Source organism: Alistipes sp. An116 (genome assembly GCF_002161005.1).
GTDB lineage: Bacteria > Bacteroidota > Bacteroidia > Bacteroidales > Rikenellaceae > Alistipes > Alistipes megaguti.
The window spans coordinates 1-230,686 of the sequence record NZ_NFLR01000002.1; the positions used below are offsets into that span (position 1 = coordinate 1).

The 230,686-nt window shown below is 59.3% G+C and carries 174 protein-coding genes, 2 tRNA genes and 1 pseudogene (1 of these 177 cut by a window edge); 96 read left to right on the top strand and 81 right to left on the bottom strand.

The genetic code is table 11. From position 1 onward, the window contains the following. Positions 1–933, top strand: a 933-nt coding sequence (locus B5E60_RS01315; protein WP_143260620.1) for a tyrosine-type recombinase/integrase, incomplete at its 5' end; no start/stop codon positions are given. Between the two features lie 33 nt (positions 934–966). Beyond that, a complete protein-coding gene (locus B5E60_RS01320; RefSeq protein ID WP_087309097.1) occupies positions 967–2,181 on the top strand; it encodes a site-specific integrase in 1,215 nt (404 codons plus the stop codon). A gap of 326 nt (positions 2,182–2,507) precedes the next feature. Here the strand turns inward: B5E60_RS01320 and B5E60_RS01325 are convergent, their stop codons facing one another. The 3 genes from B5E60_RS01325 to B5E60_RS01335 form a co-directional block, all read right to left on the bottom strand. After that, positions 2,508–2,804, bottom strand: a complete 297-nt coding sequence (locus tag B5E60_RS01325; RefSeq protein WP_015546259.1) for a helix-turn-helix domain-containing protein — start codon at positions 2,802–2,804, stop codon at positions 2,508–2,510. Positions 2,805–2,871: 67 nt separating this feature from the next. Further along, the gene (locus tag B5E60_RS01330) at positions 2,872–3,183 is read right to left on the bottom strand and encodes a helix-turn-helix domain-containing protein (protein WP_087309098.1); all 312 of its coding nucleotides are present in this window, start codon (positions 3,181–3,183) and stop codon (positions 2,872–2,874) included. After that, positions 3,174–3,506: a DUF3408 domain-containing protein gene (locus B5E60_RS01335; RefSeq protein ID WP_087309099.1), complete on the bottom strand. Its 333-nt coding sequence runs from the start codon at positions 3,504–3,506 to the stop codon at positions 3,174–3,176. The genes B5E60_RS01330 and B5E60_RS01335 overlap by 10 nt, the downstream gene beginning before the upstream one ends. 1,636 nt (positions 3,507–5,142) lie before the next feature. Here B5E60_RS01335 and B5E60_RS01340 point away from each other — a divergent pair. The 10 genes from B5E60_RS01340 to B5E60_RS01385 all read left to right on the top strand — a co-directional run bounded on the left by B5E60_RS01340 (position 5,143) and on the right by B5E60_RS01385 (position 21,656). Next, positions 5,143–6,042, top strand: coding sequence for a dihydrodipicolinate synthase family protein (locus B5E60_RS01340; protein ID WP_087309100.1), 900 nt, complete (start codon positions 5,143–5,145; stop codon positions 6,040–6,042). Between the two features lie 26 nt (positions 6,043–6,068). Further along, the gene (locus B5E60_RS01345; RefSeq protein WP_204246423.1) at positions 6,069–8,621 is read left to right on the top strand and encodes a sodium:solute symporter family transporter; all 2,553 of its coding nucleotides are present in this window, start codon (positions 6,069–6,071) and stop codon (positions 8,619–8,621) included. A gap of 77 nt (positions 8,622–8,698) precedes the next feature. Continuing rightward, positions 8,699–11,965 carry a SusC/RagA family TonB-linked outer membrane protein gene (locus B5E60_RS01350; RefSeq protein WP_239403157.1) on the top strand — a complete coding sequence of 1,089 codons (3,267 nt, stop codon included), beginning with the start codon at positions 8,699–8,701 and terminating at the stop codon, positions 11,963–11,965. Between the two features lie 22 nt (positions 11,966–11,987). Then, a complete protein-coding gene (locus B5E60_RS01355) occupies positions 11,988–13,457 on the top strand; it encodes a RagB/SusD family nutrient uptake outer membrane protein (protein ID WP_087309102.1) in 1,470 nt (489 codons plus the stop codon). A gap of 12 nt (positions 13,458–13,469) precedes the next feature. Beyond that, positions 13,470–14,753 (top strand): sialidase family protein, encoded by a 1,284-nt coding sequence (locus tag B5E60_RS01360; RefSeq protein WP_087309103.1) that lies wholly within the window; start codon positions 13,470–13,472, stop codon positions 14,751–14,753. Between the two features lie 11 nt (positions 14,754–14,764). After that, on the top strand, positions 14,765–17,011 hold the full coding sequence (locus B5E60_RS01365; RefSeq protein WP_087309104.1) for a fimbrial protein: 2,247 nt from the start codon (positions 14,765–14,767) through the stop codon (positions 17,009–17,011). Positions 17,012–17,072: 61 nt separating this feature from the next. Beyond that, positions 17,073–18,629: a calcineurin-like phosphoesterase C-terminal domain-containing protein gene (locus B5E60_RS01370; protein ID WP_087309105.1), complete on the top strand. Its 1,557-nt coding sequence runs from the start codon at positions 17,073–17,075 to the stop codon at positions 18,627–18,629. Between the two features lie 69 nt (positions 18,630–18,698). Continuing rightward, positions 18,699–19,415, top strand: a complete 717-nt coding sequence (locus B5E60_RS01375; RefSeq protein ID WP_087309106.1) for a FadR/GntR family transcriptional regulator — start codon at positions 18,699–18,701, stop codon at positions 19,413–19,415. Positions 19,416–19,548: 133 nt separating this feature from the next. Beyond that, on the top strand, positions 19,549–20,487 hold the full coding sequence (locus tag B5E60_RS01380; protein WP_087309107.1) for a dihydrodipicolinate synthase family protein: 939 nt from the start codon (positions 19,549–19,551) through the stop codon (positions 20,485–20,487). Between the two features lie 5 nt (positions 20,488–20,492). After that, on the top strand, positions 20,493–21,656 hold the full coding sequence (locus B5E60_RS01385) for a sialidase family protein (protein WP_087309108.1): 1,164 nt from the start codon (positions 20,493–20,495) through the stop codon (positions 21,654–21,656). 224 nt (positions 21,657–21,880) lie between these two features. On the opposite strand, the gene B5E60_RS01390 is transcribed toward B5E60_RS01385, so the two are convergent. Then, positions 21,881–22,957 carry a site-specific integrase gene (locus B5E60_RS01390; protein ID WP_087309109.1) on the bottom strand — a complete coding sequence of 359 codons (1,077 nt, stop codon included), beginning with the start codon at positions 22,955–22,957 and terminating at the stop codon, positions 21,881–21,883. Positions 22,958–23,446: 489 nt separating this feature from the next. On the opposite strand from B5E60_RS01390, the gene B5E60_RS01395 reads away from it, so the two are divergent. Next, the gene (locus B5E60_RS01395; protein WP_087309110.1) at positions 23,447–23,779 is read left to right on the top strand and encodes a hypothetical protein; all 333 of its coding nucleotides are present in this window, start codon (positions 23,447–23,449) and stop codon (positions 23,777–23,779) included. 68 nt (positions 23,780–23,847) lie between these two features. On the opposite strand, the gene B5E60_RS01400 is transcribed toward B5E60_RS01395, so the two are convergent. The 10 genes from B5E60_RS01400 to B5E60_RS01445 form a co-directional block, all read right to left on the bottom strand. Continuing rightward, positions 23,848–24,252, bottom strand: a complete 405-nt coding sequence (locus tag B5E60_RS01400; protein ID WP_087261692.1) for a type II toxin-antitoxin system HicB family antitoxin — start codon at positions 24,250–24,252, stop codon at positions 23,848–23,850. 58 nt (positions 24,253–24,310) lie between these two features. Continuing rightward, positions 24,311–24,490, bottom strand: coding sequence for a type II toxin-antitoxin system HicA family toxin (locus B5E60_RS01405; protein WP_087309111.1), 180 nt, complete (start codon positions 24,488–24,490; stop codon positions 24,311–24,313). Positions 24,491–24,569: 79 nt separating this feature from the next. After that, positions 24,570–25,748, bottom strand: a complete 1,179-nt coding sequence (locus B5E60_RS01410) for a tyrosine-type recombinase/integrase (protein WP_087309112.1) — start codon at positions 25,746–25,748, stop codon at positions 24,570–24,572. A gap of 162 nt (positions 25,749–25,910) precedes the next feature. Continuing rightward, positions 25,911–25,984: transfer RNA gene (locus tag B5E60_RS01415), tRNA-Ala, on the bottom strand. A 211-nt stretch (positions 25,985–26,195) separates the two neighbouring features. Next, positions 26,196–27,077 (bottom strand): carbohydrate kinase family protein, encoded by an 882-nt coding sequence (locus tag B5E60_RS01420; protein WP_087309113.1) that lies wholly within the window; start codon positions 27,075–27,077, stop codon positions 26,196–26,198. A 98-nt stretch (positions 27,078–27,175) separates the two neighbouring features. Continuing rightward, positions 27,176–28,207 (bottom strand): 2-oxoacid:ferredoxin oxidoreductase subunit beta, encoded by a 1,032-nt coding sequence (locus B5E60_RS01425; protein WP_087309114.1) that lies wholly within the window; start codon positions 28,205–28,207, stop codon positions 27,176–27,178. 4 nt (positions 28,208–28,211) lie between these two features. Then, on the bottom strand, positions 28,212–30,056 hold the full coding sequence (locus B5E60_RS01430; protein WP_087309115.1) for a 2-oxoacid:acceptor oxidoreductase subunit alpha: 1,845 nt from the start codon (positions 30,054–30,056) through the stop codon (positions 28,212–28,214). Positions 30,057–30,764: 708 nt separating this feature from the next. Beyond that, positions 30,765–31,559, bottom strand: coding sequence for a gluconate 5-dehydrogenase (locus B5E60_RS01435; protein WP_087309116.1), 795 nt, complete (start codon positions 31,557–31,559; stop codon positions 30,765–30,767). 319 nt (positions 31,560–31,878) lie between these two features. Further along, a complete protein-coding gene (gene kduI / locus B5E60_RS01440) occupies positions 31,879–32,721 on the bottom strand; it encodes a 5-dehydro-4-deoxy-D-glucuronate isomerase (protein ID WP_087309117.1) in 843 nt (280 codons plus the stop codon). Between the two features lie 155 nt (positions 32,722–32,876). Beyond that, complete coding sequence (locus B5E60_RS01445; protein WP_087309118.1) at positions 32,877–33,548, bottom strand: XRE family transcriptional regulator; 672 nt, start codon at positions 33,546–33,548, stop codon at positions 32,877–32,879. A gap of 139 nt (positions 33,549–33,687) precedes the next feature. Between B5E60_RS01445 and B5E60_RS01450 the strand changes: the two genes are divergently transcribed. Further along, complete coding sequence (locus B5E60_RS01450) at positions 33,688–33,975, top strand: hypothetical protein (protein WP_087309119.1); 288 nt, start codon at positions 33,688–33,690, stop codon at positions 33,973–33,975. 141 nt (positions 33,976–34,116) lie between these two features. Continuing rightward, a complete protein-coding gene (terL, locus tag B5E60_RS01455; protein WP_087309120.1) occupies positions 34,117–35,619 on the top strand; it encodes a phage terminase large subunit in 1,503 nt (500 codons plus the stop codon). Between the two features lie 362 nt (positions 35,620–35,981). Here the strand turns inward: terL and tsaD are convergent, their stop codons facing one another. Beyond that, positions 35,982–37,004, bottom strand: a complete 1,023-nt coding sequence (gene tsaD / locus B5E60_RS01460) for a tRNA (adenosine(37)-N6)-threonylcarbamoyltransferase complex transferase subunit TsaD (protein WP_087309121.1) — start codon at positions 37,002–37,004, stop codon at positions 35,982–35,984. 61 nt (positions 37,005–37,065) lie between these two features. Between tsaD and B5E60_RS01465 the strand changes: the two genes are divergently transcribed. The 7 genes from B5E60_RS01465 to tpx all read left to right on the top strand — a co-directional run bounded on the left by B5E60_RS01465 (position 37,066) and on the right by tpx (position 46,272). Continuing rightward, positions 37,066–41,793, top strand: coding sequence for a translocation/assembly module TamB domain-containing protein (locus B5E60_RS01465; protein WP_087309122.1), 4,728 nt, complete (start codon positions 37,066–37,068; stop codon positions 41,791–41,793). Positions 41,794–41,819: 26 nt separating this feature from the next. Continuing rightward, positions 41,820–42,494, top strand: a complete 675-nt coding sequence (locus tag B5E60_RS01470) for a MotA/TolQ/ExbB proton channel family protein (RefSeq protein WP_087309123.1) — start codon at positions 41,820–41,822, stop codon at positions 42,492–42,494. A gap of 6 nt (positions 42,495–42,500) precedes the next feature. Then, complete coding sequence (locus tag B5E60_RS01475; protein WP_087309124.1) at positions 42,501–42,908, top strand: ExbD/TolR family protein; 408 nt, start codon at positions 42,501–42,503, stop codon at positions 42,906–42,908. A 4-nt stretch (positions 42,909–42,912) separates the two neighbouring features. Beyond that, positions 42,913–43,602, top strand: coding sequence for a TonB family protein (locus tag B5E60_RS01480; protein ID WP_204246424.1), 690 nt, complete (start codon positions 42,913–42,915; stop codon positions 43,600–43,602). A gap of 7 nt (positions 43,603–43,609) precedes the next feature. Further along, complete coding sequence (locus tag B5E60_RS01485; protein ID WP_087309125.1) at positions 43,610–44,086, top strand: DUF1573 domain-containing protein; 477 nt, start codon at positions 43,610–43,612, stop codon at positions 44,084–44,086. A gap of 22 nt (positions 44,087–44,108) precedes the next feature. Continuing rightward, complete coding sequence (locus B5E60_RS01490) at positions 44,109–45,422, top strand: amidohydrolase family protein (RefSeq protein WP_087309126.1); 1,314 nt, start codon at positions 44,109–44,111, stop codon at positions 45,420–45,422. A 337-nt stretch (positions 45,423–45,759) separates the two neighbouring features. After that, complete coding sequence (tpx, locus tag B5E60_RS01495) at positions 45,760–46,272, top strand: thiol peroxidase (RefSeq protein WP_087309127.1); 513 nt, start codon at positions 45,760–45,762, stop codon at positions 46,270–46,272. 252 nt (positions 46,273–46,524) lie between these two features. On the opposite strand, the gene B5E60_RS01500 is transcribed toward tpx, so the two are convergent. Then, positions 46,525–48,570 carry an alpha-amylase family glycosyl hydrolase gene (locus B5E60_RS01500; protein WP_087309128.1) on the bottom strand — a complete coding sequence of 682 codons (2,046 nt, stop codon included), beginning with the start codon at positions 48,568–48,570 and terminating at the stop codon, positions 46,525–46,527. Positions 48,571–48,810: 240 nt separating this feature from the next. Between B5E60_RS01500 and B5E60_RS01505 the strand changes: the two genes are divergently transcribed. The 8 genes from B5E60_RS01505 (at position 48,811) to B5E60_RS01535 (ending at position 57,944) form a co-directional block, all read left to right on the top strand. Then, positions 48,811–50,499 carry a peptide MFS transporter gene (locus B5E60_RS01505; RefSeq protein WP_087309129.1) on the top strand — a complete coding sequence of 563 codons (1,689 nt, stop codon included), beginning with the start codon at positions 48,811–48,813 and terminating at the stop codon, positions 50,497–50,499. A 251-nt stretch (positions 50,500–50,750) separates the two neighbouring features. Further along, on the top strand, positions 50,751–51,146 hold the full coding sequence (locus B5E60_RS13680) for a DUF4855 domain-containing protein (RefSeq protein ID WP_143260622.1): 396 nt from the start codon (positions 50,751–50,753) through the stop codon (positions 51,144–51,146). After that, positions 51,083–51,268: a DUF4855 domain-containing protein gene (locus B5E60_RS01510; protein WP_087309130.1), complete on the top strand. Its 186-nt coding sequence runs from the start codon at positions 51,083–51,085 to the stop codon at positions 51,266–51,268. The genes B5E60_RS13680 and B5E60_RS01510 overlap by 64 nt, the downstream gene beginning before the upstream one ends. A gap of 147 nt (positions 51,269–51,415) precedes the next feature. Further along, positions 51,416–52,051, top strand: a complete 636-nt coding sequence (locus B5E60_RS01515) for a TetR/AcrR family transcriptional regulator (RefSeq protein WP_087309131.1) — start codon at positions 51,416–51,418, stop codon at positions 52,049–52,051. 25 nt (positions 52,052–52,076) lie between these two features. Then, a complete protein-coding gene (locus B5E60_RS01520) occupies positions 52,077–53,396 on the top strand; it encodes a TolC family protein (protein WP_087309132.1) in 1,320 nt (439 codons plus the stop codon). A gap of 34 nt (positions 53,397–53,430) precedes the next feature. Beyond that, complete coding sequence (locus B5E60_RS01525; protein ID WP_087309133.1) at positions 53,431–54,441, top strand: efflux RND transporter periplasmic adaptor subunit; 1,011 nt, start codon at positions 53,431–53,433, stop codon at positions 54,439–54,441. Between the two features lie 12 nt (positions 54,442–54,453). Then, positions 54,454–57,597, top strand: coding sequence for an efflux RND transporter permease subunit (locus B5E60_RS01530; protein ID WP_087309134.1), 3,144 nt, complete (start codon positions 54,454–54,456; stop codon positions 57,595–57,597). A gap of 53 nt (positions 57,598–57,650) precedes the next feature. Then, entirely contained in the window at positions 57,651–57,944 is a 294-nt protein-coding gene (locus tag B5E60_RS01535; RefSeq protein WP_087309135.1) for a PG0541 family transporter-associated protein, read from the top strand. A 227-nt stretch (positions 57,945–58,171) separates the two neighbouring features. Here the strand turns inward: B5E60_RS01535 and B5E60_RS01540 are convergent, their stop codons facing one another. Beyond that, a complete protein-coding gene (locus B5E60_RS01540) occupies positions 58,172–60,163 on the bottom strand; it encodes a glycoside hydrolase family 97 protein (protein WP_087309136.1) in 1,992 nt (663 codons plus the stop codon). Between the two features lie 161 nt (positions 60,164–60,324). On the opposite strand from B5E60_RS01540, the gene B5E60_RS01545 reads away from it, so the two are divergent. From B5E60_RS01545 to B5E60_RS01575, 7 genes are all read left to right on the top strand, one after another. Beyond that, the gene (locus B5E60_RS01545) at positions 60,325–61,110 is read left to right on the top strand and encodes an MBL fold metallo-hydrolase (protein WP_087309300.1); all 786 of its coding nucleotides are present in this window, start codon (positions 60,325–60,327) and stop codon (positions 61,108–61,110) included. Positions 61,111–61,126: 16 nt separating this feature from the next. Then, positions 61,127–61,942 carry an SDR family oxidoreductase gene (locus B5E60_RS01550; protein ID WP_087309137.1) on the top strand — a complete coding sequence of 272 codons (816 nt, stop codon included), beginning with the start codon at positions 61,127–61,129 and terminating at the stop codon, positions 61,940–61,942. Positions 61,943–62,531: 589 nt separating this feature from the next. Then, positions 62,532–63,728 (top strand): glycoside hydrolase family 88 protein, encoded by a 1,197-nt coding sequence (locus tag B5E60_RS01555; protein WP_087309138.1) that lies wholly within the window; start codon positions 62,532–62,534, stop codon positions 63,726–63,728. Positions 63,729–63,756: 28 nt separating this feature from the next. Continuing rightward, complete coding sequence (hepC, locus tag B5E60_RS01560) at positions 63,757–66,711, top strand: heparin-sulfate lyase HepC (protein ID WP_087309139.1); 2,955 nt, start codon at positions 63,757–63,759, stop codon at positions 66,709–66,711. Positions 66,712–66,732: 21 nt separating this feature from the next. After that, entirely contained in the window at positions 66,733–68,841 is a 2,109-nt protein-coding gene (locus tag B5E60_RS01565; protein ID WP_087309140.1) for a surface glycan-binding family protein, read from the top strand. A gap of 18 nt (positions 68,842–68,859) precedes the next feature. After that, positions 68,860–72,018 (top strand): SusC/RagA family TonB-linked outer membrane protein, encoded by a 3,159-nt coding sequence (locus tag B5E60_RS01570; RefSeq protein WP_087309141.1) that lies wholly within the window; start codon positions 68,860–68,862, stop codon positions 72,016–72,018. Positions 72,019–72,032: 14 nt separating this feature from the next. After that, positions 72,033–73,676, top strand: coding sequence for a RagB/SusD family nutrient uptake outer membrane protein (locus B5E60_RS01575; protein ID WP_087309142.1), 1,644 nt, complete (start codon positions 72,033–72,035; stop codon positions 73,674–73,676). 336 nt (positions 73,677–74,012) lie between these two features. On the opposite strand, the gene B5E60_RS01580 is transcribed toward B5E60_RS01575, so the two are convergent. From B5E60_RS01580 to hepC (B5E60_RS01590), 3 genes are read right to left on the bottom strand one after another with little or no spacing between them, the layout of a single operon-like run. Further along, positions 74,013–75,149, bottom strand: a complete 1,137-nt coding sequence (locus tag B5E60_RS01580; RefSeq protein WP_087309143.1) for a heparin lyase I family protein — start codon at positions 75,147–75,149, stop codon at positions 74,013–74,015. A gap of 10 nt (positions 75,150–75,159) precedes the next feature. After that, positions 75,160–77,160 carry a heparin-sulfate lyase HepC gene (gene hepC / locus B5E60_RS01585; RefSeq protein WP_087309144.1) on the bottom strand — a complete coding sequence of 667 codons (2,001 nt, stop codon included), beginning with the start codon at positions 77,158–77,160 and terminating at the stop codon, positions 75,160–75,162. A gap of 57 nt (positions 77,161–77,217) precedes the next feature. After that, positions 77,218–79,188 carry a heparin-sulfate lyase HepC gene (gene hepC, locus B5E60_RS01590; RefSeq protein ID WP_087309145.1) on the bottom strand — a complete coding sequence of 657 codons (1,971 nt, stop codon included), beginning with the start codon at positions 79,186–79,188 and terminating at the stop codon, positions 77,218–77,220. A 404-nt stretch (positions 79,189–79,592) separates the two neighbouring features. Between hepC (B5E60_RS01590) and B5E60_RS01600 the strand changes: the two genes are divergently transcribed. From B5E60_RS01600 to B5E60_RS14130, 8 genes and pseudogenes are all read left to right on the top strand, one after another. After that, positions 79,593–81,017, top strand: coding sequence for a sulfatase family protein (locus tag B5E60_RS01600; RefSeq protein WP_087309147.1), 1,425 nt, complete (start codon positions 79,593–79,595; stop codon positions 81,015–81,017). A gap of 178 nt (positions 81,018–81,195) precedes the next feature. Then, the gene (locus B5E60_RS01605) at positions 81,196–82,869 is read left to right on the top strand and encodes a sulfatase family protein (RefSeq protein WP_087309301.1); all 1,674 of its coding nucleotides are present in this window, start codon (positions 81,196–81,198) and stop codon (positions 82,867–82,869) included. An 88-nt stretch (positions 82,870–82,957) separates the two neighbouring features. After that, positions 82,958–84,604 (top strand): Tat pathway signal sequence, encoded by a 1,647-nt coding sequence (locus B5E60_RS01610; RefSeq protein ID WP_087309148.1) that lies wholly within the window; start codon positions 82,958–82,960, stop codon positions 84,602–84,604. 3 nt (positions 84,605–84,607) lie between these two features. Next, complete coding sequence (locus B5E60_RS01615; RefSeq protein ID WP_087309149.1) at positions 84,608–85,540, top strand: ROK family protein; 933 nt, start codon at positions 84,608–84,610, stop codon at positions 85,538–85,540. Further along, positions 85,537–86,808, top strand: coding sequence for an MFS transporter (locus B5E60_RS01620; protein ID WP_087309150.1), 1,272 nt, complete (start codon positions 85,537–85,539; stop codon positions 86,806–86,808). The genes B5E60_RS01615 and B5E60_RS01620 overlap by 4 nt, the downstream gene beginning before the upstream one ends. Then, positions 86,805–89,417 carry a DUF4962 domain-containing protein gene (locus tag B5E60_RS01625; protein ID WP_087309151.1) on the top strand — a complete coding sequence of 871 codons (2,613 nt, stop codon included), beginning with the start codon at positions 86,805–86,807 and terminating at the stop codon, positions 89,415–89,417. Before B5E60_RS01620 ends, B5E60_RS01625 begins: the two co-directional genes overlap by 4 nt. 406 nt (positions 89,418–89,823) lie before the next feature. Further along, a pseudogene (locus tag B5E60_RS14125) lies at positions 89,824–91,146 on the top strand (ligand-binding sensor domain-containing protein); the annotation flags it as partial. 346 nt (positions 91,147–91,492) lie between these two features. Next, positions 91,493–93,988 carry a hybrid sensor histidine kinase/response regulator transcription factor gene (locus B5E60_RS14130; protein ID WP_342394868.1) on the top strand — a complete coding sequence of 832 codons (2,496 nt, stop codon included), beginning with the start codon at positions 91,493–91,495 and terminating at the stop codon, positions 93,986–93,988. Between the two features lie 131 nt (positions 93,989–94,119). Here the strand turns inward: B5E60_RS14130 and B5E60_RS01635 are convergent, their stop codons facing one another. From B5E60_RS01635 to B5E60_RS01650, 4 genes are all read right to left on the bottom strand, one after another. After that, complete coding sequence (locus tag B5E60_RS01635) at positions 94,120–95,061, bottom strand: ribose-phosphate diphosphokinase (RefSeq protein WP_087309152.1); 942 nt, start codon at positions 95,059–95,061, stop codon at positions 94,120–94,122. An 83-nt stretch (positions 95,062–95,144) separates the two neighbouring features. Continuing rightward, on the bottom strand, positions 95,145–95,738 hold the full coding sequence (gene yihA / locus B5E60_RS01640) for a ribosome biogenesis GTP-binding protein YihA/YsxC (RefSeq protein WP_087309302.1): 594 nt from the start codon (positions 95,736–95,738) through the stop codon (positions 95,145–95,147). Between the two features lie 154 nt (positions 95,739–95,892). Next, the gene (locus B5E60_RS01645) at positions 95,893–97,356 is read right to left on the bottom strand and encodes an acyloxyacyl hydrolase (protein WP_087309153.1); all 1,464 of its coding nucleotides are present in this window, start codon (positions 97,354–97,356) and stop codon (positions 95,893–95,895) included. A 506-nt stretch (positions 97,357–97,862) separates the two neighbouring features. Then, positions 97,863–99,257 carry an arginine decarboxylase gene (locus B5E60_RS01650; protein ID WP_087309154.1) on the bottom strand — a complete coding sequence of 465 codons (1,395 nt, stop codon included), beginning with the start codon at positions 99,255–99,257 and terminating at the stop codon, positions 97,863–97,865. Positions 99,258–99,476: 219 nt separating this feature from the next. Between B5E60_RS01650 and B5E60_RS01655 the strand changes: the two genes are divergently transcribed. From B5E60_RS01655 to B5E60_RS01680, 6 genes are all read left to right on the top strand, one after another. Next, positions 99,477–100,250: a hypothetical protein gene (locus B5E60_RS01655; protein ID WP_087309303.1), complete on the top strand. Its 774-nt coding sequence runs from the start codon at positions 99,477–99,479 to the stop codon at positions 100,248–100,250. Positions 100,251–100,401: 151 nt separating this feature from the next. Further along, positions 100,402–101,742 carry a sigma-54-dependent transcriptional regulator gene (locus tag B5E60_RS01660; protein ID WP_087309155.1) on the top strand — a complete coding sequence of 447 codons (1,341 nt, stop codon included), beginning with the start codon at positions 100,402–100,404 and terminating at the stop codon, positions 101,740–101,742. Between the two features lie 17 nt (positions 101,743–101,759). Continuing rightward, complete coding sequence (locus B5E60_RS01665; protein WP_087309156.1) at positions 101,760–102,284, top strand: LptE family protein; 525 nt, start codon at positions 101,760–101,762, stop codon at positions 102,282–102,284. 5 nt (positions 102,285–102,289) lie between these two features. Beyond that, a complete protein-coding gene (locus B5E60_RS01670; protein WP_087309157.1) occupies positions 102,290–102,766 on the top strand; it encodes a hypothetical protein in 477 nt (158 codons plus the stop codon). Between the two features lie 11 nt (positions 102,767–102,777). Next, positions 102,778–103,167, top strand: coding sequence for a preprotein translocase subunit SecG (secG, locus tag B5E60_RS01675; RefSeq protein WP_087309158.1), 390 nt, complete (start codon positions 102,778–102,780; stop codon positions 103,165–103,167). A gap of 259 nt (positions 103,168–103,426) precedes the next feature. Continuing rightward, positions 103,427–105,652 carry a glycoside hydrolase family 3 C-terminal domain-containing protein gene (locus tag B5E60_RS01680; RefSeq protein WP_087309159.1) on the top strand — a complete coding sequence of 742 codons (2,226 nt, stop codon included), beginning with the start codon at positions 103,427–103,429 and terminating at the stop codon, positions 105,650–105,652. Positions 105,653–105,777: 125 nt separating this feature from the next. Here B5E60_RS01680 and B5E60_RS01685 read toward each other — a convergent pair whose 3' ends face one another. From B5E60_RS01685 to rfbA, 5 genes are read right to left on the bottom strand one after another with little or no spacing between them, the layout of a single operon-like run. Beyond that, positions 105,778–106,755: a hypothetical protein gene (locus tag B5E60_RS01685; RefSeq protein WP_087309160.1), complete on the bottom strand. Its 978-nt coding sequence runs from the start codon at positions 106,753–106,755 to the stop codon at positions 105,778–105,780. Positions 106,756–106,779: 24 nt separating this feature from the next. Continuing rightward, a complete protein-coding gene (locus B5E60_RS01690) occupies positions 106,780–107,928 on the bottom strand; it encodes a dTDP-glucose 4,6-dehydratase (RefSeq protein ID WP_087309161.1) in 1,149 nt (382 codons plus the stop codon). Continuing rightward, positions 107,925–108,812: a dTDP-4-dehydrorhamnose reductase gene (gene rfbD, locus B5E60_RS01695; RefSeq protein ID WP_087309162.1), complete on the bottom strand. Its 888-nt coding sequence runs from the start codon at positions 108,810–108,812 to the stop codon at positions 107,925–107,927. The genes B5E60_RS01690 and rfbD overlap by 4 nt, the downstream gene beginning before the upstream one ends. Before the next feature lie 3 nt (positions 108,813–108,815). Next, positions 108,816–109,385, bottom strand: coding sequence for a dTDP-4-dehydrorhamnose 3,5-epimerase (gene rfbC, locus B5E60_RS01700; RefSeq protein ID WP_087309163.1), 570 nt, complete (start codon positions 109,383–109,385; stop codon positions 108,816–108,818). A gap of 19 nt (positions 109,386–109,404) precedes the next feature. After that, complete coding sequence (gene rfbA, locus B5E60_RS01705; protein ID WP_087309164.1) at positions 109,405–110,313, bottom strand: glucose-1-phosphate thymidylyltransferase RfbA; 909 nt, start codon at positions 110,311–110,313, stop codon at positions 109,405–109,407. 590 nt (positions 110,314–110,903) lie between these two features. Here rfbA and mltG point away from each other — a divergent pair. The 10 genes from mltG to B5E60_RS01760 all read left to right on the top strand — a co-directional run bounded on the left by mltG (position 110,904) and on the right by B5E60_RS01760 (position 123,889). Further along, complete coding sequence (gene mltG / locus B5E60_RS01715) at positions 110,904–111,917, top strand: endolytic transglycosylase MltG (protein ID WP_087309165.1); 1,014 nt, start codon at positions 110,904–110,906, stop codon at positions 111,915–111,917. Positions 111,918–111,938: 21 nt separating this feature from the next. After that, the gene (locus tag B5E60_RS01720; RefSeq protein WP_087309166.1) at positions 111,939–112,541 is read left to right on the top strand and encodes an L-threonylcarbamoyladenylate synthase; all 603 of its coding nucleotides are present in this window, start codon (positions 111,939–111,941) and stop codon (positions 112,539–112,541) included. A 213-nt stretch (positions 112,542–112,754) separates the two neighbouring features. Then, on the top strand, positions 112,755–113,339 hold the full coding sequence (locus B5E60_RS01725; RefSeq protein WP_087309167.1) for a DUF4199 domain-containing protein: 585 nt from the start codon (positions 112,755–112,757) through the stop codon (positions 113,337–113,339). Next, positions 113,339–114,295 (top strand): glycosyltransferase family 2 protein, encoded by a 957-nt coding sequence (locus tag B5E60_RS01730; RefSeq protein ID WP_087309168.1) that lies wholly within the window; start codon positions 113,339–113,341, stop codon positions 114,293–114,295. Before B5E60_RS01725 ends, B5E60_RS01730 begins: the two co-directional genes overlap by 1 nt. 3 nt (positions 114,296–114,298) lie before the next feature. Next, the gene (locus B5E60_RS01735) at positions 114,299–114,763 is read left to right on the top strand and encodes a DUF4293 domain-containing protein (protein ID WP_087309169.1); all 465 of its coding nucleotides are present in this window, start codon (positions 114,299–114,301) and stop codon (positions 114,761–114,763) included. Positions 114,764–114,935: 172 nt separating this feature from the next. Continuing rightward, a complete protein-coding gene (locus tag B5E60_RS01740; protein WP_143260624.1) occupies positions 114,936–117,260 on the top strand; it encodes a hypothetical protein in 2,325 nt (774 codons plus the stop codon). Between the two features lie 265 nt (positions 117,261–117,525). After that, positions 117,526–118,647 (top strand): DNA/RNA non-specific endonuclease, encoded by a 1,122-nt coding sequence (locus tag B5E60_RS01745; protein ID WP_239403160.1) that lies wholly within the window; start codon positions 117,526–117,528, stop codon positions 118,645–118,647. A 31-nt stretch (positions 118,648–118,678) separates the two neighbouring features. Then, positions 118,679–119,713: an endonuclease/exonuclease/phosphatase family protein gene (locus tag B5E60_RS01750; protein ID WP_087309171.1), complete on the top strand. Its 1,035-nt coding sequence runs from the start codon at positions 118,679–118,681 to the stop codon at positions 119,711–119,713. 18 nt (positions 119,714–119,731) lie between these two features. Continuing rightward, complete coding sequence (locus B5E60_RS01755) at positions 119,732–122,575, top strand: TonB-dependent receptor (RefSeq protein ID WP_204246425.1); 2,844 nt, start codon at positions 119,732–119,734, stop codon at positions 122,573–122,575. A 21-nt stretch (positions 122,576–122,596) separates the two neighbouring features. After that, positions 122,597–123,889, top strand: a complete 1,293-nt coding sequence (locus tag B5E60_RS01760; RefSeq protein WP_239403161.1) for a DUF5689 domain-containing protein — start codon at positions 122,597–122,599, stop codon at positions 123,887–123,889. Between the two features lie 286 nt (positions 123,890–124,175). On the opposite strand, the gene B5E60_RS01765 is transcribed toward B5E60_RS01760, so the two are convergent. From B5E60_RS01765 to B5E60_RS01780, 4 genes are all read right to left on the bottom strand, one after another. Then, positions 124,176–127,013: a M16 family metallopeptidase gene (locus B5E60_RS01765; protein WP_204246426.1), complete on the bottom strand. Its 2,838-nt coding sequence runs from the start codon at positions 127,011–127,013 to the stop codon at positions 124,176–124,178. 22 nt (positions 127,014–127,035) lie between these two features. Continuing rightward, entirely contained in the window at positions 127,036–127,257 is a 222-nt protein-coding gene (locus tag B5E60_RS01770) for a helix-turn-helix domain-containing protein (RefSeq protein WP_087309174.1), read from the bottom strand. 18 nt (positions 127,258–127,275) lie between these two features. After that, positions 127,276–127,986 carry a DUF2975 domain-containing protein gene (locus tag B5E60_RS01775; RefSeq protein ID WP_087309175.1) on the bottom strand — a complete coding sequence of 237 codons (711 nt, stop codon included), beginning with the start codon at positions 127,984–127,986 and terminating at the stop codon, positions 127,276–127,278. A gap of 153 nt (positions 127,987–128,139) precedes the next feature. Continuing rightward, entirely contained in the window at positions 128,140–128,751 is a 612-nt protein-coding gene (locus B5E60_RS01780) for a hypothetical protein (protein ID WP_087309176.1), read from the bottom strand. A 163-nt stretch (positions 128,752–128,914) separates the two neighbouring features. On the opposite strand from B5E60_RS01780, the gene B5E60_RS01785 reads away from it, so the two are divergent. After that, positions 128,915–129,646, top strand: coding sequence for an acyl-[acyl-carrier-protein] thioesterase (locus B5E60_RS01785; RefSeq protein WP_087309305.1), 732 nt, complete (start codon positions 128,915–128,917; stop codon positions 129,644–129,646). A gap of 206 nt (positions 129,647–129,852) precedes the next feature. Then, the gene (locus B5E60_RS01790; protein ID WP_087309177.1) at positions 129,853–130,995 is read left to right on the top strand and encodes a glycosyltransferase; all 1,143 of its coding nucleotides are present in this window, start codon (positions 129,853–129,855) and stop codon (positions 130,993–130,995) included. A 511-nt stretch (positions 130,996–131,506) separates the two neighbouring features. Here B5E60_RS01790 and B5E60_RS01795 read toward each other — a convergent pair. The 14 genes from B5E60_RS01795 to B5E60_RS01860 all read right to left on the bottom strand — a co-directional run bounded on the left by B5E60_RS01795 (position 131,507) and on the right by B5E60_RS01860 (position 154,644). After that, a complete protein-coding gene (locus B5E60_RS01795; protein ID WP_197714860.1) occupies positions 131,507–132,877 on the bottom strand; it encodes an MFS transporter in 1,371 nt (456 codons plus the stop codon). A gap of 17 nt (positions 132,878–132,894) precedes the next feature. After that, entirely contained in the window at positions 132,895–134,877 is a 1,983-nt protein-coding gene (locus B5E60_RS01800) for a tetratricopeptide repeat protein (RefSeq protein ID WP_087309178.1), read from the bottom strand. 267 nt (positions 134,878–135,144) lie between these two features. Next, positions 135,145–136,026 (bottom strand): GTPase Era, encoded by an 882-nt coding sequence (gene era / locus B5E60_RS01805; RefSeq protein WP_087309179.1) that lies wholly within the window; start codon positions 136,024–136,026, stop codon positions 135,145–135,147. A 358-nt stretch (positions 136,027–136,384) separates the two neighbouring features. Next, a complete protein-coding gene (gene ffh / locus B5E60_RS01810) occupies positions 136,385–137,722 on the bottom strand; it encodes a signal recognition particle protein (RefSeq protein ID WP_087309180.1) in 1,338 nt (445 codons plus the stop codon). Positions 137,723–137,942: 220 nt separating this feature from the next. Next, a complete protein-coding gene (locus B5E60_RS01815) occupies positions 137,943–138,440 on the bottom strand; it encodes a lipocalin family protein (protein WP_087309181.1) in 498 nt (165 codons plus the stop codon). Positions 138,441–138,446: 6 nt separating this feature from the next. Beyond that, a complete protein-coding gene (locus B5E60_RS01820; protein WP_087309182.1) occupies positions 138,447–139,280 on the bottom strand; it encodes a DUF1573 domain-containing protein in 834 nt (277 codons plus the stop codon). A gap of 18 nt (positions 139,281–139,298) precedes the next feature. Beyond that, on the bottom strand, positions 139,299–141,419 hold the full coding sequence (locus tag B5E60_RS01825) for a S8 family peptidase (RefSeq protein WP_087309183.1): 2,121 nt from the start codon (positions 141,417–141,419) through the stop codon (positions 139,299–139,301). Positions 141,420–141,440: 21 nt separating this feature from the next. After that, positions 141,441–143,189: a BACON domain-containing protein gene (locus tag B5E60_RS01830; RefSeq protein WP_204246427.1), complete on the bottom strand. Its 1,749-nt coding sequence runs from the start codon at positions 143,187–143,189 to the stop codon at positions 141,441–141,443. Positions 143,190–143,191: 2 nt separating this feature from the next. Next, complete coding sequence (locus B5E60_RS01835; protein ID WP_087309184.1) at positions 143,192–145,945, bottom strand: DUF4458 domain-containing protein; 2,754 nt, start codon at positions 145,943–145,945, stop codon at positions 143,192–143,194. Between the two features lie 121 nt (positions 145,946–146,066). Then, positions 146,067–147,770 carry a hypothetical protein gene (locus tag B5E60_RS01840; protein ID WP_087309185.1) on the bottom strand — a complete coding sequence of 568 codons (1,704 nt, stop codon included), beginning with the start codon at positions 147,768–147,770 and terminating at the stop codon, positions 146,067–146,069. A gap of 64 nt (positions 147,771–147,834) precedes the next feature. Next, a complete protein-coding gene (locus tag B5E60_RS01845; protein WP_087309186.1) occupies positions 147,835–148,809 on the bottom strand; it encodes a DUF4984 domain-containing protein in 975 nt (324 codons plus the stop codon). A gap of 31 nt (positions 148,810–148,840) precedes the next feature. Beyond that, entirely contained in the window at positions 148,841–150,352 is a 1,512-nt protein-coding gene (locus B5E60_RS01850) for a RagB/SusD family nutrient uptake outer membrane protein (protein WP_204246428.1), read from the bottom strand. 16 nt (positions 150,353–150,368) lie between these two features. Next, complete coding sequence (locus B5E60_RS01855) at positions 150,369–153,311, bottom strand: SusC/RagA family TonB-linked outer membrane protein (protein ID WP_087309188.1); 2,943 nt, start codon at positions 153,309–153,311, stop codon at positions 150,369–150,371. 754 nt (positions 153,312–154,065) lie between these two features. Next, the gene (locus B5E60_RS01860; RefSeq protein ID WP_087309189.1) at positions 154,066–154,644 is read right to left on the bottom strand and encodes a DUF4294 domain-containing protein; all 579 of its coding nucleotides are present in this window, start codon (positions 154,642–154,644) and stop codon (positions 154,066–154,068) included. Between the two features lie 227 nt (positions 154,645–154,871). On the opposite strand from B5E60_RS01860, the gene B5E60_RS01865 reads away from it, so the two are divergent. Beyond that, on the top strand, positions 154,872–155,246 hold the full coding sequence (locus tag B5E60_RS01865; RefSeq protein WP_087309307.1) for a thioesterase family protein: 375 nt from the start codon (positions 154,872–154,874) through the stop codon (positions 155,244–155,246). Positions 155,247–155,453: 207 nt separating this feature from the next. Here the strand turns inward: B5E60_RS01865 and nhaD are convergent, their stop codons facing one another. Further along, entirely contained in the window at positions 155,454–156,800 is a 1,347-nt protein-coding gene (gene nhaD / locus B5E60_RS01870; RefSeq protein ID WP_204246429.1) for a sodium:proton antiporter NhaD, read from the bottom strand. Between the two features lie 136 nt (positions 156,801–156,936). Here nhaD and B5E60_RS01875 point away from each other — a divergent pair. Beyond that, positions 156,937–157,007: transfer RNA gene (locus B5E60_RS01875), tRNA-Gln, on the top strand. Positions 157,008–157,414: 407 nt separating this feature from the next. On the opposite strand, the gene B5E60_RS13685 is transcribed toward B5E60_RS01875, so the two are convergent. From B5E60_RS13685 to B5E60_RS01900, 6 genes are all read right to left on the bottom strand, one after another. Further along, positions 157,415–157,624: a hypothetical protein gene (locus B5E60_RS13685; protein WP_122120639.1), complete on the bottom strand. Its 210-nt coding sequence runs from the start codon at positions 157,622–157,624 to the stop codon at positions 157,415–157,417. Positions 157,625–157,643: 19 nt separating this feature from the next. Beyond that, entirely contained in the window at positions 157,644–157,904 is a 261-nt protein-coding gene (locus tag B5E60_RS01880) for a GlsB/YeaQ/YmgE family stress response membrane protein (RefSeq protein WP_087309190.1), read from the bottom strand. Positions 157,905–158,016: 112 nt separating this feature from the next. After that, complete coding sequence (locus B5E60_RS01885) at positions 158,017–158,265, bottom strand: TIGR03905 family TSCPD domain-containing protein (RefSeq protein ID WP_087309191.1); 249 nt, start codon at positions 158,263–158,265, stop codon at positions 158,017–158,019. A gap of 164 nt (positions 158,266–158,429) precedes the next feature. Continuing rightward, complete coding sequence (gene yajC / locus B5E60_RS01890; protein WP_162992884.1) at positions 158,430–158,750, bottom strand: preprotein translocase subunit YajC; 321 nt, start codon at positions 158,748–158,750, stop codon at positions 158,430–158,432. Between the two features lie 90 nt (positions 158,751–158,840). Further along, positions 158,841–159,140 (bottom strand): DUF1573 domain-containing protein, encoded by a 300-nt coding sequence (locus tag B5E60_RS01895; RefSeq protein ID WP_087309192.1) that lies wholly within the window; start codon positions 159,138–159,140, stop codon positions 158,841–158,843. Between the two features lie 349 nt (positions 159,141–159,489). Further along, the gene (locus B5E60_RS01900) at positions 159,490–160,425 is read right to left on the bottom strand and encodes a transcription antitermination protein NusB (RefSeq protein ID WP_087309193.1); all 936 of its coding nucleotides are present in this window, start codon (positions 160,423–160,425) and stop codon (positions 159,490–159,492) included. Positions 160,426–160,513: 88 nt separating this feature from the next. Between B5E60_RS01900 and B5E60_RS01905 the strand changes: the two genes are divergently transcribed. Genes B5E60_RS01905 through B5E60_RS01915 form a run of 3 tightly spaced genes read left to right on the top strand, consistent with a single transcriptional unit; the run spans position 160,514 to position 162,861 of the window. Then, a complete protein-coding gene (locus B5E60_RS01905; protein WP_087309194.1) occupies positions 160,514–161,785 on the top strand; it encodes an NAD(P)/FAD-dependent oxidoreductase in 1,272 nt (423 codons plus the stop codon). Positions 161,786–161,800: 15 nt separating this feature from the next. Further along, the gene (locus B5E60_RS01910) at positions 161,801–162,313 is read left to right on the top strand and encodes a hypothetical protein (RefSeq protein WP_087309195.1); all 513 of its coding nucleotides are present in this window, start codon (positions 161,801–161,803) and stop codon (positions 162,311–162,313) included. Further along, entirely contained in the window at positions 162,310–162,861 is a 552-nt protein-coding gene (locus B5E60_RS01915; protein WP_087309196.1) for a cob(I)yrinic acid a,c-diamide adenosyltransferase, read from the top strand. Before B5E60_RS01910 ends, B5E60_RS01915 begins: the two co-directional genes overlap by 4 nt. A gap of 90 nt (positions 162,862–162,951) precedes the next feature. On the opposite strand, the gene B5E60_RS01920 is transcribed toward B5E60_RS01915, so the two are convergent. From B5E60_RS01920 to B5E60_RS01935, 4 genes are all read right to left on the bottom strand, one after another. Further along, entirely contained in the window at positions 162,952–163,368 is a 417-nt protein-coding gene (locus B5E60_RS01920) for an EamA family transporter (RefSeq protein ID WP_087309197.1), read from the bottom strand. Between the two features lie 119 nt (positions 163,369–163,487). Beyond that, positions 163,488–163,709 carry a DUF2795 domain-containing protein gene (locus B5E60_RS01925; RefSeq protein ID WP_009597992.1) on the bottom strand — a complete coding sequence of 74 codons (222 nt, stop codon included), beginning with the start codon at positions 163,707–163,709 and terminating at the stop codon, positions 163,488–163,490. Between the two features lie 316 nt (positions 163,710–164,025). Beyond that, a complete protein-coding gene (locus tag B5E60_RS01930; protein WP_087309198.1) occupies positions 164,026–164,790 on the bottom strand; it encodes a class I SAM-dependent methyltransferase in 765 nt (254 codons plus the stop codon). 13 nt (positions 164,791–164,803) lie between these two features. Beyond that, entirely contained in the window at positions 164,804–165,664 is an 861-nt protein-coding gene (locus tag B5E60_RS01935; protein WP_087309199.1) for a CvfB family protein, read from the bottom strand. A 177-nt stretch (positions 165,665–165,841) separates the two neighbouring features. Between B5E60_RS01935 and B5E60_RS01940 the strand changes: the two genes are divergently transcribed. The 3 genes from B5E60_RS01940 to B5E60_RS01950 all read left to right on the top strand — a co-directional run bounded on the left by B5E60_RS01940 (position 165,842) and on the right by B5E60_RS01950 (position 170,203). Further along, complete coding sequence (locus tag B5E60_RS01940; RefSeq protein ID WP_087309200.1) at positions 165,842–166,618, top strand: nitrilase-related carbon-nitrogen hydrolase; 777 nt, start codon at positions 165,842–165,844, stop codon at positions 166,616–166,618. A gap of 97 nt (positions 166,619–166,715) precedes the next feature. Next, positions 166,716–169,532 carry an excinuclease ABC subunit UvrA gene (uvrA, locus tag B5E60_RS01945; RefSeq protein WP_087309201.1) on the top strand — a complete coding sequence of 939 codons (2,817 nt, stop codon included), beginning with the start codon at positions 166,716–166,718 and terminating at the stop codon, positions 169,530–169,532. 128 nt (positions 169,533–169,660) lie between these two features. Next, positions 169,661–170,203, top strand: coding sequence for a DUF4251 domain-containing protein (locus tag B5E60_RS01950; protein WP_087309310.1), 543 nt, complete (start codon positions 169,661–169,663; stop codon positions 170,201–170,203). Positions 170,204–170,490: 287 nt separating this feature from the next. Here the strand turns inward: B5E60_RS01950 and ispF are convergent, their stop codons facing one another. Then, positions 170,491–170,973, bottom strand: coding sequence for a 2-C-methyl-D-erythritol 2,4-cyclodiphosphate synthase (gene ispF, locus B5E60_RS01955; RefSeq protein ID WP_087309202.1), 483 nt, complete (start codon positions 170,971–170,973; stop codon positions 170,491–170,493). A gap of 64 nt (positions 170,974–171,037) precedes the next feature. On the opposite strand from ispF, the gene B5E60_RS01960 reads away from it, so the two are divergent. From B5E60_RS01960 to obgE, 16 genes are all read left to right on the top strand, one after another. Next, positions 171,038–172,489 carry an aminoacyl-histidine dipeptidase gene (locus B5E60_RS01960; protein ID WP_087309203.1) on the top strand — a complete coding sequence of 484 codons (1,452 nt, stop codon included), beginning with the start codon at positions 171,038–171,040 and terminating at the stop codon, positions 172,487–172,489. Between the two features lie 406 nt (positions 172,490–172,895). Then, a complete protein-coding gene (locus tag B5E60_RS01970) occupies positions 172,896–173,972 on the top strand; it encodes a porin (RefSeq protein WP_143260629.1) in 1,077 nt (358 codons plus the stop codon). An 83-nt stretch (positions 173,973–174,055) separates the two neighbouring features. Further along, on the top strand, positions 174,056–176,494 hold the full coding sequence (locus B5E60_RS01975; RefSeq protein ID WP_087309205.1) for a TonB-dependent receptor: 2,439 nt from the start codon (positions 174,056–174,058) through the stop codon (positions 176,492–176,494). A gap of 88 nt (positions 176,495–176,582) precedes the next feature. After that, on the top strand, positions 176,583–177,689 hold the full coding sequence (ald, locus tag B5E60_RS01980; RefSeq protein WP_087309206.1) for an alanine dehydrogenase: 1,107 nt from the start codon (positions 176,583–176,585) through the stop codon (positions 177,687–177,689). A 426-nt stretch (positions 177,690–178,115) separates the two neighbouring features. After that, a complete protein-coding gene (locus tag B5E60_RS01985) occupies positions 178,116–180,818 on the top strand; it encodes a TonB-dependent receptor (RefSeq protein ID WP_239403163.1) in 2,703 nt (900 codons plus the stop codon). Between the two features lie 5 nt (positions 180,819–180,823). Then, on the top strand, positions 180,824–182,053 hold the full coding sequence (locus B5E60_RS01990; RefSeq protein WP_087309207.1) for a DUF4876 domain-containing protein: 1,230 nt from the start codon (positions 180,824–180,826) through the stop codon (positions 182,051–182,053). Then, positions 182,050–183,546, top strand: coding sequence for a DUF6850 family outer membrane beta-barrel protein (locus B5E60_RS01995; protein WP_087309208.1), 1,497 nt, complete (start codon positions 182,050–182,052; stop codon positions 183,544–183,546). The genes B5E60_RS01990 and B5E60_RS01995 overlap by 4 nt, the downstream gene beginning before the upstream one ends. A gap of 19 nt (positions 183,547–183,565) precedes the next feature. Further along, positions 183,566–185,113 carry a fimbrillin family protein gene (locus B5E60_RS02000; RefSeq protein WP_239403165.1) on the top strand — a complete coding sequence of 516 codons (1,548 nt, stop codon included), beginning with the start codon at positions 183,566–183,568 and terminating at the stop codon, positions 185,111–185,113. Positions 185,114–185,163: 50 nt separating this feature from the next. After that, positions 185,164–187,140: a 4Fe-4S binding protein gene (locus tag B5E60_RS02005; RefSeq protein ID WP_087309209.1), complete on the top strand. Its 1,977-nt coding sequence runs from the start codon at positions 185,164–185,166 to the stop codon at positions 187,138–187,140. Positions 187,141–187,260: 120 nt separating this feature from the next. Further along, complete coding sequence (locus B5E60_RS02010; RefSeq protein WP_087309210.1) at positions 187,261–189,525, top strand: S46 family peptidase; 2,265 nt, start codon at positions 187,261–187,263, stop codon at positions 189,523–189,525. 336 nt (positions 189,526–189,861) lie between these two features. Further along, positions 189,862–191,379 (top strand): 2-isopropylmalate synthase, encoded by a 1,518-nt coding sequence (locus B5E60_RS02015; RefSeq protein ID WP_087309211.1) that lies wholly within the window; start codon positions 189,862–189,864, stop codon positions 191,377–191,379. Between the two features lie 3 nt (positions 191,380–191,382). Next, positions 191,383–192,765, top strand: a complete 1,383-nt coding sequence (leuC, locus tag B5E60_RS02020; RefSeq protein ID WP_087309212.1) for a 3-isopropylmalate dehydratase large subunit — start codon at positions 191,383–191,385, stop codon at positions 192,763–192,765. A 122-nt stretch (positions 192,766–192,887) separates the two neighbouring features. Continuing rightward, on the top strand, positions 192,888–193,487 hold the full coding sequence (gene leuD / locus B5E60_RS02025; RefSeq protein WP_087309213.1) for a 3-isopropylmalate dehydratase small subunit: 600 nt from the start codon (positions 192,888–192,890) through the stop codon (positions 193,485–193,487). Next, positions 193,484–195,058 carry an alpha-isopropylmalate synthase regulatory domain-containing protein gene (locus B5E60_RS02030; protein ID WP_446697987.1) on the top strand — a complete coding sequence of 525 codons (1,575 nt, stop codon included), beginning with the start codon at positions 193,484–193,486 and terminating at the stop codon, positions 195,056–195,058. Before leuD ends, B5E60_RS02030 begins: the two co-directional genes overlap by 4 nt. Next, positions 195,027–196,088 carry a 3-isopropylmalate dehydrogenase gene (gene leuB, locus B5E60_RS02035; protein ID WP_087309214.1) on the top strand — a complete coding sequence of 354 codons (1,062 nt, stop codon included), beginning with the start codon at positions 195,027–195,029 and terminating at the stop codon, positions 196,086–196,088. Before B5E60_RS02030 ends, leuB begins: the two co-directional genes overlap by 32 nt. 226 nt (positions 196,089–196,314) lie before the next feature. Next, a complete protein-coding gene (obgE, locus tag B5E60_RS02040) occupies positions 196,315–197,328 on the top strand; it encodes a GTPase ObgE (protein WP_087309215.1) in 1,014 nt (337 codons plus the stop codon). A 183-nt stretch (positions 197,329–197,511) separates the two neighbouring features. Here the strand turns inward: obgE and B5E60_RS02045 are convergent, their stop codons facing one another. From B5E60_RS02045 to serB, 3 genes are all read right to left on the bottom strand, one after another. Then, complete coding sequence (locus tag B5E60_RS02045; RefSeq protein ID WP_204246430.1) at positions 197,512–198,438, bottom strand: DUF5689 domain-containing protein; 927 nt, start codon at positions 198,436–198,438, stop codon at positions 197,512–197,514. Then, complete coding sequence (locus B5E60_RS02050; protein WP_087309216.1) at positions 198,416–199,183, bottom strand: DUF5689 domain-containing protein; 768 nt, start codon at positions 199,181–199,183, stop codon at positions 198,416–198,418. Before B5E60_RS02050 ends, B5E60_RS02045 begins: the two co-directional genes overlap by 23 nt. An 83-nt stretch (positions 199,184–199,266) precedes the next feature. After that, positions 199,267–200,490 carry a phosphoserine phosphatase SerB gene (gene serB / locus B5E60_RS02055; RefSeq protein ID WP_087309217.1) on the bottom strand — a complete coding sequence of 408 codons (1,224 nt, stop codon included), beginning with the start codon at positions 200,488–200,490 and terminating at the stop codon, positions 199,267–199,269. A gap of 168 nt (positions 200,491–200,658) precedes the next feature. Here serB and B5E60_RS02060 point away from each other — a divergent pair, with 168 nt between their 5' ends. The 3 genes from B5E60_RS02060 to B5E60_RS02070 all read left to right on the top strand — a co-directional run bounded on the left by B5E60_RS02060 (position 200,659) and on the right by B5E60_RS02070 (position 202,704). After that, positions 200,659–201,582, top strand: a complete 924-nt coding sequence (locus tag B5E60_RS02060; protein ID WP_087309218.1) for a mechanosensitive ion channel family protein — start codon at positions 200,659–200,661, stop codon at positions 201,580–201,582. A 74-nt stretch (positions 201,583–201,656) separates the two neighbouring features. Then, positions 201,657–202,079, top strand: coding sequence for a DUF5606 family protein (locus tag B5E60_RS02065; RefSeq protein WP_087309219.1), 423 nt, complete (start codon positions 201,657–201,659; stop codon positions 202,077–202,079). Positions 202,080–202,209: 130 nt separating this feature from the next. Next, positions 202,210–202,704, top strand: a complete 495-nt coding sequence (locus tag B5E60_RS02070) for a methylglyoxal synthase (RefSeq protein WP_087309220.1) — start codon at positions 202,210–202,212, stop codon at positions 202,702–202,704. A 326-nt stretch (positions 202,705–203,030) separates the two neighbouring features. Here the strand turns inward: B5E60_RS02070 and dusB are convergent, their stop codons facing one another. Beyond that, positions 203,031–204,053, bottom strand: a complete 1,023-nt coding sequence (gene dusB / locus B5E60_RS02075) for a tRNA dihydrouridine synthase DusB (protein WP_087309221.1) — start codon at positions 204,051–204,053, stop codon at positions 203,031–203,033. Then, positions 204,050–205,336 carry a hemolysin family protein gene (locus B5E60_RS02080; RefSeq protein ID WP_087309222.1) on the bottom strand — a complete coding sequence of 429 codons (1,287 nt, stop codon included), beginning with the start codon at positions 205,334–205,336 and terminating at the stop codon, positions 204,050–204,052. Before B5E60_RS02080 ends, dusB begins: the two co-directional genes overlap by 4 nt. Before the next feature lie 126 nt (positions 205,337–205,462). Between B5E60_RS02080 and argS the strand changes: the two genes are divergently transcribed. The 3 genes from argS to B5E60_RS02095 all read left to right on the top strand — a co-directional run bounded on the left by argS (position 205,463) and on the right by B5E60_RS02095 (position 209,293). Continuing rightward, positions 205,463–207,250: an arginine--tRNA ligase gene (gene argS, locus B5E60_RS02085; protein ID WP_087309314.1), complete on the top strand. Its 1,788-nt coding sequence runs from the start codon at positions 205,463–205,465 to the stop codon at positions 207,248–207,250. A 242-nt stretch (positions 207,251–207,492) separates the two neighbouring features. Beyond that, positions 207,493–208,494, top strand: a complete 1,002-nt coding sequence (locus B5E60_RS02090) for a hypothetical protein (RefSeq protein WP_239403167.1) — start codon at positions 207,493–207,495, stop codon at positions 208,492–208,494. 511 nt (positions 208,495–209,005) lie between these two features. Further along, positions 209,006–209,293, top strand: coding sequence for a hypothetical protein (locus tag B5E60_RS02095; protein ID WP_087309224.1), 288 nt, complete (start codon positions 209,006–209,008; stop codon positions 209,291–209,293). 186 nt (positions 209,294–209,479) lie between these two features. On the opposite strand, the gene B5E60_RS02100 is transcribed toward B5E60_RS02095, so the two are convergent. Next, positions 209,480–210,250 carry a metal ABC transporter ATP-binding protein gene (locus B5E60_RS02100; RefSeq protein WP_087309225.1) on the bottom strand — a complete coding sequence of 257 codons (771 nt, stop codon included), beginning with the start codon at positions 210,248–210,250 and terminating at the stop codon, positions 209,480–209,482. Then, on the bottom strand, positions 210,247–211,152 hold the full coding sequence (locus B5E60_RS02105) for a metal ABC transporter solute-binding protein, Zn/Mn family (protein WP_087309226.1): 906 nt from the start codon (positions 211,150–211,152) through the stop codon (positions 210,247–210,249). The genes B5E60_RS02100 and B5E60_RS02105 overlap by 4 nt, the downstream gene beginning before the upstream one ends. Before the next feature lie 815 nt (positions 211,153–211,967). On the opposite strand from B5E60_RS02105, the gene B5E60_RS02110 reads away from it, so the two are divergent. Beyond that, positions 211,968–212,768: a hypothetical protein gene (locus B5E60_RS02110; RefSeq protein ID WP_143260625.1), complete on the top strand. Its 801-nt coding sequence runs from the start codon at positions 211,968–211,970 to the stop codon at positions 212,766–212,768. Positions 212,769–212,801: 33 nt separating this feature from the next. Then, the gene (locus B5E60_RS13690; protein WP_143260627.1) at positions 212,802–213,023 is read left to right on the top strand and encodes a hypothetical protein; all 222 of its coding nucleotides are present in this window, start codon (positions 212,802–212,804) and stop codon (positions 213,021–213,023) included. Positions 213,024–214,450: 1,427 nt separating this feature from the next. Here B5E60_RS13690 and B5E60_RS02120 read toward each other — a convergent pair. From B5E60_RS02120 to dnaA, 11 genes are all read right to left on the bottom strand, one after another. Then, a complete protein-coding gene (locus B5E60_RS02120) occupies positions 214,451–214,945 on the bottom strand; it encodes a helix-turn-helix transcriptional regulator (protein ID WP_087309229.1) in 495 nt (164 codons plus the stop codon). 659 nt (positions 214,946–215,604) lie between these two features. Continuing rightward, positions 215,605–215,991, bottom strand: coding sequence for an HIT family protein (locus B5E60_RS02125; protein ID WP_087309230.1), 387 nt, complete (start codon positions 215,989–215,991; stop codon positions 215,605–215,607). A 599-nt stretch (positions 215,992–216,590) separates the two neighbouring features. Beyond that, on the bottom strand, positions 216,591–217,298 hold the full coding sequence (locus B5E60_RS02130; RefSeq protein ID WP_087309231.1) for a hypothetical protein: 708 nt from the start codon (positions 217,296–217,298) through the stop codon (positions 216,591–216,593). 7 nt (positions 217,299–217,305) lie between these two features. After that, positions 217,306–219,531, bottom strand: coding sequence for a RelA/SpoT family protein (locus B5E60_RS02135; protein ID WP_087309232.1), 2,226 nt, complete (start codon positions 219,529–219,531; stop codon positions 217,306–217,308). Positions 219,532–219,534: 3 nt separating this feature from the next. Further along, positions 219,535–220,551, bottom strand: coding sequence for a recombinase RecA (gene recA, locus B5E60_RS02140; protein WP_087309233.1), 1,017 nt, complete (start codon positions 220,549–220,551; stop codon positions 219,535–219,537). A 252-nt stretch (positions 220,552–220,803) separates the two neighbouring features. Beyond that, positions 220,804–221,283 carry a hypothetical protein gene (locus B5E60_RS02145; RefSeq protein WP_087309234.1) on the bottom strand — a complete coding sequence of 160 codons (480 nt, stop codon included), beginning with the start codon at positions 221,281–221,283 and terminating at the stop codon, positions 220,804–220,806. Between the two features lie 8 nt (positions 221,284–221,291). Continuing rightward, the gene (gene bcp / locus B5E60_RS02150) at positions 221,292–221,753 is read right to left on the bottom strand and encodes a thioredoxin-dependent thiol peroxidase (protein WP_087309235.1); all 462 of its coding nucleotides are present in this window, start codon (positions 221,751–221,753) and stop codon (positions 221,292–221,294) included. 82 nt (positions 221,754–221,835) lie between these two features. After that, complete coding sequence (locus B5E60_RS02155; protein ID WP_087309236.1) at positions 221,836–222,048, bottom strand: hypothetical protein; 213 nt, start codon at positions 222,046–222,048, stop codon at positions 221,836–221,838. Between the two features lie 311 nt (positions 222,049–222,359). Further along, complete coding sequence (locus B5E60_RS02160) at positions 222,360–222,923, bottom strand: beta-class carbonic anhydrase (protein ID WP_087309237.1); 564 nt, start codon at positions 222,921–222,923, stop codon at positions 222,360–222,362. 12 nt (positions 222,924–222,935) lie between these two features. Further along, entirely contained in the window at positions 222,936–223,832 is an 897-nt protein-coding gene (locus B5E60_RS02165; protein ID WP_087309238.1) for a helix-turn-helix transcriptional regulator, read from the bottom strand. Positions 223,833–223,948: 116 nt separating this feature from the next. Then, complete coding sequence (gene dnaA, locus B5E60_RS02170; RefSeq protein ID WP_087309239.1) at positions 223,949–225,361, bottom strand: chromosomal replication initiator protein DnaA; 1,413 nt, start codon at positions 225,359–225,361, stop codon at positions 223,949–223,951. Positions 225,362–225,588: 227 nt separating this feature from the next. Between dnaA and B5E60_RS02175 the strand changes: the two genes are divergently transcribed. Beyond that, positions 225,589–227,331, top strand: a complete 1,743-nt coding sequence (locus B5E60_RS02175; RefSeq protein WP_087309240.1) for a phospho-sugar mutase — start codon at positions 225,589–225,591, stop codon at positions 227,329–227,331. A 247-nt stretch (positions 227,332–227,578) separates the two neighbouring features. On the opposite strand, the gene B5E60_RS02180 is transcribed toward B5E60_RS02175, so the two are convergent. The 4 genes from B5E60_RS02180 to uvrA (B5E60_RS02195) form a co-directional block, all read right to left on the bottom strand. Further along, positions 227,579–227,908: a nucleotide pyrophosphohydrolase gene (locus B5E60_RS02180; RefSeq protein ID WP_087309241.1), complete on the bottom strand. Its 330-nt coding sequence runs from the start codon at positions 227,906–227,908 to the stop codon at positions 227,579–227,581. Positions 227,909–228,051: 143 nt separating this feature from the next. Then, a complete protein-coding gene (locus tag B5E60_RS02185) occupies positions 228,052–228,699 on the bottom strand; it encodes an O-methyltransferase (RefSeq protein ID WP_087309242.1) in 648 nt (215 codons plus the stop codon). Positions 228,700–228,701: 2 nt separating this feature from the next. Beyond that, entirely contained in the window at positions 228,702–229,916 is a 1,215-nt protein-coding gene (locus B5E60_RS02190) for a M16 family metallopeptidase (protein WP_087309243.1), read from the bottom strand. A 75-nt stretch (positions 229,917–229,991) separates the two neighbouring features. Next, positions 229,992–230,686 carry the 3' portion of an excinuclease ABC subunit UvrA gene (gene uvrA / locus B5E60_RS02195; protein WP_087309244.1) on the bottom strand. 2,095 nt of this gene lie beyond the right edge of the window, so only the last 695 of its 2,790 coding nucleotides appear in the window; its start codon lies off the right edge, out of view — the gene reads right to left on this strand; it ends in the stop codon at positions 229,992–229,994.

Consider the following 230,686-nt stretch of genomic DNA (forward strand, 5'->3'; position numbering starts at 1 on the left):
TATCAGGGCAGTCTGGAGACCCGCATGACCCTTCTCCGCCTGCTGGACCGCTACATCGAAGGACTCCGCAGCCGGGTGGGTATCGACTGCGCCCGAACCACGCTGAGCACCTACGTCTATACGCGACGCTCGCTCGAAGCCTTTATCCGCCGAAGGTTCGGACTCCCGGACCTCGCCTTCGGACAACTGAACGAACAGTTCATCCGCGAGTATCAGGATTTCACGCAGACCGAGCAGGGCTACGCCCTGCAGACGGTGCGCCACTACCTGGCCGTGGTGAAGAAGATCTGCCGCCTGGCCTTCAAGGAGAGACACTCCGAGAAACTGCATTTCGCCTACTACAAGCTGCCCCGACAGGTGGAGACGACACCCAAAGCGTTGAGCCGCGCCAGCTTCGAGAGGATCCGCGATCTGGACATTCCCGCACAGCGACGGTCGCTCTCGCTGAGCCGCGATCTCTTCCTCTTCGCCTGCTATACGGGCACCTCCTATGCGGATGTCTCGCGCCTGACCGGGGAGAACCTCTACACGGATGAATCGGGCGCCCTATGGCTCAAATACCGGCGGAAGAAGACCGACTACCAGGCCCGTGTAAAACTGCTTCCCGAGGCGCTGGTCCTGCTCGACAAATACCGCGATGCGGAGCGGGAGACACTCTTCCCGCACCAGTCGGCCGACGTAGTGAAGGCCAACATGAAGGGACTTCGGGGCCTGACCGGTATCCCGGAGGCGCTGACCTACCACGCCGGGCGGCACAGCTTCGCCAGTCTGATCACCCTCGACGAAGGGGTTCCGATCGAGACCATCAGCCGGATGCTGGGCCACAGCAACATCCAGACCACACAGATCTATGCACGCGTCACGCCCCGGAAACTCTTCGAGGATATGGACCGGCTGATCGCCGCCACGAGCGACCTGAAACTCATCCTGTAAATCCGTCTATTCATCGTTCAAATCCTTTCTACCATGCGAAGTACCTTTCGAGTCTTCTGTTATATCGATCGCCAGAAGGTCCGGGCGGACGGCACGACGGTCGTCTGGTGCCGGTTGAGTATCGACGGCAAGCGTGCCGTATTGACAACGGGCCTCTATTGCCGGCCCGAGATGTGGGATCCCCGCCGCGGGGAGATCCTTTCACCCCGGGAGAACAACCATCTGGAAGCCTTCCGCCAGCGGGTTGTCCGCACCTACGAACAGATGCTGGAGGAGCAGGGCGTAGTGAGCGCCGCAATGCTGAAGGAGCGGCTTGTCGGGCGCCATCCGGTTCCGACGACCCTGCTGGCAACGGGCGAGGCGGAGCTCGAGCGGCTGGAGCGCCGTGCCGAACGGATCGGCTCGACCTCCACGTGGCGTGAGTCGCGCCTCATGCAGGGCAACCTGCGGCGCTTCCTGCAAAGCCGCGGCGAGGAGGATCTCCCGCTGCGGGATCTGACCGAGGCATTCGGGCAGGCCTTCAAACTCTACCTGAAGAGCTCGCAGCATCGCAGCCCCTCCTACGTCAACCGCAGCCTGACCTGGCTCAACCGACTGGCCTATATCGCCGTTGATCGGGAGATCCTGCGATGCAATCCGCTGGAGGATCTTCCTTACGAGAAGAAAGTCCCGCCGCGCCATCGGGCCATCAGCCGCGAGGATCTGCAGCGTCTGCTGACACACCCGCAGGCGGATTCGCGGCTGGAGCTGATCCGCCGGATGTTTCTCTTCTCCTGCCTGACGGGACTTGCCTATGCGGACATGCAGTCGCTCTACCCACACCACATCGGACAGACCGCCGAGGGTCGGAGCTACATCCGCAAGCAGCGGGTCAAGACCCGCATCGAGGCCTTCATCCCGCTGCATCCCATCGCCGAGCAGATCCTCGCGCTCTACAACCGGACGGACGACACGCAGCCGGTCTTCCCGCTGGGACCACGCGACGGAATCTGGCACGACATCCACCAGCTGGGCATCATCGTCGGCATCCAAGAGAATCTTTCATACCACCAGAGCCGCCACAGCTTCGGCACGCTGGCCATCTCCGCCGGGCTTTCCATCGAGAGTATCGCCAAGATGATGGGACATGCGAACATCTCCACCACCCAGGGCTACGCACAGATCACCGAGCAGAAGATCTCCGAGGATATGGACCGCCTGATCCGCCGCCGCGCACGACGGCAGGGCGAATCCCCGGCGAAGATGTAGCGATTTCCCGACGACGACTGACTCCCGGAGATCCCGAGACCGGCCGTTGTTTTTGTCCCGGCTCCTTTTCATCCGGCAGCAAGGTAATGGGCCGGAGCGAAATGCCAACCTCATGCCCCGAAGGGTTTTCCCGAGGAGAGGCCTCCGCAGATGGCCCCCCTCGGGAAAAAGGTTGTCGTATTCGCTCCGGCCCGTTTGGGAAGATGCTACCGATGAAAAGGAGAAAAACAACGAACAGCTACATTGTGGGAGCTCAGTTGTTCATCTTCCCTTTCCCTTCCCGCCTTCTGTCTGTTCCGTCTTGTTGCCTCCGTCCTGCCTCTCGTCTATCGGAATTCGTTGCGATAGCCCTCCTCCAGCATCCGTTCGATATCCGAGGAGCGGTAGAGGATCTTGCCGCCCAGCTTGATGTAGGGAATCCGTCCTTGATTGCGGTAATCCTGCAAACTCCGGCGGCTGATCTTCAGCCGCTGCGAAAGCTCCTCGTCCGTATAGAAGCTCTCACCGTCCAACGAGGATTTACGCTTCGAAAACAGCGTCTCCAACGCCTTGGAGAGACGCTCCAGTGCCTGGAAGTACGAGCGGATCCGCTCGTCATGCTCCGTAATCAATTCATTGCCCATTTTCCGCTTGTTTGATGCGAGATCCGACCCGATACCACCACGAGTGCCACGATCCGAATCCCGCCGTTTATACTCCGTTTCTGCGTCTCTGTTCGTGCTTGCGTCGCGCTTCCAGCACCGCAAGGAACGACCGCACATCTTCTGCCCGGTAGTAGATCTTGTGGTTGATCTGCGTGTAGGAGAGCGACCCGTTGCCGCGTAGGGTCTGCAACGTCCGTTTGGAGATATTCAGCAGCTGGCAGACCTGCTGGTTGTCCAGCCACGGCTCCGGCTCGCCGATGCGGTGTGCATGGCAGAGCGCGTCCATCCGTCGTGCGAACTCCTCGAACCGCGCGAGCATCCGCTCGAAGGTTCGGGATTCTACATTGACTATTCCCATGGCAGTGTCGTTTTAAGATCCCGGGAAAGAGCCTGGAACCGATTGCGGCACCAAGCCGTGATTTCCTCGTCGAAGGTTGCGAAGTGGTGCTCCAACACCCGGTCCAGATAGCTGTACATCGAGATTTTGTCGTTGTCGAGGAGTCGCACGATTCGCTGGATCCGTTGGTGAAACTCCGGACGAACATAAATGGCCTTGCCGTAGAGAGCCGCGGTCTTGACCGGCAGCAGGAAGAGGCGCTCATAGTTGGAGACTTTTCTCGATAAAGTCCCGGAATCGAGGGACACCGTTCGGCTGTCACCCCGAAGTTCATGTTCTTGCATAATAATTGGCTTTTAAGGTTTCGAGAGCGAATATAGGGGCAGCGGAGGCATTTTCTCCACCTTCCGCGCTCTATGGCAGTGGTTGGCGTCGGTGTGGCACAGGTTGGCGTCGGTGAGAGTCAAAAATAGCGTATTGAGAGACATCACTTCGGAGTGCCAAACAGAAAATCTGACATTCTGCTTATGGTCAGAATAAAGAGGAAAGATTGCCAGTCCGACAAGGAAGGTGGCGGCAACCCTAATACCTCTACTCCCTCAATATAAAACTCCCTACAGACACCAATAGATCAAGGGGACAAGAGATCCGTAACCCAAGGTATCATGAACTCAGGGAAACAAGGCGTCAAGGATTCTTGAGGCCAAGAGATCAAGAATCCATGAATCCAAGATTTCAGCAGAGACTGAGTTCCAGATTTCAGGACTTCTTGAAACCCGGACATCAAGAACTCTTGAGGTCCGGAGTTCTTGACCTCTAGAGTTCGTGAGGCCAAGAGCTCATGATTTCGGGACATCAGGGGCTCTTGACTTCTGGAGATCAAGATGCCAAGACTTCAATCCGTATTGATTTCCTGGCATCACTATTTCATGATGGATTGAGTTCAAGATTTATTCATTCCGTTTTGATGCAGTTTTGTTCCCGATATCAGTTTCGGGAACGGGTGGTTCGCCTCTTCAGATTGGCCGGCGAACAAGCGGGAACGGGACGTGATATTCGACCCGTTTTTGAGTCCCCGGAACATGATATGTTTCGGGACTCAGCAAGCTGTGTTTTCCGTTACGCGAAATAGATTTCGTAACAGAAAACAGCTTGCCCGCAAGGGGATGGAAAACTCCTCCGAAGTCGTCGCTTTTTACCGGGCACCCCGTGTACCGAAACCGATTTTCAAAAGATTGGAAATTTCTGCTGGTTTCATTCGGAATTAGCTCCGCGAAGGCCCGTTCTTGAGATTTGTCACACAAAACCGGAAGAATTCATATAAGATTTGCCCTGGTAAATGATGTCTTTGATTCAAATTTTCCCCGGATAAAACGCTTAATGAACGCTGCGTTTTGACAATTAAGTATCTTTATTAAAAGTTTGATTGTACTAAATTTCGAGCATTGACAAGTTGTTTCTACATTACTAAAAGAGTACTAACTTACCAAGATTTTGTTTAGTTTGCCTCTTTTTGCAGGCAATTTAATAAAACAGTGAACAATAGATTGATAATAGAATTCTATTAAATTTTACACATAATGCATATAACCATTTTATAGGGTATAATCATATAGTAGTTTCGATTTATTATTGCAATCGTGATGAGCATAAATGGAAAACCTCCAAAACAATCATCCGTATGCCGTAGCAAGTATGATTGGAATGAAAAAGATCAGATTCAAATATTGGGGAAATTTGAAGAATCTCGCTGGCATATTAGCTGAAATGCTTTTTTAATAATCGAGAACTTCAAAAGTTTTATAAAAGCGATGGGGTATAATGATATGTTAGGTCAAGATATTAAATTGAATTAATGCTGTTGTGTGCAGAAGAAAATCAAAAATAAGAGACAATTTTTTGGGAAGTTCATATTTTTTACCTATATTTGTAATACAAATAATATTATTAAGCTTATTTTAATTTTAACTCACCTATATTATGATCAAACTCTCTGGACTTATTCCCGCTGTATTTACACCGTTTGACAAGACTGGCGCAATCAATTTTTCGCAAATTCAACCCTATGCGAACAAGTTAATTGACGATGGAGCAAATGGCGTATTCGTCTGCGGTTCAACAGGCGAATGTTCATCAATGACGCTATTGGAACGGAAACGTGTTCTTGAAACTTGGGTAAAGGCTGTCGCAGGCCGCATACGAGTCATTGCACACGTAGGAGGAACTTGCCAAGCTGATTGTATCGAACTTGCCAATCATGCAGTTGAACAAGGTGTCGACGCAGTTGGAGCTATCGCCCCTTTTTATTTTAAGCCTGCAACCGTCGAAGAACTTGTGGCATTCTACAAACCAATTGCTGATACTATCTATCCCATTCCATTTTATGCCTATCACATGCCCTCGGTGACGGGTGTTAGCCTTCCGATGAAAGAGTTTCTCGAGAAGGGCTCATGCAAAATGCCAAATCTGAATGGGATCAAATTCACATCAAATAATTTTATGGAGATGCTGGAATGTATTCGTCTCGATGACGGACGTTTCGATATTCTCAACGGATTTGATGAAATGTTGCTTTGTGGGTTGGCTGTTGGTGCGCAAGGAGGCGTAGGCAGCACCTATAATTATTCATTATCCACTTACCGGAATCTTTATAATGCATTCCTCTCTGGTAATATGGATCAGGCTCGCTATTTCCAGCAAGAATCAGTAGAAATTGTCCGCGTTATCATTCGTCATGGCGGTGGTATCCGTGGTGGGAAAGCCATCATGAATTATCTGGGAATTGATTGTGGCAATTGCCGCCCACCCTTTGCGCCCTACACGGAGTCCGAGATGTATCAATTAGGTGAAGAACTTTCTCAAATCGGTTTTGTAAAATAGTCCATTACCTAAACCGGCACTAACCTATGAAGAGATTGATCCTGCTCCTTTTGCTGTCCTTTGCCTCTCCGGTTTCAGCCATTGAATTGCCTTCAACGCAATTGACTGAGACAGATCTGATATGTTGGGATTCTTCGCTAGTTTTACCACAACACGATGGACAATCCAACATTGGCGTGGCCGGTGCCTTTTCCGGGTACATTGACGGAAAACTGCTGATTGCCGGTGGAGCTAATTTCCCGGATCGTACGTCGCTCTCGAACGGTCAAAAACAATATCATCGGGATTTATATATCTATGATCCTACGGAAGGTTGGCAAGTCATTTCCGATGCGTTACCTGCCCCCCGGGCTTATGGAGTATCGATTACTTTGCCAGAAGGCATACTTTGCATCGGAGGCTGTAACACCAATACCTGCACGGATGAGGTATTACTACTGACCCTCACTGGCAGAACCCCTCGTTTTACGCCATGGCCATCATTGCCACGTCCCCTGGCTAATGCCACTGGAGCTTTGGTTGGTGACCGGATCTACGTGGCCGGAGGAATCGAACAGGTGCATGGTGCTACCGCCACCCGTAATTTTTGGATGCTTGATCTTCACGACCGAGAACGAGGATGGCAGGAACTGTCGTCATGGGACGGTCCAGCCCGAGCATTTGCCGTAGCAGCAACGCAAAGCGACGGCTTTGATAATTGTTTTTATTTGTTCAGCGGACGGGATTTCTCTGACAATTCCGACTGGACGATTCTCCAAGACGGTTACTGCTATAATCCTCGCCTTGGGAATTGGAAACGTCTTGAAGGAGAATTTCCAATCATGGCAGGGACGGCAGTTCCTTTTGGAACCAATCATATTCTGTTGATCGGAGGGCGAAACGGAATCAATTCTGACGATCGGTTGTTGAGACTTTATCATACAATTACAGGTACGCTCGTCGAAGCACCTGCCCCCAAAGGAATCATCTTCCCGGTTACGACGAATGCCATTTCGGTCGATAATGAAATATGGATCACGAGCGGTGAAATCAGCCCCGGAGTCCGTACCCCCATCCTGCTGCATGGAACACTTCAAAGTTCCATACATCATTTGACAGGTCTCGATATCTCGGTGATCACGCTCTATTTCCTGTCTCTGGCCCTCATCGGCTGGTATTTTTCGAGAAAACAGAAAACTTCCGATGACTATTTCAAGGGCGGAGGCCGTATTCCGTGGTTTGTTGCCGGATTGAGCATCTTCGGCACGGCTCTCAGCGCCATTACCTTCATGGCCATTCCGGCCAAAGCCTATGCGACGGATTGGAGCTATATGCTTTTTAATTCGGGAATTGTATTGGTCGTTCCGATTATCGTATCGCTGTTCATCCCATTCTTCCGACAACTCAATGTTACGACAGCCTATGAATATCTCGAAGCCCGGTTCAATCCGCTCGTCCGCGTTTTGTGCAGTCTTGCTTTTATCCTTTTCCAGATCGGGCGCATGGGAGTTGTCTTACTGTTGCCGGCAATCGCGTTAAACGTTGTTACAGGATTTGACATTTTTCTTTGCATAAGCCTGATGGGACTTTTAAGTCTTGTTTACACATTCATGGGCGGTATTGAGGCTGTCGCCTGGACCGAAGCCTTGCAGGTTGTCGTATTATTGGGCGCAGCCATTACGGTATTGGTTATCGTCGGTCTGCAACTTCCCGAAAATTTTGGTACGGTCGTTACATCGGCCCTCGAAGCCGGGAAACTCAATCTTGGCTCGACGGCTTTCGATCTTCGCCAGCCCACCATGTGGACAGTATTAATTGCAACATTTTTTACCAATATCACGACATATGGCACCGATCAAACCATTGTTCAGCGCTATTTGACGACGTCCTCCGAACACGAAGCTCGCAAAGGGGTATATGTCAATGCAGCTTTGACTATCCCGGCAACACTTCTTTTCTTTTTGGTAGGAACCGCACTATGGGCTTTCTACCGTTATAATCCGGAGGAGTTAAGTATGGCAGTTCGCGATAGTGACGCCATTCTGCCCTGGTATATCAGTACACAACTGCCATCGGGAATATTGGGTTTGATCATTGCCGGTCTGTTTGCCGCCGCCATGTCAACCCTCAGTAGCAGCATGAACTCTGCAGCAACAGCATTTGTCACGGATATTTATCGCAAATGTACCCATACAGCCCAGGATGGACGAGCATTGTTGCGTATAGCACGGTTTTCGACGCTCGTATTAGGTCTCATCGGTGTAGGATTTGCCTTGATGATGGCATCTTGGGAAATCAAATCGCTTTGGGATGAGTTTTCGAAAATCCTTGGTATTCTGTTAGGTGGTCTGGGAGGATTATTTCTGTTGGGTATTACTACTCGCCGGGCCAATGCGTTCGGAGCAATGTGTGGCATTATTGCCAGCGTTATCGTACAAATTCTTGTGGCTCACAGTGGATATGTCAATCTGTTGCTTTATTCTACTACCGGATTTCTTTCATGCTTCATGGTAGGTTATCTGGCAAGCTTCTGTTTTCCCGGTAATCGTCGAGACATAGATTCATTGACCATATACGCGAGGCGCAGGAAATGCCTGTAACATGATTTTCACAGGTTCTTCACTGCTATAAATTTGTTTAGACGATTTTCCTCGAATATATTTGTCTTACAAAACAAATGAATAACAACCAACTAATCTATCATCAAACCCAAAAACTCCGCCAAATGAAAAATTCTACTACAAAAAAGAGTTCCGACTCCGGATGCGGAGGATGGAACATCTTGCGGAGATGCCTTCTCTATTTGGCATTTCTGTTCGCCGGGATGAGCGTTGGAGCCCAAACACATCGGTTGACGGGTCAGGTTACGGATGACAATGGTCAGCCTGTTGTCGGTGCTTCGATCATTGTCAAAGGTACAACTCAGGGCATTACTACGGATTCCGAGGGAAACTTCTCGCTCAATTTAACAAATAAAAATGCTGTGCTGGTTGTATCATTCATCGGGTTTCAAACGCAAGAAATTTCTGTTGTTCAAGCTCAAAATCATCTCAATATCAGACTTGCCGCTGAAACTATCTCCGTTGACGAGGTCGTCGTGGTCGGCTATGGAGAACAATCCCGACGATCGGTAACGTCATCAATTGCCAAACTCGATGGAGAGGCTTTACAAAACATTCCTATTTCAACGGTTGGTGAAGGCTTGAAAGGGAAAATCGCAGGTCTGAAAGTTACACAGACCAACTTTTCTCCGGGAGGAGGATTTTCCTATCAGATACGCGGAGGTTCATCGATCAACGGTTCGAATTCACCTTTGGTGCTTGTCGACGGAGTTGAACGCGATTTTTCTACCATCAATCCTAATGATATTGCATCGATTGATGTATTGAAAGACGCAGCTTCGTCGGCAATTTACGGAGCAAAGGCTTCGAACGGAATCATCCTTGTAACCACCAAACGCGGCGGTTACAACAAGGCTCCCCGCATTACATTCGAGGCCAATTGGGCTTGGCAGGATACTGAAACCGAAATCGAATTTCTGAATGCTCGTGAATATATCGAAGTTGTCCGTACGGCAGTTGCAGAATATCTCGACGTTCCATCTCGAGCATCCGATGCTTTGAGTTATCTGAACGGAGCCCATTCGGCCGGTATCGGCAATAAGCCCAACAGCCTTTATTCGACCCGTTATTACGATCCGGCAACCGATGTGCTTCCGGCTGGGTATAAAACCATGCCTGATCCGATCAATCCGTCAAGAATAATCATGTATTGTGATACGGACTGGCAGGATCTGCTCTATAATGGTGCCTGGTGGCAGAATTATTATTTGGGAATCGACGGCGGCGGTGAGCGGACTCGTTATTCGGCCAGTCTGGGATATACCAATGATGAGGGTGTGGCTCTTTCAACAGGATATGACCGCATCAACTTCAAAAGCAATCTCGACGTTAAAGTCACCAAGAGATTGACCGCCAGTTTCGGAGTGGATTTTGCCCGGACCAATACGGAAGCTTATGCAGACCAACGGAATACCATTGCCCGAGGATTAGCCAATCCTCCGACCATGAACGCATATTACGAAGACGGCACACCGGTTGAGGGGTACAACTCATCTTCACAAACTCCGCTTTTTTATGATAAATATTATGATCGAAGCAATCAAAAAAATTACCTGTCATTGATTGGAGGTCTGAAATGGGAAATCATCGACGGATTGACAGCCAATGTACAAGGATCATTCTTCCGCACCGACTCAAAGAACAAACAATTCATTCGAACCAATGTATTCGATGCTACGCGCAAATCCTCATGGGGTCAAACCATGACCGAACGACAAAAACTCGAAGCCTATGTCTCCTATAATAAGACGGTCGCCGAGCATCATAATTTTTCGATCATGGGCGGTTATTCCTACCAGAAACGCGATTATGAGACGGTCAGCATGGCCGGTTCCGGCGGCACTTCGGACAAAGTTACGACAATCAACGGATCCTCGATCTTCGAACCCAATGATATCACCTCGTCGGAACAGGCCGAATGTCAGATCGGATTCTTCGGTCGATTCAATTATGACTACAAGGGGAAATACCTTCTGACAGCCACGTTTCGGGAAGATGGTTCATCAAAATTTGCCAAAAATAATCGATGGGGATTTTTCCCCGGCATTTCGGGTGGTTGGGTATTGACGGAAGAATCGTGGCTCAATGATATCCGCCAGTTGAATTTCCTCAAACTGCGAGCCAGCTATGGCTCAACCGGCAATAATGCATCGGTGGGAATTTACGATGCTTATGGCTCTTATGGAGCAAGTTATATGTACAATGGGCATTCGGGAATCAAGCCCTCGGAAATGCCCAACGAGATGTTGCAATGGGAGACCTCAAATCAGCTTGACATTGGACTCGAAGCCGGTTTGTTCAAGAATCGAATCTACGTAAGTGCCGATTTCTTCGACAAACGCACTCACAATCTGCTCTATGAGCAGAATCTACCCAATACGACCGGATTTTCGAAGTTTTGGACCAACCTGGGTAAGGTCCGGTTCTGGGGCTATGAACTGGAATTGACCACGCGCAATATCGAGAAAAAAGATTTTAGTTGGATGTCGAAACTTGTATTGAGCTATCAGCAAAACAGAGTTCTCAAATTGCCAGACAATGGAATTGACAAAAATCGGACAGGAGGTATTGCATTGGGAGACGGCACCTTCTTCGGCGGCATTGCCGAAGGTGAACCGCTGAACCGTTTCTACGGATATGTGGCTACGGGGATTATCGAAACCGAGGAACAAGCAGCCAATGCCTATTACGATGCATTATCGCGCTTACCTAAAAAAGGCGCGAAACGAGTTGGAGACTATGAATGGGCCGATCGAAACGGTGATGGTCAAATTACGACAGCAGACCAATTCTGTTTAGGTGTCACCGTTCCGCCTTTTACTGGAGGTCTGCAAAACACATTCCGTTTGAAAAACTGGACTTTATCGCTCTACTTGGATTGGGCTACGGGACACTCAATTTTCGACGAATCCTATTCGCGTTATTTCTATGGGACCTTCACCAACAACTATGCGCTGGCAAAGGATGTATTGAAGGCCTGGAAAAAGCCTGGTGACAAAACCAAGTACGCTAAATTTTACGCTAATGATTCGAACTGGGGGAACGACAATTACAACCGCCGGGCCACCAACACCTTCACGTACAAGGGCGATTATCTTTGTCTGCGTGAAATCACGCTTCAATACTCGCTTCCGTCCAAGTTATTTACGAAGATCGGACTCAAAGGGGTAACATTTACCGTATCGGGAAATAATCTCTACTACTTCACCGAGGTCAAGGGAATCTCGCCTGAAGCCGGAGCCTCGACCACCTATGACGGCGATGTATTTTACAACTATCCACCGATCCGACGCTTGTCGTTCGGCGTTCGGCTGATCTTTTAATAAACATCAATTAAAGACCGTTATGAAAAAAAGACTCATAAAACTCGTCCTGCTTGTCTGGGTTTCGGCCGGCATGACATCGTGCCTGGATGATATGGACATTACACAGAAGAGTAAAATCACGACCTCGAACATGTGGCTAGACGAGGGTGATGCAACAGGAGCTCTCTACGGTATGTACCATCAGTTCCGTTCCACATTCCAGACCGCCATGATCTATTGGGGCGATTATCGGGCCGGAACATTCACCAACGGAGCCGGAGGATCGGGATCGGCTGATAAAATGTTCAAAAATGAACTTGACAGCAGTGAGACCAAAGGTACTAACTGGGGATCTTGTTATACGACGATCAACAATGCCAACCTTATTCTGCGCCATGTTCCGGAGATTCGATTTTCGGACGAAAGTCAGAAAAATCTTATCCTGGCCAACGCCTATTTCGTGCGCGCATATACTTATTACAATATAGCCCGCGTATGGGGAGATGCACCGTTGCTTTTGACCGGATTCGAATCAAGCGACAATGATCTGCAACCTTCGCGCAGTGACGTATCGTTGATTTACGAACGTGTAGGCAAAGACATCGAGGAAGCTCTCCGATTGATGCCCGCATCAGCTACTGACTGTACGATTGCCACGCGAAGCGCTGTTCAGATGCTCAAAGCCGATTACAATCTTTGGCTTTATCAGACGCGCAATGGCGGAGAGAATGCCCTTTTGGCTGCGGACGAAGCGCTTACCGAGGTGTTTAAGGATTCCCGGCTTGAGTTGATCGATTCTTATGCCGACATTTTTGATATTTCGAAAAAGAATAACGCCGAAATCATTCTTACGCTTCATTTCGCTCAAGGTGAATATGAGGGAGGTTACGCCAGCACCTATCTCATTCCCTTGACGCGGTTCTATTCTGCCAGTGAACATATCGAGACTCATGTCAAGTTGATGACGGCCGATGATCAGCGTTTCATCTTTTCTCCATCTCTTGTGGACCTTCTCTACGAGGACGAACGAGATAGTCGGACCCCCGTCAGTTATGGCGATTGGACTGATGAGGAGGAAGGATACCGTTATACGTGGGTCAACAAGTTTGCAGGCAAATGGGCTGACAACCAACGTTATTTCATTTCCGATCTTCCCCTTTACCGATACGCCGAAGCATTACTCTTTAAAGCTGAAATCGAAAACGAGCGAGGCAATACATCAGAGGCCCTTATCTATCTTAATCGTGTAGCTAAACGGGCTTACGGTATCGACAACTATTACACGATTTCAGACTATTATGGTTTCAAGGAGGCTTTGATGACCGAATATCTGAAAGAATTCGCCGGCGAAGGCAAAAGCTGGTGGAATTACATTCGATTGGGTTATGCTTTTACACACATAGAGTCGCTCCGAGGACGTCAGAATGAGACTAATATTCTGCTGTGGCCCATTACGGCGGCTTGCATGAGTGAAAATCCGAATATCCGACAAACAGTAGGTTACAACTAAAAAAGCACGATAATGAAAATAAAAATATTGCAATGGTTGTTCCTTGTAGCGACGGTGACAACCACAGCTTGCGGTGATTCCTTTGAATTCGGGACGCCGACTCATGATCTCAATGAAGGGATTGATCCAACGTCAGGACCGACTCAAATACTATGGAAAAACAAAGGGGCCGTTTATTCCACTGGGCGAGTCCACAATTTCCGGATTCCGAGCTTGGTTCGGACTCCGCATAAACTGATTGCCTTTTGTGAAGCTCGTGAAGAAACCGGGCAGACCAACAAGGATGGAGGCGACATCGATCTGATTTACCGGGTATCGACCGATGATGGTCAGAGTTGGGGTCCCTCACAAGTATTATTCAACGACGAAGACAATACTTGCGGAAACGCATGTCCTGTTTATACGGAAAGCGGCCGTCTCGTTGTACTTTGCTGTTGGCAACGCACCGGAACAACTGAAGAAAAATTTAAAAGTAATTATTTCTCGTTTGAAGAGTCGCAACGATATGCTTGCCATGTTGTTTGTTTTTATTCCGACGATGAGGGCGAGACATGGTCGGGCCCGTTCAAATGGTTCACCGAAGATCGTAATTCTACTCCGGAAACCTATTTGTGGACCGGATTTTTGAAAACTGGACCCGGACATGCCATTCAACTGAAAAATGGAGAGCATAAAGGGCGCATTATTGTCGGTTGTGATCACAAATATCAGATATATAATGGAGAACCCATAGCTGAAAATTCAGAGGATGAGAACTATTTCGGCTCACACATAGCCTATTCAGACGACAATGGTGAAAGTTGGCATATGCTTGAGCTTGACGAAGAATTGCACTATGGAAATGAATGTATTCCGGTTGAGTTGTCCGATGGACGTGTTTATCTCGACATGCGAGGAACCGGAGCCTTTAAAAATCAGCGAGGTTGGAGTGTCAGTGCGGATGGCGGCATTTCTTGGAGCAAATACACGTCCAATCCGTCACGTCCGGATCCTGGATGCCAGGGATCAATTATCAATTATAACATGGACGGAGTTCCTTCTTCAATCATTCTGACTAGCAGCAATAACAGTACGGAACGTGAACATCTTTCGCTCCGCGCCAGTCTCGATAACTGTGCTACATGGAAATCAAATGTCTATCAGATCACTGACAGCAAATCCGGGTATTCAGACCTGGTCGTTTTCGAAGACGGCAGTGTCGGCATACTTTATGAAAACGGGACTTCGGTCTATCGCGAGCAGATTTCGTTCCGAAAGATTCCAGCTGCCACAATTGCAAAATATCTTAATGAATAAATTTTCATGTTATGAAAAAACGAATCATAAGTCTCCTATGCGGATTCTTCCTCGCTGTGGCTTGTTCGCCCGAACTATACGATGAGAACAGTGTATTGGAGAACAACCGGCAACAAACCGAGATGAATATCGAAATACAGGTCAGCGGTACGATGGTTTCGACACGCTCAATCGCGTCGTCCGACGAAATGGCAGTCGAGAGCTATGATATCTATGTTTTCGATGTTACGAACGATGCTCTGCAATACTATGAACAAGGAATTTCAGCCTCGGAGCCTGAACCAATTGCCAGCTCGTACAATTGCCGCATCGGAACTCAACAAATCCAGCTTTCCACATCAGGCCCAAAACACATTTTCATACTGGCAAACACAGGTAACAGTATCACGCTTCCGTCACTCGTCACTCTTGACGAAGCAACCGAAAATACACCAGCTACAACGCTCGACAATTTCCGGAATCATGTTGTCGTGGCATCGGCGGCTGCCCAATCGCCGAAAGCACCATTCGTCATGGCCGGAGCAACGTTCATCGCAAGTGCTGCCAACGCCTTCGTTCCAGTATGTCTGGCGCGTACCGTCACTAAAATATCGCTTTGCAATACGCTTCCCGAACAAATCATTCTTTCAGATATCTCCGTTTCAGATGCATCAGCCAACGCCTATCCTTTTATTTCGAATATCCCGGTCGATTTGCTAACGGTCGATTACACGGACGTCGTCGATCCGACTGTCGGCGAAGAAGCCGGAGCTTTTTATTTGTTACCGGCGCCTGCCAATCAGACATCGGTCACGATAAAAGGTACATTTTCCGGTAATGATTTCGTCTGCAAAACCACATTGTCCAGCATCCTTTATGCAGACTACGACTACAAACTGACACTCTCCAATCGAAATGGAGAAGTGATAGCCGTACTTTCGCCCGATTTCAGCGGAGAAACAGACAAAGAAGCCATCGAAATTACGGGAGAATGGCTCTCAGATAAAAATACCGTAACTCTGCCTTTCACACCCGAACCCAATTACGGCTTTACGATAGGCTATATCCTGAACGTCGATGGATCAGCCGAAATCAAAAAAGGTCCGGAAGATTGGTACGATGCAGCCATCGTAAAGGAGGGTACGATCCGTATCCGCACATTGAAAGAAAACACCGGCGAGGACCGGACTGCTACCTTTACCGTCAATGTGGGAGGTGTGACCTGCAATGTTTCGGTAATCCAACAGGGACTTGCTGGCATTACTGCCGTCAAGTTCGGTAATCTGGAATGGATGGATCGCCCAATTGGAGCGACGCTCAAAGCCTCTCAGGCCTATGCCAACAACGTACGCAGTTTCGGTTACCTTTATCAATGGGGTCGTACGGTCCCGTTCCCGGCAGCTGGGGATGTAGAGATCGTATCGACTCAAATGACTCCAACAGAAGCTCTTGCCAGTCCGGCATTTATCGCCTATACGGGCGAATCTCAAGACTGGAATTCACAGGGCATCGAGGGCTCTTTCGATCAATATTGGGAATCTGTTTCTGAAAATCCTTGTCCCGAGGGTTGGCGTTTGCCGACTTATGAGGAGATCGCAGAAGTTATGCTCTACCGAAATGACGCCTTGATTTTCGCAAACGGCAAACAATCCACCGCAGAAGTTCTTCCGAACGGAGTAACTTATCCCTATGTCGGTTATGGATCCGGAGCTATTACGAAAGACACGGAAACCATGTTCCATTCAGGAATCAAACGTAAGGGAACTTCCGATGCTTATTACGTCCGCTATTTGTGGATTAACAAAGGAGGCACGCAAACTACGACACCTCCTTCGTGGTCGGCAGCACACGATCCGAACGAAAAACAGAACTACATGACAGGGGGTGAGAATATTTTACGTATTGATCGACTTAAGGCCGATGCTTCGGCCGACTTTGCCAATGTGGAAGAAGCTAGGAATTTCTGGCCGGAGCACGAGAATGATCCAGGTGTGGAAACATTGGTATTTCCCTGTGGTGGACGTCGTGATGCGACGGGCAATTTGGTTGAGTCGAAGAATGCAGCCTTCTATTGGTCTCGATCGATGTTTACGGGCGAAGGTAACACATATTCAAAGACCGCAACAACCTATGCGTCAGGTCTGCTCTTCTTCCGTCCTGCCGGACGTTTCATCTTCATGTACGCTCCGGCAATAGGAACGGCAGAGGTTCATGCCAATACAGAAGACCTCGGCTATCGAAACCAAGCGATGCAAATCCGATGTGTGAAAGAAAAATAAAAATAGGATAAACCAGAGGGAAGGTAATATACCTCCCTCTGGCTTAAACTTTCATTAAAAAATGAAAAAGTTATTCATATTAGCCCTATTTTGGACCGCATTGTCTGTACATGCACAAACCCCCACTATCGTAGGCCGAGTAACCTGCAAAGGGAAACCGGTTGCCGGAGTCGTTCTCTCGGACGGTGAACAGGTTGTGAGAACTGATACTGACGGACGCTATGAAATGTGCTCGTCCAAACCTTGCGGATATGTATTTATGTCCATTCCAGGAGGTTATGAAGTGGTGTCTGATGGTTTGATTCCACGTTTTTTCGGATATACGACCCATTGTAGCACGGATGTGATTGATTTCCAACTTAAGAAACGGCACAATAACAACTTCACGCTTTTTGTTTCTGCAGACACTCATCTCAGGGGCGACCCTCAAGAACACGATCTACCTCAATTCCGCAAATGGTACCTGTCCGATATTTCGCATGAAATCGAAAGTACGAAAGGTCCGGTCTACTCGCTATTGCTGGGTGATATGACAACCGATATTATGTGGCACAAAAACGATTTTGCCTTGCGTAAGTATCTTGATGTGATGAAAACCTACCCTTCGTCCATTTTCCACATTCCAGGCAACCACGACAACGAACGGTTTATTCACTCGTCAATCCCTGATGCGCAGTGGGACAGCATTGCGCAACGTCCTTACCGACAAATCATCGGACCGAACTACTATTCGTTCAACCTCGGGAAAGTACATTTCGTCATGCTTGACAATATCATCGTTCGCAAAGGTGAATTGAGAAACAACAAACGCCCGTCTCGCAACGACTATCAACTCGACGAGCGGCAACTTCGGTGGTTGAGTCGGGATCTGGAAACCATTGACAACAACACGCCGCTAGTCGTTTGCATGCACGTGCCTATAGCCGACTGGACCGGAATTTCCGACAAGGGTATTCCCACATTTTCTGCCAGTGAAAATCAACAGGTTTTGTATACTCAGATCATGCCGTTGCTGACCCGGTTCGAGAATGTCCGCTTGTTAGCAGGACACAGTCACAGATTTATCAATATTCCTTTAACCAATCGTATTTTCCAGCACACCCTTGTTTCCGTTTCAGCCGTATCTTGGAAAATCAACGGCCCTGAAAGTCGATTGATTAGCGAAGACGGTTCTCCGGGAGGTTATCTGATATTGCATTATCGTGGGGACCGAGCCTGTTGGCAATTCAAGCCCAACGGCTACCGTGCTGACTGCAATCAGTTCCGCGTTTATGATCTGAACCGGGTGCCCGAAGAGTTTGGAGGGCAACCCGGCAGTAACCGTATCCTAATCAACGTTTATAATTGGGACGAACAATGGACAGTACGTGTACGTGAAAAAGGTCGCGATTTGACAGTCGAACAGATATGGGCCAAAGATCCCCTTTACATTCTTATCCGTCGGGATGCCCTGCCGACCCGTCCCACAGCTTTTCGGGCCGTTGCCAACCCGCACATGTTCTCGGTTAAAACATCATCTCCGAATACGTCACTCGAAGTGATTGTTACGGATCGGTTCGGACGCAAGTATCGCCAAATGATTAACCGTCCTAAAGATTTCGATTGGCAAATAGAGTAGTCCAGCATTTTGTCCGAATAATTTGACATAATAAATAATAATCCGTATCTTTATGAAAAATTACGATCAATGGAGATACTGAAACTGGACAAACACAATACCACTCTCGTTGACAGCGTCGAAGAGAGTCTGATCCGTTTCTTCAAGGAGAAAGGTTTGCGCCCGGGCAGCAGCATTCCCAACGAGATCGAATTGGCGGCAGCTTTGGGTGTCGGGCGTCCGGTTCTGCGCGAAGCGTTGAGCCGGTTCAAAATGACCGGCATGATCATCTCACGCACAAAAAAAGGAATGATTCTCGGAGAACCTTCCTTGCTCGGAGGCATGAAGCGTTGCATAAATCCATTACTGATGAATGAATCGACGCTACGCGATATTCTCGAATTCCGAGTTGCTCTTGAAATAGGCATCAGCAGTAATATTTTCAGAAACCTCACTCCGCAGGACATCGAAGAGTTAGAAGAGATCGTTGCAATGAGTCAAGTGATCGGCAACAATAAATATGCTCCGATCAGTGAACATCGCTTCCATACGAAGCTTTACGAAATCACGGGTAATCGCATCATCTCGGAGTTTCAAGATATCATCTATCCAGTCTTGGATTTCGTCAAAGAGAAATACCGTGACTTTTTCGAACCTATTGAACAGGAACTTATCCAGAAAAGCGAATTAGTTACTCACAGCCATCTGTTGGAATATATCAAGCGGGGAGATCTCGAAGGGTACAAGCATGCCATTGTCGAGCATTTTAAACTTTATACGATCTACCTCGAACGGTATAAAAAATAAAACACCGTACATAACCATTCTTGATGAGACAGGCTTTGCAAAGTCTTGTCAGGGGGTGGTTTATGTCGCACTATAACACACTCCGGGAAATTCCGGCTTATCACTACTAATCGGCTTGATATTTTCAGTTAATATGAAACCTTTATCTTTCAACACGTTGTATGGAAATTGGGCCACATTGCTGCTGGCAACAGACCGAACAGGGAGAATTGATTTCAGCAAACAAAGTTCCGAAATTGACATTCTGATCGCATCTAACCCGAACGGTATCTATTCCAATGGAACAGCTGGTGAATTCTACGCCCAGAATCTGGACGAATTTATCCGTGTAAACCAACTCTTATCCGAAAAATGCGAAAAGGGAGGAGTCGCTTATCAAATAGGAGTGAGTCATCCGTGTGCCCAGGAATCACTCGAACGGCTACGCCTCATTCGGGAGTTGTGTCCGGGAGCTGTACAAGTAATTCTCCCGGATTGGTTCCCTGTTAGTGATCGGGAAGGCATACGCTTTCTTGAAACAATGGCGGAAACAGCCGGCGATATTCCCCTCGTTCTATATAATCCTCCACATGCCAAACGGGAACTAACACCTTCGGAATGGGCTGTGTTCAAACGACGCATCCCCTCTTTGATCGGAGTCAAAACCAACGATCACAACTCTTCGCTCGAATGGTATAATCAGGTATCCATTCATGCTGTTGGCTTGTCGGTTTTCATTCCCGGACACCATTTGGCCACCGGACTCCGTCTAGGAGCATCCGGAGCCTATTCCAATGTAGCCTGTCTGAACCCATTCGCCGCACAACGCTGGTATGAACTGACGATTATTGATCCCGAAGGAGCTCTCGAATTGGAGAAGAGAATCCAGCGTTTCATGGATCTATGTATTACGCCGTTCATTTCACAGATGCATTATCCCAACCATGCTTGTGACAGATTCATGGCGTGCGTCGGCAATTGGGCAGATGTAGGCAGCAAACTGCGATGGCCGTATGATTCAATTCCAGAATCCTATATTGAACCGATCAGACAACAAGGACGATCCATTATTCCCGAATTTTTCAACCTGTAAACAGTATGAAATCCAACCTTATCCTGTCAATTCTACTGATTTTTTCCTCGACAGGCATTGCCGGTCAAGAGCTGATGCCGGTATTAAATAAAACAGTTTCTTCGCAAACGATTTACAAAAAAGGAGACAATGGTTTCGATACCTATCGTATTCCAGCCACCGTATTGACAACAAAAGGTACGATTCTGGCCTTTGCCGAAGCTCGAAAGCACAGTCGTAGTGACACGGGAGACATTGATCTTGTCTTACGACGTTCTACCGACGGAGGGCAGACATGGGGAGAAATCATCACTGTATGGGATGATGCGGACAATGTTTGCGGAAATCCGGCACCGGTTGTCGATCAAACAACGGGGCGTATTATTCTGCTTTCCACTTGGAACAATGGGGCGGATCATGAAAAAGATATTCATGCCCGGACATCCAAAGATACCAGAAGAGTTTTCGTACTGTATTCGGATGACGATGGATGTTCTTGGTCACAGCCTCGCGAAATCACGTCGTCCGTGAAACGAACGGATTGGACTTGGTATGCTACGGGTCCTTGCCATGCCATCCAACTCAAAAAGGGCAAACATAAAAATCGAATTGTGGTTTCTTGCAATCACGGGCTTTTCAAGAATGGGGAAAGCGCAGGATCCTATTCCCACCTAATTTATTCCGACGATCATGGGAATAGCTGGGCTATCGGTGGAGAAGGAGAACGGGATGGAAATGAAAGTACGGTTACAGAGCTCAAAAATGGAGATCTGATGCTCAACATGCGCGGTACTCGTCACAAGGGGAGAGCCAAGAATGAGTCATGCCGTTTAGTAGCTTTAAGTCATGACCAAGGGATAACACTCGAACCTCAACGTTACGATTGCTCCTTGATTGAACCCGTATGCAATGGAAGTATTATCAACTATTCACCCAAAGGGAAACTGACCCAAACATTGCTTTTTTCGAATCCTAATCACACGACTAAACGTAAGAATATGACCGTGAAAATAAGTAAGGACAACGGTAAAAACTGGCAAGTTGCATATCAGGTATGCGATACTCCGGCTGCTTACTCCGATATGGTTGTCTTGCCGGATGGAACAGTAGGTATTCTCTATGAGACTGGCAAAGAATCTTGCTATGAGCAAATAGAGTTTACGATCCTTCCTGCTGTATTGTTCAAATAAAAGTATAACCTGTAATTTCAATAAAAATTCCCATTTGTTGATAAATGGACTTTGGGTCGTGGTTCTGGTCGAGGAGAATGTCTCTTTTTTACCTGCTTTCTATTTATTTTATTCATATAGGATCTATCCTGTTTTCAAATATATTTGCTTTATGTATTGAAATTGTAATAATTGACTTTGGAGCATGTTCTTTATATTTGTATTGGCGCAAGTGTTCTTTCTAGCTATGCAGAATCGGGTGATTCAGTGAATATCGCTCGTCTCCAAATCGTTACCAGTCGGGAGACTGATCCTTGTAAATATCTTATATTCAGCGGATATTTGTAAGGTCTATGCCTTGCGGTGTGCGTCGAGAGATTCTTGCGGATGCCGCAGATGTCGGCCAGCTCCTTCAAGTAGGAGTTCATCTTCTGGTTGCTGCATACGGGGAGCAGCACGTCGTGCGTCTGACAGTAGGGGTGGTCCTTGTAACGGTCGAGGATCTTTTGCACTTCGTCGAGCAGCGGAATGTTGCACATGTTCATGGTCTTCTGACGCGCCTTGCGGATCCAGATCTTGCCGTGGATGTCCGCCACCAGATGCTCCGCCTTGAGCTGTTGCACGTCCGTAAAAGCCAGTCCCGTCAGACAGCAGAAACAGAAGATGTCGCGGACCTGCGCCAGCCGGGTGATGGTGATCTCCTTGTTGAGCAGCACCTTCAGCTCCTGTTTCTCGAGAAACTCGCGTTCGACCGGCTCGAAATGGAAGTGAATCTGGGCAAAGGGGGCCTTCTTCATCCATCCTTTGGCCAGCGCAATGCGGACAATCTTCTTGAAGTTCAGCAGGTACTTGGTGGTCGTGTTGTGGCAGCAGCGCCGGACGGTCTTGAGAAAAAACTCGAAGTCCTCGATAAACTGATTCGTGACCTCATCCAGATAGCAGTCCTCTTTCATATAGTTCTTTTGCAGGAACTCCTCGGTCAACCTTAGCGTGGTTTCGTAGCGGACCACCGTTGCCGGAGCGAGGCTGATTCCCGACAGCGCCCTGCACTTTTCGTTGTGGGCGCGGAAGACCTCCATCAGCGTATGACGGTCCGACTGCTCCTTGCCCAGATAGCGGTTCAGTATGATCTGGGCAGACACCTCTTTCTTGTCGAGTTCGAGATCCCTTTGAATCCGCAGAATGTTGGCGGAAATGGCGTCCAGGTACAGGTTCAAATCCTTTCCGCCGCGGCTTTTTTCGTTGGCTTTTCCTTTTGCCGAGTTCCAGGCGTGCGGCTCGATAAAGCGTTTGATCGAGGCGTCAGCACGTTCGTCTTCTATTGATCTGCGGGGTAGTGTGTTCGTTCAACTCCGACCGCTGCCGCCCATCAAGGTCACAGTTCGGGAGCCGTGGCCGGTAGTTATCCGAGAACCGGCCGACACGGTATGGAAAACACTACCGGCCGACATGGCAGAGATCATCGCCGATTACCTCCGGGAACGAGACTATCGCCTCGACTTCTCGACCGACACGACGAGCGTGTTCCTGGTCAATGCCACGGTCGGACGCAATCGGCTGCTCATCTGCTCCGTGAGGTATCCACCGTGTGGACGGTCTACAAAACCGTTATGCAGGAACCAAAGTGGTCTGTCGAGATTGAGGCTGTAGCTACCTTGCATAATCAGTGGGCCGGAGTTTCGGTCAATCGAAACTTCGGTCCCTCCTCTCTCTCCGGTGCGGCCGGATATGATCCGTTCCGCAAAGAACCTGTGTTCGAACTTCGCGGCCGACTCCCGCTATGGCGGAGCCGGCCGCAAAACTGATAGCTTATGGAAAACTTATTCGCGAAAATCAAAACCGCCTGCCTGACCGTGGTGGTCTGGCTTAACCAGTGGGCGAAAGACCATATCCTCCATTTTGCCGTGGCGGATAATATTGCCACGGTGTCCGGAATCATCCTGTCTTTCATCTTCGGATGGATCTTGTCGCCCGGATGGATCGCGGTGGCCGTGGTCTTCATTACGGCGGCGGCGATCCTTCTCAAAGATTGTTGGATCGACGACTCGGCCGACTGGCGGGACATCCTCGCCGGATTGATCGGACTTGCCTGGGCATTGCTCAAATTGTGGCTCTTCTGGCTTGCCATCGTTCTCGCTCGATGATCCGCCAAGAAAAAGCCCCGGCCGAAAGGCCGGGGCGCTCTCTTTATAGATGAGCTGTCAAACAAATACTACAAAGAGAGAGAGGATAATTCTGATCCCAAACGGTGCAACGCTTCCTCGATTCGTTTCACCTGGGCCTCCCGGGGTTTCGATTTCCCGTGGGCGTAACTCCAAAGCTGTTTGGGGTTGATCCCGGACAACCTCCCCAGCGCGGCCGGGGTGATGATCCCGGCGTAATACTGGAGGAGCGATTGGGTGTCGAACTTATACACGATCTCATACTCCCCATCGAGCCATTCCGGGTATTGGTAGCCGTCTTCGCGGCTCGATTCGACAAAATGCCGGATGGATTGTTTCAGGTCTTCTTTGGCCGCTTCGGCTGTATCTCCCATGCCGGAAAACATTTCGTCGGTGCAATAGGCGCTGAATCCGCCGTCGCTGTTCTTTTCGATAATAGCTGTAATCTGTTTCATCTTATACTCCTTTCTCCCGGTTTCGGGCCCCCCCCCCTCGGGTTTTTTCGGGAGGGGCCTATTTCAGCCCCATCTCCCGTTTGATTTTCTTTTCAAGCCCGGTACCCACCTCTTTGCCTCCGTGAAACGGAACCGGGTACCTAACTCCGTTTTTCTCATAAATCACGTGGCTACCGCTCTGTCGCACGATCCGCCATCCGTTTGCGAGAATCAATTTTTGTAGCTCGCTCGATTTCATTGCAGTATTTGTTTGACAGCACAAAGATAGATAAATTTCTATTGTTTGCAAAATATTCAATAGATATTTTTCTATTATTTTACAGATCACCTCTGTAATTACGAAGCGCCGGATTCGCCTTCTTGACTTCACGCGGGGTATAGGCGTCCGTAATCTGGAGGGAGGAGTGTCGTGCCTGTTCCTTGACGGATAGGGCGTCGAGTCCGGCCCGAAGCATCGCTGTGATTCCCGAATCTTTCAGCGAATAGAATTTGTATTCAATGGGGAAATGCAGTGCCGGTGCGACGACATTTTTCCAGTAGTCCCGGTAATCCCTTTCGCTGCAGTATTCGGCTCCGGGGCGGAATCCCTCCGAGAAGATGTAGAACGAACTGGGTGCCGAGAAATAACCCAGATCGATCATCAGTTCGAGAATCTGAACGGGGATCGTCACGCTGGCCGACTTCTTGTTCTTCGAGATCGAGGCGTCGATATAGACGGTTTGCTTGGCCACGCTGATGTCAGCCAGGCGCAGCTTCGCAATCTCGCGGGGACGGATCAGCAGGTAGTGCAGGAAATAGCATACCAGCAAGAAGGGGCGGTTGTTTGCCTGGAGCCAGTCATGCAGCCGCTTCATGTCCTCCGGCGCGATCCCCGTGCGTTGTTTCTGAACGACTGCTTTCCGAAGGTTCTGCAGCCCGGCCGTCGGACGGTCCTTCAAATACAGGTGCTGGACGAGGAAGGTGCTGAATGATCGGAGGAACGCCAGCGCGTTGTTCCGGGTCGATGGGGAACTTTTCCGTTCCAAGTAGACATAATCAAGGAAGCGGACGCAGAATGTCCGGTCGAACTGATAGACATAGCGGATCGGGATTTTCCTATTGTTCCACTTTTCGAGCATCCCCGCAAAACTCATGTAGCAGTGGTGGGTAGTCTGTCGGTGAACACCGTCGTTGAGCAGCTTCGTGATGTGCCGTCGATAGTGGGAGAGGGCGTCCTCGAATAGTTTGTAGCAGTTGTCGGCCTCCGCCTCGACCCACGGGTTCCAACCCGATTCGAGTTGCACTGAAAGACGGTGGCATACCTGGGTCGCATAGCGACGTTTTTGTGCCGCCGTGCCGACCGAGTTGATCTTGATGCGCTTGCGCCGCATTTCGCCCCTTGCCGGGTCGAAGGCGTAGAAACTGATATACCAGCAGGAGCCGGTATGCAGCCGTGGATAGGTGTACGAGAGAATTTCGTCGAGCGCTTTGCTTCGCGCGCTTCTGACAAGCAACATTTTTTTACATTTTCGCGCCAGACTGGGCAAAAATGTATACCACTGATTTTTCAGACCTTACCGCAGTAGTACGGAGAAAACGTACTGTCCCGTTTCTGTCCCGCTTGTTTTTTGGAAAACGCCCGCAACTTGTTGATAATCAACAGATTGCGAGCGTCGGAGTGGAGAATACGAGATTCGAACTCGTGACCTCTTGCATGCCATGCAAGCGCTCTAGCCAGCTGAGCTAATCCCCCATTGCGGTTGCAAAGATAAGCGGATTTTTTTAATTCCCACAAATTTTCCGCAGAAAAATGCCGATTTTTTTGCGGATTTTCCTGGGTTTATGTGTAAGTTTCTGATTGCCAGTTTGCTGATAGCAACCCGGCGTCTCTGCTGTCCGGTTGTCCATTTCCTCCCTGGGGTCAATCCTTGCGAATCCCGTATCTTCTACCGCCCCCGGCGAGCCTATTCGAAGCGGGTCAACTCCTCGGGTAGGTGCGGCGTCGCTCCCTCGCACGTGCAGACATAGGCCGAAACCGCTACGCCCCGCGCATGGGCCGTCGCTATGTCGCAGCCGTGGAGCCACGCCGCGCAGAAGCCCGCCGTAAACGAATCGCCGGCTCCGACCGTATCGGCCACCTTGACCTTCGGCGTTGTGAGATCCGAACGCCCTCCGTCGTAGAAGACGTGGCTGCCACGGCTGCCGCACGTGAGAATTGTGGCCCGCAGACCGTAATCGACGCGCAGCCGTTCGGCGATCTCGCAGATATCCTCCGAGGCGATGCCCAGCATCCGTGCGACGATGACGGCCTCCTCGTCGTTTATCTTCAGTACGTTGCACCGGCGCAGTGACTCCGTGACCACCTCCCGCGAGTAGAACTGCTGGCGCAGGTTGATGTCGAAGACCCGGAGCGCCTCGCGCGGTGCCTCGTCAAGCAGCGTCGTGATCGTCCGCCGCGACTCCTCGCTGCGCTGGGCCAGCGACCCGAAGCAGATGCAGCGCGCCGTACGAGCCATCGTGCGGAGCGCCTCGGTGCAGGGGATGTGGTCCCACGCCACGTCGGTGAGAATCCGGTATTGCGGGATTCCCTCCGCGTCGAGCGTCACCTCCACACGTCCCGTAGGGTAGTCCACCTGTGCCAGTTCGGCCTTCAGTCCCCGCTCGGCAAAGTTGCCGAGAATGGCTTCGCCGTCCGCATCCTTGCCTACGGCGCTGACGGCCCGGGCATCGTAGCCGAACTGCGCCATGTGCCAGGCAAAGTTGGCCGGGGCGCCGCCGATCTTGCGTCCTTCGGGTAGCATGTCCCAAAGCACCTCGCCCAATCCGATGATGCATTCGTTTTTCATGACTTTTCGTTCTGTTGGTTTCTCTGCGATTGTTTTTCGTACGACGGCCGGACCCTCCGCTGGGGAGAATCCGGCCGCATCCTTTTTTTGTCGTCGGGCTATTTCACCTCCCAGGTGGCTCCCGAGTGCAGCAGATCGTCGACACAGTGGATCTTGCTCGAGGCCTTGACCTCCTCGACCTGACGCTCCACGGCCCGGTCGTAGACCGTGTCGTCCTCCACGGCGCGGATCACGCCCAGCGCCACCGGGTAGTCCGGGTATTTCATCGCCGCCAGCATCATGTGCAGCGTCGTGTCGCGCTCGTGGGCGTCGTGCGTCAGGATGTCGTCCAGCGTGTAGCCGTCCTGGCCCACCGTAACGACCTTCAGCTTCATGTTCTCGAAGACCAGACCCTTCTCCTTATTGGCGCCGAAGAGCATCTTCTCGCCGTGGCGCAGCACGACCGTATGCTCGGCGCGCGTGGCCTTGTCACCGGCGTAGGCGGCGTGGGTCTTGTCGTTGAAGATCACGCAGTTCTGCAGCGCCTCGACCACCGACATGCCCTTGTGCTTGGCCGCCTCGACCAGGCACTCCTTCGTCAGCTGGACCTCCATGTCGACCGTGCGGGCGAAGAACGTCCCCTTGGCGCCGATGACCAGTTCGCCCGGGGTGAAGGGTTTCTCGACCGTTCCGTAGGGCGAGGTCTTCGTGATCTTGCCCAGCTTCGAGGTGGGGGAGTACTGGCCCTTGGTCAGGCCGTAGATCTCGTTGTTGAAGAGGATGACGTTCAGGTCGACGTTGCGCCGGATGGCGTGGATGAAGTGGTTGCCGCCGATGGCCAGCGAGTCGCCGTCGCCTGTGGCCACCCAGACCGACAGCCGCGGGTTGGCCACCTTGACGCCCGTTGCCACGGCATTGGCGCGTCCGTGTATGGAGTGGAAACCGTAGGTCTTCATGTAATAGATGAAGCGCGACGAGCATCCGATACCCGACACGAAGGTGAAGAGGTTGTGGGGCGTATCGAGGGCGTCCGCCACCTCGGGCAGGGCGCGCTGTACGGCATTCAGAATGGCGTGGTCGCCGCATCCCGGGCACCAGCGTACCTCCTGGTCGCTTTTGAAATCGGCGGGGGTATATTTGAAGTCTGCCATGGCGTTATTTCAGTAAGGATTCGAATTTTTCTTTCAGCTCGACCACCGTGAAGGGTTGGCCTTCGCACTTGTTGTACTGTTCGTAGCGGAACTCCTGGAAGTTCTGGCGCAGGTAGTTGGCAAATTGCCCTTCGTTGAGCTCGCAGACCACGATGCGGCGGAACCGTGCGAAGATTTCGCGCACGCCGTGGGGCAGCGGGTTGATGTAGTTGAAGTGGCACAGCGAAACCTTGTGGCCTTCGCGACGCATCTCGTCGACGGCGTTCTGAAGGTGTCCGCGCGTTCCACCCCAGCCGACGACGAGCAGTTCACCCTCCTGATCGCCCCAGACCGTTTGTGCGGGAATGTCGTCGACGACCTTGGCCACCTTGGCGGCACGCGTGTCGACCATCTTCTGGTGGTTGGCCGGGTCGTGGGAGATGCTGCCCTTGACGGCATCCTTCTCCAGACCGCCGACGCGGTGTTCGAGTCCCACCTTGCCCGGGAAGGCCCAGCCGCGGGCCAGCTGTTCGTTGCGCACGTAGGGCATGAAGCCGCCCTCGGGTGCCACGTCGACGATCGGCGGGCAGATCTTCGGATAGTCCTTCATCGAGGGGATGCGCCACGGTTCGGAACCGTTGGCGATGAAGCCGTCGGTGAGCAGCACCACGGGGGTCATGTGTTCCATGGCCAGACGTCCGGCCTCGAAGGCGTAGTGGAAGCAGTCGCTCGGCGACGAGGCGGCCACCACGATCACCGGACACTCGCCGTTGCGGCCGTAGAGGGCCTGCATCAGGTCGCTCTGTTCGGTCTTGGTCGGCAGACCCGTCGAGGGTCCGCCGCGCTGTACGTCGACCACGACGAGCGGCAGCTCGGTCATCACCGCCAGCCCCAGTGCCTCGCTCTTGAGCGAAAGGCCCGGGCCCGAGGTGGTCGTCACGGCGAAGTTGCCCGCAAAGGCGGCACCGATGGCCGTGCAGATGCCGGCGATCTCGTCCTCGGCCTGAACGGTCTTCACGCCGAGATCCTTGCGTTTGGCCAGCTCCTCGAGGATCACCGTGGCCGGCGTAATGGGGTACGAGCCGCAGAACAGCGGCAGTCCGGCCTTCTCGGCGGCGGCGCACAGACCCCAGGCCGTGGCGACGTTGCCGTTGATCGAGCGGTAGGTTCCCTTCTCGCGTGCGGCGGGTGCCACGGTGTAGTTGCTGGCGAACAGGTGGGTATTGGCGGCGTAGTTGTATCCGGCCTTGATGGCGAGTTTGTTGGCCTCGGCCACGGCCGGGTTCTTCTTGGCGAATTTCGTGTCCAGATAGCGCAGGGCATACTCCTCGGGGCGGTCGAAGAGCCAGAAGCAGATGCCCAGGGCAAACATGTTCTTGCACTTGGTGACGGCCTTGTTGTCCAGCCCGGTCTCCTTGAGGGCCTCGCGCGTCATCGAGGTGATGTCGGGCATCACGACGTTGTACTCGTCCAGACCGAGTTCGGCCAGCGGATCGAGGGTCTTGAAGCCCGCCTTTTTGAGGTGCTCCTCGGTGATGGAGTCGCCGTCGATGATGACCGTAGCTTCGGGTTTCAGCCATTTGCGGTTGGCCTTCAGGGCGGCGGGATTCATCGCCACCAGCACGTCGCAATAATCACCGGGGTTGATTTCGCGGTGATCGCCGAAGTGGACCTGGAAACCGGAGACGCCGGCTACGGTGCCTTGCGGAGCGCGGATTTCGGCCGGATAGTCCGGGAAGGTCGAGGTTCCGTTGCCCAGCAGCGCCGAGGTGTCGGAGAAGAGCGTACCCGTGAGCTGCATGCCGTCGCCCGAATCTCCGGAGAATCGAATGACCACATCCTGCAACTCCCTCACGTTGGAATGTTCCATGATTTTTGGTTTCAGATTAGTGTAATGGGTGAACAAGTTTTGACAAATATATAAAATAAATTGGCAAAACAGCTGCCGAATGGAAGTTTTTTAAGAATTTTTATGCGTTTTCGGGGAATTGTCCGGGACTGATTTGGTTAAGAATCACCTTTTTCAAGGTTCGTATGCTGCTCTTTTGTTATGAAAATGGCGGATTGAGGCTTCAGATCGAAAGACAGGTTAGTTATTAAAAATTTTTTCAAACCGATGGGCCTTCCGTCTGGATTTTGCTTGCCGGAAGACGGATTTCGGAGAGGAACAGCTGGTTCGGGATGGGGATGAGGAAGCGGATCCGCAATCGAGTCACGAGTGTTTGAGACCGGGCAGGGAGATGACCGGCTGACTCCGGAGCGTCGTGGTCGGGGCGTGCCTGTTGCGGGAGATTGGCCGAGGTGGCAGTCTGGATTCCCAGATGGATGACCGGGACCGGGCGGTGGCTGACCGGGGCAAGAGATGCTGGCTGACTCCGGGGGCATGGTTGGGGGGGGCGTGCGTGGTGTGGAAGATTGGCCCGGAGCGGCAGTTTGGCCCGGGACGGATGTGGTGGGAACGGTAGTTCGGAGCTCGGAAAGAATTGGTTCCGTGTGGGCGCATCTGCCGGGGCCACACAAAAAAACGCCTTCCCCGTGCAGGGAAGGCGTTGCGTACGTGTCGATCGTATCCGGCCGCTTATTTGGGCTGCTTGCCGATGTAGGCCAGAATACCGCCGTCGACGTAGAGAATGTGGCCGTTGACGAAGTCCGAAGCCTCCGATGCCAGGAAGACGGCCGGACCCATCAGGTCCTCGGTCGTACCCCAGCGGGCTGCCGGCGTCTTGGCAACGATGAAGGCGTCGAACGGATGACGCGAACCGTCCGGCTGACGCTCGCGCAGCGGTGCGGTCTGCGGGGTGGCGATATAGCCCGGGCCGATACCGTTGCACTGGATGTTGTATTCGCCGTACTCCGAAGCGATGTTGCGGGTCAGCATCTTCAGGCCGCCCTTGGCTGCGGCGTAGGCCGATACGGTCTCACGGCCGAGTTCGGACATCATCGAGCAGATGTTGATGATCTTGCCGTGGCCCTTCTTGATCATCGAGGGGATGACGGCCTTCGATACGATGAACGGACCGTTGAGGTCGATGTCGATCACCTGGCGGAAATCCTTGGCGCTCATCTCGACCATCGGGATGCGCTTGATGATGCCGGCGTTGTTGACCAGAATGTCAATGACGCCGACCTCCTTTTCGATCTGGGCAACCATGGTATTGACCTGCTCCTCGTTGGTCACGTCGCAGACATAGCCCTTGGCGTCGACGCCTTCAGCCTTGTACGAGGCGAGGCCCTTGTCGACGAGCTCCTGTTTGATGTCGTTGAAGACGATCTTGGCGCCCTGGCGGGCGAAGGCCGTAGCGATGGCGAAGCCGATTCCGTAAGAGGCACCCGTTACGAGTGCTACCTTACCTTCCAATGAAAAGTTTACCATTTTTTTACTTGGTATTAGATGGGTTGATTGGTTTGTTGTTTTTTGTGGGGTGGTGGGGTGGTGTCGCCTCGGAGTCTCTCCGGTGCAAGAGTCGGTGCAGGTGGCTGGTTTCTCTCTCCGCTTTCTCTCTCACTTCCAGCCTCCGGACTCGGTCCTCGTGTCAGACTCCGGTTCCCGCCCGGTATCCGGCTTGGTCCCTATTCGGAGTCCGCCCGGTCCTTGGCCCTTAGCTTTGTTTCTGCCTCCTGCCTGTTTCTGCCTGTTTCTGCCTGATCCTCCTTCCTGGTCCTGCACGGCCCCTCCCCTCTCGGCCCCGGGGTTATTTGAGGTCGGTGATCTTCGAGAAGTCCTGATCGCCGTAGTCGAGGTTCTCACCGCCCATACCCCAGATGAAGGTGTAGTTGTGGGTGGCGGCGGCGCTGTGGATCGACCACTCGGGCGACAGTACGGCCTGCTCGCCCTTCATCCAGATGTGGCGCGTCTCGTCGATCTGGCCCATCAGGTGGCAGACGGCGTGCTCCTCGGGTACCTCGAAGTAGAAGTAGGCCTCCATGCGGCGCGAGTGTACGTGGGCCGGCATGGTGTTCCAGACGCTGCCCGGAAGCAGTTCGGTCATACCCATCTGCAGCTGGCAGGTGGGGAGCACCTGGCTGACAATCATCTTGTTGATGTTGCGGTCGTTCGAACCTTCGAGCGAACCCATGTGGGCCACGACGGCGTTCTCCTTGGTGACCTTCTTGTCGGGGTAGGCGCAGTGGGCGGTCGTCGAGTTGAAGTAGAACTTGGCGGGATTCTTGGGGTCCTTGCTCGTGAAGGTGACCTCACGGTCGCCGCGGCCCAGGTAGAGGGCCTCCTTGTAGTTGAGTTCAAAGGTGGCGTCGCCGGCCTTCACCACGCCGGGGCCTCCGACGTTGAAGATACCCATTTCGCGGCGCGTCAGGAAGTAGGGGGCCTTCAGCGGATCGATGGCCTCGAGCTTGAGGGTCTCGTTGACGGGCATGGCGCCGCCCACGATCATGCGGTCGTACATCGAGTAGACCATGTTGACTTCGTCGGCTGCGAAGACCTTTTCGATCAGAAAGTCGCGGCGCAGACGGGCCGTGTCGTAATGCTTGGCATCTTCGGGATGCGCTGCATAGCGGATTTCGTAATTGGTTTTCATGGAATATATTGAAAATTAATACTTTGTATGCGAATCTCGCGAAATTGGGCGCCAAATCCGAAATTGGCTGACCAATTGTCGCTTCGGCAAAGATAATAAAAAAATCGGAATAGACCGCTTTGAATACGAAATAATTCGGGCGGAATGTCCGCCGTTTATCGAATGGAGTTCATGCGGATGCTGGCCTTGACCAGCGCGATGGCGCGGATGCGCGAAATCTCGACCTCCTTGTCGGCGTGATGGGGGTTCTGGCTGACGAGTTTGACATAACCCGGACGGTCGGATTTCTGGATGTATTTCACGGTGACATACTCCTCGCCGTCGATGTCGATCGACAGCAGGTACATGTCCCCCCAGAAGACGTCGTCGATGTTCTTGAGCTGTTTGTAGAGGACGATGTCGCCGCTCTTGAGCAGCGGGTACATCGAGTCGCCGACAATGTAGATGGCTCCGTCGCACTTCGGCAGGTTGGGGATGTGGATGTAGTTGACGGGCTTCATCTGGTGCTGGTCGGTAAACAGCGGTACGAGCCCGGCCGTCCCCTCGATCGAGTAGAGGGGGACACTCTGTAGCGGCAGCGAATTGTCCGTGCGGTGCATGTAGGCTGTCAGGTCGGGTTCGGCATTGAACATCTTGCCCGTGCCGGTTTCGAGCCACTCCGGGTTGACGTTCAATTCCTGAACCAGGATGTTGCGGTTGCGCGACGAGAGTCCCGCCTTGCCGGTCTCGATCATCGAAAGGGCTGCCTTGCCGATTCCAAGTCGCTGAGCCAGCTGCTCTTGCGTCATTCCGAGCTGTTTCCGTATCAGTTTTACCCGTTCGTTCATGGCTTTTGATCAAAAAAATTGATATAAAATTTTTGAACTTTGCGGTACAAAATTCAAATTTTGAACCTATCTTTGTGGAGCAAAGTTAAACAATTTATTCTCTTCTGCAAAGAATTTTGCAAAAAAAGCTTCATTATCAATGATGTATTCGGTATCAACGGAACTTTACGAGGAGGTGGTCACGCGTTTGGCGGAGGCCATCGGCGGCGGAAGTTACTTTTCGGGAAGCCTGACGTTCGACCGGGAGGGCATCGAGTGCCGGCTGACGGCCTCGGTGATCGTCTACCGGCGGCGGGAGAGCTATCCGGAAGGGGATCGGGATGCGATTGCGGATCTGGTGCCCGTCTGGTGGGAGTTCCACACTACGGGCCCGGAGGGCGAAATGCTGAACGACTTCACGTTTTCCGAGGTGCGGGCACTCTTCTGAGCCCCCCGTACGGCTCCGGACCGCCAATCCCGGGCGCGGCGCCGCCCGCCGGAGCCTCAGGCAATCTTTCACCGGGATCGAGGACCCGCCCGTCGCGGCGCCGCCAGCACCGGGTCCCGACCTTACGAAAAAACTGTTCACATGGTTAAAAAAACCGAATCGGTCTCTGCGGGAGTCTCTCCCGCAGAGATTTTTGTTCCCGACATCGGGGAGTTGTGCTTTCCCGGAGCGGCCGAGCCCCCTTCGTTCACGGAGTTCGCCCTGGGGGTCTATCCGTTTCTCGAACTGCAGCCCTTTCACCGGGTCTACTACCGCGTGCTGGAGGCCTTTGCCCGGGGGCGGGTGCGCCGTCTCATGGTGACGATGCCCCCGCAGCACGGCAAGAGTGTCGGCTCCACGACGCTGCTGCCGGCCTACATGCTGGGACTGGATCCCGATCTGCGGGTGGCGATCGCCTCCTATTCGGGGTCGCTGGCCTCGAAGTTCAACCGCCTCGTGCAGCGCATCCTCGACTCGCGCGAGTACGGGGCCTTCTTCCCTGCGACCTGCATCAAGCAGGGGTTCAAACCGCCCGGCTACATCCGCACCTCGGAGGAGGTCGAGGTGATCGACCACCGGGGCGGGCTGCTTTCGGTCGGACGCGAGGGTTCGCTGACGGGCAACCGCGTCGACTGCTTCATCCTGGACGACCTCTACAAGGATGCCATGGAGGCCAATTCGCCGCTGGTGCGGGCCAACTGCTGGGAGTGGTACACGTCGGTGGTGCGGACGCGCATGCACAACGCCTCGCGCGAACTGATCGTCTTCACGCGCTGGCACGAGGAGGATCTCATCGGGACGCTCTTGCGGCGCGAACCGGTTGAGGAGCTCCGCACGTGGGCCCAGCTCGAGCGTCCGTCGGCCGACGGGTGGCTCCACCTGAACTTCGAGGCGCTGAAGGCCTCGCCCGCAACGGAACTCGACCCGCGGCAGCCGGGCGAGGCACTCTGGGAGACGCAGCACGGCGCCACGCTGCTGGCTGCCAAGCGGCGGTTGGATCCCGTGCAGTTCGAGGCGATGTACCAGGGTCACCCGACCGTGCGCGAGGGGTTGTTGTACGGGCTGAACTTCACGGAGTACGACGAACTGCCCCACGAGATCGTCCGCCGCGCCAACTACACCGATACGGCCGACACGGGCGACGACTACCTCTGTTCGATCTCCTATGCGGTCGATGCGGACGGGGTGATCTACGTGACGGACGCCGTCTATTCGCGGGCGCCGATGGAGGAGACCGAGCCGCTGGTGGGGGATCTGCTCGTGCGCTCGGGGACGCGGCAGGCCCTCATCGAGAGCAACAACGGTGGGCGGGGTTTTGCCCGGGCCGTGCAGGCGCTGGCTCCGGATGTGCGGGTGGAGTGGTTTCACCAGAGTGCCAACAAGGAGGCGCGCATTCTGTCGAATGCCGCCACGGTGCTCCATCTGGTGCGGTGGCCGCGGGGATGGAACCTGCGCTGGCCCGACCTCTACGCCCATCTGACGACCTATCGGCGCAAGTTCCGCTCCAACCGCTGGCACGATGCGGCGGACGTCGTGACGGGAATCGTCGAGCACGAGGTGGTGGATCGCAGCCGCAAGAGGCTGCGCGGTGTCCGCTTCGCGTAGGCCGGGGACGGTTTGTCGGCGGGGAGGCTGTCAGCGAGGTCGTTGTCAGCGGGCCGTAGCCAGCCGGGGGCATCGGGTTTGTTGTCGACGGGATGCAGGCGGAGCCTGCGGAGGGTTGCCGGCAGAACGCGAGATGGAAGCGGCAGGGGTGTCATCGGCAGGGGTGTCATCGGCAGGATGCAGACGGTGGTCGTCTCGCCGGTTCCTGAAGGCACGGGCCTTTGGCCGCTTTCGCGAACGAAGAGACCCGGCACCTGTCGGGTGCCGGGTCTGAGGGGAGGGGTGTGCCGCCGCCGGAAACGGAAAGTCCCGCCTTCTGTCGGACGGAGGCGGGCCATGATGTCATGCGCAGAGACTGTTGTCTACAGCTCTTCGAGACGGGCCACGGGCGAGACGTCGAGCGAGGCGAACTCGCCGTTGCGGTAGTGGAAGTAGCCGGCCATGGCGATCATGGCGGCGTTGTCGGTCGTGAACTTGAACTCGGGCAGGAAGGTCCGCCAGCCGCGGCGCCGTCCGGCCTCCGTGATGCCGTTGCGCAGTCCGGAGTTGGCCGAGACGCCTCCGCCGGCCGCAATGTCACGGATGCCCATATCCTTCGAGGCGCGGATCAGCTTGTCGAGCAGGATTTCGACGATCGTGGCCTGCAGCGAGGCGCACAGGTCGACCTTGTTTTTCTCGATGAAGTCGGGGTCCTGGGCCACGGCGTCGCGTAGCGTGTAGAGGAACGAGGTCTTCAGACCCGAGAACGAGTAGTCGTAGCCGTCGACATGGGGATGGGCGAAGCGGAAGGCCTTGGGGTTGCCCTCCTTGGCCAGACGGTCGATCACCGGGCCGCCCGGATAGGGGAGTCCCATCACCTTGGCGCACTTGTCGAAGGCTTCGCCGGCGGCGTCGTCGATCGTCGTGCCGATGATCTCCATCTCGAGCGGGGAGTTGACGCGCACGATCTGCGTGTGGCCGCCGCTGACCAGCAGACACAGGAACGGAAAACCGGGGTGGGGCAGCTGCCGGTCCGGAAGGTCGATGAAGTGCGAGAGGATATGCCCCTGGAGGTGGTTGACCTCGACCATCGGGATGTTGCGGGCGATGGAGAGCCCCTTGGTGAAGGAGACGCCCACCAGAAGCGATCCCAGCAGACCGGGACCGCGCGTGAAGGCAATGGCGTCGATCTCCGAGGCCGTGAGTCCGGCTTCGCGCAGGGCAGTGTCCACCACCGGGATGATGTTCTGCTGATGGGCGCGGGAGGCCAGTTCGGGAATGACGCCGCCGTACTTCATGTGTACGGCCTGCGAGGCGATGACGTTCGAAAGCAGGACGTTGTTGCGCAGGACGGCTGCCGAGGTGTCGTCGCACGAGGATTCGATGCCGAGAATTGTAATATCCATCCGGTTTTTTCGCTGTTATTTTAACTTTTTCGCTAACTTTGCCAGTTATAACGGTGTTCCGATGCGCAAAGGTATAAAAATATTGGGAATGGTGTTCTCGGCGGCGGTTTTGTTGCTGATAATTCTTCCCCTGGGGCTGTCGCTGCTGCTGGATATCCGCTCGGTGCAGAACTTCGTCGTGGACCGTCTGGCCGAGCTGGTGTCGCGGCGGCTGGAGACCACCGTTTCGATCGACCACGTGGACATCGGACTCTTCTCGCGGATCCGTGTCGACGGTTTCTATGTCGAGGACTATCAGCGCGATACGCTCTTCTATGTCGGCCATCTGAACACCTATGTCACCAGCCTGGGGCTGTTGGGCGGCGGGCTGGAGTTCAGCCGCGGCGAGATTGCCGATGCGCGGCTCTACCTGCGTCAGACCCCCTCGGGCGAGATGAACATCAAGCAGGTCGTCAACCGCATCTCCGACCCCGACCGCGAGAAGAAGGGCAACTTCCGGCTGCGGCTGCGCAAGGCCTCGATCGACGGCATGGAGCTCTGTCTGGAGCGCCTCGACCGCCGCGATCCGGAGTTCGGCATCGATTTCGCCCACATGCATCTCTGCGACATGACAGCCTTCGTCGAGGATTTCACCATCGACGGCCAGGCCATCTATACCTCGATCGAACGCCTGGCGGCCCGCGAACGGAGCGGCTTCGAACTCGAACGCCTCTCGGGACGCTTCTACATGACGCAGGGGTGTCTGGGATTCGAGGATACGGAGATCCGCACCCGCCGGTCGGATATCCACATCCCCTACATCTCGCTCGTGGGCAATTCGTGGAACGAGTACCGCGACTTCGTCAACGAGGTGCGGATCGACGCGGCGCTCCGCGATTCGAAGGTCTCGTCGGACGACATCGCCTGGTTTGCCCCCTCGCTGCGCGACTGGCACGTCGACTTCTCGGAGGCCGATCTCGACTTGACGGGTACGGTGGCCGACTTCACGGGGCGGATCCGCCGTCTGACCCTCGACCGTGAGACGCATCTGGCGGCCGAACTGGCCGTCCGCGGTCTGCCCGAGATCCGCACGACGCGTTTCGACATCACGCTCTCGCGGCTGCAGTCGACGGCCGAGGCCCTCGACCGCCTTTCGTGGTCCATTGCCCGAAGCGGCCTTCCGGAACAGGTGGCCTCGGTGGTCGGGAATTCGGGGCGTTTGGACCTCGAGGGACGCTTCGTCGGACGCCTCTCGGCCTTCGACATGCGTCTGGGGGCCGCCACCGGTGTGGGCAAGGTCTCCTGCTCGCTGGAGATGGCTCCCCTCAGGCGGGGCATGAGCTCGATCCGCGGACGGGTCGAGACGCGCAACTTCCGGCTGGGCGAACTGCTCGGACGCGAGGAGCTGCTGGGTGACGCCTCGCTCACGGCCCGCATCGACGGCATGATCGGCCGGGGCATTGCCGATGCCAACATCGCGGGCACGGTCGCCGATCTGGGCTTCAACGGCTACGTCTACGACTCGCTGCGGCTCGACGGCCGGCTCCGCAACCGCGAATTCGACGGCCGGATCGCGGCCCGCGACCCCAATCTGGATTTCGATTTCTTCGGCAAGGTCGATTTCAACGATACGGTTCCCAACTACGACTTTTCGCTCGATCTGCGTCATGCCGACCTGGCCCGGCTGCAGATCAACCAGCGCGATTCGGTGTCGCGGCTCTCGGCCTTTCTGGAGGCCAACGCCAGCGGACGCTCGCTCGACGACCTGAACGGTTCGATCCGCGTCTCGGACGCCCGTTACCGCTACAACGACAAGGAGGTCACCGCCGCGCAGATCGACGTGCGCGGTGAAAACTCGGCCGACAGCAAGTTCGTCGAACTGCGTTCGGACTTTGCCGACGCCACCTTCCGTTCGAAGACCAGCTACCGCACCGTCTTCGAGTATCTGCGGCGGAGCGCCTGGCGCTATCTGCCGATTCTGGGGCGCGGCGAGCCGGCGGCCGACTCCGTGGCGCGCAAGACGGCCGTGGCCAACGACTTCTCGCTGCTGTCGGTCAACATCCACAACTTCAATCCGGTGGCCGATGCCGTGGCCGCGGGGCTTCAGATTGCCGACGGAGCGTCGATGCAGCTGCTCTTCAATCCGGCCAGCGACCAGTTCTCGCTCAAGGCCTCGGCCGAATACATCGAACGGCGGCGGATGCTGGCCACGCGCCTCTCGGTCAATGCCCTGAACCGGGGCGATTCGCTGGCCCTCTACGCCTCGGCCGAGGACCTCTATGCCGGGATCCTGCACCTGCCGCAGCTCTCGCTCACGGGCGGCGCCAAACAGGGCCGTGTGGAGCTTTCGGCGGGATTCAACGATACGACGCGCCGGACTTCGGGCCTGATGGGGCTCCGGGCCCGGGTGGCCGACGAAAACGGCCCCAACGGCCGCGTGGTCGAACTTCATATCCAGCCTTCGCACATCACGCGCGGCGACAAGACCTGGCAAATCTTCGCCCGTCGCATCCAGCTCGATACGGCGCGGGTCGATATCGACCACTTCGTCGTGATGAACGACGAGCAGGAGCTGCTCCTGGACGGCATTGTCTCGCGCAGCCGCGAGGATTCGCTGACCCTGTCACTGCGCAACTTCGACCTGGGGCCCTTCACGCAGGTGGCCGAACGCATGGGCTACTACATCGAGGGGCGTACGAACGGACGGGCGACGATGAAATCGGTGCTGCGCGGTGCCGAGGTGACGGCCGACATCCTGCTCGACAGCGTCGAGGTGAACGACATCCCGGCACCGCCCATGCGGCTGGCCTCGCGCTGGGACTTTGCCCGCAACCGGGCCGGCGTGACGGTCACCAACCGCCTGAAACGCGATACGCTCGTGCGGGGCTTCTACGCTCCGACGCGCAGCCGCTACTATGTGCGGATGGATGTCGACAGCCTCGACATGGGGCTGCTCGATCCGCTGCTCTCGGGGGTGATCTCCTCGACCGAGGGGCTGGCTTCGGCCGATCTGGTGTTGCAGGGGCAGGGCCGCGAGGCCGATCTGGAAGGTGAGATCCGCGTGTCGGGGCTCCGCACGACGGTCGACTTCACGCGGGTGACCTACGCCATGCCCGAGGCGCTGCTCACGGTGCACGACAACCGCTTCCAGGCCGCCAACGTCCCGGTCTACGACCCGCAGGGCAACCGCGGCCGTTTCGACTTCGATCTGAATCTCGAACACCTGTCGAACATCTCCTACGACGTGCGGGTGGCCCCGCAGCGGATGCTCGTGCTCAATACGACGGCCGAGGACAACGACCTCTTCCACGGACGGGTCTACGCCACGGGCATGGCCCGCATTGCGGGCAACAAGGGCTCGGTGGACATGGACATTACGGCCTCGACGGACGAGAATTCGTCGTTCGTCATGCCGTTGTCGAGCCGTTCGAACATCTCGAGTGCCGATTTCGTACGTTTCGTGCAGCCGCGCAGGATCGACTCGCTGGATGATGTGGCGCGGCGCAAACTCTTGTTCGAGCGCCGGCGGCGCCAGGAGTTCAACGCCGGCAGCAGCATGAACATCAACATGGCGCTTGACGTGCGGCCCAATGTCGAGATGGAGCTCGACGTGGCGGGCAATACGGTGCGCGGACGCGGCGCCGGGGCGCTGAACCTCGAGATCAATCCCCGCGAAAACCTCTTCATGATCAACGGCGACTATACGATCGAGGAGGGAACGTTCCTGCTCTCGCTGCAACAGATCATCAACAAGCGCTTTACGATCGAGAGCGGATCGTCGATCCAGTGGACCGGTTCGCCGATGGAGGCGCAGCTCAACATCGACGGCATCTACAAGGTCAAGGCGTCGCTGCAGCCGCTGCTGCAGGGGACGTCGGAGAATCTGGGCGGCGACCGTTCGGTGCCGGTCGAGTGTGTGATCCACCTGGGCGAGTCGCTTTCGAACCCGAGCATCACGTTCGACGTGCGCGTGCCGGGGTCGGATCCCGAGACGGCGGCCGTGGTGGCCAGTGCGCTGTCGACCCCCGAGACGGTCGACACGCAGTTCCTCTACCTGCTGCTCTTCAACAGCTTCATGTCGGAGAGCACGTCGCAGTCGTCGTCGAACATCGGCAGTTCGGTCTCGGCGGCCACGGGGCTGGAGTTCGTCTCGAACATGGTGAGCACGTGGCTCTCGTCGTCGGACTACAACGTGGTGATCCGCTACCGGCCCAAGTCGGAGCTGACGAGCGACGAGGTGGACTTCGGTCTGTCGAAGAGCCTGATCAACAACCGCCTCTTCGTCGAGGTCGAGGGCAACTACCTGATCGACAACAAACAGGCGGTGAACAACAATACGATGTCGAACTTCATGGGCGAGGCCTACATCACCTACCTGATCGACCGCGCCGGGACACTCAAGCTGAAGGCCTTCACGCAGACGATCGACCGTTTCGACGAGAACCAGGGTCTGCAGGAGACGGGCATGGGCGTCTACTTCAAGGAGGATTTCGACAATCTGCGCGACCTGCGCGACCGGATCCGGGAGCGCTTCACCAACAAGCGCCGCAAGGCGCGCCGGATGGCGCGTCGCACGCTGCGCGAGGCCAGGAAGGCGGAGCAGCGGGCCTGCGAGGAGGCAGCCGAGGCGTCGGAGCGCGCGAAGGAGTCCGCAACGGCCCCGGACAAGGCGGAGGAGGGGCCGCAGCCGTTCAGCCTTGCGGAGCCGCTCTACGAGGAGGACCCCTCGCCGGAGAAGATCGAAAAACCTGCCGTTCAGGCGGGGGACAGCGTGCGGCGCCGCATCAAAAAGGAGCATTCAATCAAGTAAAACACCAATAATTCACACAAAACGCTATGACAACATTTTTGCAGGCCGCCGAGGCGGTGGCCGTAAGTGAAGAGACCCGCATGGGCTTGTGGACGCTGTTTACCAAGGGCGGCTGGCTGATGTGGCCGCTGCTGGTGCTGGGGGGAGTGACGATCTTCATCTTCGTGGAGCGCTTTCTGGCCATCCGCAAGGCCTCGGTGCTGGACATGAACTTCATGAACCGCATCCGCGACTACATTTCGGACGGCAAGATCTCGACGGCCGTCAACCTGTGCAAGAAGACCGACACGCCGATCGCCCGCATGGTCGAGAAGGGCATCGAGCGCATCGGACGTCCGATGAGCGACGTGCAGACGGCCATCGAGAATGTGGCCAATCTCGAGGTTTCGAAGCTCGAAAACGGGCTTCCGTTCCTGGCGACGATTGCCGGCGGCGCCCCGATGCTGGGCTTCCTCGGCACGGTGCTCGGCATGGTGCAGACCTTCATGGACATGTCGGCGGCGGGCGGTACGGTCGACCTGGCGCTGTTGGCCAGCGGTATGTACGTGGCCATGGTGACGACCGTCGGCGGTCTGATCGTCGGCATCCCGGCCTACTTCGGCTACAACTATCTGGTGGCCCGCATCGAGAAGCTGGTCTTCCAGATGGAGGCCAACTCGATCGCTTTCATGGACATTCTGAATCAACCCGTTCAAAAATAGACGGCCATGGCAATCAAACACGGTTCGAAAGTCGATAAATCGTTTTCGGCCTCGTCGATGACCGACCTGATGTTCCTGCTGCTGCTCTTCCTGCTGATCGCCACGACGCTGATCAACCCCAATGCCCTGAAGCTGATGTTGCCCAAAAGTTCGAACCAGCTCAAGGACAAGGCGATGACGACGGTTTCGGTGCAGGATCTGAAGAACGGCCACTACCGCTATTACGTCGAGAGCAACGAGGTGGGTTCGATCGAAGGGGTCGAGCGGGCACTCAAGGCGCGCCTCGACGGGCAGAAGGAGCCCACCGTATCGCTGCACTGCGACAAGACGGTGGCCGTCGACGAGGTGGTCAAGGTGATGAACATCGCCAAGGACAACAATTACAAACTGATACTGGCCACCACGCCGCGATAGCCGTATGTATTACTATGATCCCGATAACAGGTCCCCGCGACGGTGGGCGATTGTGGCGGCAGCGGTCTATGGCGTGCTGCTCGCGGGATCGTTCGCCGCGGTGTCGTTCGACTTCACGCCGGCGCTCGAGAAGCCGGGCGACACGATCCTTGTCGACTTCACGGAGCCGGCGCCTGAGGAGCCGCCGCAGCCTCCGGTGCAGGTGGCCGAGGAGCCGCGCGTCCACGATGAGGCTGCTCCGGTGGAGCAGGTGGCCCAGGCTGCGGGCAAGGACGAGGTGACCGAGACCCCGAATCCGAAGGCACTCTTCAAGATGAACCGCGGCGGGGCGGACGAACCCGACAATGCGGGCAACCCGCGCGCCCGGGAGGGCGAGGACAAGGCCTCGGGCCGGGGGCCGGGTCTGAATCCCGACGGACTGGACCAGCTGGACAAGGGGCTTCAGGGCCGCGGACTGGTGGGCGACCTGCCGCGTCCGTCCTACCCGGGCGGCAAGAGCGGCAAGGTGGTGATCCGGGTGACGGTCGACGCACGGGGCCGGGTCACGGGAGCCTCCTACGAACCGGTGGGTTCGACGACCGATGCTCCGGAACTGGTTGCGGCGGCACGTCAGGCGGCCCTCAAGGCGCGCTTCACGGAGAGCCGTGCCGCGGTGCAGGGCGGAACGATAACCTATGTATTCACACTGAATTGACGAACCGATGAAACGAATTTTGCTCGTGCTGCTCGGGAGCCTCCTCATGACGGGGGCCTACGCGGCAAAAACTGCCCGTGCGGGTCGTGAGGCGCCGCAGCGAGCGGGCGCCCATCTGCGTTTGGAGGAGACGTCGTGGAATTTCGGCGACGTGCCGCGCCGGGGCGACGATCTGGTGCACGAATTCCGCTTCGTGAACGACGGCGAACGGCCGTTGGTGCTGGTGCGCGTCATCACGTCGTGTTCGTGCATCCGGGCGTCGTTCTCGAAGCGCCCCGTGGCTCCGGCCGATTCGGGGGTGATCCGCATCATCTACGAGCCGCACAAGAGTGAACCCGGCGCCTTCAACAAGGTGATCCAGATCTACTCCAATTCGGTCGACGGGCGCGACATCCTCACCGTGCAGGGCAATTCGCTCGACGACGAGGAGCTGGAACGCAGCCGGCAGACGCGTCCGAAAACCCCGAAACCCAGAAACAAATAATACCATATATCTATATAATACGATGGCACTACTCTTTTCCAATGCTACGGTTCTGCCGATGACCTCGGCGGAGGATGCCCCCCGCACGTTCCGGGGCTGGGTGGGCGTCGACGCAAACCGCCTGACGCTGGTTACCGACTCGGAGACGGAGGCTGCGGCATTCCGCACGGCACACGCCGGTCTGCGCGAGATCGACTGCCGCGGCAAACTCCTCATGCCGGGACTGATCAACACCCACTGCCACGCCGGCATGACCCTTCAGCGCAGCTATGCCGACGACATCACGCTCATGGAGTGGCTCAACGACTACATCTGGCCCTTCGAGTCGCGGCAGACGCCCGACGAGGTGGCGCTGGGCATGACGCTCGGCATCGTCGAGATGCTGCTGGGCGGCGTGACGTCGTTCGTCGACATGTACTATGACGAGGATCGGTGCGTGGAGGTGGCCGAGCGGCTGGGGATCCGGGCGGTGCTGGGCTGCAACTACTTCGATTCGAACATCGGGGAGGTCTTTCCGCAGGTGGAGCGGGCCGTCGAACGGGCCGCCGCCGGAAGCGGCCGTGTGCGGATCGCCGTGGCGCCCCATTCGGCCTATACGGTCTCGCCGGAGAATCTGGTGCGGGGACGGGAGCTGGCCGAGCGGCTCGATCTGGGGATGATGACCCATATCGCCGAGACGCGTGACGAGATCCGGATCGTGGGCGAGCGCTATGGCCGCACGCCGGTCGAACACCTCGATGCCCTGGGGCTTCTGGGGCCGCATATGATCGGCGCCCACTGTGTCCATGTCACGGATTCCGATTTGGCGACGCTCGTGGAACGGGGGGTGACCGTATCGCACAATCCGCAGAGCAACATGAAGATCTCGAGCGGCGTCGCTCCCGTGGAGAAGATGCTTCGGGTGGGGGCTCTGGTGACGGTGGCCACGGACGGCACCTGTTCGAACAACGACCTCGACATGTGGGAGGAGTTGCGTACGGCGGCCTTCCTGCAGAAATCCGCTACGGGAGACCCGACGGCCCTCCCGGCCTGGGAGGTGCTGCGGATGGCCACGGCCAACGGAGCCCGGGCCATGGGGTATGCCGACGGGGAGCTGGGCGTACTGCGCGAAGGGGCGCTGGCCGACCTGATTGTCGTCGACCTGCAGAAACCCCACCTGCAGCCGATTCACAACGTCGTGTCGAATCTGGCCTACTGCGGCAAGGCTTCGGACGTCGAGACGGTGGTGGTCGACGGACGGATCGTTGTCGAGAACCGCCGCATTGCCGGGGTGGATCTGCCGGATCTCTACGCCCGGGTAGGCGAGGCGGTGCGCCGCATCACGACGGCGGGCTGATCCCCCGACGGCCAACTGATCCCCCGACGGCCAACTGATCCCCCGACGGCCAACTGATCCCCCGACGGCGGGCTGATCTCACGACGGCCGGTTGATCCCCCGACGGCCGGTTGATCCTGCGTTTGGGTGATTTCGTGGCCGGCTGATCACGACAGTCGGTTGATCTCGTGTTTGGCTCCTCTCCCTTCTTCCGCCGATCGGCCGTTGCGGTGTCCGACTCCGGCATGCATGCCGGATATCGGGGCCCTGGGACGGGAGTCTTTGCGGATGCTGGCGGCAAATGGCTGCGGCACCGGATTTGCGGGAAAATTATTAAAACCTAACTAAATTTTACGAGATGGATTATCAGGTGACATTCGGCGGCCGGCCCGTGAAGCTGGAGGGCCGCCACTGCCAGGTGGGGGAGAAGGCCCCTTCGTTTACATTGACCGATGCTGCGCTGCAGCCGGTACCGTCGGATCGCTTCAGCGGCAGGGTGCGTATCTACAGCATCTTCCCGTCGGTCGACACGTCGGTCTGCTCGCTGCAGAACATCCGCTTCAACCGCGAGGCCTCGAAGCTGGGCGACGAGGTGGTTGTGATCTCGATTTCGGTGGATCTGCCCTTTGCGCAGAAACGTTTCTGCGCGGCCGAGGGGATCGACCGGGTGCATGTCCTGTCGGACTACCGCGAGCTGGATTTCGGCATGAAGTACGGCTTTGTGTTGGAGGGGCTCCGGCTGTTGGCCCGGGGCGTGGTGGTGGTCGACCGGGACGATCGGGTGCGTTACGTGGAGTATGTCCCCGAGGTGACGCATGAGCCCGATTACGAGGCGGCGCTTGAGGTGGCCCGCACGCTGGTTGGCGCGTAGAGACCCGGGCGGATGACTCCGGCTCACTGAATGGAGAATGGCGGCGATCCCATGCGGATCGCCGCCTTTTTTTGCGGATATCGCCGGTGCTTCGCCGGATTGCTTTTTGGCCGGATTGCTTTTTGGCCGGATTGCCCCTTCGCCGGTTGCCCCTTTGTCGGTTTGCCGGTTTGTCCCTTCGCCGGATGCCCCTTTGCCGGGTTGCCCCTTTACGAGCTCCCCCCCCCTCATGCAGTCCCCTCCTCCGGTCTGCTACCGCTTGCGCAGGTAGACCGTTGCGGTGCGCGAGGTGTTGTAGATGCGGATGCGGGGGTACTCCTTCCCGTCGTCGCCCGTGACGTTGAACGAGAAGTGCTCCGAGTCCATCGACTGCCGCTCCTGCCCGCCGAAACGCCGCTCGTCGGTCGAGAGGATCGGCACATACTTGCCCGGGCCCTGCACCGGCAATTCATAGTCGGGGATCGAGGCCGTGGGGTGCCAGTTGAAGACGAAGAGCAGCCGTCCGTGCGAGAAGGCCATCGTCTTGTTGTGCTCGTCCATGAGCAGGTTCCACGGATAGCCGTCCGCGAGGACCCTGTATTTCTTGACCAGCCGGATCATCGCCCGGTCGAAATCCCCCAGCCACGAGTAGCGCAGCAGACGGTTGCGCGAGAGCGACCACTGCCGCCGCGCATGGGCATAGCTCCAGCCGTTGCCCTCGCGCGGGAAGTCGATCCACTCGGGGTGCCCGAACTCGTTGCCCATGAAGTTGAGGTAGGCCTGTCCGCCGGTGGAGATCGTCATCAGCCGGATCATCATGTGCAGGGCCATGCCGCGGTCGATGATGAGGTTCTGCGAGGCGCGGTCCATGTGGAAGTACATCTCCTTGTCCATCAGACGGAAGGCGATGGTCTTGTCGCCTACGAGGGCCTGGTCGTGCGATTCGGCGTAGGCGACGGTCTTGACCTGGGGCAGACGGTCGGTCATGACGGACCACATCTCCCAGATGTTCCACTCCTCGTCGGGAATATCCTTCAGCAGCTTGATCCAGAAGTCGGGGATGGCCATGCCGAGGCGGTAGTCGAATCCGATGCCGCCGTCGTCGATCGGGATGCACATGCCGGGCATTCCGCTCACGTCTTCGGCGATGGTGACGGCCGCCGGGCGGAATTCGTGGATCAGGCGGTTGGCCAGCGTGAGGTAGGTGATGGCATCCTCGTTGACGCCGGCGTCGAAGTAGCGGTCGCGCGAATCGAACGTGACGTAACCGTGGTGGTGGTAGATCATCGAGGTGACGCCGTCGAAGCGGAATCCGTCGAAGTGGAACTCGTCGAGCCAGTACTTGATGTTCGAGAGCAGGAAGTGCTGCACCTCCGGTTTCCCGTAGTCGAAGAGTTTCGAATCCCAGTAGGGCTGGTTTCCCTCCTCGCCCGGACGCGAGTAGAGGTGGTCCGTACCGTCGAGTTCGTTGATTCCCTCGTTGAGGTTCTTGACGTAGTGGGCGTGGACGAGGTCCATGATGACGGCCAGCCCCATCTCGTGGGCGCGGCGGATCAGCTCCTTCAGCTCCTCGGGGGTTCCGCAGCGCGACGTGGGGGCGAAGAAGCTCGAGACGTGGTAGCCGAACGAACCGTAGTAGGGGTGTTCGGCGATGGCCATCAGCTGCACGGCGTTGTAGCCGTCGCGCTTGATGATCGGGAGGATCTTCTCCGTAAATTCGCGGTAGGTGCCCACCCCTTCGCGCTCCTGGGCCATGCCGACGTGAGCCTCGTAGATGAGCAGGCTGCCGAGCGTCGAGGCGTCGAAGGCGTCGCCCTGCCAGTCGAAGGGCTCGGCCGGCTGCCAGAACTGGGCGGTGAAGTTTTTCGTCTGCTCGTCCTGCACCACGCGGCGGGCATAGGCCGGGATGCGGTCCATCCAGCCGTTATCGCCGTGGACATGGATCTTGTAGAGCGATCCGTGGGTGAGGCGGTCGCGGTACATCGCCGCGGGGAAGAAGGCGCTCCAGACACCGGCCTGGTCACGGTGCATGCGGATCTCGGTGCGCTGCCAGTTGTTGAAGTCGCCGAAGACGTAGACGTCCTGCGCTCCGGGCAGCCACTCGCGCAGCCACCATCCGTCGAGCGTGGGGTCCCACTGCCAGCCGTAGTAGCGGTAACCGTTGGCGTAGTCGACGATCGAACCGGCCGAGCGGAGGATCTCCGCCATCTTGGCCTCGTAGCGGGCATGGCGCTCGTTCATCTGCTCCTCGACGGGCCGTAGCCACTCGTCGTGTTCGACGATCGGGAGTCGTTTCGGGGTCGTATTCTCTTTTTCCATAGGGGAGTCGTTTATACAAATGTACGAAAAATCCCGGAGCCGGGCATCATCTGCCGGGGAGTTTTTTGTCGGATCGGGAGCGGATTTTTTTCAGAACGGCGGGGTCGGTCGGTAAAAAATGCGGATTTTGGGGCCCATTTTTTGCGAAACGGTAACCTGTGTTCTTCGAAAATCTCGAAAAAATTTCTAAATTTGTCGTCAAACCAAAAAAGAACCACTCTCTAAAATCCAAAATCAACTATGTTCAAAGGACAACCCAAAGGTTTGTACGCCCTTTCGCTGGCCAATACGGGCGAGCGCTTCGGCTACTACACCATGCTTGCGATCTTCACGCTGTTTCTGCAGGCAAAATTCGGTTATACCGAAGCGGTTACGACCCAGATCTACGGCATCTTCCTGGCTGCGGTCTATTTCATGCCCTTCTTCGGCGGCATTCTGGCCGACCGGTTCGGCTTCGGAAAGATGGTCACGCTGGGAATCTTCGTGATGTTCGCGGGCTATGCGCTGCTCTCGATCCCGACGGGTACGGGCTTTGCGGGTCAGGCGATGATGTTCGGCGCCCTGGCGCTGATCGCCTGCGGTACGGGTCTCTTCAAGGGGAACCTCCAGGTGCTGGTGGGCAACCTCTACGATGACCCCGCCTACCAGGCCAAACGCGACAACGCCTTCTCGATCTTCTATATGGCCATCAACATCGGCGCGATGTTCGCCCCGGGCATGGCCAAATGGATCACCAACCACTTCCTGGCCCAGGACGGTCTGATCTACAACGGACAGATCCCGGCCCTGGCTCACCAGTACCTCGAGCTGGGCGGGCAGATGCCCGCCGAACCGCTGGCCAAACTGCAGGAGCTGGCCGCCTCGATGAGTACGACGATCACCGATCTGGGCGAATTCTCGCGCCACTATATCGACAAGCTTTCGACGGCCTACAACATGGGCTTTGGTGTGGCGTGCCTCTCGCTGGTTGTCTCCTACCTGATCTACGTGGGCTTCCGCAAGACGTTCAAGCATGCCGACGTGACGGCCAAGCAGCAGGCAGCCGCCGCCACCTCCGCCGGTGTGAAGACGGCCGAACTGACTCCGGCACAGACCAAGTCGCGCATCACGGCGCTGATGCTTGTCTTCGCGGTGGTGATCTTCTTCTGGATGGCCTTCCACCAGAACGGCTCGACGATGACCTTCTTCGCGCGTGACTACACGACCTCCGAGGCGACGGGCATTACGCGCATGGGCTTCGATATCTTCAATCTGGTGCTGGTGCTGGTGGGAGTCTACGGCATCGTGGGCTTCTTCCAGTCGGAGAAGGGGCGCGGCAAACTGATCTCGGCCGCCGCCGTGGTCGTAGCCGCCGGCGTGCTGATCTACCGCTATACGCTTACGCCCGATCCGGTTCACATCCTGCCGCAGGAGTTCCAGCAGTTCAACCCCTTCTACGTGGTGGGTCTGACGCCGATTTCGGTGGCCATCTTCACGGCTCTGGCCCGCAAGGGCAAGGAGCCCTCGGCTCCGCGCAAGATCGGTCTGGGTATGATCATCGCCGCGTTGGGCTTCCTGATCCTGACCATCGGTTCGGTGGGACTGATGTCGCCGGCCGAGGTGAAGGCTGCCGGGGCGAGTGATCAGTTTGTCTCGCAGAACTGGCTGATTTCGACCTATCTGGTGCTGACGTTCGCCGAGTTGCTGCTCTCGCCGATGGGAATCTCGTTTGTCTCGAAGGTGGCCCCTCCGAAGTACAAGGGTATGATGATGGGCTGCTGGTTTGCCGCCACGGCCATCGGCAACTACGCCACCTCGCTGATCGGCTATCTGTGGGGTAGCGGCATGGCGCTGTGGATGGTCTGGAGCGTGCTGATCGTGCTGTGCCTGCTCTCGGCGCTCTTCATCTTCTCGATCATGCGCAAACTCGAAAATGCCACGGCGGCCTGAGGCCGACCTGCACTGAAGACGGGCCCGGACGACTGATCGTCCGGGCCCGTCTTTGCATCATCGACCGGTGTTCAGACTCCGGTTAACTTGTCCTTTGAGAGACTCCCTCCGATAACGTCAATTTTTTGATTATAAAATAAAAGGTGATTTTTTGTATAAACACGGGTGTGTTTTATTTATTGTATTGTATTTCAGGTTGTTGTAGTGTAAGATAGCCGGCTGTTTAATAAGATGGACAAACCGGACAAGAGATGATGGAACCCAAACGGAACATGGAAATCGAGTGGTCGATGTGCGCGCTGTTCGGCTCGATTGTCGGCGTGCTGGGTTCGGGACGGTTCGAAGGGGTCGGGCGGAGCCTGCTCCGTTCGGTCTATGCCAACCACACGAACCCCGACGGCGGGAAGCATCTGCTTTTCGAAGCCTTCCTGCTCCTGGAGTTCATGTATTCGGGGCAGTACAACGGGGTGGTAGCTACCGAAAGGGCCTTTGCCGACGGGTATGGCCTCAATTCGGCCCACAAGGAGGATTGGCAGGAGCTGATCGACTGCTATTTCGAGAGATTACCTGAGCAGCCTCAAAGATGGAGTTCGACGACACGCTGCTCAACGATCCGGTCAAGGCCAACCGTCTGCGCAGCTACATGAAGTATTTCAAGGAGTACGGCGCCTGGGAGACGCAGACTATGGCCTATTATGTGGGCGACGATGCCGTGCGGAACCTGAAATACTCCACCAACGACAATATTCACTCGCTCTACTACGGGTAGGGCTTTTTTGAAAGGGACAGGTCCGTTTGGAATGGGGCGGGCCCGGCCGGGCGACGGTTTGGCCGAATCTTTGCGGGACGAACCGGAAAACTCTTTTGGTTTTTCCGGTTTATTTTTTATTTTTGTATTCGGACAACACTCTATACCATGGATCAGAAGGATCGTATCGTCGCTCAGGCGATGCAGATGTTTGTGTCGGAGGGGATCAAATCCGTCCGCATGGACGATATCGCCCGTCAGCTGGGCGTCTCGAAACGTACGCTCTACGAGCTCTTCGGCGACAAGGAGAGCCTGCTCTATCTGGCCATGGAACACTGGTTCGAATGCAAACGCCTCGAACGGGAACGGGCCGGAGCCGGTGCGGGCAATGTCCTCGAGGCGATGTTCCGGGTGCTGGACTGCGTGCTGAACGACTCGGAGTCCGTCCATCGCTTGCTGAACAGCCTGCGGAAGTTCTATCCGGCGGTGTACGATCGGCTGATGAGCGAAGGCTCGGCCAAGAGCCGTCGCGACTTGCGACAGATGCTCGAACGGGGCATTGCCGACGGTCTGTTTGTCGCGACGATCAATATCGAGCTGGCCATTTCGGTCCTCTACTATACGGCCTCGGCGGTCACCGACCGCAAGGATCTGCTGCTGCCCGACGGCATGAGCGAACGCGAGGCCTACCTGCAGGTCGTCAGCACCTTTTTCCGGGGGATATCGACCCCCGAGGGGCTGCGGCTGGTCGACGACTATCGCAAACGCTACGTTTCGCCGGCCTGCGGAGTGCCGAAATCCTAGTTCATGACAAAACATCCGACACGCCATGAAAAAAATGCTGTATACGCTCGCCGTGGGGATGCTTGCTCTTCTTGCGGGCGTTTCTGATGCGGCGGGGCAGATGCGCCTGACGCTGGAGCAGGCGCTCGAACTGGCCCTGAGTGAGAACCCGACCGTGAAGGTGGCCGACATGGAGGTCGCGCGCTACGACTACGTGCGGCGCCAGACGTGGGGATCGCTGCTGCCGCAACTCACGGCTTCGGGCAACTATACGCGTTCGATCGTCAAGTCGGAGATGCGGGGCGGGCTGTCGTTCGGCGCCGACAACACCTTTGCGCTGCAGGGCGACCTGACGCTGCCGCTCTTTGCGCCGTCGGTCTACCGGACGCTGAAGATGAACGACGCACAGCGTGCGGCGGCGGTCGAGGCGGCGCGTTCGTCGCGCATCGACCTGGTGGCCGAGGTGCGCAAGGCCTTCTACAACATCCTGCTGGCCGAACAGTCGCTGGCGGTGCTGCGCGAATCGGAGGCCACGGTGCAGCGCACGGTCGACGACACGCAGGTGCAGTACGACCACGGCCTGATGTCGGAGTATGACCTGCTGACGGCCCAGGTGCAGTTGAGCAACCTGCGGCCGACGATCCTCCAGACCGAGAATTCGATCAAGCTGGCCAAGCTGATGCTGAAGATGTACCTGTCGATCCCCGAGCAGGTGGAGATCGAGGTCGAGGGGTCGCTCGACGCGCTGCGCGGCGAGGTGCTGGCCGGGACCGACGGTCTGACGGCCGACGTGTCGCGCAACAGCAGCCTGCGCACGCTCGAACTGCAGGAGGAGTTGTTGAGGCGGTCGCTGCGGGCGGCCAACGCCGGACGTCTGCCGACGCTGGCGGCCTTCGGCACGGCCTCCTGGACGGGCAACGACATGGAGCCCTTCATGGGTTTCGGCAGCGGGGACGATTCGCGTTATTTCTGGACCCATCCGATCTCGGTGGGGGTGCAGCTGTCGGTGCCGGTCTTTGCGGGTCTGACGCGCATGAACCGGTCGCGAGAGCTGAAGAACCAGATTGCGCAGACCTCCCTGCAGCGCACCTATGCGCGGCAGCAGCTGGACGTGCAGGTGCGCTCGGCGCTGAACGACCTGCTGACGGCGCGCGAGACGATGTTCGCGCAGGAGCTGACCGTCGAACAGGCGCGCAAGGCCTACCGGATCTCCGACACGCGCTACCGGGCCGGAGCGGGGACGATCCTCGAACTGAACAGCGCCCAGCTGTCGCAGACCCAGGCGCAGCTGAACTATTCGCAGGCGATCTACGACTACCTTTCGGCCAAGGCCGAGTACGACCGGATCGTGGGGCGGGAACAGTGACATCGAATAACGGACAAACGGCAAGGATAGAACCATGAAAAAGATGCTGTGGATGATGGCGGCGGTCCTGACGGCCGGCTGCACGGGCAACCGGGGTGCGGGCCCCGCAACGGAGACGAAAGGGGTGCTGACGCGCTGCGTGGCGGCCGACAGTACGACGGTGCGTCTGACGGAGGAGTTCACCTCGGAGATCGAACCCTACCGCGAGAACGACATCACGCCGGCGGCCACGGGCGTGCATATCGACCGCATCTGGGTGGAGGTGGGCGACAAGGTGCACGCCGGACAGCTGGTCGTGTCGCTCGACCCGACGCAGTATACGCAGCAGCTCGTCCAGCTGCAGACCATCGAGAGCGACTACAACCGCCTGCTGCCGGTCTACGAGGCCGGTGGCATTTCGGCGCAGCAGATCGAACAGGCGCGGGCGCAGTTGGACGTGCAGCGCGAGGTGGTTGCCAACCTGAAGAAGAACATCGAGGTGCGTTCGCCGATCACGGGGGTGGTCACGGCGCGCAACTACGAGTCGGGCGACCTCTTCGCGCAGCAGCCGATCCTGCACATCATGCAGATCAATCCGCTGAAGGTCATCGTCAACATCTCGGAGCAGTTCTTTCCGCAGGTGAAGGTCGGTATGCCGGTCGAGCTGCAGGTGGAAATCTTCCCCGAGAAGGCGTTTGCCGGGGAGGTGTCGCTGATCTATCCGGCGCTGGACCCGGCGACGCGGACCTTCAAGGTGGAGGTCCGCGTGCCGAACTCCGAGGGGATCCTCCGCCCGGGGATGTACGCCCGCACGCGGTTCGACATGGGCAGCAAACCGGGGGTGATGGTCCCCGACGTGGCTGTGCAGAAGCAGATGGGGTCGGCCGAACGCTACCTCTACGTCATCGTGGGGGATTCGGTGGCCGAACGGCGTTCGGTGGAGGTGGGGCGCCAGGTGGGTGACCGGGTCGACATCCTGCGGGGTGTGGCCGCGGGCGAGCAGGTGGCCGTGACGGCGCTGTCGAAACTCTACGACGGGGCGCCGGTGGAAGTCAAACAGGAGTAAAAGCAACAGCCGATGAAGATTTACGAAAGTGCCGTACGCAAGCCGATCTCCACGGTGCTGATATTTGTCGGGGTGATGGTGCTGGGGCTCTTCTCGCTGAAGAACCTGGCTGTGGACCAGTATCCCGAGATCGAGATTCCGCAGATCTCGGTCATCACGATGTACCCGGGGGCGAACGCCGCCGAGATCGAGACCAACATCACGCGCGTGCTGGAGGACAACCTCAATACGGTGAGCAACCTCAAGAAGCTGACCTCCAAGTCGCAGGACAACGTTTCGATGATCACCGTGGAGTTCGAGTACGGGTCGGACCTCGACGAGGGGGCCAACGAGATCCGCGATGCGGTGTCGCGCGTGCAGTCGCTGCTGCCCGACGGGATCGAGTACCCGACGATCTTCAAGTTCTCGTCGTCGATGATGCCGATCATGATGCTGGCGGTGACGGCCGAGGAGAGCTATCCGGCGCTGAGCAAGATTCTCGACGACAAGCTGGTCAACGTCCTGAACCGGGTCGACGGCGTGGGGGCCGTCACGGTGATGGGGGCCCCGGAGCGCGAGGTGCAGGTGAATGTCGACCCGGCGCGTCTGGAGGCCTACAACCTGACGGTCGAGCAGCTGGGGCAGATCATCGCCGCGGAGAATGTCAACATCCCGAGCGGCACGATCGACATCGGCAACAATACGTTCAACATCAAGGCCGACGGAGAGTTCCGCCTTTCGGACGAACTGCGCCAGGTGGTGGTGTCGAACGCCGGGGGACGCACGGTGATGCTTTCGGACGTGGCCGAGATCCGCGACACGCTCGAGAAGGCCACCATGGATGAGCGGGTCAACGGCCAGCGGGGCGTTCGGGTGATGTTCCAGAAGCAGTCGGGGGCCAATACGGTCAATATCGTCCGCGAGATCGAGTCGCGGCTGCCGGCCATCCAGAAGAGTCTGCCGCGCGACGTGAAGATGGAGCTGATCTTCGAGGGTTCGCAGGAGATCACCGATGCCATCGGGTCGCTGTCGGAGACCATTCTCTATGCCTTTATCTTCGTGGTGCTGGTGGTGATGATCTTCCTGGGGCGCTGGCGGGCGACGCTGATCATCTGCATGACGATCCCCGTCTCGCTGATCTGTTCGTTCATCTACCTCTTCGCCACGGACTCGACGATCAACATCATCTCGCTCTCGTCGCTGTCGATCGCCATCGGCATGGTGGTCGACGATGCCATCGTGGTGCTGGAGAACATCACCACCCATATCGAGCGGGGTTCGACGCCGAAGGAGGCCTCGATCTACGCCACCAACGAGGTGTGGCTGTCGGTCATTGCCACGACGCTGGTGGTTGTGGCGGTGTTCCTGCCGCTGACGCTGGTTCCGGGCATGGCGGGCATTCTGTTCCGCGAGCTGGGGTGGATCGTGACGATCGTGGTGTGCGTCTCGACGGCGGCGGCCATCACGCTGACGCCGATGATGTCGGCCTACCTGCTCAAACGCGAGGGCGGCGTCCATACCTGCCGCGGACTGGGCGTCGTCTACAAACCGATCGACCGGGCGCTGGCGTGGCTCGACAATGCCTATGCGCGTTCGCTCGACTGGGTGGTTCACCACCGCCGGCTGACGGTCATCTCGATGATGTCGCTCTTCGTGCTCTCGCTGGGGCTGCTGACGCAGGTCCCGACGGAGTTCTTCCCGCCGTCGGACAACAACCGCATTGCGGCGACGGTCGAACTCGAACAGAACGTTTCGGTGGAGTACACCTCGCGCATCGCCCGTCAGATCGACAGCATTCTCTACGCGAAATATCCCGAGGTGGTGCTGGTTTCGGCCTCGGCGGGAGCCAACTCGTCGGACGATGCCTTTGCGGCGATGCAGACCACCGGTTCGCACCTCATCAACTACAACCTGCGACTGACCGACGTCGAGGGGCGCGAGCGGTCGATCTACGTCATTTCGGACCTGCTGCGTCAGGACCTGGACCGCATACCCGAGATCCGGCAGTATACGGTCACGCCGGGCGGAGCGATGGGCGGCATGGTCGGCGGAGCGGCGACGGCCGACGTGAAGGTCTTCGGCTACGACATGGATGTGACGAATGCCGTGGCGAACGATCTGAAGGAGCGGATGCGCGCGCTGCCGGGGGTGCGCGACGTGAAGCTCTCGCGCGACGACCTGCGCCCGGAGTACAACGTGGTCTTCGACCGCGAGCGGCTGGCCTACTACGGGATGAACAGTGCGACGGCCTCGCAGGCCGTGCGCAACCGCATCGACGGACTGGTGGCCTCGAAATACCGCGAGGACGGTGACGAATACGACATTGTGGTCCGCTACGCCGAACCGTTCCGCACGCGGGTGGAGGATGTCGAGAACATCACGCTCTACAACGCTCAGGGGCGTCCCGTGAAGCTCAAGGAGGTGGGACGCGTCGAGGAGGAGTATGCGGCGCCGATGATCGAGCGCGAGAACCGTCAGCGGGTCATCTCCGTCGAGTCGACGCTCGGTGCGGGGGTGGCGCTGGGCGACGTGGTGGCCGAACTCAACCGCCTGATTGCCGATTACCCGACGCCCGACGGCGTGGATCTCGAGGTGGGCGGTACGGTCGAGGATCAGGGCGATGCCTTCTCGGATCTGCTGACGCTGTTCGTGCTGATCGTCATTCTGGTCTACATCGTCATGGCCACGCAGTTCGAGTCGCTGAAGTTCCCCTTCATCATCATGTTCACCATTCCGTTTGCCTTCACGGGGGTTTTCCTGGCGTTGTGGCTGACCTCGACGCCGCTGTCGCTTATCGCGCTGATCGGTGCGATCATGCTGGTGGGCATCGTGACGAAGAACGGCATCGTGATGGTGGACTACATGAACCTGCTGATCGAACGGGGGTCGGGTGTCTTCGAGGCGGTGATAGCGGGCGGCAAGAGCCGTCTGCGTCCGGTGCTGATGACCTCGTTCACGACGGTGCTGGGCATGCTGCCGCTGGCCATCGGCACGGGAGCCGGTTCGGAGACGTGGCAGCCGATGGGCATTGCTGTGATCGGCGGACTGACCTTCTCGACCATCCTGACGCTCTTCATCGTGCCGGTGCTCTATTCGATTCTGGTCCACCGTTCCCGGCGTCGCGAGCAGCGTCGTTTGGCCCGTCAGGCGACCATGCACCAGGCCGGGAGCCATTGACCGGCCGGCCCCTGCACAAGAACAGACAACAAACAACGAGAACCAACCATACCATGAAAGCCGTATTTTTATCCTATAACCAGGCACTGACGGATCGTGTGCACGCCATTCTTGACGAGCAGGGGATCCGGGGCTTTACGAAGTGGGCCTTGACCCAGGGCCGCGGCTCGGTGGACGGCGAACCCCACTACGGGACGCACGCCTGGCCGTCGATGAATGCTTCGATTCTGGCCATCATCGACGACGAACAGCTCGAACCGCTGATGACGGCCCTGCGCGAACTGGATGCCTCGACCCGGATGCAGGGTTCGCGCGCCTTCTACTGGACCGTCGAGGGGGGCTTCTGAGTTCCACCCGCCGGGGAGCCAAGACCCACCCGCCGGGGAGCCAAGACCCACCCGCCGGGGAGTCAAGACCCACCAGCCGGATGACAGGGTCCCTCCTGCCGGGATGACGGAAACTCCTTCCGCCGGCACGGCAAGGCTCTCCCGCCGCCATCCAAAGGTCCTCTCTGCCGGCAAGAAAAGGCCCCCGTACGATGCGTCGTACGGGGGCCTTTTCGAGTGTCCGGGGCTTATTCCCCCTGTTGAATCTTCAGCGTGAATCCGCCGCCCGGCACCAGATGGACGGCAAACGGCTCGGCGGTATCGATGCGGATCTCTTCGCGGCGATAGTCCGAGGCCTTGTGGTCGGCATTCACCCCGTCGCGGAAGAGTTCAGCCTGGAGACTGCCGCCCAGGAACGAGAGGTCGATCTTCAGGTCGCGGGGCGTCCAGTCGGTGATGCCGCCGATGTACCACGTTGAGCCCTTGCGGCGTGCGGTGACGATGTATTCGCCGATGCGGCCGTCCAGAATCCGGGTTTCATCCCACACGGTGGGGATCCGGGCGATGAACGACGTGCACTCCTCTTCGCGGAGGTAGTTCGTCGGGGAGTCGCAGAGCATGTTGAGCGGGGAGTCCAGCACGACGTAGAGGGCCAGCTGGTGGCAACGCGTGCCCTGACTCATCGGCTCCGTGTAGTTGGGGTGAAAACCCTGGCGCGTGGCGTTGATCATGGCGCCCTGCGTGTAATCCATCGGGCCGGCGGCCTGACGGATGAAGGGGATCGTGGCGTCGTATTTCATCTGGTCGACCTTCGGCGAGCTCCATTTCATCTGCTCCAGACCGTGTACGCCCTCGAAGTTGAGGATGTTGGGCCAGGTCCGGTTCAGTCCGGCGGGTTTGTGGGTTCCGTGCAGGTCGAGGATGAGGTGGTATTTGGCGGCGGTTTCGGCGGCCCGGGAGTTGAAGAGGGTCATCTGCTGGTCGTCGCGGTCCATGAAGTCGACCTTGAAGCCCTTGACGCCCATTTCGGCGTAGTGGCGGCACACCTCCTCCATGTCGCGCTGGAAGGCGTGGAATCCGGCCCAGAGAATGATCCCGACGCCCTTCGAATCGGCGTACCGGACGATCTGCCGCAGGTCGATGTCGGGATTGATCTGCATGAGGTCGGCGCCCTTCCCGGCAGCCCAGCCGTCGTCGAGAATGACGTATTCGATGCCCTGCGAGGCGGCGAAGTCGATGTAGTATTTGTAGGTTTCGGTGTTGATGCCGGCCCGGAAGTCAACGCCGGCAAGGTTCCATGCGTTCCACCAGTCCCAGGCGACCTTTCCGGGGCGGATCCACGACAGGTCGTCGATCTTCGAAGGCTCGGCGAGCAGATAGCTCAGGTTCGAGGCGGCAATTCCGGCATCGTTTCCGATGATGGCGACGCGCCAGGGGAAGGTACGCGGTCCGGGAACATCGGCGATATGGACGGCGCGTTCCAGCACGACATGTTCGATTCCGTTGTAGCCGCCCGGCCGGGTGCGGATCGGACACGGAGCGAACTGTCCGCAGAGGTTGTTTCCGCCGTCCGGATTACGGAGGTAGAGTCCGGGATAGTCGCGCAGGTCGCTCTCCGTGAGACAGATCTTCACCTGCTGGCCGGCATCCACGACGAGCGGCAGGAAGGCCAGACGTCCGGTTTTGAGTTGCGAGAGCCGTGCGACGGTGTAGGTGTTTTCGAAGGAGTTGAAGTACTGCTTTTCCCAGTCGCCGTCCTCTCCGGCCCGCACGTAGGGCAGCGTGGCCGTGAAGTCCTCGGGGAAGCGGTAGGCGACCTCTTCGTTCAGAATGGCGAAGGGTTTCTTCGAACGGTTGACAAAGCGGTAAGCGACGCCGTCGTCGTAGGCGCGGAATTCGACCTCCCAGCCGCCCTTCATGCGGAGCGTGAGGGCGTTGTAGTGGTCGCGGATCGAATCGGCGCGGTAGAAGGGCGAAGCGACCCATTGATCAACCGACGATTGCGACGCCTTGGCAACGCGGGCATCGGGGCCCCAGACCGAGCCGTTGTTCAACCTCAGCGACAGGGGCGAAGGTTCGAGCAGCGTACGACCGTTGAGGCGGATGTCGTAGGAGAGTTCTCCGCCGACGGAGACGGTCGTCTGCAGGGCGCCGTCGGGCGATGCGAGCGTGTAGCGTTTTTGAGCCGGAAGGGCTGCCGTGACGAGCAGGGCGGCGGCAAGCAGCAACGTTTTTTTCATTCGGGTTTAAACTGTTTTGGGTTTGATTTCGAGTTTGTAAACTTACTAAATAAATACTGTTTCTGCAAGTCCTTTTTCGGAGTTTCGGTCCGATTCCGTGCATCGCGATTTTGCGGGCCGGGCATGCGGCGGTTTGCCCGAAAATGCTTACCTTTGCCGACATGAAGCTCACTTTTCTGGGAACCGGAACCTCACAGGGCGTGCCTGTGATCGGATGCCGCTGCCGGGTCTGCACGTCGCCCGACCGGCGCGATCACCGTCTGCGGACCTCGGCCATGGTCGAGACGCACGGTGTGCGGCTGGTGATCGACGCGGGACCCGATTTCCGCTACCAGATGCTCCGCACGGGGGTGAGCCACCTCGACGGCATCCTGCTTACGCACGAACACAAGGACCATATCGGCGGTCTGGACGACGTGCGGGCCTTCAATTTCGTCGACTATCCGCCGACGATCCATCGGGTCGACATCTACGCCTCGCCGCGGACGCTGGCCTGTGTGCGCAAGGATTTCGACTATGCCTTTGCACAGGACAAGTACCGCGGCGTCCCCGAGATCGAGCTCCACGAGATCGACGTCACGCGCCCCTTTACGGTGAAGGGGGTGGAGATCGTCCCCGTCTCGGGACACCACTCCGAACGCTTCACCGTGACGGGCTACCGCATCGGGCCGCTGGCCTACCTGACGGATTTCAAGACGATCGAGGATCGGGAGGTGGAGAAGCTTCGCGGGGTGGATACGCTGGTGGTCAACGCCCTGCGCTTCAAGGAGCACTACTCGCACTTCAACGTGGCCGAGGCGCTGTCGCTGATCCGCCGCGTCGAACCCCGTCGGGCATGGCTCACGCACATGTCCCACGACATCGGGCTGCAGGCCGAGACGGAGCCGAAGCTCCCCGCGGGTGTCCGGATGGCCTGCGATACGCTGGAGGTCGAGATCGAAGATTGAAACACGAAAATACGCTATGAAGACATTGAAAGATCGCGTGATTGTCATCACGGGAGCCTCGTCGGGCATCGGCGAGGCGATGGCCAAGGTATATGCGGTCCAGGGGGCCCGGGTGGTGCTCGGGGCCCGGAGCGAGGACAAACTCCGCCGGCTGGCCGACGAGATCCGCTCGCAGGGCGGAGCGGCGGCCTGGTGCGGCGTCGACGTGACGAAGCCCGAGGAGTGCCGGGCGCTGATCGAGACGGCCATCCGGGAGTTCGGACGGCTGGACGTGCTGATCTGCAACGCCGGCATCTCGATGCGGGCGCTCTTCGACGACGTCGACCTGGAGGTGCTCCACCGTCTGATGGATGTCAACTTCTGGGGCACGGTCAACTGCTGCAAGTACGCCTTGCCCTACCTGCAGGCGACGAAGGGCTCGATTGTCGGCATCTCGTCCGTGGCCGGGCTGCACGGACTGCCGGGACGTACGGGCTATTCGGCGTCGAAATACGCCATGACGGGCTTTCTGGAGACGCTGCGCATCGAGAATCTGAAAAAGGGGCTCCACGTGATGATCGCCTGCCCGGGCTTCACGGCCTCGAACGTGCGCTTCTCGGCGCTGACGGCCCATGGGGCGCAGCAGGGTGAGACGCCGCGCGACGAGTCGAAGATGATGACGGCCGAAGAGGTGGCCCGCATCGTCGGTCGCGGCATTGTGCGCCGCAAACGGTTGTGTCTGATGGAGATCGAGGGGCGTGCGACGCATTTCGTGAAGAAATTCGCTCCGGCATTCCTTGACCGGATGTTCTATCTGGTGATGTCGCGCGAGCCGGATTCGCCGCTCAAGTAGCGTAGCGGCCGAAGCCGCCACAGAGGGGCCTTCTCGGTGAGAAGGCCCCTCTCGTTTGTTGCCTTTCCGCCTGCCGGAGACGGGATTGCTTGCCTCATGCCTTCCTTTCCCTGCCTCCTGCTTTTCCGCCCCGACGCTCTTGTCGTTCTGTTCCGACGCCCATGCCTTTCTGTTCCGACGCCCTTGCCTCTCCGTCCCGATGCCCATGCCTTTCTGCCCCGACGCCCTTGTCTTCCCGCTTTGGCGCCCATGCCTTCCTTCTCGGGCCTCATGCCTTTTCACTCCGGGATCCATCTCTTTCCGCCCTAGCCCCCCCCGGACCGAAGGCTTCGGGGCGTTGCAACCTCCGGTCTCCGGATGCGGCGGAGTTTTCCGGCGCTGGTGGAACCTTGAAATTGTCCAATCTCCGGACCTGCGCGAGAAGAGCCTCTGGGGCCTGTTTTGAACAAAATCAATATCGTGCTGGACAAAATCAAAGGTTATTTGAGCGGTTTTGAAAATCAATTCTTCAATTCTCGGGGTCTCTCCGGAAGCTTATCGGTACTTTTGTATACCGAAAACAACCTGAACACAAAAACCTGAACCATTCATGAGAAAAAACCTCCTCCTGATTCCGGGACTTTTTTCCCTTCTTGTGCTGGGCTCCTGCGGTGCGGGCCCCGATCCCAAACTCGAGAGCGTGAAGCATGCCATCGACGTGGCCCGTTCGCAACTCGAACTTTCGTCGGCGGAGTTCGATTCGCTGCCGGGATTTCCGCGCTCGCTGATGCCGAAATTCAAGGTCGTGGACGCCAAGGACTGGACCAGCGGTTTCTATCCCGGGACGCTGTGGGAAGCCTACCGTCTGACGGGCGACGAACATCTGCGCGCCGAGGCCGAGAAATTCACCGCACGGCTCGAGGGCATACAATATTATAAGGGTACGCACGATCTGGGCTTCATGGTCTTCTGCAGCTACGGACAGCAGCAGCAGACGCTTCACGACGCCCATTCGGCCGAGGTGATTGTCGAGGCGGCCAACAGCCTCATTTCGCGCTGCGACTCGACCGTCGGTCTGATCCGCTCGTGGGACTTCGGCGAGTGGAACTACCCGGTGATCATCGACAACATGATGAATCTCGAGATGCTCTTCTGGGCCTCGAAGCACACGGGCGATCCGAAATACCGCAACGTGGCCGTCTGCCATGCCGACCTCACGATGCAGAACCACTTCCGCGAGGACGGCAGTTCGTACCACGTGGTGAGCTACAACGACGACGGCACGGTCGAGAGCCGCGGTACGTTCCAGGGCTACTCCGATTCGTCGGCCTGGGCCCGCGGCCAGGGGTGGGGCCTCTACGGCTATACGATGTGCTATCGCGAGACGGGCGACACGAAGTATCTGGACCACGCCCGTCGGATCGCCTCGTTCATCATGAACCATCCCCGCACGCCGGCCGACCTGATTCCCTACTGGGACTACGATGCGCCGGACATTCCCGATGCTCCGCGCGATGCTTCGGCCGCGGCGGTGATCGCCTCGGCGCTCTTCGAACTCTCGACGCTGGTTCCCGAGGAGGAGGGGCGCAGCTACTTCGAGCGTGCCGAGCGGATACTGATGAGCCTCTCGTCGGATGCCTACCTGGCCGAGAAGGGGACCAACGGCGGCTTTATCCTCCGCCACAGCGTCGGCCACCTGCCGGCCCACAGCGAGATCGACACGCCGCTCAACTATGCGGACTACTACTATCTGGAGGCCATCGGCCGCTATCTGTCGCTGCGGGGCGTGTCGCCCCGGGAGCTTTAAAGCGTAAAAACCCTAAAACCAATAACCTATGAAACGAATCTTTACGAAGATCTCGCTGTATGGTCTCGTGATCTCGACGGCCCTTCTGACGGGGTGTCTGGGCGACGAAATCCGGGGCACCGATGACGGCAGCGGTTCGGAGACGACCGATTCGACGATTCCCGGCAACAGCGTGATTGATGCACGCGTTTTCGAGGCGTTGAATCTGGATCTTCCGGAACTGGCCTCCGTGAAGGCCTACTACGAGTCGGATCAGTACTATCTGGCCGCGCAGGCTCTGCTGAACTATTTCCGTACGCGGACGCAGGTCAATGCCAACGTCAACCTGATTGCGCCGTCGATCACGGCCGAGGAGCAGGCCCGGGCCGACTGGGCGCTTCCCGTCACGGGAGATGCGCAGGACGGCTACCGCTTCTGGGTCGACGGCTATGCCGACGGCGACCGTCCCTACTCCTACCAGACGGGCAGCAAACTCGACTGGACCAAACGCGCAACGGCCGAAACCGAGGAGCGCTTCCGCCTGCACCGCCTGCAATGGATGATCCCGCAGGGCAAGGCCTACCGCACGACGCTCGACGAAAACTACGTCACGTCGTGGATGTCGGTCTACGAGAGCTGGCTGGAGACCTTCCCGCTTCCGGCTGGCGACTACGATTTCAATGCCGATCCTTCGAGCCAGCCCGAGGAGGTGCGTGAGGCGCTCTACGCCTGGCGTCCGATCGACGTGTCGTACCGTCTGGCCGATCAGTGCGACCTGATCTACTATTTCATGCAGTCGACCGCCTTCACGCCGCAGATGCTCGCCTCCTACCTGTCGAATCTGGTCGAGCAGGCCGGCCACGTGATGAACCACTACTCGGAGAACGGGGAGGAGCTGGCCCAGGAGTCCTATGCCGTATGGCGGGCCGGTACGATTTTCCCCGAGATGAAGCAGGCGGCCGAGTGGGTCAAGAGCGGTTCGCAGGCGATGAACGACGGCGTCGACATCTCGATTCTCAATCTGCTGGATCTTTCGTACGGCGGATTGTCGAAAGTTTCGGCCGCCTATGCCGCCGGAGACTACCGTCTGGCCCTGCAGGAGCTGCTCAACTACTACCGCACGCGCACCCACGGTCTGAATCCCAACGTGAAGATCGAGAGCGACAAGGCTACGGATACCGAGAAGTCGTGGGCCGACTACGCCTTCCGTGAAAACGGCTACCGCTTCTATGTGAAGAACTATTTCGATGCGTCGGCCGGGTCGAACGTTCCCTATTCCTACCTGAATGCGGAGGGGACGGGCATCGACTGGACGATCTGGCCCACGAAGGAGCAGGAGCACCGCTACCAGCTGCACCGCCACCAGTGGATGATCCTGCAGGGCAAGGCCTACAATGCGACGCACGACGAGCGTTACGTGGCGAACTGGATGGAGGTCTACGGCGACTGGCTGCGTCAGAACCCCAAACCCGACGTGGATCTCGACTATACGGTCTATCCCGAGAATCTGCCTGCGGAGTATCGCAATGCGGGGTGGTCGTGGCGACCGCTGGACGTTGCGGCGCGGGTGATCGACCAGTGCGGGCTGCTGGAGTACTACCAGAATTCGGAGACTGTGACGGCCGAGTGGCTTTCGACCGTGCTCAAGCACCTCGACGAGCAGGTGAACCATATCATGAAGAACTACTCCACGACGTCGAACCATCTGATCACGCAGGCCCAGGCGGTGACCTTCGCGGGCATGCTCTTCCCCGAGCTGAAGAATGCCGCAACGTGGCGGACGAACGGTCCGGGCGTGCTCGGACAGCAGGTTACGGCGCAGTATTTCAACGACGGCTGGCTCAAGGACGGCGACCTTTCGTACCACATTTCGGGCATCGAGGATTTCCGTTCGTCGCTGCTCGTGGCGCAGCTCAACGGCGGTGAGAGCTACTTCCCGTCGAATTTCGTGTCGTCGATGCGCAAGATGACCGATGTGGTGATGAACATGATCTACCCGGACTATTCGGTGCCCAACATGGCCGATACGCGGGCCGCGTCGTGGACCAAGAGCGTGCTGACGCGCAATCTGAAGAACTACATGACGCTCTTCCCCGACAATGCCGGGCTGACGTGGCTGGCCACCGAGGGGGCGCAGGGGACGCAACCCACGACGAATGTCGTGACGTTCCCCGACGGCGGCTACTACGTGATGCGTACGGGCTGGACGATGCAGGACCTGATGATGGTGCTGCAGAACACGCCCGACGGCCCCTCGGAGCAGTGGCACCGCCAGTCGGACAACAACACCTTCGAACTCTGGGCCAAGGGTCGCAATTTCTTCCCCGATTCGGGCGCCGGTTCCTACGGCGGATCGTCGGAGACGAACGCCATCCGTTCGCGCTATGGCGCCACAACGGCTCACAATACGCTGACGCTCGACGGTAAGAATGTGGCGAGCGACGGCCGCATGCTCAAGCAGGAGTCGAAATCGACCTCGTCGTATGCCTACGAGGTGCTGGTGCTGGAGAACCCCTCGTACACGGGGCTGACCCACCGGCGCTCGATCTTCCTGGTCGACAACAAGTTCTACGTGATCCTCGACGAGGGCTACGGCTTGGCCGAGGGTACGGTCAACCTGAATTTCAACGTGACGCCGGGCGACGATTCGCAGGTGGTGCTCGATTCGTCGGAGGGTGGTTTCCACACGGCCTTCGGCGACGGCAACAACCTCTACGTGCGGAGCGTTTCGGACAAGGTGATGACCTTCGCCGAGAAGCAGGGCTTCGTGGCCTACAACGTCGTGACCTCCACCTACAAGGAGACCGCTCGCAAGGCCTATCAGCTCGACGTGACGAAGAGCGCTTCGGACGAGGCGGTTCGTTACGTGACGGTGCTCTATCCGACGACGGATGCCTCGGCCGTGAAGGGCTTCGAGAGCGACCTGGGCGAATGGTCGGCCTCGGGGGCCTCGATCTCGGTTCGCATCGACGGCAAGACCTACAACCTGTCGTATACGCTGTAAACCTAAAACTGCAAAACGAATATGAAATCACTGTTTCGAAATATCTGTCTTGCCGTGTTCGGACTGTTGGGCGCGGCGGCCTTTACGGCCTGCGGAGAGGATGAGACGTCGGACGGCGGTCTGGATCTCTACTATGCGTCGATCGTCGACATCGGTCCTTCGATGCTCTTCAATTCGGATGCGCCGACGTGGTACGGCCCCACGCCGTCGGAGTTTGCCATCACGGCCATCACCCTCAATGATGCGGTGATCACGAGCGAGAGCTTCGCGATCAACTCGACGACGGGTGTGGTCTCGATCACCCATACGGAGAATCTCGAGCCGGGGGTCTACAAACTGACCGTTTCGTGCCTTTCGGGCGGCGTCCGCCATACGTTCAAGGACATCTTCACGGTACACATGTCGCCGGCCACGCCTGAGGCGCTGGAGCTCAGCTCCCCGACGCTGGAGATTCCCTATGCCGAACTGGAGACCAGCGAGGCCAAGGTGACGGTGACGCCCGTGGGTGAATCCGTATCGATCCAGAGCTACAGTCTGGTCCAGCCCGAGGGCGCGGAGTACTTCGCGATCTCGCTGGCTGGTGAGGTGACGCTCAACGCCGACTTCAAGGGCGAGGTGATGCCGGGCAACTACCCGCTGCCGATCACGGTGAAGACCTATGCCGGCGAGATGACCTACGAGAGCCTGCTGACGGGCCGCATCACGAGCGAACCGCTTTCGGTGAGCTATCCCACGTCGTCCGGCCGCATTGAGGCCGGGTTGTCCTTCCTCGGCACGACGCCGACGCTGAAGGGTTCGCCCGACGAGGTGGCATGGGCCATCCGCCAGGTCCGCCCGGGCGAGGGGAGTCCGGAGACGGATCTGATCAAGATCGATCCGGCGACGGGTGTCATTTCGGTCGACGAGGGCAACAACCTGCAGGTCGGTGCGGTCTATACGGTGGACCTGACGGTGACCAACAGCTTTGGCTCGACGGATTTCGACGGCGCCTACACGCTGACGGTTGTCGACTATATCGAACCCATCGACGCCTCGACCTTTGCCTACGATCCCGTTGAGGCGATCCAGGGCGGCGAATTCAAGGCCGAGAAGCGGAGCGGCTTCGTCGGCGACGAGGCGGTCTTCGCCTTCGGAACGCTTCCGGCAGCCGTCGAGGGCCAGCTGACGATCGACCAGGCAACGGGTGCCGTTTCGGCGACCAAGGGCCATTCGATTCCGCTGGGCGAGTATGAGATTCCGGTGGTGGCCTCCAACCTGAAGGGACAGGCCGAGACCACGCTCCGACTGACCGTGGGCGAGAATCCCTACTACTTCACGACGATCAGCTACGGCAATAATCTGGGTCTGACGCCGGCGGAGAACTACGCCAGCCAGTTCCGCTGCCCGACGTCGGGCGATCTGACGTCGCTGCAGCTCACCCCGACGACCGATGCCAAACCGGGTACGCAGCTGACGTGGTCGATCGCGATCAAGCATCAGTGCTCGGGCACGCTCATCGACTCGCAGACGGGTGTCATCTCGCCCAAGGGCTTCAAGGCCAACAACGGCGGCCTGATTCTGGTGACGGCGACGGCCGGCAAGGGCCAGGTCGGCGAGACCTCGGTGACGGTTCCGGTCTTCTTCTCGTTCATCCAGGCCGTAGACGGCGTGACGATCCACTATACGCCGTTCGTCTTCCAGGTGAACCCGCGTACGGGCGGCACGTCGGCCGCTCCGACCGTCGAGGGCGTCGACCCGTCGCTCTTTGCGATCGACTACCGTCGTACGTTCAACTATTACAACTTTGCCGGTCCGCACACCGACGGACAGCCTTCGACTGCCGGATCGTTCATGAACAGCGTCTGGAGCTCCTACTACACGAGCATCGGCAGCGCCACGGTCAACACGGGTTCGAAGGATCCCGTCTCCTACTATTCGAACACCTCGCGGCTGAGCTCGGCGCTGTGCTACGTCGATCCCACGACGAAGGCGCTGGTTGTCAACCCGAACAAGTGGGTCGATGGCAACGGTGTGGCCGCCAACGGAGCGATGATCGGTCAGATGACCTTCGTCACGGACGGCAATTCGGGCAATGTGAGCAACGGTTCGCAGGTCTTCCCGATCTGGATCTGGTTCGACGAGAAATTTTAACCTAACGGAATGAAACCTATGAAACATATATTGAACCGGGCATTCGGGCTGCGGGGGGTATTGACCCTCCTGGCCCTGACGGTGGTCTTCGCGGCCACGGCCCAGAACAAGATAACGGGCAAGGTGACCGACGAGAACAACCAGCCGGCCATCGGAGCCAACGTCGTGGTGAAGGGCACGACGCAGGGCGTCTCGACGGACCTGAAGGGCACCTACACGCTCTCGGTGAAGAAGGGAGCCGTGCTGGTCTTCTCCTACCTGGGCTACAAGCAGCAGGAGGTGACCGTGAACACGCAGACGGTCATCGACGTCAAACTCGAACCCGAAACCAACGTGATGGACGAGGTGGTCGTGGTGGGTTACGGCGCCCAGAAGCGCAGCGACCTGACGGGAGCCATCGCCTCGGTCTCGGCCAAGGATGTCGAGGGCTTCAAGTCGGGATCGGTCATGGAGGCGCTGGGCGGCCAGATCGCCGGTGTGCAGATTACGGCGACGGACGGTACGCCGGGTGCGGGCTTCGACATCAAGATCCGCGGTGTCGGCTCGGTGAACGGTGAGACGACGCCGCTCTACATCGTCGACGGCTTCCAGGTTGACAACATCGACTACCTCTCGAACTCGGACATCGCCTCGATCGAGGTGCTGAAGGATGCCTCGTCGTCGGCCATCTACGGATCGCGCGCCGCGAACGGCGTGGTGATGGTGACGACCAAGTCGGGTAAGGTGGGACGTCCGGTGGTGACCTACAACGGATCGGCCAGCTACCGCCACATCTCGCGGACGCTCGATCTGCTGACGCCCTACGAGTTCGTGCGGCTGCAGACCGAGGCGTGGCCCGACAAGTTCGGCGACACCTACTACAAGTCGGGCAACGACAGCAACGGGGTTCCCTATCGTTACCAGACGCTGGACGACTACATCGGCGTAGCGGGCATTGACTGGCAGGGCGAGACCTTCCAGCCCACCTGGTCGCAGGATCACAACGTCTCGGTGTCGGGCGGTTCGGACAAGACGAAGTATGCCTTCTCGTTCTCGGACTTCCTTGAGAACGGTATCTTCAGGAACAGTGCCTTCAACAAGATCACGGCCAAGATGCGCGTGACCCACAAGATCTCGAAGCTGCTCTCGATCGATGCCACGGTCAACTACGCCTTCACGGACAAGCGCGGTGCGGGAACGTCGGGCGACAACGGCCGTTTCAACATGCTGGGTCAGATTCTGCGGTACCGTCCGACGGGCGGTCTGCGGATGACCGACGAGGAGCTGCTCAACTCGGCGATCGACCCGCTGGAGCTCGAGTCGTCGGAGTCGCTCTCGCAGGTGAACCCCATCAAGCAGGCCGAGTCGGTGACCAACACCAAGAAGGCGGAGATGTGGGGCGGCAACCTGGCGCTGAACTTCAACTTCGGCAAGGGGTGGAGCTTCCGCATGGCCGGATCGTACAACACGACCAACACGCGTAACTACCTGTTCTACTACGACGGATCGAAGGAGGCCTACCGCAACGGCCAGACCCCCTACGGCTCGACGCAGATGACGCGCGACGTGCGCTGGACGAACTTCAACTACCTGACCTACAAATATAATAAGAAGAACGGCCACGCCTTTGACGTGATGCTGGGTCAGGAGACCTCGTTCCGCGGGACGGAGTATCTGATGGGACAGGCGACCGACTTCCCGTTCGACAACCTGGGCAACGACAACCTCGGGCTGGGCGCCACGCCGAGCCAGGTGACCTCGTCGCGTTCGGACAACCTGCTCGTCTCGTTCTTCGCCCGCGGCAACTACAGCTACAAGGACCGCTACCTCTTCACGGCGACGATCCGAGCCGACGGTTCGACGGTCTTCTCGAAGAACAACAAGTGGGGTTACTTCCCGTCGTTCTCGGCGGCATGGCGCATCTCGGAGGAGCCCTTCATGAAGAAGCAGGAGGTGATCTCGAACCTCAAGCTGCGTGCCGGCTGGGGCGTCGTGGGTAACGACCGCATCACGAACTACCTCTCGCTGACGCTCTATACGCAGAACAAGTACGGCTACGGCAACAGCCTCATCACGGTGCTCTCGCCCAAGCAGCTGCCCAACGAGGACCTCAAGTGGGAGGCTTCGCAGAGTACGAACGTCGGTCTGGATCTGGGTCTGTTCCGCAACCGGCTGAACATCACGGCCGACCTCTTCCTCAAGGATACGAAGGATCTGCTGATGGCGGCCAACAAGGCCTATGTTTCGGGCTTCGGGTCGCAGTGGCAGAACGTGGGCAAGATCCGCAACAAGGGTCTCGAGCTGGCGATCAACTCGACGAACATCGCTTCGAAGAGCGGCTTCCGCTGGACGACGGACTTCAACATCTCGTTCATCCGCAACGAGCTGCGGGCGCTGGCCGACGGCGCCCGGACGATGTACACGGCCGCCAGCTGGAACAGCGACTACACGGGTTACGACTACATGGCGCAGGTGGGTCAGTCGCTGGGTCTGATCTACGGTTATGTCTTCGACGGGGTCTACCAGTCGTCGGATTTCGAGGTGGACGCCGCCACGGGTGAGACGCGCCTGCGTGCGGGCGTGCCCGACATGTCGGAGCACTACACGAGCGGCACGTTCGGCCCCGGCGTGGTGAAGTACAAGGATGTGGACGGCGACGGCAAGATCACGACGAACGACCGCACGGTGATCGGCAACGGTACGCCGAAGTGGTACGGAGGTATCACCAACACCTTCTCCTACAAGGGTATCGACCTGAGCTTCATGTTCCAGTTCAACTACGGCAACGACGTCTACAACGCCACGCGCATGTACACCTCGCAGACGCAGGACCAGCGTTCGAACATGATGGCCGAGGTGGCCGACCGCTGGACGGCGACCAACGCCTCGAACAGCGTTCCGCGCTGGGACGGCTACGTGAAGAACGAGCTCTACTCGCGCTTCGTCGAGGACGGATCGTTCCTGCGACTGAAGAACCTCACGGTGGGTTACACGCTGCCGCAGCACTGGACGCGGAAGTTCTACGTCTCGAAGCTGCGCATCTACTTCACGGCGCAGAACCTCTTCGTGGTGACGGGCTACTCGGGCTACGATCCGGAGGTGAACATGCGGGCCTCGAACCCGATGACGCCGTCGTTCGACTGGGGCGCCTATCCGCGCAGCAAAGTATATACGATGGGTCTTGACCTGTCCTTCTAAAAAGCAAACGAACTATGAAAAAGATCTTAATATACGGTTTGTCGGCCCTGGGCCTGATGTTTGCGGTGTCGTGCTCCGATCTGCTGGAGGAGGAGTCGTACGTGGAGGTCGGCAAGAACAACTACGTGAACAATGCCGAGGAGGCCGAGACGGTGCTGATGGGTATCTACAAGGATCTGGCCAACGAGTACATGTATTCGTACCACCTGTCGCTGCTGTTCACCATCTCGTCGGACATCGCGCAGTGCGAGGGCAGTGCGACGACGTCGTTCCGCGAGATCCCGACCAATTCGCACAACCCCTCCACGTCGCAGATCATGCAGACGTGGCAGAAACTCTACTCGTCGATCTACGAGGCCAACGACTTCATCGAGACCGTTTCGGCGCGCATGGGTTCGTGGAGCTCGTCCAACCGTGAGCTGGCGACCATCTACCTGGGCGAGGCGCATGCGCTGCGGGCGCTGTTCTACTTCGAGTTGGTTCGCTGGTACGGGAATATCGTGCTGATCACCTCGACGGAGCAGTCGAGCCTGCCGGCCACGGAGTACGTGCAGGCCGATCCGAAGGATGTCTACGCCTTCATTGAGTCGGATCTGAAGTATGCGGCCGAGGTTCTGCCGTGGGCCGTCGACGACACGAAACGCTCGTCGAACGCCTACCGCATGTCGAAGGGTGCGGCGCTGGGTCTGCTGGCGAAGGTCTACTGCACGTGGGCCGGCTATCCGGTGCGTGACGAGTCGAAGTGGGCCGAGGCGGCGAAGGTGGCGCGTCAGGTGATCGAGTCGGGCAAGCACCGCCTGATTCCCGACTACGAGACCGTGTGGAGCAACACGTGCAACGGCATCTGGGATGCGGGCGAGAGTCTGATCGAGGTATCGTTCTACTCGCCGACGAGCCTGGACAGCGACCAGACGGCCGGCCGTATCGGCAAGTGGAACGGTGTGGTGGCCGACGCGGTCGAGGGACAGCGCGGGCGCAATGCCGCCAACTGGAAGGTGGTCTACACCTTCACGCGCGAGTGGGAGACGCACAACGACCCGCGCATGGCGCTGTCGATTGCCGACTACAAGTACGATTCGTCGAAGGGCGACGGCCCCGTCACCTATATCTCGACGGTGACCAACCCGACGGAGGACAATCTCAACAAGCAGCGTCAGCTCTATACGCCGGCCAAGTGGGATACGGAGAAGTATGTCAACTCGGCCAACTACATGGTCAATAACGACAAGTCGTGTATCAACTGGTACATCCTTCGTTATTCGGACGTGCTGCTGCTGTTTGCCGAGGCGCTGAACGAGTCGGGCGGATCGATTGTCGATGCGGTGGATGCGGTCAATGCGGTACGTCGGCGCGGTTTCGGGGATTCGGACCACGATCTTTCGTACGGTCTTTCGCGTGAGGCGCTGCGCGAGGCGATCCGCAAGGAGCGTGCCTACGAGCTCTGCTTCGAGGGTCACCGCAAGCAGGATCTGATCCGCTGGGGCATCTACTATCAGACGATCCGCAATACGGCCCAGGAGCTGGTCAACTGGTTCTCGAATGCGAACTACACGGTGGCCCGCTTTACGATCGAGGGTCGTCACGAACTGCTGCCCATCCCGCAGCGGGATCTGGACCTGATGACGCAGTGCAAGCAGAATCCCGGATGGGGTGAATAGCCCGTCCGTTCAGGAGAAACGGAAAATCCCGGTCGGAATCACTCCGACCGGGATTTTTTTGTGATTTTCGAGCCTGACGGCATCCGGCAGAACCCGTTTCCCGCCGGCGAACCTGTTCCCATCCGCCCGGCGAACCCGTTCCCATCCGCCCGACATTACCTGTTTCCCTACTGATGCCGGACGCATCTTCTACCTCCTCATCCCGGGCATCACCGGTTGGCTTCGGGGGCGGCATTGTGGGGCCGGTTTAGAGGCTGGGCGCTGCTTCCCGGGCATGAGAAAAGCCCCGACGTCGGACGGTCGGGGCTTGGGGTGTGCAGGTCGCGGGAGGCGGGATCAGTCGAGCGGCTGCTGGGTGAATCCGGCAAGGTTGTAGCTCACGGGAACGGTGCTGCCCGCCACGCGGTAGATGCCGTACTTGAAGTAGTAGCCGGCCTCGTCGTTGCGGCCGATGAGGATCTCGCGGTTGTCGACCAGTTTGCGCGTGCGGCCGTCGCAGCGCATCTCGATGTCGAGACGCCCGGGTGAGACGATCGTCTCCGCCTCACCGCCGTAGCGCGTCCAGTCGATCTCGACGGTGAACTCCACCCAGCAATCCTTCGGAAACTCCGCAAAGGGCATCTTGCAGGCGATCGTCGAGCACTTGTACTCCGAGCAGACGGGCTGCATGACCTCGGCTTTGGCGGGGTCGGCGTTGCAGCGGTCGTCCTTGTCCGAGAACCAGCGGCGGTCGGAGTTGGCCTTGACGTAGAACCACCCGCCGGAGAATCCGAAGGCCAGCGGGGGATAGCCTCCCTGTTCGACCTTCCAGCCCGTGGGCTCTCCGGCGCGCATGACGGGGCGTCCCCGACGGTCGGTCGAGGCGACGGCGCGATAGACCTTCTCCTTCCTGATGACCGTTGTGTCGCTCATGGCGATGAACTCCCGCACGGGGAGCTTCATGACGCGGCCGTCGGGTGCCGTGACGAGCGTACGGTCGGGCATTCCGTGCCATTGGGCGAAGATCGTCGAGACCTGGCTGTCGAGTTCCGAAGGGATGTAGACGGCGAAGGTGTAGCGCCACGAGGAGCCCTGCGGACAGATTCCCTTGCCGTGGTGGTAGACGGTCTTCATCTTCTGGGCATCGACGTACTCCTCGGGGGGCAGGGCGGCAAAATCGGCCGCCGTAGCGTAGCAGTAGGAGAGTTCCGAGCGACCCTTCGTCTCGCCCGGGGCATACCCCTTGAGGGTGTTGTCCTCCACGCCGAGTGTGAAACGGAACGAGGGTTTCCCGGCGTAGGGACGGGTGAAGTCGCGGCACAGCGTTCCCTCCTTGCGGATCCCGACGGCGACCCACTGGCCGTCGATCACCTGCTCCATGCGGGCCGAATCGGCCTGAACGTTGACCCGATCGGGAATGGACTCCAGCCCCGGGGTTTGGGCTGCCGCCGGTGAAGCGGCCAGCAGCAGTCCTGCAATCCAGTGTGTCTTCATGGTCCGAGGGTCAGAGTTCGTATCGGAAATCGTAGGTGCGGGCTCCGACACGTACGGCCACCTGGAAGCGGTCGGCCGTCGAGCTGCGGTCGGGGACGATGGCGATCGACCCGCTCCGCTCCTGGTCTTCGGGCGTGATGACGGTGACCACCCAGAGCTCCTCGCCGGCCGCCTTCTCCATCTCGACGACATAGGCCGGGCGCTGCTCCTTCTTGCGGTAGGCCGACGATACCCAACCCTCCTCCTGCTGGATGCGAAGGGGTTTGCAGCCCGTGCTTTTGATGCGGATGTTGTTCGCGTCGTCGAACAGTGTGCGGAGCGTTCCGTCCTTGGCGAAGGAGACCTCGCCGGGGCAGAGGTTGAAGTGCACGCCGACGGTTCCGGCCGCCTCGCCGCGGGCCATGTCGACGATGACGAGCAGGCCGTCCTGCGTGGCGAAGAAGGCCCGGCGGTGGGTGAGCCCCTCATAGGAGGGGTTTTCGGTCACCAGCACGGTCTGCTCGGGCGACGTTTTCCACAGAAGCCGCTTCGAATCGGTGACCTCGAGGTTGCGGTTGTCGAGCGTCAGGGTGTTGTGGACGCGGGTCTGGCGGAACCAGTTGCGCTGGGCCAGCACGGCGCTGTCGCCGCCGTAGACGTAACTGCCCGAATCGGGGAAGAAGTTGCGGCCGCGGTGCCAGTAGTCGAAGGTGCCGTTGTCGGGCTGGTTGTGCCAGAAGGCCGGGGGGCCGGCCTTGACGACGGTGACGGTGGCCTGCGGATCCCAGCCGGTGCGCAGGACGTAGAATCCCGACTGCGGAAACTCCTGCGAGGTGTAGTCGGGACGCGATCCGCGGTTGCCCTCCCAGGCGAACCATTCGAGTTGGCGGTCGTCGGCGAAGACGCGGCTCCAGCTGCGGAACTGCTTGAGCAGCGAGGATTTGTCGTGGCTCTTCGTGTCGCCGAACATCGGGTTCGAGTAGTCGGGGAAGAGGAGGTTCCACGTCACGGTGGTCATCCGGTGGACGGTCTCCGTGTAGCTGGCCGGGAACTCCTCCTCGAATCCGTTCTGACGGGCCATGCCCAACGCCTTGAGGAAGATGTCGATGGCGGCGATGTGGTATCCGAAGTCGAGTTCGAACTGCATGCCGTCGGGGTAGACCTGCACGCCGATTTCGCGGTTGAGGATCTCGATGCCGCTGCGGCGCCACTCGGCGGCCTCGCGGAATTCGGGGAAGTAGATGCCGGCAAACAACATGCGCTGCGCCTCGAAGAGCAGGTGGTTGCCCTGTTTGGAGTAGTTGTTCAGGATATGGTCGGCATGTTGGCGGTAGGTGCGCAGGAAGAGGTTCAGGAACTGGGGCGTGAAGCGCGGCGACTGGATGGTCAGGGCAAATTCGGTGAGCAGATCCTGCAGCCGTCGTCCGGCCTCCATCGGACGCCACGCAAAGCGGACGTTCTCGCGTTCGGCGGCGATCTCCTCCTCGGAGGCACCGGCGGCCCGGAGCCGTTCGACGCCGTCGAGCGGATTCTTCTTCACCCAGTCGGTGTACTGGTCGATCCAGGCGTCGATGTAGCGGTTGTCGTGGGTCACGTAGTAGCACTTGGCCAGCGGGATGAACCAGTAGTGGCGGTGGAGCTGCCAGCGGAGTTCGTTGTCCTTGACGGGCCAGTATCGCCAGTTGATATCGTCGCCGTAGAAGAACGACGGCTGATAGCCCTTGTGGGCATAGAACTTGTGTTCGAGGGCCTCGTCGGCCTGGCGCTGTTCGAGTTTGCTGACCTTGACGTTCTGGAGGTCGAGTCCGAACAGGGCGACGGGTTTGCGCGTGCGGTAGTACTTGAGCAGCTCCTTGTCGGCAGCCTCGAAGTTGCCCTTCGAGACGGCCTTCTTCACGGCCTTGAGTTCGGGACGGTCGAGGTCCAGCAGGTCGTAGAGCGACTTTTCGTCGCCGAGAGTCGGAACCTCGCCGGCCAGGGCCGTCGTGCCGATTGCCAACAGGGCGCACAGCGCCATCAGGATTCGTTTCATGTCGGTTTTTCTGTTTTCGGTTATCGTTGTTTCGTGTTGTTTCAGCTTGTATCGCCATTATTTCAGTTTGTATCGCCGGCCGTCGATCTTCACCTGCAGGCCGTTGCGGCGTTCGGCGAGTTCAATGCGGTGGCCATCGGCTTCGGTGACGGGCAGCAGCACGGTGACCATGCGCACCGTCTCACCGGCCTTTTTTCCGTGCGTGAAGACGTAGGCCGGCCGCGGGCTGCGTTCGCGGTAGCGGTACGACACCCAGCCCTCCTGCGGCTCCAACTCTTCGGCTCCGAATACCTTCATCAGCAGGTTGTTGCCGTCGTCGTAGCGGGTTGCCACGGTACTCGTCGCCGCGTCGGCTGCGGGATTGCCCTCGGCCAGGTTCCAGTGGAGCATCACGCGACCGGCTGCCGGGCCTTCGGCGCGGTCCTCGATGACGAAGAAGCGCCGATCGACGAACCACACCGTGCGGCGGTGGGTGAGTCCCTCGTAGGAGGGGTTTTCGACCGAGAGACGGTCGGTCGGACCGTCCGTCTCCCAGCGGAGGCATTTCGAGTCGGTCGTCTCGAGGTTGCGGCCGTCGAGCGTCAGGGTGTTGTGCACGCGGGTCTGGCGGAACCAGGCGCGCTGGTCGTTGACCTCCTTGTCGCCGGCGTAGACGTAGCAGCCCGAATCGGGGAAGAAGTTGCGGCCGCGGTGCCAGAGTTCAAAGGTGCCGTTGTCGGGCTGGCAGTGCCAGAAGGCCGGGGGACCGGCCTTGAGGATCATCACCGTGGACTCCGTGTCCCAGCCGTTGCGCAGGACGTAGAATCCCGACGTGCGGAAGGCCCGCGAGAGGTAGTCGGGGCGGGCGCCCTGGCGACCCCGGGTGGCGCAGTAGCGGATGAAGTCGTTGTCGGGAAAGACCTCGAGCCATTCGGCATAGGAGGCGAGCAGATGGGCCTTGTCCTGTTCGCGGTTGTCGCTGAAGAGCGGGGTGGTATAGTCGGGGTAGAGGCAGTTGAGGTGGACGTCGATCATCCGCTCGACGGTAGCCAGATACGAGGCCGGGAATTCGCCGCGGTAACCGTTGGCGTCCATCATCCGCAGCGCCTTGAAGAAGATGTTGATCGACTCCAGGTGGTAGTGCGGATCGAGTTCGTACTGCATGCCGTCGTCGTAGACCTGCTTTTCGATCTCGCGGTTGAGGATTCCGACGCCGGTCGAGCGCCAGTGGGCGGCATCGCGGAATTCGGGGAAGAAGGCTCCGGCGAAGAGCAGCCGCTGGGCCTGGAACAACAGGTGGTTGCCCGAGGCGGAGAAGTGGCCGAGGATATGCTGGGCGTGACGGTGGTAGTTTCGCAGGAACTGCAGCAGGAATTCGCCGTCGAAGGCCTTGGCTGGCAGGAAGTAGAGGAACTGATGGATCTGGAACTCCAGCCGGTCGCTCACCTCAAGGGGCCGCCAGGCGAAGTAGACGTTGTCGGCCTCGTTCCAGTCGCCGATCGAGCTTTCATCGTACGGCCCGAGGGGGTTCTTGCGGATCCAGTCGAGATACTCCGCACACCATTCCTTGGCGTAGCGTTCGTCGCCCGAGAGGCGGTAGGCCTTGCCCATGGGGACCCACCATTTCATGCGGTGCAGCTGCCAGCGGAGCTCGTTGTCGCGCACGGGCCAGTACTGCCAGTCGATGTCGTCGCCGTAGAAGAACGAGGGCTGGTAGCCCGTGTGGACGAAGAAGCGGTGTTCGAAAGCCTCGTCGGCCCAGCGCTGCTCGTCGGGAGAGATGGTCACCGAGTCGAGGTTGACCTCGGGGCATCGGACTCCCGTGCGCGAACGGTAGTAGGCGAGCAGGGCCCGGGCGGCTTCCGGGTCATTGCCTGCGGCATGGAGGCTGTCGACGCGTTCGAGTCCCGGACGCGAGAGGTCCAGCAGCGCAAAGACTGTCGTGTCGGCGGTCCGGACAGCTTCGGCGGCGGCGCGGGCTCCGGCGGGGAGGCTTGTCCCCAGGGCGAGCAGTCCCAGCAGCGGGAGGAGCAGTTGGCGGTTTTTCATGGGTATGGCAGTTTTCGTGGTTTCGGTTGTCGGGGTTGGGGCCACGGTCCGGATGTCGGAGACCGGCCCGCCCCAAGAACAAAGATACGACAAAGTGCGGAGCTCGTTTATCAGAATCTCGCAAACCTCGGCGGAAATTCTGCAAAGCGCTTTCAGTTTTGTGCAATCGGATGCGGAATTTGTCGAATCTGGCTCTGCGGAGCCCCATGGAGGGTGCTTTTGGGACAAAAGTGAGATCGGATTCTACAAAATCGAAAGGCTTTTGCACACGATTCGGGATTTTGGCAACAAACGCGGCGCCCGCGAAAGCGGGATTCCGTTAACTTTGTATTCGGAAAGATCGGCATGCGGCCTGCCGCCGCCAATGCCGGTCGACCCGACCAATCGATAACCCGAAACCGCCCATGAACCTCGTGAATCCCTCCCTGTTGACGGCCTCGTTCGCCGCACTGGCCTCCGCAGCCTCCGCAGCCGCCGCCCCGGCTCCCGAACCCAAACCGGCCCGTGAGGCCGATCGCCGCCCGAATATCATCGTCATCATGACCGACCAGCAGACGGCCGGCGCGCTGTCGTGTGCCGGCAATCCGTGGGTCGAGACCCCGGCGATGGATGCGCTGGCGGCCGACGGCGTGCGCTTCACCCGGGCCTATTGTCCCTATCCGCTGAGCGGACCCTGCCGCGCCTCGCTCATCACGGGGCGGATGCCCTTCGAGACGGGGGCCACCGACAACAGCGTGCGTCCCTCGGCCGAGGCCCTGCGCGAGGGGATCGGCCATCGACTCTCGGCGGCGGGCTACGAGTGTCTCTACGCCGGGAAGTGGCACGTTCCGGAGGTCAACCTGCCCGATTCGGGGACGGGTTTCCGCCGCATTGCCCGGATGGGTGACCCGATGCTGGCTGCGGCGTGCGACGAGGCGCTGGCCGGGTATGACGGCCGCCGCCCGCTTCTGCTGGTGGCCTCGCTGCTCAATCCCCACGAGATCTGCGAATACGGCCGCCACGAGACGCTGCAGTATGGCGAACTGGCCCCCTTCGCGACGGAGGAGTGTCCCAATCTGCCGGCCAATTTCCGCCCGTCGACCTATGCGGCCGAGGCGCTGACGCTCGAACGCACGGCCTCGCCGCGCTACCACGATACCTACACCTTCACCGAGGATGACTGGCGCCGCTACCTCTATGCCTATTACCGCTTTGTCGAGCGGGCCGACCGCGAGGTGGGGCGGATCGTCGAGGTGCTGAAGCGTCGCGGACTCTACGACGATGCGCTGATCCTCTTCCTCTCGGATCACGGCGACGGCGTGGCGGCTCACGGCTGGAACCAGAAGTGGAACCTGCAGGAGGAGGTCATCAACGTGCCGCTGATCGTCAAGACACCGAAGGGATGCGGACCGCGGGGTGTGGTCAACCGCGAGGCGCTGTCGAACGTCGGGCTGGACCTCTACGCCACGCTTTGCGACTATGCCGGTGTGGAGCTGGACCCCGAACGCTACCGGGGCCGGAGTCTGCGCCCGGTGGCCGAGGGGCGTTCGGCGACGCTCCACGACGGCGTCTTTGTCGAGACGCTGCTCTCGGGGGTCGGCATGCGGGGCTGGAGCCTTGTCGGAGCGCGTTACAAATATGTCCTCTACCAGTGGGGCCGCAACCGCGAGGCGTTGTACGATCTGCAGCAGGATCCGGGCGAGATGGTTAATCTGGCCGTCGACCGGCGCTATGCCGACGAACTGGGCCGCATGCGCAAAGCGCTCTATGAGTGGGGAGTCCGGATCGGCGAACAGCGTCTGATCCGCAATCTGCGCCCCTATGCCGGGGAGGCCGGAACGGCGGATTGACCCCAGGCCCGGCCGCCCGACGTTCCCGCCGGCCGCCCGAATTACTCCGATGCCGCCCGACGTTCCCGCCGGCCGCCCGAACCGTCCCGGCCGCCCGGAAAATCCCGCCGGCCATTCCGAAATCGCTCTTACGAACCGAATCCACGAATCCATCACTGTTGACCGGAATCACCACCTTATGAAAAACCTCGAAACCTTGCGGAGCGGCGCCCGATACGCCGCGCTTCCGCTGACGCTGACGGCCCTGGCAGGTTGCAGCGAGGGGCAGCCCAAGCGCCCCAACATCCTTGTGATGATGACCGACGACCACACGGCCCAGGCCATGAGCTGCTACGGGAGCCTGCTGGTCGAGACCCCGAATCTGGACCGCCTGGCCCGCGAGGGGATGCTCTTCGAGAACTGCTTTGTCTCGAACGCCATTTCGGGTCCCTCGCGGGCCTGCATCCTGACGGGCAAGTACAGCCACGTGAACGGCTTCACGGACAATTCGCGCACCTTCGACGGCGACCAACAGACCTTTCCCAAGCTGCTGCACGAGGCGGGCTACCAGACGGCGATGATTGGCAAGTGGCACCTCAATTCCGATCCGCAGGGCTTCGACTTCTGGAGCATCCTCGTGGGACAGGGCGAATACTATGCTCCGCAGTTCATCGAGAACGGCGAGAACCGTGTCGAGAAGGGTTACGTGACGGACATCATCACCGACAAGGCCATCTCGTTCCTCGAACACCGCGATCCCTCGCGGCCCTTTGCCATGCTCTACTACCACAAGGCGCCGCACCGCAACTGGATGCCGGCACAGCGCCACCTGGGGATCAACGACTCGCGGGTCTATCCCGAGCCCTTCAACCTGCTGGACGACTATGCGGGCCGGGGCCGAGCCGCCCGGGAGCAGGCCATGGAGATCGGGCGTGACATGTGGCCCGAGTGGGATCTGAAGCTGATGACCCCCGAGGAGCTGTCGCGCTCCTACGAGCTCGAGAGCACGGGCGATGCCAACCGGGACGACGTTGCGCGGGCCAACGACTGGCGGAGCAGCGTCATGCAGTACCAGGCGGCCTACAACCGCATGACCGACGAAGAGAAGGCGCGCTGGAACGAGGCCTATGCCCCGCGCATTGCCGAGTACAAACGTCTGCGGAAGACGGCCACGCCCGACGAGTTGACGCGCTGGAAGTACCAGCAGTACATGAGGGACTACTGCGCGGTGATCCAGGCCGTCGACGAGAACGTGGGGCGCCTGCTCGACTACCTCGAAAAGATCGGCGAACTCGACAACACGATCATCGTCTACACCTCGGACCAGGGCTTCTTCCTCGGAGAGCACGGCTGGTTCGACAAGCGCTTCATGTACGAGGAGTGCCAGCGCACGCCGCTGCTGGTGCGCTATCCGCCGATGGTCGGGGCCGGGACGCGGAGCCGGGCGCTGGCCATGAACATCGACCTGGCGCCGACGTTCGTCGATCTGGCGGGGCTGGCGGTTCCCGACGACATGCAGGGACGTTCGCTGCGCGGGGTGCTCGCCTCGGGCGGCGAGGCACCCGAAGGGTGGCGTACGGGGGTCTACTACCACTATTACGAATACCCGTCGTGGCACTCCGTCAAGCGCCACTACGGCATCCGCACGGCCGACTACAAGTTGATCCACTTCTACAACGACGTCGACGAGTGGGAGATGTACGACCTGAAGCGCGATCCGCACGAGATGCACAGCGTCTACGACGATCCGGCCTACGCCGAGGTGCGCCGTGGGCTCCACGTGCAGCTCGAGGAGCTGCAGCGCGAATGCGGCGATACGGATCCCTGCGAACGCGAATACGAATTTTTCCGGGGCGCCGACCAACTGAAATAACCGGCCGGGCGACCGATTTCATCCGATAACCAGAGTCGGATCCACCGTAGCTTCACGCGGCCGGGTCCGGACCCCAAACTGCAACGATATGGACAGACGAGAATTTCTGAAAACTTCGGGATGGACCCTGTTGGGTCTGGCGGCGGTCAATGCGCTGCCGGGCTGCTCGCATCTGGGCGATGCGGAGTCGCTTCCCGACGACGTGAAGGGAGGATTCCCTTCGCTCCGCGACCTGAAGGTCTTCTGGGGCGACGTACACAACCACTGCAACGTGACCTACGGCCACGGCGATCTGTCGGATGCCCTGGCGGCGGCCGAGCAGCAGCTGGACTTTGTCTCGGTGACGCCCCATGCCATGTGGCCCGACATTCCGGGTGAGAACGACCCGCGGCTGAACTGGGTCATCGGCTACCACACGGCGGCTTTCCGGCGGCTGCGTGCCGGCGGCTACGAGAAGTACCGGCGGATGATCGAGGCGGCCAACCGCCCGGGCAAATTCCTGACGTTCGTCTCCTACGAGTGCCACAGCATGGAGCACGGTGACCACGTGGCGCTGTTCCGCGACTTCGACGTGCCGCTGGTCGAGTGCACGTCGGTGCCCGATCTGAAGGAGAAGCTGCGCGGCTATGCCTGCTACGTGACACCCCACCACATGGGCTACCAGACGGGGTTCCGCGGCTACAACTGGGCGGCTTTCCCGGACAACGATCCGCAGACGCCGTTCGTCGAGATGTTTTCGCGCCACGGCCTGGCCGAGAGTGACACGGGCGACTACGACTACCTGCACGACATGGGGCCGCGCGTCTGGGAGGGCTCGATCCTCTACGGACTGGAGCAGGGCCACAAGTTCGGACTGATGTGCTCGACGGACCAGCATGCCGGCTATCCGGGCAGCTACGGCGACGGCCGCATCGGTGTCTACGCCCCGTCGCTGGAGCGTGAGACGCTGTGGAAGGCGATGGGGCAGCGGCACGTCTGCGGCGTGACGGGCGACAAGATCAAGATCGACTTCCGCATCAACAGCGGGATGCCGGGTGACGTCATCCGCGCCTCACGCCGCGAGATCTACCTCAATGTCGAGGCGCAGAACGCCATCGACTATGTCGATCTGATCAAGAACGGACAGTGCGTGGCGCGTCTCAACGGTCCGTACCGTGCGGCGGCCCCATCGGACGAGGTGATCCGCACGAAGGTGAAGGTCAACTTCGGCTGGAACCGCGAGGAGGAGTATGTCCACTGGACGGGCCGGCTGTCGCTCGACGGCGGAACGATCGACGATCTGCAGACCTGCTTCCGCGGGGCGGCCTTCACCTCGCCGCAGCCCGGCGAGACGGAGTTCCACACGCGGGTCAACCGCGTTCTGGAGCACGATGCGCACAACGTGGTGCTGGACCTCTACTCGACGAAGAATCCCAACGTCATGACGCCGGCCATGCAGGGCGTGGTGCTCGACCTGACGGCTCCGCGCACGGCGTGCCTCGTGGCGGAGTTCAACGGCCAGCGCTACGAACACACGATCGGCGAACTGCTCGAAGGGGCGCGTGCCCACTTCCTGCGGGGATGGCTTTCGGAGGCGATCCAGTTCGAACGGGCGCAGCCCGAGGCAGCCTTCTGCGTCGGCCACCGCATGGTCGACAAGGAGCCGCAGCGCGATACGGACTACTATTACGTACGGGTTCGCCAGCGCGACGGACAGTGGGGCTGGTCGTCGCCGATCTGGGTGGAGAGAGCTTAGGAGATGGAACGTCATGCCATAGGAATCGACCTGGGCGGCACTTCGGTGAAGTATGCCCTGGTCGCCGCTTCGGGGCGGATCCTCTACGCCGGGGAGCATGGCTCCCGGGCTGCGGAGGGTGCCGAAGCGGTTCTGGATGCCATCCTGGGAGGCGTTGAGGCCTGCCGGGCCTTTGCCGCACGCGAGGGGCTGACGCCCGACGGCGTGGGGATCGGAACCCCCGGAGTGGTCTCGGACGACGGCCGCACGGTGCTGGGCGGTGCCGAGAACATCGCGGGGTGGGAGAACCTTCCCCTGGCGGATCGGATCGAGTGGGCGACGGGAATGCGCTGTGCAGCCTGCAACGACGCCAACGCCATGGCATGGGGTGAGACGCTCTACGGTGCGGCGCGCGGTGCGACGGACGTGGTCTTCGTGACGGTGGGGACCGGCATCGGCTGTGGCGTGCTTATCGGCGGGCGGCTCTTCCGCGGCTACCGCAACCGCGGCATGGAGATGGGCCACATCACGGTCAAGTGCGACGGCGAACGGTGTGCCTGCGGCGGGGTGGGGTGCCTCGAGCACTACGCTTCGACGGCGGCGCTGGTGGCGCGTTACTGCGCGCTGAGCGGCGCGTCGCAGGCCGACGGCCGCGAGGTGGTGCGCCGCTACGGAGCGGGCGATCCGGCGGCGGTTCAGGCTCTGGAGGAGCACTGGATGTACCTCTCGCACGGCATCGCCTCGATGATCAACCTCTTCGCACCGCAACGGGTCGTCGTCGGAGGCGGCATTTCGGAATCGGGCGAATTCTACTTCGAGCACCTGCGCGAGGGGGTTCGCCGCCAGGTGATGGCCGTCTGCGGCGGGGAGACTGAGATTGTTCCCGCGCAGCTGGGCAACCGGGCCGGAAGCCTCGGTGCCGCGGGGCTGATCCTCGGGGAGGGGGCGCAACGATGAGACGCAGCTACGCCCTGGTGGGGCTGATCATGCTCTTCTGGTTCGTCATTTCGTTCATCACGAACATCATCGGACCGCTGATCCCCGACATCATCGACAACTTCCACCTGCAGCACCTTGCGCTGGCGGGCTTCATCCCGACGTCGTTTTTCGTGGCCTACGGCATCATGTCGATCCCCTCGGGGCTGCTGATCGAACGCTTCAGCCAGAAGACGGTCCTCACGGCGGGCTTTGCGCTGCCGCTCGTCGGGTCGCTGCTCTTTGCCCTTGTGCCGACCTTCCCGGTGCTGCTGGCCTCGTCGTTCACCATCGGACTGGGCATGGCCATGCTGCAGACGACGATCAACCCGCTGACCCGCGTGGCGGGCGGCGAGGAGAACTTCGCCTTCTTTTCGGTCATGGGCCAGCTGGTCTTCGGGGCGGCGTCGTTCGTCAGCCCGCTGGTCTACGCACGGCTGGTCGCACGCCTCACTTCGGGCGAGACGCTCCACGGCCTGACGGGCTGGCTGCAGTCGCTGACTCCGGCCTCGCTGCCGTGGGTTTCGCTCTACTGGCTCTTTGCCGTGATCCTGGTGGCGGTGATCGTCGTGGTGCTGGCGGTCCGCTTCCCGCGGCTGGAGCTGCAGGAGAGCGAACGCAGCGGCGGTCTGCACTCCTACCGGGAGCTGCTGAAGAATCCTCGGGTCTACCTCTTCTTCCTGGGCATGCTCTGCTATACGGCCTCGGAACAGGGCGTGGCCAACTGGATCTCGGAGTTCCTGCGGCAGTACCACGGCCTCGATCCGCAGACGGTCGGCGCCCCGACCGTCGGACGCTTCTGGGGCTACATGTCCGTGGGGTGCCTGGTGGGGCTCTTTGCCCTGAAACTCTGGGATGCGCGCGACGTGCTGAAGGTGGCCGGCGTGCTGGCCATCGCTTCGCTGCTGGCGGCGCTCTTCGGAAGTGCCGGGGTGGCGCTGGTGGCCTTCCCGGCCGTGGGATTCTCCATCTCGGTGATGTTCTCGATCGTCATGTCGCTGGCGCTGAACTCCGTCGACCGTTACCACGGTTCGTTTGCCGGCATCCTCTGCACGGGTATTGCCGGCGGAGCCCTCGGTCCGCTGATTGTCGGCTGGCTGGGGGATCTGGTGGGGCTGCGCCTGGCGCTGCTGTTCGTCTGCGTGACGATCGCCTATATCGTCGGCATCGCCTTCTGGGCCCGGCCGCTGGTCGACAACAAACGCTGCTCGCTGCGTGAGCTTTTCCATAATAAAAAGAACCGATCATGAACCGAATCGTGACGCTGGCCGCCGTGCTGCTGACCGCCGCGGCCGTCCCGACACAACTCCCGGCCGAAACGCGGCATCCGGCCGGTCGACGCCCCGCCTCCGCAGCTCCGTCTGCGGAAGGGGAGTGGCTTCCGGCCGAACAGCACCTCGACAAACAGGCGTTGAGGCCCCGCTACCGGCAGTGGATGCAACCCGCCGGCGGCGTTCCCGTGACGCAGAACCCGCCGGCGCTGCTCTGGCCCGCGGGCGGTGACGACGTGACGGGCTACCGGATCGAACTCTCCCCGTCGCCGGAGTTTCCGGCCGCGCAGACCCTCACCAGCGAACAGCCGTGGGCCGTCTGGGCGCTTCACCGTCCGCTCGCGCCGGGCCGCTACTGGTGGCGGGTGACGACCTTCACCCGGAAGGGGGCACCGCAACGCTCCGCAGCGTGCGAATTTGTCGTCGCGGACTCGGCGCGACGCTTCGCCACCCCGACGGGCGACGAACTCGTACAGCGCCTTGCCGCGCAGTCGCATCCGCGCCTCTACGTGACGGCGGACGGCATCGGGGCTCTGCGCCGCCGCTCTGCGGCGAATCCCGAGGCGCAGGAGTTCCTCACCCGGGCTCGTCGCCGGATCGACATGGAGCCCGTTCCGGTGGCCCCGACGCGGCCGCGCGACACGACGGGCATGAGCCCCTTCCAGAAACGCTCGCTCATCAACTTCATGTACCACAAGTTCGGCGAGGTGGTGACCCAGCCGATCGTCGACTTCTCGCTGGCGTGGCTGCTGACGGGTGACGAGGCGTGGCGTACGGCCGTGGTGCGCCATGCGCGCTATGTGGCCTCGCTGCCGGTCGACAGCGACGCCACGTCGGAGGATTTCAACCGCTCGGCCATCATGTACGGACTGGCCTTCGGCTACGACACGGCCTGCGAACGGATGACCGACGACGAACGGGCCGCCGTGCTGGAGGCGATCCGCGTGCGGGGCGAACGCTTCTACCGGCAGTATGTGCGCGATTTCGAGTGCCATTCGATGGACAACCACGTCTGGCAGCATACGTTCCGCAACTTTCTCTTCACGGCCCTTGCCACGCTGGGCGACCTGCCCGAGGCCGAGCGGTGGCTGCGTTACTGCTACGAGGTGTGGTGCGGCCGCTTCCCGATCCTGGGGGGCGACGACGGCGGCTGGCACGACGGCAGCAGCTACATGCAGGCCAATCTGGTGACGTTCATCTACGTGCCGTTCGTCCTTTCGCGGCTCACGGGGAGCGACTTCTTCGCGCTGCCGTGGTACCGCAACCTGACTTCGTTCCTGGCCTACTCCTTCCCGAAGGACTCCTACGCCACGGGGTTCGGCGACGACTACGAGAAGATGACCTCGCCGACACAGCTCTACATGGGTTTTGCCGATGCGCTGGCCCGCGAGACGCACAGCCCGCTGGCACGCTGGTATGCCGACCGGCTGATCGGTGCGGATCCGGCGAACCTCTACCGCTCGAAGGGCTTCATGCTCTACCGCATCCTGACGGACAAACCGCGTGATTGCGTGGCGCCGGAGCCTCCCGTACGCAATACGTCGCGCTTCTTCCCCGATGCGGGCTTCTCGCTCATGCATACCGATCCGGCCGATGCCGGGGACGATCTGATGGCGGCCTTCTTCGCCCTTCCGTTCGGCTCGACGGGCCACGCCCACGCCGCCCACAACGGCTTCACGATCAACTACGGCGGGCGGCCGCTCTTCGGCGGTACGGGCTACTACTCGAACTTCAACGACCGCCACACGCTGCTGCACTACCGCACGCGGGGCCACAATACGCTGCTCATCGACAGCCTGGCGCAGGTCATCGGCGAGAACGGCTACGGATGGCTGGCGCGCTTTGCCGACACCGAGGCGCTGACCTACACGCTGGGCGATGCCTCGCACGCCTACGACTCGATCCGCACGCCGTTCTGGATCGACCGCATGGAGAAATCCGGCGTTGCGTATACGCGTGAGAACGGCCTCGGCGATCCCGGCGTGACCCGTTTCCGGCGTCACTTCCTCTTCCTGCGCCCCGACGTGATTGTCATCTACGATGATCTGGCGGCCCGCCAACCCGTCACGTGGACCTGGCTGCTGCACGGCAACAACCGCCTGACGCGCTGCGGAGCTGCGGCCGTCGAGACGACGAACGGCCGAGCTACCGGACGGATGGACCTCTTTACCGCGGAACCGACGCAGCTGCGCATCACCGACGAGTTCTTCTCGCCGGCCATCAACTGGAAACGCCGTACGGGCCCCGACGGCCGCGTACTGGAGTATGCCCGGCAGTGGCATTCGGAGTTCACCCCAGAGGGGCGGAGCCGCACGCAGCGTTTCCTGGCCATCTTCCGCATCACGCCCGAAGGGGCGCAGCCGCTGGAACTCAAGCGGCGTGCCGACGGAACGATCCGCGTCGGGGAGTGGACCGTCCGGGCCGAACTGGACGGCAGCCGGCAGCCCCGCCTCGAGGTGACCGACCGCCGCGGAAACGGTGTGCGCTACAATACCGGGGCGTCGACCGTTGCCGGCAGTACGCTGATTCTCCGCCCGGGGGTTCCGGCTCGCGAACTGGTCGATACGGTGCCGGCTTCTGTGCGCTGACCGCTCGCGAACTGATCGATACGGTGCCGGCTTCGGTGCGCTGACCGCCCGCGAAGTGGTCGATACGGTGCCGGCTTCGGTGCGCTGACCGCCCGCGAAGTGGTCGATACGGTGCCGGCTTCGATGCGCTGGCTGCCCGTGTGCGTGGAGAAGGGTGCGTCGCTGCTCTGCTCTCCGGTACGATCCGAAGGAGGGTCGGTTTTCCGTCCCGTCCCGATTTCCGAAAGGCCGATCGGCTCCGCCGCCGCGTCGGTCGGCCTTTTTGTTGCCCGGCCGGTACGGCCGGACAACAGCCCCGGGAGCGGAAAGCCGGTGCCTGCACGCCGAAAATAGCCATCCGGCCGACGGCGTTTGCGAAAAAAATCGTATCTTTATCTCCTGCAAATTCGGTTACGCTACTACGCCCATGGTTGGATTTCGACATACGTTCTTCACGCTGTTCCTGCTTCTGTCGACCTTCCCGCTCTTCGGAGCCATCGAATTCCGAACCCTCTCGGTCAACGACGGCCTCTCGCAGTCGACCGTACTGGCCATCACTCAGGATCCGCTGGGCCGCATCTGGATGGGAACGCAGGACGGTCTGAACTGTTACGACGGCTACACCTTCCGCGTCTACCGTCATGTCGAGGAGGATCCGCAGAGCCTCGACGACAATGCGATCAGCGCCCTGCTCAGCGAAGGCCGCTATCTCTGGATCGGCACCTCTTCGGGACTTTCGTGTTACGACGCCTCGACGCAGCGTTTCGAGAATTTCCGCCTCGACGGCTACCGCATGCAGGTCTCGGACATTGCCCGGCAGGGGGACGGCAATCTGCTGCTGGCCACCGATCTGGGAATCGTGCTGTTCGACCGCCGGAGCCGCCGGCTTGAGATCCGCACCTACCTGAAGGGGATCAGCGTCCATACGATCTGCCCCTCGCCCGACGGCTTTCTGGTCGGCACCTCCGACGGCGTCTACACCTACTCGTCGACCTACGGCAATGCCATCCGCGTCCTTCCGCAGATGGCCCGCTTCGACGTGGCCAGCATCGTGGCCGCCGACGGCGGCTACTGGGTCGCCACCCACGGCAACGGCCTCTACCGGCTGGATACCCATCTGCAGGTGGTCGAACGCTATTCGGCGGCACGGAATCCGGGACTTGTTTCGGACTATATCCGCGTGCTGCGCCGCGACTCCGAGGGGCGTCTCTGGATCGGCACCTTCGACGGACTTTCGATTCTCGATCCCCGTACGGGGCGTTTCGACAAGTATGTCTACACCTCCCGCCCCGGATCGTTGAGCCACAACTCCATCCGGGCGATCTTCATCGACAGCCAGCGCGGCGTGTGGCTCGGCACCTATTACGGCGGTGTGAGCTACTACCATCCGCTGGCCCGGCGCTTCGGGGTGCTGAGCCACGATCCGGCGCGCAATTCGCTGGGTGACAATACGGTGAGCTGCATCGTCGAGGATCCTTCGGCCGAGAGCCTCTGGATCGGCACCAACGACGACGGCGTGAACCGGTATGACCGCCGTACGGGCCGCTTCGAGGAGTTCAACGTGGCCTCGGGTTCGCTGCTCTCGAACAACGTCAAGTGCATCCTGCCCGACGGCCCCGACCGCCTCTGGATCGGGACCCATGCCGGCGGACTCACCCGCATGGAGACGTCGACCCGGCGCACGCACCACTATCCGGTCAACGCCTCGATCCCGATCAACAACAGCTGCTACGCCCTGCTCAAGGACGACGACGGGATGCTGTGGGTCGGGACGCTCAACGGCCTGCTGCTGTTCGATCCGGCAACGGGACGCTTCCGGCCCCATCCCTGCGCGGACCTCGAACCCCGGCTGGGGATGCTGCCCGTCACGACGCTCTTCCGCGATTCGCAGCAGCGCGTATGGATCGGCACCCAGGCGGGACTTTATCGCTGGGAACCGGATCAGCGACGGGTCATCGCCTGCGATCTGACCACCGCGGAGGCTGAATTTACCCCCCCCCCGACTGCAGGAGGTCGTAATCATGAGCGTTACGGAGGATTCGCACCACGATATCTGGATCGGTACCCGGCAGGGGCTCTACCGCTTTCGGTCGAAGATGCCCGGATTCAGACGCTATGCGGTGGCCGACGGACTTCCCAACGACGTCGTTTACGGTATTCTGGAGGACGAACTTTCGCGTCTCTGGATCTCGACCAACGCCGGACTGGCCTGTTTCGACATTCAGAAGGAGACGTTCCGCAACTACACGCTGCGCGACGGCCTGGCCAACAACCAGTTCACCCCCTATGCCTATTGCCGCAGCCGTGACGGGGCCATCTGGTTCGGGGGACTGGGCGGCATCACCTGGTTCCGGCCTCACGAACTGGTCGACAACCCCTTTGCCCCCGTGGCCCGGATCACGGATGTCGTGGTGACCGATGCCGAGGGAGACCGCCGCGTGCGGATCGAACGCGATTCGGTGGGTCAGGTTGTGCGGGCGGCCTTTCCGTCGATCCGCAACATCTTCACCATCCAGTTCGTGGCGGTCAATCCGCTGGCCGGCGGGCGCAATACCTTCGCCTACAAACTCGAGGGATTCAATACGCGGTGGTACGAGACCTCGCATCTGGAGGCCAACTACTCGAACCTCAAGCCCGGACACTACCTTTTCCGGGTGCGTGCGGCCAACAACGACGGCCGCTGGAGCGACGAGGTGGCAACGGTTGCCATCCGCGTGCTGCCGATGTGGTGGCAGACGCTGGCGGCCCGGCTGCTGTGGGTGCTGCTGGCGCTGGGCGCCGTCGGCGGGGTGATTGCCGCCATTGCCGGGCGTATGCGGATGAAGGTGCAGCTGCAGATGGAGCGCCTCGAAAAGGAGTCCATCGAGGAGCTGAGCCAGGAGAAGATCCGCTTCTACATCAACCTTTCGCACGAACTGCGCACGCCGCTGACGCTGATCCTCTCGCCGCTGCAGGAGATCCGCGACCACGGCACGTCGGACAAATACGTCGCCTCGCGTCTGGACTATATCCGCCGCAACAGCCTGAAACTCCTGCATATCGTCAACCAGATGCTGGATTACCGCAAGGCCGAGCTCGGCGTTTTCCGCATGCGGGTGGCGCTTCAGGACGTGGATGCCATCGTGGCGGAGGTCTTCTCGCTGTTCGAGGAGGCGGCCCAGAACCGGGACATGGATTATATCCTCAGTTCGGACCTCAAGGGCGAGGCGCTGCCCGTCGACCGGATGTTCCTCGAGATGATGCTGACGAATCTGCTCTCGAACGCCTTCAAGTTCACGCCCGACGGCGGGATCATCCGTGTGACGCTGCAACGCGGCGAGGGGTGTTTCCGCATCCAGGTGCGCGACAACGGTATCGGCATCACGCGCGAGCAGCAGGCACACGTCTTCGAGCGTTTCTATCAGGGCGACGAATCCTCGTCGGGTTCGGGGATCGGCCTTTCGATCGTCCATCGGATCGTTGAACTCCACCAGGGAAGCGTCACGCTGAGCAGCGAACCCGGCCGTTTCACGGAGTTCACCATTACGCTGTCGGACGATCTGGAGAGTTATCCGGCCGAGAAGCGGGCCCGGGAGAACGACATTCGGGGATCGATCATCCGTGATGCGGGGAAGTCGCTGCCCGAGGCGTGGCTGGGTGTCGACGGGAGTCCGCTTCCGGCGGAGGAGTCCGATGCCCAGACGCGCGGGACGATTCTCGTTGCCGAAGCGGATGCCGAGGTGGCGCGTTACGTGGCGGATTATTTCCGCCAGCACTATCGGGTCGTTACGGTATCGGACGGAAACGAGGCGCTGGAGCAGCTGAAGAGTCTTGAGCCCGATCTGATCATTGCCGACCGGATGCTGCCGGGGGTCGACGGACTGAAGCTTTGTCAGACGGTGAAGCAGAACATCCGCACGTGCCATATCCCGGTGGTGATGCTGGCTCCCGATGGGGGCCTCGAGGAGCAGATCACGGGTATCGAGGCCGGAGCGGACAGTTACCTGCCGATGCCGCTGTCGATCACGCTGTTGGCGGCCAAGGTCCAGAACCTGCTGAAGGCCCGTTACCGGATGCGGCACCACTATTCGGACGATGCGGAGATCGATCCCGACAAGATTACCTCCAATTCGATGGACGGGGAGTTCCTCAAGAAGGCGATCCGCATCGTCGAGGAGAATCTGGACAACGAGGAGTTTTCGTCGAACGATTTCAGCAAGGCCCTGTGTATGAGTCGTTCGAACCTTCACCTGAAGATGAAGTCCATTACGGGCGAGTCGGCCACGAAATTCATTCGCAAGATTCGGTTCAATCGGGCCTGCCAGTTGCTGCTGGAGCGTAAATATTCGATTGCGGAGATCAGTTCGATGGTGGGCTTCAATTCGCCGTCGTATTTTGCCACGAGTTTCAAGAAGCATGTCGGGTGTCTGCCGACGGAGTATGTTCGGGCCCGCACGCGCGGCGATCGGGACAAGGAGAGCCGCGACGGGCGTGACGGACGTGAAACCGGCCGCTCCGGGCAGGAGAGCCGCGAAAACCGTGAAAACCGTGAAAACCGTGAAAACCGTGAAAACCGTGAAAACCGTGAAAACCGTGAAAACCGGGAGAAATAGCTTTTCGGTCCGCGGCTTGCCCGGGGTCGGCGGAGTAATTCCAGTCGGATGGGATCTGCGTTAAAAAAGCCCCCGGCGACAGTCTGTCGCCGGGGGCTTTTCGTTTTCGGGCCGGAGCCTTTCGGGGCGGCCTATTTGAAGAAGATCGAGGAGATCTCCTTGTAGTTGTGGACGCGTTCGATGACGTCGGCAAAGATGTCGGCCACCGACAGCACCGTAAACTTGTGCAGATCCTTGTCGGGGTTGAGCGGAATGGTATCCGTGACGATCACCTCCTCCAGGGCGCTGTCGTTGATACGCTCGTAGGCGGGACCCGACAGCACGGGGTGGGTGATGGCTGCGCGCACGCTCTTCGCACCGCGCGACATGAGCATGTCGGCGGCCATGCAGATCGTGCCGGCGGTGTCGATCATGTCGTCGACGATCAGGATGTTGCGGCCCTCGACCTCACCGATGGCGGTCATCTTGCCCACGACGTTGGCCTTTGCGCGCTCCTTGTGGGAGATGATGATCGGCGTACCGAGGTGTTTGGCATAGGTGTTGGCCCGTTTGGCGCCGCCCATGTCGGGCGCGGCGATCGAGAGGTCCTCGATGTTGAGGCTCTTGATGTAGGGGACGAAGATACCGCTGGCGTAGAGGGCATCCACGGGGACGTCGAAGAATCCCTGGATCTGATCGGCGTGGAGATCCATCGTCATGACGCGGTCGACACCGGCGGCCATCAGGAGGTTGGCTACCAGTTTGGCTCCGATCGGCACGCGGGGACGGTCCTTGCGGTCCTGACGGGCCCAGCCGAAGTAGGGCATCACGGCAACGACCTTGTAGGCCGAGGCGCGGCGTGCGGCATCGATCATCATGAGCAGTTCCATGAGGTTGTCCGAGGGCGGGAAGGTCGACTGGATGATGAATACCGTGCAGCCACGGATCGATTCGTTGTAGCAGGGCTGGAATTCGCCGTCGCTGAAGCGCAGGACTTCGACCTGACCGAGAGTCGTGCCGAAGCTGGCGGCTATTTTCTTGGCGAGATACTCCGAACCGCGGCCGGAAAAGATTTTGATTTTGTGGATAGCCATAGGTTACGAGGATTTTGACGATGCAAAGATAGGATAATAGGATGAAAAAATGCGCCGCGGGGGGCGCTATTTTTCAACAAATGTTAAACTTTCAGGCAGGAGTCGATGAAATCGAGAATTTCGTCGCGTCCGAGCCCCTGTTCGGAGGAGCTGACCAGCATCGGAGGCAACTCTTCCCACTGTTCGGCGAGGGCCTTTCGGAAACGTTCGATGCTCTTTTCGCGCTGGGTTTTGGAGAGTTTGTCGATCTTGGTGAAGATGATGCCGAAGGGGACGCCGTTCTGGCCGAGCATCTCGATGAAGCGCAGGTCGATGCGCTGGGGTTCGAGCCGGATGTCGACCAGCACGAAGAGGTAGTGCAGTTTTTCGCAGCGCAGGACGTAATCGGTGATGATGCGCGAGAATTCGCCGCGCTGGAGCTTCGACGTGCGGGCGTAACCGTATCCCGGAAGATCGACCAGATACCACGAGTCGTTGATCCGGAAGTGGTTGATCAGACGCGTTTTGCCGGGTGTTCCGGAGACTTTGGCCAGCCCCTGACGGCCGGTCAGCAGGTTGATCAGCGACGATTTGCCGACGTTGCTGCGTCCGATGAAGGCGATGTCCGGCAGATTGTCCTTGGGGACCTGGGAGATCCGCTTGGAGGAGCATTTGAATTCGGCTTTCGAGATTTGCATCGGTCCGGTTTTTTCGGCAAAGATAGTGTTTGTCACGGGGATCACCAAATTTCGGGTCGCGAACCCTTCGTGAGCAGGCATTTGCCGGGGCATCGGTTCAGCCCGCCGTTCTCCGTCTCTCGGCCGCCGTTCTCCGTCTTTCGCCCCGCCGGCGTCAGCGGTGGCGCGGATATTTGTTGTTGAAGCGGTATCCGACGCCCAGCATCAGGAAGTTGGGCATGTGGAAGTCGCGCAGGCTGTAGCCGATGTGGACGAACGAACTGTGGGTGACGGCAACCTTGAGGGTCAGCATCTGGTAGAACGACCTGAGGTCGCCGCCCTTGTGCAGGACGTTGACACCCAATCCGATGCCGATGTTGAAATAGGGCATGACAAACTCGCCGCGGGCCGAAATCCCGAGGGCGATCTGGCGGTCGAATCCCGGATTGACGGTTTCGATCTCGGCCGTCGAACCGAGCTGTTCGATCGAGGAGGCCGCGATGACGTTGGCGCTGCCGTCATAGACGCCGTCCAGCGAGACGCCGGCGCGGAACTTGTAGCCGAAGTTGTACATCGGCGCAAAGTTGAATCCCACGACTGTGTAGGCATCCGGGGCGGCATATTGCTTGTCGCCGACCTCGATTCCCTTGCGGCGCCACGACCCGAAGAGGACCAGATCATAGCTCACGTGGCGCGGGAAGGCGGGACCGAGTGTCCGGGGAGTGGTTTCTGGCGAGAGGCGTCCGAAATTACAGGTCAGTCCGATGCGTCCGCCGAGCGAATTCAGCCCGGCGTTCGGGTATTTGGTGTTTCCGTTGGAGAAGTGGGTGAGGGCCACGCCGGCCGTGAGGTCCACCTCGCGCAGGATGCGCCAGCGGAGCAGCAGATCGACGTTGAGGTAGGCGTTGATCTTCGACCCCATCATCTTGTTGTTGGGGTTCGTGTTGAGATCGTAGGGCTGCCAGCCGAACGAGAGACCGAAGTTCCACTCGTAGTCGAAGGTCAGCCGCGGAGCCAGCCGTGCGATGCGGGCCCCCTGGAAGAGGTACAGGGCCACGGGATTGCCCAGTTCATCGGGGCGCTGGAAGTCGTAGTAGGCCACGCCGAGACCCTGATAGGCGCCGCCGTAGATGCGGTCGGGGGTCGACCCGGGGCGGAACTGGAACGCATAGCGGAGGTGTCCCGAGAGGGCGAGGTCAATGGGGAGTCCGGTGTTGTTTTCACCCCGCAGGAAGGGATTGGTCGGGAAGATGTACTCGGGGCGGAATTCGGCTCCGAGACGGTGCATGAAACGGCGTCCGGAGGTGTTGTCATCGGCAAAAGCCTTTTGACCGAGGTTCCGACGCTCCGCACCGAAACGGTTTGTCGAGGTGTTCCCGAAGCGCAGCGGGCTGTTTTTGCCGGTTTGGTTGCCGGTCCGGAGTCCGGTTTGTCCGTTCGGAGCGGTGCTGCCGCCTTCGGCCCGGCCGGCCCGGTATCCGGCCTCATAACCGGCTCGATATCCTGCTTCGTAGGCGTTTTGGCATTCCTTGAGTGAATCGCACTCCGTGCCGGGATTTTGTCCCCGGGCGAAGCCCGCACCGCATGCGATCACTCCGGTCAGGAGCAACAGGATTCGGCGTCGGAGGGATCGGTTCATGGCAGGTCGGATGCGTTTTTTGTCGTCGAAGATACGAATTTTTTCTCCATTCCGGCTCTGCGGGGAATGTAAAAATGAAAAAGGCCCTGTTTCCGATTGAAAGCAGGGCCTTGGTTTTTTGCGTTTTGTGGGTCCGGGATTTTTCCCAAGGGTTGGAGCGGCCGGTTTGTCTTCCGGGGAGGCACTTGGTCTTTTCCCCGTTCCGCGTCCGGGATTTTTCCCAAGGGTTGGAGCGGCCGGTTTGTTGCTTTCGGGAGGCTTGTAGGCTCCTTTAGTCTTTTTTGATCTCCTTCGGTTGCGGTCTCTCTCCAGGTTTCTCTCCCGGCTCTCTCCCGTGGCTTCTCCCGGCTCTCTCTCCCGTGGCCTCTTCGGCTCTCTCTCCCGTAGCCTCTCCGGTTCTCTCTCCCGTGGCCTCTCCCGGTCCTCTCTCCCGTGGCCTCTCCCGGCTCTCTCTTGCCTGGTCCCTGCAGCCCCCCCCCTCAGGCCCACCTCTTGCGGGCCCCGGGTCAGTAGCCCAGGATGCGGAGCATCGAACGGTAGGACTGCTCCTTGGCGAACAGACGCGTGTAGTACTCGTTGTTGGACTTGTCGCGGTCGATGACGATGTGCTTCGGGGCGGGGATCAGGCAGTGCTGGATGCCGCCGAAACCGCCGAGCGACTCCTGGTAGGCTCCCGTATGGAAGAAGCCGATGTATTGGGTGTTGCCGGGTTCGAGTTTCGGGAGGAAGATGGCGTTCGAGTGGCACTCGGAGTTGTAGAAGTCCTCGCTGTCGCAGGTCAGACCGCCGAGGAGCACGCGCTGGTACTCCTTGTCCCAGTTGTTGATGGCCAGCATGATATAGCGCTGGTTGATACCCCAGGTGTCGGGCAGCGTGGTGATGAACGACGAGTCGATCATGTACCAGTTTTCACGGTCGTTCTGCTGCTTCTGGTTGACGATCGAGTAGAGGGCGGCGCCGCTTTCGCCGACGGTGAAGGATCCGAATTCGGTGAAGATGTTCGGCTCCTCGATTCCGTTTCGCTGGCAGATGTTCTTGATCTGGGCGACGATCTCCTCGGTGAGGTATTCGTAGTCGTATTCGAAGTTGAGCGAGTTCTTGATCGGGAAACCTCCGCCGATGTTCAGACTGTCCAGTTCGGGGCAGATGGTCTTCAGTTCGCAGTAGACGTTCATGCACTTCGACAGCTCGTTCCAGTAGTAGGCCGTGTCCTTGATGCCCGTATTGATGAAGAAGTGGAGCATCTTGAGCTGGAATTTCTTGCTGTTCTTGAGTTTCGACTTGTAGAATGCGACGATGTCGTTGTATCGGATACCGAGTCGCGAGGTGTAGAAGTCGAACTTGGGCTCCTCCTCGCAGGCGATGCGGATGCCGACCTTGCATTTTTTGGTGAAGGCATCCTCGAAGAGGTCGAGCTCCTCCTTGTTGTCCAGCACGGGGATGGTGTTCGTGAATCCGTCGTTGACCAGCTGGGCAATGTTTTCGACATACTGCGGGCGTTTGAAGCCGTTGCAGATGATGTAGCGGTCCTTGTCGATGATTCCGCTGTCGTAGAGGGCGTTGATGATGTGGATGTCGTATGCCGAGGAGGTTTCCAGGTGGATGTCGTTCTTCATGGCCTCTTCGAGCACGAAGGAGAAGTGGCTCGACTTGGTGCAGTAGCAGTAGTTGTAGGAGCCCTTGTAGTCGACCTTTGCCATGGCCACGTTGAACATGCGTTTGGCGCGGTTGATCTGCTGGGAGATCTTCGGCAGGTAGGTGATCTTGAGCGGGGTTCCGTACTGTTTGATGATCTCCATGAGGGGGATGTCGTGGAAATTGAGCTCGTTGTCCTCGACGGAGAACTCATCCTGCGGGAAATCGAACGACTGTTCGATCAGGTCGATGTACTTGTCTTTCATGGTCGGTTCAGGGGCTTTTCGACAATCCGGCTCGGCTACATGGCGAAAATATGGCGGAAGTAGCTCGATTGGATTTTCCAAAATTTCGGGATGCAAAGTAGGTGAATATTTTTCTTTTAACCAACACTTTGTCCGAATATTTTGAAAAACCGGGTCATATTTTGCTTTTTTCTCTGAAAAAGGGTATTTTTGGAGCCGGATTCAAAGCTGCATTCGATCGTGTTGATAGCTGTTCTCACACAATATCTGGAGTCGCACAAGCGGCTCGTCATACCTCAGCTCGGGGCGTTCATCGTCAAGGAGCCGGGGCAAAGCATCCTGTTTTCGGAGCTGCTCAAGCGGGACGACGGTGTGCTGCGGGGCCTGCTGCGCGAGCAGGGGATGGGTGATCTGGAGGCTGCCGGGGAGATCGACCGGCTGGTTTTCGAGGTTCGCCACGCCGTGGAGCATGGCGAGGAGTACCGGCTCGAGGGGTTCGGAACCCTGAAACCCGGTCCCAACGGAACGATCGCCTTCCATTACGAGCCGCGCCCTGCCGAATCACCGGCGACGGGTTTGACACCGGCTGCGGCCGGAGCGGAGCCTGCCGGATCGGCGTCCGAGGCTTCGGGGCGTGAAACCCCGGCTGACGGACGCAAGACGCCTCATGCCGCGCATGTCCATCCCGAACGGGTGGCCGAGGCGGTGCGCACGGCCTTTACCGAACCGCATGTGTCGCGTTCGGCGAAGATGAATCCCGATCCGTCGGTGCGGGGGCTGCGCTACGGCAAGCCGCCGAAGAATACCGATGCCTACACCTATGTCGACCGGCCGCCGCGTCGGCGGGCCGACTGGTTCATCTGGATCGGGGTCGTTGTGGCGGTATTGGCGTTGGGGGCCATTGCCTTCGGGCTTTGGAACGATGCGCGCGAGAAGCAGGCGGAGACCGAAGTGATCGAACTGCCGGCCGTCTCGACCGACGAGGCGCCGCAGGCCGCTGCCGGGGCTGAATAAACTCCGTGCGGGGGGGGACACCAGGTGCCGAATAACGTGCTGCGGGCGTGAAGCCGCTGCCGGGACCGAATAAACCCGAGTCGGGAGGGGGAAGGAATCCGACTTGATTCGGATGTTTTTGACAGATTGAATAGCCCGAACAGACTGAAAAATGACAGAAATAACCACCGTAAAACAACGCTTTGGCATCATTGGCACCTCGCCCCTGCTGGACAGGGCGCTGGAGGTGGCGTTGCGTGTTGCGCCGACCGACCTGACGGTTCTGGTCACCGGAGAGAGCGGCGTGGGCAAGGAGTTCTTTCCGCAGGTGATCCACGCCTACTCTGCGCGCAAACACAATAAATATATCGCCGTCAACTGCGCGGCCATCCCCGAAGGGACGATCGACTCCGAACTCTTCGGGCATGAAAAGGGGGCCTTCACCGGGGCCGTCGAGGCGCGCAAGGGGTACTTCGAGGAGGCCGACGGCGGGACGATCTTCCTGGACGAGGTGGCCGAACTTCCGCACTCGACCCAGGCGCGTCTGCTGCGCGTGCTGCAGACGGGCGAATTCATCCGCGTGGGGTCGTCGAAGGTTCAGAAGACCAACGTGCGGGTGGTGGCGGCCACGAATGTCAACCTTCCGGAGGCCATCTCCGCGGGCCGCTTCCGCGAGGACCTCTACTACCGCCTGGCGACGGTTCCCATCACGGTTCCGGCGCTGCGCGAACGTCCGGACGACATTCCGCTGCTGTTCCGCAAGTTTGCGGCCGACGTGGCCGTGCAGTACCGCATGCCGGCCGTGACGCTCGACGATGCGGCACGCGATATGCTGAAGAGCTACTACTGGCGGGGCAATATCCGCCAGCTGAAGAACGTCGCCGAGCAGATTTCGGCCATCGAACAGGTGCGGGTCATCACCCCCGAGGTGCTGGTCAAATACCTGCCGCCGCAGGAGGGGACCTCGACCATGGCGGCGGCCGGCGCCCCGCGCATGGACGATCAGACGATGTCCACCGAACGCGAACTGCTCTACAAGGTGCTCTTTGATCTGCGGGCCGACATCAACGACCTGAAGCGCATGATGGCCGAACTGCTCCGCAACGGCGGAGTGGCGGCTTCGGAACCGGTCCGCGATATCCGGGCGCTGCTTCCGACCACGACCCCGGGGCGTTACGTTCCGGCGGTGCAGACCCCGGGAGCCTACGGCCATCAGGTGGCGCCGGGCTACGGACCCACGGCAGGCCAGCCCTGCGGCCCCTCGACGGGCCAGCCCTGCGGACCGACGGTGGGGGCGGCCGACGCGCAGCCTTCGGCGCCGGTCTATGCCGAGAGCGAGGAGGTGACCGACGAACCGCCCCGCGAGAAGACCAAGGCCGACATGCAGCGCGAGCAGATCATCCGCGCCCTGAAGCACAACAACGGACGCCGTCGCGAAGCCGCTGCGGAGTTGTTCATGTCCGAACGGACGCTGTATCGTAAAATCAAGGAGTTGGGCATCGAGGATGTCTGACCGCCAAATACCGCGAAATGAAACTGAAACACAGAAATCTGAAACTCTTCCTGGCGACCGCGGGCGTGTGCCTGCTGACGGCGTGCGGCGTGTCGATCAAATATTCGTTGTCGGGCGCCTCGATTCCGCCCGATGCGAAGACCTTCTCGGTGGCCTACTTCCCGAACAACGCCACGATGGTCTCGCCGATCCTGAGCTCGACGCTCACCGACGCGCTGGTCGACATGTTCTCGCGGCGGACGCGGCTCATGCAGGTCGACGAGGGGGGTGACTTTGCCTTCGAGGGTGAGATCACGAACTATACCTCGACCACCTCGTCGGTCTCGAGCGACGACTACGCGCTGTTGAACCGCCTGACGATCACCGTCAAGGTGCGCTTCACGAATGCCCTTGACGAGAAGGCGTCGTGGAACCGTACCTTCTCGGCCTACGAGGATTACGAATCGACGCAGCTGCTGACCGAGGTCGAGGGAACGCTCATTCCCGAGATTGTCGACAAGATCGTAACCGACATCTTCCAGGCTTCGGCCTCCAACTGGTAACCGGGATGGCGGATCTGAAGCAATATCTCATCGAAGCGGCCGCGGCGCAGGGCGGACTGGATGCCGCCGTGGCGGCCGTGCCGTGGTTCATGCCGCTGCGGGTGCTTCGCGCTGCGGAGCGGGGCGGGATGGACCCGCGGGTGGAGCTGATGGCGCCGTGGCGTGCGGAGAGTTCGCTGTGCGGCGAGCGGGTGGATGCCGGGGCGCTGCTCCGACGCACCTCGGAGGAGATCATCGACACGTTCCTTCAGGAGCGGGACCTGCGTATCGTGGCGCGAGACGACGAACCCGAGGTGGAGGTGCGTCTGCAGCCCGATCTGGACGATGACGACGAGGTTGTCAGCGAGGAACTTGCCGAAATTTATCTTTCGCAGGGGCTTCGGGAGCGGGCCGCAGCGATTTATCGCAAATTAAGTTTGCTAAATCCCGAAAAAAGTGTTTACTTTGCCGAGTTAATTCGCAAAACGCAGAACAATAATTAAAATTTGATGATATGTTATACACGATTTGCATTGCGCTGATCCTCATTGCGAGTGTTCTGGTTATCCTCGCGGTATTGGTGCAGAACCCCAAGAGCGGTATGGCCGCCAACTTCGGAGCCTCGAACCAGGTGATGGGTGTCCGTGAGACGACGCACTTCCTGGAGAAGTTCACCTGGGCGATGGCCATTGCCATTGTGGTGCTGAGTCTGGTAGCCACGCTGGCCATGGACAGCACGAAGGTTGCCGAGAGCAACTCGGAGATTGCCAAGGATGCCAAGGCTCTTCAGGAGCGGATGCTTGAGACGGAGGCTCCGGCCGCAATGCCGCAGGCCGAGATCCCGGCCGCCGAGTCGACGACGGAGGCGCCTGCCGAGACGCCTGCCGCCCAGCCTTCCAAGTAGTCCGGGCCGACGGGGGGGGAGGAATGGACGCCTAATCGAGAGCCTCCGTTAAGAATTGTGTACGAACGGGACCTGAAACCCTGAAAAACCGGGACCTGAAATCCCGAAAGGAAAATCTGAAAAGATCGTGGTGAAAACCGCGATCTTTTTTTTGTTCGAATAATCCGATAAATACCGGTTTTTCGTGTAGGCATTGCCGCGCTATTTATTAATTTATTATCTTTGTACTTAATCATTCATTGCTCAAATCATAATCCTGATGAACCTGAACTTTTTGAAAACGGTCCCGGTGTTGCTGCTTTTTGCGGGTTGCGCCGGAAACGGGGGCTCTTCGACCACGGTAGCCCCCTACCTGAATGAGAACCTCCCGCTGGAAGAGCGGATCGAAGACGCTCTTTCCCGCATGACTCTCGAAGAGAAGGTGGCCGTGCTGCACGCACAGTCGAAATTCTCGTCGGCGGGAGTGCCGCGACTCGGCATTCCGGAACTCTGGTGTACGGACGGCCCCCACGGAATCCGCCCCGAGGTGCTGTGGGACGAATGGAACCAGGCCCGCTGGACGAATGACTCCTGTACGGCATTTCCGGCCCTGACGTGCCTGGCCGCGACGTGGAATCCCCGCATGGCGGCCCTCTACGGCCGTTCGATCGGAGAGGAGGCCCGCTACCGCGAAAAGGATGTGCTGCTGGGTCCCGGCGTGAACATCTACCGCACCCCCTTGAATGGTCGTAATTTCGAGTATATGGGCGAAGATCCCTACCTGGCCTCGCGGATGGTGGTTCCCTATGTCCGCGAGGTGCAGAAGAACGGCGTGGCGGCCTGCGTGAAACACTTTGCGCTCAACAATCAGGAGACGCGCCGCCACTCGGTGAATGTGGTTGTGGATGACCGGGCGCTTCGCGAGATCTACCTTCCGGCCTTTGAGGCGGCCGTCAGGCAGGGCGGAGCCTGGTCGGTGATGGGTGCCTATAACAAATACTGGGGGGAGCACTGCTGCCACAACCGATACCTGCTCAACGACATTCTGAAAGGTGAGTGGGGCTTCGACGGAGCGGTGATCTCCGACTGGGGCGGAGCCCACGACACGAAACAGTCGGCCGAGAACGGACTGGACCTCGAGTTCGGCACCGGAACCGACGGACTGCGGGCCGGAACGCGCAACGCCTACGACAACTACTATCTGGCATTCCCTTACCTGGAGATGCTGCGCCGGGGCGAGGCCGATCTGGCGACGCTGGATGACAAGGTGCGCCGGGTGCTGCGGCTGAACTTCCGCACGGCGATGAATACGCACAAGCCCTTCGGGTCGTTGAACTCTCCGGAGCATCTGGCCGCGGCCCGGCGGATTGCCGGCGAGGGCATGGTGCTGCTGAAGAACGACGGCGGGGAGCTTCCGCTGGATTCCGTGGCGGTGAAGCGGCTGCTGGTCGTCGGGGAGAACGCCGTGAAGATGATGACCGTCGGCGGGGGCTCCTCGTCGCTGAAGGTGCGCCACGAATATACGCCGATGGAGGGGATCCTCGAGGCGGTGGGCGATCGCTGTGAGGTGACCTTCGAACGCGGATACGTGGGTGATCCGACGGGTTCCTACAACGGCGTCGAGACGGGCCAGGACCTCTCCGAAACGCGCAGCGAGGAGCAGTTGATTGCCGATGCCGTTGAGGCGGCAAAGCGGGCCGATGCGGTGATCTTCGTGGGCGGACTGAACAAGAGCGCCTGTCAGGACTGCGAGGGCACCGACCGTCGGCAGTACGGGCTGCCCTACGCGCAGGATCGGGTGATTGAGGCCCTTGCGGCGGCCAATCCCCATCTGACCGTCGTGCTGGTTTCGGGCAATGCCGTGGCCATGCCGTGGCTGGATCGGGTTCCGGCGGTTCTGGAGGCCTGGTTCTCGGGTTCGGAAACGGGACATGCGTTGGCCGACGTGCTCTTCGGACGGGTGAATCCGTCGGGCAAGCTTCCCTTCACCTTCCCCGTCCGGCTGGAGGACAATGCGGCGCATGCCGTGGGCGAATTCCCGGGCGGCGATTCGGTCCGCTACAACGAGGGCATTCTGGTCGGTTACCGCTGGCACGATACGAAGGCGATCCGTCCGCTGTTTGCCTTCGGCCACGGCCTGAGCTATACGACCTTCGAGATCGGCAACGTGAAGGCCGACCGTACGACGCTGACGTCGAAGGGCGTGTTGCACGTGATGGCCGATGTGACCAATACGGGCGATCGGGCGGGCGCCGAGGTGGTCCAGCTTTATATCGGAGACGAGGAGTCGTCGCTGCCGCGCCCCGTGAAGGAGCTGAAGGGCTTCGAGAAGGTGCAGCTGGCCCCGGGCGAGACGCGGACCGTCACGTTTGAAATTGCCCCCGAGGCGCTGCGTTACTACGACGACACGAAGGGACAGTGGGTGGCTGAACCGGGACGCTTCACGGCCTATGTGGGAGCTGCCTCGGATGATATCCGCGGTCAGGTGGAGTTTACGCTCGAGTAACCCTTTGCGGCTTTTGGCCGCAGAAACGGCGGGCCCCGCAATCCGATCGGATTTGCGGGGCCCGCGTCTTTGTTGCGGAGCACCGAACGGGAGGGAAGTCCTCCCGCCCGCCTGCCCGAATGGGCTCAGAAGGTGTGCACGATGAAGGGCTTGCGGCCGATTTCGGCGGCGAACTGCGGGAATCCGCTTCGGTACATCTGTCCGGTCTGCAGCAGATGAACCTCTTCGGCCCCCATGATCAGGTAGAAGTCGAGGAACGATTTCAGGAAGACCTGACTCTCGCCCGGATAATTCATGTGGGCCACCTCCCCGGGGATGACGTAGGTCCGGGGCAGCTGCCGGACGCGGTTGAGGAACGTGATGCTGTCGGAGGTCACCAGAATGCGGCGGGATTGGGGCACGCGGCTGATCAGCTCCGCGAGTTTGTCCAGACACTTTTCGATGAGTCGCTCCCGTTCGGGTTCCTCCAGCACCGGGAAGGGCCCCTCCCTGAAGTCGCCCAGCAGCTGTTGGAACCGGAGCGTGAAGGAGACGTAGGGGCCGTTCAGCTCGCTGCGGTTCTTGTCGATGGCCTGCTGCAGCAGCGGCGAGGGTTTGAAGAGTTCACCGAAAGATCGGCTCCACGCCTTGCGGCAGAGCATCGTGTTGGTGTAGAGGTGATACTGCGTGTGGGAGTCAGAGCGCAGCTGCCGGGCGACTGCGCATTTGTCCCAGAACTCCTCGCCGGGGAGATCGAACGTATAGCGTGCCACGGGTTGCGAATAGGGGGTTTCGTAGACAATCTGCCGGGGATCGATCCGCCAGTCGTAGCTGCCGGGCTCCAGAAACAGCCGCAGGTCGAACGGATAGCACCAGTTGATGCGAAACGGGATATTTCGTTTTTTGCACAGGGCGTAGATCCCCAGACAGCCGCGGATGCGGTCGGCCATTCCGCCATGCAGCGTGTGGCCGTCGATCATCAGGATGACCATCCTCCGGTGCGGATCGAGCGGTCTGTCCGAGGCTTGATAGTATTGGTTGGAGATCTCGGCCCGAATATGGTCCTGGTGACGCCTTTTGTCCCGGATCAGTTGATGGATCTCGTGCACGGAGCGGAATTTCATGCTTGCGGATATTGGTCGGGAAAACTAACGGTTCCGGTACATCTCGTCGTAATACTTCTTGTAATACTTCCCGTACTCGCCCGAGGTGATGTTGTCCATCCAGGTCTGGTTGTCCAGATACCAGCGCACGGTCTTCTCGATCCCCTCCTCGAACTGCAGCGAGGGTTCCCAGCCCAGTTCGCGCTGCAGCTTCGACGAATCGATCGCATAGCGCATGTCGTGGCCGGGACGGTCCGTTACGAAGGTGATCAGATCCATGTCCTCGTCTTCGCGGCGGCCCAGCAGACGATCGACCGTCCGGATGACGACCCGGATCAGGTCGATGTTCTTCCACTCGTTGAAACCGCCGATGTTGTAGGTTTCGGCCACGCGGCCGCGATGGAAGATCAGGTCGATGGCGCGGGCGTGGTCCTCGACGTACAACCAGTCGCGGACGTTTTCGCCCCGTCCGTAGACGGGCAGCGGCCGGCGGTGACGGATGTTGTTGATGAAGAGCGGAATCAGCTTTTCGGGAAACTGATAGGGGCCGTAGTTGTTCGAGCAGTTGGTCACCAGGGTCGGCATGCCGTAGGTGTCGTGATAGGCCCGGACGAAGTGGTCGCTCGAGGCTTTGGAGGCTGAATAGGGGCTGTGCGGGTTGTACTTCGTCGTCTCGCGGAAGAACTCCTCGCCGTAGGCCAGGTGGTGCTCCGAGGAGGAGGCCGTGGTTGAGAACGGCGGTTCAATCCCCTCGGGGTGGGTCAGCTCCAGCGCCCCGTAGACCTCGTCCGTGGAGATGTGGTAGAAGAGTTTGCCCTCGAATCGCTCGGGACGCGACTCCCAGTAGCGGCGGGCCGCCTCGAGCAGCGAGAGGGTCCCCAGGACGTTGGTCCGTGCAAAGGTGAACGGGTCGCGGATCGAACGGTCGACATGGCTTTCGGCGGCCAGATGGATGATTCCGTCGACCTCGCAGCGGCGCATCAGCTCGCTGACAGCCTCGAAGTCGCAGATGTCGCCGCGGACGAAGGTGTAGTTCGGCCGCTGTTCGATGTCCCGCAGATTGGCCAGATTGCCGGCATAGGTCAGCTTGTCGAGGTTGATGATGCGGTAGTCGGGGTATTTCGTGACCAGCAGCCGGACGACGTGCGAGCCGATGAATCCGGCGCCGCCCGTAACGAGGATGTTTCGTTTCATGATTGTTCCGAGGGTTGGTTCTGCATGGCCTGCAGACGTTTCAGACAGTAGAACATCGACTCCCGCCAGTGGGGGATCTCGATGCCGAACGTGCGTTTGAGCTTGCCCTTGTCGAGCACCGAGAAGGCGGGGCGTACGGCCTTGGTGGGGTAGTCGGCCGTGCGGCAGGGCGAGATGCGGCAGCGGTCGTGGCCCGCAGCGCGGGCAATCTCCACGGCGAAGTCGTACCACGAGCAGACGCCCTCATCCGAGAAGTGATACGTTCCCTCGTGGCCGCGGTCCAGGCCGCCCTCGAGGATCGAGAAGATGGCCAGTGCCAGATCGCCGGCATAGGTCGGCGTCCCGACCTGGTCGAAGACGACGTTGAGCGTTTCGCGTTCGGCCGTCAGACGGAGCATCGTCTTCAGGAAGTTATTTCCGTATTCGGAGTAGAGCCAGGCGGTGCGCAGGATCAGATGGCGGCATCCCGAGGCCCGGACGGCCTCTTCGCCGGCGAGTTTCGTGCGGCCGTAGGCGCTGCGGGGGGCCGTTGGGTCCTCCTCGGTGTAGGGGAGCGAGGCGCAGCCGTCGAAGACGTAGTCCGTCGACACGTGGACGAGCAGCGCATCGGCTTCGGCGGCCGCCCGGGCCAGATTCCCGACGGCGGCGCGGTTCAGCCGGTCGGCCGTAGCCTCGTCCTCCTCGGCGCGTTCGACGTTGGTGTAGGCGGCGCAGTTGACGATGGCCTCGATGCGGTTTCCGGTCACACAGCGGCGGACGGCCTCCGGGTCCGTGATGTCGAGTTCGGCGACATCCGTAAAGAGGTAGTTGTTGGGCGAAACGGCTCCCAGACGCTGCATTTCGCGTCCCAACTGGCCGTTGGCGCCCGTTACGAGTATATTCATCGCTCAATAGAGTTTTTCGTGGTAGTCAAAGAGCCACCCGGCGTCGCGCAGACGGTCGTGGTGACGGTCCTTCTCCGAGAGGAGGATCCGTTCGGCCGGGATCCGCCAGTCGATCCCCAGATCGGGGTCGTCCCAGGCCAGGGCTCCCTCCGACTGCGGGGCATAGAAGTTGTCGCACTTGTACTGGAAGATCACCTCGTCGGTCAGGACGCTGAATCCGTGGGCAAACCCGCGCGGGATGAAGAGCTGGCGGTGGTTTTCGCCCGAGAGTTCAACGGCGACGTGGCGCCCGAAGGTCGGCGAGCCGCGGCGGATGTCGACCGCCACGTCCAGCACGGCCCCCCGGATGACCCGTACGAGTTTCGACTGCGCATGGGGCGGCTTCTGGAAGTGCAGTCCGCGGAGCACGCCGTAAGTCGACTTGCTCTCGTTGTCCTGGACGAAGCGTGTGTTGCAGACCTTTTCCTGAAAATCACGCTGCGAGAACGATTCGAAGAAATAACCGCGTTCGTCGCGGAAGAGGCGGGGTTCGATGATGACCACCCCGTCGATATCGGTTTTGATTACCTCCATGGCATACAGGAATGTGAAGTCATTCTGCAAGGAGTTGCGGGTCGCCGGCCTCCGTCTCGTCGGCCACCTTCAGCAGGTATTGTCCGTACTGGTTTTTCGACATCGGCCGGGCCAGTTCGCGCAATTTGTCGGCCGAGATCCAGCCCATGCGGAAGGCGATGGACTCCAGACAGGCGATCTTCAGCCCCTGGCGTTTTTCGATCACCTCGACGAAGATCGAGGCTTCGGCCAGCGAGTCGTGGGTTCCGGTGTCGAGCCAGGCGAACCCGCGCTGCAGGGTCTGGACGCGCAGTTCGCCGGTCTGGAGGAAGGTCTGGTTCACGGACGTGATCTCGAGCTCGCCGCGGGCCGAGGGCCTGATGCCTTTGGCTACCTCCACCACCTTGTTGGGGTAGAAGTAGAGTCCGACGACGGCGTAGTTGGACTTCGGGCGGGCGGGTTTCTCCTCGATCGAGAGGCAGTTGCCCGCGGCGTCGAACTCGGCCACGCCGTAGCGCTCGGGGTCCTCGACGCGGTATCCGAAGATCGTGGCACGGCCCTCCTCTTCGGCGGCGCGGACCGCCTGGCGGAGCATGCCCGTGAAGCCGGATCCGTGGAAGATGTTGTCGCCCAGCACCAGACAGACGCTCTCCGGGCCGATGAACCGTTCGCCGATCAGGAAGGCCTGGGCCAGGCCGTCGGGCGAGGGCTGTTCGGCATATTCGAAGCGCACGCCGAAATCGGAGCCGTCACCCAGCAGGCGTTTGAATCCGGGCAGGTCGACGGGTGTGGAGATGATCAGGATCTCGCGGATTCCGGCCAGCATCAGCACCGAGATGGGGTAGTAGATCATCGGTTTGTCGAAGATCGGGAGCATCTGTTTGCTGACTCCCTTTGTGATCGGGTAGAGGCGGGTGCCGGAGCCTCCGGCCAGGACGATACCTTTCATGGCGCAAATACGGTTTCAGATGGACAAAGATAGTTTTTTCCTGTCGAAAGGAAAAATATTTGCTTCATTTACATCGGGTGTTTTCGCCGGGCGCGGTTTTTGCGGCGGGGGGGAGGATTCCCGGCGTCAGGGGTGGAGGCTCCCGATGCCGCGATGCGGGAGCGGATTTTCCGGCGGCCATTCCCGAGGGGTTCTGGCGCGGGATTTGCTTCCGATGGCGGCGCTGGCGGCGGTTCCGCTGGATGCGGCGGATGGTCTACGGCGACTCCCTGCCTGCGGACCTGCTGCGCACGGTATGGCGTCACCTCCGGCGGCATCTTTCGCCGCTTCGCCGGCGAGAGGCGGAAGAGCGTGCACGCCGGGACGCCCGTCCATTCCTCTGATTTCCGGGCCTTTAAAAAAAGCGGCGTCCGGGAAGCCGGACGCCGCAGGGCACAAAAAAAGGGTGAGCTACTTGCATCGCACCGCTACAACCACATACCCTTGCTCGATTCCTCGCCTGGGGGATTCTGCAGGAGCTGGTCGTGTAAGACTCACCCGGGATGCAAAAGTAGGAATATTTTCCTATCTTTGCAAAAAAATCAGGCGAAATGCAGAAAAAAACCTTGTTGCGCATCCTTGCGGGGGTTGCAGTTGTCGTGGTCGTGGGGGCTGTCCTTCTGTTTATCGAGTTCCGGGGCAGTGCGGTTCCGGCGCAGCGCGAACTCTTCGTCAGCCGCACGGCCACGTACGATCAGCTGACCGATTCGCTGCTGCCGTCGATCCGTCGCCATGCCGCCTTCCGGGCCTATGCCCGGCGGCTTCGCCTGGCCGACAGCTTCAAACCGGGCCACTACGTGCTGCGTCCCGGCATGAGCGTCATCGAGATCGTCCGCATGCTCAAACTCGGCATGCAGACCCCCGTTCGGGTGACGATCCAGAACGTGCGCACGCCGGCCCAGCTGGCCCGGCGCCTCTCGCGGCAGCTCGATGCCGACTCGGCGGCGCTGATGGATGTGCTGACCTCGCCGCAGATGGCCGCCGAGGTGGGTTTCGACAGCGTGACGCTCTTCTCGATGTTCATTCCCGACACCTATGAATTCTACTGGACGGTTTCGCCGCGGGACTTCGTGCTGCGCATGAAACGCGAGTACGACCGTTTCTGGACGCCCGAACGTGATGCCCTGCGCCAGCGCAGCGGTCTGAGCCGGCTCGGGGTGATGACCCTGGCCTCGATCGTCTACGAGGAGACCTCGAAGAGCGACGAGATGCCCCGCATCGCCGGGGTCTACATCAACCGCCTGCGCTGCGGCATGCCCCTGCAGGCCGATCCCACGGTGAAATACGCCCTGCAGGATTTCACGCTGCGCCGCATTCTCCACCGACATCTGAAGACGCCGTCGCCCTACAATACCTATGTAAACCGGGGTCTTCCGCCTTCTCCGATCTGCATGCCGGGCAAGAGTGCCATCGAAGCGGTGCTTCACTTCGAGGAGCACGATTATCTTTATTTCTGCGCCCGGCCGACTTTTGACGGCTATCACAACTTCGCGCGCACCCTCTCCGAGCACAATCGCAACGCCCGGGCCTACAGTGCCGAACTTAATCGGCGAAAGATTAAATAATTTCATTATATTTGCGGTCCCATGTTGGTGAAGATCTACGGACAGAATCCTTCGGAAAAGGAGTTGAAACGGGTTGTGGAGGCCCTGGAGCGCGACGGGGTGGTGATTTATCCCACCGACAGTGTCTATGCCTTCGGGTGTTCGCTGCGTTCGGCGCGGGCCATCGAGCGGCTTCGCCGGTTGCGCGGGCGCAGCGAGGATTCGTTGAGCGTCGTTTTTTGCGATATTGCCCAGGTGGCCGAATACTGCAGGGTGGACAACGCGGCGTTCCGGATTCTGAAGCGCAATCTTCCGGGACCGTTCACCTTCATCCTGCCGGCCTCGTCGCGGGTTCCGGACAAGGCGCTGGAACGGCGCCGCACGATCGGGATCCGCATTCCGTCGCACCCTGTGGCGCGGGCGGTGGTCGAGGCGCTGGGGAGCCCGATGATCACCGCGTCGGTCAAGGACGACGACGAGGTGGTGGAGTACACGACCGATCCCGAACTGATCGAGGAGCGTTACGGCCGCGAGGTATCGCTGGTCATCGACGGCGGGATCGGCGACAATGTCCCCACGACGGTGGTTGACCTGACGGGCGACGAGCCGGAGATCCTGCGCGAAGGCCGGGGCGACCTGCAGTAAGCCGCCGGGTGCCGAGAGACAACCGCCGGGTGCCGAGAGCGAGGGGGCGAGAGACCGGGATCGGGCGAGATGCGACGGCGGCCGCGGCTGAGAGAAGCCCCCCCCCGGCAGAGAGAAGAGGCCGCGGCTGAGAGAAGCCCCCCCCCGGCAGAGAGAAGAGGCCGGGGCGGAAGGGCCGAGGAGACGTTTAGGAAAAGAGCAATATAAAAATAGATGGAAAAGACGAATTTCTGGAAAGATGCCGCCTTCTACGGCGTAATCATGGCGTTGGTCGCCTTTGTGTTCGATACGTTGAACTTCTATACCCGGCATGCGATCATATCCCTGGTGTCCCTGCTTCTCTTTCTGGGTCTGCTGACCTTCTTCACGAAGCAGCGTGTGGCCCGCTACGGAGCCAACGGTTACAGCTATGGGCAGTGCCTGCGGTTTATTCTGGCGGTGATGCTCTGTGCGGGATTCCTCGACGGCGCCTACATGAGCGTGGCTGCCAACTGGCTCTTCGCCTCGAAGTACGAGGCGATGATGGCTCCGCAGATCGAATTGCTGGAGTCGACGGGCTTCTACACCGACGACCAGATCCTGCTGGTGTCCCGCATGCTCTACTCGCCGCTGGCGCTAATCTTCTCGGCCATCGTTGGGGCTCTCGTCAAGGGGGGCTTCTTCGGCCTGTTCATCTCGGCCTATGCACGTCGTGAAGCGCCGGTCTTCGCTCCGGCGAACGATTCGCGGAGCGGGGAGGGGGATTCCGACACCGACACCAACACCGACACCGACACCAACACTACCAAGAACGCGTAATGGACAAACTGGATATTTCGGTCGTCGTTCCGCTTTACAACGAGGAGGAGTCGCTGCCCGAGCTTGCGGCGTGGATCGACCGCGTGGCACGCGAAAACCACCTCACCTACGAACTGATCTTCGTCGACGACGGATCGTCGGACCACTCGTGGCGGGTGGTCGAGGAGCTCAAGCAGCGCTATCCGGCCATCCGGGGCATCAGCTTCGGCCGCAACTACGGCAAGTCGGCCGCGCTGTACTGCGGTTTTGCGGCTGCCGAAGGGGAGGTGGTCTTCACGATGGATGCCGACCTGCAGGATTCGCCCGACGAGATTCCGGCCCTGCGTCGGATGATCCTCGAGGAGGGTTACGACCTGGTCTCGGGGTGGAAGAAGAAGCGCTACGATCCGATCGGCAAGCGCTGGCCGAGCAAATTCTTCAACTGGACGGCCCGCCGGGCCTCGGGCATCCGTCTCCACGACTTCAACTGCGGTCTGAAGGCCTACCGCCGCAAGGTGGTCAAGTCGATCGAGGTCTACGGCGAGATGCACCGCTTCATTCCGATCCTGGCCAAGCAGGCGGGTTTCCGGCGCATCGGCGAGAAGGTTGTCGAGCACCACGCCCGCAAGTACGGGCACTCGAAATTCGGTCTGGAGCGCACGGTGAAGGGGTATCTCGACCTGATATCGGTGATGTTCATGACCCATTTCGGCCGATCTCCGATGTACTTTTTCGGTAGTCTCGGGACGCTGATGTTCCTTCTGGGCGGGGGTACGACCTGCTGGCTGATCGGCGAGAAACTCTGGAAACAGTCCCAAGGGCTTCCGCTGCGGGCCGTAACGGACCAGCCGTTGTTCTATCTGGCGATTCTGGCGGTGATTCTGGGCGTACAGCTCTTTCTGGCGGGCTTCCTCGGCGAGCTGATCAACCGCAATTCGACGGATCGCAATACCTATCTGATTGATAAAACCCTGTAAACGATGATACAACGCATTCAAACACTTTATCTGTTGATCGTAACGGCGCTTGTCACGGTCACGCTGTTCACCCGTCTGGCCTGGTTCGGCGGTTCAGGCGAGGAGTTTTCGCTCTATGCCTTTGCCTTGAAGAGTGCCGACGGCGAGGAGCTTTATTCGGCGGTTTATCTGGGCATTCTGCTGGTATTGGCGGCGGTTCTGCCTCTGGTGACTGTATTTCTGTATCGCAAGCGGATGCTTCAGATCCGGCTGTGTGTGGTTGAGATGGTGCTTCTGTTGGGCAGTGCGCTGATGGAGGGGATCTATTATTACCTGGGGTGCCGTGTCGTCGCGGAGCTGTCTCAGTCGGCCCACGGGATGCAGGCCACGATTGTTTTACCGGTTGTAGGACTGTTGTTTGCGTGGTTGTCGGTGCGGGCCATATTCCGGGATGAGCTGCTGGTTCGGAGCACGGATCGTATTCGCTGAGAGCCGGGAAAAGTCCCGAATGTTCCGATTTATATTAAAAGAATGTTACAAAACTTTGTAAAGCCGGGAAATAATTTTAACTTTGGGGCGTAATATTCATATTATGTATGCTATATTTTAAAAAATAAATCAAATAGGCTACTGTTTTTATTTCTAACTAACACTCACTTTTATGAAAAAAGTCAATCTTTGGAAGACATTGTTCCTCTCGGCATTGGCTGTAGCGGCCTTTACGGGATGTTCGGACGATGATCCGGATGATGGCGGCGGGATGCCGTCGATCACGGTGAACGGACAGGGTACCACAACGCTTAGCATAGGCCTTGCAGGTGGAACGACGGAGGCCGTCACCATTGAGTCGTCGGGTGACTGGACGATGACCGTTACGGGCGAAAACGGCGCTGATGCCAGCGCCTGCACCCCGAGTCTGTCCTCGGGTAGCAAGGGAACCACGACGGTAACCTTTGACCTGACTGAGGCAGCGACAGCACGCTCCTATACGGTAAAGGTGACGACCTCGGGTACGATTCCGGGTATTGGTGTGGCGACGGATGTTTCGGCCACGATCAAGATCGAGCAGACCGACAGCTATGTGCCGACGACCGCTGCTCTCTACTCGGAGAATTGCGGTACGACGGTCGAGAAGGATGGTACCTATTGGCCGTATGTGGACAAGTTTACGGGTTGGACGCGCGGCGGAACGCTCGATCAGTCGGGTGTGACCTACGGCGGCAACAGCGCATCGGTTCGCAACAGCGGCAAGGATTACGATCCGACCGATGACGAAAAGGCTGAGGTTTCGGGTTATCCCTATGCCTACATGAACAGTACGGCCAATTTCGACATCAACGACATCAATGTCGGCACGAACACGAATTTCACCTTCACGTTCACGGCGCTGAACACCGTATCGACGCTGCAAGCGTCGCCCTACACGCCGACGTTCGGCGATGTTACGGCATCGACGCTGAAGTTCTCGGTAAATCCCGACGGCTCGGCATGGATGCCTGTCGAGATCACGACCAAAAAACTCGGTACGGGTTCGTGGTACCTCTGCACGGCGATGTTCAAGCTGCCTGCCAGTGTTTCGACGGACAAGATTTCGGTGCGTTTTGACTCCTATACGGGTGGTGCATCGCTGCGTCTGGACGACTTCAAGCTCTATGAAGGCGGTGACGGTACGGAGCTGACTCCGGAGGTTCCCACCCAGGGTACCATCTCGCAGGTTACCGAGTCCGGTGCGACCTATACGATCGAGGGCGCTACGGTTGTAGGTACCTACAAGCAGGGCTTCGTTATGCAGGACAAAACGGGCGCTATCCTCGTTTACATGGGTTATGACGCTGTAGCATCGCAGATTCCGGCCGAAGGCAGCACGGTTAGCGTGTCGGGTAAGGCTTCGATGTATGGAGGCGCTCTTCAGCTCGCTGAACCCACTATCCTTTCGACGGCTGCCGGTACGATGCCGACGCTGACTCCGACGGAGGTTACCGCCGAAAACATTGCCGGCATGATGACCGCTCCCAAGGTTACGTACGTAAAGATGACGGGAACGCTGTCGGCCGGTGAGTTCATCAATCTGAAATTCCTGTTCGAGTCCGAATATACGGGATCGATTTCGGCGCCGAATGATGATCTGAATGCGTCGTCGTTCGATGGCAAGGTTGTCGATGTTGAGGGCTGGTTCGTGAACAACGGATCGGCGAAGAATACCGGCACCTATTTCACGGTTGTAGCCCGCAAGGTGACGGAGAATGCGTCGGTGGCAAGCGGCAGCTTCACGACGCAGCCTGAAACCTTCGCAGCTACCGATCCGAAGGCTCAGACGCTGAACTACGAGGCCAACGACGCAGCCGGAACCGTAACGTTCGAGATCACGGGTGCCAATGCCGACAAGTTCTCGGTAACTCCGAAGACGGGATCGGTTGAGGTCTCGGCCAAGGGTAACAATACGGGTGATACAGCCTATACGGCCACGCTGGTGATGAAGGCCGCAAACGGCACCGTGCTGGATCAGGTGACCTTGATGCAGACGGCTCCTTCGACTGGAGGTGATCCTACGGTTATCTCTGTAGATTTTACGGGCAATTATCCGTCAGGGGCTCCTACGAGCGATTATGAGACGGAAACGAAAACCTTTAACTTCTCGGGTTACGATTTCACCTTTGTATCGGATGGTTCGAACGGGTATAAGTTCATTAACTATTTGATCTTCGGTAAGAATGGCGCATATGTACAGTTGCCTGCCGTTGCCGGTAAGGCACTGACGAAGATTGTCGCTGTGAGCCGCAAAGGTGCATCGGGCAGCGTGATGGTTGGAATTGCAGATGTCAACGGTAACTTTGTAAGTGGAGGTACTCCTATCAAATGGGAACAGACTGATCCGTATACCTACACGTATAATCTGTCCGACACGGCTGTAAACACGCCGTATTGCATCCGCGTAAATTCCTCGCACAATGCACAGATTACGACGCTTGAACTTACCTATGAATAGTAACAAGCAATAATTCTGTCAGTCGAGGAAACCGACTTATAAACCAACCACTCTTGGCGGGGTATTGCAAGATGCCCCGTCAAGAGTTTGGTTTTCTAAAAAACAATCTCACAATTTTCTATTCCCACCGCTGTTTTTGATGTTTTCTGACCTTTTCCACAAGACAGGCTTGACCGGCGTGATGCTCGCAATGCTTGTCCTTTTCTCGGGATGCAGCAAGGACGAGGACACTGCGGCCTCTTCCGCGTCGCTCGCCGCTACAACCGTGAATTGTAACGCTACATCGAACCGGATCATCACCCTCGGCCCGGCCGGCATGGCCTATGCCGCAACCCTCGCTTTCGACGGAGGGGAGAAGTGGTGCTCGTTCGAATCCAATACCACGGTGGCAGCCGGGGTTGTGGGGCAGGATCTGCCCCTCGTGCTGGAGGTGAATACCTCCGACCAGTACCGCACGGCCGAAATCACCGTAACCTTTGCCAACGGTTATTCAACCCTGCTGCAGATGTGGCAGATGCCCGCAGCCTCCTCAACGGATGCGGCCGACTACCAGCGCTCCTGGGGCGAGCAGCCCGCCTATCGTCAGGGTAGCGATTATATCTACAAAACCTATCATACGACGCTCCTCACGACGAGCAAGTACCTCATGGGGGGCGTACGGCGCAACTATTCGATCTGCTTCGATGCTGCGAACCGCATATCGCTGTGGGTAGCCTACCCGCTGCACGGGTGCTACACCTCGCCCAATACGGGACGTACGGACGTTTGGGCCTATGATCCCAATGCGCAGCTGCCCGTGATCGAGCAGTCGCAGCAGGCCAATATCGTCCAGTCGTACGGCACGGGCGATGCCCGCGGTCACCAGTGCCCCTCGGCCGACCGCTACAATACGGCGGCCACCAACGCGATGACCTTCTACGCCACGAACATCATGCCGCAGAACTATAACTTCAACAGCGGCAGCTGGGTGCGGCTCGAGACGCTGGTCCGCAACTGGGCGCCGACGTCGGTCACCGAGATGCGTTACGATACGCTGTTCGTCGTCACGGGCGCACACCTTTCGGGGCGGACCATTACGGACCGCAGCGGCAAGCGGGTCGGTTATCCCGACAAGTGCTGGAAGGTGTTGCTCAAGCAGAAGCGCGGACAGAACGAAAACCGGCAAATCTGGGAGTTCTCGGCCGACGAACTGCAGGCCGTGGGCTTCATCTTCACGAATGACCGGGCGGGCGGCCAGACCAAACTGCTCGATGCGGCCTGTACGGTTGAGAAGGTCGAGCAGCTGACGGGCTTCACCTTCTTCCGGAACCTCGATCCGGCGGTGGCCGCCGAGGTGAAGAGCCGCGAACCCGATGCGACGCAATGGCCCGGACTGGCAATTAACTGACAGACATATGTTTACTTAACTGCACAACCTTATGAAGAAAAACCTTTTGACAGGACTGATCGCCCTATTGGTGGCGGTGGCGTGCTTTGCGCAGAAGCCCTATAAAGTGGTCTTCTACAACTTCGAGAACCTCTTCGACACGATCAACGATCCCGGAGTGAAGGACGAGGAGTTTACGCCCGACGGTCCCAAGCGGTGGAACACGGTCAAGTATGAGAAGAAACTGGGCAATCTCGAACGCGTGTTGTTCGACATTGCGGCCGAGGACAGGGATTTCCCGGTGGTGATCGGCGTTTCGGAGATCGAGAACCGTTCGGTGATGGAGGATGTCATCGCGCAGCCCAAACTCGCACACGGCAACTACCGCATCGTACATTATGATTCGCCCGATGCGCGCGGCGTGGATGTGGGATTTTTCTACCGTCCGGATGTCTTCAAGCTGGAGGGAAGCGCCCCGCACCGCTTCGTGATGCCGGGGATGCCCGATTTCCGGACACGTGATTTCGTGACGATGTGGGGTACGATCGAGGGCGAGCCGTTCTTCTTCGTGGTGAACCACTGGCCGTCGCGTCTGGGCGGCAAGGAGGCCTCGTCGCCCAAGCGTGAGGAGGCCGCCCGCCAGGTGAAGCACATCGTCGATTCGGTCATGGCGCGGAATCCGGCCACGAAGGTGGTGGTGATGGGTGACCTGAACGACGACGCCACGGACCGCAGCGTCGTGGAGTGCCTGCAGGCCAGGGGCAAGATCAAGGAGGTCCACAAGGGCGAGATGTTCAATCCGTTCATCGCGCTGCTGAAGGCCGGATACGGCACGCTGGCCTATCGCGACGAGTGGAACCTGTTCGACAACATCATCGTATCGGAGAATCTGGCTACGGGATCGACCGGCAAGCTGAAGATTCTGCCCGTCGGCCACTCGAAATTCTACGGAGGCATCTTCCGCCGTCCCTACATGCTGCAGAAGGAGGGTCAGTACAAGGGCTATCCGCTGCGTACGTTCGTGGGCAACGACTTCCAGGGGGGCTTCAGCGACCACTTCCCCGTCTATATCTACATTGGCAAATAACCAGCTAACAATAATTGTATGAAACTGAAAGCTCTACTTTTTCTGATGCTCGCCGCCGTGAGCTTCGTCTCCTACGCCCAGCAGGGCGGGGTCCGGGGCACGGTGGTATCGCGCAACGGGCGCGTGGCGCTGAGCAACGTCGAGGTGAAGATCGAATCGCTGGGCCTGACGGCCACGACCGACAACGACGGCCGGTTCCAGTTCGAGAGTCTTCCGGCCGGCAGCTACCGGGTGCAGTTCACGACCCCGGATTTCGAACCGCTGGAGTTGCTCGTGCGCGTCGGTACGGACCATGTGCAGGATCTCAAGCAGGTGATTCTGGTTCCGGGCAACCCCTCGTACGGAGGGTTCCTCGACGATGCGGTCTTTGCGGAGTTCGACAGCGACTCCTCGTCGTCGGACTCGCAGGCGCTTCCTTCGTCGCTTTCGGCCTCGAAGGATCTGTTCAACAACATTGCCTCGTACCGTTTCAGCGAGATGCGGTTCAACGTCCGCGGCTATGATTCGCAGTTCTCGGACATCTACCTGAACGGCATCCGCTTCAACGACGCCCTGACGGGCTACGGCCCGTGGTCGCTGTGGAGCGGTCTGAACGACGCCACGCGCAACCAGGAGAACCACACGGGGCTGGAGATGGCCGACTTCGGCATCGGCGGCATCGGTGGCCTGACGAACATCAACGCCCGGGCTTCGCAGTTCCGCAAGGGCTTCCGGGTGAGCGTCTCGAACGCCAACCAGATGTACCGTTTCCGGGCGATGATCTCCTACGGTTCGGGACAGCTGGACAACGGCTGGTCGTACGCCATCTCGCTGAGCACGCGTCAGGGCGGCAACGGCTATGTCGACGGGATCTACTACAATTCGTATGCCTATTTTGCCTCGGTGGAGAAGCTCTTCGGCGACAACCACCGTCTGGCGCTGACCTTCCTGGCCTCGCCCACGGAGCGCGGCGCGCAGCAGGCATCGACCGACGAGGCCTACGCCCTGTTCGGCAACAACTACTACAATCCCAACGTGGGTTACCAGGCCGGCAAGCTGCGCAATTCGCGCGTGCGCAACACGCACGAACCGATCGCCATGTTGAACTACACGTGGGACATCTCGGAAAATACGCGTCTGAATGCGGCCACGTCGCTTCGCTTCGGCAAGAACGGCTACTCGGCGCTGACGTGGAACGGCGGTTCGGATCCGCGCGGCGACTACTACCGTTACATGCCGTTGTCGGACATGACGCAGTATGTTCCGGGCACGACGACTGACCAGACCTACTACTACTATCTGCAGAGCGCCGTTCAGGGGGCCCGGGTCTGGGACGGCATGCTGAAGTTCGATGACTTCTACCACATGAACCAGTATGTCGATACGGAGCTGACGGATCTGATGGGCGACAGCCGCCGTTCGAACTACATGATCGAGGAGCGTCACACGGACCAGCTGGACTACAACCTGGCCGTGAACGTGCAGCACAACATGCGCAACAACATGAAGATCGTCGGCGGCGCGAACCTGCGGGTGAACCGGACGAACTACTATTCGCAGGTGAAGGATCTGCTGGGCGGCGACTACTGGTACGACATCGACAAGTTTGCCGAGCGGGACATGGCCAGCGAGACGGCCTACCAGAACGATCTGGACTACTACTGGTCGACGGGTCACGCACGTATTGCCCGCGAGGGTGACATGTACGGCTACTATTACCGGGCCCACCTGCTCGAATCGGAGGCCTGGGCCAACTACTCGTGGGCCGTTGGCGGATTCTCGCTGGGTGTGGCCGGATCGGTCGGCTATTCGCAGATGTACCGCGAGGGTATGTGGCGCAAGGGCCTCTTCCCCGACAACTCGAAGGGCGATTCGAAGAAGCTCGACTACCTGACCTATGAGGGCAAGCTCTCGCTGGGCTACAAGTTCTCGGGCGCCCACTCGCTGGAGGCCAACGCGGTGATTCTGCAGCAGGCTCCGAAGTTCAACACGGCCTTCGTTTCGCCGCGTACGCGCAACAATGTGACGCCGGGTCTGAAGGCCGAGAAGGTCTTCGGCGTGGATCTGACCTACAACCTCAATCTGCCCTACATCAAGGCGCGTCTGTCGGGTTACTACACGACGATCGCGGACCAGGCCAAGGTGATCTCGTTCTACGACGATACGCGCAGTTCGTTCACGAACTTTGCCATGAGCGGCATCGACAAGCGCCACTACGGCGTGGAGCTGGGACTCTCGATTCCGGTGTGGAACGGCATTTCGGTCGTGGGAGCCGTCAGCTGGGGTGACTATACCTACACGTCGAACGCCGACTTTGTCCAGACGGTGGACAACGTCGACCGCATCGTACTGCGCGACAAGGTCAACTGGAAGGGAATGCACGTCGAGAGCTCGCCGCAGACGGCCATCAACGTGGGTTTGGACTACCGCGGAGCCCGCAACTGGTTTGCCGGCGTGAACCTGAACTACTACGACCGCCTTTACCTGTCGATGAACCCCTTCTACCGGACGAACACGGCTTCGGAGTACTTCACGAATCTGATTCTGTCGGAGCTTTCGATGCCGGAACCCAACAAGGCGACGATTGACGGAGCCATGAGTTCGATCAACGAGCTGCGGGCTCAGGAGGAGTTCGGCGGCTACTTCACGCTGAGCGCCAACGTGGGCAAGAACTGGTATATCGGGCGCTACATGCTGGGCATGAGCCTCGAGGTGAAGAACATTCTCAACGATCAGGATATCCGCACGGGAGGTTACGAGCAGATGCGCATGAGCAAGGTCCGTGCGGCCAATACGGGCGATTATGTCTTCGGACGCTTCCCGTCGAAGTACTTCTACATGCTGGGTACGACCTATTTTCTGAATGTCTATTTACGATTCTAACAACCGAGAAGAGCACACATTATGAAAAGTCTTAAAATAGCAATAGCGGTTCTTGTCGGCGCATTGGCTGCGGGCTGCTACAACGATTTCGACACGCCGGCGCCCCGGAAAATCTATACCGATTCGGATATGGAGACGCTTGGTCTGGAGCAGGTGTCGATCAAGGAGGTCAAGGGGTGGTTCGAGTCGGCCTTCGGTTCGATCTCGGGGACGGGAACCAACGACAACTGGGAGACGACCAATACGCTGAAATTTGGCGATCTGGCGCCCGAGGAGACGAAATTCGAGGGGATGAAGGGTTGGCCCGACGCCTCGAACAAGTACATCAAGGGCAAGGTGATCAGCAGCGACCGCCAGGGTAACCTCTACAAGTCGCTGTTCATCGACGACGGTACGGCCGGCATTGAGCTGAAGCTCTATAACGGCCTCTACCTGGACTATTACCTGAATCTGAATACGATGGAGAGCCAGTGGGTCTACGTCCGTCTGGACGGGCTCTTCCTGGGCAACTACCGCATGATGCTCTCGATCGGCGATGCGCCGTCGGATTCGAACAACACCGCGGGCAAGCACAAGTACTATGCGAACTCGAACCTCGACAATCCGAACATTGCCAGGCAGTATGTGCTGCCGGGCGAGCGGACGACGCTCGATGCGTCGAACATCGTGGAGGTCGATGCGTCGAACTACACCACGACGCTGGGTCCCGATCAGTTCGGCCGTCTGGTCCGTTTCAAGGATGTGACGGTCTGCTATGCCGGGGTTCCGAACCAGGACCACCAGGTTCATCCGGCGCTGAAGAACGGTACCTACGAGAGCCTCTTCCCGACGTGGATCGTCACCGACTCGGGTACGCCGCAGAATGCTCCGTGGTACTATTGGGCCTATAACATCGACAACATCCGCCTCTATACGTCGGTACTGATCACCTACCAGTACAACGCCATCTGCAACAGTACGTCCGAGTCGCCGGTCTATACGTCGGATCCGGGCGTCTATTCGGTGCGTACGAGCGGTTACTCGCAGTTTGCGATGAATCCGATTCCGAAGGACGGCGCCGTGGGTACGGTGCTGGGCATCTACGCCATCTACTCGAAACAGAGCACCTTTACGGGCGGCAGCGGCGATTATGCACAGTACCAGATCTCGGTAAGCCGGCTTGAGGACCTCAATTTCAAGACGGAGGATCTGCTGACGGAGACGGAGGCCGATGCGCTGGCCCGTTGGGCCTATGATAATGGATATTCCAACTACGATCCGTTCGATCCTCCCGTGAAGTACGACCCGATGGGAGGTATGGAGGGGGGTGAATAACCTCCATCCGAGAGACCGATAAGGAAGGCGGCCCGGGAATCACCCGGGCCGCCTTTTTGCCGTGCGTCCACCGGCTTTTGCGGTGCGTTCGTTGGCCGGGACCCTTCCATCCCGGGAGGACCGGATCGGGTTCCGGCCGGAACCCGATCCATCCGCTGTTCCGGGAGCGGGACCGGAACTGCCCGGGAGAGAGGGGCGGAATCAGCCTGTTTCGGCTACAAATAGAAAGGGTCGGGACCTGTCAGGTCCCGACCCTTAACGTATCGGCGATTGCCGCCGTATGGGTCTATTTTGCCTCTTCGCCGGCGTCAGCAGCCTTTTCGGGACGCATAACCACCTTTACGAGATTGCCCTCGGCGAGGACCTTCTTGGCCATGGCCTGCACATCGGCTGCGGTCAGGGCACGCAGAGCCGGCTCGTAATCCTGAACGAAGTTGAGGCCCGAACCATACTTGGCCTGAATGTACCCGAGCCAACCGCTGTTGATCTCCAGACTGTTCTTCAGGCTCTTGAGCAGGTATTCCCGGGTCTTCTCGATATCCTCGCTCTTGGGTCCGTTTTCGGCGATCTGGCGGATCTCCTGCATGATGATCTCGCAGAGTTCGTCGGCCATCTCCTCGTTGGTGTCGAACGAGATGGTCATGTCGTAGCTTTCGTCGGGGATGTAGTCGGTCGAACCCTTGACACTGACGCCGTAAGTTCCGCCCTTCTCCTCGCGGATCGACTCGAGGTAGCGCGAGTTCAGAGCCTGGGTGAGGAACGTCAGCGCGAGTTTCTCCTTGAACTCGTAGGGCATTTTACCCGAGAAATAGTAGTAAACCGAGACTTTGGGCTGCTGCATTTCGATGCGGAAGTCGTCGGTGATCTCCCCCTGGACGGGCTGGGTCTTGTCGTCGATCCAGTTCATGGGCTTCTTGGTCGAGGGGAGCGAACCGATGTACTTCTCGACCAGGGGCTTCAGGGTCTCCGGATCGACGTTTCCGACAAAGGTGAACACGAAGCTGTTGGCGCCGTTGTAGAGTTTCGAGTAGATGGCGGGCAGCCGCTCGAAGTCAAACGTGTCGAGGAGTTCGGGCGTGATGTTCTGTCGGCGCGGATTGTCTCCGTAGACGGCCTTCAGGATATGCGTCTGCAGCTGGAAATCGGGGTCCGACTCCGAGTTGGCGAGACTGGCTCGGAACATCGTCATGAGTTTGTCGTAGTCGGTCCGGTCGAAACGGGGCTGCGTGAAGTGGAGATAGAGCAGCTGGAGCATGGTTTCGAGATCCTTGGGCGAAGCCGAGCCGCTCATCGAACTGTTGTAGTTGCTGACAGAGGGTGCGACGCTGGCGGCCTTGCCCGAGAGTTGTTTGCGGAGTTCGGTTGTGGAGAACTTGCCGACGCCGGACATGAGGTTGATGGCGGGCATGATGCTTCCCATGTAGTAGTCCTCGTTGGAGAGGAGCGAGAGACCGCCCTTTGCCACGGCGCTCATCAGCACCTCGTCGGCCTTGAAGGTGGTGGGCTTGACGACGATCTTCACGCCGTTGGCGAGGGTCCACTCCGTGGTTCCGAAGAGCTTGTCGACGTGTGTTTTCTTCACGCGCGAACCCTTGAGCTGGGTGCCTTCGGGGATGAGCGGCTCCTTGACGACGTTGTCCTCATAGGGATCGATCTCCGAAGCGATCACCTTGTCGCGGATGGCGAGCAGTTCTTCGGCCGAGGGGTTTGCGAGGCCCTCCTTTTCGGGGGCGGTAACCGCAATGACCTGATTGTTTTCGGTGAGGGTTTTGCTGGCGAAGTCGTTGACCATGTCGACGTTGATCGAGCAGATGAGCATGCTGTCGAGCTGCCATTCGGTCTGGGCGTCGGGCATGGGTGTGTTCTTCTGGAAGTTGCTCAGATAGGTCTGGACGAACGAACCGTTGTAGCGGTCGTTTCGGTTGGTGTAGGATCGTTCGACGCTGCGCAGCAGGTTTTTCTGGGTGCGTTCGAATTCGCTCTGGGTGAATCCGTGGCGGCGCAGGCGTTCCATTTCGGTGTAGATCGCCTCGAAACCGCGGTTGATTTTTCCATCCTGCGTAGAGACAACGAACGCCGTGGCGTTGAGCGTGGGGATGATTCCGATGACGTCACCCGTGGCCATTCCGGCGCTGAGAAACGGGGCATCGGGCTGCATGGCGATCTCCTGCAGACGGCCGTTCTCCATCGAGGAGACGTACGCCTGGATGATGTTGAGCGTCTCACCGGCCACGGTGTTGGCCAGCTGCTGGGGGAATGCGGCGCGTTTGATGAAGATCTGCACCTTGGAACCCTGCATTTCGGGGTCGGTGTAGATGCTGACGATGGGTTCCTCGTTGTCGGGGACGGTGATCACCTCCTTTTGGGAGGCATCGGCTTCCGGAGCCGGGATATCGGCCATGAGTTTGCGGACCTTGGCCTCGACGGCTTCGGCATCGATGTCACCGACGATGATGACGGCCTGATAGTCGGGGCGATACCACTGGTGGTAGAAGTCGACGAGCTCCTGGTGCTTGAAGTTCTTCAGCCCGTCGAGATAGCCGATCAGGTTTCGGTGTTCGTATTTCGAACCGCGGCCGAGCGCCTGGATGAGCTTCATCGAGGATCGCCACGAAGCGCCGTCACGCGTGCGGAGCTCCTCCATGATGACGCCGCGTTCGGAGTCGATCTCCTCGGGCTGCAGGGCGATGAAGTGCGACCAGTCGTGGAGGATCAGCAGGGCGGAGTCGATGATTCCCTCGCGCGAGGTGGGGACATCCTTGATGTTGTATACGGTCTGGTCCCAGCTGGTTGCGGCGTTGAGGTTTGCGCCGAACTTCACGCCGACGGATTCGAGGTATTGAGTGAGTTGCTTTCCGGGGAGGTTTTTCGTACCGTTGAAAGCCATGTGTTCGAGGAAGTGGGCGAGGCCCTGCTGGGCATCGTTTTCCTGGATGGCGCCGACGTTGTGGATGATGTAGAAGTCGGCCTGCCCTTTGGGTTTGTCGTTGTGGCGGATGTAGTAGGTCATCCCGTTTTCGAGTTTCCCCGTGCGTAGTTCGGGGTCGACAGGGATCGGCTGCATCTGCGCGGTGGCTCCATAGACGGTGAACGCCGCCAGGGCCATCAAAATCAATCTCTTCATACGATTTTGAAATTAAAGGAGTTTATTGGTTTTGAGTATTTTCGGGACGATATTCGATGATGTCGCCGGGTTGGCAGTCGAGTTCGCGGCAGATGGCCTCGAGGGTTGAGAACCGGATGGCGCGGGCCTTTCCGTTCTTGAGGATCGAGAGGTTTGCCGGGGTGATGTCGACCCTTTCGGCGAGTTCTCCGAGGGAGATCTTGCGTCGGGCCATCATGACGTCGATATTGATGATAATGGGCATGTCAGCGGGGGAGGTTTGTCAGATGGTGAGTTTTTGTTCCTCGCTGAGGTTCTGACCGATGGCGAAGACTTCGGCCGAGAAGAGGATCAGGATACCCATGATGATCATGGTGTAGGAGAGTTGGAATCCGGTATCGACCGTAAAGCCGCTACCATCGAGGAGTCTGGCGGCATGGAGGTTCATGATCCGGTCGGCCAGGGCATTGACCAGTTCGGAGAGGATGGTCAGCACGCCGATTGCGCGCAGGCATCGTACGTTCCGGCGGTCGAGGGTCTTTTCCTGACGGATCGAGCGTCGGAGCGAGTGGATGATGAGCACCATCAGGACGATGATGGCGATAAAGAGCAGGGGGACCAGCAGGGTGAGCAGATAGAGTCCGATGCTGCCGCCGACGGAATGCAGTGCGAGGTGAATGGGCGAGGAGTTTTCGGCGGGTTCGTCGACGAAGAGTTCGAGTTGGGAGATTCGGGCCTTGAGGTTGATCTGCTTGTCGGATGATTGGATGTCGAGTTCGGGTTGCGCGATGATGTGGATGTTTCCGAGGAGATAGATCATGCGGGGGTCACCCGACTGGAGCCGTGCCGCGATCTCTTCGCCCATCTTCATGCCGGTTTCGGCGCCGCGGCCGAAGTCGCCCAGGACGTTGTGGATGATCCCCGCGACGATGACCAGGAAGAAGGCGATGTAGATGAACAGGAGCCTTTTGAGGAGCGATTTTTTGTTCTGCATGACACGTACGGTTGTCTGTTACGGAAACAAAGATAGCGAAAATTTCGAAAAACAAATAATATTTATCGTTTTTCGATAAAATTTTTTGGAATAGCGAAAAAAACGGTCTCCCGATGACTCGGGAGACCGTGCGAAGCATCCGCGGGGGATGGATTATTCGACGTTGTCCTTGAGCTGTTTCCAGAAGGATGCGTTGACGGCCATGTTGATCGAGATGGCCAGCACGTAGAGGATGAACATCACGATGGTGGTGATGATGCTGACGTTGATGGCGTTGCAGAGGGCCTGGAAGAGGGAGAAGACGATTCCGACGACGATACCGATAACCAGCGATACGAAGAACATGATCCATTTGCTGCCATAGGTAGCGTCGTTCGAGGCCTTGATGGCCTGAATGGGGTTCTTGCCCTTTTCGATGAGGAAGTAGTATGCCAGCGACCAGGAGATGGCCAGGACGACGGCCGGAGCAAGCATGAAGATGACGCCGATCAGGATCGGAAAGACCATCAGCCCCATGGTGATGAAGAATTCACCCATGTAACGGCGATATTTTGCGTCGAAGATTCCCAGCGGGTTGATGATTTCACCTTTGGCGAGCTGGGTGGGGAGCAGGGTGATTGCGATCGTGGTTCCGATGTTGAGATAGGGGATCCAGATGGTGATGAGCCAGAGGGCAACGGCGGCGATGATCGAGGGGGCATTTTTCACGCCGATGGTGATTGCATCCTTGAGCGTTTCCGAGAAGTCGAGTTTTTTCGTCTCCATGGTTTTGAATTTTAGGGGTTAAAGAGAATAGGGTTAATGGAATGTCGGGTTTCGAAACCGGAGCCGGTAGCGGGTAAAAAATCCCGGGAGTCACGGGCAAACCACCGATGCCGTTTGACAAATATACGAAAAATTCCTATCTTTGTTGCAACAAATGACGGATATGGCAGAAAAATCGCTTTATCACTATCGGGTTGAGCCTCAGGATGTGGATTTCACGCTGCGGGCGACGCTGGCATCGCTCGGGGGTTCGATTCTCAATACGGCGGGTGTGGATGCCTACGGCAAGGGTTTTGGAGTGGATGTGCTCAATGCCGGGAACCATTCGTGGGTTCTTTCGCGCATGGCCATCGAGATTGACCGGCGGCCTGAACAGTATACCGACTATACGATAGCCACGTGGATCAGCGACTACGGTCGGGTGCTGTCGACACGTAACTTCACGCTGACTGACGCTGCGGGACATGAATTCGGGCGTTCGGTGACGCAATGGGCGATGATCGATCTGACGACACGCTCGGCGGTGGATCTTTCGTGGGTGGGCCGCGAGCACAACGATGCGGTGGTGGCGGTTCCGCCTCCGGCCGAGAAGCCGCGCAAGATCCGCGAGGTGAAGCCCACACGCAGCACCGAACACCGGGTGGTCTACAGCGATATCGACTTCAACCGCCATGTCAATACGATGCGCTATATCGAGATGATGCTCGACATGCTGCCTCTCGAGCGGCTGACGCTGGAGGTTCCTGTCCGGCTGGATATCCACTTCCTGAAGGAGTGCCGTTACGGACAGACGCTGACGGTGGGGTACGAGGAGCGGGAGCAGTCGGTGCTGTTCGAGATTACGGGCGACGGAGCGACGGCGGCCGTACGGGCTTCGTTGGAGTGGCGCGCGTAACGCCGAGCCGACCTGCCGAGTTGAGCTGCCGAGCCGATCGGTTGCGCGGTATCGGCTGTACATCGGCAACTGACCGGCAACTGACCGGCAACTGACCGACAAACGACCGGCGTGCTACGGCGTCTTCTGCGGTACACCGGGCCGCACGTCAACAATCGCCAGCGGACGGGACGTGATCCGTTCGAGAATTTCGTAAAACCGATTCCATGAAAATCACGATCGTGGGCCCCGCCCACCCGTATCGGGGCGGATTGGCCTCCATTCTGGAGATTCTGGCGCGGACATTCCAGCGCCGGGGGGCTGAGGTCCGCATCCGGACCTTCACGCTGCAATACCCCTCGTTGCTCTTTCCCGGCGAGAGCCAGACGGTAGATACCCCGGCGCCGGCGGATCTGCACATCACACGGTGCGTCAATACGGTCAATCCGCTGAACTGGCTGCGCATCGGGCGTGCGATCGGCCGGGATCGGCCCGATTTCGTGCTGATGAAGTACTGGACGCCCTTCATGGCGCCCTGCTTCGGTACGATCGCGCGTCTGGCACGGCGCAACGGCCATACGAAGGTCCTTTGCCAGATCGACAATGTCGAGCCGCACGAACATCACCTGATCGACCGTCCCTTCAACCGTTATTTCCTGTCATCGGTCGACGGCTTCATCTACATGTCCGAACAGGTTCACGGCGAACTCGGTGCCTATACGTCGGTCCCGGCGCTCTTTTCGCCCCATCCGCTGTTCGAGAATTTCGGTGAGCGGATCGAACGTTCGGAGGCCTGCGTGCGGCTGGGGCTGAATCCCGACCTGCGTTATGTGCTTTTTTTCGGGCTGGTCCGCGACTACAAGGGGCTTGATATCCTGCTCGACGCGTGGTCGCTTCTGCGGTGTCAGGGCAAGACTGCCGGCCGGCGGCTGATCGTGGCCGGAGAGTTCTACACCTCGAAGGAGCCCTACCTGCGGCAGATAGCCGACAGCGGGCTGCAGGACGAAGTGCTGCTTCACGACCATTTCGTTCCGGACGAGGAGGTGAAATACTACTTTTCGGCGGTTGATTTCGTCGTGCAGCCCTACAAGACGGCCACGCAGAGCGGTGTGACGCAGATTGCCTATCAGTTCTGTGTGCCGATGGTGGTGACCGACGTCGGGGGGCTGGCTGAGATTGTCCCCGACGGTCGGGTCGGCTACGTCTGCGAGCCGACTGCGGAAGGGGTCGCGGCTGCCATTGAACGGATGTATGAAGGGGATCATCTAACCCGTTTTCGGGAAAACTGCGTCGAGGTACGTCGGCGTTTTTCCTGGGAGGAGATGTGCAACCGCATCACGGAGCTCTACGGACTGGTTGCCGGGAAGTGATTTCCTGAAGGGGAGGGGGTGAGCTTGACCTCATCGCGGTTCCCGTCTGTTCCTGCCGAGTCCCTGCCTGCCTCTGCCGAGTCCCCTTGTGCCTCTGCCTCTGCCGAGTCCCCGCCTGCTCCACCGCAGTCCCAGTTTGTCCTCGTCCGAGGCCCCGCTTGCCCTCGCCGCAGTTCCCGCCGCACTCCTCGCCTGTCCCGCCGCAGTTCCGACTCGCCCATGTCGCAGCTCAACCCCGACCTTTCCTAGACTCAGTCTGATTCCGGCTCGGTCCCATCCCGACACTTGCTTTGGTCCGGTCCCGACACTTGCCTTGGCCGACCCCGGCTTTTGCTATGGTCCCAATCCGCCCCGTCGCGGTTCCAACCGAATCCTTGCCGTCCTTTCCTTACGTCGTTGCCGCTCAAGCCGCTGCTGTCGGCCGGCCTCATCCCTCCCCACCCACGAAAATCCCCTGCCCGGGATAAACCGCAGGCAGGGGGGCTTCTCCATGTATCGTTCGGAGTTCGGGCTATTTCTTGATGTTGGGCAGTTCGAGGCCGTAACCCTTCTTTCGGTCTTCGATCTTGAGGTAGAAGCTGAAGATGAAGGCCAGCACGCCGAATGTCGAGAAGATCATCATCGGGACGGTGTATCCGCCCGTGGCATCGAGGACCTTGCCGATGAGCAGCGGCACGAGGCAGAGACCGACGTTCTGGATCCAGAAGATCAGACAGTAGGCCGAGCCGAGGATCTTCGCATCGATGATCTTCGGGACCGAAGGCCAGAGAGCGGCCGGCACCAGGGAGAACGAGACGCCGAGGACGACAACGAGCAGCAGGGCGAACCATTTCGAGGGGAATGCCGGGAGCAGGAAGGCGAAGCTCAGATGGCAGGCGATCATGATCACGGCTCCGACCATAAGCATCGTGGCCCCCTTGCCGCGGAAGTCGAGCATGGCGCCGAGGAACGGCGTGAGGATCATGGCCAGAATCGGGAAGCAACTGAAGAGACGTGCGGCGGATTCGGCGTCGATCTGAAGCGTCACCTCGAGGAAGTTGGGGGCGTAGCGCTGGAAGGGGAAGATGGCCGAGTAGTAGAGCACGCAGAGCAGTGCGACGAGCCAGAACATCTTGCTGCGGAAGATCAGGCCGAGGTCCTTGACATGGAACTCTTCGTCGGAGGATTTCTGCTCCTTCATCTCACCGGCCGCGATGAGCTGTCGGTCCAGTTTGCGGTCCATGTAGACGAAAACCGTGTAGCACAGCAGTCCGATGATGAGCAGCACGGTGCAGAAGGCGACCGGAGCGACGACCGAGTGGTCGAATCGGTTCGAGATCATCGGGGCGAGCCACATGACAGCGAAGACACCCAACCGTGCGATAGCCATTTCGAGGCCCATTGCCAGAGCCATCTCCTTTCCGTCGAACCATTTGGCGATGGCCTTGGAGACGGTCGTACCGGCCATTTCGCAGCCGCAGCCGAAGATCATGAATCCGAGCGAAGCCATCTTGGCGCTGCCGGGGAAGGAGACCCACCAGCTGTTGAGCCACTCGTTGAAGGCCGTGGTCTGGAACCAGTCGGAGATACCGACGAACTTGATTGAGGCGCCGATGACCATCAGCGATGCGGAGAGCAGACCGGTGAAGCGGATCCCCATCTTGTCGAGGATGATGCCGGCGAAGATCAGGAAGAAGAAGAATACGTTAAGGAAGTATTCCGAAGCGGCATAGGTTCCGAAAGTACCGCTGTCCCAGCCGCGGGAGGACTCGATAAGAGATTTGAGCGGGGACATCACGTCCACGAACATGTAGCCGAAGAACATCATCAGAGCGATGAGGACCAGGGCTGTCCACCGCGCCGCGGGCGAATCGTTGAGTTTGCGTTGGATAGTTGCTGTCATGTTTTATTGGGTTTGGATTAGTCTTCGAGTTGAGCGTAACGCTTGAGGATGTCGTAAGCCTCGGTGATTCCGAGTTCGCCGGCCTTCGAGAGGTCGAGACAGCCTTTTCGGGTATCCTTCATGAAGATCTGGATGACGCCGCGGTTGTAGTAAGCCTCGGCGAACGCGGGGTTCAGTTCGATGGCTTTCGAGTAGTCCTCGTAGGCTTCGGGCAGGCTTCCGGAGAGGGCCCGGAGGTTTGCGCGGTTGTAGTAAGCCTCGGCGAACGCGGGGAAGAGCTTGATGGCCTTGTTCAGGTCGGCCACGGCCTCGTCGTAGCTGTACGTTCGTTTCGAGTTGTTGTTCAGTCGGTTGGCCGGATCCGAGTCGATCGATATCCGCTGATAGGAGTTGTCGATCGAGGAGATGAAGTCGATCATTTCGGCGCGGGTCGTCGAACGGTTCAGATAGAGGAACGGGTTCGAGGGGTTCTGCTCGATGGCCGTCGAGAAGGTGTTGACCGAGTTGGTGTACTGTTTGATGAGCGACTGCGAGACGCCGCGTTGGAAGAGCAGCGCCCAGTTGGTTTCGCCGCTCTTGAGCCTTTGGACATACTCCTTGTCGAGCATCACGAGCGTATCGGGAGCGATGTTGCTTTCGCGGCACGAGAGGGTGAGGTATTCGTTGCCGATACGGTGTTTGAAGTCCTCGATGCGCTGCAGGCGATAGGGTTCGGGCATCGAGTCGGGGCGCATGAGCGTGAACTTGAAGAGCGGCAACAGACGCATCTCCTCGTGTCCGCTGTTGTGTCCGGTGATGCTTTCGAAACCGGTTCCGGCCAGTTTGCTGTCGAACGACAGCAGACGGTCGAAACGCTGTGTGGTATCGGCGAAGATCGAGTAGGTGCTGTCGCTCAGCCGCGAACGGTATTCGGCGATTTTGCGCTGGGCGGTTTCGCGGTCGCTGCGGGCGCCCTTGGGGTCACGCAGCAGTTCGCGCAGCTGTCCGCGGTAGATGTATGCGTTCGCGAAGTCGGGATAGAGTTTGATGGCCTGGGTGTAGTCCTTGACGGCCTCTTCGATCTCGCCCAGCTGGGCATGTACGCCGGCGCGGTTGTAGTAGACCAGCACGTTGTTGGGCGAATAGAGGGCCACGCGGTCGTAATCCTCCAGCGCGCGGTTGTAGTCGCCGATCTGGGTGCGGAGCATGGCGCGGTTGAAGTAGGTGAGCGAGTTGGTCGAGTCGAGCTGGATGACGCGGTCGAAATCGGCCAGCGCCTGCATCGGGCGGTTGGTGGCGTTGTAGACCAGTGCGCGGTTGAAGAACGAGAGCAGGTAGGTTGAATCGCACGAGATGGCCTTGTTGAAGTCGGCCTCGGCCTCCTTGTAATGTTTCTGTTCGAGATAGAGGCCTCCGCGGCGGTTGTACCCGTTGGGATCTTCGCGATTGGTGCGGATGGCGGTGTTGAAGTTCTCGTAGGCCTTCACCGTGTCCTTGAGGTGGAGATAGCTCAGTCCGCGGCAGATGTAGGCATCGGCGACCTTGTTTTCCTGGCGGATGAACTTGTCGAAGTCGGAGATAGCCTCCTTGAACTGTTGGTTAAGCAGACGGGTGACCCCGCGGCTGTAGTAGGGGCCGGGCAGATCGGGTCGCAGTTCGATGGCTTCACGGAAGTCCTGCAGGGCGTCGTCGTAGTTTCCGAGGCGCGAGCGGGTGATGGCGCGATAGGTATATGCCTGGGTGTAGACGGGATTGAGGCGGATGGCCGTCGAGAAGTCCTCCTCGGCGCCGAGCAGGTCGTCGAGGTTGTATTTGGCGATACCGCGCAGGAAGTATCCCTCGAAGGCGTCCTCGTCGAATCGCAGCAGGATGTTCAGCGTGCGGATGGCCTCCTGGTAGTTGTTGTTCATCATGCAGGTGCGGCCCATCCAGAAGAAGTACTCCCGGTTGTATTGGGCGTGAGCCGCGTGAGACCCCAGCAGGGCGATAGCGGCCAGCAGGGCGATGATGAATTTCCGCATTTTTCGAGTTTTTGTTGTAACGTCCTTTTGAGGGACTTTATTGTTTTGTTACGGTCCGGGCCTCTTGTGGGTGCCGGGATCCGTTGGTTTTGGGGCCTTGCCCCGGGACTTCTTGCGTGACTGCGGTCCGGAGCCCCTTCCCAAGCCTTCACGCGCGATTGTGGCCCGGGTCTCGCGCGACCCTTCCCGTCCCCTTACCTTCCCGCCGGCCTTTACGCGCGAGTGCGGGACGGGCCCCGGAAGTGTTGCCCCGGGCCGGGCGGTCGGCTATTCGGTTTCGTATCCGAAGCGGCGGAGCTGCCGATCGTTGTTCCGCCAGTCGTCGCTGACCTTGACGAAGAGCTGCAGGAAGACCTTCTTGCTGAGGAACTGCTCCATGTCTTCGCGTGCGGCCTGCCCGACGCGTTTGAGTTTTTCGCCCTTGTGTCCGATGATGATCCCCTTCTGCGATTCGCGCGAGACGAAGATCGTGGCCGAGATGCGGTCGATCGTGGGTTCCTCCTTGTAGCTTTCGATTTCGATTTCGCAGCAGTAGGGGATCTCCTTGTCGTAGAAGCGGAGGATCTTTTCGCGGATGATCTCCGAGGCGAAGAATCGCAGGGTTTTGTCCGTGAGTGTATCCTTGGGGTAGAAGGCGGGGCCTTCGGGCAGCAGTTCGAGGATGGTCTTGAAGAGCCCCTCGAGGTTGAACTGCTCCTTGGCCGAGACGGGGACGATCCGGGCTTCGGGGAGGATCTGGTGCCACTTTTCGACCAGGGTGTCGAGAGCCGCGGGGTTCGAGAGGTCGATCTTGTTGATAACGACGATGGCGGGAATCCCGCTGTGGCGGATGTTCTCGAGGATCTGGGCCGAGCGGTCGCTCTGTTCGACGGTGTCGGTGACGTAGAGGATGACGTCGGCATCCGTCAGGGCGCCGTTGACGAATTTCATCATCGACTCCTGGAGTTTGTAGGCGGGTTTGAGGATCCCCGGGGTATCGGAGTAGACGATCTGGAAGTCGTCGCCCGATACGATACCCATGATTCGGTGACGGGTAGTCTGGGCCTTGGAGGTGATGATCGAGAGCCGTTCGCCGACCAGGGCGTTCATGAGCGTTGATTTTCCGACGTTGGGATTTCCGATGATATTGACGAAGCCCGATTTATGCATGTTGCTGTACTCTTTTCGGAGATGATTCGGACAAAGATACGGATAAAATGGCATGCCTGCAACTGTCGGGCGGTGAATTTACCGGTGGATTTTGTCGTTTAAGGGTGTTGCGGATCCATTTCCGCCCCGCTGCGGGGACGAAAAAGGAGACCTTCGTTTTCGAAAGTCTCCTTTAGCTGTTTTTTGGGAGCCGAGTATTCGTTTATTTGCGGCAGGAACATGCGTCCTTTCAACTCTTCATTTTCGGCCCTTTCTCGGCCCTTTCTCGGCCCTTTCTCGGCCCTTTTTGTTCCTCTCGGTCCCTTTTCTGTTTCTCTCGGCCCCTTTTGCATCCCTTTCGGCCCCTTCGGCCGGGGGACTATCGCCGGCGGAACATGCCGCCACCGGGGACCTTGGGCATCTTCATGCCGCCGCCCGCCACGGCCTTCATCATCTTGCGCGTGTCGTCGAACTGCTTCATCAGGCGGTTGACGTCGGCCACGGTCGTTCCCGAACCCTTTGCGATGCGTTCGCGGCGCCGGGCGTTGATGATCTCGGGGTGTTCGCGCTCGGCGGGGGTCATCGAGGAGATGATCGCCTCGGTCTGCTTGAAGACGTCGTCCGGAATGTCGACATTCTTGAGCAGCTTGCCCATGCCCGGAAGCATCGAGGCCAGATCCTTCAGGTTGCCCATCTTCTTGATCTGCTGGATCTGTGCGATGAAGTCGTTGAAGTTGAACTGATCCTTGACGAGTTTCTTTTTGAGTTTGCGGGCCTCCTCCTCGTCGAACTGCTCCTGGGCGCGCTCGACGAGCGAGACGACATCACCCATGCCGAGGATTCGGTCGGCCATGCGCTCCGGGTGGAAGACCTGCAGGGCATCCATTTTCTCGCCGCTGGAGATGAATTTCAGGGGTTTGTTGACCACCGAACGGATCGAGATGGCGGCACCGCCGCGCGTATCACCGTCGAGCTTGGTCAGTACGACGCCGTCGAAATCCAACCGGTCGTTGAACTCCTTGGCCGTGTTTACGGCGTCCTGACCGGTCATGGCATCGACGACGAACAACGTCTCGGAGGGTTTTATGGCGGCCTTGATGGCCGTGATCTCCTGCATCATGGCTTCGTCGACGGCCAGACGGCCGGCCGTATCGACGATCACGACGTTGCAGTTCTTCTGCCGGGCATACTGAATGGCGTGCCGGGCGATCTCCACGGGGTTTTTGTTTCCCTCTTCGGTGTAGACCTCGACGCCGATCTGCTCACCGAGGACCTTCAGCTGGTCGATGGCCGCGGGACGGTAGACGTCGCCGGCCACCAGCAGCACCTGACGTCCCTTTTTGCTTTTGAGCATGGCGGCGAGCTTTCCGGAGAAGGTCGTCTTACCGGAACCCTGCAGACCGGCGATCAGCACGACGGCGGGCGTACCCTCCAGCCGGATATCCGTAGCCGTACCTCCCATCAGGGCGGCGAGTTCGTCGCGGACGATCTTCGTGAGCATCTGCCCGGGCTTGACGGCCGTGAGGACGTTCTGTCCCAGAGCCTTCTGCTTGACCTCGTCGGTGAACGACTTGGCGACCTTGTAGTTGACGTCGGCGTCGATCAGGGCGCGACGGATCTCCTTGAGGGTTTCGGCGACGTTGATTTCCGTGATGCGGCCTTCTCCCTTGAGGATTTTGAACGACCGTTCGAGTTTATCGGTAAGGTTTTCGAACATATTTCTTAAAAAGGATTTCGAGCGTTTTGGTTTCCAAAGCGCAAAGTTAATAAGAAATTCAGAAAGCGCAATCCGGGGCCGGGAAAATTGTCCCGTGAGCGCGATCGGTCGGCCGCGAAAAAAACGGGGAGCGACGTGCATGCATGTCGCTCCCCGTCTCGGGATGGCCTGCGCGGGGTGCGCCGCGGGGCGCATCTGCCGCAGAGGTGTTCGGTTCGGTCTATTTTTCGCTCTCTTCGGCCTCGATTTCGTCCTTGTAGGCATCGAGGATCTCCTGCGGCACGCCCGGGCAACGTTTGTAGACGGAGACATTCCGGGCGTCGTCGGTGGCGATCCAGGTCATGCGGTCGGAGAAGAGGTCGCGGATGATGTAGCGATGGTTCCAGTCTCCGTTCTCGTAGTCGTACATGCCGCGGATGACCGAGCCGAGGGATTCGTCGGTCGAGAGGTTGTAGACGCCGGTGATCCGGCGGGGGCCGAAGCTGTCGAGATTCTGGTAGATGGTGAACTCGTTTCCGTCGCGGTAGGAGAGCTCGATGTAGACGTAGCTGCCGTCGGCCAGGGCTTCGCCGTTGTTCCAGGAGTCGAGTTTCCACGTACCGGAGAGGTTGTAGAGCGAGACTTCGAGTCCGGGGTCGTCGTAGCTTTTGTCGTCATCGCAGGCGGTCAGGCCGAATGCGAAGAGCATCAGGAGCGAGATTTTGAGCAGATTTTTCATATTTCGTTAGTTGTTGTTCACAGATTTGGATTCGTTGGTGGCAGGGTCGAAGTAGACCGTCACGGCGCTTTGCGAGGGCGGGAGCCCCACACCGCGCAGGAAGAGCGGCACCCGCTGGGGGGCACGGCCGGCCGTCGGATCGAACCGCACGATCAGCTCGCCGATCTCTCCCGGCCGGAGCACCTCGGGTTTGAATCCGGCCCGGATGCAGGGGGGCAGGATCCGCGTATCGACGCCGATGCGCAGGGTGTCGTTTCCGCCGTTGAGGCACTCGATTCGTTCGACGGCCTTCAGCTGCGGGTCGAGGTGGATCGCCTCCTGCTTGAGGAGCAGATTCCCGCGGGCATGGGGGTAGGCGTAGGTCGGACGGGCCGAGGGGATCACCTTGCCGGAGAGTTCGAGGATGGCCGTCGGCGCATTCGCGGCGAGTTGCGTGAAGAGGAAGATCTTCCGCGTGAAGCTGCCGGGATGGCCTTTGGGGTGGTAGGTGACGGTAACCGTCGCCTTCTCTCCGGGTTTGACCGGCTGGCGGTCCCACGACGGGGCGGCGCAGCCGCACGTGGTCGTGATGCGGGTGATGACCAGGGGTTTGTCGCCGACGTTCTGCCACTCGAAGCGGTAGTTTTTCGGGCCGTCGTCTTCGCCGATCGGACCGGTTTCGATCCGTTTGGCGACGAACCGCATTGCCTGAGCGCCGTTGGCCAGTGCGGGGTTGGCCATGCTGTCGAGCCGCTGACGGGGAACGATGTGAAACTGTCCCCGGACGGGGGAGGCGGCGACGAGTGCCGCCGCCATCCCCATCGGGACCAGAATCTTCGTTATGAGCGATCTTCCGGGCATAAGCCTTCCTTCTCCGAATTAGAGCCAGCCGTTACCGTTGGCCGTCTTGCGGACGGTGATGTTGAATTTCTGTACCGTGCCGTTGGCTTCGATCGAGGCGGTCGTTACCCCCTCCTTCAGGCCGGTGAAGACGGCTTTGCCCTCCTTGATTTCGCCCGTTGCGACCGAGGTATTGTCGATCTTGAGCGTGTAGGAGAGGCTTTCTCCGTTGACGAAGTAGCGGGCGGGATCCTCCTTGACGGCATTCTCCGCCCCGATTCCGAGGTAGATGTTCGGGAAGGTGACGGCCGTACCGGCCTCTTCGCCCTCGATGGCGGCCAGGAGCTTGTCGGCATTGACCAGACCGCCGGTCTTGCCGACATACTGCGACAGTTGGATGATCTTGGGATAGTTCTTGCCCATATCGCTCACATAGTGGTAATACTTCTTGTTCCCGGTCTGGTAGTCGTCGATCGGGGTAACGCTTTCGACGAGCAGTTTGCGGAACTCGGCGGCGGTGAAGTGCTTGCGCAGCTTGACGGCGTAGGAGAGGCCCAGCGCGGCGACACCCGATACGTGGGGGCAGGCCATCGAGGTACCCTCCATGTAGCCGTATTCGGTTTGGTCGCTGACCTGCGGCGGCAGCGTCGAGAGGACGCATCCGACGGCGCCGCGTGCTGCCGTGTAGGCGGGATTCTGGTTGTCATTGGCCACATTGACATAGTCGAAGTAGTAGTCCTGGTCGCCGCCGGGAGCGGAGATGTTCGAACCGGGGCCGTAGTTCGAGAAGGTCGAGATGGTGTAGTCGGCGGCGATGGCGTTCACCGAGACACAGTAGTCCGCGGCGCCGGGGAATCCGGCCGAGGGGGCATACTCGTTACCCGACGCAAAGACGGGAATACCGCCTTCGATGGGGCCGTTGGGCGAACCGGCGTTGTGGACGAAGTAGTCGAGCGAAGCCTTCTCCAGCGGGCAGTTGGTCTCCCACTCCTCCTGGGTGGCGAATCCCGGGGTGTTTTCATAGCCGTTGGCCGTACCGGAGGTGTAGCCCCAGCTGCACTGCAGGATGACGGCCCCGTTATCGGCCGCGTACTTGATGGCGCGGGCCAGGCTGACCGTATTGCTCGAGACGTCTCCGGAGAAGATCTGGCAGGACATGATCTTCACGCCGGGATTCTCCTCCGTGCCGCCGGCGATCGAGGTGATGCCGATTCCGTTGTTGTTTCGGGCGGCGATCACACCGGCCACGTGGGTTCCGTGGCCCGTATCGGCCGACTTGTCGCAGGAGATGATTCCCGTATTGTTGATGAAGTCGTATCCGTAGTAGTCGCCGACATATCCGTTGCCGTCGTTGTCCTTGTGCGAGCCGTAGGTTTCGCCCTCGTTCTCCCACATGTTGTACTGCAGGTCGGGGTGGCGGAAGTAGATGCCCTCGTCGAGCACGGCCACGATGATCGACGGATCACCCGTCGTACGCTCCCAGGCCTTTTCGCAGTGGACGTCGGCACCGACCTGGAACTTGGCTTTGGCTACCTCGGCATCCTCCTCGGCATCGATGGTGAAGTGGTTCTGATAGCCGCGGTTGATCATGTGCCACTCCCATTTGAGGAGCTGGTCGTTGTAAACGTATCCGTTCTCACCCTCGGCACGGGTTGCGGGGGCATTGAGCAGCTCCTTGGGGAAGGGGATAGGCTTCCGGTCGGTGCGATAGGCCCGTTTGATGGTGCGGTTGGGCGTGGCGGTCTGGACCTCGCCGAGTGTCGAGAGGCGGTCGACGACCTCCTCGACGCTGTACTTGTCGCTGAAGCGGACGACATACCACAGATGGAGACCGGCCTGACGGGTCTGTTCTTCGTGGAGGGCGTCGACCGGGAATACGCGTTCGAGCTGGCACTCGCCGAGCATGTCGAGCACCTCGTCCACGGAGTAGATACCGCTGCGGGTTGCAGCGGCGTTGCTGCGGGTCTGAGCCAGGCCGCGTTCATCGAGCAGATCGCTGACCGCGGGGTCGAACTTCACGATGACCTCACCGCTCATCTCCGTGGGCTCCGACTGAGTGTTGGAGGCGGAGGGTTCGACGAGATCTTCGGTCGAGCAGGCATGGAAGGCGAACAGCGCCACGACGCTGAGGGCCGATACGAGATATTTGTTCATTTTCATATTGTCTGTCAGATCATGGTGTTAACGGCTGCCGGTCTGGGATCCGGAGTCGGTTCCCGTCTCCTGGTCGCTGGAGCTGCCGGCCATCTCCTTCTTGGTGTACTTTTCGTAGTAATAGTTCAGGTTTACGGGCGTATTGGAGAAACCTGCCAGGTTACCCTTTTCGTCCTTGCCTTCCTGAGTGAAAAGCAGGGTGTAGGGGTCCCACCAGTCGAGAGCCGGGTGGTAGAGGATCCATTCGGGCAGCTCTCCGGTCAGACGGTTGAGGTTCAGGGCGAACATCTTCAACTGGGGCATGACGCGTTTGACATGTATGGCCGGGATGGTGTCGGGCCGGATGAAATCTTCATCGTCGTAATAACCGATCGTGGCGTCATCCTTGAAATCGGGGATTGAACCCTGGAGGTAGTTTACCGAGAGGTTCAGCGTGTCGAGACCCGCGATTCCCTTTGCCGCGTCGGGCTCCCACTTGAGCAGCCACGTGGGGAATTCGCCGAAGGTCTCCTGGGCCGAATCGTACTTGGTATGCTGATAGAGACCGCCGAAGTTGGTCGAGATGCTGTTGCTCAGGTCATAGATGAGCAGTCGCTGGTTGTTGGCCATTCGCAGTGCATGGAGCTTCGGGAAGTTCTCCGGGTTGATGACGGCAGGCACCTGTTCGAAATTGTTGCTGCTCAGATCGAGGTACTCGAGGTTCTTCAGTTTGGTGAAGTTTTCGTCGAGTTCGGTCAGACCGTATGCACCGATAGTCAGCCGTTTGAGCTGCGTGAGTTCACAGATGTAGGGACCCGTTCCGAGGTTGAGCTGGAAGGTATTCACGTTGCTGTAGAACCTGAGTTCTTCGGCCGCGGTCAGATACTGTACCTCGTAGGGGATGCCCTCCTTGGTGGAGAACGAGGTGAACTCGGCCGACTTGACACGGCCCTTCAGCGAATCGACGTATCCGGTCATGCCCTCTTCCCAGAGAACTACGCCGTCCCAGTTGTCCATTCTTTCGCCGGAGCTTTCCCAATCGGAGGCCCAGACTTCGAGCGACCGGGCAATGCCGAGCAGGGCTATGGAGTCACCGCCGCGTCCTGTGACGATGCGTTCAGCGGCATCTTGGTTGATGGTCAGTTCGTCGTTCCGGTCGAGTTTGACATCCGTTTCGGCAGGCGTGAACGAGAGGCGGGCATTGCGCTGCATCGGGGTGGAGTTGATCCCCCAGGAGATGCGCAGGGAGACTTCGCGGGGGCGACGGCCGTGGTCGAGGTTAACGTTGAACTGACCGACATCGACCCAACTGGGTTCAGCTCCGGTCTCTTCGTCGACGACCTTGACATTGAAGGCGACATTGGTTTTCACCTTCACGTCGAAGTAGCGTTTGTCGAGCGTTGCATAGTTTTCGATGTTTACCGATGGCTCATCAAGGGTGATGGCATAGTCGAAACCCTTCTGCGAGACGTCGACACGCTTGTATTCGGTGTTGTTGTCGGTATTGATAAAGAGGACATAACCGTCGCGAGGCGAGGTGGTGATGGCGGAGTCGATAATCAGGCTGCACTCTTTCGAACCGCTGCCGTTTGCGGGCAATACGGTGATCCAGGGTGCGGAGGAGGTAGCGACCCAGTTTTCGCCGGCCGATACGTTGACTTTACGGGTGCCGCCGACGGCTTCGATGTTGATCGAGTTGTTGTCGACCCCGAACTCGATCGTCTTGTCGGCCTCGGAGCAGGAGGTCATGAAGGCGACGGCAAGCAGCGCGAGGAAGATATGATTGCGTACTTTCATGGTTATTCGAGCATTTCAGGACAGTTGATGATATTCTGCGTTTTGTCGTAGGTCAGGGTGTACGCTCCGGCTTGCCAGTAGTAGCAGATGTCCGTAGCGTCGAACGTGATGTTGGGGTTGTCGCTGATATCGAGGTTGTAGATCAGATAGGAGATCGTGTCGTCGACTTTGCGCAGGTCGTTCGACCCCAGATAGAGACCGCGCAGACCGGTGTGCTTGTAGATGCCCGTGGGCCACTCCTTCAGACAGCGGTTGCCGTTGTCGTCGCGCTGGCCGCGGACGGCATAGACCGTCAGCGTGAGGGCGTCGGTCGGTTCCCAAGGGAACTTCGAGAAGGCGTTGTAGGAGAGGTCCACACCGTAGAGGTAAGGCATGTTTCCGGCATGGAAATCATCCGGGAGCTCCTTGATCCGGTTGTAGGTCAGGTCGATGGAGATCAGGTTAGCCTGGTTTTCGGGTTTTGGGGAGGTGAAGCAGTCCTTCTCGAAACCCTCCAGACCGTTTCCGGCCAGCAGGATGTAGCTGATCCGCGACTGGCTCTTGGCCATGCAGGCGGGATAGGTCTTGATCCGGTTGCCCGAGAGGGTGAAGGTCGTGACGTTGATACCCTGATACTGGCCGTTGTCCTGGTTTTCGAAACCGTCGATCTCGTTGTAGCCCAGCGAAACGCTCGACACGTAGTAGGGGGTGTCGCTGGTGAAGATGTCGGGGACCTTCTTAAGCTTGTTGTACGAAGCGGAGAAGGTCTCCAGGTTGTCGGTGTTGCAGAAGATGCGGCGGCCGTTGACCGTTTCGGTTCCGAAACCGGTGATTTCATTGTTCTCGAAGTAGAGCTCCGAGGGCATGAAGTTGTTGCCTAACGCGGGAATCACGCCCTGGATCTTGTTGTTGGCCAGGTCGAGCAGGCTGAGGCGCTCCATCTTCTTGACATCCTCGGGGAACTTCTCGAGGTTGTTGTCGCGGGCATAGAACATCTGGATCAGATCCTGCGACTTGCCATTGGCCAGGTATCCGATCGACTGGTAGATTTCGTCGGCCGTCCAACCGGGATGCTGGGCGGTACCCTGGTTGCAGGAGATGTTGACCTGTACCAGGGCGGGCATCTCGCCGACCTCTTGGGGCAGGCCGTGGAGGTTGGGGCAGTTGTAGATCTCGAGCAGCGTGCACGACGCGAGGTTGGCGATCGTCGTGGGGATCTTCGAGATGGGGCTGTTGGCGATGTAGAGATACTCGAGCTTGGTCAGGTTGCCGATTTCGTCGGGCAGGCTCTTGAGGTTGTTGCAGAAACGTCCGGCGATGACATCCTTGGGTTGGATTTCTATCTGGCGGCCGCTCTTGCGGTCAAAGATCTGGTTCTCGGTGTAGCCCTGCTCATAGAGATAGATGGCCGGGCTGGTGAGGTTGTGCTCTTTGAGGGCCAGGGCGCAGGGATAGGACATCTGGGGCTGGATGTGCGTGGCTGCCAGATACTGCTTGTTGTAGGCGAGCCGGTTTCGATTGCGGTCTTCGAGCGACTTCGACTGGTCGAGCATCGGGTCGTAGGTGCCGGTGTTGGTATCGCTGTGCGAACCGAGGTAGAGTTCGACGAGCTCGGTGAGCTGACCGATAGCGGCGGGCATGTCGCCGCTGATTCCGAACTCGCTGAGCACGAGCTTGGCCACACGGCCGTTCGAGTGGACCTCGACACCGGGCTGATCGATCCACAGGTCGGGCGACTTGTTGAAGTCCCAGTTGCAGCCCTTGTTGTAGTCCTCACCGCCGTAGTACCAGTTCGGGCCGTCGAGGGCCTCCCAGATGGCTTTCAGGGCGTATCCGTCCTGAATGTACTCATCGGCCTCCTGCATGGTGACGGGGGCTTTGGCATCGATCGTCTCGTTGTCCGAGACCGTAAAGTTGTACTTCTCGGGGATCCCGCCGGAGATGGTTTCGAGCAGGAGTTTGTTGGTGTCGTAGGTGACCAGGCCGGTGATTTCGTAGTTTCCTGCGGGGAGGAAAAGGAGCGAGTCGCAGGTGATCGACGAGGTCTGGTATCCGAATTTGTCGCTTTCGGCATTCTCTTCGTCGAAGTGAACGTCGAAGTTCGCCTTCAGGTTTGTGAAGGTGATTTCCTCTTCGTCGGAGTCGATCTTGTGGACGGAGACGTCGAAGTAGGCGATTTCGTCGAAGGTATATTCGCGGTTGCGGGATGAGCTTCGTGTAGCGTTCCATTTCCCGGTGAGTTCCGAGATATCCTTTACGAGGTTGAAACGGACCTTTCCGCGGGGGGCGACGTTTGCCGTAAGGTCATGGATGGTCAGGCCGCCGGCGACGACCGAAAGCCGGTTGTCGGAGACCGTACCGCTGTAGATCGGGGTATCGGTGATATCGTAGAGGATGAACGAGATGATCTGATAGTCACCGGCCATGAGTTCGAGTTTGTCGCTGCGCAGGCCGAACTCGGCAGCTTCGCTGCTGGTGGCCGAGAGGGTCAGGGTCTGCGAGATGGTCGTCGATCCGGACAGGAGTCTGATCCGGAGCTTGCAGGCCTGGGAGAGGTAGTCGAGCTGATCGACCATGTGGTCGGTCTGGTCGGCACGCGTGAGGCGCTGGGCATCCTGTGTTTGCGGATAGGAGGCCTCCTTGTAGAGCTTGAACTGGACATAGCCGTATTCGAGCTCGCGGTTGTCGATACCGTCGTCGTCGGAGCAGGCTGCGGAGCAGAGCGCGGCGCAGGAGACGACGAAGGCGAATAAGGATTTGATATTGAAAAGTTTCATGGAAAACTTGTGTCTTGTAAACTCTTTAATCATCGTATTTTGAAAACAGGGACCCCGGCCCATTCAACGGGGCCCCTGTTTTTGCAGTGTCAGAAAGCGTCAGTTTTCATCTGTTTGCAGGCTAAAAGTTGCGCACACAGATCAGATAGGCAAAGACCTTATCGTTCTTTTTGAGTGCGATGTAGCCTATGTCACCCTTGTTTGCCTCGTCGGCCCCCATATCGACAACGAGCATGGGAGATATGATCGTCGTACCCAGCCATGCGGTACTTTCCGAAGAGGAGATCACGTCATCACCTCCTATCTCGATATTGATATCCAGCACGGCGTTATAATTCGAGGCGGGAGAATTATCGTTATAGGTGAGTTCGTAGACAGGGATTCCATCTTCGTAAGCAGCCTTGACCTCTTCCAGGGAGGCGTTGGGATGCTGTGAGAAGTAGGAGTCATCGACGGACTTGAACGTGGCGATCTGGTTGTCGAAGGCCGAAACGTCCGCACTGACACTGATGGAGATCACATTGCTGTCGCTTCCTCCTGTATCGGGTCCGCTCTGTTCGATGGTAGCATAGACGTAGGGCTTGTACTCCGCCTTGAAGTCCGTCATGCTGTTCTCCAGCATATTAAATGGATCATCATTCTGCAGTTCGTCGGCCAGACTCTTGGGCAGGGCGATCAGCTTGGCCGTACGGGCGGCTCCGGTTGTGTTGGGAGCTACCGTCACGGTGTACTGGTGCTCCTGAAAAACGTCTTCGAGTTCGGAGTTCCAGGTGTCGGCGATGGTCACCCATTGTGCCATGCCCTGTTTGAATACATATCCGACATGCTCAATCTCCTCGGCCACGTAGAAGGCCAGCCCTTCCGTACTGGAAACCGTCGTGGAGAGATTGTCCGAGATGGTTTCGTTCCCCAGAGAGTTGCTGATATACTTGCCTTCGTTGTTGAAGGTGAAGGTGGCGTTGGTGTTGGCCAACGGATGGCGGACGATGTCGCGGAATCCGGGGATGCGCAGACAATATCGGTTGTGGGCGTTGTTTCCGGGATCCTCGTCGCGGTTGATGGACCTGTCGTAGAAGTCGATTACGGCCGTGTGGGTGTCCAGATTGGTTGCGGAGAAGTCACCGGTGACGGTGATCTGGTAGCTGCCGGGATCATCCGCAATGGCCATTGAGGAGATCTCCAGCCCCTCGGGTTTCGAGATCAGCCAGTTGAAGTTGCCCTTGGCCTTGAAGACATACATGAAACTGCTTACGCGGAAGGGCCATTTCAGCTCTACGATATCTCCGGAGTCCTGATCTGGACCGGAGTATTTCGTCAGAGCGGTCTCCGGGTAGACATAGGGGATGGTGAAATCATCCTTTGTGGAATCATCCGTCGTGTTGTACTCCGAGGCGTAGAGTTCGAATTCGCGGGCCTTGTTGCCGCGGGTGATCTGGGCGATAACCTTGGTTTGGCCGTTCATCGTGAGCGAGACCTCGCAGACGGGGTTTTCGTCGAAGGTTCCCGTGGAGATGGATTCGACATAAAGGGTGACGGGCTCCGTGCTGGCTTTTCCGGATACGGATACGCCTTCGAAGGGGTCGTAGCGGAGAGTGAACCAGCGTGAAGTTACCTCGTCGGTGGGGATCGACGCGCTCCAGTCCATGTTGGGGGTGAAGGTCACGGCGCAGGAGTTCTCGCCGGCGGGGATGGTCGCCTGCAGCAGCTCCGGGAACGCGGGAGTGATCGGTGTATCAACGCTGTCGTCCTCCGACTTGCAGCCGGAGAGTATCAGGGCTGAACTCGCCAACAGAACCGATGTCCAGTATAAAATCTTGTTTTTCATAAGACATTGCGTTTAGTGGTACTATAATTGGAGAATGAGAATTTGGATGGAATTTTCGGGTTTCTCATTCTTGGGCATTCCCGGGGTAGTTCGGATCCTCGCGCGGATCGCGTGCCCCTGACATGTTCTCTTCGGTTTTGAGCCGGACGGCCTCCTCGAGCGATACCCACTCCAGGGTGTTGTAGTAGTGTCCGACCGTACCCACCATGGTTCCGACGTTCTTTATATACACCTGGAGCCAGACGGAGATGGATTTCTGGCACGTATTGTACGACGAGTCGTAGTAGGGGCTGACGGTACCGAGGATCTTGTCATCGCCGTTGATCTGTCCGAAGACGGTCTGCTCGTCGCTGAGGACCTGGTCTTCATCCATCTCAATGATCGGATTGTTGGGATCGTCGTTCGTCAGACGCATCGTGACATCGTATCCGTTGTAGAGGAAGTCGTGCAGGATGATGGTGTTGGGTTCCGTGGGGTGCTTTTCGGTGTAGATGAGCCGCTGGTAGTTGGTGTCCAGGGCGCTGGGGTAGTTGTAGAGCAGCAGCGACGTGACGACGCACCAGCCGCTGAACGTATCCAGATCATAGTTGCAGCCCTTGTAGAGGACAACCTTCGTGTAGTCGCTCTCGGGATAGAGGCTCGTCCAGCGGAGCTGATCGGGCATCACCAGATGGAGTTTGAATCCCAGCGAATCGGTATCCTGAATATGATCGTAGCACCCGGCGATTTCGACATTGGCGGTACGTTCACCGGCCTTGATGGTAATGGTATTGGATAGGATCCGGTAGTGGTAGCCGTCGATGGCGTTGCTGCCCTGATCGATGGCCTCGACGGCGAACGTGCGGTCGTAGTCGCAGGCGACGGTCGAGGTTACCGGGACGGAGAAGCTGGCCTTGTCCGGGAAAACCCTGTAGGTCGACATCGTGTCGGCGAACATGATGTATTCGGCATCGGAGTAGGTCTTTTTATCCGCGTTGCATCCTGTGGCGAGGAGTCCGCCCAGGGCGGCCGTGCACAGTATGACAGTAATTCGTCTCATGTTTGAAAGGTCTTAGTAAACGGTGAATGCGTTAGTTGTTGCTCTCGTTGGGCTCGATTTCGGCGCCGGGCGATTCGAGTTCGTGGCGCGGGATGGGCCAAACGAAACGCGGGTCGTCGGCCTCGATCTTGAGCGAGCTGCCTTCGGTGAGCGAGCACGACTGGGGTTTACGTTCGAATCCCATGTGCCAGCGTTTGAGGTCGTTCAGACGGAAGCCCTCCATGTAGAGTTCGCGGACGCGCTCGGCGGAGATGGTTTCGAGCCAGTTGTTGGCGCTGACGGTGATGGCTCCGGCGCCGCCCGAGTAACGTTTCTGACGCAGCGTGGTGAGATCCTTGCCGGCCGCCGAGTAGTTGGGCGTCGGGAGGTTGCAGTAGGCCTCGGCACGGATCAGATACTGCTCGGCCAGACGGAAGAGCTTGGGCATCGAGATCATGTAGAGGTTTACCGAGGCGATGAACGACTGGTTGCCGAAGTACTTGTACAGCAGGGGCCACGTCAGTCCGTTGGCATAGCCGGTGGTGTACTCCTTGAAGTAGGCGTCGTAACGCAGGTCCGTATCGGCATAGGCGTCGAGCACCCACTGTGCGGGCACGTAGTCGGGATAGGTGTACGTGTAGTCGCGGTTGGCGTTGAAGAACACCTGACCCAGGGCGCCGCCGTAGGAGGTGGTCGTGAATCCGACCTTCCAGATGATCTCGAAGCTCGAGTCGTAGTTCCACATGTAGGTCAGATAGGTATCCGTGGATGAGTACTGCTGGTTGGCGTCGGCCAACTGGAACATGTCGTTGCCGATGACCTTCGAGGCGTAGTCGACGGCCGTCTGATAGTCCTGCATGTAGAGGGCCACGCGGGCATGGAGGGCCTGTGCGGCAGCGGCCGTGGCGTAGATGGTGTTGTACTGGTCGTTGTCGTTGTCCAGCAACTCTTCGGCACGGTTCAGGTCGTCGATGACGAACTGGTAGGAAGCCTTGAGCGAGGCGCGCTTCATGGGTTCGGGCGTGGAGTACTTCGAACGCAGGACGACGCCGAGTTCGTTTTCGGCCGTTGCGGGGTCGTATGCCTTGCAGAAGCACTCGATGAGTTTTGAGTAGCAGAGTGCGCGGATGGTGTAGACCTCGCCGGTGTAGGTGTCCAGGGCATCGATGTTTTCGTAATTGGTCTCCTGCTGCTTGACGGCGTCGACGCGCTCGAGGAAGAAGTTGCAGCGGCTGATGACGCCGTAGAGAGTGGCATAGACCGATTCGACATCCTGATCGGTCGAGAGGAGGTTCCAGAGCCATGCGGGGCCGTAGACGTTCGAAAAGTTTTCGACGGCGTAAGCCAGGTCGGCCTGAATGTCGGGCATGACGGTAAGGGTCCCGCTGAAGAGCGAGCTGCTCATCAGACCTTCGTAGATGCCCGTGAGGATCTGTTCGGCATCGTCGAAGGTCTGCATGGCCTCGTCTTCACGGATGGACGATTCGGGCAGTTTGTCCAGACACGACGAGGTGCCGGCTACCAGAAGAATCGCGGCGATGAGTGACTTGATATTTCGTAACATATTCATTGGCTGTCGATTAGAACGTGAGGTCAAGACCGAACGTGAATTGGCGGGACATGGGATATTGCGCCTGATACATGTTTCCGATACCTTCGGGATCGAGGCCCGAGAATTTGGTGAACGTGAAGAGGTTCTGCGCCTGGGCGTAGATTCGTATTCCGTTGATGAACCGGGTTTTGCGCAGCAGTTCCTGGGGGAACGAGTAGCTGAGCATGAGGTTTTTCAGACGCAGGAACGAGGCATCCTCCAGCAGACGGTCGTCAAACTCGGTGTAGACGCCGTGACGCGGGATGTCGGTGATGTCACCGGGCTTCTTCCAGCGGTCGAGCAGCTTGCGCGACTGGTTGTAGGCGCTGTAGCGGCCGTTCGACTCGTCGAAGTATCGGTCGTTGTTGATCATCCAGCGGTCGGCCACCCACGAGAACTGGGCCGAGAGCGAGATTCCCTTCCAGGAGAGGTTCGTGCCGAAACCGCCGGCCCAGGGGGCGTTCATGCTCTTGCCGACGAGCACCTTGTCTTCGTCGCGCATTTCGGTGGTGATTTCGCCGTCCTTGGTGTACCAGAGGGCGTCACCGTTTGCGGGGTTGACGCCGGCGAAGCGGTTGACGTAGAATTCGCCGCTGTCGTGACCGACGACGAGCTTCATCGACGTGGCGGACATTTCATACTCCTGCACGCCGTTGTAGAGTTCGAGGATCTTGTTTTTGTTGTAGGAGAAGTTTGCGTTGAGCGACCATGCGAAGTCTTTCGTGGCGACGACCGTACCGGAGAGGTTGACCTCGGCGCCGCGGTTGACCATCACGCCGATGTTGTCCCAGTAGTAGCCGTATCCTTTGTCGGCGTAGGACTGGGGAACCTGCATGAGCATGTCGGAGGTGCGCTTGTTGTAGAGTTCGAAGTCGACGTTCAGGCGGTTCCAGAAACCGAAGTGGAAACCGAGGTTAGTGGTCCAGGTCTTCTCCCATCCGAGGTCCTCGTTACCGGGCTGGCTGGGGGCCATACCGGCATCGCCGTAGTAGTTCAGGCCTCCGCTCACCAGGGCGAGGTGTTCGTAGTTGGGGATGGAGGAGTTGCCCGAGGTACCGGTGCTGAAGGAGATCTGAGCGTTCGAGAGCCAGCGGCTGACGTTCTCCATGAAAGCTTCGTTGCGGAGGTTCCACATCAGGCCGACGCTCCAGAAACCGCCCCAGCGGTGTCCGGTACCGAAACGCGACGAGGCGTCGGTACGCAGCGCAATGTCGGCGTAGTAACGCTGGTCGTAGTTGTATTCGCCGCGGCCGAAGACCGACATGTAGGAGTAGTCGTCATCGGTCGTGTCGCTCCACGAGGTGACGCGCGTACCGGAGGTGATGTTGACCAGTTTGTCGTTGTTCTGACCTTCGGCCCGCAGCGTGAATCCCTCGTAGTGGTAGTTGACGCCCTCCTGACCGAGCAGGAAGTTGAACGAGTGCTTGTCCTTCTGGAACTGATAGTTGAGCGTGTTGGTGACCGAGAGGGTCAGCGCATCGCTCGAGAGGCGCTGGGCGTTGCCCTGACCGAGATTCGGGGCATAGCTCGGGGCCGAGGTGCTCAGACCGGTCATGTGTGAGAAGTCGACGTTGAACTGCGACTTGAAGGTCAGCCCCTCGATGATGGTAGCCTCGGCGAAGATGCTCGACACGAGTTTGTATTTCTTGTAGGAGCGCTGGTTGTTCTTGATCCACTCCAGGGGGTTCTGTCCGTCACCCTTCCACGATCCGTCGTTGACCGAAGCGAGCGATCCGTCGGGGTTGTAGGGGTTCCAGTAGGGGAGCATGAATCGGGCGGCGGAGATCGGGGTCACGAGGGTGTATTCGCCATCGTCGGCCTGTTCGATATCCTGGTAGTTGAGCATGGTGTTGGTCCCGATCTTGAGCCACTTGGCGGCGCGCTGTTCGATATTGGCGCGGATGGAGTACCGGTCGAAGTTCGAGCCCAGGGCGATACCCTCCTGGCTGTAGTATCCGCCCGAGACGTAGTAGTTTGTCTTCTCGTTGGCGCCCGACACGGAGAGTTCGTAGTTCTGGAGCATGGCGGCGTTGTTGTAGACTTCGTCGAGCCAGCAAATGTCGGTTTGGCTGAGGAGGTTGTAGTCCTTTCCGTCGGTCAGTCCGATCTCCTTTTCATACTGGATGCGCTCCTCGGTGTTCATCAGGTCCCAGTTGCCCTTGGCGATCTGGGAGAAACCGAGCTGCATGCGGTAGGAGATGATGGGCTTTTCGGCCATTCGACCGCGTTTGGTGGTGATGACGACGACGCCGTTCGAGGCACGCGAACCGTAGATCGAGGTCGACGAGGCGTCCTTGAGGACGGAGATCGACTCGATGTCGGAGGGGTTGATGGCGTTGAAGTCGGAGCTTGAGATGGGAATACCGTCGAGGATGTACAGGGGGGCGGTACCGGAGTTGATGGAGTTTGTACCGCGGATGGTGAACGTAGCGGCGACGCTGGGTTCACCGGTGTTGGACATGACGGTCAGACCGGGGACCTGTCCCTGGAGGGCCTGGTCGAAGGCGGCCGTAGGAGTTGATTCGACCTTTTCGGCCTTGACGGTTGAGACCGAACCGGTGATTGTTCCCTTTTTGCGGACACCGTAAGCGATGACCACGACATCGTCGAGGGCCTGAGCTTCGGGCTGGAGCTCGACGTCGTGAGTGAGTTTGGCAGTTCCCTCGGGGACGGTGAATTCGGCGACCTTGAAGCCGATGTAGTGATAGGAGAGAACTGTTCCGGGAGTGACGACGATGGAGTAGGATCCGTCGCCGAGGGTGCTGACACCGCTGGTGCTGCCGGAAAGTACGTGAACACCGACCAGAGGAGCCTTGTCTTCGGCCGATGTGACGACACCGCTAACCGTGATACTTCCCCCCCCCTGGGCCAGGGCGGGTAATGAACACAAAAGGAAAGCGAATTTCAGTAGTAGAATTTTTGATTGTTGCATAGTGAAATTACTTTCTGTCGCCACAAATGTGAATAATATAAATGATTTAAACAAACCGGTGAATGGACCGAAATGTAATCTTTCTGTCGGAAAAGTGTATTGCCGCCTATTATTGAAATAATTTAATATCTTGTTTTACAGTCTATTAATGTAAACTAACAGTTTGTAATCTAAAAGGCGAAAAAAATATAAAAAAATTTTTTTCAAAACTCGGAAAATGGGGCGAAAAAGGGGGAATTTGGCAAAAAACAAGGAGGAGTTCCCGGAGCGGAAACAGGTTGATTCTTGAAGGTTGCCGAGGGGACGTAATGTACTAAAAGTAGCCTTATATGCCCTTGTAGGGCGGTTTTTTGGATTGATTGCCAATTTTGGCAAGGAAAGGGAATTGGCTTCCTCAACTCTTGAACGGCCCGTTGTGTCGATCGTTTATGTGGAGGGGGGGGTAAAGTAACAGATTGTAATCAAAAATGGCCAAAATGCTTTTGATACGAAATTTTGATGCGATTGGTAACCGGATTTTACGAGCGTTGTTTCCGGAAAACTATTTCGGCCATTTTCGTTTATATGATCGGATCTGCTTATTGTTGGATTTGGGGGGCGGGGCGATCCGATTCGGCTGGATCCCGTTTTGACGCGCAAAGTCCTGTAAATATATATTTTACGGATATTGACAGCACTCCCGATGGGTTTTGTCCGGAGCGGGGGGGTGACTGTCCGGATTGTCCAATGGGGAGGGGTTGCGGACAGGGCTGGGTCAGCGGATCAGACCGGCTTCGTAGTAGATGATGATTTGTTCGATCATCTTGTCTTCGCCCTCGCGGTCGTATTGCGATTTGAGATCCTGTCCGAAGACCTTCGAGACGCCTTGCCAGAATCCGGCGATGAATCCACCGCGGAACTCCTTGAGGACCTGGTAGGCGGTGTATTCGGTTTCGCGGTCGATGAGTTTGAGCAGGACGCGGCCCTGGGTTCGTGTCATGTGTTTCAGTACGGGGGTGTACTCCTCCTTGATCTGGTTGTACACCTCCTTGATATAGGCTTTCTGGGCTTTTTTGGTTGGGAGGCGGCAGAGTTCGTCCTCCATTTCGGCCATTTTGGCGCGTGCGATCTTGGCGATGGGGTATACCTTTCGCACGGCATCGACCAACCGGCGGTAACGTCGCAGGTCGACCGGTCGGCTGAAGACGTAGACGGGCAGGATATGGACCAGAGCGATGGAGTCGCCGTTTTTCTGGACTTCCCACTCCTGGTGCCAGAATCCGCGACCGCCCTGGGCCATCACTTCGGGGAGTGCGGCCGTGATCAGGAAGAGGAGCAGGAACCACTTTTTCATGATCGGCAATGGGGGATCAGTCAACGGAAAAACGGGCGGCCCGGGGTTAAAATTGCGTCGAAAGGTCGTTTTTTGCGCCCGATTTGCTTATCTTTGCCGGCGTCACACCTGCGCAAATATACGACAACTTCGCGGGAGAAGCAAATCCTGAGGGTGCGGAACGGATCCGGATGTCGGGAGCGAGTGGTGTGCGAATGAAGAAAAACGAACCAAAACAGGAAAAGGAGATGCTTGAAGCAGGACTTTCGGGCCGCAGCACCACGACGGTGACGGCTGAGAATACGGCCGCCGCGATGGGATCGGGCGACCTTGCGGTATTTGCCACGCCGGCGATGGTGGCATTGATGGAGCATGCGGCGATGGAGGCCGTAGCCGGGGAGTTGCCCGAGGGGTCGACGACCGTGGGCTCGGAGATGAACACGACGCACGTGAAGCCTTCGAAACTGGGGGCCGAGATCACCGCCACGGCGGTTTTGACGGCGGTTGAGGGGCGCAAACTGACCTTCAACGTCGGAGCACGCGACGAGGTCGGACTGATCGGCGAGGGGACGCACGTCCGCTACGTGGTGGACCGTCGCCGCTTCCTGGAAAAACTGGGCTGATTCAGCGGTCGGTGAACGACGCCGGCCCGTGCCGTACGGCAAACAGGGTGGCTGCCCCTTGGGGCGGTCACCCTGTCTGTTTTCCGGGGGTGGTACCCTGTCTGTTCTCGGGGTTGCCTTGTCTGTTCTCGGGGCGGTCACCCTCCCTCTTTCCGGGAGCAGACGGATCGGGGAGGGGACTTTCCGACGGGCGTTTTCCGATGGAGGTTATCCGCCGAATCCGAACCAGAGGTGTTCGATCCAGATGACGCCGATTCCGGCGGCATATCCGGCCAGAGCCAGGAGCGAGATATGGCGGGCATACCATCCGAAGGAGATTCTTTCGAGTCCCATGGCGACGACACCGGCGGCCGAACCGATGATGAGCAGACTGCCGCCGACGCCGGCGCAGTAGGTCAGCAGATGCCAGAAGAGGCCGTCGGGGAGGAATGCCCGGGCAAAGGCGGGATCGGCCGCCGCGGCCACCGCGGCGGCATCAGCCACGGGATACATGCCCATGCAGGCGGCCACCAGCGGGACATTGTCGACCACCGACGAGAGCAGACCGATGACCGAAGCGATCGGGAAGGCGGCGTGTACGTGCAGGTCGAGCCAGCGGGCAGCCGACGCGAGCATTCCGGCCGATTCGAGGGCACCGACGGCCATAAGGATTCCGAGGAAGAAGAGGATGGTCGGCATGTCGATGTGCTTGAGGACCTTGGCCACGCGGGGTTGGATCGGCTCCTCGAGATTTCGCAGCGCGCGTTTTCGGTAGTAGATCACCTCGGAGAGAATCCACATGGCGCCCAGCGAGATCATCATGCCCATGTAGGGAGGCAGTCCGGTGAGGCTTTTGAAGAGCGGGACGAAGAGCAGGCTGAGGACACCGGCGAGGAGCATGAAGCGCCGCAGCCGAGGGCCGATATAGGGAGGACAGACGTTCGGGAGAGGTTGCGGAGCGGGGGTGCTGCCCGGGGTGATGAAACGCATGGCGAGCAGCGTGGGGAGGGCGACCGAGACCAGACAGGGCAGCAGCAGTGCCGCGACGAGCCGGGCGGCGGTGACATTTCCCCGCATCCAGAGCATGATGGTCGTCACGTCACCGATGGGCGACCATGCTCCGCCGCTGTTTGCGGCGATGACGATCACCGAGGCGAAGATCCGGCGTTCGCGCGGATCGGCGATCAGCCGCCTGGCGAGCATCACCAGAATGATCGTGGTGGTCATGTTGTCGAGCGCGGCCGAGAGCAGGAAGGCGACTGCGGCGACGATGAGGAGGAGTTTGCGATGGTTTCGGGTGGAGATGTGGTCGGTGATGACGACAAATCCGCCGTAGGAGTCGATGAGGTTGACGATGGTCATGGCTCCGATCAGGAAGACGAGGATTTCGCACGTGTCGCCCAGTTGTTCGACGAGTTGCTGCTGGATCGAGGGGTCGTTTCCGGCGAGGCTGAGCAGGGTCCAGATTCCGCCGGCCATCAGCAGGGCGATGGCTGATTTGTCGATATGTGTTTTGTGCTCGAGAGCGATCAGGAGATATCCGATCGCGAAGAGCAGAGCCATGGAGGTGATCATGCTGTCGTGGTGGTGAAGGTTTGGGGTCCGGAGGAGCGGGCCAGAGGTTACAGATTTTGAAACCGGGCTTTTTTTGAAACCGGGCTTTGGAATTGGAAAAAATTTCGTATCTTTGTCCCGCTTTCGAGCACGAGATTGAGCTGTGGTGTAATGGTAACACAGCAGATTTTGGTTCTGTCGTTCTGGGTTCGAATCCCGGCAGCTCAACCTGAGAAAGGTGGCCATCCGCAAGGAGTGGGCCACCTTTTTTTGGATGAAGAGGGATGAGGTGGGGGGTGAGAATGGAGTGAGGGCAGGGGAGGCCCACTTTCGGGAGGGGCGGTGAGAACTCCTTTTTATCCGGAAGGAGCCTCTGTCGGAACCCATCCGAAAGTTTCCCGAAAGTTTCCCGGAGCCTTGGAGCGAACCCGTGGACCGCCGATCCCGAAGAGGCCAATAGGAACAGCCCGGAGCCTGTTGCCGAAGTCCGTTGCCGATGCCCGATCCCGAGCCGTTGCCGGCGGCCCCCCGTGTCAATGCCCGGGCCAATGTCCGACGCCGGAACCCAGTGCCGGAACCGCCACATCGCCCTCTTCCTGCCGAAATCCTTCCCCTGCCGGAGTTGCCGGAGCCGGTTATTGTCGGTTCTTGTGCGCTTCCGGCCGGGACTCCCGGTCGCACTCCTGCGTTTGAGACCCCTCGGCGGGATTTTCTCGGGAGCAGCGGGTGCGGCTGTCGATGCAAGAGGAGAAGAGTGCCATGGTTTCGAGATTGTCCGGGTCCGTTTCTGCGGAATTCGCGTTTTCGTTCGAAGGACGTGAGATGTCGTGCGTGGATTGTTTCATGCGCTTGTCCGTTTGAGGACTATTTGCGGTTTGTTTTTTTGCGGTGAGAGATCAGTGCGGCGATCCACAAGAGCAGGATGGCGCCGATGACGGCCGTTACGAGGCTGCCGAGAGTTCCGACGGGAACGAGCCCGATCCAGGAGAGGACCCAACCGCCGAGCATGCCGCCGATGAGTCCGACGAGCAGATTGACAAATAATCCCGAGCCGCTGCCCTTGACAATGAGGTTGGCGATCCATCCGGCCGCCAGACCGATCAGAAGATACCAGATAAAATACATGGGTCGATGCGTTTTTTGATTACGCATCGCAGGGGAGCAAAATCCGTTCCGAAACCGGATCCGGGCGACGGACGGAGCCATTCCTTTCAGCGCTTTGCCGTCGGAGCGGGGCTCAGCACCCGGTTTTGAGGGCCCGGGCCAGCTGATCGGGACAGGAGGTTCCTTTGCCGTGGCAGTCGATACCCTCGAGGCGGGCGATCACCTCGTCGGCCTTCATGCCGCGGACCAGGGCGGCAACCCCCTGCGTATTGCCGTGACAACCGCCCGTGAAGGAGACGTTGCGGACGATTCCGTCTTCGATATCGATGTCGATCTGCCGCGAGCAGGTTCCCTGGCAGGGGTGGGTTATGTGTCGGATCATGGAATGGATCGTTATTTGGGTTTTCGGGGAGCAAATATACGAAAGCGGAGGGTTTCGTGCAACTCCCGGTGCCGGAGCGAGGATCTTTCTGTCAGAGGGGTAAAGGAAAGAGGGCCACAACTCAGGAGTTGCGGCCCTCCTTGTCGGGGATCCGAGCGGGGATATTACTGACGCTGGAGATCCGAGTTGTCGGCAACGACCATGTTTTTGTCGATGCGGAGCGTTACGTTGCTGTCCACCTCGATCAGGAGGGTCGTCTCCTTGATCTCCTTCACGGTACCGTAGATACCGCCGGCGGTGATGATCTTGTCACCCTTTTTGAGGCCGTCGCGGAACGCCTGCATCTGCTTGCGGCGCTTGGCTTCGGGTCGCCACATGAAGAGCCAGAGGACCAGCACCATCAGGACGATCATGATAATGAAACTGTACTGCTGCATGAATCCGGGCTGCGGTTCCACGGGCGGAGTTTGAAGGAATTGAATCATAATGGTTATTCGGTTTTTTTGGTGAAAATTTCGGGTGTTTGGAAAACTTAACGCGACAAAGATAGAAAATATTGTCGAAAAAACAAGGATTTATTCGATGTCGGCCTCGACGAAGATCCGCAGGGGCTTTCGGGCGCCGGAGAGGATGAGATCCATGCGTTTGAGCTGCCAGCCGTATTCGCCGCGGGAGTCGAATGTCATTTCGAGGGTTCGGGCCTGGCCGGGTGCAAGGGGTTGGGCGTCATGGTCGAGCGAGATGCAGCCGCAGCTGCGTTGGGTGGAGAGGATGACCAGCGGTTTGGCCGAGGTGTTTTCGAGTTGGAAGCGCAGGACGGCGATTTCGCCGGATCCGAGGCGTCCGAAACGAAGCGTATCCGTGCTGCCGTGCATAAGCACCGAGTCTGAAATTGCAATGATTCGGCCTCGGAAAGGCTTCCGTTTTCCGGGCTGGGCGAGACTCTTGCCGTCGGATTGCGCCGATGCTTTTCCTCGGAGAGCGTCGTGGTCCGCTGCCGCACCATCCGTTGTTTCTGCCGCCGCTCCGGTTCCCGTTGCTGCATCCGCCGTCACGCCATCCGTTGTTCCTGCCGTCTCTTCCGCTGCCGTTTGCCCCGTTTCGGCCCCGGCCGTAGCCCCGGCTTTGCGGGACGCGCCGCCACAAGCGGCCAAAGCCGCCAGGATAGTGCCGGCGGCAAGGATTCGGATCAGGAATCGCTGCATATGCATGATCCGTGAGGATTTAGATCAGACCGCGTCCGGCCTTTTTGATGCGCCCCTCCTCGGTGAGCGATGCGACGATCTTGTCGAGCACGCCGTTGATGAAGGTGCTGCTGCCGGGCGTGGAGTAGTATTTCGAGATTTCGATCCACTCGTCGAGGGTCACCTTGACGGGGATCGAGGGGAAGGAGGTCAGCTCGGCGATGGCCGTACCGATGATGAGGTTGTCCATGAAGACGATTCGGTCGACGTCCCAGTTTGCGGTGAACTTTTCGATGTAGTCCTGATAGGAGTTGTAGTTGACCAGAGCCTTTTCGAAGAGGGTCTTGACGAATTCGGGATCCTCCTCGCTCTTGAATTTGGGCGGGATGCGGATTTCGGAGTGGGAGGCGCGCAGGCCTGAGAGCGAGCGCAGGATCATCATGGTGATGTAGGGCAGGTCGTCGCTCCAGAGCAGGGAGATCTCCTCGAGGGCCTCTTCGAGGGCGTCGGACTCCTGCAGCGACTTGAAGAACTCCTCGACGAGCTGTTTGTCCTCCTCGAACGAGCGGCTGTCGTGCTGCATGTACTCCTTGTAGGCGGGGGTTTCGGCGAACTGCGCGTAGAGGGTCCGGATGAGTTCGGGGTATTGGCTCCAGCCGAGTTTTCGGGCGGCGATCCGGTCGTTGACGGCATCGCTGTTGGCGATGATGCGGATGACGGCGTTGTCGACGAACTTGGTATTGGGGTTGAGGTCCTCGTAGGTGGGGAGTTTCTTCTGTTTGGCGATATCGATCCGTTGCTGGGCGTAACGGGCGACCTCGACGGGCAGGATGAGGATCTGGAAATAGAGGTCGTAGGCCTTGTCCACGGAGGCCATCAGGGTCTTTTCCGAAGCCATCATGTTGTCGGCTCCCGATTTGAGGTGTGCGAAGAGGGTCTTGATGACCTTGATGCGGAGTAATCTTCTGCTCAACATATCTAGAACGATGTTTTTCGGGCGCAAAGGTAGTGAAAAGGGGGCAAAAAATGAAAAATTTCGCATTAAATTCCTAATTTTGCAGCGTATGGAACAGAATGAAGAAAAACAACCCTGCGACGTGATCGTCATCGGGGCTGGAGCCGCGGGACTGATGGCTGCGGGCACGGCGGCACAGAACGGCCATCGGGTGCTGCTTCTGGAGAAGATGGAGAAGTCGGGTCGCAAGGTCCGCATAACGGGCAAGGGTCGCTGCAACGTCACCAACGCCCGGCCGGCCGAGGAGTTTGCCTCGCAGGTGCGGACCAACGCGGAGTTCTTCGCCCCGGCCTTTGCGGCCTTCAACAACCGGGCGACGATCCGTTTTTTCGAGCGCCGGGGGGTGAAACTCGAGATTGAACGCGGCGAGCGGGTCTTTCCGAAGAGCGGCAAGGCGTGGGACATCGCCAATGCGCTGCTGGACTACTGCGTCGAGAACGGCGTGAAGATCCTCTACGATACGCGCGTGACGGGGATCCTGACCCTTGCCGGTCGGGTCTTCGGGGTGAAATACATCAACAAGCGGGGCTTTGAGCGCAAGGAGGAGGCTCCGCGGGTGATCCTGGCCACGGGGGGTGTTTCGTATCCGGCCACGGGGTCGACGGGCGACGGTTACGCCTTTGCGGCGGACTTGGGCCACACGATCGAACCGTTGCGGCCGTCGCTCACGCCGCTTGTGACGTCGCACCCGCAGGTCCGCTACCTCCACAAGCTGCTGCTGCGCAACGTGCGGGCGACGCTTTACGTCGATAACGCTCCGGTCCGCGAGGAGTTCGGCGAACTGGGCTTTTCGGAGCGAGGCATCGAAGGGGCCGTGGCGCTGCGGATGAGCCGCGATGCGGTTGATGCGCTGATCGACGGCCATCGGGTGAAACTCGTGGTCGACCTCAAGCCGGCGCTGACCGAAGAGCAGTTGCGCGACCGCATCGCACGTGAGCGGGCCGAGATGGCCCCGACGGAGTTCTTCGGCGAGTTGCTGCGCAAGCTGGTTCCGCAGCCGCTGGTGCAGCCGCTGGCCCACGAGATAGACATCCACACGAAGGATTACGTTTCGAAGATTACGGACGAACAGGTGACGCGCCTGATCCGCACGTTGAAGGGGCTGACCTTTCCGATCTCGGACTACGCGCCGTTCGAATATGCCGTGACGACGGCCGGCGGGGTCCGCTGCGACGAGGTCAACCCGCAGACGATGGAGTCGCTGAAGGTCCCGGGGCTCTACCTGGCGGGCGAGGTGCTCGACCTGGATGCCAATACGGGGGGCTATAACCTTCAGATTGCCTTTTCGACGGGGCGTCTGGCAGGTCAGCTCAGGAAATAATCGGGGGGCAACAGAATGAAACTTACCGGACCCCGTTTGTCATTGCACCTTCCGCGACGGATGGCCGAATTGCGCAACCGCCTTTCGCGGGCGCGCTATTTCCGGGGTCACGGTGTCCATTCGCCCTTTGTCTACGATATCGTGCGGGAGGTTTTCATGCGACACACGCTGCTGGACGGCGACCGGCGGCTCTACGAGACGCTGTTGTCGGCCGGCGTTCCGCACCGGCGGGCCGTGCAGCTGCAGAATCTGGCGATCCATTGCGGCTATGCGAGTTTCGGCATGAATCGTGCGGATGCGGATTTGTGCATCGTCACGCGGGATCTTCCGCGGGCCGAGACGCTGGCCCTTCTGCGCCGGGCGCGGGAGGAGGGTCATACCGTGGCGGTGATGTCGCCCTACGACGGACGCGAGCGGCAGGCGCTCTGCGCGCAGATTGTGGCGGGCCACCGCTCGACGACGGTCGATAACCGGGGTTACCTGCTTGTATTCAATAATTATTTACCGAAACAACATTTCCGACTATGAAAGTGTATACGAAGACGGGCGACCGGGGCCAGACCTCGCTGATCGGGGGAGAGCGGGTCCCGAAGAGCGACGAACGGGTCGAGGCCTACGGTACGGTGGACGAACTGACGGCCTTCACGGCGCTGTTGACCGACCAACTGCGGGGCGATGCCGCACTAGCCCCGACGGTCGACGATCTGAACCGGATCCTTTCGCGGCTGATGACGGTCGAGGCGTTGCTGGCGGCTGACAGCGAGGGGCGTAAGAGACTCTCGCCGCTGTCCGGCGAGGCGATTGCATGGCTTGAGGGGAGGATCGATGCGATGCAGACCCGGCTTCCGACGATCGACAAGTTCACGATTCCGGGGGGTCATCCGGCCGTGTCGTGGAGTCACGTCTGCCGGACGGTGTGCCGCCGGGCGGAGCGGGCGGCGCTGCGTGCCGATGCAAAATACGGGGCTGACCCGACGGCGCTGGTGTGGTTGAACCGGCTGTCGGATTACTTCTACGTGCTGGGGCGGATGCTGACGGTCCATTTCGGCGTTGAGGAGACGCTGTGGATCCCCTGACCCGCTTCGCAGGATTTTTCTTTATAAACCGGCATTCCTCGGATGCCGGTTTTTTGTTTCTGCCGGAGTCTCAGCCGGTGTTTCCGTCGGTTACTTGATCAGCATGATGATGCTTCCGCAGGTGATCAGCAGGGCTCCGGCCACTACGCGGGGCGATGCGGGTTCTTTGAGGAAGAGTATCGACAGGACGATGGTGATGACCACGCTCAGTTTGTCAATGGGGGCGACGCGCGACACGTCTCCCGTCTGGAGGGCCTTGAAGTAGAAGAGCCAGGAGAGTCCCGTGGCGATTCCCGAGAGGACGAGGAAGAGCCACGTGTGGGTTTCGATCTCGCGGATGGCAGCGGCCTGATGCCGGAAAATCACGATACCCCACGTCAGTATCAGGATGATGGAGGTGCGAATAGCTGTGGCGAGATCCGAATTGATCTCCCTGACGCCGACTTTGGCAAAGATGGCCGTCAGAGCGGCGAACAGGGCCGAGAGCAGGGCATAGTATTTCCACATGGTTTCGAATGGTTAAAGGTTTGGGAGGGGGCGGCGGCAGGGTTCGAAAAAAATGCGACCCGCGGGGTCGCATTTCAGTTTTCGAGACAAGTTTCGGGACCGGGGCCTCCGACTCTGAACTAATACTCCTCCTCGTTGAAGAAGAAGTCGTCCTTGGAGGGGTAGTCGGGCCAGATATCCTCGATGGATTCGTATATTTCGCCTTCGTCCTCGATCTCCTGAAGATTCTCGAGCACCTCGAGTGGGGCACCCGAACGGACAGCATAGTCAATCAACTCGTCTTTTGTTGCGGGCCAGGGAGCATCTTCGAGCTTCGAGGCCAATTCCAGCGTCCAGTACATAGCTATAAAATTTTAAGTTGTTAATAATCAGCAGTTTGGTCGCTTTCGGGAGGATTGCCTTCCGATGATTGAATTGCAAAAGTATAAAAAAAACGAGAAAAACAAAAAAAATTGCAGAATCTTGAGGCCAGTGTGTACGAAGTGGACAGAAAACGGTCCTGGCGGTGCTTTTAGGGCCATTTTTCGGCGAAATCAGGTTTCGGGACCGATTGTTTTTGCTGAGCGGTGCAGGCTGACGTGTGGAGCGGCGTGGAGCAGCCTTGGCGGAGTGCAGCCGCGCCCCTTCCCCACTGGCCGGCCGCACCGTTTTGCACACCTATTTTACGGCGACGAAGAAGAGGTCGTAACACCCGTCGGTCACGGGCGCAATGCGGTAGTCGTCCATGCGGATGGAGACGGTCAGATCGCTGTTTTCGCGCAGGAGGCGGCGTCGGTTGAGGCGGTTGAGCAGGTCGTAGGGGATCTGGAGCATCCAGCGGGGCAGCCGGTGCTGGAGGTCGAGCACATCGAAACGGGTGACACGTTCGACGCCGCGGCGGTTTTTTTCGTAGTACTCCGCGACGCGGTCATTTCCGAAGACGCCGAGCGCCTCGACCTGGCTGAATACGCTGCCGAGCAACTGCCGGAGCTCTGCGGCGGAGTATTCACGCACGTGCCAGGGGTTCCTCGTGAGCGACATCGGGGCATTGGGGGTGGTGACGATCAAGCGGCCGCCGGGGCGCAGTACGCGGTGGATTTCGTCGACGAAGCGCCGGTCGTCGCGGATGTGTTCGATGACCTGGAACGAGATGACGCAGTCGAACGACCCGTCGGGAAACTCCAGCGGTGGGACGACGGCCTGCCGGAACTCGACGTCGGGCCGTGCCAGCAGTTCGGGGGCCGGAACGTGCTTGTCGAGGGTGACGAATCGCCGGGCATGGGGAGCGACGACCTCGATTCCGTAACCGGCGCCCGTACCGATCTCGAGCACATCGCCCGCAATGCGTTGTGCGGCGGCGTGGTAGGCGAGCAGCGAACGTTGGAAGACGAAGTTGTCCGAGGCTTCGCGCGAGACCCTTTCGGCGGTATTGATCGCAGCCATTTTTCGGGGGGGGTTAATGTTTCTCTTTCTCGGGGAGCTTCTCCACCAGCCGCATGCCCTCCTCGGAGGTGACGACGGCGCCGCGTTTGAGGAGCATGCCGAGCGAGCGTTTGAAGACCTTCTTGCTCATTTGCGTCAGGTGTTTGACCGCTTCGGGCGACGAGTCGTCGTTCAGGGGAAGGAATCCGCCGTTTTCGCGGAGCAGCCGCAGGAGCACCTCGGCCGAGTCCTTGACCTGGGCGAACCCGGTCTGCTGGAGGGAGATGTCGATGCGGTTGTCGTCGGTGATGCGGCTGACATAACCTGAGAGACGGTCACCGACGGCCACGGGGCGGAAGATCTGGTTTCGGTAGATCATTCCCCAATGGCGGTTGTTGACCACGACGCGGAATCCGATCGGGCTTTCGGAGGCGACCAGCAGCGAGACTTCGTCGCGGGGTTTGACCGTGATAGAGTCGTTGTTGACCCAGGCCTTGAACTTTTCGGTGGCCACGCAGCGGCCGGTGATGGCATCCTCGTAGAGATAGACGACGTAGGAGTGTCCGACCAGCACGCCGCCCTGCTGATTGCGGTTCGGGAGGAAGAGGTCCTTGCCGTGGAGGCCCCAGTCGAGGAATGCGCCGTGTGGGGTTTTGTCGACGACGCGCAGATAGCCGACCTCGCCGACCTTGAGCAGCGGGGTTTCGGTCGTGGCGACGAGCCGGTCCTCGGAGTCGTGGTAGACGAATACCTCCTTCTGGTCGCCGACCTTGTCGGAGAGCGAGGTGTAGCGGTTAGGCAGCAGGACCTCCTGCTGCTCTTCGTCGGCGAGATAGAGACCGTGGTCCGAGACGCGGCTGACGGTCAGGGTTTGCATGTATCCGGCTCTGAGCATAACGTGGTGGAAATAGTCCGGTGCAAAAGTACGTTTAATTTCGTGGGTTTGCAAACTCCGGTGGGAACAAGGCGAGAAAAATGGCTGTTGGGAGTTGGAAAATCGGACGAAAATGGTTACCTTTACAAGAGTCCGGGCCACAGGTCCGGAGCCAGGCGACAAAAACAGCAACATTTTATGAAAAGCGACGAAATTTTCGATCTGACCCTGCTGCAGCTCGATGCGGCAACCGTTTCCGCGCAATCGCTCGAAACCATCGGCGAAGCCGTTCTCCGGGCCCCGGGCGATCTGGTTCTGCTGCCCGAGATGTTTGCCACGGGTTTCCGCCCGGATGCCACCGCGGTGGCGCAGCCCGCCGACGGGGAGATTGTCACGGCGCTGCGTGGGTGGGCGGCCGAAAGCGGCAAGGCCGTAGCGGGGAGTGTGGCCGTGCGTGACGGCGCGACGCTGCGCAACCGCCTCTTCTTCGCCCGCCCGAGCGGAGAGCTCGCCTGGTACGACAAGCGCCACCTCTTCCGTCCGGGGGGCGAGACCGGGCACTTCACGCCGGGCAGCGGCCGCACGGTGGTCGAATACCGGGGGCTGCGTTTTCTGCTGCTGGTCTGCTACGACCTGCGCTTTCCGGTGTGGAGCCGCTGCCGGCGGGATTACGACGTGATTCTGTGCAGTGCGGCGTGGCCCGAGTCGCGGCGCGACGTATGGCGGACGCTGCTCTGTGCGCGGGCGCTGGAGAACCAGGCCTGGATCGTGGGGACGAACTTCTGCGGCGAGGATTCGTCGGGACGTTACGCCGGCTCGTCGGCCATCATCGACTGCTACGGGCGCTTTCGGGCCGAGGCTCCCGAACGTGGGGCGGCGTGCCGCACGGTCCACTTTTCGCTCGATGAGCAGAACCGCTTCCGGGAGCGCTTCCCGACGTGGCGCGACGCGGATGACTTCGTTTTGAAGCAATAAATCGCGGAAAATATCGTATCTTTGCACGATTCCCCGCGCCGCGAGGGGCGGGGAGGAGAGGGAGGTTGTGTGCCTCCCGGGCTACGATACGCACATTATGGAGGAAACGATCAAGATACAGGGTGCGCGGGTCCACAACCTGAAGAACGTGGATCTGGAGATTCCGCGCCACAAGCTGGTGGTCATCACGGGCCTTTCGGGTTCGGGCAAGTCGTCGCTGGCATTCGACACGATCTACGCCGAGGGACAGCGGCGCTACATGGAGACGCTGTCGACCTATGCGCGTCAGTTCGTGGGGACGATGGAGCGTCCGGACGTGGACAAGATCACGGGTCTGAGCCCGGTGGTTGCCATCGAGCAGAAGACGACGAACAGGAATCCGCGTTCGACGGTGGGCACCGTGACGGAGATCAACGACTTTCTGCGCCTGCTCTACGCGCGGGCGTCGCGGGCCTATTCGCCGGTGACGGGCGAGGAGATGGTCCACTATACCGACGACCAGATCGCCGATCTGATCCTGAAGGGGTTCTCGGGCCGGCGCATCGCGCTGATGGCGCCGATCGTCAAGGGGCGCAAGGGCCACTACCGCGAGCTGTTCGAATCGCTGGCCAGGAAAGGGTATATCTACGCCCGCATCGACGGTGAGATCCGCGAGATCTCGATCGGCATGCGTCTCGACCGCTACAAGATCCACACGATCGACCTGGTTGTCGACCGGCTGGTGGTGAGCGAGGATTCGCGCGAGCGGCTGATGTCGTCGCTCAAGGAGTCGATGCGGCAGGGCAAGGGGACGATGGCCGTCTACGACTACGGGACGGAGCAGCAGCGCTTCTATTCGCGCCACCTGATGTGCCCGACGACGGGCATCGCCTTCGAGGATCCGGCTCCGCACACCTTTTCGTTCAACTCGCCGAAGGGGGCCTGCCCCCACTGCAACGGTCTGGGCGAGGAGGCGGTCTTCGACGTGGGGAAGATCATCCCCGACCGTCGGCTGTCGCTGCGCGAGGGGGCTGTCGAGCCGCTGGGCAAATACCGCAACAACATGCTCTTCGCGACGCTCGAGATGCTGGGGCGCCGCTACGACTTTACGCTCGATGACCCGATCGAGAGCTTCTCGGAGGAGGCGTTGAACGCCGTGCTCTACGGCGATTCGGAACCTTTGACGGTCGATCTTTCGGAGTTCAGCTCCTCGGGCGGGCGGCAGTTCCTCTCGTGGGAGGGGGTCGCCGAGTATATCGGGCGCACGGAGGATGACGACTCGAAACGCGGGCAGAAGTGGCGCGACCAGTTTCTCGTCTACCGCAAGTGCTCGGTCTGCGGGGGGACGCGCCTGAAGAAGGAGGCGCTGCAGTTCCGCATCGCGGGCAAGAACATCGCCGAGGTTTCGGCCCTGTCGATTGCCGAATTTTCGGAGTGGGTGCCGACCATCCGCGCCTCGATGACCGACAAGGAGTGGCGCATTGCGCAGGAGATCGTCAAGGAGATCTCCGAGCGGCTGCGCTTCCTGATGGACGTGGGGCTGGGCTACCTGTCGCTGGCACGCTCGTCGCGATCGCTGTCGGGGGGCGAGAGCCAGCGCATCCGGCTGGCGACGCAGATCGGCTCGAAACTGGTCAACGTGCTCTATATCCTCGACGAGCCCTCGATCGGCCTCCACCAGCGCGACAACCAGCGGCTGATCCGCAGCCTGGAGGAGCTGCGCGACGCCGGCAACTCGGTGATCGTCGTCGAACACGACGAGGACATGATGCGCGCGGCGGATTTCATCGTCGACGTGGGGCCGAAGGCGGGGCGCCGCGGCGGCTACATCGTGGCCGCGGGGACGTTCGACGACATCCTGCACGCGAATACCATCACGGCCGACTACCTTACGGGCCGTCGCCGCATCGAAATTCCTTCGACGCTGCGGCCGGGAACGGGCGAGTCGATCACGCTCCGCGGGGCGCGGGGCAACAACCTGCGCAACGTGACGGTGAGCTTTCCGCTGGGCAAGTTCATCTGCGTGACGGGAGTGAGCGGTTCGGGCAAGTCGACGCTGGTGAACGAGACGCTGCGTCCGATCCTCTCGAAGGCGCTCTACCGGTCGCTGGACCAGCCGCTGGAGTACGACTCGATCGAGGGGATCGAACACATCGACAAACTGGTGGTCGTCGACCAGTCGCCCATCGGGCGCACGCCGCGGTCGAATCCGGCGACCTATTCGAACGTCTTCGCGGACATCCGCAAGCTGTTCGAGCTGACGCCCGACGCCCAGATCCGGGGCTTCAAGGCGGGGCGCTTTTCGTTCAACGTCAAGGGGGGACGGTGCGAGGAGTGCCGGGGGGCCGGTGTGCAGACCATCGAGATGAACTTTCTGCCGGACGTCTACGTGCGTTGCAAGGCGTGCGGCGGCCACCGCTACAACCGCGAGACGCTCGAGGTGCGCTACAAGGGCAAAAATATCGACGACGTGCTGAACATGACGGTGAACATGGCCGTGGAGTTCTTCGAGAACATCCCGTCGATCTACCAGAAACTCAAGGCGATCCAGGAGGTGGGGCTCGGTTATCTGACGCTGGGGCAGCCGTGCACGACGCTGTCGGGGGGTGAGAGCCAGCGGATCAAGCTCTCGGCCGAGCTTTCGAAGCGCGATACGGGCCGTACGCTCTACATTCTCGACGAGCCGACGACGGGCCTCCATTTCGAGGATATCCGCCTGCTGCTGGAGGTGCTGAACAAGCTGGTCGACCGGGGCAATACGGTGATCGTCATCGAGCACAACCTCGACGTGGTGAAGGTGGCCGACCATCTGATCGACATCGGGCCCGAGGGCGGGGTAGGCGGCGGTGAGATCGTCGCCCAGGGGACTCCGCACGAGGTGGCGCAGTGCGAACGCAGCTATACGGGCCAGTTCCTGAAGCGAATGGGCCTTTGAGGAAACGCTCCCGGACGCCATGATGGGCGTCCGGGCTTTTTTTGCCGCGGGGACGGCCGCGGGGCGATCGGGCGGGCGGTTGCGGCATTGGTTTTGCGTTCATGGACGAAACCAAACCTTATCGTGCCATGAAAAAAACAGCCATTATCCTCCTTGGCCTTCTGCTGTGTGCGGGGGCCGTCACCGTGATTGGACAGAAGAAGGTTCTGTCGCCGAAACAGGAGCAGCGCGAGGTGCGCGAGCAGCGTCGGGCCGAGCGCCTGGCCAACTACCAGAAGACGATGGATTCGATCATTCTGTCGCGCAACTTCCAGTTCAACCCGCAGACCATGCAGCGCCAGCCGGCCGGGCCGCTTCGCCAGATCATGAACCCGACCTTCAACGTGGGGATCTGGGACGGGACGGTGGACATCTGCCTTCCGTACGTAAAGGGGTACGTTCCTCCCTACTACACGACGGTTCTGAACTGTACGGTTCCCAGCGTACAGGGCTACACGACCGAACAGACCCACGAGGGGTGGATGGTAACCTTCTCGACGTCGCTGTTCACGGCCTCGACCTATACGTTTACGTTCGAGATCTTCTCGCAGACGGGCGGTGCCAACCTGACGATCACCAACCCGTGGTACAATCCCGTTCAGTATTCGGGGACGATCTCGCAGCTCTATTGATCCGGAAGGAGCTGCCGGTGTACAAAAAACGGACTGCAGCCATCCTGCAGTCCGTTTTTTGCGGTGCGGGGTGTAGCTGCATCCGCGTGCAGGTCTCCCGGTTGTAGTATTCGTAGCCGTATTCCGGCTGCATGGTGTGCCGGACGAGAACCGGCTGCGATTCGGAGAGCTCCTCCACGGTATGGGTTTTCCGGTCGCCGTCGGCCTTCGGGAAGGAGACGGCCAGCGTCTTGCCGGTTTCGGTGTATACCCATTCGACGGGCTCCGTCGATTCGTTTTTTTGTGCTTCAATTTCGGAAGACGAGTGCCACGGCCGAGACCGAGACGCCCTCTTCGCGTCCTTCGAATCCGAGCCGTTCGGTGGTCGTGGCTTTGACCGAGACGCGGTCCGGGTCGATGCCCATGTCGGCGGCCAGTGTTTCGCGCATGCGGTCGATATGGGGACGCAGCTTGGGGCGCTGCATACGGATGGTGCAGTCGACATTTCCGATCTGATAGCCCTTTTCGCGGACCATCTCCGCGACGCGGCGCAGCAGCCGGCGGGAGTCGATTCCTCGGAACTCGTCTGACGTGTCGGGGAAATGGAGGCCGATGTCACCAAGGGCGGCGGCACCGAGCAGGGCGTCACACAGGGCGTGAATGGCCACATCGCCGTCCGAATGGGCGACGCAACCCTTCGAGTGAGGGATCTCCACTCCTCCCAAAACGAGGCGCAGCCCGTCGGCCAGCGCATGGACATCATATCCGTGTCCGATTCTGAAATCCGTCATAACGTGCAATTTTGGTTGCCAAAATAGGGAAAAAAGTGTAACTTTGCAAAAATACAAGAAACCTATGTCAGCAATCTCAACCCTTGAACCGCGCCTGGTATGGGAGCAGTTCGACGCCATCACCCAGGTACCGCGCCCTTCGAAGAAGGAGGGCAAGATCATCGATTTTCTGGTTCGTTTCGCCCGGGAACACGGGATCGAGTATCAGAAGGATGCCATCGGCAACGTGGTGATGCGCAAGCCGGCGACGCCGGGCTATGAGGATCGTCCGGCGGTGATTCTTCAGTCGCACATGGATATGGTGTGCGAGAAGAATTCGGACGTGGAGTTCGACTTCGAGAACGACCCGATCCGCACGCGCATCGACGGCGAGTGGGTGAAGGCCGAAGGGACGACACTGGGCGCCGACTGCGGCATCGGCATGGCGGCGGCGCTGGCCGTGCTGCTCGACGCGGAGGTGCAGCACGGACCGCTTGAGGCGCTGTTCACCGTCGACGAGGAGACGGGCCTCACCGGAGCCTTCGAGCTGGGCGAGGGGATGCTCACGGGCAAATACCTCATCAACCTCGATTCGGAGGACGAGGGCGAGCTTTTCATCGGTTGCGCCGGCGGCATCGACACCATTGCCACGTTTCACTGTACGATGGAGCCGGCCCCGAAGAACTATTCGTTCTTCCGCGTGGATGTCTCGGATCTGCTGGGCGGCCACTCGGGTGACGACATCGACAAGGGGCGTGTCAATTCGAACAAGACGGTGGCGCGTCTGCTGTGGGACGGGATGCAGTCGTGCGAACTGCGGCTGAGCTATTTCAGCGGCGGCAACCTGCGCAATGCGATTCCGCGTGAGGCTTACGCCATCTTCGGAGTTCCGACGCGTCTGAAGGGCGATTTCGAGAAACGCTACCGGCTCTTTGCGGCGGATCTCGAGGCGGAGTTCCGTTTCCGGGAGCCGAATTTCAAGATTACGCTCAACGAGATGCCCGAGGTGGAGGAGGTGCTCGACGCGCGGACGCAGTTCGGACTGGTCTACTCGCTGGTTGGGGTTCCGAACGGCGTGGTAGCCATGTCGTTTGCGGTTCCGGGTCTGGTGGAGACGTCGACGAACCTGGCTTCGGTGAAGTTCGAGGGTCGCGACCGCATCGTGGTGACTTCGTCGCAGCGCTCGTCGGTCGAGAGTGCCAAGACCTACGTGATGCAGATGGTCGAGTCGGTCTTCGCGCTGGCGGGAGCCGACGTGGCCCATTCGGACGGCTATCCGGGCTGGACGCCGAATCCGACGTCGCACCTGCTGAAGGTGACCGAGGAGGCCTACCGGCGTCTTTTCGCCACGGATCCGAAGGTTCGTGCGATCCACGCCGGACTGGAGTGCGGGCTCTTCCTGGAGAAGTATCCCGATCTGGAGATGGTGTCGTTCGGTCCGACGCTGCGGGGTGTCCACTCGCCCGACGAGCGGCTGGAGATCTCTACGGTCATGAAGTTCTGGCAGCTGCTTTGCGAGACGCTTCGGACGCTCTGACGCCGGCGGCGTGAATTCCCATACGATGCGGGACCCCGGCCGATCGGACCGGGGCCTGCTTGTTTCCGGCGGGGCGTGTTACGGAAATCTAACCGCCGTGTTACGGTGTTGCAACAACTGTTTCAGACCTTTGCCGACACAACAAGTAACGTCCATGAAGAGATCCATCCTCTCCCTGATTCTGGCTTCGTTTCTTTTGATCCCTGCGGCCGAAGCCGCAAGCCCCGTTGCAGGTCTCGCTGCCAGTCCTGTCATAGACCCCGTTGCAGGTCCCGCTGCAAGCCCCGTCACAGGCCCCGCCACGACTCCCGTTCTGAGCCCTGCCGCGCCGGATTCGGTGCGTACGGAGTCTTCGTCTTCTGCGGTTCCCGCACCTTCGGGCGTCTCCACCCTCTCTGCGGCCGCCATGCCCGTTTCGGTTTCCCCGACCGCCGATGTTCCGACGACTCCGACTGCTCGGGCATCTGCGATTTCTGCCACGGCCCCTGCGGCCCCTGCGGCTCTGTCCGCATCGGCCCCGGCTTCGGTGGTCAAGGAGCCGACCTTCACGGTGCAGCTCCACGGAACGGTGCGGGCGAAATTCGAGTACCAGCCCGACCTGGGGAAGAGCCGCTTCGAGGTGCGCAACGCGCGCTTCAGCCTTTCGGGCCAGGTGACTCCGCTGGTGAACTACAAGGCGGAGATTGACCTTTCGGACGAGGGCTCGATCAAGATGCTGGATGCCTACGCACGGTTGAACCTGCTGCAGCGGCGTCTGCGGTTCACGATCGGCCAGATGCGCGTACCCTTTACGATCGACGCCCACCGCTCGCCCCACGAACAGTACTTTGCCAACCGCTCGTTCATTGCCAAACAGGCGGGCAACGTGCGTGACGTGGGTGCGACGCTGGCGTGGAGCTTCGGCCGGCGGGTTCCGGTGACGCTCGAAGGGGGGCTCTTCAACGGCTCGGGGCTGACCAATCAGAAGGACTACTGGACGCGGTCGTTCAACTATTCGGCCAAGGCGCGCTTCCGCTTTGCCGAGCGGGTGAACCTTTCGCTGAGCATCCAGAAGACCCACCCGGATCTGGTCGACATCCACATGTACGACATCGGCGCCTACTACGAGAATAGCCTGTGGCACATCGAGGGGGAGTACCTGCGCAAGAACTACGCATCGGAGGCCTTCCCCGGGGTGAATGTCGTGGATGCCTTCGTGTGCCGGAACTTTCCGCTGCGAAGCCGGGCGCTGCGCCAGATTTCGGTGCTGGCGCGCTACGACTATATGTCGGACCACAGCACGGGTATTGCCGGAGCGGGAGGCGTGCTGCTTGTCGACGATCCCGAACGCCACCGGGTGACCGGCGGTCTGACCTTCAGCCTGGGTCTTCCCTTCCGGGCCGACATCCGCGTCAACTATGAGGCCTACTTCTATCGTCCGACGGCTGAGCCGGACCTCTCCGAGCAGGACAAGTTCGTAGCGGAGTTCATGGTTCGCTTCTGATTCCGGGGCGGCAGAAACCGTGCAGAATATTTCCGCAATTGACATATTTCGCTATCTTTGTATATGAAAAAGTTTTTCGGAATATGTCGAACGGGCATTTTTCTCTGCTGGCCATCGTCATGGTGGGGTTGTCATACCCCATGACGTCCGCGGCCCAGCAGCATCCCGACGATGCATATTATCCCTATGCCGGGCGGGAGGAGCGACCTGTTCGGCTCCAGACCGATACGACACTCTTCTACCGGGCGATTCAGGGTCCGGCGGATCTCTATGGCATCTCCACCGATTTTACGCTTCCGGGAGTGGCCCTTGCCCGTCGGGGGTGCGGCTATGCGTCGGAACGGACGCAGTTTTCCGGAATCGACATCTCCTATCGTTATCTCGGGCTGATGCGTCTGCTGGGCGCCGAGGAGCAGCGTATTGCGGGACTTCAGAGCTCACCGGCCCCTTTCGGGGGCGCCGTCTCCACGACGCAGCTCCACTTTCCGGCCGGCGAACCGCTCCAGCCCTATCTGGTTTCGGTGCGCTTCTCCGACCGCAACTACCGTTTCGGTTCGCGTGTGGCGGCCACCCGCCGCCTGGGTCACGGCTGGCAACTGACGGCCGCCGCGGACTTCCGCACGGGCCGGGACCTGCACGTCGAGGGGGTCTTCACGAATGCCCTGACCGCGGGAGTGTGCTTGACGCGCCGCTGGGATAAGCAGGGCGAACTTTCGCTCGTCTGCATCGTCCCGACCTCCGTGCGGGGCACCCGCCTCACGACCTCGGAGGAGGCCTTTCAGCTGACGGGCGACCGGCTCTATAATCCCGCCTGGGGCTATCAGGACGGCCGGGTGCGCAATTCGCGGGTCCGGCGCGAGACGCTTCCGCTGGCCGCGGCCGTGTGGGAGCGGCAGCTCACCGCTTCAACGCGGCTTTCGGCCTCGGCGGGCGTTGAGGCGGGCAAGAGCCGCTACAGCATGCTGGGGTGGTACGACGCGCGCACGCCGATGCCGGACAACTACCGCTACCTGCCGAGCTATACGGGCGACCGGGCCACCGAGCAGGCGTGGCTGACGCGGGATCCCCGCTATACGCAGATCGACTGGGACGAACTGATCCGCGAGAACCGCATGGCGGGCGGCGAGGCGGTCTATGCGCTGGAGGACCGAGTCGAGCGGCTTTGGGACGCGACGCTTCACCTCAGCTTCACGACGGAGGCCGAACGTCGCCTGACGCTTCGCTACGGGGCGCAGCTGCAACTCGACGACCGCCGCAACTACAAGCAGATGCGCGATCTGCTCGAGGCGGACTACCTCACGGATATCGACCAGTTTCTGGTCGACGACGACACCTACGGCACGCTGCTTCAGAACGACCTGCGCCATCCCGACCGGAAGATCCGTCGGGGTGACCGCTTCGCCTATGACTATTCGCTCACCACGCGCTCGGCCGAGGTGTATCTGCAGGCCGACTACCGTTCGGACCGCTTTCGGGGCGAGGTGCTGCTGGCTGTCGGTAGCGGGGCCGTCAGCCGCCGGGGCCACTACGAGAAGGAGCTCTTTCCGGGCAGCCAGTCCTTCGGACGCTCACGGGTCATGCGCTTTTCGCCCTACCGGCTGAAATTCTCGGGCGGTTGGTCCTTCACGCCGCGCCACTACGTCGAGCTGTCGCTGCTGGCCGCAGCGGAGATCCCCGACGCCGAAGATCTCTTCTACCAGCCGCTCTACAACAACCGCACGCTCACCGATGCAAAGGCCGGGCGCACATATGGCGCCGAGTTGACCTACCGCCTGACGGGTCCGACCGTCAACCTTCAGACGTCGCTTTTTGCGTTGTTGCGGCTCGACGGCTCGCAGACTCTCCGCTATTACGACGACATGTCCTACGTCTATTGCGACCTGGCCGTCACCGGGATCGGAATTCGGAGCCTGGGTATCGAGACGGCAGCGGAGATTCGTCTGTCGGATCGTTGGCGGCTGACGCTTGCGGCCTCGGCGGGGAGTTATCGGTATGTCCGGGATCCGCGTGTTGAGGTGCTCTCCGACGTGGACAATACGCCGGTCGACCGGGGTTCGGCGAGCCGGATGGGCGGATGCCGGGTGGGCGGGGCTCCCGCCGTGACCGCCTCGGCCGAACTTTCGTGGTTCGGGCGTCGGGGGTGGGGAATCCACGCCTCGGCGGGGTATGCCGCGGAGCGCTACGTCGAGCCGATGGCGCTACGGCGTACCGATCGGCTGGCCGGCCAGGGCGGCATCACGCGGGAAGCCTTCGCTGCCTTCACGCACCAGGAGCGGCTGCCGGATGCCTTCACGCTCGATGCATCGCTCTTCAGGAGCTTCTGGTTCGAGCGTTCGCGGCTGACCGTGGCGCTGCTGCTTCGCAATCTGCTGGGCGATTCCGATATGGTCTACAACGGTTACGAATCGCTGCGCGTGCGGCGGATCCGGAGCGGCGATGCGACCTTCTACACGCCGCAGGCGACGCGTTACAGCTACGTGCCGCCGCGGTCGTTCTATGTGACGGTCTCCTGCCGATTCTGAGAGATCGGTCATATTGTCGGAATTTTTTTTGGGAATTAGCTGACGATTTCGTATTTTGAGAGGCGAAAACCTTAAAAACTTCAAACCCATGATTGTCGGTATTCCAAAAGAGATCAAGAACAACGAGAACCGCGTTGCTCTGACCCCGGCGGGCGCCCAGGAGCTCGTCAAGCGGGGACACAAGGTGTATGTGCAGGCTACGGCCGGAGAGAACAGCGGATTTGCCGACTCGGCCTATACGGCCGTCGGGGCGGAGCTTCTGCCCACGATCGAGGATGTCTACGCCACGGCGGAGATGATCGTGAAGGTCAAGGAGCCGATTGCCCCGGAGTACAAACTCATCCGTCGCGACCAGCTGGTCTTCACCTATTTTCACTTTGCGAGCAGCGAGGCGCTGACCCATGCGATGATCGACAGCGGGGCCGTGTGCTGCGCCTATGAGACGGTCGAGCGTGCGGACCGGTCGCTGCCGCTGCTGATTCCGATGTCGGAGGTTGCCGGGCGCATGGCGGCACAGGAGGGGTGTTATTTTCTGGAGAAGCCGCGTGGAGGCAAGGGCGTACTGCTGGGAGGTGTTCCGGGCGTGAAGCCGGCGAAGGTCTTCGTGATCGGAGCGGGTGTTGTCGGGACGGCTGCGGCGCGTACGGCGGCGGGCACGGGAGCCGACGTGACGATCTGCGACATTTCGCTGCAGCGCCTGACCTATCTGGCCGACGTGATGCCGAAGAACGTCAAGACGCTCATGTCGTCGGAGTATAACATCCGCGAGGAACTGCGTCATGCCGATCTGGTGATCGGTTCGGTTTTGATTCCCGGGGCGAAGGCACCGAAACTCGTGACGCGCGACATGTTGAAACTGATGGAGCCGGGAACGGTGATGGTGGACGTTGCGATTGACCAGGGAGGGTGCTTCGAGACGTCGCGCCCGACGACGCACGAGGATCCGGTCTACTACGTGGACGGTATTCTGCACTATTGCGTGGCGAATATTCCGGGGGCCGTGCCGCGGACCTCGACGCTGGCGCTGACCAACGCAACGCTTCCCTACGTGCTGCAATTGGCCGACAAGGGCTGGCAGCGGGCCGCGCGTGAGAATGCGGAGCTGGCGCTGGGGCTGAACGTGGTTTCGGGCAAGGTGGTCTACCGGCCGGTAGCCGAGGCCTGGGGGCTTCCCTGCGAGCCTCTGAGCCTCTGAATCCGAGAAAACGGAATGTCTGAGGTCCTGAGTCTTTGAGCCCCATGGCCCCCAAGGTTCATGGCCTCCAAAGACTCAGGACCTCCTTATTTTTTTGCGTATTTCCCCGATTGGCGTATCCGTTCCGATCGTCCTTTGGGAAATATTCTATCTGATGGAATATCTGTCCGTTATGCCGTCTTTGTTTTATTTAATAAATTTAAGAAAGGGTCTGTATATCCGAAAAAAGAGTCAATAAAAAGCATATCATGCGCTTTTTTTTATATATTTGTAGCGTTAGTTAGGCTATTATGAGACGATATCTACTCCTGTTGGTATTGTTTTGGGCATTACCGACTGCCTTAATTGCACAGCAATACAACGTGTCGGGACGCGTACTGGTCAAGGGGGGGGGGAAAGAAACCGACCCCGATCGGGCTGGCCGTCGTGGAGCTTCCGAAGGCGGGTTTGTGGGCCGTAGCGGACAACGAGGGAAACTTTTCGGTGAAGAACGTACCGGCGGGCAAGGTGCTCTTTTCGGTCTCGTGCCTGGGCTACGTGACGACGCTTACGGAGGTTGAGGTTCACCGCGACCTGGATTCGTTGTGCCTCTACGCCCCGGAGGACAACCTCAAGCTGGAGAGTGTGGTGGTTACGGCGCGTGAGGCGACTAACGCCATGGCGACCTCGCGTACGATCGAGGGGAATGCCATCAACCACCTGCAGATGGTCAACGTGTCGGACATCTCGACGCTGCTTCCTGGCGGCAAGACGGTGAATCCGGACCTGATGGAGAACAACACTTTTTCGCTGCGCGACGGCGGGTCGACGGCGGGCAATGCCTCGTTCGGAACGGCCGTGGAGGTGGATGGCGTACGCCTGTCGACCAACGCTTCGCTGGGGGACCTGACGGGCGTCAGTACACGCAACATCTCCTCGACGTCGATCGAATCGGTCGAGGTGATCACGGGCGTTCCGTCGGCCGAGTACGGGGATATTTCGTCGGGTATGGTGAAGATCTCGACGCGCAAGGGTCGCACGCCCTACATGCTGGTTCTCTCGACCAATCCGCGGACCAAGCAGATTGCCGCCTCGAAGGGTTTTGATCTGGGCGACGACCGCGGAGTGCTGAATTCGAACATCGAGTATACGCGGGCGACGAAGAATCCGACCTCGCCCTATACCTCCTATTCGCGCACGGGGCTTTCGCTCAACTACCAGAATACCTTTGCGAAGGTGTTGCGCTTTGATTTCGGGGTTTCGGCCAACGTGGGCGGCATGAACTCGGAGGATGATCCCGACGTGCAGGCCGGCGAGTGGGAGAAGGACCGAGACAATGCCCTGCGGGCCAATACGTCGCTCAAGTGGCTGCTCAACCGCAAGGCGATCACGAGTGTGGATTTCGACGCCTCGATCAACTATGCGGACAATCTTACGCGGATCCATACCTATAATACGAGTTCGACGATGAGTCCGGCGGTCCACGCGACGGACGAGGGTTACTTTGTAGCGGATCTGCTTCCGTCGACCTACTATACGACGCAGTGTGTCGATTCGAAGGAGCTGGACTATGCGGCCAATCTCAAGGCGACGTGGATCCGCAGTTGGGGCGACATTCACAGCAATGCCAAGGTGGGCGTATCGTGGCGAGCCGACGGCAACGTGGGCCAGGGGGCCTACTACGAGGATCCGACGCTGGCGCCGAACGGCTACCGTCCTCGGCCCTATACCGACATTCCGTACATGCACAATCTGGCGGCCTACCTTGAGGAGACGCTGACACTGCCCGTGGGCGGCGGATCGGTGCAGCTGATGGCGGGACTGCGTGCGGAGAAGACCTTCATCAAGGGGACGCGCTATGACAAGACGCAGAGCCTCTCTCCGCGACTGAACCTGAAGTACCGCATTACGGACTGGCTGACGATCCGCGGCGGGTGGGGCCTGACCGACAAACTGCCGTCGTTCAAGATTCTCTACCCGGACCCGAACTATCTCGACCGTCAGGTCTACGGCGTTTCGTACGGCGGCCAGAGCCTCTACGTTTTCCACACGCGGCCCTATGAGATCATGTACAATCCCGACCTGCGTTGGCAGCGGAACCGCAATTCGGAGGTGGGAGTCGATCTGCGCATCGGCGGGACGTCGATTTCGCTGGTTGGCTACTTCAACCGCACGAAATACCCCTTTGAGCTCAAGAACGAGTACGAACCCTATACCTACCGGCTGAGTTCGCTGCCGACGACCACACCGGACGGCGAACCCTTCACGATGCCGACCCATCCGCTCTTCAAGGTGGACAGCCAGACGGGCGAGATGTTTATCCGCGATGCGGACAACCTGTCGCAGGGATGGATCCTGATGACGGGGAGCGACAAGCAGACCTTTGTTCGGAACACCTACCAGAGCAACGGATCGCCGGTCGACCGCATGGGACTGGAGTTTGTCTTCGACTTTCCGGAGATCCGGCCCCTGCGGACGCAGCTTCGGCTCGACGGAGCCTATGGCTATACGAAGTACATCAATACGGGTGAGGCGTGGTACTATCCGAGTGTCACGACGGGCGGAAACTTCTACCCCTACGTGGGCATCTACGCCGACAACGGGAGCAACTCGACGATCACCTACAACGGCACGAAGACCCACTCACTGGATGCGAACCTGACGGCGACGACGCACCTGCCGTCGATCCGGATGATTATCTCGCTGCGGCTGGAGGCGTCGCTTCTTAAGCGTTCGCAGCACCTTTCGGAGTATAACGGCAAGGAGTACGCCTTCAACGTCGACGAGAACCGCAATCCGACGGGCGGGAGCATCTACGACGGCAACAGCTATACGGCCATCTGGCCGATTGCCTATATCGACCAGTCGGGCGAGCGGCATCCCTTTACGGATGCCGAGCGGAACAATCCCGATTTTGCGTCGCTGCTGCTGCGTTCGGCCAACACGTACGCCTTTAACGAAGATGGCTACGACCCCTATTTTTCGGCCAATCTGAGCATAACGAAGGAGATCGGCGACCATGTGTCGATTTCGTTCTACGCCAATAACTTCACCAATTCGCGACCGTTCATGCGCTCCTATGCGACGGGAGTACGGGTGGTCTTCACCCCGTCGTTCTACTACGGCCTGACGGTACGCCTCAAATTCTGACGACGATGAAGAAGCTGACACTTATCTGTTTTGTGATGTTTTCGGCGGCCTGCACGTCGTTCGGAAGTGATCCCTACGGGCGTTCGGTCCGCAGCCTGCATGTGGCGGTGAGCTACCCGGAGGAGTATGCGGACTACCTGCGCGAGGGCGTTGCGGTGACTCTTTCCGACCGCAATTCGGGCAATGTCTATACGGCGCTGACCGATGCTGCGGGAGATGTTGATTTCCGCGTTTCGGCGGGCCACTACAAGCTTTCGGTGCTGGACCTTGCCGATGAAGAGTCGGTTTTCAACGGTTCGGTGGAGCTGGTGGATCTTTCGTCCGGGGACCAGAACCTGACCGTTGCACTGTCGTACTCCAAGCCGGGTACGGTCATCATCAAGGAGATCTACTCGGGCGGCTGCCCGCAGGATTACCCCTCGACGGGAAGCTATACCAACGACAAGTACATCATCCTGCACAACAATTCGTTTGAGACGCAATATCTCGATGGATTGTGTCTGAGTACCGTAGCGCCCTATAACTCGTCGGCGACGAACAACCCGTGGACGACGACCGATGCGACGGGCAATCTGGTTTTCCAGGATTTCGCTCCGGTTCCGGACTGCGTCTGGCAGTTTCCGGGCAGCGGGGAGGATTATCCGCTGGCACCGGGCGATGATGCGGTGATCGCCTACCACGGCGTGGACCACACGCAGACCTACTCGATGTCGGTGAATCTGAACCGCAAGGGCTATTTCGTCCTCTACGATCTGCTGAACTATCCGGGAACGACGACCTACCCGACGCCGGCTCCGGGCGACCAGATCGACGAGGCGCACTACCTGAAGATGCTCAAGAAGACGGGCAAGAGCAGCGCCTATGTGATATCGAACAATTCGCCGGCGATCATCATCTTCCGGGCCCCGGAGGGGTATGATCTGACGTCGTATCTGGCGTCGAAGGATTCGGAGACGCAGGACGGATCGCTGCTCTATACGAAGATTCCGTGGGACTGGGTCATCGACGGTGCTGAGGTGATCGACAAGACGGGAGCGACGCGCACCAAGCGTCTGCGGGCGGACATCGACGCTGCGGGTGTGGAGTTTTCGGCCATGTCGCAGGGGCATACGCTTCACCGTCGGCTGAACGAGACGACCACTGCATCGGCCGGTTTTGACGTCTATTACGATACGAACAACTCGTCGAACGACTTCTATGAGCGGGAGACACAATCGCTGCGAGAGGGCTTATGAGACGGATTGTAACCATACTGCTTCTGATCGCCGCCACGGGAGCCGTGGCGCAGGATCGCTTTGAAGAGACCTTCCGGCGCAATGCGTGGAACGGGTCGGTCAACGCGGCGGGGCTTCGTCAGGACAGCGTGAGCCACTCCTACGCGGAGGCCTACTTCACGAAGGAGAACGGCGGGCTGACGGACCCTTCGTCGTCGGACAACAGCTGGAACGCCGGGGTGCGTACGGAGTCGATCCGCCACCTGAACCGGATTTCGTTTGCCGGCGGCTTCAACTACGACTATTTCGACGGCCGGAACATGTGCGGGTCGATGTTTACCGTCCCGGGCTACTATCCGGTTGATATCGTGGAGTTCACGCCGGGACGGAAGGTTCGTGAGAGCTATAACTTCCGAGCGGGGCTTTCTGCCGAGCTGACCCGGCGGTGGCTGGTGGGACTGAACGTCTCGTTCGAGGCGCGCAACTACGCCAAGCGCAAGGACCTCCGCCACAAGAACACGCGTCTGGACTTCGAGTTTTCGCCGGGCGTGATGTATCGTTCGGGACGTTTTGCCGTGGGCGCGGCCTATATCGTCGGGATCGACAACGAAAAGATCGAGGCCGAGGAGATCGGCTCAACGCCGGAATCGTACCAGGCCTTTTTTGACCGGGGACTTCGCTACGGAACGCTGCAGTTGTGGGAGAGCAACGACCTTCACCTGACGACGTCGGGTGTGACGGGCTTCCCGATCCGCGAGACGACCCAGGGTGCGGGGCTCCAGCTTCAGTACGGTCCTCTCTACGTGGATGCGGCCTACCGCAACCGGCAGGGGCGCACGGGCGAGGGCGGTGCGATCTGGCACGAATACGATGCCGATCTGGTGACGGCAAACGGTGTGCTGACCCTCGGCGAGGCGTCCGACCTCCACTACGTACGACTCGGTATGGAGTGGGAGTCGCTTGCCAACCGCGAGAACATCCTCACCTACGAGTCGGTCAACGGCGTTTCGACCCCTCACCTGCACGGCTCGACGCCGATTTTCGGACGCAAGCGGCTCGACCTGAGCGCCGAATACGAATGGACGACGACACGCATGGACTGGCGTGTGGGTATAAGCCATACGGATCTGAACCGCGAGTCGACGCTGATGTACCCGCAGACGCGGGGTCAGCGGCTGCAGTGGACGATGGTCTGGAGTACGTGGCTTTACCGCTTCGGGGCGTGGGAGCTGACCCTTGCGGCTGATTTCCGGCGGGGCGGTTTCAGCGAACGGGAGGAACTGGGCGAGTCGCCGGCCCGGCCGGGTGAATACCCGATGCAGCTGACCGACTTCTATAACTGCGAGAACGAATACTGGACGATGCCGCGGGTTGGGGCCGGAGCGGGCGTGCGGCGCAACATCCGGCGGTTCTATATCGACCTGTCGGCGCGCTACGAGCATGGATTTGACGTGCATTACGTGTCGCAACCCAACCGGGTTCGGGCGACACTGGGCGTAGGATATAATTTTTAACCGATAAAAACGGACGCTTATGAAAAGGATTCTGACGATGGCAGTGGCTGCTGCGATGGTGGTGGCCTGTTCGAAGGAGGAGAGCGGGCCTTCGGGTCCGATGCAGTTGACGATCGATCCGACGATCACGCGAGCCACGGAGGTGGATTTCGAGACGGGGGATGCGATTGGCGTAACGGTGACGACGGCAGCGGAGGCCTACGTGGCCAACCGCAAGTTTGTCTACGGCAGTGACAGCCGCTTTGCGGGCGAGGAGAGTCTGCTGTGGTACGAAGATGTGAATGCCCCGGCGACGTTATTTGCCTACTATCCCTATTCGGATCCGGCACCTTCGGAGTTTACGGTGAAGGCCGACCAGGGAGGTGACGGCTACGGTGCTTCGGACCTGATGACGGCCCTGAAGACGGGCGTCTACCCGACGAAGAATGCCGTGGGGATGACCTTCCGCCACAAGATGTCGCGTCTGGTCTTCACGATCGACAACGAGACGGACTTCCCGGTGACGCAGCTTGTGGTGACGGGGACGATCGGCACGGCCGTGATCGACGCCGCGGCCAATACGGTGACGGTCAAGTCGGATGCTGCGACGCAGGACATTACGGCGCGTGAGGTGACGGCCAATTCGAAGTACTACGCATTGGTAGTTCCGCAGTCGGCGAAGTTCAGCGTAACGGTGACGACGGCCGAGGGCACGCGCTCGCAGAGCTACAGCGAGACGGAACTTGAGGGCGGCAAGAGCTACCCGGTGACGGTCCGTGTCAAGCCGACCAACATGGAGATTGTGATGGATGGCCCGATCGAGGGCTGGGAGGATGCCGAAGAGATTCCGACCGAGGGTCAGGGTACGAGCGAAGCAGCCACGGTCGAGTGGGGCGGTGTGAAGTACAAGATCGTGACGCTGAAGGACGGCCGGACATGGATGGCCGAGAACCTGCGCTATATTCCGAATGGAATGACTCCGTCGAGTGATCCGGCCGATGGCAGCGGTCTGTGGTATCCCTGCGGTCTGCCGACCGACTCGGATGCCGATCTGGTGGCTAATCCGGATTTGGTTGAGACAACCGGCCTGCTGTACAGTTATTCCATACTGCTGGGTCTTGGAAAGGATGGTATTACGGCAGATAATTACGACAAACAGGAGGGTGTTCAGGGTATCTGCCCGGACGGCTGGCATATCCCGACCGCGGCCGAATGGACGGCGTTTACGGAGACCTCGTCTCCCTATTATGATGCACAGGAAAAAGGTGCGTCGATTGTAAAGTTGAATGAGGATGGTTTCAATATATCTGGAACTGGATACATCTTCCGGAACGGAGTGAGCGCAGAGGGCAAATATAATGGCAGTGCCAGCGCAGTCAATCCGGAGGTATTCGGCATGGGTTGCTATCCCAGTTCTACTTCATTTAGTATTACCTACAATGAAACGGACAATCCTTCGAGCGGCATCAAAAACATTATGTACCGTATAGGGATGATTACCTATAATAAGAGTTACAATCGTTTGACCATAGCTAATCAGAGTGCTTATTCTGCCTATCCGGTCCGTTGCATCAAGGATGCGGAGTAGCGCCGGGGCTGAACAGGCAAAGACAACACACACAACACTATTAACGATTCATGAAAAGAAAACCCAATTACCTGAAACACGTGCTGCAATGGGGCGTTCTGGCCGCCATTGTGGTCACGGTGCTTTGGAGCACGTTTGCCGACAAGGCGGTTGACGTGGAGAAGTATTGTCCGTTCGGCGGACTGCAGGCCTTCGGCACCTATGTGGTCAACAATTCGCTGGCCTGCTCGATGTCGATGCTTCAGATCATGATGGGGCTGGTGCTGGCCGTCGGGGTGATCCTCTTCTCGAAACTCTTCTGCGGCTACCTCTGCCCGGTAGGCACCGTGGGTGAAGCGATGGGCCGCGTGGGCAAGAAGCTGCACGTACAGGTTGAGATCCGTCCGGGGAGCATTGCCGACCGCGCCTTGCGCGTCGTGAAATACGTGCTGCTGTTCACGATTCTCTACAACACGCTTTCGTCGAGCGAGCTGTTCTGCAAGCAGCTGGATCCCTACTACGCCGTGGCCACGGGCTTCAAGGGCGAGATCGTCCTCTGGATGTCCATCACGAGCCTTGTGCTGCTTCTGCTGGGCGGTTTTGTGGTGAAGATGTTCTGGTGCAAGTACATCTGCCCGCTGGGCGCCGCGAGCAACATCTTCAAGTTCACGTGGCTGCTGCTGGCCGCCGCGGTTGTAGCGTGGATCCTCGGACTGACGGGAGTCGAGGGGAGCTGGCCGTGGATCATCGGTGCGACGTGCCTGGCGGCCTACCTGATCGAGATGATCAAGCTGCGCAGCTGCACCTTCCCGCTGATGTACGTCGTGCGTGATGCGGAGGCCTGCAACGGGTGCGGACTCTGCACGAAGAAGTGCCCCTACGGGATCCGCGTGCAGGATCTCGGGAAGGTGAAGCATGTCGACTGTACGATGTGCGGACAGTGCATTTCGTCGTGTTCGCAGGATGCGCTTCAGTTCAACGGGCGGCGGTCGCTGCGCTGGGTGCCGGGTATTCTGACGGTGGTACTGTTTGCCATAGCGCTGTGGCTGGGCAACACGCTGGAGCTTCCGACCATCGACGAGAAGTGGGGTGACTATGAGAAGGTCGAGAACCTGACGACCTACGAGATGCAGGGGCTGCAGACGGTGAAGTGCTACGGCTCGTCGAAGGCCTTCTCGGCCAAGATGCAGACGGTGCCGGGCGTCTATGGCGTGAAGACGTATGTCCGTCACCACGGCGTCGAGATTCTCTATGACCCGGCGAAGACCGATACGGTGAAGATCCAGGAGGCGATCTTTACGCCGACGATGCGCAAGTATGCCATGCCGACGGCCGACGTGCCGACGCTGCGGGTGCTGCAGTTGGGTGTTGAGGGGCTCCACGACCGGATGGACATGGTCTATTTCGGCATGGTGCTCCAGAAGATCGAGGGTATCTACGGCTTCACGTCGGAGTTTGCCTGCCCGGTAGCGGTGACGGTCTATACGGATCCGTCGGTGACGATTACCGAGAAGCAGATGGCCGAGGCAATCGATGCCCGGGAGCTGATCATTCCGATGAAGGAGGGTGAGAAGACGATCCCGATGCACACGGTGCTGAAGAGCTTCGAGTGGGCGGGAGAGGTTTCGCGCGAGGAGTTTGCCCAGGTGATGTTCCGCGAGATCGAGGAGATGAACGGACGCTTCGTGGCCAACCAGGAGAAGTGGGGCGACGACGCGGCCTTCCCGAAGGCGGTCTACGAGATGGAGTTCCCGAGCATCGAGAAGCCGCTTATCCGCCGTACGTTCCCCTATTTCAAGAGTTTTCTGTCGTGCCAGGATGGCATCACGTCGCTGGACTTCGTGCTTCGCGACACCGTACCGGTGATGCGACTGCACTACGTGAAGTCGATGTGGGACGATGCGCGGATCTGGAAGGAGATTTTCCAGGCCGAGAAGTGGACGCTTCGCATGGCCGACGGCACGTTCCAGGAGTCGGCACCGCGGCTGAAGTTCACGGTTGAGGGCCACACGGTCGAGGAACCGGCCGCCGCGGCAGCTACGAAGTAGTGTTCCGATACCGGTAAACCGCAGCAAAGCGACACACACCCGGGCCCGATGGGGGCATCAAGGGGCGTGTGTCGCTTCTGCGATGAGGAGAAAGCAGACAACAAGCGAAAAAGAGACAACATGAAGAGATGGATTACGGGCGCCCTGGCGCTGTTGACGATCCTTCAGTCGGTACGGGCCGACGAAGGGATGTGGCTGATGACCGATCTGGGGAAGATCTACCCCCGGATGCGAGCCGAGGGTCTGAAGCTGAAGGCTTCGGCCATCTACGACGAGCAGACTCCGGCATTGTCGGATGCGGTGGTTGCCGTTGACGGAGGCATGGGTACCGGAAGCATGATTTCGGACGAGGGGCTGATGATCACGAACCACCACGTGGCCTACAGTGACATCTGCGCTCTTTCGACCGAGGAGCACAACTACCTGGAGACGGGCTTCTGGGCGCGGACGCGCGGGGAGGAGATCCCCGTACCGGGCAAGACGGTGTCGTTTCTGCGTCGGATCGAGGATGTGACGGCGGAGGTCGAGGCGATCAAGACGCGCCTCCGAAACGAAGGGAAATGGGGTCCGATGTCGATGCGTCGGGTCTACTCGGAGATCGAGAAGAAGTACGCCGCGACGACCGACCTTGAAGTTTCGTGCATGTCGATGTGGGGCGGCAAACTCTACCAGATGTTCTACTACGAGGTTTACCGTGACGTGCGTCTGGTTGGTGCGCCTCCGGTTTCGATCGGAGCCTTCGGCGGCGACTACGACAACTGGGGCTGGCCGCAGCACAAGGGAGATTTCGCCCTCTACCGGGTCTATACGGCTCCGGACGGCCGTCCGGCGGAGTACGCAGCGGAGAACGTTCCTCTCAAACCGCGCACGGTGCTGCGGATTGCGACGGGGGGAGTCCACGACGGCGATTTCCAGATGATCCTGGGCTTCCCGGGCCGCACGAACCGCTACGCCTCGTCGTATGCCATTGATGAGAAGCAGTACGTCAAGAATCCGGTGGTGGTCCAGAACCGCCAGGAGCGCATGGACATCATCCGGCGCCACATGGAGCGGGATCCGCTGGTTCGGATGGCCTATTCCGATGCCTTCTTCTCGCTGAGCAACTACGCCGACTACGCCAAGTGGGAGACCCGCTGCCTGCAACGGTTCGGCGTGTCGTCGATCCGCCGAGCCGAAGAGGAGCGCCTTCAGACGTGGATCGACGCCGATTCGGCGCGGCGGGCGCAATATGGCGATCTGCTGGAGTACCTTTCGGCGGGCTACGCGAAGCGCCGCGACGCCGAGGTGGCGCTGAACTACTTCCGCGAGGCATGGCTGGGTCCGAGCGAGGCGCTGTTGACGGCCAATCGGGTAGCCTCCTACCTGGGCAAACTTGAGCGTACGCACCGCGATTCGCTGCGTCGTTCGGACGAGGACGTGGCCGGCGTACTGCGTGCGGGCTTCCGCCTGCGCAAGAACTACGATCCGGCGACGGATCGCGATTTGTTCGCCCGCATGGCGGTGAACTTTACGGCAAGTGTTCCGCGCGAGATGTGGGGAGAAGCGCTCTGCCGGCAGTACGATGCGGCGGGCGGCGATGCCGACCGCATGGCGCGTGCAGCTTTCGATGCATCGTTCTGCTCGTCGGCCGACCGCTTTGACGCCTACTTTGCCTGCGACCGTTCGGTTGCCGAAATCCAGCGGGATCCGCTGGTCGCACTGACCGAATCGGTTCCGGTGCAGACCTTCACCCACTGTGTCGACCGGGCCGAGCGCGAAGCCTGCTGCGGCTACGGCGCCTTCCGGGGCGAGGGTCGTGGCAAGGGCCCCGGCGAGGGTCGTGGCAAGGGCAAAGGCATGGGTCGGATGCTGGGGGGCAACTACGTGATGCGCCTCGAGTCGATCTATGCCGATCTGCTCTACGATTTCCGGGACTCGGAGGGGATCCTCCAGTACCCGAACGCCAACTCGACGATGCGTCTGACCTACGGCACGGTGGGCCCGGTTTCGCCCTCGGACGGAGTGCACTACGATTCGCGTTCGACGACGGCGGGCTACATGGAGAAGTACAATCCCGGACAGTATGAATACCGGGTCGACGACCGTCTGCGACAGCTTCTGGCGGCCCGGGACTGGGGTCGTTGGGGCGAGAAGGGGACGCTCTACGTCGATTTCCTGACCAACCACGACATTACGGGCGGCAATTCAGGCAGTCCGGTTCTCGATGCCCGGGGCCGTCTGGTGGGTCTGGCCTTCGACGGCAACCGCGAGTCGATGGCCGGCGACGTGTGGTTCCATCCGGAGCTGGCCAAGACGGTCTGCGTCGACATCCGCTACGTGATGTGGGTGATCGAGAAGTATGCCGGAGCGACGTGGCTGCTCGACGAGCTGACGTTTGAAAAGTAGGCCATTCCGGAGCCGAATGTTAACGGGACTGCGGATTCGCAGTCCCGTTTTTTTTGTCCGTGAGGTGATGTAACGGATCGATATTTTGCGGATTTGTTTTTGAAAATCTTAAAAAATGATTATATTTGCCAAAGAACGAGCGCGTTATGAACGGGCTTCGATTCTTGAGTGATAGGATGGAGGGCGGTTCTTGGCTGAAACAATCGTAAAAAAGCGTCTTTAGGTTACGGATTATAATCTACGGGCGAAAAAATAGAAGAACGGTGGCGTATGCAGCACGGCGATCGTGAGGCTGCGTCACTGAAATTTTTACCCATTAAATACGACGCATCGAGTATGAGCGAAAGACTGTACATTTTCGACACGACCCTGCGCGACGGGGAACAGGTTCCCGGATGCCAGTTGAACACGACGGAGAAGATCGAGGTAGCCAAACTGCTGGAGGCCCTTGGAGTGGATGTGATCGAGGCGGGCTTTCCGATCTCGAGTCCGGGCGATTTCCATTCGGTGCTTGAGATCTCGAAGGCGGTCTCGGAGCCGACGATCTGCGCGCTGACGCGGGCCGTGGAGAAGGATATCGACGTAGCGGCCGACGCCTTGCGGCTGGCCAAACGCAAACGGATCCATACGGGGATCGGGGTGTCGCCGCAGCACATCTACGACAAGCTTCGCTCGACGCCGGATGAGATCTACGAGCGGGCCATTGCGGCGGTGAAGTATGCCAAACGCTACGTCGAGGACGTGGAGTTCTACGCCGAGGATGCGGGCCGGGCCGATACGGAGTACCTGGCGCGGGTCGTCGAGGCGGTGATTGCGGCGGGGGCGACGGTGGTGAACATCCCCGATACGACAGGTTACTGCCTTCCGGACGAATACGGGGCCAAGATCCGCTACCTGATGGAGCACGTGCCCAATATCGACCGAGCGATTCTTTCGACGCACTGCCACAACGACCTGGGCATGGCGACGGCCAACACGCTGAGCGGCATTCTGAACGGGGCCCGGCAGGCCGAGGTGACGATCAACGGCATCGGCGAACGGGCTGGCAACACCTCGCTGGAGGAGGTGGTCATGACGCTCCGCTGCCACAAGGATGTGGATATCGACACGGGGATCCGCTCGCAGCTGATCACCAAGGCCTCGCACCTGGTGTCGAGCCTGATGAACATGCCCGTCCAGCCGAACAAGGCGATTGTCGGGCGGAATGCCTTCGCGCACTCGTCGGGCATCCACCAGGACGGGGTGCTGAAGGACCGGCAGACGTACGAGATCATCGATCCGCACGATATCGGGCTGAACGAATCGGTCATTGCGCTTACGGCGCGGAGCGGGCGTGCGGCGCTGGTCCACCGGCTCGAGCTGCTGGGCTACGACCTCACGCCGGAGGAGCTGGACGCCACCTACGAGAAGTTTCTGGCGCTGGCCGACCGCAAGAAGGAGATCCACGACTACGACCTGCTGTATCTGGTGGGCGACATCGACCGGATGAAGCAGCAGTCCATTGCGCTGAAGTTCCTGCAGGTGACCACCGGTACGCTGGTTCCGACGGCCACGGTGGTACTGAAGTTCGGCGACCACGAGCGGATGGCGATCGGGACGGGCAACGGACCGGTCGATGCGGCCGTTACGGCGATCAAGAAGCTCATCAACGAGAAGGTCGTGCTGACGGAGTTTCTGATGCAGGCCATCACGCGGGGCTCGAACGACGTGGGCCGGGTTCATGTGCAGGTCCAGTGCGGCTCGCGGACGGTTCACGGCTTTGCCGCTCATACGGATACGACTCGGGCGTCGATCGAGGCCTTCCTCGATGCACTGCGGGCGCTGAACGTGACGGAACGTAAAGGGGAGGAGTAGCTTATGGGACGGACACTTTTGGACAAGATCTGGGATGCGCACACGGTGCGTGTCGAGGACGGAGGGCGGTGCGTGCTCTATATCGACCGCCAGTATATCCACGAGGTGACCTCGCCGGTGGCCTTTGCGGGGCTCGAACGCCGGGGAATCGGCGTGGCGCGGCCGGCTCAGATCACGGCGACGGCCGACCACAACATCCCGACCGTGAACCAGCACCTGCCGATCGAGGACCCCGAGTCGCGGCGTCAGGTGGAGACCCTTGCGGCCAACTGCGCACGGTACGGCATCGAACATTTCGGAGTGGGGAATCCGCGCCAGGGGATCGTACACATCATCGGCCCGGAGCTGGGCTTCACGCAGCCGGGGATGACGATCGTCTGCGGCGACAGCCACACCTCGACCCATGGAGCGCTGGGGGCCGTAGCCTTTGGTGTTGGGACGTCGGAGGTGGAGATGGTCTTTGCGAGCCAGTGTATCCTGCAGACCAAGCCCCGGACGATGCGCATTACGGTCGACGGACCGCTGCGCCCGGGCGTCGAGGCCAAGGATGTGATCCTCTACATTATTTCGCGGATCACGGCCTCGGGCGGCACGGGCCACTTCATCGAGTTTGCCGGCTCGACGATCCGTTCGCTCTCGATGGAGGGTCGCATGACGGTCTGCAACATGAGCATCGAGTGCGGTGCGCGTGGCGGGATGATCGCCCCCGACGAGAAGACCTTCGAATACCTCCGGGGGCGTGAACGGGCGCCGCAGGGGGCGGCCTTCGATGCGGCCGTCGGACGGTGGCGAGAGCTTTACAGCGATCCGGACGCCGTTTTCGACAAGGAGTACCGCTTCGATGCGGCCGACATTGCACCGATGATCACTTACGGCACCAACCCGGGCATGGGAATGGCCGTCGACGGGACGATCCCGGCGGATGCCGACCCGAAGGCGCTGCACTATATGGATTTCCGGGCGGATGAACGCCTGCAGGGCCATCCGATCGACTACGTCTTCGTCGGGAGCTGTACGAACGGTCGGATCGAGGATCTTCGGCGCTTTGCGCAGCTGGTCCGGGGACATCACCGGGCCGACGGCGTGACGGCCTGGATTGTTCCGGGTTCGAAGGGCGTCGAGGCGCAGGCGCGGGCCGAGGGGCTCGACCGCATCCTTTCGGCGGCGGGCTTCGAGCTGCGGCAGCCGGGATGCTCAGCCTGCCTGGCGATGAATGCCGACAAGATCCCGGCGGGGAAATACAGTGTTTCGACCTCGAACCGCAACTTCGAGGGGCGACAGGGCCCCGGCGCCCGGACGCTGCTCTCGGGAGTAGCCGTTGCGGCGGCCGCGGCGGTTACAGGCCGCATTACGGACCCGCGCGAACTCTTCGGCGAGGAACTTTGATACGCAGAATCAGAAACTTTTCCGGCACGACGGAACCCGCACGACGGAACCCGCATGACGGAACCCGCATGGCGGAATCTCCATGACCGCCCCGATGCCGGATGCAAAATGCAGTTAAAACCATGTCCATACCCAAATTCACAACCCTCACTTCGCGGGCGGTACCCGTCGAGGTGGAGAATATCGATACCGACCAGATCATCCCGGCCCGCTTTCTGAAGGCCACCCAGCGCCAGGGTTTTGGCGATAACCTCTTCCGCGACTGGCGTTACGACGCCTCTGGAGCTCCCGTTGCGACCTTTCCGCTCAACGATCCGCGCTACGGGGGAGAGATCCTCGTGGCGGGGCGCAACTTCGGCTGCGGGAGTTCGCGCGAACACGCCGCGTGGGCGCTTGCCGACTACGGTTTCCGGGTGGTGGTGTCGAGCTTTTTCGCGGACATCTTCCGCAACAATGCGCTGAACAACGGGCTGCTGCCGGTTCGGGTCGAGGAGTCGTTCCTGCAGCGGATCTTCGAGGCGATCCGGCGTGATCCGCAGGCGCTCTTCACGGTCGATCTGGACCACCAGCGCTTCACGATCGAGGCGAGCGGCGAGAGCACGCCGTTCGAGATCGACGCCTACAAGAAGCGGTGCCTGCAGAACGGCTACGACGATGTGGACTACCTGCGGAGCATTCTTCCGCAGATCGAGTCGTACGAAAAAACACACGCGGTCCGATGACGACGCCGATGCCCGCAGGGGTGGAGATCCTCGACACGACGCTTCGTGACGGCGAACAGACCTCGGGTGTGTCGTTCAACGCGCGGGAGAAGCTCTCCATAGCGCGTCTGCTGCTCGAGGAGCTTCGCGTCAACCGGATCGAAATCGCCTCGGCGCGGGTCTCTCCCGGCGAGGAGGCAGCCGTACGGGCCATTACGGAGTGGGCGCGCAAGCGGGGCCATCTCGACCGGATCGAGGCGCTGGGCTTCATCGACGGAGGGATCTCTGTCGAGTGGCTTTGGCGGGCGGGCTGCCGCGTGGTGAATCTGCTGGCCAAGGGTTCGCGTCGCCACTGCGAGGAGCAGCTTCGCCGTACGCCCGCGCAGCACCTTGCCGACGTGCGGGCCGAGATTCTGCGGGCCGCGGATCGGGGCATGCGGGTGAATCTCTATCTCGAGGACTGGTCGAACGGCATGCAGCACGCGCCGGATTACGTCCATTCGATGGTGGAGGGTCTTTCGGATCTTCCGGTCGAACGTTTTCTGTGCCCCGATACGCTGGGGATCCTCGATCCGTGGACGACGGAGCGCATCTGCCGGGAGATGACGACGCGCTATCCGACCCTTCGTTTCGACTTTCACGCCCACAACGACTACGATCTGGCCGTGGCCAATACGGCGGCGGCCGTGCGGGCGGGTTTCCGGGGGGTCCACGTGACGGTCAACGGACTGGGCGAACGGGCGGGCAATGCGCCGCTGTCGAGTACCGTGGCGGTGCTCCACGACCGATTGGGGTGCCGGACCGACATTGTCGAGCGGAAGATCTACCGCGTGAGCCGTACGGTGGAGTCCTATACGGGCGTCCGCATACCGGCGAACCGGCCGATTGTCGGAGCGAGCGTCTTCACGCAATGCGCGGGGGTCCACGCTGACGGCGACAATAAGAACGGCCTATACTGTAATGAATTGCTTCCCGAGCGCTTTGGCCGGGTGCGCGAATATGCGCTGGGCAAGACCTCCGGGAAGGCGAACATCCTGAAGAACCTCGAACTGCTGGGCATCGACCTGGACGATGCGGCGATGCGCAAGGTGACCGAGCGGGTCGTGGAGCTGAGCGACAAGAAGGAGCTGGTGACGCTGGACGACCTGCCGTATATCATTGCCGACGTGCTGCGTTACGACCAGACGGACGCACCGGTTCGGATTCTGAACTACAGTCTTTCGCTGGCACAGGGTTTGCATCCCGTTGCGACACTGCGCATCGAGATCCACGGCGAGCCCTACGAGCAGACATCGGCGGGCGACGGACAGTACGACGCCTTCATGCGGGCCCTGCGCCAGATCTACCGCGGGCAGCTGGGGCGGCGCTTCCCGATGCTGGTGGACTATGCGGTGTCGATTCCGCCGGGGGGCCGCACGGATGCCTTCGTGCAGACGATCATCACGTGGGAGGCCGACGGCCGCACGTTCCGGACCCACGGGCTGGATGCCGATCAGACCGAAGCGGCGATCAAGGCGACGATCAAAATGTTGAACATCATAGAAACCAATCCAACGAATCATGGAAATCAGGATCGCATTGTTGCCCGGTGACGGAATCGGGCCGGAGATTATTTCGGAGGCGGTGAAGGTGCTGGACCGGGTGGCCGAGCGCTTCGGTCACCGGATCACATACCGTCGGGCGCAGGTTGGCGCCGCGGCGATCGACGCCACGGGGGATCCCTACCCGGAGGAGACCCACCGCATCTGTCAGACGTCGGATGCCGTGCTGTTCGGGGCCATCGGGGACCCGAAGTACGACAACGACCCGACGTCGAAGGTGCGCCCCGAACAGGGTTTGCTGCGCATGCGCAAGTCGCTGGGTCTTTTTGCCAACCTGCGTCCGGTGACGCTTTTCGAGTCGTTGGTTGACCGTTCGCCGCTGCGGCCGGAGGTGGTGCGGGGGACGGACTTCATCTGCGTGCGCGAACTGACGGGCGGTCTCTATTTCGGACGTCCGCAGGGTCGTGACGAGGATGGCCGCCGGGCCTTCGATACATGCAGCTATACGGTTGAGGAGATTGACCGCGTACTTCATGTGGCTTTCCGGCTGGCGATGTCGCGACGGCGCCGCCTGACGGTGGTCGACAAGGCCAACGTGCTGGAGACGTCGCGGCTGTGGCGAGAGCGGGCGCAGCAGGTGTCGAAGGAGTACCCCGAGGTGAAGGTTGACTACATGTTCGTCGACAACGCGGCGATGCAGCTCATCCGACAGCCGGCGCACTTCGACGTGATCGTGACGGAGAACATGTTCGGGGACATCCTGACCGACGAGGCGAGTGTCATCAGCGGCTCGCTCGGCATGCTGGCCTCGGCGAGCGTCGGGGCCGAGGTGGCTCTGTTCGAACCGATCCACGGCTCCTACCCGCAGGCTGCGGGGCGGAACATCGCCAATCCGATGGCGACGATTCTCTCGGCGGCGATGCTGCTCGAACACCTGGGGCTCGAGGCGGAGGGTGCGGCCGTTCGCGAGGCGGTGAATACGGCCCTTGAGGCAGGCGTTGTCACCGAGGATCTGGTCCGCGAGGGCGGGCGTTGCTATTCGACCTCGGAGGTGGGTGACTACGTGGCGGCGCACGTCTGAGGCTGAGGACCGATGATGCCGGAGGAGAGCCCATCCTCCCCGGGGGCAGCTCCTCTCGGGCCGGACTCTTCCGGATCAGATCTTCCCGGACCCGTCCCTGCTGGTCGGATCTGGTCATGAATCTCTTCCTTTGTAAAGGCTCAAGTGCAGACCGTTTTCGCGGTCTGCATTTTTTGTACTATCTTTGCAGGCGGATTTATCCGGATACCCCTAATAAATACAGCGTATGGCAGGATCGAATTTTGTGGATTACGTCAAGATATTTGCCCGATCGGGCCACGGCGGAGCGGGCTCGGCCCACTTCCGGCGGGAGAAGTTCGTGGCCTTCGGCGGCCCCGACGGCGGCGACGGCGGCAAGGGCGGAAGCATTGTGCTGGTGGGCGACCGCCAGTACTGGACGCTGATCCACCTCAAATACCAGCGCCACCAGTTTGCCGAGGATGGCGAAAACGGCTCCGGAGCGCGCTCATCGGGCAAGGATGCCAAGGATATCGTGATTCCGGTTCCGCTGGGGACGGTGGCGCGGCGTGTGGTGGAGCAGGAGGACGGCACGACGACCCTCGAGACGGTGGGGGAGGTGACGGCCGACGGCGAACGTCTTGTGCTGCTGAAGGGGGGCCGCGGCGGCTTGGGCAACTGGCACTTCAAGAGCGCCACGAACCAGACGCCGCGCTATGCGCAGCCGGGCGAAGAGGGCGACGAAGGGGCTTTCGTGCTGGAGCTGAAGGTGCTGGCCGACGTGGGGCTGGTGGGCTTTCCGAATGCCGGGAAATCGACGCTGCTGTCGGTCGTATCGGCGGCCAAACCCAAGATCGCCAACTACGCCTTCACGACGCTCGAGCCCAACCTGGGGATCGTCGAGGTGCGCGACCACAAGTCGTTCGTCATGGCCGACATCCCGGGCATCATCGAGGGGGCCCACGAGGGACGGGGCCTCGGGACGCGCTTCCTGCGCCATATCGAGCGCAACTCGGTGCTGCTGTTCATGATTCCGGCCGACAGCGACGACATCTGCCGCGACTACGAGATTCTGCTGGGCGAGCTGACGCAGTACAACCCCGAACTGCTGGACAAGGAGCGGCTGCTGGCCATCACCAAGTGCGACATGCTCGACGACGAACTGATCGGGCAGATGCGCGAACATCTTCCCGAGGGAATTCCGTCGGTCTTTATTTCGTCGGTCACGGGGCTCAACATCCAGACCCTGAAGGATATGCTTTGGGAGGCTCTGCAGCGTTAGCTGCGGAGTCTTTCGTTTTTTCCGACGCGCGCCATTTCATTCCGGGAGTTTCATTTCATTCCGGGAGTTCCATTTCGGGAGCGTAATCTCACGCCGGGCACGAGCAATCTCTCATACCGGGCACGCGCAATCTCACACCGGGCACGCAATCATCCCCGGCGGATAATCATTTCCGAAACACAATCAGATCCGGGCGCGATCAACCCCGGAGGAGCCATCGTATGACTGCTTGTCAGGGCCGCATGTCGTATTCACGACCGACAGGCGACTGACAGGCGACCGCAACGACGGCGAAAGGCCGTTCGGAGGACCGTCCGAGATGACCCGTTCCGGGAGAGCGTTGGCCTGGAAGACGAATTCATGAAAGGTGACCCGCAGGGAAAATTCACCGTTGAAATAGTCGATCACGCCGAACAGGGAGCCTTGGCCGTTGGGCAACGCTTCGCCGGCATAGTGACATTTGCCCAACGTTCTGACACGAAACCGGTTTCCGTTGGAATCGATGATTTCGCGTTCGGTCGTCACGAGTTCTCCGGTTTCGGGATCGGTGTCACACCAGGCGTTTCCGGCCTCGGCGAATCGCACTCCGTCAAAACGCACGCGGGTGTCGACATGGCGGCTCTGCACCTCGTCGAACGAGAGCTTTACGGCCCGTGGCAACTCGCCCTGGGACTCTTTGACGCGAATATACCGATTGATTTCGCTGCTTGGAATACCTCTGTTTCCGTAGGCGTCGGGTGCGGATCCGAGTTCGATTTTTCCGCCGTAGTCATGCAGCACCAGACCGTTGCAACGCACCTCGACCCATGCACCGAACGGGAACGTCTTGTTGAGGTTGTTGTCGTTGATGGCGATTGTGATGCCGCCGCTGTCGTCTTCGATGATGATTTCGTGGTAGAATTCGTCGTAAAGATCGTTAGCCACGACTTTACCGCAAATGGCGGCATCGCGGGAGATGGTGGTGCTTCCCTGCGAGTCGCACAGGGCCTTGAGTCCGGCGATTGAGATTTCGGTTTCGAGGGGAGTTTCGTTGAATTCGGAGGAGGAGCTCCTGTCGCAACTGCCGGCCCACATCAGTACCCCCAGACTAAAACAGGCAATCGGTCTCATCGCGGAGTTTGATCAGGAAACGACCTTCGCCGGAGTCGTCGTACTGGAGGATTCCGATCAGCGAGATGACCATTTCGGGGATCTCTCTGTCGGCGAAGTCGGCATAGTCCCGGACATAGGAGTGGATGGCGCAGCCGTCCGGGTCGACAAATTTTCGGTATCCGCTCCACCCGCTTTCCGTTTCGGATTCGGGGGTGTATTGGAGGTTGTCGATTCTGACGAGCGTACCGCATAGCAGGGGGTCGAGCTTCGGGATGGTCAAGCGGGCGGGCTGCGGATCGACGAGTTCCTCGGAGTTGCGGACGAGACACTTTTCCAGAGCGGGGAGCGAACCGATGTAATCGACATCATATCCGCTTCCGGACTGGGGTTGGGCGCCGACCTGCAGGACCCCGAACTTTTCGGCGACGGTGAGTCCCTTCAGACGGAGTGTCACGGAGCACCCCACGGGGAACAGGTTGAGCGACTGATCGATGCCGGTCAGGATTTCGAGAGCGGCCTGCTCCTTTTCGATGCAGATCGAGCGATAGAAGTTTCCGGCCTGATCCGACGAGACGACCCGGCCGTTGACGGAGATGTCGCTGTTCACGACGAACGGGGTTCCGAGGAAGCGTTTTCTCAGTTCGGCAATGGAGGATGTGACGGGTTCAACGGTATCATCCCGCTCCGGGGATCCGAATCGGGAGTCGTAACAGCCGCAGAGAAGTCCGCCTCCGAGGAGGATCAGCACCGATAGTCGGGCCATCCGTCCAAGTCGGGATCGAGCCGTAAGCGCGGCCGCAACGGACGGACCGCCGGTGCCGTCCGACCGGTTGATGGGACAAAGCGTCATGCTTCGATTCGGGAGTCTTTCAAGCCGAGGAAATAGAGGATTCCGTCGAGGCCGATGGTTGAGATCGACTGGCGGGCCGTGGCCTTGACCTTCGGTTTGGCATGGAAAGCGATTCCCAGGCCGGCGAGGTTGAGCATCGGGAGGTCGTTTGCGCCGTCGCCAACGGCCACGGACTGGGCGATGTTGATCGACTCGAACTGACAGAGCAGCCTCAGGAGTTCGGCCTTGCGCCGGCCGTCGACCACCTCGCCGACGTAACGGCCCGTCAGTTTGCCGTTTTCGATTTCGAGTTCGTTGGCATAGACGTAGTCGAAGCCGTATTTCTGACGGAGGTAGTTTCCGAAGTAGGTGAAACCGCCGGAGAGGATGGCGGTTTTGTAACCGACGCGTTTGAGGACGGTCATCATGCGTTCGAGACCTTCGGTGATGGGGAGGTTCCGGGCGATATCCTCCATGACCGAGACGTCGAGGCCCTTGAGCAGGGCGACGCGGCGTGTGAAGCTTTCGCAGAAGTCGATTTCGCCGCGCATGGCGCTGGCTGTGATTTCGCGGACCTGGTCACCGACGCCGGCGCGTTCGGCGAGTTCGTCGATGACTTCGGTTTCGATGAGCGTGGAGTCCATGTCGAAGCAGATCAGGCGACGGCTGCGGCGGTAGATGTCGTCCTTCTGGAAGGAGACGTCGAGGCCGAATTCGGACAGGTTCATGAATCCTTCGTGCATGGTGCTGCGTTCCTCGTCGGTGAGCGATCCGCGCACGGAGAGTTCGATGCAGGATTTTGCGGCACGGTTGTCCTCCTTGAGGGGCATACGACCGGTCAGACGCTTGATGGCGTCGATGTTCAGGCCGTGTTCGGCGACGACCTTCGTCACTTCGGCGATGTGCCGAGCGGTGACGGTCCGTCCCAAGAGGGTGATGATGTATCGGTTTTTGCCCTGGCGGCTGACCCAGTCGTTGTATTTTTCCTCGGAGATCGGGGTGAATCGGATCATCACGCCCAGCTCCGAGGCCTTGAACAGGAGCTCCTTCATGATGAACCCGGACTTGTCGGAGGAGGTTTTGATCAGGATGCCGAGGGTCAGCGACTGGTGGATGTTCGCCTGGCCGATGTCGAGGATGAAGGCATCGTATCGGGCGAGGATTTCGGTGAGCGAGGAGGTCATTCCGGGTTTGTCTTCCCCGGAGATATTTATCTGGATGATTTCGACGATGTTCTGCATGCTGTCACGGGTAGGATTTTGTGATTGGGGCAAAAAGCCTATACAAAGTTAATAAAGTTCTGCAAAATTTGGTTATTTTTGCACATAAAACAGGAGAGTCCGGCGCAGAGAGGCACAGGTGGATGCATTTTTGCGGGGGACGACAGGTTGGTAAAACTGGAGAAAGCTATGTGGAGAATACTTGCGGCCGTTGCGGCCGAGGAGCCGGCGGCTCCGCTCATGGTACCGGACAGTGTGCAGAAGGCGAATTTTGCCGAGGCGGTGAACCGGCTGGTGAATCTGGATTTCAGTCAGGTTGCTCAGAATCTGTTGTCGGAGACGCTGTGGGTGGTGATCAAGATCGTCATCGCGCTGGTGATCTACTATATCGGGCGCTGGCTGATGCGGCGTCTGGTCCGGCTGATTGACGTGGCGATGGAGCATCGGAAGGTGGAACTTTCGCTTCGGGCCTTCACGCGGAGTTCGGTGCGTGCGGTTTTCATGCTGCTGCTGATCCTGATCGTGGTTTCGACGCTGGGCGTCAACGTGACGTCGCTCATTGCGGTGGCATCGGCCGCGACGCTGGCCATCGGTATGGCGTTGAGCGGCACGGCGCAGAACTTTGCGGGCGGCGTGATGATCCTGCTGATGAAGCCCTACCGGGTAGGCGATTACATTTCGGCACAGGGAGAGTCGGGCACGGTGCGCGAGATCAAGCTCTTCTCGACGGTGATCACGACCAACGACAACCAGACGATCTACATCCCGAACAACTCGATCGCCACGGCCATCATCGACAACTACTCGACAGCCCCCGAACGACGGGTCGACTGGACGGTAGGGATCTCCTACGGCGACGACGTAGACGTGGCCCGGGCGGCGATTCTGGCGATGTTTGCCGCCGACGAACGGATCTTTTCGCAGCCGGCACCGGTCGTCGTTGTCGAGGCACTGGCCGACAGTTCGGTGAATCTGAAGATCCGGGCGTGGACGGCGAATGCCAACTACTGGACTGTCTTCTACGAATATAACGAACGCTTCTACAAGGAGTTGCCGAAGGCGGGGATCAACTTTCCGTTCCCGCAGATGGACGTTCACGTGAAGCAGGATTGACGGGCCGGCATTGGGTCGGTTGCGAGCGAGAAACGATCATTTATGAACCCAACAAGCAATAAGAGAAACAAATTATGGAACTGAAAGAGATTCTGGCTATTACGGGGCAACCCGGATTGTATAAATACGTGGCGCAGTCGACGCGGGGCGTGATTGTGGAGTCGCTTCTGGACGGCCGCCGGATGAATGCTTCGGCGAGTGCACGGGTGAGTGCGCTGTCGGACATATCGATGTTTACCGAAGGGGACGACATTGCCTTGGCCGATGTTTTTACGCGCATCTACGAGCACACGGGGGGCAAGGAGGCCATCAGCCCGAAATCGACGCCCGAGCAGTTGAAGTCGGCTTTTGCGGAGGTTCTTCCGGAGTACGACCGTGATCGGGTGCATGTATCGGACATCAAGAAGTGCTTCTCGTGGTATAATATCCTGCTGCAGGCGGGCTTCACGGAGTTCAAGCCTGCCGAAGAGCCTGCCGGCGAGGCAGACGCGAAGTAGCGCCGGCCGCCGGGGGGGGAGAGAATGACCGGGAAAGAGAATGACCGGGGAGGGAGAGAACGGCCGAGGAAGAGAATGACCGACGGAGCGGTGTCAGCCGTTCCGCTACTTATCAAAAACAGAGAGGGATATGGAAAAGCAACCGAAAGTGTTGGCTTTGGTCGCGCACGACAACATGAAGCGTGACCTGGCGGAGTGGGTGGACTGGAACAGTGAGAAGCTGAGCCGTCATCACCTGGTGTGCACGGGAACTACGGGCAAGATGGTCGAGCGGACGCTGCGGGCTCGAGCGCACCATCTGGAGCAGCAGACGGAGGGCAACGAGACCCCCGAACTGGAGATCACGCTGTTGAAATCGGGCCCGCTGGGCGGCGATCAGCAGTTGGGCTCGATGATTGCCGATGGCAAGATCCATGCCCTGATCTTCTTCTGGGACCCGATGTCGGCCCAGCCGCACGACGTGGACGTGAAGGCGCTGCTTCGGCTGGCGACGCTGTATAATGTTCCGACGGCAGTGAACCGTTCGTCGGCGGATTTTTTGATTTCGTCGCCGCTGTTCGAGGACGAGAACTACACGCCGGTGGTCAAGGACTACAAGGCCTATATTGAGCGGGTGCTGCTGTAGGACGCAGCTCCGGACGAATGACAGAAGCCGGTCTTCCTGCGGGGAGGCCGGCTTTTTCGTCGGGTTCGGATGCGGGGATTCCCGGGGGCCGCTTCCTCCCGCTTCCTCCCGCTTCCTCCTGCTTCCTGCCTCTTCCTGCCTCTTCCTGCCTCTTCCTGCCTCTTCCTGCCTCTTCCGGCACCTCTTCGGCCTTACTTTCGGCCTTTCTCCGTCCTTTTCCGTCCTTTTCCGTCCTTTCTCCTCCCTTTCTCCGTCCTTTCTCCGTCCCTCTCTCCATCCCTCTCTCCGTCCCTTTCCGGCACCTTCTAAGCCTCTTCTCCGGGGCGTCAGAGGTCGTGGGAGAGGGGAGCGGGCACGGCCGCCGAGAGGTCATAATCGTCCCAACGCTCGGCGATGTAGTCGAGCGTTGAGAACAATTCGTCGATGTCGAGCGAGGTGACGAGCTTCAGCCGTGTCGACTTGAAGTCGGGCAGCCCCTTGAAGTAGTTGGTCAGGTGGCGCCTCATTTCGAGAATACCGACATGATCGCCCTTGATTTCGAGCGACTTGTGCAGGTGCTCCTTGGCGATGGCCACACGTTCCGAGACCGACGGTTGGGGCATCACCTCGCCCGTCGCGAGAAAGTGCTTGATTTCGCGGAAGATCCAGGGCCGTCCGTAGGTGGCACGGCCGATCATCACGCCGTCGACGCCGTAACGGTCGAACATCTCCCTGGCTTTGGGGCCCGAATCGACGTCGCCGTTTCCGATGATGGGGATGTGGATTTGGGGGTTGTTCTTCACGGCACCGATGAGGGTCCAGTCGGCCACGCCGCGGTACATCTGGGCGCGGGTCCGGCCGTGAATGGTCAGGGCGGCGATGCCGGCATCCTGCAGCCGGAGGGCGATCTCCTCGATGTTTTTCGAGGTGTCGTCCCAGCCCAGCCGGGTTTTGACGGTGACCGGGGTGTGGACGGCGCGGACGATCTGCCGGGTCATTTCGACCATCAGATCGGGCGTTCGCATCATGCCCGAACCGGCGCCTCGGCCGGCGATCTTCTTGACCGGACAGCCGAAATTGATGTCGATGATGTCGGGGCCGGCGGCTTCGGCCATACGTGCGGCCTCGACCATGGGGTCGATCAGATGTCCGTAGATCTGAATGCCGACGGGACGTTCTGCGTCGTCGATTTCGAGTTTTTTGAGCGATTTTGCGGCGTCGCGGATCAGTCCGTCCGAGGAGATGAACTCGGTGTAGACGACGTCGGCGCCGAAGCGCTTGCACATGTATCGGAACGAGGGGTCGGTGACATCCTCCATGGGGGCGAGCAGCAGGGGCTGTTCGCCGAGTTCCAGATCGGCTATTTTCATGCTTCCTCTTCGGTGGTGGGTTTGTGGTATACGGCGAGGATCTTGTCGATTCGGGCACCGTCCATGTCGACGATTTCGAAGGTAAATCCCCGCCATTCGACCTTTTCTCCGGTCGAGGGGATGTGTCCGAGCAGATCGAGGATCAGGCCGCTGAGGGTGTTGTATGCGTTCGACGGGATATCGTCCTCGATTCCGTATGCGGCCAGGAAGTCGTAGAAGGGGCACTGCCCGTCGATGAGCGAGCTGCCGTCGTCGCGGCGGACGATGTCGGGCTCCTCGCGCGGATCGGGCAGTTCGCCGACCAGGGCTTCGAAGATATCCTTCAGGGTGATGATTCCGCGCGTAACGCCGAATTCGTCGCAGATGATGCCGTATCCGAGCTGTTCGGATCGGAGTTGTTCGAGGGCGTTGTAGACTTCGAACTCTTCGTGGAAGAACTTGCCTGGGGTCAGGATCTTGCGGATGTCGAAACCGGGCTCGTTGAGGTGGAGGAAGAGGTCCTTGAGATAGACCACGCCGAGCAGCTTGTCGAGGCTTCCGTCACCGACGGGATACCGGTTGTGGGGGGCTTCGGCGACGATGCGGTTGATCTCGTCGACGGACATTGCCACGTCGATCCAGGCGATTTCGCTGCGATGTGTCATGATCGACTCGACGGTCCGGTCACCGAGCGAGAAGACGCGACCGACGATCTGCTGTTCGACCTCCTGGACCTCGCCGTCCTCGGCGCCCTCCTGGATGATCGATCGGATTTCGGCTTCGGTGACCTTGCTTTCGGCCTTCTGGAGCCCGAGCAGACGGGTTACTGCGGCGGTGCTTTTTGCGAGCAGCCAGACGAACGGCGAAGCGATCGTGGAGAGCGCGCCCATGGGTCGGGCGAGGATCGATGCGGCCTTTTCGGCGGCATTCATGCCGATACGCTTGGGGACGAGTTCGCCGAAGATGATGGTCAGATAGGTGACCAGGATGACGATGACGACCTGCGCGATGGCCGTTGCCGAACGCAGCGAGAGCCCCAGGCGTGCGAGCTGTTCGCCCAGGCGTGCGGCGAGTGTATCTCCGGAGTAGATACCCGTGAGGATTCCGATCAGCGTGATTCCGATCTGTACGGTCGAGAGGAAACGGTCGGGGTCCTTTGCCAGCCGCAACGCCTTGCGGGCACCCCGGCTGCCCTGCCGGGCCTGCATTTCGAGGTTGGACTTGCGGGCGGAGACGAGGGCCATTTCGGACATGGCGAAGATGCCGTTGAGCAGGATCAGCAGGGCGATGATGAGGATTTCCATGATTGGATAAGGGGTGATTCGATGTGCAAAGATAATGGAAGTCGGGTGAAAAGCCAAAAGAAAGGGGCGGAAGGGATTGGTAATTCGATGAAAAACGTTAAATTTGCGGTCAAAATCGGACAGAAAATGAATATTGAGAGTTATCTTACGGAAGCGGTTCGGCGGTCGGTCGAGGCGCTGTACGGTCCGCTGGGCGACGAGCAGCTGCAGCTTCAGAAGACGCGGCGGGAGTTCGAGGGCGACTATACGCTGGTCACGTTTCCGCTGCTGCGCCGGAGCCGGAAATCGCCGGAGGCCACGGCGCAGGAGATCGGCGAGTACATGACGGCCAACGTGCCGGAGATCCGCTCCTGTAACGTCATCAAGGGCTTCCTGAATCTGGTGCTGGATGCGTCGTTCTGGAAGGGTCGCTTTACGGATCTTGCCTCGGACGAGCACTACGGCGAGGCGCCGTCGACGGGTCGGACGATCATGATCGAGTACTCGTCGCCCAATACGAACAAGCCGCTTCACCTGGGCCATATCCGCAACAATCTGCTGGGCTATTCGGTGGCCCAGATTCTCAAGGCCAACGGCCACACGGTGATCAAGGTCAACCTGGTGAACGACCGCGGCATCCATATCTGCAAATCGATGCTGGCGTGGAAGCTCTACGGCGGAGGCGAGACCCCCGAGTCATCGGGCATGAAGGGCGACCACCTGGTGGGCAAATACTACGTCGAGTTTGACAAGCACTACAAGGCGCAGATCAAGGAGCTGATGGCGCAGGGGCAGAGCGAGGAGGATGCCAAGAAACACGCACCGATCATGCTTGAGGCGCAGGAGATGCTGCGCAAGTGGGAGGCGAAGGATCCGGAGGTCTATGCGCTGTGGGAGAAGATGAACAGCTGGGTCTACGCGGGTTTTGACGTGACGTACAAGGCGCTGGGCGTCGATTTCGACAAGGTCTACTACGAGTCTCAGACCTACCTTCTGGGCAAATCGCTCGTTGAGGAGGGTCTGAAGAAGGGGGTCTTCTACCGCCGTCCGGACAATTCGGTGTGGATCGATCTTCGCAACGACGGACTGGACGAGAAGCTGCTGCTTCGCGGCGACGGCACGTCGGTCTACATGACGCAGGATCTGGGTACGGCCTACCGCCGTTTCGAGGACAACAAGCTCGACGACATGATCTACGTGGTGGGCAACGAACAGAACTACCACTTCCAGGTGTTGAAACTGGTGCTGAAGAAGTTGGGCTACGCCGAGTGGAGCGACCACATTACGCACCTTTCGTACGGCATGGTGGAGCTTCCCGAGGGGAAGATGAAGTCGCGCGAGGGCACGGTGGTTGATGCCGACGACCTGATTGCCGACATGGTGAAGACGGCGCGCGAGATGTCGGCCGAGCTGGGCAAGCTGGACGGCTGTACGGAAGAGGAGGCCAATGCCGTCTCGACGATGGTGGGCCTCGGGGCGCTGAAGTACTTCATCCTGAAGGTTGACCCGAAGAAGACGATGCTCTTCGATCCGCGCGAGTCGATTGACTTCAACGGCAATACGGGTCCGTTCATCCAGTATACGCACGCGCGGATCTGCTCGGTGCTTCGCAAGGCAGCGGAGAGCGGGGTAGAGGCATCGCGTGAGATTGCCCCTGAGGTGACGCTGCTTCCGGAGGAGATCGACCTGGTGAAGATGCTGACGGAGTACCCGGCCACGGTGAAGGCCGCCGGGGAGAACTTTGCGCCGTCGCTCATCGGGGCCTACGTCTACGACCTGGCCAAGCAGTTCAACGGCTACTACCACGACCACTCGATCCTTAAGGAGGAGGATGCCGCCACGCGGTCGATGCGCCTGGCGCTGGCCGCACAGGTGGCCCGCGTAATCCGTAAGGGCATGTCGCTGCTGGGCATCGACGTTCCGGAGCGCATGTAGTCGGGGCGGGTAGCCAGGGATGGGTGCCCCCCCCCGGGTCGAGTGGGACAGGGGTCTCGAGGATAAGCCGCATCCAGTCTCCATCCTGCGGACAAACCCCGTAACGAGAGAACGAAACGGAGGTTCCGAATTTCGGGACCTCTGTTTTTTTGTGTCCGGGCTTTGGCGTGGCAACCGATGCCAGGGGTTTTGTGGTACGAAACTTGTGAATGGGAGTGTTCGTAAACCAACACTCAACAAACGTGAAAACAATTGTATCAACCATCGCACTGTCGGTTGCGATGATGGGCGCTGCCGGAGCGACGGCGCAGACGGCGATCAAGGCCACGATTCCAGCCGCCGATACCGTGATGTTGTCGGATCGGGTCGAGGGCGACTACCAGGTTCGGCGTTATCTGATCCGCAGCATGTCGGATGTGGACTATTCGGTTCTTTATCGGATCAGCGTGGCGAAGCTCAATGCGGCCCTGAAGGGCAATGCCCAGGCGCTGAGTGAGCTGAACAGCTTCGTGGAGGAATTGATGCAGGACACGACGCGTCGGGTCTGCGAGGTGATCATCACGGGCTATGCCTCGCCGGACGGCAGTGTGGCCTATAATGAGAAGCTGGCGGCTCAGCGGGCGAATGATTTCAAGGCGTACGTTGACGGCAAGTATAACTTTTCGAAGCATTATAACGTAACGGTGAAATCCGTAGCCGAGGATTGGAAGACGACCCACGCAGCGATAGCCTCGTCGTCGGTTCCCGACCGCGCGATGGTTCTCGGGATCGTCGACGGGACGCAGCCGCCGATGGCGAAGGAGCAGGACTTGAAGCGCAATCCGGCGGTCTGGAACTACCTGGCCGAGGAGATTCTGCCACCGATGCGGCGTGTTGAGGTGATGATCGGCTACGCGACGGATCGGGTTGTGGAGGAGCGTACGCTGATCAAGAAGCCGGCTCCGGTGCCGAAACCGGCAGCTCCGGCACAGGATTACGTGGTGGTTGAGGAGGATGTGAACGGCGTGATTGTCGAGATGCCCGACAAGGGGGAGGTTCGCAAGGCGGTTCGCGAGGAGACACACGCCGTAAAGAAGGATTCGAAGGCGGCCGTACGACAGGCCAAACGGGATGCACGTAAGGCGGCCAAGATTGCCCGGGCACAGGAGAAGGCCGCGAAGAAGATTGCCAGGAAGGAGGCCAAGGCAGCCAAGAAGGCGGCCCGAGCCACGGGCAAGACCTATAAGGAGCTCGAGAAGATGTGATGGTTCGGAGTTCTGCGTTTGGAGTCTGATTTCCGGCGTTTGGAGTCTGATTTCCGGCGTTCGGTTTCCGAATTCCGGTTCTATTTCCCGGTTCCCGGACCTTGTTCCCGGACCTTGTTCCCGGACCTTGTTCCCGGACCTTGTTCCCGGACCTCGTTTCCGGACCTCGTGCCCGGACCTCGTGCCCGGTCCCCGTTCCCGGTCCCCGCTCCTCGTTCCCGGACCTCGTGCCCGGTCCGGATCCCGATTCCAGCTCCTCGGCCCCTGGAGCCTGACCCTTCGAAGCCTCGATGCGGGCCTTGCGATATCTTTTCAGCCCGGAGAGTTTTTCCGGCCAGCCTGTTTTCCGACCGACTGACAGCCGAATGGAGACCCGACCTGAACAGGCCGGGTCTTTTGTGGTTGGTTTTCTGTAGGGTAGGGCAATAGACAGCAAATCGGGGGAAAAGGTTTGTTAATCCGAAAGGAATTGCTACCTTTGTCGAAGCAAGAATTCTAAAACCGAGATACAATGGCAAATTTACGTGTCCTGAAGAAGGAGATCGACTACCGCCTCGAGGAGGTTGTATTCGACTGCGACATGGCAATCTGTTTTCAGCCCTCGAAGGAGAAGGAGATCTTCGAGGTGATGCAGGAGGCAGTTTCCGTTCGCAACGATCTGTTCGTCAAAGCGATGAATCCGGCCGAGCCTCATAATCGTTCGTTGGTCCGCAAGCACTACGCGGCGCTTCGGACCGAGATGGAGGATTCATTTGGCAAGTTGTTCGAGAAACTGAGCGCGATCAACGGCGCCAAGTAGCCGTTCGATTGCCGGAGGATGCCGGAGCAGATCCGGCCGCCGATAAGACAGGGAGAGCATCCGTTGGGATGTCCTCCCTGTTTGTTTTGCAGGGGCTGCATCCACCTTGGAAGCGTCAATGCCGGCTTTAGTCGTAATACGGTGCCCCCCCCCAGTGGTATAGTCGAATTACGGTGACTGCCGGGCCTATTCGTGGTCGGAGCAGCAGTCGCCGGGGTGGTGCTCCAGGACGGTGTGCGGAATGGCTCCGTGGGTGATCAGCTGAATCGGGCAGTCGTAATTGCGCAGTTGTTCGGGAGTAAGGATGTTCGAGTGGTGCCGATGTACGTGTCGGTTGACGCAAACGATCTGCTTGACGACGCTGGAGATGGTTCCGATGTCGTGCGAGACCATGACGATGGCCATGTGGCTGTTCAGCTCACGGAGCGTATTGTAGAGCTCCTTTTCGAAGCGGTTGTCGACGAAGTTCGTGGGTTCGTCGAGGATCAGCAGGCGGGGTTCGGAGATGATGGCGCGGGCAAGCAGGGCGCGTTGCATCTGCCCGCCGGATATCTCGCCGATGGGGTGGCGGGCCACGTTTTCGAGTCCCGATTGTGCGATCAGCTCCATGGCCCGCAGTTTGTCTTGCCGGGAGTATCGCGACCGGAATCCGTGATGGCCTTGCAGCCCGGATAGAACGACTTCGAATACGGAGATCGGGAAGGCGCGGTCGAAGTGTGCGATCTGGGGCATGTATCCGATCAGCCGTTCGCGACCCCGGAAGAGTTCCGGAGCATATTGAATGACTCCGGAGTAGGGTATAGCCCCCAGAATAGCCTTGACGAGGGTTGTTTTACCGCCGCCGTTGGGTCCGATGATCCCGAGGAAATCGCGGTCGAATATTTCGAGGTTAACATGCTGCAACGCCTCATGGCCGTCGTAAGCGACCGAAACGTCGTGTAGAGAGACCAGGGTCATGGCAGGGTGATTAAGTCGGTGATTCGGTCGATATTTTCGATGACCTGTTCCTCGAGGGGGTCGATTTCGATGTACCGGGCCTGCATGTCACGGGCGATGACCTCGACGACCGACTTCGGGAACTGATTCTGATAGAATATCTTGTTGATGCCGTCCTGCCGGGCCTGGCGGATGATTCCGGCCAGTCGTCGGGCCGAAGGCTCCTTGCCTTCGGATTCGATGGCGACCTGGCAGATTCCGTAATCGCGGGCGAGATAGGTGAGAGCCGGGTGGTAGATGATGAAGTATTTGAGTCCGCTGCGATTGATTTTTTCGCGGACGCGCTCATCCGACTTTTCGATTTTCTGGATCAGCCGTTTGTAGTTTTCTTCATACTTGATGGAATCCGGATAGGCAGTCCGAATGGCGTCGAAGGCATTTTTTGCCATGATTTCCAGTGCTTTCGGCGATGTCCAGATATGCGGATCGACGCCATGCGCATGGCTGTGTTCCTCCGGGCGGTTTGCAGTCAAGCCCTCGTTTGCCACGGCATCGGTTGCCGAACGGTTTGTGGCGTGAGCACAGGACCCCTCGATGAGTTGAATACCCCGACTGAGGTTTACGATCTTGCCCTTGTCCTGAATTTTGTTGATCAGCGAGTTTTCGAAGTCGATCAGGCCTACGCTGAAGATCATCCGGGCTTTGTTTATTTCGACGAATTGCCTGGGAGTAGGTTCGAAGGTTTCGGGGCTGGCGCCTTTTGGGACGATGACCTGGATTTCGAAATCGTCTCCGACGATCTGTTCGACGATGCTTTTCAGGGGCAGAATGGATACACAGAACGCTCTGTTCTGAACCGGTTCCCGGGTCGAGCAGGCCATGCAGAGTGCGAGTGCAGCCAGGAGGATTGTAATTTGTTTCATACTTTTTAGCGCGGGGGAGTCGGGAATTTCGACTCAATTTCTTCCCGCAAAGGTAATAAATAATGGAGTGAATTGTGCAGCCTGGGGGTTTCGGATTGGTTTCGTCCGTACATTTTGCCGTCAATTATCGCATCCAAAAGTTGCTTTTTGGGAGGGTAGGGGAGTTCCCTTCTCTGCTTGGTTACGTCTTTGTTTGCAGGACTGCGATCCGGATAGCCGGCTGGACATTTGATTGTTTCAAGTCCGACCGTGTTTTTTACGTTCTTCCTTGAAGATTCCTGCCAATATGCGAGAGCCGAAACTCCTGATTCTAGATCGGTCGAGCGATGATCCGGATACGACTGCGATCACTTATGTTGTGAAGAGTTTGTTTCGCCGCGTTTAGTTCGTCGATTTTTCACATTCTGAGGGCAAGGTACAAGTCAGCTTCCGGACTGCATTTCGTCATTTGTCGTATTTTGTCTGTGTGGATTTACCGGGCGCAGATTCTTTTGTTCCGAACCGTATTTTGTCTGTACGAATTTACGGGCACAGATTCCTTAGTTGCTGAGTAGCCTCGTAATTGTCCTGATTAGCATTATTATAATTCGCTCCGTTCGTAACCTGACCGCTGATCGGAGGCCAGCCAGCTCGTAAATTTCGTGTTAATCGTTAGACAGTCTGTTATCCTCTCATTGTAATTTAACATAATATGAATATTATTTCATATCTTGGTAACGGATTGATACTCGGATAGGTCGAAAAATTACGTACTCAAATATCGTAACTTACCTGTGGTAACATATGTAAAATAACCTCAAAATCAGTTGCTTGCTATGCTCTCACCAAAACAGAAAAAGGCGCTCTTCGGAGCGTCGATCGAGTCCCGACCGCGTTACGTGCGGGTTCCTCTACAGATGGTAAACTCAGTGCGCGAACTCAATACCGATGTCAACTTCGCACGCCTCGTCGCTCAATTCGAACAGACCGACGACCGCCTGCGGAGTTCAACAACTGAACCGATAGCGCATATCCGTCTCGATGCGTCGGGCGTCCGTGGCTGGGCCGACTTCTACGACCGCTATTGCTCGGCCTATCGGGCCCTCAACGGCTCGCGGATCATCCGCCGGATGCGCGTCACCGGCTACCGGATGATCAACATATCGTGTCGATCGACCGGCTACGATGTTGTCACGGACTCCTACGTGCGCGGTATTGACGAGGCGTGCGTTATCCTCGATATGCTCGTGCGGTCGATCCTCTCGTCGGGCCGTATCGCCGTCACGATCGAGACCGACGGCACGACGCTCCAGACAAACCGCCTACGCTCGGCTATCGTATCGCACGACGAGTGGCGGCGCTCGTGGACGCTGGAACGATGCGTTGCACCTGCCGGCCAGATGATCCTGCGGGCCGATCGTTCGCAGATCGTCGAGGCGCTGAACCTCTGCCTCAACGTGGGTGGTTCGCGCGTTCTGTCGGCCTCTTTCATGGCTTCCCGGCTACGTCTCGATTTCGAACCGATGGAGGCCGCAGACCTGCACCGACGCTACGAATACCTCGACATCAACGTGATGCTATCGGGCCGACGGATACGGCGCTTTCAGCGATTCGGAGGCTTGACTGGCTGTTTGTGAATGTGTTACGTGTTTCACTTAAAGTGTTGCTTTATGACCGTACGTGAATTGTACCAATGGGCGGCCCGGGAGAAGGTTCTCGACGCTCAAATCCGCATTTGTGACGGTATGGCCGTCAGCTACTACCCCGAACTCCGGGACATACGCCGCGGCCGCTACGAGACGGTTGTCGACGTCTCAACCTGCGAACCGGTCGAGTTTGACGAATTGGACGCATGGGCGGCCGTCGTGAGCTATGATCCGGCGGAACGTTGAGGCCCACGCCCCTATCCACGCCCGCCACCTTGCGGCGGGCTTTGGTAGGGAACCCGCCAGCGCCCGGCTCCAGCAAGACCCGCCACCACGGGCAAGGCGTGAGGCGGCCCGTGTTGGCGTCTCTTTATCTCTATCACGCCCCTGCGGCCTCGCTCGGGCGGGTACGAGCCCCGCCGCTCGGCGACGGGCGGCCCGCAACGGTATCGCCGCAGGCGCAAAGCAAGTAGGAGCGGGCCGCTATTCCGTCGCTCCCTCGGCCTTGCCCCGTGACCCACCCAAAGCGGTGCGGCGGCGTTGCGCTTCACATCGGTGCCGCGTGTTGGCGCGCAAGGCTATACGGAGCGGGCCGATGGCCCGGCCTTGCGGGCCACCCCGTCGGCCCCGTGATTGCGCCCCGCCGCCGCGGTCGTGTCGCTCGCCTCGCCCTGTCGGGCCGCACCTTGCGCGGCCCTGTGCGCTCGGCGGCGCCCCGCCCCTTTGCGTCGGCATCCGCTCCGGGCGGGAGGGCGTCGTCGCTGTGCTCCGCCGCCGGCGTTGCGTCCCGCCCGTTGGACCGGGCCGCCCCGTCCCCCGCCCTGCGCGGGCCCGGGTTCTTGCCCGGGCCCTTGCCGATTCTTCGGTCGCCTGCGGCGCCCGTGCTCCGCGGATGTTCAATATTTGTACCGGCCCCCGGCTCTTTTTACAGATGTAAATATCTGTCATTGAGTGCGTTCGCTTGGTAATATAAATATTATTTCATATCTTTGCAACAGGGCCCTCAATGGCTCGCGGATCATCCGCCGGATGCGCGTCACCGGCTTCCGGATGATCAACATATCGTGTCGATCGACCGGCTACGATGTTGTCACGGATTCCTACGTGCGCGGCATCGACGAGGCGTGCGTGGATGGTACGGGACGCAACTTTTTGTGTGCGTTTTGGCATTTTCTGGAGGTTTCATGCCCATCCATCGAGACGAGAGGCAATGATGCTTCCAGCCACCGTTCGACTATGTACATTGTGCGAGTTCGGATGCCGGTGACTCTTCGGATGGACGGTCACGGATGGACGGTCACGGAAGCCATGCATTTGTTGCCATTTGAGAAAAAGTCGCGAACGATCCACAGATTTATTCGCAACCTGGCTGCTGATTGAGGCCAGCCCCAGTCTGTTTTTCAGAGTGTGCGTTTTTCCGGGAATCCGAAGTCATCCGGAGTCGTCCAACCTCAGCCTCATCAAAGCCCGGATCTTCACTTACGTACGCAAACAACCCATGGCAAACAGCGCTTAATTATACGCTCTGAGAGTGCCGTATTTGGGAACGTGTGTATGAGCGGTCAGTTTTAGCGTATTCTCGCGCTCCTTCGCGGAATGACACCCCGTGTGCTTCCGGTTGGACCAGATTTCCTTTCCGACGACGTTGCGGCTCTTCTTTACCGGCTTCCGTGTTAGAGGTTGGCCGGAGTATAGGTTTCGAAGGTTTGATCCTCGTAAAAGATGACGATCCGTTTTATACCGGCTTTCGAGAGATTGCCGGTCGTCGGAATGTTCGATGCGACCGGATGACCACCGATTGCAGATTCGGGGAGGGCCGTATTTCCAGGCGATGTAATTTTGGGAGTCCCCGACTTGCTGCTGCCATTTGACGTATTTCCAAACAAGGTATTGTCCAGATTGTTTTTCTCCGCTTGGGTTTTGTCGGTCGGAGTTCCCGAAACGGGATTGGGAATTTCGGATCGGTAGATCTGGTTTGAATCGAGCAGGAGCCAGTCGGGATTGATTCTGGGGAAACGCCGGAGGATTTTCTGGAGCAATTCGAAACTGGGTTTGTTCCGTCCGGCGAGAATGTGGGAGATTCCTGCCGGATTGATTTCGAGGATTTCAGCGAGCTGACTGGGTCTCAACCCTTCGCGATTCAACAATTCGAGCAATTTCTCCTTCATCTGCTTAATTTTTTACAAATATAAACACTTTTCTTTTGTAAAACAAGAATTTTCTACATTTGTAAAATGTTAATAAGTGTTGATAGAGTTTACAAAAGTAAAATTGAAAATATGGTAAAAAATCAGCTCTGCTTTTATTTGTTATTTTACTTTAGGTAAATAGTTATTATATATTGATAATACGCAGTTTATTAGCGATTTTTTTCATAGAGTTATCTCTTATGGAGTACCCAGTTGCGATTAACCTCTCCCCTGTTATATTTTACTTTATATATTTCATGTAAATAATTGATTACCAATGTTTATTCTGTGCACAATTTAATATTTTAACCAGGTGTTCCGCGGTCTTACCTCGCCATTTATCACCTGCTCCCCTATTATTTACAAAAATAACAATTAACAACCTGAACGCAGCTTGTTAATTGACAAGTGTAAATACATTTGGAAAACAGGCCTCTCTTGATGGTTTACAAATGTAAATTTACTACCCTTTCCGATGAATTTTGAAGTAAATTTTTCATATTCCGAATCCTCGTAAATCAATTTTGTTAACAACTCTTGTTTTACAATACATTATGTTAAATAAAAATGAGCCGGGCAGTGTTTACAACACGCTACCCGACTCATTTACAGAGTCTTTTCTATTTGTTAACAGTCTTTTATTTGGCGAGTTTTTCGGCGATTTCGTGGAACTCTTCTGGCGTCAGTTTGAGCTTTTCGCGGTGGAAATCGACGTCATTTTCGCTTTGCATGGGGATCAGATGGATGTGTGCGTGGGGAACTTCGAGGCCCAAAACGACAACAGCGACCTTTTTACAGGGGAATTCGCGACGGATTTTGGCGGCCACTTTCTTGGCAAAAACCATCATGCCGCCAAGAGTCTCGTCATCGAGATCAAACAGATAGTCGACCTCCTGCTTCGGGACAACGAGTGTATGTCCTTTTGCCAGCGGATTAATATCCAGGAAGGCGTAGTAGCGGTCATCTTCGGCCACTTTGTACGAGGGGATCTCCCCTGCGATGATGCGTGAAAAAATTGTTGCCATATTTTTCGATTTAATGGTTTTCTTTTCTAAAACACCCTGTCGGCGGACCGGTTCTCTGCGTTTGCCGTCCGACGGTTCACCTGCCTCTATCGGCTTTTGGGGGCCCTGTTCCACCCTGAAGAAGGAGATCGACTACCGCCTCGAGCCAGCCTCTATCGGCTTTTTGGGACCCTGTTCCACCCTTGATAGGAGCGGCGGGTTTTGTGGTTGCAGGCGGAGCCCGGACATATCCCTAACGCACCCCCGGCTAAGCGTCACACCCTGCTATGCGGTACCCTCCGCTCTGTGACCTCCCCCGGCTAAGCGTCACACCCTGCTATGCGATACCCTCCGCTCTGTGACCTCCCCCGGCTAAGCGTCACACCCTGCTATGCGATACCCTCCGCTCTGTGACCTCCCCCGGCTAAGCGTCACACCCTGCTGTGCGGTACCCTCCGCTATGTGACAGCCTCCCGTTAAGCAGCAGACTGCATGCCGCAGACTTCAGGCGTCAGCGCCTGCAGGACGTATCTTTATTCCCTTTCTGCCTTTGATTGACGTTGCGAACGAACGTCTCTCTGCGGTTGAATTTTTCATTGCGTAGTGCCGCTTGTGAAGACTCATCTTTGATTGGCCGGATTGAACTCCTCATCAAATTTGGGTTTCAGAATTTCGGAGTAGATGACCGCACGGCGCAGATCAAACTCTTCCACCATTTCAGCGAGGCTGTCCGAAACGGGAGCGCTGTTCTGAGACTGTTTTCCCTGTTTAGCGCCTCTCCGTTCATTTCGGACGGTTAATTGGCTGCCCAGTCCCGTGAGTGGCGTAAAAGAGGCCGTTTGGGGCTCTTCTTCCGTGTCGAGATCGGAAGCCGTGTCGAGATCGGAAAAGTACTCTTCGGGGAAAATCTCCTCCAGACTCTGGCATTCATCGGTGAAAGTCTCGGATACGGGATGTTGATCGCCACTCTTTTCGTCCTTCTGCCAATTGTTGCCCGGGTTGCAAGTTTCCTGTACGGTCGGATGAATGCTCGATAAGGGGGTGTTTTTCTCCCGATTCTGCCTCCTTCTGCCTCCGTTCACCGATTGAGCCGTTTCAGCCGCCGGAGCCGTTTGGGCGGGCGTTTCAGGACGGGTGTTGGCCGTCGGGACGGACGGCTTCGTATTATCCTCTTCGTCCCAGGGTATCGAAGGCCAGGCCTCACCGTGTTGCGGAGGGGGATTTCCGCCCTCCTGGCGGGCTTTGCGGGCCTTGCGGGTCTTGGATACGTAGCTATTGACCATCGCTCCGACGATGATCACGATCCAGAGTATGGTTAATGTGTCCATTACGGGGTCAGTTCATGGTCCGTTTGATGGTTTCTATTCCTTTGATCTGGCGCAGTTTGTCCATGACGGCATTGAGACTCTCGGCATCCTTCACATAAAGGCTGACGCTGCCTTCGAAAATTCCGTCGTGGCTGTGGATGTTGACCTCGCGGATGTTGATGTTGAAGTCGTTTGTGACGACTTTGGCCAGGTCGAGCAGGAGCCCCTGCCGGTCGATTCCGCGCAGTTCGGTGGTTACCAGGTAGGACATGGCCTTGTGCTGCGACCATTTGATCTCCTCCTTGACGATATTTTTGCCATACTGGGCGGCCAGCCGGTTCAATTCGTCGCAGGTGGCCTTGTGGACGATGATCTTGCCGGTTGCGGGATCGCGGTATCCGATGACCTTGTCGCCGGGGATGGGCTTGCAGCACTCGGCGATTTCGAACTGCGGTTCAGCCGAGGCATCCGACGTCGATGAAGGGGTGATCTCGCCGTCGGTCTGCGTCGTATCGTCCCCCTCGTCCTCCTCCTTCTTGGGGATAAAGAGGGTCCAGAACTTGAGTATTTTGCTTTTGGCGTTGACCTTGAGGGCCTTGTCGAGATTCTCGAGCGTCACGATGCCGGCTCCGATTTTGCTGTAGAGCTCCTCTTTGTTGCTGCAGTCGTAAATGGGGACGATTTTGCGCAGGACGCGTCCGCTGAGCTTGACGTTCAGGGATTTCATCCTTTCGTCGAGCATCTGCATGCCGCGCTCGATGTTGTTCTGGCGCTCGCGCTTGAGGAAGCTCTTGATGGCCTGCTTGGCCTTGGCCGTGGTGACCACATCGAGCCATTCGGGTTTCGGACGGGCCGTGTCGGCTGTGATGATCTCGATCTGATCGCCGCTGTTGATCTGCGTGGTGATGGGCTCGAGCTTGTGGTTGATCTTGGCGCTGATGGCGTTGTTGCCGATCTTCGAGTGAATATCGTACGCGAAGTCGAGGGCCGTGGCGCCGTAGGGCATTTTCCGAGCCTCCCCTTTTGGTGTAAATACTACAATCTCTGACGTATACAGCGATAACTTGAAGTTATCCAGGAAGTCGACGGCATTCTCCGTCGGGCTGTTCAGCGCCGCGCGGATCTGCTTGAGCCACTTGTCGAATTCGTCCTCGTCCTGCGAGATGGTGGCATGTTTGTATTTCCAGTGGGCGGCGAAACCGCGCTCGGCGATATCCTCCATGCGCTGGGTGCGGATCTGCACCTCGACCCATACGCCGTCGGGTCCCATGACCGTCGAGTGCAACGCCTCGTATCCGTTGGCCTTGGGCATCGAGATCCAGTCGCGGAGCCGGTCGGGCTTGGGGGTGTAGATGTCGGTGATGGTCGAGTAGATCTGCCAGCACTGGGTCTTTTCCGAGGGGAACGGCAGGGGCTTGAAGACGATCCGGATGGCAAACAGGTCGTAAATCTCCTCGAAGGAGATCTGCTTGCGCTGCATCTTGCTCCAGATGGAGTAGACGCTCTTGACACGGCCCGAGATCTCGTAGTTGATGTTGTCGCGGTTCAGGGCGGCAATGATCGGGGCGTTGAACTTGTCGATGAACTCCTTGCGGGAGGCCTCGCTCTCCTGGAGTTTGCGGGTGATCTCGGCATACTGCTGCGGGAAGCGATACTTCATGCAGAGATCCTCCAGCTCGCTTTTGATCGAGTACAAGCCGAGGCGATAGGCCAGCGGCGCGAAGAGGTAGATGGTCTCGCCGGTGATCTTGATCTGCTTGTTGAGGGGCATCGAGCCGAGGGTTCGCATGTTGTGCAGCCGGTCGGCGATCTTGATCAGGATGACGCGCACATCGTCCGAGAGGGTCAGGAGCACCTTCCGGAAGTACTCGGCCTGCTCGGAGGTGTCGGCGTTGAAGACGCCGGACATTTTGGTGAGCCCGTCGACCATCGAGGCGATCTTGGGACCGAAGATGCGCTCCATGTCCTCGACGGTGTACTCCGTATCCTCGACCACGTCGTGCAACAGGGCGGCGACGACGGATTTGACGCCCAGACCGATCTCCTCGATGACGATCTTGGCTACTGCAATAGGATGCAGGAGATACGGTTCGCCGGAGCGGCGCCGTACCCCCTCGTGAGCCTCTTTGGCGAGGAAAAACGCACGTTTGATCAGATTCCAGTCCTCATCGTTTTTGCAGATTCGGGTACAGGAGAGCAGCAGATCGTCCCATTTTTCCTTGATCAGGGCCTCATCCTCGGCAGTATATCCCATAGGCTACTCCTTTTTGGGGTTTTTCAGAGCTTCGCGGACCTTCTGTTCGATTTCGTCGGCGAGCTCCTTATTGTTTTTGAGCAATTCCTTGACGGCATCGCGTCCCTGGCCGATCTTGCGATCGCCGTACGAGAACCACGAACCGGCCTTTTTGATGATCCCGTAGTCGACGCCCAGGTCGATGATTTCGCCGATCTTGGAGATACCCTCACCGAACATGATGTCGAACTCGGCGCGTTTGAACGGGGGTGCCACCTTGTTCTTGACGACCTTGACCTTCGTACGGGTACCCAACTGCTCTTCGCCGTCCTTGATGACCGACATGCGGCGGATGTCGATCCGCACCGAGGCGTAGAATTTCAGGGCGTTACCGCCCGTCGTGGTCTCGGGGTTTCCGTAAACGACGCCGATCTTGTCGCGCAGCTGGTTGATGAAGATGCAGACGGTCTTGGTTTTGGAGATGCTGGCGGTGAGTTTACGCAGGGCCTGGGACATGAGTCGGGCCTGCAGACCCATCTTCGAGTCACCCATTTCGCCTTCGATTTCGGCCTTGGGGGTCAGAGCCGCCACGGAGTCGATGACGATGATGTCGATGGCGCTCGAGCGGATCAGCGAATCGGCGATTTCGAGGGCCTGCTCGCCGTTGTCGGGCTGCGAGATCAGCAGGTTGTCGACATCGACGCCGAGTTTCTGGGCGTAATAGCTGTCGAAGGCGTGTTCGGCATCGATGAAGGCGGCGATACCGCCGGCCTTCTGGGCCTCGGCAATGGCGTGGATGGCCAGGGTGGTTTTACCCGAGGATTCGGGACCGAAGATCTCGATGACACGCCCCTTGGGGTAACCGCCGACGCCGAGTGCCATGTCCAGGGTGATCGAGCCCGTGGGGATGACCGGGATGTCGTTGACCTCGGTGCTGTTCATGCGCATGATCGAGCCTTTTCCGAAGTCCTTCTCTATTTTTTGCATCACCGCGTCCAAAACCTTGAGTTTGTCCGCGTTAACAGGTACTTTTTCTGCCATTTTGTGTATAGGTGTTACTTTGTTACTTTTCTTTGTCTTTTTTTGTTCGGTCCGGCCGACTTTCCTGCGGCCGGGCCATTCGCGAAGGCCGTCTACCCTTTCCTTTGTGTCCGGTAGTCTTCCTGCGTCCGGTTGTCCGTCTCCGGTGATTGGCTCCCCTTCCTTTGTGTCCGGTTGTCCATTCCCGGTAGCCTTTCCTGCGGCCGCTGTCCATCCCCGGTGATTGGCTCCCCTTCCTTTGTGCCCGGTTGCCTATTGCCGCTTTTCCTGCCTCATGCGTTCGAGCGCCTTCTCGGCCGGCGTGCGGTTGTCGGTTTTCATCCGCAGCGGAAAACGGATGTTCCGCGCATCGAGCTCCCGATCGGGATAGGGACTCCAGTTCCCGTTGTTGCCGATGCTGAAGCGCCAGTCACCCACGTCAATTCCAGGATCGGTTGGCGTGCTTCTACCCTGCTCTGTCCGGCTCTCCAGCGCCCTTTCGCGGGCCCTTTCGCGCATGGCGAGGTGGATTTTCCGCCGGGCCCTCTCGATGGGGTCGACCTCCAGACGCAGCCACCCGATATTTTCATCGAGCGGCTCCACGCCGAACGAGATGGCTCCATGCGGGATCCCGATCTGGGGGAGGCTCCTCGTTGCGGAACCTTCGCCCGGCCGCAACTCCTGCCCGACGCCCGATATCGGGGCGGCGGCCAACAGCAAGGCTGTCAGGACGATATGTCGCGCAGCGGGCATTGCTTCGGCTATTTGTAGGTGTCGACGATCTGCTGATAGTGATTCTTGGTATCGACCTTTGTGAAGACCTTTTCGATGCGGCCTTCGGCGTCGATGACGAAGGTCGTGCGCAGCACGCCCATGTATTTGCGTCCGTACATTGACTTTTCGGCCCACACGCCGAAGGCTTCGCATACCGAGTGGTCGGTATCGGCCAGCAGCGTGAAGTTCAGGTCGTGCCTGGCACAGAAATTCTGGTGCGAGCGTTCGCTGTCGGGGCTGACACCGATGATCCGGAACCCCATGCGGGCGAGCTCCTCCTTACCGTCGCGGAGGCTTTTGGCCTCGAGCGTACACCCCGAGGTGTTGTCCTTGGGATAGAAGTAGAGGATTGTCCGCTGTCCGCGCAGGTCGGCAAGCGTCAGAGTCTCACCATTCTGCGTGGTGGATCGGAAATCGGGGGCCATATCCCCGGGTTGCAAGGTTGTCATAGGTCTTACCGAGAAAAAATCAGTTGTTCAAAGGTAGGAAAAATTCTGGTTATTTCCGTGCTTTTCGGGGCGAAAAATTGGCTCAGTCCCACTGATAGGTTACTTCGATCTGCTCTTCGAACTCCTCCTGCGAGGCGTTGAGCCGGCGGTGGCAGGCCGGGCAGCGGATGGCCGTTTCGGTCTCGACATACTCGCCGCAGCCGACGCACATCGGCAATACCCCGTAACCGGGCTGCATGTAGTGGTCAAACCGGGCACCGCAGTGCTTGCATCTGATTTTGTAGGCTGTTCCCATAATCGTAAGTTTTTATTGGTTCACGATGCAAAGGAACAGTCTGCGAATGACAGGTTGTGACACATCAATGGTGAGGGCCGAATTTTTTTTCATCCCGTCCGGGTCAAGGCGCAAAGAATCGGTCGAGACGCCCGGATCCGGTCTACATGAAAGCCGGTTTTCAGTCCTGACGTGATTCCGCCAGGCTCCGGAACCTGGCGGTTTCTCCGCTATGTCCCGACGCGGACGCTTCCGGCGTGGGATCTCCGCACCAGCGGAATACTCCGGAGCTTTTCAGTCTGACCGGCAGCGTGTTTCAGCCGGTCTGGACCCTACTTCTCAGCCGCTTCCGGCTCCTGAATCGGACGCAGTTCGCCCGTGGTGGAGTCCATGATGTAGCCCTTGACGACGATGTCGCCGGGGACGAGCGGGTGGTTGCGCACCAGATCCACGGTCTCCAGCACGGCGGCTTCGGTATCGTCGAAGCCGTGGAGCCACCGGTCGAGGTCGATTCCGCAATGCTTCATCAGCGAGATATGGTGCTCGGGGATTCCGCGCTGCTTCATCAGGTGCTGCATCTCGGCGCTGTCCATGCCCTGCACGCCGCAGTTGGTGTGTCCGATGATCATCACCTCGTTGACGCCCAGTTCATAGATCGCCACGAGCAGGCTGCGCACCGTGCTGTCGAAGGGGTTGGTGATCGTTCCGCCGGCGTTCTTGATGATCTTCACGTCGCCGTTCCGCAGCCCGAGGGCCGCCGGGAGCAGCTCCACCAGCCGGGTGTCCATGCAGGTGACGATGGCGATGCGTTTGTTGGGATATTTGTCCGTGATGAATCGTTCGTAACCCTTTTCGGCGACGAAGCGCCGGTTGTATGCGAGAATTTCGTCAATCATGTCGTTGTCGTGTTATTTCAGATTTCTGGCTATGTATGTTTTGATGTATTCGGTCAGTTCGGGGGAGTCGACGATGCGGATGTCGTCGAGCAGCCCCACGACGAAACGCCCCACGCCGGCCATTCCGGCCACCTCGGTGTCGAGCATCCAGCGTCCGCGACCCAATGGCCGGATGTCGCGTTCGGCCAGCGGATACTCCTCGCAGAGAAGGTTGTAGGCCAGCAGTCCGAGTTCGAGCCGCACGCGGTGGCGCTGCTGGCCGTGGATGCGGAAGATGTCGATGAACCCCTCCTCGTGCTGCGCTTCGTACTCCCAGGGCGAGTCGGCGAGTTCGACCTCGCCGATTCGGGCCGTCTTGAAGAGTTTGTTCGAATGGCTTTCGGGGTCGTAGCACCACACCTGCACGTAGTTGGTCGTAAAGGCGAAGGGTTCGACCCTCCGGTCGCGGACCTCGCCGCCGTGGCCAGACTGGTAGCCGTGCAGCACGGCCTGGCGGTGCTCCTCGATGGCCTCGATCAGCCGGTGGATGTTCGGGGCGTTCTTGCCGCGCACGACCGTATCGGCCAGCGAGCGGTTGTCGTAGACCGAGTAGAGTTTTCGTTTGAGGTTCTGCTTCAGCAGGTTCGTGTCGTCGATGTTCTCGATGGCCCGCTTCAGGATGACGGCCTCCTCCTCGGTGAAGTGAACCAGCTGGGAGATGTCGCGGAAATGGGGGGACTCCTTGTCCAGACGGATGCAGTCGCCCGACTTCTTGATGACGAAGCCCGCTTCGCGGAAGGTGTCGATGTATCGGTAGACGGTCCTGCGCGACATGGCGAGGCGTTCGGCCAGCTGGTCGACGTTGTAGGTGGTGTTTGCCGTGAGCATCTTCATGAGGCGCAGCAGCCGTTCGAGCTTGGGTTGATCCATGCGGGTGTCGTTTTTACCGGGTAAAGATATGGAAAAACCGCAACAATAAAGTTGCGGTTTGCTCTTTTTTCTCCATTCGGAGCCTTTCTGGCGTCCACTTGCCCCCTCCTCCCGACTTATTGGGCCAGGACGCGCTTTTCAATCTCCTCGACCTGACGGCGGAAGGCCTTGTCGGTCTCCATGAGGTTGGTGACGGCCTTGCAGGAGTGCAATACCGTGGCGTGGTTGCGGCCTCCGATGGCCGATCCGATGGCCGTCAGCGGGGCCTTGGTGTGCTGCTTGGCCAGATACATGGCGATCTGGCGAGCCTGGGCGATCTCCCGCGTACGCTCGGTGGAGTTGAAGCGGTCGTGATCCAGATTGAGGTACTGGCAGACCACGTCGATGATGTGGTCGATGGTGATCTCCTTCTGGTTGATCTTGACGTAGACCTTCAGGATCTCCTTGGCCAGCGACGTGGTGATCTTGCGTCCGAGGAACGAGGCATTTGCCACCAGCGACGACAAGGCTCCTTCAATCTCCCGCACGTTGGCCGAGATGTTGTCGGCCAGGTAGGTGACGACCTCGTCCGAGATTTGGGCGCCGAGCTTCCGGGCCTTGGCGCGGATGATCTTGAGTTTGGTGTCGTAATCGGGTGTGTTGAGCTGTGCGGACAACCCCCACTTGAAGCGGGTCAGCAGACGCTGTTCGATATCCTTCAACTCGACGGGCGGCTTGTCCGACGTGAGGATCAGCTGCTTGCCGGCCAGCTGCAGGTGGTTGAAGATGTTGAAGAAGGCGTTCTGCGTACCGGTCTTTCCGGTCAGTTCCTGGATATCGTCGATGATCAGCACGTCGATCATCTGGTAGAAGTGGATGAAATCGGGGATTTCACCGTTCTTGTAGGCGGTCTGGAACTGGGCCTGGAACTTGTTCATCGAGACGTAGAGGACCTGCAGTTCGGGATGACGTTCGCGCACCTCGTGGCCGATGGACTGGACGATATGGGTTTTCCCGAGCCCCGAATCACCATATATATATAGGGGATTGAAGGGGTTGTTTCCGGGGTTGACGGCGACGGACATGCCGGCCGAGCGGGCCAGGCGGTTGCACTCGCCCTCGATGAAGGTGGCGAACGTCAGGTTGGGGTTCAGCTGGGGATCGATAACGATCTTCTTGAGCCCGGGAATGACGAACGGATTTTTTATATTTGCAGTGTTCGTCTGCGTATTGAACTGGGCGATGGCCGTTGTGTCGGCATCGGCGGCTACGGGGACGGACTGCGCGGCGGCGCGAGGCACGGCATAGTGGAGCCGGGTCTGCTGGCCGTAGAGCTGCGAGATGATGGGCCGCAGGAAGGGGATGTAGTTCTTCTCGATCTGGCGGACGTAGCTCTCGTTGGGCACCCTCAGACGCAGCGTCGTGCCGTCGAATTCGAGTGGCACGATGGGCTGGAACCACTTGCGAAACTCCTCTTCGGAGGTCTGGGCCTTGATTCGGTCCAGGCAGTGTTGCCACGTATCGCTGTATGTCTGCGAATTGTTAAACATGTCCAAGGGTTGCACTATTTTTGACACGACAAAGTTGTGAATAATTTTGCAAAAAGATTCTCGAAATTGGGTTGCAAATCTCCTTTTTTTATATATAGAAAAACAACGGTTTCCGGAGATCGAAATTTAACTTGTTGATATTGAATTATCGAATTTTATTTGTTATATTTGCATATAAAATTTTTGGGACAGCCAAGATCAAATTTATAAATAAAACCAATAAAACTATGGCAAACGAACTGGAACAGTTGGTTCTGAAAAAAGCGCAGTCGTGGCTTGACGGACACTACGACGACGAGACGAAGAAGCAGGTCAAGTATTTGATGGACAATAATATGAATGAGCTCATCGAGAGCTTCTACAAGGACCTGGAATTCGGAACGGGCGGTCTGCGCGGCATCATGGGCGTGGGCACGAACCGTATGAACGTCTATACGGTGGGTACCGCCACGCAGGGGCTTTCGAACTACCTGAAGAAGAACTTCGCGGGTGAGCGGATCCGCGTGGCCGTGGCTCACGACAGCCGCAACAACTCCCGTCTTTTCGCCGAGCGCGTGGCCGATATCTTCGCCTCGAACGGCTTTGATGTTTACCTCTTCGACGCCCTGCGTCCGACCCCCGAACTGAGCTTCGCCATCCGCGAGTTGAAGTGCCATTCGGGCGTGGTCATCACGGCCTCACACAACCCCAAGGAGTACAACGGCTACAAGGCCTACTGGACCGACGGTGCGCAGGTCACCCCGCCGCACGACAAGAACATCATCGCCGAGGTGGAGAAGATCACTGACATCGATATGGTCCTCATGGGCAAGAACCCCGAGAACATCCATATTCTCGACGAGAAGTTCGACGAGATCTACCTGAATCGCATCCACGAGTTGTCGCTTTCGCCCGAGAGTATCCGGAAGTACCACGACATGAAGATCGTCTACTCGCCGATGCACGGCGCGGGCGTGCGGCTGGTTCCGGCGTCGCTCAAGAAGTTCGGCTTCACGAACGTGATCATGGTCAAGGAGCAGGCCGTTATCGACGGCAACTTCCCGACCGTTGAGTCGCCGAACCCCGAGGAGCGCAAGACGATGTCGATGGCCATCGAACTGGCTGCCAAGGAAGGGGCTGATCTGGTACTGGCCACGGACCCCGATTCGGACCGTATCGGCGTGGCGCTGCGCAACAAGAAGGGCGAGTACGTGCTGCTGAACGGCAACCAGACGCTGGTTCTGCTGATGAGCTACCAGCTGACGCGCTGGGCCGAGCGTGGCGAACTGAACGGCAACCAGTATGTCGTCAAGACGATCGTGACGTCGCAGATGGCCAACGCCGTGGCCGAGCACTTCGGCGTGAAGTGCTACGACTGCCTCACGGGCTTCAAGTACATCGCCAAGATCATCCGCGAGAACGAAGGCAAGGCGAAGTACATCGGCGGCGGCGAGGAGTCGTTCGGCTACCTGGGCGGCGACTACGTGCGAGACAAGGATGCCGTATCGGCCTGCTCGCTGGCGGCCGAGGCCGCAGCCTGGGCCATGGATACGATGGGGCTGACGCTCTACGAGTGGCTGCAGGAGCTCTACGTGAAGTACGGCTTCTACCGTGAGGGGCTTGTCTCGGTGGTCCGCAAGGGCAAGGAGGGGGCCGAAGAGATCCAGCAGATGATGGTGAACTTCCGTTCGAACCCGCCGAAGACGATTCTGGGCTCGCCGGTGGTGAAGATCAACGATTTCCAGACGCTGGAGACGACCGACGTGAAGACGGGCGTGAAGACGCCGATCGAGCAGGATCGCAGCAACGTGCTGCAGTGGTTCACCGAGGACGGCACGAAGGTCTCGGTACGCCCGTCGGGTACGGAGCCGAAGATCAAGTTCTACTTCGGAGTGAAGGCTCCGCTGGCATCGGTTGCCGACTACGACAAGGTGCTTTCCGAGCTGGATGCCAGGATCGAGGGCATCAAGAAGGATCTCCATCTGGAGTAATCCGCGAGGCGGAGAAAAGAGAGGGGCTTTCCGTGAGGAAAGCCCCTCTCTTTAGAACTCCGCTGCCGGTCCTGCCGCCGGACTCGATCCGGGCAAGCGGCAGTCGGCTCATCTTGCACCTGCACGACCCGGTACCAACTGCCGGTCCTGCCGCCGGACCCAATCCGGGCAAGCGGCATTCGGCTCATCTTGCACCTGTACGCCCTGGTACCGGCACGCCCCGGCCCGGGTCTTTGCCGCCCCTCGCCTACTGCTTTTGGAGTTTTTCGTTGTGGAGGTGACGTTCGCTGTCGCGTGCGGTTTTCTTGGCGAAGTTGGCCTCGACGGCGGCCGTAAGGTCTACGCCCGTCTGGTTGGCCAGACAGACCAGCACCCACAGCACGTCGGCCATCTCGTCGGCCAGATTGGCCTTCTCGCCCGCCTTGAACGATTGGTCGCCGTAGGTGCGGGCCATGACGCGGGCCAACTCCCCCACCTCCTCCGTGAGGCAGGCCATGTTCGTGAGTTCCGAAAAGTAGCGTACGCCGTATTGTTTGATCCAGGCGTCGACCCGTTCCTGCAGTTCCTTGATTTCCATAACCGTATATCGCTTTTTTGTGTTTGATCAGAAAGCTCCGGCAATACCGGAGAGACCAATGGGACCGGCAAGACCTGTGAGACCCATGTGAGGCCAGCCGCAGAGTGCCTCTCCTCTCCCTCCCCTCCCGGACCGGCCGGCGGTCAGTTGACCCGGATGAGATTCAGCCCGTCACGCAGCGGGACGATGACATTCTCCACGCGGGGATCCTCGACCACCAGGCGGTTGAACTCCATGAGGGCCTGCGTGTGGCGGTCGCCGTGGGCGACGGGTTCGACGACCTTCCCCGACCAGAGGATGTTGTCGGCAATGAGGACCGAACCGCTGTGCACCAGCTTCGGGGAGCCGTTGTCGCCCATCAGCATGCGGTAGTAGTCGGGATATTCGCGCTTGTCGCCGTCGATGAAGACCAGATCGTAGACCTCGCCCAGCCGGGGAGCCACGTCGAGGGCCGATCCGATGTGGAAACGGATCTTGCGGCCGTGGGGCGAGCGGTCGAACCACGATTGGGTGAACTCTTCGAGTTCGTCGTCGACCTCGATGGTGTCCAACCGGGCTTCGTCGTCCAGACCTGCGGCCATCGAGAGGGCCGAATAGCCCGTGAAGGTGCCGATTTCGAGCACCCGCCGCGGACGGATCATCCGCACGAGCATCTCCAGCAGCCGGCCCTGAATGTGGCCCGACAGCATGCGGGGGGCCACGGCCCGCAGATTGGTTTCACGGTCCAGTTCGTGCAGCAGCTCCTCCTCGGGAGCCGAATGTTCGTGTACGTATCGTTCGAGAGCCTCCATAATTATCTGTATATGAGCCGCGACATCTTTGAGAAGAGCTCCTCGGCCACCTCGGTCAACTGCGAGGCCGTCAGGGCCCGGATCTTGGCGTAGACCTGCTCCATGGTGTCGACCTCGTCGTGGCAGAGCAGGCTTTTGCCGGCGCTGAGCATGTAGCTTTCGTTGCTTTCGCTCGAGATGGCCAGCTGGGCGATGAACTGCTTCTTGGCCATCGAGAGCTGACGGGGCGAAAGGGGCGTGGTGCGCAGTTTGTGCAACTGCTCCTCGATGAGTTCGATGCACTGCGGGGCATTGGCGTGCTCCGAGCTGAAGTAGATGGCCACGATCCCCGTGTCGCCGTAGGGGGTGTAGGAGGCCTCGATGTTGTACGACAACCCGTGGCGTTCGCGGATGACCATGTTGAGCAGCGAGTTGGCGCTCGGTCCGCCGAGGATGTTGACCAGCAGGGCCAGGGGCAGTCGTCGCTCGTCGGCGATGTCGTAGGCGCGGCAGCCGATGATGCAGTGGGTCTGGTGGGTGTGGCGTGCGACGCTCTTCTCGAAGGGGGTACATGGGGTTGGGGCTACCCTTTCGCCGCGGCACAGGGTCGATGCCTCGCCGCCGAAGTAACGTGCCGCGACGGCCTCGGCCACCCGGGGCGAGAAGTTGCCGATTGACGAGAAGACCATGCGGTCGGTGGTATGCATGCGCCGCGTGAAGGCGCGGATCGCCTCTCCGTCGTAGCGGGCCAGGGCGACCTTGCGGCCCAGGATGTTGTGACCGAGCTGCGAACCCTCGAACAGCAGATCCTCGAAGGTGTCGTAGATCTGGTCGGCGGGCGAATCCTTGTAGGTGTTGATTTCGTCGACGATCACCTCTTTTTCGCGCTCCAGCTCGCGGTCGGGGAAGGTCGAGTGGAAGGCGATGTCGGCGATCAGTTCGGCGGCCTTGGCGAAGTCGCCGCGGAGCGTCGTGGCGTGGATTGTCGTATCCTCCTTGGTGGTGAAGGCGTTCAGCTCGCCGCCGAGGTTTTCGAGGCGGCAGTTGACCTGCCAGGCGCGGCGGCGTTCGGTTCCCTTGAAGAAGGCGTGTTCGGTGAAGTGGGCCAGCCCGTACTCCGAGGGGAGTTCGTCGCGGCTTCCGGCGCCGATGACCAGCGCGCAGTGGGCCACCGATCCGTGGACCTGGCGGTGGATGCCGCGGATTCCGTTGGGCAGCGTGTAGGTATGGAATTCCATCATGAAAGTTCGCTATGCGTGTCATTGCGACGCGCGGCCGGGGCGGGGACTACCCTGCTCCTCCCGGCCCGGGCGTCAGTGTTCGATGTGGCGGCGGAGGAACTCGCCGGTGTGGCTTCCGGGGCAGTGGATCAGCTCGCGGGGCGTCCCCTCGAAGACGACACGCCCGCCCGCCTCGCCGGCCTCGGGCCCCAGGTCGACGACCCAGTCGGCACACTTGATGATGTCCATGTTGTGTTCGACGATGACGATCGTGTGTCCGCGTTCGATCAGGGCGTTGAACGCCGCCAGCAGCTTCGAGATGTCGTGGAAGTGCAGGCCGGTGGTGGGTTCGTCGAAGATGAACATGACGCCGCCCTGCGCGGCATCCTTGGTCAGGAACGAAGCCAGTTTGACGCGCTGGCTCTCGCCGCCCGAGAGGGTCGACGACGACTGCCCGAGCTTGATGTAGCCCAGCCCGACATCCTGCAGCGGCTGCAGCCGCTCGACGATCCGCCGGCAGGTGGCGTTGCGCAGATCCTCGCCGAAGAAGGCGATGGCTTCGTCGACGGTCATTTCGAGCACGTCGTAAATCGACTTGTCGCGGTACTTGACCTCGAGGATTTCGTCGCGGAAACGCTTTCCGCCGCAGGCCTCGCAGACCAGTTCGACGTCGGCCATGAACTGCATCGAGACCTTGATGACCCCTTCGCCCTGACACTCCTCGCAGCGGCCTCCGGCGACGTTGAACGAGAATGCCGCCGGTCCGAGGCCGTTGTGTTGGGCATAGG

Coding starts and splice junctions, on each gene's coding strand:
- B5E60_RS01320 (WP_087309097.1), top strand. CDS start 967: ATGCGAAGTACCTTTCGAGTCTTCTGTTATATCGATCGCCAGAAGGTC.
- B5E60_RS01325 (WP_015546259.1), bottom strand. CDS start 2,804: ATGGGCAATGAATTGATTACGGAGCATGACGAGCGGATCCGCTCGTAC.
- B5E60_RS01330 (WP_087309098.1), bottom strand. CDS start 3,183: ATGGGAATAGTCAATGTAGAATCCCGAACCTTCGAGCGGATGCTCGCG.
- B5E60_RS01335 (WP_087309099.1), bottom strand. CDS start 3,506: ATGCAAGAACATGAACTTCGGGGTGACAGCCGAACGGTGTCCCTCGAT.
- B5E60_RS01340 (WP_087309100.1), top strand. CDS start 5,143: ATGATCAAACTCTCTGGACTTATTCCCGCTGTATTTACACCGTTTGAC.
- B5E60_RS01345 (WP_204246423.1), top strand. CDS start 6,069: ATGAAGAGATTGATCCTGCTCCTTTTGCTGTCCTTTGCCTCTCCGGTT.
- B5E60_RS01350 (WP_239403157.1), top strand. CDS start 8,699: ATGAATAACAACCAACTAATCTATCATCAAACCCAAAAACTCCGCCAA.
- B5E60_RS01355 (WP_087309102.1), top strand. CDS start 11,988: ATGAAAAAAAGACTCATAAAACTCGTCCTGCTTGTCTGGGTTTCGGCC.
- B5E60_RS01360 (WP_087309103.1), top strand. CDS start 13,470: ATGAAAATAAAAATATTGCAATGGTTGTTCCTTGTAGCGACGGTGACA.
- B5E60_RS01365 (WP_087309104.1), top strand. CDS start 14,765: ATGAAAAAACGAATCATAAGTCTCCTATGCGGATTCTTCCTCGCTGTG.
- B5E60_RS01370 (WP_087309105.1), top strand. CDS start 17,073: ATGAAAAAGTTATTCATATTAGCCCTATTTTGGACCGCATTGTCTGTA.
- B5E60_RS01375 (WP_087309106.1), top strand. CDS start 18,699: ATGGAGATACTGAAACTGGACAAACACAATACCACTCTCGTTGACAGC.
- B5E60_RS01380 (WP_087309107.1), top strand. CDS start 19,549: ATGAAACCTTTATCTTTCAACACGTTGTATGGAAATTGGGCCACATTG.
- B5E60_RS01385 (WP_087309108.1), top strand. CDS start 20,493: ATGAAATCCAACCTTATCCTGTCAATTCTACTGATTTTTTCCTCGACA.
- B5E60_RS01395 (WP_087309110.1), top strand. CDS start 23,447: ATGGAAAACTTATTCGCGAAAATCAAAACCGCCTGCCTGACCGTGGTG.
- B5E60_RS01400 (WP_087261692.1), bottom strand. CDS start 24,252: ATGAAACAGATTACAGCTATTATCGAAAAGAACAGCGACGGCGGATTC.
- B5E60_RS01405 (WP_087309111.1), bottom strand. CDS start 24,490: ATGAAATCGAGCGAGCTACAAAAATTGATTCTCGCAAACGGATGGCGG.
- B5E60_RS01410 (WP_087309112.1), bottom strand. CDS start 25,748: ATGTTGCTTGTCAGAAGCGCGCGAAGCAAAGCGCTCGACGAAATTCTC.
- B5E60_RS01420 (WP_087309113.1), bottom strand. CDS start 27,077: ATGAAAAACGAATGCATCATCGGATTGGGCGAGGTGCTTTGGGACATG.
- B5E60_RS01425 (WP_087309114.1), bottom strand. CDS start 28,207: ATGGCAGACTTCAAATATACCCCCGCCGATTTCAAAAGCGACCAGGAG.
- B5E60_RS01430 (WP_087309115.1), bottom strand. CDS start 30,056: ATGGAACATTCCAACGTGAGGGAGTTGCAGGATGTGGTCATTCGATTC.
- B5E60_RS01435 (WP_087309116.1), bottom strand. CDS start 31,559: ATGGTAAACTTTTCATTGGAAGGTAAGGTAGCACTCGTAACGGGTGCC.
- kduI (WP_087309117.1), bottom strand. CDS start 32,721: ATGAAAACCAATTACGAAATCCGCTATGCAGCGCATCCCGAAGATGCC.
- B5E60_RS01445 (WP_087309118.1), bottom strand. CDS start 33,548: ATGAACGAACGGGTAAAACTGATACGGAAACAGCTCGGAATGACGCAA.
- B5E60_RS01450 (WP_087309119.1), top strand. CDS start 33,688: ATGATGTATTCGGTATCAACGGAACTTTACGAGGAGGTGGTCACGCGT.
- terL (WP_087309120.1), top strand. CDS start 34,117: ATGGTTAAAAAAACCGAATCGGTCTCTGCGGGAGTCTCTCCCGCAGAG.
- tsaD (WP_087309121.1), bottom strand. CDS start 37,004: ATGGATATTACAATTCTCGGCATCGAATCCTCGTGCGACGACACCTCG.
- B5E60_RS01465 (WP_087309122.1), top strand. CDS start 37,066: ATGCGCAAAGGTATAAAAATATTGGGAATGGTGTTCTCGGCGGCGGTT.
- B5E60_RS01470 (WP_087309123.1), top strand. CDS start 41,820: ATGACAACATTTTTGCAGGCCGCCGAGGCGGTGGCCGTAAGTGAAGAG.
- B5E60_RS01475 (WP_087309124.1), top strand. CDS start 42,501: ATGGCAATCAAACACGGTTCGAAAGTCGATAAATCGTTTTCGGCCTCG.
- B5E60_RS01480 (WP_204246424.1), top strand. CDS start 42,913: ATGTATTACTATGATCCCGATAACAGGTCCCCGCGACGGTGGGCGATT.
- B5E60_RS01485 (WP_087309125.1), top strand. CDS start 43,610: ATGAAACGAATTTTGCTCGTGCTGCTCGGGAGCCTCCTCATGACGGGG.
- B5E60_RS01490 (WP_087309126.1), top strand. CDS start 44,109: ATGGCACTACTCTTTTCCAATGCTACGGTTCTGCCGATGACCTCGGCG.
- tpx (WP_087309127.1), top strand. CDS start 45,760: ATGGATTATCAGGTGACATTCGGCGGCCGGCCCGTGAAGCTGGAGGGC.
- B5E60_RS01500 (WP_087309128.1), bottom strand. CDS start 48,570: ATGGAAAAAGAGAATACGACCCCGAAACGACTCCCGATCGTCGAACAC.
- B5E60_RS01505 (WP_087309129.1), top strand. CDS start 48,811: ATGTTCAAAGGACAACCCAAAGGTTTGTACGCCCTTTCGCTGGCCAAT.
- B5E60_RS13680 (WP_143260622.1), top strand. CDS start 50,751: ATGATGGAACCCAAACGGAACATGGAAATCGAGTGGTCGATGTGCGCG.
- B5E60_RS01510 (WP_087309130.1), top strand. CDS start 51,083: ATGGAGTTCGACGACACGCTGCTCAACGATCCGGTCAAGGCCAACCGT.
- B5E60_RS01515 (WP_087309131.1), top strand. CDS start 51,416: ATGGATCAGAAGGATCGTATCGTCGCTCAGGCGATGCAGATGTTTGTG.
- B5E60_RS01520 (WP_087309132.1), top strand. CDS start 52,077: ATGAAAAAAATGCTGTATACGCTCGCCGTGGGGATGCTTGCTCTTCTT.
- B5E60_RS01525 (WP_087309133.1), top strand. CDS start 53,431: ATGAAAAAGATGCTGTGGATGATGGCGGCGGTCCTGACGGCCGGCTGC.
- B5E60_RS01530 (WP_087309134.1), top strand. CDS start 54,454: ATGAAGATTTACGAAAGTGCCGTACGCAAGCCGATCTCCACGGTGCTG.
- B5E60_RS01535 (WP_087309135.1), top strand. CDS start 57,651: ATGAAAGCCGTATTTTTATCCTATAACCAGGCACTGACGGATCGTGTG.
- B5E60_RS01540 (WP_087309136.1), bottom strand. CDS start 60,163: ATGAAAAAAACGTTGCTGCTTGCCGCCGCCCTGCTCGTCACGGCAGCC.
- B5E60_RS01545 (WP_087309300.1), top strand. CDS start 60,325: ATGAAGCTCACTTTTCTGGGAACCGGAACCTCACAGGGCGTGCCTGTG.
- B5E60_RS01550 (WP_087309137.1), top strand. CDS start 61,127: ATGAAGACATTGAAAGATCGCGTGATTGTCATCACGGGAGCCTCGTCG.
- B5E60_RS01555 (WP_087309138.1), top strand. CDS start 62,532: ATGAGAAAAAACCTCCTCCTGATTCCGGGACTTTTTTCCCTTCTTGTG.
- hepC (WP_087309139.1), top strand. CDS start 63,757: ATGAAACGAATCTTTACGAAGATCTCGCTGTATGGTCTCGTGATCTCG.
- B5E60_RS01565 (WP_087309140.1), top strand. CDS start 66,733: ATGAAATCACTGTTTCGAAATATCTGTCTTGCCGTGTTCGGACTGTTG.
- B5E60_RS01570 (WP_087309141.1), top strand. CDS start 68,860: ATGAAACATATATTGAACCGGGCATTCGGGCTGCGGGGGGTATTGACC.
- B5E60_RS01575 (WP_087309142.1), top strand. CDS start 72,033: ATGAAAAAGATCTTAATATACGGTTTGTCGGCCCTGGGCCTGATGTTT.
- B5E60_RS01580 (WP_087309143.1), bottom strand. CDS start 75,149: ATGAAGACACACTGGATTGCAGGACTGCTGCTGGCCGCTTCACCGGCG.
- hepC (WP_087309144.1), bottom strand. CDS start 77,160: ATGAAACGAATCCTGATGGCGCTGTGCGCCCTGTTGGCAATCGGCACG.
- hepC (WP_087309145.1), bottom strand. CDS start 79,188: ATGAAAAACCGCCAACTGCTCCTCCCGCTGCTGGGACTGCTCGCCCTG.
- B5E60_RS01600 (WP_087309147.1), top strand. CDS start 79,593: ATGAACCTCGTGAATCCCTCCCTGTTGACGGCCTCGTTCGCCGCACTG.
- B5E60_RS01605 (WP_087309301.1), top strand. CDS start 81,196: ATGAAAAACCTCGAAACCTTGCGGAGCGGCGCCCGATACGCCGCGCTT.
- B5E60_RS01610 (WP_087309148.1), top strand. CDS start 82,958: ATGGACAGACGAGAATTTCTGAAAACTTCGGGATGGACCCTGTTGGGT.
- B5E60_RS01615 (WP_087309149.1), top strand. CDS start 84,608: ATGGAACGTCATGCCATAGGAATCGACCTGGGCGGCACTTCGGTGAAG.
- B5E60_RS01620 (WP_087309150.1), top strand. CDS start 85,537: ATGAGACGCAGCTACGCCCTGGTGGGGCTGATCATGCTCTTCTGGTTC.
- B5E60_RS01625 (WP_087309151.1), top strand. CDS start 86,805: ATGAACCGAATCGTGACGCTGGCCGCCGTGCTGCTGACCGCCGCGGCC.
- B5E60_RS14130 (WP_342394868.1), top strand. CDS start 91,493: ATGCCCGGATTCAGACGCTATGCGGTGGCCGACGGACTTCCCAACGAC.
- B5E60_RS01635 (WP_087309152.1), bottom strand. CDS start 95,061: ATGGCTATCCACAAAATCAAAATCTTTTCCGGCCGCGGTTCGGAGTAT.
- yihA (WP_087309302.1), bottom strand. CDS start 95,738: ATGCAAATCTCGAAAGCCGAATTCAAATGCTCCTCCAAGCGGATCTCC.
- B5E60_RS01645 (WP_087309153.1), bottom strand. CDS start 97,356: ATGAACCGATCCCTCCGACGCCGAATCCTGTTGCTCCTGACCGGAGTG.
- B5E60_RS01650 (WP_087309154.1), bottom strand. CDS start 99,257: ATGAAAGACAAGTACATCGACCTGATCGAACAGTCGTTCGATTTCCCG.
- B5E60_RS01660 (WP_087309155.1), top strand. CDS start 100,402: ATGACAGAAATAACCACCGTAAAACAACGCTTTGGCATCATTGGCACC.
- B5E60_RS01665 (WP_087309156.1), top strand. CDS start 101,760: ATGAAACTGAAACACAGAAATCTGAAACTCTTCCTGGCGACCGCGGGC.
- B5E60_RS01670 (WP_087309157.1), top strand. CDS start 102,290: ATGGCGGATCTGAAGCAATATCTCATCGAAGCGGCCGCGGCGCAGGGC.
- secG (WP_087309158.1), top strand. CDS start 102,778: ATGTTATACACGATTTGCATTGCGCTGATCCTCATTGCGAGTGTTCTG.
- B5E60_RS01680 (WP_087309159.1), top strand. CDS start 103,427: ATGAACCTGAACTTTTTGAAAACGGTCCCGGTGTTGCTGCTTTTTGCG.
- B5E60_RS01685 (WP_087309160.1), bottom strand. CDS start 106,755: ATGAAATTCCGCTCCGTGCACGAGATCCATCAACTGATCCGGGACAAA.
- B5E60_RS01690 (WP_087309161.1), bottom strand. CDS start 107,928: ATGAAACGAAACATCCTCGTTACGGGCGGCGCCGGATTCATCGGCTCG.
- rfbD (WP_087309162.1), bottom strand. CDS start 108,812: ATGAATATACTCGTAACGGGCGCCAACGGCCAGTTGGGACGCGAAATG.
- rfbC (WP_087309163.1), bottom strand. CDS start 109,385: ATGGAGGTAATCAAAACCGATATCGACGGGGTGGTCATCATCGAACCC.
- rfbA (WP_087309164.1), bottom strand. CDS start 110,313: ATGAAAGGTATCGTCCTGGCCGGAGGCTCCGGCACCCGCCTCTACCCG.
- mltG (WP_087309165.1), top strand. CDS start 110,904: ATGCAGAAAAAAACCTTGTTGCGCATCCTTGCGGGGGTTGCAGTTGTC.
- B5E60_RS01720 (WP_087309166.1), top strand. CDS start 111,939: ATGTTGGTGAAGATCTACGGACAGAATCCTTCGGAAAAGGAGTTGAAA.
- B5E60_RS01725 (WP_087309167.1), top strand. CDS start 112,755: ATGGAAAAGACGAATTTCTGGAAAGATGCCGCCTTCTACGGCGTAATC.
- B5E60_RS01730 (WP_087309168.1), top strand. CDS start 113,339: ATGGACAAACTGGATATTTCGGTCGTCGTTCCGCTTTACAACGAGGAG.
- B5E60_RS01735 (WP_087309169.1), top strand. CDS start 114,299: ATGATACAACGCATTCAAACACTTTATCTGTTGATCGTAACGGCGCTT.
- B5E60_RS01740 (WP_143260624.1), top strand. CDS start 114,936: ATGAAAAAAGTCAATCTTTGGAAGACATTGTTCCTCTCGGCATTGGCT.
- B5E60_RS01750 (WP_087309171.1), top strand. CDS start 118,679: ATGAAGAAAAACCTTTTGACAGGACTGATCGCCCTATTGGTGGCGGTG.
- B5E60_RS01755 (WP_204246425.1), top strand. CDS start 119,732: ATGAAACTGAAAGCTCTACTTTTTCTGATGCTCGCCGCCGTGAGCTTC.
- B5E60_RS01760 (WP_239403161.1), top strand. CDS start 122,597: ATGAAAAGTCTTAAAATAGCAATAGCGGTTCTTGTCGGCGCATTGGCT.
- B5E60_RS01765 (WP_204246426.1), bottom strand. CDS start 127,013: ATGAAGAGATTGATTTTGATGGCCCTGGCGGCGTTCACCGTCTATGGA.
- B5E60_RS01770 (WP_087309174.1), bottom strand. CDS start 127,257: ATGCCCATTATCATCAATATCGACGTCATGATGGCCCGACGCAAGATC.
- B5E60_RS01775 (WP_087309175.1), bottom strand. CDS start 127,986: ATGCAGAACAAAAAATCGCTCCTCAAAAGGCTCCTGTTCATCTACATC.
- B5E60_RS01780 (WP_087309176.1), bottom strand. CDS start 128,751: ATGGAGACGAAAAAACTCGACTTCTCGGAAACGCTCAAGGATGCAATC.
- B5E60_RS01785 (WP_087309305.1), top strand. CDS start 128,915: ATGGCAGAAAAATCGCTTTATCACTATCGGGTTGAGCCTCAGGATGTG.
- B5E60_RS01790 (WP_087309177.1), top strand. CDS start 129,853: ATGAAAATCACGATCGTGGGCCCCGCCCACCCGTATCGGGGCGGATTG.
- B5E60_RS01795 (WP_197714860.1), bottom strand. CDS start 132,877: ATGACAGCAACTATCCAACGCAAACTCAACGATTCGCCCGCGGCGCGG.
- B5E60_RS01800 (WP_087309178.1), bottom strand. CDS start 134,877: ATGCGGAAATTCATCATCGCCCTGCTGGCCGCTATCGCCCTGCTGGGG.
- era (WP_087309179.1), bottom strand. CDS start 136,026: ATGCATAAATCGGGCTTCGTCAATATCATCGGAAATCCCAACGTCGGA.
- ffh (WP_087309180.1), bottom strand. CDS start 137,722: ATGTTCGAAAACCTTACCGATAAACTCGAACGGTCGTTCAAAATCCTC.
- B5E60_RS01815 (WP_087309181.1), bottom strand. CDS start 138,440: ATGAAAAATCTGCTCAAAATCTCGCTCCTGATGCTCTTCGCATTCGGC.
- B5E60_RS01820 (WP_087309182.1), bottom strand. CDS start 139,280: ATGCCCGGAAGATCGCTCATAACGAAGATTCTGGTCCCGATGGGGATG.
- B5E60_RS01825 (WP_087309183.1), bottom strand. CDS start 141,419: ATGAAAATGAACAAATATCTCGTATCGGCCCTCAGCGTCGTGGCGCTG.
- B5E60_RS01830 (WP_204246427.1), bottom strand. CDS start 143,189: ATGAAAGTACGCAATCATATCTTCCTCGCGCTGCTTGCCGTCGCCTTC.
- B5E60_RS01835 (WP_087309184.1), bottom strand. CDS start 145,945: ATGAAACTTTTCAATATCAAATCCTTATTCGCCTTCGTCGTCTCCTGC.
- B5E60_RS01840 (WP_087309185.1), bottom strand. CDS start 147,770: ATGAAAAACAAGATTTTATACTGGACATCGGTTCTGTTGGCGAGTTCA.
- B5E60_RS01845 (WP_087309186.1), bottom strand. CDS start 148,809: ATGAGACGAATTACTGTCATACTGTGCACGGCCGCCCTGGGCGGACTC.
- B5E60_RS01850 (WP_204246428.1), bottom strand. CDS start 150,352: ATGTTACGAAATATCAAGTCACTCATCGCCGCGATTCTTCTGGTAGCC.
- B5E60_RS01855 (WP_087309188.1), bottom strand. CDS start 153,311: ATGCAACAATCAAAAATTCTACTACTGAAATTCGCTTTCCTTTTGTGT.
- B5E60_RS01860 (WP_087309189.1), bottom strand. CDS start 154,644: ATGAAAAAGTGGTTCCTGCTCCTCTTCCTGATCACGGCCGCACTCCCC.
- B5E60_RS01865 (WP_087309307.1), top strand. CDS start 154,872: ATGCTTGAAGCAGGACTTTCGGGCCGCAGCACCACGACGGTGACGGCT.
- nhaD (WP_204246429.1), bottom strand. CDS start 156,800: ATGATCACCTCCATGGCTCTGCTCTTCGCGATCGGATATCTCCTGATC.
- B5E60_RS13685 (WP_122120639.1), bottom strand. CDS start 157,624: ATGAAACAATCCACGCACGACATCTCACGTCCTTCGAACGAAAACGCG.
- B5E60_RS01880 (WP_087309190.1), bottom strand. CDS start 157,904: ATGTATTTTATCTGGTATCTTCTGATCGGTCTGGCGGCCGGATGGATC.
- B5E60_RS01885 (WP_087309191.1), bottom strand. CDS start 158,265: ATGATCCGACACATAACCCACCCCTGCCAGGGAACCTGCTCGCGGCAG.
- yajC (WP_162992884.1), bottom strand. CDS start 158,750: ATGATTCAATTCCTTCAAACTCCGCCCGTGGAACCGCAGCCCGGATTC.
- B5E60_RS01895 (WP_087309192.1), bottom strand. CDS start 159,140: ATGCACGGCAGCACGGATACGCTTCGTTTCGGACGCCTCGGATCCGGC.
- B5E60_RS01900 (WP_087309193.1), bottom strand. CDS start 160,425: ATGTTGAGCAGAAGATTACTCCGCATCAAGGTCATCAAGACCCTCTTC.
- B5E60_RS01905 (WP_087309194.1), top strand. CDS start 160,514: ATGGAACAGAATGAAGAAAAACAACCCTGCGACGTGATCGTCATCGGG.
- B5E60_RS01910 (WP_087309195.1), top strand. CDS start 161,801: ATGAAACTTACCGGACCCCGTTTGTCATTGCACCTTCCGCGACGGATG.
- B5E60_RS01915 (WP_087309196.1), top strand. CDS start 162,310: ATGAAAGTGTATACGAAGACGGGCGACCGGGGCCAGACCTCGCTGATC.
- B5E60_RS01920 (WP_087309197.1), bottom strand. CDS start 163,368: ATGTGGAAATACTATGCCCTGCTCTCGGCCCTGTTCGCCGCTCTGACG.
- B5E60_RS01925 (WP_009597992.1), bottom strand. CDS start 163,709: ATGTACTGGACGCTGGAATTGGCCTCGAAGCTCGAAGATGCTCCCTGG.
- B5E60_RS01930 (WP_087309198.1), bottom strand. CDS start 164,790: ATGGCTGCGATCAATACCGCCGAAAGGGTCTCGCGCGAAGCCTCGGAC.
- B5E60_RS01935 (WP_087309199.1), bottom strand. CDS start 165,664: ATGCTCAGAGCCGGATACATGCAAACCCTGACCGTCAGCCGCGTCTCG.
- B5E60_RS01940 (WP_087309200.1), top strand. CDS start 165,842: ATGAAAAGCGACGAAATTTTCGATCTGACCCTGCTGCAGCTCGATGCG.
- uvrA (WP_087309201.1), top strand. CDS start 166,716: ATGGAGGAAACGATCAAGATACAGGGTGCGCGGGTCCACAACCTGAAG.
- B5E60_RS01950 (WP_087309310.1), top strand. CDS start 169,661: ATGAAAAAAACAGCCATTATCCTCCTTGGCCTTCTGCTGTGTGCGGGG.
- ispF (WP_087309202.1), bottom strand. CDS start 170,973: ATGACGGATTTCAGAATCGGACACGGATATGATGTCCATGCGCTGGCC.
- B5E60_RS01960 (WP_087309203.1), top strand. CDS start 171,038: ATGTCAGCAATCTCAACCCTTGAACCGCGCCTGGTATGGGAGCAGTTC.
- B5E60_RS01970 (WP_143260629.1), top strand. CDS start 172,896: ATGCCCGTTTCGGTTTCCCCGACCGCCGATGTTCCGACGACTCCGACT.
- B5E60_RS01975 (WP_087309205.1), top strand. CDS start 174,056: ATGTCGAACGGGCATTTTTCTCTGCTGGCCATCGTCATGGTGGGGTTG.
- ald (WP_087309206.1), top strand. CDS start 176,583: ATGATTGTCGGTATTCCAAAAGAGATCAAGAACAACGAGAACCGCGTT.
- B5E60_RS01990 (WP_087309207.1), top strand. CDS start 180,824: ATGAAGAAGCTGACACTTATCTGTTTTGTGATGTTTTCGGCGGCCTGC.
- B5E60_RS01995 (WP_087309208.1), top strand. CDS start 182,050: ATGAGACGGATTGTAACCATACTGCTTCTGATCGCCGCCACGGGAGCC.
- B5E60_RS02000 (WP_239403165.1), top strand. CDS start 183,566: ATGAAAAGGATTCTGACGATGGCAGTGGCTGCTGCGATGGTGGTGGCC.
- B5E60_RS02005 (WP_087309209.1), top strand. CDS start 185,164: ATGAAAAGAAAACCCAATTACCTGAAACACGTGCTGCAATGGGGCGTT.
- B5E60_RS02010 (WP_087309210.1), top strand. CDS start 187,261: ATGAAGAGATGGATTACGGGCGCCCTGGCGCTGTTGACGATCCTTCAG.
- B5E60_RS02015 (WP_087309211.1), top strand. CDS start 189,862: ATGAGCGAAAGACTGTACATTTTCGACACGACCCTGCGCGACGGGGAA.
- leuC (WP_087309212.1), top strand. CDS start 191,383: ATGGGACGGACACTTTTGGACAAGATCTGGGATGCGCACACGGTGCGT.
- leuD (WP_087309213.1), top strand. CDS start 192,888: ATGTCCATACCCAAATTCACAACCCTCACTTCGCGGGCGGTACCCGTC.
- B5E60_RS02030 (WP_446697987.1), top strand. CDS start 193,484: ATGACGACGCCGATGCCCGCAGGGGTGGAGATCCTCGACACGACGCTT.
- leuB (WP_087309214.1), top strand. CDS start 195,027: ATGGAAATCAGGATCGCATTGTTGCCCGGTGACGGAATCGGGCCGGAG.
- obgE (WP_087309215.1), top strand. CDS start 196,315: ATGGCAGGATCGAATTTTGTGGATTACGTCAAGATATTTGCCCGATCG.
- B5E60_RS02045 (WP_204246430.1), bottom strand. CDS start 198,438: ATGAGACCGATTGCCTGTTTTAGTCTGGGGGTACTGATGTGGGCCGGC.
- B5E60_RS02050 (WP_087309216.1), bottom strand. CDS start 199,183: ATGGCCCGACTATCGGTGCTGATCCTCCTCGGAGGCGGACTTCTCTGC.
- serB (WP_087309217.1), bottom strand. CDS start 200,490: ATGCAGAACATCGTCGAAATCATCCAGATAAATATCTCCGGGGAAGAC.
- B5E60_RS02060 (WP_087309218.1), top strand. CDS start 200,659: ATGTGGAGAATACTTGCGGCCGTTGCGGCCGAGGAGCCGGCGGCTCCG.
- B5E60_RS02065 (WP_087309219.1), top strand. CDS start 201,657: ATGGAACTGAAAGAGATTCTGGCTATTACGGGGCAACCCGGATTGTAT.
- B5E60_RS02070 (WP_087309220.1), top strand. CDS start 202,210: ATGGAAAAGCAACCGAAAGTGTTGGCTTTGGTCGCGCACGACAACATG.
- dusB (WP_087309221.1), bottom strand. CDS start 204,053: ATGAAAATAGCCGATCTGGAACTCGGCGAACAGCCCCTGCTGCTCGCC.
- B5E60_RS02080 (WP_087309222.1), bottom strand. CDS start 205,336: ATGGAAATCCTCATCATCGCCCTGCTGATCCTGCTCAACGGCATCTTC.
- argS (WP_087309314.1), top strand. CDS start 205,463: ATGAATATTGAGAGTTATCTTACGGAAGCGGTTCGGCGGTCGGTCGAG.
- B5E60_RS02095 (WP_087309224.1), top strand. CDS start 209,006: ATGGCAAATTTACGTGTCCTGAAGAAGGAGATCGACTACCGCCTCGAG.
- B5E60_RS02100 (WP_087309225.1), bottom strand. CDS start 210,250: ATGACCCTGGTCTCTCTACACGACGTTTCGGTCGCTTACGACGGCCAT.
- B5E60_RS02105 (WP_087309226.1), bottom strand. CDS start 211,152: ATGAAACAAATTACAATCCTCCTGGCTGCACTCGCACTCTGCATGGCC.
- B5E60_RS02110 (WP_143260625.1), top strand. CDS start 211,968: ATGCTCTCACCAAAACAGAAAAAGGCGCTCTTCGGAGCGTCGATCGAG.
- B5E60_RS13690 (WP_143260627.1), top strand. CDS start 212,802: ATGACCGTACGTGAATTGTACCAATGGGCGGCCCGGGAGAAGGTTCTC.
- B5E60_RS02120 (WP_087309229.1), bottom strand. CDS start 214,945: ATGAAGGAGAAATTGCTCGAATTGTTGAATCGCGAAGGGTTGAGACCC.
- B5E60_RS02125 (WP_087309230.1), bottom strand. CDS start 215,991: ATGGCAACAATTTTTTCACGCATCATCGCAGGGGAGATCCCCTCGTAC.
- B5E60_RS02130 (WP_087309231.1), bottom strand. CDS start 217,298: ATGGACACATTAACCATACTCTGGATCGTGATCATCGTCGGAGCGATG.
- B5E60_RS02135 (WP_087309232.1), bottom strand. CDS start 219,531: ATGGGATATACTGCCGAGGATGAGGCCCTGATCAAGGAAAAATGGGAC.
- recA (WP_087309233.1), bottom strand. CDS start 220,551: ATGGCAGAAAAAGTACCTGTTAACGCGGACAAACTCAAGGTTTTGGAC.
- B5E60_RS02145 (WP_087309234.1), bottom strand. CDS start 221,283: ATGCCCGCTGCGCGACATATCGTCCTGACAGCCTTGCTGTTGGCCGCC.
- bcp (WP_087309235.1), bottom strand. CDS start 221,753: ATGACAACCTTGCAACCCGGGGATATGGCCCCCGATTTCCGATCCACC.
- B5E60_RS02155 (WP_087309236.1), bottom strand. CDS start 222,048: ATGGGAACAGCCTACAAAATCAGATGCAAGCACTGCGGTGCCCGGTTT.
- B5E60_RS02160 (WP_087309237.1), bottom strand. CDS start 222,923: ATGATTGACGAAATTCTCGCATACAACCGGCGCTTCGTCGCCGAAAAG.
- B5E60_RS02165 (WP_087309238.1), bottom strand. CDS start 223,832: ATGGATCAACCCAAGCTCGAACGGCTGCTGCGCCTCATGAAGATGCTC.
- dnaA (WP_087309239.1), bottom strand. CDS start 225,361: ATGTTTAACAATTCGCAGACATACAGCGATACGTGGCAACACTGCCTG.
- B5E60_RS02175 (WP_087309240.1), top strand. CDS start 225,589: ATGGCAAACGAACTGGAACAGTTGGTTCTGAAAAAAGCGCAGTCGTGG.
- B5E60_RS02180 (WP_087309241.1), bottom strand. CDS start 227,908: ATGGAAATCAAGGAACTGCAGGAACGGGTCGACGCCTGGATCAAACAA.
- B5E60_RS02185 (WP_087309242.1), bottom strand. CDS start 228,699: ATGGAGGCTCTCGAACGATACGTACACGAACATTCGGCTCCCGAGGAG.
- B5E60_RS02190 (WP_087309243.1), bottom strand. CDS start 229,916: ATGGAATTCCATACCTACACGCTGCCCAACGGAATCCGCGGCATCCAC.